Raw genomic sequence first — 230,686 nt, 5'->3', positions numbered from 1 at the left:
AGTGACCTCCTTCAAGCTGTCATTTCTCCTAAGCCTTTTCTGCCCCCTTGTAAAATATAAGGTTAATTACTTAGTAAAACAAAGAGGAAATAGGACACATTCACACGAAATACAACACCTTGAAACAAATTCAACACGTCTCTCAATAAATTAATGTTGCACTGCGATAAGATCAAAAGCGGTCTTATTGACACAGGCCAATATTCAAACTGACATAAGCCTCCATTGTTTGCCCATTGCCCTAATCACCATGAGGAAACAGATATGTTAATTGCCATTCCCGCCGAAGTGCTGCCCGGGGAATTCCGGGTTGCTGCAACGCCGGAGACAATAAAAAAACTGATTAAAGCCGGGCATACCGTCAGAGTTGAGAGCAAGGCAGGCCAGCACGCCGCCATTACCGATACCGCCTATACCGAGGCCGGTGCAGAAATTGCGCCACATCCAGCAGCGCTTTACCAAGGCGCTCAACTTATTCTTAAAGTTCGTGCCCCTCTGGCGCATGAACTTCCGCTCCTCCCTGAACGTGCTGCCCTTGTCGCCTTGTTTGATATTCATCGCTACGATCATTTAGACGCACTTAATGCCAAACAGATCAGCGCCTATGCCTTGGAGCTGATTCCCCGTATCACCCGAGCCCAATCCATGGATGTTTTATCTTCACAAGCCAATATTGCGGGATATCGGGCCGTCTTACTGGCCACACAATACTATCCGCGCTTTATGCCCATGCTGATGACTGCGGCTGGCACGGTTAAGCCCGCGCGCGTACTGATTCTTGGAGCGGGGGTGGCAGGACTGCAAGCCATTGCCACCGCAAAAAGGCTGGGTGCGATTGTTGAAGTCTTCGATGTGCGCCCCGCCACCCGCGAACAGGTGGAATCACTGGGAGGAAAATTCATTGAAGTGGCACTTAATGACGATGAAAAAGCCGCAGCAGAAACAGCGGGGGGCTATGCCCGTGAAATGTCAGAAGATTACAAGTTGCGCCAAGCGCTATTAATTGACCAGCAAGCCCGCCTTGCCGACATCATCATCAGCACCGCGCAAATCCCCGGTAAAGCAGCGCCGGTCCTGATCCCTGAAGAAACAGTCAGTGGAATGAAAACGGGCTCGGTGATTATCGATCTGGCCGTGGACAGCGGCGGCAACTGTCCGCTATCCAGAAGTGATGAAGTAGTCCGCAGCGAAAATGGCGTCATTATTGTGGGGCACAGCAATCTAGCCAGCTTGCTAGCGGCCGATGCTTCCGCACTCTATGCCCGCAATCTGCTGACCTTCTTAAGCCTGCTGCAAGATGCTGATGGCGCTTATGCTCCGCATAACGACGATGAAATCATCAAAGCCACGCTGCTCAGCCAGCATGGCGAGCAGTTATTTGGCCGTGCCCCTGCTCACACACAAGGCGCGAGTGCCCCACATACAAGCCAGCCCACTGCCAACGCATAAGGAGTAAGCCATGTCGATTGAATCTTTAGCCGCCTCTGCTGTTGCAGAGGCCAGCAGCCACGCGCTGGCTGCCGACCCATTTATTGGCAGCCTGACTATTTTTATTCTGGCGATTTTTGTGGGTTATCACGTGGTCTGGAATGTCACCCCTGCCCTACATACCCCCCTGATGGCCGTCACCAACGCGATCAGCGGCATTATTGTGGTGGGTGCCATGCTGCAAGTCGTGGATATCAATGCCCAGGAAATCAGCGTAACCAGTGTGCTGGGCGCTGTAGCCATTTTTCTGGCCAGCATTAATATATTTGGCGGCTTTTTAGTCACGCAACGCATGCTGGCGATGTTTAAAAGGAAGGGCAAATAATGCAAAACTTAACTGCCATTCTTTATTTGGTTTCGGCTGTGCTGTTTATTTTGTCGCTTAAAGGCCTGTCGTCACCTGTTTCGGCCCGGCGTGGCAATTTATTTGGCATGCTCGGTATGGCCATTGCCGTTGTTACCTCATTTTTTGTAGCGGATAAGCCCGTCGTCTGGCTGATTTTAGCCGCCATGTCGGCCGGTGCCGTAGTCGGTGCTTACAAAGCAAGGACCGTAGCCATGACCGCCATGCCTGAGCTGGTGGCGGCCATGCATTCGCTGGTTGGCCTTTCTGCCGTGCTCATTGCCATTGCTGCTATTTTTCATCTGGGCGTCAGCCACGGCAGCATGCAAAAAATTGAGCTTTTCATTGGTGCATTTATCGGTGCGATCACCTTTAGCGCATCAGTGATTGCCTATGGCAAGCTTTCAGGCAAATTTGGCGCAAGGGCGATTAACTTTAAGGGCCAGCACGGTTTAAATCTGGTACTTGCCCTTACCATGCTGGGTTTTGGCGCAATGTATGTGCTTGCAGACAGCCAGTCGTCTTTTCTGATGATGGTTGGCATTGCACTCGCTCTTGGTGTGCTGCTGATTATTCCCATTGGTGGTGCAGATATGCCGGTCGTGGTGTCGATGCTGAATTCTTATTCAGGCTGGGCAGCGGCAGGAATTGGTTTTACGCTGAATAATCCGGTGTTGATTATTGCCGGTGCCTGCGTTGGCGCATCCGGGGCGATTTTGTCCTACATCATGTGTAAAGCCATGAATCGCTCGATTATCTCGGTACTTTTAGGTGGCTTTGGTGCAGCGGTTGCAGCGGAAGGCCCAGCCGGATCGGCGCAGAAAAACTACCGCTCCGGCAGTGCAGACGATGCTGCATTTTTAATGGAAAACGCAGAAAAAGTCATCATAGTGCCCGGCTACGGTCTTGCCGTTTCCCGCGCCCAGCATGCCTTGCAAGAGCTGAGTGATTTACTGACTGCGCGCGGCGTGGACGTTCGCTACGCCATTCACCCTGTAGCGGGCCGTATGCCGGGGCATATGAATGTGCTGCTGGCCGAAGCCGAAGTGCCTTACGACAAAGTGGTGGAGATGGAGGAAATCAACAGCGAGTTTTCCACCGCCGATGTCGTGCTAATTATTGGCGCAAATGATGTGGTTAACCCTGCGGCCAAAAATGATCCAGCCAGCCCGATTTACGGCATGCCCATTTTAGAGGCATATAAAGCAAAAACCGTGATGGTTGTGAAACGCTCAATGAACGCAGGCTATGCCGGGCTGGATAACGATCTGTTCTATATGGACAGAACCATGATGGTCTTTGGCGACGCTAAAAAGGTGGTTGAACAGATGTTGCAAGCGGTGCATTAAGCTTTGCAGGGTGGGCACACTTTTACACTACAAACAAAAACGGCCCGGAAATCATCCGGGCCGTTTTTTTGTAACACTCAAGCCATCAAACCGTCGCAGGTTTATCCAAAACAGGAGCGGGCTGAGCAGCAACTTCTGGCTCTGCCTCTTCCGGCAGGACATCCTGCTCCGCGCCCAGCTCGTTTTCCCATTTGCAAACCACACCGGTGGCCACGGCATTGCCGAGTACATTGGTGGCAGAGCGGCCCATATCTAAGAAATGATCCACGCCCAAAATCAGCAAGAGGCCCGCTTCAGGGATATTAAACTGTGACAGGGTTGCGGCAATCACCACCAAAGAGGCACGCGGCACGCCAGCCATGCCTTTTGAGGTGAGCATCAGAATCAGCAGCATCATGATTTTTTGCATCAGCGTCAGCTCAATACCATAGGCCTGAGCAATAAACAGCGTGGCAAAAGTGCAATACATCATCGAGCCATCAAGGTTGAACGAGTAACCAATCGGCAATACAAAGCTGGAGATTTTCTTATTACAGCCAAATTTTTCCAGTTGCTCCAGCGTTTGCGGATAAGCCGCTTCACTGCTTGCGGTGGTAAAGGCCAGCAAGATAGCACCACGGATGCGGCGTAATAAGCCAAACACGCGTGTTTTAAGGAATAAGAAACCCAGCAACGTAATCACGCACCAGAGCACAAAAATGCTTGCGTAAAAACCGGCTACAAATTTGCCATACACCGCCAGCACTTCAATCCCTTCCTTGGCAATCACGGCAGCCATCGCGGCAAAGACGGCCACGGGTGCAAAATTCATGATGTAAGTGGTGATCTTCAGCATGACATGGGCAACCACATCGATCACATCAATCAATGGTGTGGCACGCTCACCCAAAGCCGCGCCCGCTACACCAAAGAATATAGAGAACACAACGATCTGCAGAATTTCATTCTTAGCCATTGCATCAAAGATGCTGGTTGGGAAGGCGTGGTGCAAAAAGTCTTTTAAATTCATTGCACCTTTCACGATGCCACTCTCTGTGCCTGCCGCTGGCAAGGCCAGATTCAGCCCCACTCCCGGCTCCAGCAACGTCACCATCACCAAACCCAACACCAATGACGTAAGCGACATAAACATAAACCAGCCCATGGTCTTTAAACCAATCCGGCCAATGGCACCGCTATCGCCCATTCTGGCAATACCGACCACCAGTGTTGAGAACACCAGCGGGGCAATAATCATTTTAATTAGGCGCAGAAAAATATCGCTGAGCAGCGATATATAAGAGGCAAAAGAGGCCAGTGATGCGGAATTATCCGCATATTGATTCACCGCATAGCCGCAAATAATCCCCAGCACCATGGCTAGGACGATAAACAAGGTTAAATTTTTAGACTGCATCAAAGCTCTCTGTATTCTTAGCAAGCAAATCAGGACAAAACGGCTGGCCACCCTGCTTATTCAGCGGGCGGCATGACGCGGTCTCTTTTTAAAAAGAGACCGCAGGGAGCGGATTCCATTCAGATCTGAAACTTACTTAGTTTTCTATTTTTAATTGGTGAAAAGTTCTCATTCTCACCATGCGCCTTAAATTTCACGCCATTACACCGCAAGTCTTACTAATTAGCATGTGCATTATTTACACAAAGAAAAGATAAGCGGCACTTTCAAGCGACTCAATTATGCTGAAACATGCCGCTAAAACACTTATGCAGACTGGGCTTTCAGCCAGTGACTCAGTATTTTACGGGAGGGAAAAAACTGTTTAAACAAGCCCAGAAGCGTTGCACTTCCGATCAGAGCCAGCACCAACCAAGGCAAACTCGGCATATTTAAGCTACGTGCATGATCCAGCAAAAAACCACCGCCGGTATAGCCAAACAGCCCGCCTACAGCCAAACCCATACGTCCCATGCCCATATAACTGGCACGCGCTTCTGATTGAGCAAAGCTTGCCAATAGCGCTTCCCTGGCGGGCTCGGTAATTAAAGTGCCCAGATAAAAAAACGTCAGCACCACAAACGCCCCCACAATGCCAGTGACCAAAGCCATTGCGGCCATACTGGCCGTCATCAGCGTAATGCCCGCCAATACGCGGACTTGCAAACTAAAGTAGCGCTCTCCTAAACGAGCCAAAGGATATAGTAAGCAAAGTGCAAGCACAGCATCAAGGCTATACATCCAGCCTACCGCCTGCGCTGTGCCAGCCAGCTGTTTGATCACAACCGGCAGCAGCAGCATAATTTGCACACAGAGCACGTAATAGCCGCTTAAGGTAAACACAAAAAAAAGAAAAGGTTTATCGGCCAAAACAACACGAATCGCCGTTATTGCTGCGGTTCTTTTGGCGGCCACCCTGTAAGCGGGCAAAAACATGGCATTCAACAGCGCCACCAGCACAAAGACGGCCGAACCGCCCATACCTACCCAGAAAAAATCAAACGCCAGCAGCCACGAGCCCAATAAAGCCCCAAGCATGGCACCTGCGCTTTCCTGCATCATCAGTAAGGAATAAAAGCGGTTGCGTTCATGCGGGCGGGTTAATTTGATAATCAGCGCGCTCCTTGGCGGATCAAATAAAGTGCCACCAAGGCCCGATAAGACACAGGAAAAAATCAGAATACTAGGGTGAGTCGCCATGGCCATGACCGCAAAACCCGCTGCACGCAGCAACATACCCGACACAATCAATGGCCTAGCCCCAAAGCGATCCGCTAAAGAGCCACCAAGCAGGCCCAAACCCTGCTGCGACAATTGCCTAATGCCTAAAGCCAGCCCCACTGCTGCAGCGGCCCAGCCAAGTTGATCAACAAAATGCAGACTAATCAGTGGGAAAACCAGAAAAAACCCACAAACACCCAGCATATTGTCCAGCATAATAAAACGTCGTCCCAGCCGCCTTGCCCGCTCTGCCCCAGCCATTTTGCATCTCCCTGATGATTAATGCATATTCTCAGACTAGGCCAGTTATTATAGAAGCCGTGAACTGCTAATATTTAATATGGATTTTACTTATGGCTCTGAATATTGATGACTTGCAATTGCTGATCGATATTGTGGCGTGTGGCAGCTTTAGTCAGGCAGCGGCAAGGCGTGGCTGGTCTCAGCCTCAGGTTAGCCAGCGAGTTGGCTTGCTGGAGGCGGATCTAGGCGCGCAATTATTTCAGCGCCACCGCCGAGGCGCGATTCCAACGGCGGCCTGCTTGTCTTTTTTGCCCGCCGTACAAGAAGCGCTCGCCACGCTAGAAGCGGGCAGAACCGCGATTCAAGGCGCACCCGCCCTGCCAAGAATGACGCTGGCCTGTATGCCCTCTTTAGCTTCCGTGGTGTTTGGCCCTATCTTGGTGGCCCTTGCCAAAGCGCCGATGGAAATCCGCTGCAGCACCGATCACTCGCAAACCATTATGGAAAACCTGCTCAGCAGCAAGGCACAGTTCGGCTTTATTCTTAAATGCCCCGCCGTAGCAGGTATTCAAATGGAACGCATTTGGCGATCGCCGATTATTGCCGTGGTGCATAAACGCCACCCGCTCGCTAAATCTGGCGCGCTGACACTGGCCGATATTGCCAACGAGCAGCTAGCACCGCAGTTTTGGGGAGACGGCTGTGATCAGCTGATCAATCAGCTGCGCAGCTTACGCAGTGCCAGCGGCCCGATTCATGCCATCCAGCCCTCCAGCGCTGCGCGAGAAATGGCGATGGAACACGGCTTTTTAACGTTTATGCCAGAAGTGGCCGTCAAACGGGATTTACGCGAAGGGCGGCTGATTAAGCTCGCCATCAGTGATTTACCGCTTTGGGAATGGGAGGTGATGATGGCTTGGCGCAGCGGCAAGCGTAGCGATGTAAGTAAGCAACAGGTGATTGATACGGTAAGAGCGATGGCGGCGGATTGGGCTTAGCCGTCAGCCCAACTACCGTTTTTTTCAAATTAGCGGTCCAACAGATCCATTTACTTCAGTTTATTTCTGAGGGCATCCAGCATTTTGGGAATACTGTCTTTGCTTAAGCTATCCACAATCCAGCCCAAGCCCATCGGCACCGGGCCCGGATCGGTGAATACAAAGTATTTAACCACCGTTTTGGCCGGATTAGCAGCAGACGGCGTAATAAGCCAATAGCCAGAAGTATCGGCAATGGTTTCATCCGTTTTTAAGCCATCCCACGGCAACATTTTCCATGAAAGCTGGCATTGTTGAGCGCCCTGCTTTGGTGTCATCTTTAAACGATATTTTTTAACCTTACCCAGTGGTAAATGTAAGGTCATATCCAGCACCGGGCTATCGTCCCCAGCTGTGGCCACCTTTACCTTAGCTACATTAGGCATAAAGCTTGGGTAATCGGCATAATTCTGAATGACCGCGCATACTTTTTGCACGGACGCATTCATTAGCGTAGCGGCCAGAAAGGTTTTACCGGCCTGATCCGCCTTGCTCTGATCAAGCATCCTCACTTGGTCAGTTAAAGCATTCATATCAATCCCCTGCGCCGCGCCTGCGGTAAGGGGCAGTGCTAATAACACACTCAGCAATAATTTATGACGCATAAATGACTCTTCTATTTTTCAACCGCAAGGCGTATTTTTTCGATATCGACAGTATTTAAATACTTTGGAATATTGGTCCACATTGAGTGATAGCCATAAGCACCATGCATTAATTCATCCAAAGCCTGCTCTTTGCTCCAGCCCTGATAAAGAATACGGTACATTGCCGAAATCAAACCCGTGCGGTCCGCGCCATGCAGGCAATGCAATAAAACCGGCCCTTCTGCATATTTAATGGCCCGCAATGCGGCAATGACTTCTTTATCATCAATATCCCAAGTATTCATCGGCACACGAATCGATTTCAGCCCTGTGCCTTTCAATATTTTCTGATCTGAATGAAAGGCACGCAAACTCACCACCGTCTTCACGCCTAAAGACTGAATCAGCGCCACATCTTTAGTATCCAGCTGCGCGCTACGATAAAACTGTGGGGTTACTCTGAATAAATTAGCCGATTGCTCAACAGGAACGGCCCATTCGGCCTTACGTGCTGGCTCTGCTGCACAAGCTGGCATGGCTAAACACATCAATACTAATAATTTTAATACCGCATTCAACATCATTCAGCCTCTTTTGAAAGAAAAATAAAACAGCAGCCCGGCGCCAAAGAGGAAAGTCCAGTAATCAACAGGTGCAAACCAGAACCAATTTTTATGCCAAGGAATATAAGCAGGGCTGAAATGATGAATCCCATAAGCCGGGTTTAATACAAACCAGAGATAATCTTCAACAATCCAAAAAAACATAATCGAGGCCAGCGCACGTAATTCCAGCCTGAGCGACCATTGCTGCATAAAGAAAAACGGGAAATGAAAAAACAAGGCCACAAAGGGGAAAACCCATGCGTGATATCCCGTCATCGGCCTGCCGCCCCAAAAGATATCCAGCAACCAGTGTTTTTCTATGCGCCATGTAGGCAACGCTGCAGCCCAGCCAGCCGCGCCTTCAATCTGAATTTCTACCTGAGCAAAAAAGAGCCCCAGCAGAGCAACCCAAAACACAGTCAGAGCATTGGCCAACCATTGCTTGTTTATGGGCATTTGGCCAGCACCGCTTCAAGGACCGTTTGACCAGCGGCTGGCCGCCCCAGAGCGCGAGCTTTTGTGCTCATATCGGCCAGCTTAACGGGATGGTCTAATAAATATCGAATCCGATATTCTAAAGTCACCGCATCAAACGCTTTCAGCGCCACGCCTTGTTCTAATAGAAAATCCGCATTACGCTCTTCCTGCCCCGGAATCGGTGCATTCACAATCATAGGCAGCCCCATCGCCAAGCATTCGGATGTAGTCAAGCCACCGGGTTTGGTCACTACCAAATCAGCGCATGCCATCAGCCGCTCTACTTGATTAGTAAAGCCCTGAGGCAATACCCGCCCAGGATAGCGCAGAGACAATGCCTGCAATGCCGCTAAAGCTGCCTCATTTTTACCCGCCATCACAATCAGCTGAAAATCGCCTTCCAGCGTCAGCAATCGCGCCGCAATGGTATCCAGACTCCCCAGCCCTGCCCCCCCGCCCATCAGTAAAATGGTCGTGCGCCTAGCATCAAGGCCAAGTTCCGCAGCGCACTCTTCACGGCTGGCTGCCGCTGCAAAGCCTGGCATAATCGGAATACCACTTACGCTGATTTTCTCAGCAGCAATCCCTTGCGCCTGCATGCGAAAAGCCACTTCCTCATTTGCAGCAAAATAACCTGCCATGCCTTCATGCACCCACATTCTGTGCAAATCAAAATCAGTCACCTGCACCCAAACGGGGCAATCCACAACGCCTTTACTCAGCAGCCTAGATAAGATTTCTGCAGGCAAAAAGTGTGTGCAAATAATGGCATCCGGATTAAATGCTGCAATTTCTTTTAATAATGCACGCGCATTCATTCGCTCCAATTTTTTACGCAGTTTTTCTATAGAGCTGTCTGCCTGAGCGTCATTAGTGAAATTATATAAATAACCCCATAATGCAGGCGCATTATTGACCAGTTTGATATAAAAATCGGTATATAACTTTCTGAACCCCGCCGTTACATATTGCATCACATCTAAATGAACCACTTCCAGCGGTGCATCACCCAGATGGGCATAAGCACGAATGGCTTCAGCCGCACGTACATGCCCGGCTCCTGCCGAAACGCTCAGTAATAATATTTTTTTCATAAGTTTTGAATACACTTATTCAAAAGAGGGAAAGAGAACATAGCACTGATATTACAGCACTGAAAATAACCATTACACACTATATAAATAATCCACCGCAATCAGCGAGCCATTTTCAAAATCATCTGCTCACCTTTTAATGTCATATCAAAGCGTTTAATCACATTCATCCCTAATAAAATTTCATCACCCAGCTGTGGCACAACCCCCACAGTCAGATGTTTAAATTCAAAAGGACCAAATGAAAGCTGATCAATCTTGGATAAATATCCCTTAACCTCGCCATTAGCTGTTTGCGAAATATAAGGCTGGCCAGGCTTTAATTTTAAGCGCTCAGCCAGAGCGGCACTCATTGTTAACGTTGTGGCTCCGGTATCAATCAGCAAAACTACAGGCTGACCATTTATATTGCCATTTAAGCGAAAATGTCCGTCTCTGGAGCGCTGCAAAGTTAATTCCTGTCCCTGCCCAGCTAAAAACGTACGCGTATTTGGATTATATTGATGCGCCAGAAAAACGTTAAATCCCCAGTAAATCCCCACCGCAACCATTAACCACACCACAACAATTGAAAACGTCGAACGCATACCCTTCCCTAAAATACAAAAACCACATATTACAAGCTATTGATGTAAATTTGATCCGGTAACATGACCGATATAACTCAGACGATGACGGCCAGCCGCTTTGGCCTGATAAAGCGCCACATCGGCTGAACCAATCAGCTCATCCATATCACGGCCATCATCAGGAAACCAGGCAAGGCCGATACTCATGCCTGTCTGAACCTGATGGTTTTCAATCAGCAAAGGCGCATCAAAACTGGATAAAAGCCGCTGGCAGATACTTATTGCATCATCCCTGCTAATCGGTGCAGTCAGAATCATGGCAAATTCATCGCCACCCAAGCGTGCCACTGTATCACTATGGCGTAATGCCGCATTTAAGCGCTGCGCCACAATTTGTAAAAGCTGATCACCCACACCATGGCCTAGGCTATCGTTGATCCGTTTGAAATGGTCTAAATCAATCAGTGCCAGCGCAAACGGGCTATCCTGGCGCTGTGCTCGGGTATAGGCCTGTAATAAGCGATCCTGAAACATCCGCCGGTTAGGCAGGCCGGTTAAAACATCGCTATAGGCCATTTCTTCTAATTTGCTCTGGCTTTCACGTAATTGCTCTAAAGTTTGCTGATGAAGCAGTATTTCAAGAGATAATTCTTTTGTTCTTTGTTTTACTTTTTCTTCTAAAGAAATCTGATACTGCGCAGCCTCTTTCAAGCGCGCTGTTTTCTCTGTAACGGCCATATTTAACGCAGCTGTTGCCGCTTTTTTAAGGCTGTTTACTTTTTCTGCCAAGGCTTGTGAAAACATAATGGCACTCCACGCACCCGCCACAAAGTAAAAAGTCGTATTAAACCGATCCGCTTCGATAACGCCCTGAGTTAATAAAACCAACAATGTACTGCCAACCAAGGTTGGCCCTTCCCCTATCAAATAACATCTTGCCCAGACCGATCCTAAATAACTAAGATAAGCAGACATCCCCAATACCAGCGGCAGCCATACACCTCCCGCCCATTGTGTGAGCAACTCCGCCCAGGAATACTGGCCTGCAAAAACCAAACCAATCGCGGATAAATAAATAGCAACCACACCGTATAAAGTGTAACTAAACCATTTTCTTCTTTTTAAATTACCCAGCAGGGAAATAGCAAAAAGCACTGAAAAAATACCTGTCGTTGCAGTAATGCAGGATGACAAGCCTTTAAACCTGTGAAATGAAGTTGACCACAATATATTTAAATCAAGCCCATTAATATTCACCGAATAAAACATATAACTGACAATGGCAAAAAAATACAGCAAGAACATGCTGTCTCTTATTCTTAGGTAAATAAATAAATTATATACAGAAAGCCCGAACATAATGCCAAGCAGTAATCCGTATAAAAGATATTCTGTTAAAGTTAAATCAATCCATTTTTCCTGCTGCCATATTCTGACAGGAAAAATAAATGCGCTGTGCGATACCGAGCGCCAGTAAATCACCATACTTTGCTGATCATTAAATGTGATCGGGTAAAAAAAAGGCCGGCCATAAGATGGGTGAGCAGAAAAAGGCTCATATTTTTTTGAAGCTTGCTTTATATATTGGCCATTTTGATCAGGAGAATAAAACTGCAATTCAACCGGGCTAAAAATCTGATAATCCAGCCACCAGCGGGCAGGCGCATCAGCGCCACGCTCCAGCTTTAAGCGGAACCAGATGGGGTGACGCACTCTTGCCAGCACGTTACGACCGCCTGCCGATACAAAATCAGCATGGCTGCGTGCCTCGTCAAACGTCATGGTTTCTGAAGTATCAACAAAATATTCAAGCTTTGAGTTGATATAAGTGCCGCTGCTGTCTGGCTGCACAAGAAACGCCGGGGAAGCATCATCCGCCCAGGCTTGGGAAAGAAAAAAAACAATACAAAAAACGAATACCCTGAACATTTTTATTGTCTGATTTTTATAAAAAACATGCCAGAACTCCATTCCTGCGACAGATTATATGAATATAATAGCAAAAAGCCATATATTTATCTGTCTTTGTTCTTACATACAAAAACACTGAAATGATATTAATCTAAAAATAAAACGGCTTATATTCAAACAAAAACTAACAACAATCTTTCAATAACTAGCACCTCCCCCCAAAGCCACTTAAATACCTGCAGCATGAAGTAATCTGATGTTTTACGAGCAGCCATGGCGCTGATTTATGACAGAAATTGCGACAAGGGCGTGCAGGAATTCCGGCGCGGTGAAAGCCAAAGCAAACCCGGAGACAACAATGGGAAATAGAAATACTTCACCGCCGGTAATCAAGCCACCAGCAGAAGTTATATACAAAGCCGCCAGAGGACTTTCTGGCGAATACTAGTGAAGCAGCAGGAGGCATTGCCCCCTGCTTTGTGTGCTGCAGGCTTTATTTGGCCCAGGCACCACGCCGGGCTTTGCCCACCTTAGCCGGTTTGCGGCTGGTGTTTTGCTTTTGCAAAAGCTTATCAATTTGCTCTGAGGTGGATTGCATTAAAGACTCAGCCATTTCGCCACTAGGGAAAGTATCCGGCATTCTGAAACCCAGCCAAGCATAGGCCGAATACAACTTGCATGTATCTTCCAGATATTGCAATTCATTACGGCCACCCATGCCATCCATACGTAAGAGTGGTGCAGCACGACGTTTGGCGCGTGCTTGTGTCCAGTCTTTAAATGCAGATTCCAGCATGGCAAACTTGGTGGAGATTGGGCAAAGGCTGAACACAAAACGGTCATTCAAAGATAAAACCAGCGTATCCAACCAGCGGGCTTTTTCGATTTGCTCGCTTAAATTGGCAGGTAAGAAGAATTCATCATGCACATTAATATGCTTGGCAAACAGCTCAAGCAGAGGTTGTAATTTGGTTTCACCCGTTGCGGCAGAAATCTGCTGCAGATAATCCAGATTGGGCGACACAAAGAAACCGGTACCGGGCAGTGGCTCGGGCGCTTCCTTCAGTAAAGCGGCAATCATCTGGTGTGTTTTCGCGTCCAGCCCAGCCACAAAGCCTGTTTCGTGCTCGCCAAAACGCCCGGCCCGCCCGGCTATCTGTTTAGCCAACGAGGCGGCAATTGTGCCATCACTGTAGCCATCCCATTTATTGGCGGTGGTAAAAATGATCCGTCTGGCAGGGGTATTCAGCCCCATTCCAATGGCATCTGTACCCACGACGATTTTAGTCTCGCCATCGATAAATCGCTCGGCCTGCGCCTGACGCACTTCAGGGGATAAATTGCCGTAAATTGCCGACACCTTAAAGCCCTGCTCAATCGCCTGATCGCGCCAGTTCAGGACTTCACGGCGGGAGAACGCAATCAGCACATCACCTGCCTGCAGATTAGATAAAGAGCCGAGCGGTTTTTTCTCCATTTCCAGCGGCGACATACGCTGTAATTTGCGTACTTCTAAGGTGCCGCCCACCCGCTTAACCAGGGATTCAATCGCAGGCTGCGCTTCCAGCGCACCGAGCAAATACACGGTACTGGCTGGCACGCCACAGACCGCGGCCGTCCAGGCGGCACCACGGTCCTGATCTTCTAAAAGTTGAATTTCATCGATCACCGCCACTTCAACCACCCGATTGGGGTTGAGCATTTCTACCGTGCTGGCCACATGAGTGGCTTCGGGGTGCAGCTTTCTTTGCTCGCCGGTAATCAGGCTGACCGCTACACCAGCATCTGTTAAACGGCGGTAATTTTCTAAAGCCAGCAAACGCAGCGGCGCCAAATACACGCCGGATTTGGCTTTCATCAGATGCTGCATGGCCGCGTGTGTTTTGCCCGAATTGGTCGGCCCAAGAATGGCAATAAAGTGCCGTGGCATGGCTTGCGCCACGGTAAACGATTCTGGATAAAGCGATAAATTAACCGCGTTATGGGTTTTATCTGCCTGACGCGTGGCCGCCTTGCCGCCTTTAAGCGCGTCGATCCGATCCAGAGCCAGCTGGCAGCGAAACCTTGCCAGCTCATATTTCGCCTGAAACGCCGCCAGCGTAGCCGTGGGGTCGAGATCAAAATCCTTGGCAATCACCAGTACTTGCTCAGCACAAAGCCTAAGCTGCGCTTCTAATTTGGCGCGGGCCTCATCATTCCAGCGGGCTTTAAGCATGGCAAAACGCGCAGCGCTGTCGAGCTTGCGCCATTTACTGCTTTTTCCAAGGAAGCCTTCGTCCGGTACCAAGTGATAGGGAATATGCAGACCATTAACGATGATTTCGCCCTGCACAGAAACCGCATAGCAACCATCGGTGGTCACCAGAGTGGCGTGATACGTGTGCAGGTAATCATGAATTAAGGAAGTTTCTGGAGCATCACTGAGAGAGTCGGTCATAAGGTCTACTGTATTCGAGGTCAAAAATGGCTGAACGCCTTAGTCAGAAGTATACAGTAGCCCCTTCAATGCCGATGAAGACAGATTAAGGATGCGGATTGGGCAAAGCATTTTCCTCATCCAGCCACTCCCGCCACACCGCCAGTGCAACCGCCAGAATCACAGGGCCTAAAAACAAACCAACCAGACCAAAAGCAGCCAAGCCGCCCAATACACCAAACAGCGCCAGAATAAACGGGATATTCACAACTTCAGACAAAACCAAAGGCCGGACAATATTATCCACCCAAGAAACAACCAGGACACCCCAAAGCAGCAGCCCTATTCCCGCGGCAGTTTGCCCGGAAAAGAGCAACCACAAGCCTGCAGCCCCCCACACCAGCGGCGTGCCAAAAGGCACCATGGCCAATAATACAGTCACGGCCGCTAGGGTAACCGGGGCAGACAAGCCCGCCGCCCAATAGCCTAAACCTGCCACAGCCCCCTGAATCAGCGCCGTCAGCACAATGCCGTACACCACCGCACGTGTGGTTAAGGCAACTGTTTTTAAATAACCGCCAGCCCGCTCGCCCAATAAAGAAATACAGATCGTACGAATTTGCCGCGCCACACTATCGCCATGTAAATACACAAAAAACAGTGTAAATAAGGCAAAAACCATTTTGATAATGTTTTTTCCGATGCCGCCCAATAGGGCAAACGCATAGGCATCCAGCTGACGTAAATGATTTTTGAGTTCAAAACTGATTTGTGCCGGCTCTGCCAATAAAGCGCCGAGCGACGCACTCAGCTCAGCCCCAAAAATGGGCAACTTGCTTATAAATGCAGGCGGCCTGATCCGCCCCGATCCAAGCTCTGCGGTAAGTAAATCAAGCAAGGGGCTACTTTCTGCCCTGAGTAAAAACAACAGCCAGAGCACAGGAAACACCACTAGGGCGGACATCAGCAACGTCAGCAGCAAAGCGGATGCTGTCGGCCTTTTTCCAGTTTTCATTAACAGCCAAAGATACAAAGGCCATGTGGAAAAGCCTAAAATACCCGCCCACAACATGGGGATAATAAAAGGCGTTAATACAACAGACACCGCCAGCCCCAGTACCCCGAGGAACATCACAAGCAGCACACGCTTTGCCAAGGGGTTAGTGGTGAGCTCCTGCATCATTCAAATTTATCCGATCGTAAAACTTCAACATCCTGCAAAAAGGCCACCATGGCGTAATTAGCAAAGTAGTGCGTTTGCAGGTGCAATAATGTGGATTCTGCAATGGCCCGTGGTGAAATCATTTCAATACGGATATTGGCAGATTTTGTCCATGCCCCTTCCCTGACGCCATGACTACCCCGGCCACGCGCATCAGAAATCGTGTAACCATGCACGCCTAGCCGGTCTAAATCACGCACCAGCACCTGCTCTATCGCTGCCTCTGTAATCACCGTTAACAGCGTGCGTGTCTGTGTATGCAAACTCATGCTGTAGCTCCCATCAGATAAAGCGCAAGCTGATGATAAAGAGGAATCCCAATCACAATATTGAAAGGAAAAGTGACGCCCAGTACAGCGGCCAAAGAAACAACCGGGCTGGCCTCAGGAATAGCAAGGCGCATCGTAGCGGGCACGGCAATATACGAAGCACTTGCAGCCAAGGTGGCCAGTAAGGTGACGCCACCTGCAGATAAGCCCAGCAAAATACCGGCACCTGCCCCCAGTACGGCCCCAATAAGCGGCATCAGTATTGCAAATACTAGGATGAACAGGCCCCGCTTTTTAAGCTCATCCACCTGATGACTCACAATCAGCCCCATTTCCAACAAGAACAGCGCCAGCACACCCTTAAACAAATCAAAAAACAATGGCTTAACCGGCGCAAGGCCTTCTGGGCCTGCAGCCCAGCCAATCAGCATCCCGCCCAGTAATAAAGTCACGCCTTTACCCAGCAATGCTTCATGCGCCAGCTCGCCCCAGCGTGTTTGCCTGCCTATACCACGTGCCAGCACGATGCCCACTAAAATGGCAGGAATTTCCATGACCGCCAAAAAAATAGTCATCTGTGATTCATACGGAATATCCCGCGTCATCAGCCAGTTCACACCCACGGCAAACGTCGCAACGCTGACCGAACCATAGTGTGCAGCCATTGAAGACGCATCGGCACGTGAAAAACGACCAATAAACTTCAGGATAAAAAAAGCAATAAAGGTGAGCAAAACCCCCAGCACCACCACAGCCAAAAGCTGTGGCAGTAAAGGTGCAAGGGGTTGAGAAGCAAGACCTTGCCCACCTTTCAAACCGATGGCCACAAGAAGAAAAACAGAAAGGGACTCATACAGGGCGACGGGCAGCTTCAATTCCGAACGCAGCAAGCCCGCCGCCAAGCCAAACAAAAAGAATAAAACAACCACATCCATCATCGATACAACTCAATCAGGCTTACGCGATACATAAAGACTGGCGACCACACTACCCGCTATCAGTACCGTCACTACGGTTAAAGAGATAGCGATCGGCATATGAAACCAAGGCATGATCAGCATCTTGGTACCAATAAAGGTCAGCACCAGCGCCAGGCCGTATTGCAATAAGTGAAAGCGATCTGCCATATCCGCCAACAGGAAATACAAAGCACGCAGACCAAGGATGGCAAAAATATTTGAGGTAAAGACAATAAATGGATCGGTTGTGATCGCAAAAATAGCGGGGATGGAATCAACAGCAAAAACCACGTCTGAGATTTCAACCAAAACCAGCACTAAGAACAAGGGCGTGAAATAACGGATGCCGTTTTTCTGAACGACAAATTTCTCACCATGATGCTCATCCGTCACACGCAAGTATTTTCGTGCAATTCTAAGTACAGGGTTTTGAGTCATGTCCGGCTCTTCTTCTGCCACAAACAGCATTCGACCCCCCGTAACAACTAAAAATGCGCCAAACAAATACAGTACCCAGCTAAACTCCTGAACGACCCATGCGCCAGCCAGAATCATCACCGCACGCATCACCAGCGCGCCTAATACGCCATAGACCAGCACGCGGCGTTGATATTCAGCCGGAACATTAAACGCCGTAAAGATCAACAAAAAGACAAAAACATTATCAACAGAAAGCGATTTCTCGATCAAATAGCCGGTAAAGAATTCCAGAGCCTTACGATCAGCAATTTCTGCGCCTACCGTGCCCGTTAAGTACCACCACAAACCGGCATTAAACAGCAGCGCTAAGCTAATCCACACCAAAGACCAGCTTGCAGCCTCCTTAACGCTGACCTTGTGGACCTTGCTGCCACCAAACACAAATAAGTCGAGGGCCAGCATCGCCAGTACAAAGGCAATAAACACCCCCCACATCCACGGCTCGCCAATTGAAACTGCTGCATTCACGCTAAGACTCCCATTGATAAAAAAACAGAAAAAGGCCCACAAATCCTTACATCAAATCCAAAACTTAAACGTGGCGCCTTAGTAAGCTAATTCGTTCATCCAAACTGGGGTGCGACATAAATATTCGCTTCACCCCACTGGCAAGGCTGCCTTTAATTCCAAAAACAGCCATTTTTTCCGGCAAAGGCGCATAGCGCTCGCCACTTAAACGCTCTAATGCGGCGATCATTGCCCGCCTTTGCGATAAGCCAGCCCCGCCTTCATCCGCACAAAATTCAAGCTGACGTGAAAACCGCATCAGTAATGCCGCCGTTAAAACACTAAACAGTAAAACCGCAAACAGCATGGCCATCAGCCCTAGTATTTCACCCGACGAAATCAGAAACAGAGCAAAAACAACATCGCTGCTGAGTACAGATAAATAAAAAACCCCCACGTTCAGCACGCCTTGATAAGCAATCAGCTTTGGCATATCCATGTTAGCCAGGTGGCATATTTCATGCCCCAGCACGGCCTCCGCCTCTGCCCTTGGCATAAAAAACAAGAGGCCTTTCGACACTGAAATCATGCTGTGGCTGACACCTGATGCATATGCATTCATATCTGCAGAATCATAAATCCCCACTTGCGGGCGAGGAATTCCTGCCTGCCTTGCTTGTTTTGCAACCGTAGCCAGCAACCAGCCTTCTACATCATTTCGTGGTGTATTCAGCATTTTGCTTTCCAAAGATTGCTTCGCTTTATATCTAGAAAACAAAAAAGCAAAATATGCGCTGAACAGTGAAATAAATAACACTGCAACTAAAACTTCAAAAAACCCCAAAGCAGATTGATGGATATCTGCTCCGATAAAGTGATAAGCAACTACAAGCAACAGTATCAGTGCCAGATTACTTAAGAAAAACCACCGCATCCTTTTCATTTTTTTTGTCCTGCAAACAAGCCGCGGCACCTTTTTCTGATGCAACACAACGCGACTTTCAACCACTGACCGATACCCGACCCTACGAAACAAGTCTTCCCCTCAAACCATTGCGCAGACAGGCATTCTGTAAAAAATGATCGCTGCACAGGTTTAGTTGTAAGCTTACCGCGTTTAACTCCTGCACTTTAAGAAGCCCTGAGTTCCGATCTGCGAACGGTCATTTTTAGCAGGCTCATCCCTTACTTATGCTTAAGCGCTCTGGGTTTAAGGTTGTTTACACGTCATTGAAAACGAAATCGGCTGGCCAATAAATCTGCATAGACAATTTGTTTGTTTATTCTAGCCTTGCTTTTACACAAATAAAAACAGATTATTCTTGATGAATAGATCGTTAAAACTTGATGGAAAACCCGGCATGCTCAATTACAAACAGCTTTATTACTTTTGGAACGTCGCCAAAGCGGGCAGCATTACCCGGGCAGCAGAACAACTGCACCTTACCCCGCAAACCATCAGTGGCCAGCTGGCGGAGTTAGAACGCTCCTTAGGTGCAGATTTATTTCGCCGCACCGGCCGGCGCTTAGAACTGACCCCTGCCGGAGAGATGGCAAATGAGCATGCGCGGGAAATTTTTCAGATTGGTAATGAGCTGGAGCAAACACTAAAAAGAGGCAGTACGGAGCAATCGTTCCGGGTAGGCGTAGCAGATGCTGTACCCAAATCCATCGCCTATCAGCTGCTAGCTCCTGCCATAGCTCTAGCGGACCCAGTGCGGCTGATTTGTTATGAAGACAAACTGGAGCGCTTATTTGCTGAGCTTGCCATTCATAAATTAGATTTAGTCATCGCCGACCAGCCTCTACCTTCGGAGCTTGGCGTTAAAGCGTTTAACCACTCACTGGGATACTGCGATATCGCTCTTTATGCCGTGCCTGAGCTGGCTGCACGCTACCGCAAGGGTTTTCCACAATCGCTGAACGATGCCCCTTTCTTGCTACTGGGCGATAAAGTCGCCATGCAGGCTGGATTGCAGCGCTGGTTTCAGGAACAGGATATCCGGCCACGGATTGTTGGCCAGTTTGATGATAGTGCACTGATGAAAGCATTTGGCAGAGCAGGTGCAGGCGTCTTTCCTGCACCCGCTATCATGGAAGAAGAAATTCAAAAACAACAGGGTGCCGAACTTATTGGCCATATTAAATCTGTAGTCGTGAACTACTACGCGATTTCAGTAGAAAGGCGGCTCAGCCATCCTGCCGTGTTAGCGGTGAGTGCGGCAGCAAGGGAATCCGTATTTGCTAAAAGAGTACTTTGAAATAAAGATACCCTCCTTTGAAAAAATGCGGAGCCAGGGAAGTTGCTTCCTTTCTTAAAACGCAAGCAACACGATGAAACAGCGATCATTTTCAGCGTTAACTGACTCAACACGAGCAGATCAGCTTTGCGAGAAGATAAATGCCTAGTCTATAAAGGGCTTATCACATCAGCTAATGCCTGTCTGATTGCACATTAAGCGGCATCCTGGAAGCAGAAATGATCCATCCTATTCTCAAAGCACTGCTCTTATTAAGCATAATAGGATTAAGTAAGCAGGCGAATGCCTCTGAATTCAAAGTAGATTTAATTCAAGAAGCGCCTTGGGCCTTTCAAAACCCAGATCTGTCAGGCGCTCCTTATGCTGGCATTCTTGTTGATTTACTTACAGAATTCACCAAAAGAAGTGGTCACACCACACAAATAACGCTCACGCCTTCAATAAGAGTGATTCAGCATTTAAAAAAGGGGAGCACCGACTTTTCAATCATGATTTGGAACAAAAACAATGAGGAGTATGCAAATAAAGGTACTTTTTTATTTCCTGAGCATATCGGTGTGCGTGCAAAAAAAGGCGTAGCCGTCATTCGCTACGAGGATTTGAAAAAAATAACCACGAGTGTCCCCAGAGGGATGGATATTGAGCCAGAATTTGATGCAGACCCCCTTCTTAAAAAAGACCTTGTGCAAAATTATATGATGGGGGTAAAAAAAACAGTCGCAAATCGCGATTCTCAAGCCATCGCAGGCTCTTTATCAACAATTAATTACACAATCAAAAAATTAGGGCTTACTCAGCAATTTGGCGATACATTTTTACTGGGCACAGCACAAATCACAATTCATTTTTCTAAAAAATCCCAAAAAAACAAAGATGAAGCCAAGGTTAATGCTATTTTCAAAGAAATGGTAGATGATGGAACCGTGCGTGATATTCATAGCAAATGGATGGATTAAACCGCCCTGCAAAATGCACAGCAATAAAAAATGGCCACATCGTGGCCATTTTTTATTGCATCAAAACGAAGTTTACTTTTCTACAAACGCACGCTCAATCACATAATCGCCAGGCTGGCCGATGCGTTTGGATACTTGAAAGCCACGCGCATCCAGCAAAGCGCAGGTATCTTTCAGCATGGCCGGACTGCCGCAAAGCATGGCGCGGTCTGTTTCTGGATTAAGCGGCGGCAGGCCAATATCGCGCTCCAGCTTACCTGATTCAAACAGGTCGGTTAAACGCCCCTGATTACGGAAAGGTTCACGCGTTACTGTCGGGTAGTAAATCAGCTTCTTTTGTACTTCTTCACCAAAGAACTCATTATGTGGCAGCTCTTTCTGGATGAAGTCAGCGTACGCCAGCTCGCTCACGGTACGCACACCATGAACCAGAATAATTTTTTCGTATTGCTCGTAAGCTTCAGGATCCTGGATCAAGCTCATAAATGGCGCAAGACCCGTGCCTGTTGAAAGGTAATAAAGGTTTTTGGCAGGCTTTAAATCGCTCAACACCAAAGTACCTGTCGGCTTACGGCTAACCAAGAGCGGATCGCCTTCTTTCAAGTGCTGCAGACGGGACGTCAACGGGCCGTCTTGCACTTTAATACTGAAAAACTCCAGCGTTTCGGAGTAGTTTGGGCTGGCAATCGAATAAGCGCGCATCAGCGGCTTGCCGTTTACTTCTAAGCCAATCATCACAAACTGGCCGTTTTCAAAACGCAGCGAATCATCGCGGGTAGTCGTAAAGCTGAACAGCGTATCGTTCCAGTGACGAACCGATAACACGTGCTCGGTAGCAAAAGCGCTCATGTTTTTCTCTTTTCAATAACGTAGGGCGGGTTTGAACCCGCCGTTTTAAATAAGTAATACGCTGGCGGCATGCTCCCGCCCTACACGTTTAAGCCAGTGCAGCAGTCAGCGCAGGCACGGCCTCAAACAGGTCGGCCACTAAACCAAAATCTGCCACCTGGAAAATCGCTGCATCTGGGTCTAGGTTAATCGCCACAATCACTTTACTGTCTTTCATACCAGCTAAATGCTGGGCTGCACCCGATACACCTGCGGCAATATAGAGCTCAGGCGCGACAACAGTACCCGTCTGACCAACCTGAATATCATTGGGTGCGTAGCCTGCATCCACAGCGGCACGCGTTGCACCAATGGCTGCGCCCAGTTTTACCGCCAGCGGATTTAAAATTGCATCAAAACGGGTTTCCAGCGGGCGTCCACCAGTCACCACAACGGCAGCAGAAGCCAGCTCAGGACGATCACTCACCGTGTGCGTGGCAGACACAAAACGCGCTTGTGTCTGAGCAGCAGGTGCAGCGTAATCCACAATATTTGCCGCCGGGCCATTGCCTGCAGCAGCAAAGCTGCTTGCCCGCACGGTTAATACTTGCACCGTATCACGGCTTTCAACCGTTGCAAGCACACTACCGGCGTAAGTTGGGCGGATATAGGTTGCGGGTGCACTGATGCTAATCACATCAGAAATCATGGCTACATCAAGCAGCGCAGCCACGCGGGGCAGGGCATTTTTTGCCGCGGCGGTGTGCGGGGCTAAAATCACTGGGTACTTTGGTGCAAGATCAAGCAGCAGCGTAGCCACATCTTCGGCTAGCGCGTGTGCCAGCGCAGGCGCATCCACACGAATCACTTCGCTGACGCCTGCAATGGCTGCGGCTTCGGCCGTTACCGCATCAATATGATGTCCCAGCACCACCAGATGTACGGGCGCATTCCATGCCGCAGCAGCAGTTACCGCTTGGCGGGTGGCTTTTTTAATTTGCTTGCCGTCGTGTTCGGCCAGAATCAATACAGTCATTATCCAATCACCCCTGCTTCACGCAACTTGCTGACTAATTCAGCCACATTTGCAACTTTAATACCGGCTTTACGCTCGGCAGGCTCAGCGGCTTTAAGCAGCTTTAAGCGCGGCGCGGCGTCCACACCGAGATCGGCAGCAAAGATAGTTTCAATCGACTTTTTCTTCGCCATCATTAAATTCGGCAGCTTCACAAAGCGCGGCTCATTCAGGCGTAAATCTGCAGTAATCACCGCGGGCAATTGAAGCGCCACGGTTTCTGTACCGCCATCTACTTCACGCACCACAACCGCTTCGCCATCTGCTACGGTAATGCTGGAAGCAAACGCGCCCTGGCCTGCATTCATCAATGCCGATAGCATCTGGCCGGTCTGGCCTGCATCATCGTCAATCGCCTGCTTGCCTAAAATCACGAGGCCTGGCTGCTCTTTATCTACCACGGCTTTTAATAATTTGGCCACGCCCAGCGGCTGCAGCTCAAGATCGCTCTCAAGCAAGATCACCCGATCTGCGCCCATTGCTAAGGCATGGCGTAAAACGTCCTGACATGCGGCAGTGCCAATGGTCACGGCCACAATTTCTGTGACTACACCGCGCTCTTTCAGGCGCAATGCTTCTTCTACGGCAATTTCGTCGAAGGGATTGATGCTCATCTTAACGCCAGCAATATCCACATCCGAGCCATCAGCCTTAATCCGTGGCCTGATGTTGTAATCCACTACACGCTTAACCGCGACGAGAACCTTCATAAACCCCTCCTATTTGCCGCACATTGTAGGGCAAGGTAGAATATCTGGTAAATACCAATCTTTGATAAAGATATTCCATTTTCCAGATATGCATGCTTTAAAGGCATGTATTATAGACAAAGCAAAAATCTTAGGACACAGAGAGCACTGAGAAAAAAGCCGTGAAAAAAGCTTCTCTGGCCGCAAAATGAGTGGCATTAAGCTTTTAAGCCCGTCATTTTCCTGCGTTCAATGTGTCTGCAGATCTTTTAAGATTTTAACGCCGTACATCCAGATACCCCATGAACTACACCCTCAGACAGCTCGAAGTATTTACCGCCGTGGCCCGTGCAGAGAATGTGTCTCGTGCGGCGGAGCATTTAGGGATGAGCCAATCGGCCACCAGCACCTCGCTCACCGAATTTGAGCGGCAGTTTCAAATCAAACTGTTTGACCGGATAGGTAAAAAATTACAACTAAACGAGTTGGGCCACAAAATTTTACCTCGTGCCATTGAGCTACTCGATCGCGCCCATGAAATGGAAGCTTTGTTTGAGGGCAAAGAAGGCCTGGGGCCAATGCGTATCGGGGCAACACTCACCATCGGCAATTACCTCGCCACACTGCTGATCGGCGAATTTATGCAAAACCACCCCGGCTGCCGCATTGATTTGGACGTGCACAACACCGCCAATATTGTTAAAAAAGTCGCAGAATTCGAATTGGATTTTGGGCTAATTGAAGGCGATTGCTCGCACCCTGATTTAGCGGCGCAATCTTGGGTGGCGGACGAGCTGGTGATTTTTGCCGCACCCGATCACCCCCTCAGCCACAAGGCAGTCGTCACGCTGGATGATCTGGTTGCCACGCCGTGGATAGCCCGCGAAACCGGCTCGGGTACGCGGCAAACCTTTGAGCATGGCATGCGCCATGTTTTATCTCAGCTCAATATCCGCCTAGCGCTGGAGCATACCGAGGCGATTAAACGCGCGGTGGAATCCGGCATGGGCATTGCCTGTATTTCACGTCTGGCTTTAAAAGAAGCGTTCCGGCGCGGCAGTCTGGTTGAAATCCCCGTGGCCGGGCTGGATTTTAAGAGGCAATTTCATTTTATCTGGCACAAGCAAAAATACATCACGCCAGGCATGGCCCTGTTTATTGAGCGCTGCAAAGAAGTCGCGATTGGGGTAACGAGCAGTGATCAGATTGTGCTGCGCCAGCCCATCGTCTGAGCACGCCACCATCAAGGCCGCTCAAGTAATAAAACATTAAGCGCAGCTTCAATTTTTTGTGCTTGAGCATCACCAAGGTGCGTCTCCCCCACAAAGCGCTGACGAATCACACCGCGCTTATCAACCAGATAAAAGCTTGGCCAATATTGGTTATTCAGGGCTTTCCAGTAAGCAAAATCATTATCGATCATAACTGGATGCTTAAAGCCAAACTCTGCAGCCTTAGCCGCCACAGCAGCAGGCGCCCTCTCCCGATCAAATTCAGGGGAATGAATGCCCACTACTTTCAGCCCCTTGCCTGCAAAACGCGCAGATAAATCATTGAGCCATGGAAATGAGCGATAGCAATTCCAGCATTCAAACGTCCAGATATCGAGCAGCAGCACCGAGCCTTTAAAATCAGCGACTTTGAGTGGCGGGCTGTTAATCCATGCAGCAGGGCTGTGCTGTGTAAACTCCGGCAGGGCCGGCTCTGCAGCGCAGTACGAACAAAACAGTAAAACCCATAAATAGCGCATGACCCAGCTTCTAAAAAGATTCAGAAGCACTTTAGTCGCGCACTATTTATCTATCTGACACGACTTATGAAATTTCATCAGGGCTAAAGCCTGCCCACTTTTAAAACACAGAATAAAAAACTACTTTCTTTGCTGTGCATCGATATCAGCCAAAGACTCTGCGCCCTTAGCCGTAATCTCATAACCCACTGCGCCTTCGATCGAGCTGATATGGGATTTCTTCAGCAGAAACTCTTTAACATTCGCATCCAGCAGCGCGATAGGATTTACTGCAATTTTGCGCAAGCCGTCGATGCAATGCTTCATAAACAGCGTTTGCGTGCCTCTTTCGGTGATTTTCATAATGCCATTGCGGCCATAATCTACATATTTCAGGCCCGAAAGAAGCTTGGCATGTTTCAGTACCAGCGGGCTTAGCCTTTTGCTTTTTAAGCCTCGGCTTACTTCTTTAAGCGCTTCAAATTCGTCGTCTGTTAATCCAGCATTCATATTGTGATCCTGCTTGTAAGGCTTAAGGGCGGCCATGGTACGCGCCCTTGCTCGGTTACGTAAACGATTACCTGATGTTACGCAGCAATCACCTAAATCCAGATTACTGGGCATTGAGAGTGGATTTTGGCTGCACAACATCAGTCATTACACTAACTTTAGCTGCATCATCGCTGCATGGCCCAATTTAGGGTCTAACTCAAAATTTACAAAGCCATAGGCTTTATAGAGTGAATAAGCAGGCGTATTCCCTTCCAATACTTCTAAAGTAATTTTGCAACAGCCTAAGCCACGCGCCATCTCTTCTACCTTAGCCATCATGCGCTTAGAAAGCCCCTGCCCGCGAAAATCAGGGTGTACTGCAAAATCATGGATATTCAGTAATGGCTGACAAGCAAAGGTCGAAAAACCTTCGATGCAAATCGCCAAAGCGGCTGGCGCACCATCGCTAAACGCCAGCACGATATGCACCGTGCTGCGCTTTTTTAATTCAGTAATTAAATTGGCCTGAGCAAAGGGAGATAAAGCTTCATGCCCGCCCATAGGATCAAGCGCATATTGGTTTAATAAGTACACCACCGCCTCGGCATGCTGTGGATGGGATAAATCAGCCTGAATGATTTCCAGCATACAATCTCCTTTATGGACGAGAGTCAGTTTGCCACTTAGTTTGATACTAAGCAAAGCGCCGCCGCTCAACAAGACTACGCCTTGTGCGATAATGCGCCCCCTGTTGCAGGGAAAACGCCCTGCCATATATAAATACAATGCAACAAGGAACACCCATGCAAGCAATCACCCGCGATGTGATGGAATACGATGTTTTGATTGTGGGCGCTGGCCCGGCTGGCTTATCGGCGGCGATTCGCATTAAGCAACTGGCGGCCATCGCAAACCAGGAAATCAGCGTCTGTATTCTGGAGAAAGGCGCAGAAGTAGGCGCGCATATTCTAAGCGGCGCGGTGATTGATCCGATTGCACTGGATGAGCTGATCCCGGATTGGAAAGCGCTGGGCGCACCACTAAAAACACCGGTCACAGACGATCGCTTTATGTTGCTGGATGAAGATCAGGCTTTCCGCATCCCCAACCCGCTACTGCCGCCGCTGATGAATAACCACGGTGCGTATATCGTTAGCCTTGGCAATATTTGCCGCTGGCTGGCGGAACACGCTGAAGGTCTGGGTGTAGAAATCTACCCCGGCTTTACTGCCGCCGATGTGCTTTATCACGAAAACGGCGCAGTCAAAGGCGTGGTCACAGGCGATATGGGCTTAGATAAAACCGGCAAGCAAAAAGCCGATTTCGCGCCCGGCATGGAGCTACACGCTAAATACACACTGATTGGCGAAGGTGTACGTGGCTCGCTGACTAAGCTGCTGGAAGCGCAATTTAATTTGCGTGATCACGCCGACACACAAAAATACGGCATTGGTTTTAAAGAGCTATGGCAAGTCACGCCCGGCCAGCACAAGCCTGGCCTTGTCAGCCATACACAAGGCTGGCCGCTGGATAACAGTACCGGTGGCGGCTCTTATATTTATCACTTAGAAGACAACCTAGTGGCCGTTGGTTTTGTGGTGCATCTGAACTACAGCAACCCACATCTCAGCCCCTTTGATGAGTTCCAACGCTTTAAAACGCACCCAAGCATTCGCGGGCTATTTGAAGGCGGCAAGCGTTTAAGCTACGGCGCAAGGGCTATCTCTGAAGGCGGCTTGCAATCCATCCCTGAGCTGACTTTCCCCGGCGGCGCGCTCATTGGCTGTGCGGCTGGCTTTTTAAATGTGCCACGCATCAAGGGCACGCACAATGCCATGAAGAGCGGCATGCTGGCGGCAGACGCCGTGGTCGATGCACTCAAAGCAAGCCGCAGCAGCGATGAGCTAGTTGCTTATCCGGCAGCCATTAAAGCCTCCTGGGTTTGGCAGGATTTAGACAAGGTCAGAAATATCAAACCGGCGCTGTCAAAATTTGGCAATATTTTTGGTTCAATGTACGGTGGTTTCGAGATGTGGCTGGCCAGCTTTGGTGTGCGCCTGCCTTGGACTTTCAGCCATAAAAAACCAGATCATGCTTGCCTGAAGCCTGCAAATGAATGCACACCGATTAACTATCCTAAGCCGGATGGCAAGATCAGCTTTGATAAGCTTTCATCGCTCTATATTTCAAACGTCAACCACGAAGAAAATCAGCCCTGCCATTTGCGCTTGGCCGATGCAAGCCTTGCAATCAGCGTTAACTTAAAAGAATACAATTCTCCCGAAAGCCGCTACTGCCCAGCGGGAGTGTATGAAATCATCAAAAGTGACAGCGGCCCGCGCCTGCAAATTAACGCGCAAAACTGTATTCACTGCAAAACTTGCGATATTAAAGACCCCATGCAAAACATCACATGGGTCACACCAGAAGGCGGCGGCGGCCCAAATTATCCGAATATGTAATTGCATTTAAATTACTAATTCCTGAACCACAGAAAACACAGAGGACACAAAGCTTCACAGAGAAAACCAACACCTAATCGTTTGTCTCTGTAAGCTCTGTGTCCTCGTTTTACTTTGTGGTTTAAGGTTTAGCGCTCCATCCTTTCAGTTGCAGCTTTTTTCTTAAGAGCCATTTTCCCATCTATGGGATTAAGAAGCTCCCCAGTTCAAGATTTAACGCTCAGGAAAAACCATGATCATTCAAAAACACATTGTCGATCTGCCCACACCAACCGGCATCATGCGTAGCTATGTGCATCGTCCTGAAGGCGATAAAGCCTATCCGACGATTTTGCTTTATTCAGAGATTTTTCAGCAGACCGGCCCGATTGAGCGCTCAGCACGGCTGATGGCAGGGCATGGCTATGCAGTTGTCGTGCCGGAGATTTTCCATGAGCTGAACCCTATCGGCACGGTGCTGGCTTACGATCAGGCAGGCAGCGATAAGGGCAATAGTGATAAAGCCAATAAATCCGCAGAAGGCTATGACAGCGATAACGAAGCCGTGATCGCATGGCTGGCCAATCAGCCATGGTGCAACGGGCAAATTGGCGCGATGGGCTTTTGCATCGGCGGCCATCTGGCGTTTCGTGCCGCCTTGCAGCCCCAGGTTAAAGCCACAGCCTGCTTTTACGCAACGGATCTGCATACTAACGTGATTCCAAACCTGCCCGGCCAGCACAGCATGGATAGGTTGGCGGATATTTCTGGCGAGCTGATGATGTTCTGGGGCAAACAAGACCCACATATCCCCGCAGCGGGGCGCGCCTTGGTTTATCAAAAGATGAGCGAGGCCGAGCTTAATTTCAGCTGGCACGAAGTCAACGGACAGCATGCTTTTATGCGCGATGAAGGCTTACGCTATGATGCGCAATTAGCCATGCGGGGCTATCAGCTGGCTCTGGATTTATTTGGACGCTGTATGTAAGCGCTTTCGCAGAAACTCAATCCAATACGCACACAATAAAAAAGGCAGGTAACAACCTGCCTTTTTTATTGTGCTCAATTTAATCAATCGTCTCAGGAATTATTTTTTTAAGCTTAGCATCTGCAATCGATTGATTAAACAATTGTAAATACTTAAGCATATTCATATTCTTTGCAAAACCAAGATATAAAGTATCTTTTACTAGGGGATGTTTTAAAATCACAAATTGCGATTTATTGGCTTTTAACTCAGGATCTGCATCCACAATACTATCAAGACCAAGCTGGCCGCTCCCAACTAATGCACAATCAATACGGCCATGAAGTAATTTTTTTAATCTTACAGCGGGCACGGCGCTTGCGTCGGCACTCAGCATCTTATTTGCCACGGCCTGGTCAAAAAACTCTCCATAGCTTGCACCTAAATGAACACCGACCAATTTACCCTTTAAATCTTCAACTTTACTAAAAGGAAATTCACGGCCTTTTTTTACTACAATATTGATATTGTCATCAAATATTGGATCAGAATAATCAAACAAACTCAATCGGGCCGAGGTTTTAGATAAACCAATCACACCACCCCGCCCCTGAGTGGCAAATTCATAAGCCCTTCGCCACGAAGTATGCTCAATTTCTAATTTAGTGCCCGTTATTTTTGCATGATGCAGCAAGAGCTGAGACAAAATCCCGGCTGATTGCCCCTCTTTATCTTTATAAATCACAGGGAAATAACTATCATCCGCATAAATCAGCGGCTCGCCTGCCAATACGTAAAAAGGCAACAACAGCATCAGTAGCAGTAATTTCACAATAGCCTCACACTCAACATATCACTTAATTAAATATAGCCATTTCCTGCATCGCGTCCGGGCGATGAGAATATCAGCATAGTGTTTAGCCCTGATTTTTATACCCCTATCTTGCCCAGTTTCTTTTTTAAATGGTAAGCCCCTGAAACAAACAGCAGCAAAGCGCTGAACAACCCCACCGCCAGCTGGGCCATTCGCCCCTGCACAGCCCACGCAAAAACGGCCAGTGCGCATAATAAAAGCGCGAGCACTGCCCATTTCAGAACATCCCTCAGCAGGGCCTGATCGATATTTCGGCACAGCATCCAGCCTGTACTCAATACTCCGCCCATCACCGCACCGGCAATCCCCCATACACCCAAAAACCAAGGTAAACCAAGCAGAAACACAGCCTGCACAGCGCTTCCGCTCAGCTCGCAAATTAAAGGAGTACGAGTATCTGCTGCTGCGTAGTAATAACGAGCAAGCAAAGCATTCCATGCACCAAAAACAATAGATACCGCAAATATAGCCAATAAGGCAGGCAGTGGTCCCTGCGCTAAACCGTGAGGCAGAAGTAAATCGACTAATGCAGGTGCAGCTGCAATTAAGCACACTGCGGCAGGCAGGGTTAATAAGGTGCAGAGCAACAAACCTGCATCGAGCATTTTTCGCCTGACTATCTGCCCTTCGCCACTCATTTTTCCCAGCAAAATCTGGTTTAAGCTCATCAGGGCAATCAGGGGGATATTAACCAGCTTGCGCGCTAAATTAAGCAGGGTGATAGAGCCCTCGCCCAAAAAAGACGCCACCAGCCGCTCGAGCAAGGTCAGCCCCTGGCTGGCGGCACTGCTACTTAAAAGCGGCCAGAGCTGCCGCCACACTGCGATAATTTGACCTCGAGGCGCAGCATACCAGGGCCGCCAGCCCATGCGCCAGACCGGAGGCAAGAGCGGCAGCAACATCAGGATGCTGCCCAGAATAAAACACTGGGCCAGTGTCATTGGATCCGCCGCTTTTTTTGCTAAGCCCAGATAAATAACAACCGGTAAATTAAACAAGAAGGAGCCCAGCCCCGGCAGCACAAAGCGGCTGTTTGCCTGCATGGGAATCGTGAAGATCGCCTGCAGTAATAAGCCCGGAATCACCCATGCCAGACAGCGCAAAGACTGAGCCGCCTGCCAAGCATCTGTGTCAGATAAGCCCAGCCCGATTATTTTCACCAGATACGGCGCGCCCAGCATGATCCCTAGGGCCAGAGCCAGCCCCAGCCATAAAAAATGCCTGAGCAGCCCTGCCAGCCAGTAAGGCTGAGCAGAAGCGGGCTGAGCCTGCCAGAGCGGCAAAGCAGCGGCAGACAATAAGCCACCAGCCAGCATAGTACGCAGAGCCTCGGGCAAGAATAGCGCAACCAGATAAGCATCTGTCCGCGCCCCTGCGCCCCAATCTGCCACCAGCAACCATTCACGTCCAAAGCCGAGAACAAGGCCCGCCAGCGTGGCTAAGGTCAGAAAAACCGTATTATTGAGCATAACAACGCATCTAGTAGAACAGCGTAAACAGGCCTTTGCCGCCCACTTTATAAGTTAAATCATGCGGACGCTCACCCATCACCTTGGCCCCAGAACCACCCACAATTTTATACGGGGCAATTTCTTTGCTGACTAAGGTATTGGCCGTTACCACAGCACCACGGCCAATGCGTGCGCCATGGCCAATCAACGCCCCCGTGGCAATCCATGCGTAATCTTCGATATAAATAGGGGCAGATATCGACCAAAACTCGGGCGCAGTTAAATCGTGGCTGCCCGCAATAATTTTGGCATGCGAGGCCACTGCCACATGATCTCCGATAATCAGCCCGGCCCGCGCATCAATCTGGCAGTGCCATGCGATGCAGCTATCGTCACCAATCACTAGGTTTTCTACGCCTAAGATCTCGGTAGTGCGCCATACCGCCGAGCCTTTACCGATTTTAGCGCCACCCAAACGCAGCCATGCCAGACGCAAATGATGGCTGGGGATTTTATTAATCAGAATGTTGTAGCACTGCTCCCATGCCCGCAGCCAGCGATCTTTAAATGTGGGCCAGTTAATGCCGTAGCAGGGAACCAGCGTGGTAGGAATTTCATCCCTGAGCAGGGCATAAAAACGCCGCGCCAATGGGTGAGTAATCCGCGATTCAATATTCACCGAGCAAATCGATACACGCGGATGAGCCTCGTCACCCTCTTCAAAAACAACATCATTAGCCAGCATCCAGTGATAGCTGTCTGCCAGCTCACTCTGCACAACACCCAGCTTGTGCGCGTAATCTTCAAGGCGTGTCCGCAGTGCGGTGGAATGATAAATCCGATGTTTCATACTTCTGTTTTCCTATAAGGCTCATCACAGAGCAATGGATCATGCCCCTGGCGCAAGCTGCGTGCAGATTGAAGATTGATCGCCATTACTAACCAAAAAAGCGCAATCAGAACCATGGTAAAACTGTAGTAATGATCAAATAAACCCGTTAGCAAGGCCGCCAGCAGCCCTGCCCCCGAACCAATCCAGATACCCCGCTCCGGGCTCATCTCACGCAAAGAAGTACGTGGCCTGCATTCGCGCCACCATGCCGTGGTGACGGCAATAAACAGCAGCATGCCGGGGATGCCCAGCTTGTAAATAAAGTTGAGCCACAGATTAGAAATGCCGAGCAGATTAGTCTTGGGCGGCGGGGGATCAACCTTAAACCCAATCCCAAGCGGAAAACGCGCCATGGCCTCCGGGAAACGCCGGTATTCGTCCATACGAATTTCTGTACTGGCATTGCTGCTGGAAAAAGTCGTTGCCAGCCGCTCTTGCAATGGCGGATAAAACAATACCAGAGCCACAGCAAGGGCCAGCGCCACCCCTATGACGCGCCCTGCATAGGGAACACGGTAAGAAGCCAGCCACAGCAGCACCAAAGTAAGGCTGACAATGGCCCCGCGGGAGCTGCTGAATAACAGCCCCGCAGCCCCCAGTAGCACCACACTCAAGCCCAGCAATCTGCGCCAGCCCTGCTGCATCAGAGCATAAAAAAAGGCCAGAGGCAGAAACAACACCAGCACGCCCCCCGTTAAATTTGGGTGCACCCACGGTGATGCCATACGTGAGAAATTGGCCGAAAAAATATCTTTCACGGCTTCCGGGTGGGCATATTTCAGCTTTTCTAAAATCACAATAAACGTATTGGCATCGTGATCTTTTAAAAACATTCCCACTGATAACAAAAGCATCACTAAAGTGCCCAGCAGCAGGGAAACAATCAGCTGATCACGACGTAAACCGTTATCCACCAAAACAGGAAAAAGCAGTAAGGGCGATAAATTTAATAACCAGCGCGCCCAATTCACAGGGCCATTGCCTTCTGCGCCGCTCATCATGAACTGGCCGACTAAAAATGGCAGCGCACTGTAAAACATAAGATAGCGTAAGCGCTGCTCTGTTTTGCCAAACTGCCAAGCCAGCCGCCCCTGCATCATTTGCCAGAAAACGCCCAGCCACACCATGCCTAATATCGCCTCTGAGATCGTGACGCGAATGCCGACATTCACCGTGGTATAGGGAATAAATGTTGCCACAAAACCAAAAAAAATCAGCCCCATAAAGGGAAATCTGAGCACATTCAGCACTAGGACCAGTGCCGCAATGGCTGCAAACATCACGGTAGCCGAAGAGAAAGCCAGAACCACCGAAAAAAAAACAGCACAGAGCAAAGCAAGTAACACCCTCGCCATTACAGACCCACCCGCAAAGCCGCCAGCAACACCCCTAAGCGCTCACAATACGAAGGCATGGCAAAGCGCGCAGCCCATTCCTGCCCTGATGGATCTTTTGCCTGCGGGCAGAGCGCTAGGCTCAGCATCAGCTCTTGTAATGCATCACCATCATAAGGAGAAAAACGCGGCGAGCTGGGCGGCGCGATTTCATCTAATGCCGAGCCTTCCGCCACAGCCACCGGCGCGCCCTGAGCGAGCGCCTCAATCACCGGCAGGCCAAAACCTTCGGCAAGTGATGGCTGCCACAGACAAGCCGTATGGGCGTAGAGCGCCAATAATTGAGCGTCGCTCACCCCTGATACGCAGATCAGTCCATCCAAGCCGCGCAGGGCCAAAGGTAAATCGGCCTGGCTGCCGACTAAAACAAGCGCTGGCACCTTGCTGTGCTGCTGACGGGCCGCCAGCCATGCAGCCACAAACCAAGGGATATTTTTGCGTGGCTCACGCGTGCCCACCACCAGCCAGTATTGCGCCGGAATTCCCTCAGGTAAGCATGATGTCGCGGCAGGCTGCACCGCAGGCACCGCATTGGGCAGCACCGCAATTTTTGCCGCCGCCTGCGGAAACAATCTGGCCACTTCTGATGCAGTAAAACCCGAGGGCGTCCAGATTGCATCGGCCAAGGCTACTGAGCGGCTCATTCCAAAGCGATCAATCTGCCGGTACGCCATCGCTTTTAAACGACTGCCATGATGATTATCCATCGTCAGCTGAAACACATCGTGCAGCAGCAAAACATAGCGGGTATCTGGCGGGGTTTGCCAAAAAGGCAGGCCGGTATTTGCCGTTGCGATATACACATCCGGCATAGTGTTTTTAATCGCCTGCGGCAAAAAGCCAAGCTCAAACTTCACGCGCTCACGCGGGCGGTGCAGGCCATTAACGGGGCTTGCCGATGCAGGACAATACGCAATCTGGCGATGAGGGTGGCCTAGGGGCGCAGCAGTAAAGCGATACACTTCGCCAAAAGTTTGCAATGCCTGCTCCAGCGCCAGCACCTGCCGGGCAATTCCCGAATAAGGCGCGGCCGTTACCGGGCGATAATCAATTCCGATCCGCATGTTTTACTTTTTGGTAGAGGGTTTCAAGTTGGCTGGCGCTGATTTGCCAATCATTATTCTGACAAGCATAAAGACGGCCTGCCTCGGCCATTTCACGGGCGTCCTCACCCTGATTTAAGAGCCGGATCACAGCCAAAGCCAACTCAGCCGCCGTCTGCCCTACGCGGTAATGTTGCCCTGCCTGCAGCGCCAGCCCAGAAACCCCCTGCGGCGTACTCACCAGAGGCAAACCGGCAGCCAGTGCTTCCAGCACCTTCAGCTTTGATCCGCCCCCTTCACGCAGTGGTGCTAAAAAAAGCGCTGATTTTTGCTGCTCCAGTGTTAAATCAGGCACAAAACCACACCATTCGATTCTTGAATCGGGCCAGCGTGTGCGCCAGGCATCCGGCATGGCATAGCCACAAATGACAAAGCGTGCATCAGGTTGTGCCGCCCATACTTCGGGCATAATTTCATCTAAGCTCCAGACCACAGCATCCCGGTTGGGGGGGTATTCAAAGTTGCCAATAAATAATATTCGCTGGCTGTTTAAATTGGGCCATACATGGGCAAATGCAGCGGTATCCACGCCATTGATCACCACATCTACCGCCCGCTGGCCGATTTTTGCAAGCCGTTCTGCATCTTCTGCCGTTACCGCGGCAACACAGCAAGCTGCGCTCAGCACCCGTTTTTCCCAAAGCCGGTAACGCCATTGATCAAAGCGGATAAAGGGCCGCATCCAGGCGGGCATTTGCTGATAAGTCGCCGCCCCAAGCGACGATTCCACATTGTGCTCAGTCAGCAAAAACGGCTGTTTTCTGACTTGCAGCTGACGTAAAAACGGCTGCAGACCATAGCTGTGCTCAATCTGAATCACATCCCAACTGCCCTCTAGCAGCGCAGCAAACACGCGCTCCAGCCTAGAAGCAAAGCCATTCACACTGGCAAGTAATGGATAAGGGGCAAATGCTGCCGCAGCCAAAGTAAGCGGATGCCTTAAAGGCCTGCGGGGCAGAACAATTAAGCGGTCAACAATGCGCTCAATCTGAGCCTTCACCTCTGGCGTAAGCCGCTCTTTACTTTGCACCAGCAGGGTAATTCGGTGCCCACGATGAGCCAGCGCACGCAATAAATGATACTGACGCAACTTACCACCGCTGGTGGTGGGCCACGGCAAATAAGGCAGCGTCCAGAGAATATTTAATGAGCGATGCGGTGAAGCCAGCAAAGCGGCAGCCTGCCTGTCGGATGAAGAGGCCATCAGCGCCATTCCAAAATTTGCAGTTGACGCGTCACCGCAAGGGTTGAAGACTTCAGAGAGGTTTTAAGCCCGCTTAAAGGCTGATGCAGCGTGATATCACCTGATAAAGCCAGCTCCAGCTGGCCGGGCTGATTCGCCCAGAACATCCAGAGATGTGTGCCATCGGGCTTTTTCCAGCCCACGCTATAAAGACCATCCAGCGTCCCTTTATAATCAGGGGCATCGCCCGGCAAAAGTCTGGGACCGGTGATCTTTAAAAAACGCGCCAGTGCCGTATATGCAGGCTTGGGTTTGCCTTGCAGATTTAACAGCCCGTAGCTTCGGTCCCGAACGCCCGCCCGGCTATCCAGATCAGACAAAGCAAATAAAAAAATGCGATCAAAATCAGCCACACTCATCAGCACCAGGCGGCGCAAGAGATAATCGGCCTGCCCCGCCTCACCAATAATTTTTTGCTCTTCCTCAGGACCGGCGTAGCTGGACCAGCCCCATTCCGTCGCCCAGATCCCCGGTACTTTCATGGCGCGCAAACGCTGGTTTATTTCTTTTGAGCGCAGAATAAAATCCCGCGCTTTAACTTCATCACCTTCCGGCTCCTGGCTATAGGGGTGATAAGCGACAACGGCCCCTAAGCCTAAAGCGCCCATTTTGCCCAGCTCTTCCAGCATCAGCCCTTTTCTAACCGGCATCTGGCTGTAATACGCCATCCCTGCCATCACCACAGGCTTGCTGGGTGCCACCTGCTTTAATACCCGCACAGAAGACTGCAACAGCCTGCCGTAATCGGCCGCATTTTCTACTGGCTGCCAAAAACTGGGCAAATTAGGCTCGTTCCAGACCTGCCATGCATCTACCGATGGATAGCGGTGCGCCAGCATCCCCAAGCGTTTTGCAAAAACTTCATTGTCTTTTGGCGGGTACTGATCTTTATTACTGGCCGAAGCAGGCGCACTGCTGGCAAAGGGCGCTGAGCCCACTAAGTAAAAAACAGATTTAAGCTGCTTTTCTTTTAAAGCATCCACCACATGATCGATGGGCTTAAATAAGTATTCATTTTCTTTGGCCTCATGCCTGTCCCAGTGCAAATCAACACGGGTCCACTCCAGCCCTAAATCACGTAAGCGATCCATTTGCTGCGCCGCCTGCTGCGGGCTGAACCATAAAAAGTGCGCATTCACCCCTAAAAAGTCACGCCAGACCAGCGGTTTTGAGGCCACCAGCTTTGTCTCTGCTCCCAAAGCAGTGCCAGCAAGTAAGGCCGTAAACAAGCAGCAATTAATGAAGCGCATTGGGTTTACCCTGAATCAGGCTTGCAAATAGTTTTCTGAATTGCTTTGCGATATTGGGCCAGCGGCGCGCCATGCCCAGCGCCTCTGCGCCCTTGCTTCTTTCCTGCAACAGAGCAGGCTGATCCAATAGTTGCAGCAGCTGTGCCGCCAAAGCAGCCTGATTACCCTGAGGATAAACAGCCCCATTACCAAAAGAGACTTCTTCAGCAAAAGCACGCGCATCAGAGCTGATCACACTGCGCCCGCAAGCAGCAGCCCAAGACAACACACCGCTTGTACCACGCATCTGCCCGAGAAAAGCCAGCTTTTTTGACTCCTGATACGGCAAAATCAAAACATGATGCGATTGAATCAAAGGCACTATTTCTGCCGTTGGCACATCAAGCTGCCAGCGCACCATATGCGCCGGTAATCCGGCCGCTTTTAAGAGCGTTTTTAATTCATCCAGATAAGAAGCCCCATTAGCAAAGGTCATTTCAGGCGCTGTGCCCCCAGCAAGGGTCAGCTCCAGCATGGCCTCAGGGCGTTTTGCAATAAGTATGGCCAGCGCGGCGATTAAATCTTCAATCCCTTTCCCCCGATAAATAAACCCAAAATACAGCAGTTTTAAAGCGCCTTTCGCAGGCAAAGGCGGCAAGGGCCAGGCAGGCACAATCTGATTACCATGCGCAATTTGCAGCACCTTACCTTCAGGCAAGCGCATCCTTTGCGCTAAACAACGCGCGCCCAAATCAGTGAGTGTAATTAAGGATGTTAACTTTGCAGCTAAGCGGCGCTCGCGCGCCAGCGTCCACGGATCACACAAAAGAACCAGCACCTGATAAGCGCGACGCGGCAGATGCTTACTCAGAGCATTGGGCCAGCCAGGCGGCCGCCAGATTAAGCGCTCTGGATCATGCACTGTTGCACTTAAAGGTAATAGCGGGTGATGCCGGGCCAGCCATTCTAGGGCTAAAAACTCACCATTTCGTCCGCCACCCAGCTCGGCGTGGACTAAATCCACATCCCGCCAGTTTATTTTTTTCATTTGCAAATCAACTTGCTGTGCGGTATGGCCAAGGCGTTTATTTTTAAATGGCAAACTCATCTCTAAGCCTTCTTGGCTTAAAGCGTTTTGAAATGCATCGGCATAATCTGCAATCCCACTTTGCTCTGGCGGCAAGGGGGCAATCAGAGCAATTCGCATAAAGCCCTCTTAACGAGAAATACGGCTGAGTAATCCGGAAGAAATCTCAAACTGCCGGCGATTAATAATAATGCCGTCTACTTTTTTAAATGCCGTATTCAAAATAGATAGGGTGTTTTCAACTACAGGCACGGTAGATTGCCTTGCCTCAACCACCAGTAAAATTAAATCCGCCTGTTTAAGCCGCACAAAAGCCGCCTGATTACTTAATAATGCCGATGCATCAATCAAAACAATCTCACCGGGGCGGGCACATTCATCATCAGCAAGGCGATTTGGAATACCGCGCTCGCTCAGAATGCGCTGAAACTGGCCGATCAGGTAACCTACCCCTTCCCCGTGCCGGGAAGACGTGATGCCAATATTCAGCCCTTTTTCTTTCAGTACAGTTAATGGCAACTGGCTGTACAGCCGGTAAATACTTGCTTCAAAAGAGGCAGATACAGCCGCGGAAGCGCCCGTTTTCTGCTCCATCACCGTAGTCCATAATGGCACGCCAAAATGATGTTTTACCCTGCCGCCATCATGAATACGCTGATCAGATAAATAACAGATATAAATAACAAATATACCTACCGCACAACCCGCTGGCAAAGCCATTAAAAGCATCATTAAGCTTTTAGGAAAAACCCGAGCAGGTGAAAAAGTAGCCTGCTCAATTACGGCAATATTACTAATCCGACTATTATCTAATGCTCTGTCAATACGCGCTTTTTCAAGGCTATCTATATAAAGCCGGTAATTTTTCTCTGCCACAGATAAATCACGCTCTAAATCTGATAAGGCCGGGTCTATCGCTAAAATCCGCTGTCTTTCATTTTTAAGCTTAGCCAACTCGCCGTCATAAGCAATCATTTGCGCTTTTAATTCGCTCACCCGAGTATCCCGCTCCAATGCAGAGCGCTTAAGCATGGTGACTAATTCATTAGGAACCCGATTTTCGGAGCGCTGAATCGTTTCTTTTTCTTCGGTAATACGCTCTTTAAGCGCACTGATACTGCGATTGAGCTCCAGAATTGGAGGAGCCTGATCCTGATAATTCTTTAATTTATCTAAGCGCTCAATGATCAGGCCGCTTAATTTAAGTTTTAAATCCTGCTGAGTGGGGTTTAAACTTAATTCACGCTCTTTACTCACCTCCTGAGGTAAATCGCCCGCATTGCGGCCCGCGCTCAGAATACCGCTTGCCAGCCCCTGCTGCAGGGCATAGGCCTCCGCCCGCTGCGCAGCGACCTTATTAATGCGATCACTCAGGCTTTCCAGCTTTTCCTTGCTGCTCATGCCATCAATATCTTTTAATTTTTCTGCAATTTTCGCTTTATCAGCCGCAATTTGTCCGGCAATACGCTGGCTTTCCCGCTCATAAAAACCATAGAGGCTATCATTAGCCAGTTTTTTTCCACGCTCTGTCTGATAAACCTCTATCCATTTATTAACGACAAGCTGTGCAATCAGCGGATCATCCCATGTAAAGCTGATTTCCATAACCGATGAGCCCGCTTCATGCGTAACCACAAATTGTTTTTCTAATTTACTGGCCAAACGATCCAAAGGCGTTTGCGCTTCTGAAAGCCCGATAAAAACTAAAACAGAGCGCACACCGTCAAGAATATCGGACACGCCTTTTTTTATATAAAACTTAATCAGTTTCCAGCCATTCTTTTCAGAATGATCACTGACTTCATTTAAGTAATACTCAGCCACCTGCCGAATAACCGGCCTGCCAGTGAGCATTTTTTCTTCATCAAGAATTGGATCACGCTGCGTACTTGGGGCAAGCAGCGTTTGCCTGTCACTGTACTCAATAGGTACCGTGCTCATTGCCCTGCCTGGCTTTACAAGTAAACGGGATTCTGAAACATAGCGAGAAGGCAAAAGAAAAGCCCCCAGCACAATTAAAATAACCGTTGCAATCAGCGCCCAGCGAAACTCTCTTTTAAAAATAAAAAAAAGTCGGATAATATCCCGAAATGTACGAATTTCTATCATGGCAACGTCACTGTGGTAGATGAGCCCGTGGTTTTATTCAAATCGTAGCTAAACCCAATCCCAATTCCCTTAGAAAAAGGAATTAACTGATTGAAATATAAATCCACGCCCTCAATCGCATTGCCCAGTGCAGATTTAGGCACAAAAACGATATCTCCTCTTTGTAGTATCACGCCACGGCGCTGAGGCTTTGCCTGTAAAAACTGGCTGAAATCAGTGAAATAAACCTGGTAAAGACCCGCAGCATCCATCCTGAGTAAAGCAATATGCTCGCTGTCTGCGGAGGGCAAAACACCGCCTGCACCAATAATGGCCTGCTCAATACTCGCGGCAGCAGTTAATTCAAAAGCAGAAGGATTGCGCACCGCTCCGCCAACAAACACGCGATTTCCCGGAGCAATCGCGATATTTACGGTGACTTTCGGATAGCGATAAATTGCAGCCAGTTTTTCGCTGATCTCTGCAGCTACATCCTCAGGGCTGCGTTGTGCGGCTTGAATTAAGCCCACAAAAGGATAAGAAAATGAGCCATCTGGCCGGATAAAAAATAAAACCATTTCATCTTTTTCAGCAGGCGTTTGCGCATCCCTCACAATTCTGAGGGTATCCCCATTCATAATTCGGGTCATTGGCGCAGGTAATTGGCTGATGTCATGTAACTCAATCCGGCGCTCATCCAGCACGCTTTGCTCAGGCAACAGCAGGCTGCTAGGCGTGGAACAAGCGCTCAGGCAAGATATCAGCAGGCAAAGTACAGCGCTATTTTTCATCGGTCGTTATTTCCAGTAAGCCGCAAACATGCCAATGTGGCGTTTTACAAAACGGGGCAGATATTTTTCCAGATGCCCTAAGCGATACCCCGCCAGCTTGCACGCCACACGGAGCATCACTTCAGGATGACGCCAGCGTTGCCCGGCACGGGATAAAGCCTGCAGCTCTGAAGCAAGAAAACGCCGCCCTTCACTGCCCGCTTTGCCAAACAGATCGCCTATCCATGATTCGCGGCCATAAAAAACGCCAATATCAAAATAGCGCCGAAATTCCTGCATTAAGGTGTAGTGGTGGGAATGGAAGACCTCGGCAGAGGCCTCATAACGAATACACCAGTTCTGTAATAGCATTTTTCCCGCCACATAAGCGTCTTCAGTGCCAATAATGTCTGCAGGAAAGCCACCAACGGCATCCAGCGCCGTATTGCGATATGCAGCAAAGGAATCTGAACTAAAACACGTTTTAATCCCTAATTCAGGCGCATCACTTAAGTGCTTGGTCCGGCTTTGCTCCGGATAATTAAAGCTACGGGAATGCCCCTCCAAAACACCTGCGCCTGAGCGGGGCAATTGGCGACCATATGCTGCAGCAATGGCGTCATTGGCCAGAATAGCATCCCGCAAATTTTGCAATGCCTGCGGATTAGCCGGAATAGCATCCTGGGTCATGTAAATCACAATATCGGCTTTAATTTGCTGACGCGCCCATTCACGTGTACCGCCGTGATTAAAATTTTTTGCATCAATTATTTTCACCACAGCTCCCGCAGCAGCAAACCGGGCGGCCGAACCATCAGAAGATTCACTATCAACAACAAGCCACTCATCCACTTTTAGTGATTGCGCAGCCAATGCAGGTAATAACTGATCTAAATAAGGCCCGGCATTACGAACAGGCAAAATAAGCGCGGTACGAACCATGACATTTATTCCAGCATATTAGATATATAAATTCTTGACGTCATCCCTTACTCCGCATCAATTCATTTAAATAAAATAAAATCAATCCAAAGCAAACAATTACTGAGCATGTAAACTACAGTCAACGCTATTAAAAACATGGCGGCCAATATAGCAAAAGGCCAACAAACTAAAAAATTAATAATTACCCTATACACACTACAAAAAAACAAAAACAAAGACCTTGCCTTGCTTAAAAACTAAAAAACAATTAATCAACAATACCAGTAAAAATTATAAATAATCATTTACTAATATTCAAAAACAAGCTAAATAATAGAAAAACCAAAATAAAAAATGGATTATCTTTAAATACGCATAAAATCAATGTGATATTAATCACACAAAATAATCAGTAAAACTCAATAAAAATTCATACGTCATTGGAGTAAATAAAATCAAATATAATTGATAAGTACCAATTTAAATTTATCATCACAAAAGCAACACACAAAAAAATAGCGATACAGCCTAAGCTATATCGCTAAATAATCTATAAACCCTCAAGAAAATCCCCCTTATTGGCCACCTGCCCATAAAAAAATCTTAATCACCCTGCCCATAAGATACAAAAGACACACATTGAGTGCTTAAAAAATATTTTTTTACAGCAAATGCAGCACCGGGGCGCTAGGCAAAGCGAGCAAGGTATGAGTAACCAGCACCTATTCACCCTGCTACGATCATGAAAACGAATACTCTGCCCGTAAAAGCACACATGAGGCTGCTGACGTTTGATTCAGAAAACGCTATGCCGGACTATGGACATCAACAGAGCCTTGCACCCTGAAATTTTTGCGTTAATAAACCGAGCAAAATAAACCCTAGGCCCAGTAAAGTGGAAGTTTGAATAGTTTCGCCGATAAACAGCCAAATAAAAAATAAAGAAATAATAGGAGATAAAAAGATAAGATTTGCAATCTTGGCTGTACTTTGGCTCAGCTTCATAGCAAATAACCACAATACAAAAGTAAATCCCATCTCAAAAGCGCCCACATAAATGGCTCCGGCAATACCCTGCCAGCTAACACTGACCAGCTCTCCATGAAAAAGACACCATAAAAGAGAAAGCGGCAAAGAAACAGCAAAATTAAGGGTTAACCCCAGCACTGGCTCTCTTTGATCTTTCGTATTTAATATCCAATACGCAGCCCATAGCAGAGTAGAAATTAATGCCAGACCCAAACCATTTAAATTAGAAAAATTCAAATGAAACAAATCTCCCCTGGTTGCGATAAGTAATACACCAAAGTAGCAAAGCAAGGCGGCTAGGAGATCATTTCGTTTTAATGGCTGTTTTAAAAGAGGCACCGCCAGCAAAGTCATCGTTAATGCCCATGTATAATTAATGGCCTGAGCTTCTTGCGCTGGCAATAAATCATAGGCTTTAAATAAAATAAGATAATATGCAAAAGGATTAATTGCGCCAAATAATAATGAAACGCGCCAGTTTTTACGAAAAGCAGGCCACACTTCATGTAAGCGCCCCTGGTAAATTAAAATAGACAATAAAGCCAGCAATGATGCTGCACTGGCATACAGGAGTAATTGCGCCGGGCTTAAATGAGCGAGGCTCAATTTAAATGCAGTGGCCACAGTAGACCACGCCAATACGGCAGATAAACCATAGGCATAAGCACGTTGCTGTTGCGTCAAAACAAATCCTCCTTATCAATAGCACCAAGACTAACAACGATTGATCACTGCTGGCTATTGCGAATTACACGGTCATACCCTTTAGCAAAACAGACCTCATTTACATCATGCCAAATTCATACGTATTATTAACGGAATCCGATAAGATCTGTGCTCTGAACCTACTTAAGAGATGATCATGACTCAGGAATATAAAGGTGCATGTTTATGCGGTGCAGTGCAATTGAGTGCAAAGGCAAGAAGCCATAAAATTGGGGCTTGTCATTGCAATATGTGCAGAAAATGGACCGGAGGCCCGTTTCTGGCCACAGACTGCGGCACAGATGTCACGTTTTCAGCAGAGGATATGATCAGCCGCTATGACTCTTCTGAGTGGGCTGAGCGTGGCTTTTGCAAACAATGCGGCAGCCATTTATTTTATTTCTTAAAAGAAGCGCAACAATATATTGTTTCTGCTGGCTTATTTGAGCAACAGGACGACTTTATTTTTGATCACCAGATTTTTATTGATAAAAAACCTGCTTTTTACGATTTTTCTAATGCAACCCACAATATGACAGAAGCCGAAGTCTTTGCTCAGCACGTACCGGGCGAAGAATAAACGTGCTCGGGGCTGAATACACTTTTAAAACAACGGCCTAATTTTTAGTCTTAGGCAAGATACCCGTGTATTTAGCCTCTTTAATTGTTTTATTAAACGTATTGATAAAAGATTTCATATTCATAGACTTATGAAAACCAAGGTAAACGGGATCATAAATCAAGGGGTGCTCTAATATAACAAACTGATCCTGATTAGCCAGCAGCTCAGGGTCTGAACTCAGCGCTTGCTGCAGCCCCTGCTGTCCGCCCCCAAACACCACACAATCTACACGGTCATGGAGTAATTTTTTAAACCTGGCCGCTGACAGGTAATTAAAATCAGCAGTAAAAAGGTGCGCCTCTAGGGCTGCGTTAAACTCTGCACCATAACTGGCCCCATTGGTCATCCCGACCAGCTTGCCTTTTAAATCATGAACGGATCGAAAAGGGAATTCTTTTCCTTTTTTAACGACCACAGTCACAATCACATCATAAACAGGCTCTGAATAATCAAACAGAGATAAACGCTCTTTGGTTTTTGACAGCCCGATAATCCCCCCCTGCCCCTTTAATGCCAGCTCATAAGCACGCCGCCATGAGCTCATTTCAAGTTTAATTTTGTCACCCGTACGCAATTCATGCCGTTTAATAACTTCAGATGCCACACCAGAAGCCATGCCATGCTGATCTTTGTAGCTAACCGGCCGGTATTCCTCATTGGCAAAAATAGTAAGCTCCACTGCTGCACATACGGATGCAATCAGAGCCATGCACAAAATTGGAATTGAATATTTCATGCCCATACCTCATGCAAAGACCATTGCAATCCGGGATACTGTTTCAAATTGATAGCAAGCCAGTGATTAAGGAATCATTCCTTTTTGCTTTGCATCCTTAATTGCACGATTAAACTCAGTTAAAAATGCCTGCATCTTCATTGATTTATGAAAGGCCAAATGAATAGGATCACGTACCAGCGGCTTACTCAGATAGACAAACTGATCGCGCTTAGCCAGTAATTCAGGATCTTTTTTTAGCATAGAATCCAAGCTATTTTCTGCGTTATTTACTACAGCACAATCCACCCGGTCATAAAGCAGTTTTTTTAAGCGCACGTCGGATGTGTAATTCACATCGACCTGAAACAGTTTTGTTGCAAGCGCATGATCAAATTCTTCGCCGTAACTAGCCGTATTGGTTACGCTGATTATTTTTCCTTTCAAATCGGCCACCGAGTTAAAAGGAAACTCTTTCCCCTTTTTTACCACCAGCCCCACAATAGATTCATAAAAGGGCTCGGAATAATCAAAAATCTCCAGCCTTGCTTTGGTTTTAGACAGGCCAATAATGCCTCCCTTACCTTTTTCTGCCAGCAGATAGGACCGTTTCCAGGAGGCCATATCTAAGATGACTTTATTACCACTTAATTGTTCGTAATGCTTAATCACGGTATAGCCAATTCCATCTTCCTGTCCCTGATCATTGCGAAAAGTGACAGGCCGGTAATCATCGCTGGCAAAAATAGTCACTTCTTCCGCCCAAAGCGCAGAGCAGCAAAAAAACCATACGCATAAACAAACCCCAAGCCTGAATCGCATGCTCTGTGCTCCTAAGCAAACCCGAACTAATACCAGACTAGATCATTAAAAACCGGCTCGCCGTGTCTTACGCCCAATAAAAAAACCCCGGAATTTCTTCCGGGGTTTTTTAGGTGTTTAATTCAAAAAGAGAATTAAATCATACCTTTAGATTTCAGCAGTTCAAGCATTGTCGAGCCCAATTCTGCCGGGCTGCGTGTGTAGGCAATGCCTGCACGCTCAAACGCTGCGAATTTTTCTTCTGCAGTGCCTTTACCGCCAGAGATAATCGCACCCGCGTGGCCCATGCGTTTGCCCTTAGGCGCGGTTACACCCGCGATATAGCCAACCACTGGCTTCGTCACGTAGGACTGAGCAAATTCTGCCGCTTCTTCTTCAGCCGAGCCACCGATTTCACCGATCATGATGATGGCGTCGGTATCCGGATCATCTTGGAATAAGCGCAGTGCATCGATATGGGAGAGACCCGGGATTGGATCGCCACCGATACCGATACATGTCGATTGGCCCAGACCCAAAGCTGTAGTTTGCGCAACAGCTTCGTAAGTCAACGTACCAGAGCGGCTTACAATACCGATGCGGCCTGGCTGATGGATGTGCCAAGGCATAATGCCGATCTTGCATTCGCCCGGAGTGATAATACCTGGGCAGTTAGGGCCGATCAGGCGGATGCCGGCTTCATCAACCGCTTTTTTCACATACAGCATATCCAGTGTTGGCACGCCTTCGGTGATACATACAATCAGCTGTACGCCTGAATCAATCGCTTCCAGAATCGAATCTTTAGCAAATGGTGCCGGCACGTAGATCACCGATGCATCTGCTTGCGTTTCGCGCATTGCATCTTTCATGGTGTTGAACACAGGCAGATCAAGGTGACGTGAGCCGCCTTTACCTGGTGTTACACCGCCAACCACCTTAGTACCGCACTTCAGTGCTTGTTCTGCGTGGAATGTACCGTTCTTACCGGTGAAACCTTGCACCAATACTTTGGTGTCTTTATTTACTAAAACGCTCATTATTTTTTCCTTTCAGCGGATGTCGGATTAAAGCGCAGCAACAGCAGCGACAATTTTCTCGGCTGCGTCATTCAGGCCTTGAGCCGAAGTCAGCTTCAGACCGGATTCGTTCAGAAGCTTAGCGCCCAATTCGGCGTTATTGCCTTCTAAACGCACCACAACCGGCACAGTTACATTCACTTCTTTCACCGCAGCAATAATCGCTTCAGCAATCATGTCGCAACGTACGATACCGCCGAAGATATTGATCAGCACGCCCTTCACCGAATCATCAGCCAAGATCAACTTGAAGGCTTCGATCACGCGATCTTTGGTTGCACCACCGCCTACATCCAGGAAGTTAGCCGGCTGGCCGCCTTTCAGTTTGATGATGTCCATTGTGGCCATTGCAAGGCCAGCGCCGTTCACCATACAACCGATATTGCCTTCCAGTGCTACGTAGTTCAGTTCGAACTCGGAAGCTTTTACTTCGCGCTCGTTTTCTTGCGATTTATCGCGCTGAGCTAACAGCTCTGGCAGGCGATACAGCGCATTTGAATCCAGACCAATCTTGGCATCCACACAGCACAGCTCGCCGTTTTCACGCAGAGCCAGCGGGTTGATTTCAAACAGTGCAAAGTCGTTAGCAATGAACGCTTCGGCCGCGCCCAGCATCATTTTGGTGAAGTGCGTAACTTGCTTGCCTTCCAGACCCAGAGCAAACGCGCAATCACGCGCTTGGAATGGCTGCATGCCAACCAATGGATCAACGGTTACTTTGATGATTTTTTCTGGTGTTTCTTCAGCGACTTTCTCGATCTCAACACCGCCTTCGGTGGAAACCATAAATACCACGCGCTGGCTGGAGCGATCGACCACCGCGCCAAGGTATAGCTCGCGCTGAACCGGATACATATCTTCACAAACCAATACGGAATGCACAGGCTGGCCCGCTGCATCGGTCTGGTAGGTTACTAAGTTTGTGCCAATCAGGCCTTTAGCAATTTCTGCGGCTTCTTCACGGGATTTAACCACTTTAACGCCACCCGCTTTACCACGGCCACCGGCGTGAACTTGGGCTTTAACCACCGCAAATTTGCCACCTAAAGTGTCATATGCCGCAGCAGCTTCTTCAGGCGTATGCGCCAGAATACCGCGTTGTACTGGAAGACCGTATTTAGCCAATAATGCCTTGGCTTGATATTCATGAAGATTCATCTGAGACCCTTTTAAGGAAAGAGGATATGCAAATCGGCCGCATACCGTGAAACATATTGAGTGATGAAAATAATCTAAAACTTCTTAAACTTCTTAAGCATTCTGTAGTTGTAGAGTGGGTTAGGCGGTTTTATGCCGTCACCCACCGTGGTGCCATGGCGGGTGACGCCCAAAAAACCGTGGCTAAGCCACCCTACATGCTTACAAATTAAGAGTGCAAACCACGCTTATCGCATGCTAAAGCCGCTTCGTGCAAGGCTTCAGACAGGGACGGATGAGCATGAACAATACGGGCAATATCTTCTGAAGAAGCATTGAATTCCATTGCAACAACCGCTTCAGCAATTAGCTCTGAAGCAAATGGACCCACGATATGCACACCTAAAATGCGATCGGTAGTCTTATCCGCCAGCATCTTAACAAAACCCTTACCCTCGCCCAGCGCTAAAGCACGGCCATTAGCGGAGAACAAAAATTGACCTTTTTTGTATTCAACGCCAGCGGCTTTAAGCTGCTCTTCGGTTTTACCCACCCACGCAATTTCCGGGCTGGTGTAAATCACCCAAGGGATATTGTTAAAATCGATATGCGGATGCTGGCCAGCAATACGCTCAGCCACGGCCACACCTTCGTCCGATGCTTTGTGCGCCAGCATCGGGCCGCGAACCACATCACCAATCGCCCAAACATTAGGCAGATTGCTTTGACAATCGTCGTTTACATCAATCTGGCCACGCTCGGTCAGCTTAAGACCAACAGCATCTGCGTTTAGGCCAGATGTGTTTGGCACACGGCCAATAGCAACGACCAGTTTATCAAATACGCTAACTTGCTCTGTACCCGCTACATCGGTCCAGTGCACGGTCACGTCTTTTTTACCGGTTTTGATTTCGCCGATTTTAACGCCGGTATTGATCACGAGACCGGTTTCTTTAGTCAGGAATTTCTTGGCTTCGCGTGCGACTTGCTCGTCCGCTGCGCCTAGGAATGTCGGCATGGCTTCTAATACGGTCACTTCACTACCCAGACGCTTCCAAACCGAGCCCATTTCTAAGCCGATCACGCCAGCGCCAATCACGCCCAAGCGTTTTGGCACGGCAGGAATCGCCAGTGCGCCTTCGTTATCCAACACCAGGTGATTATCAATGGTCACGCCCGGCAATTGGCGAACGCTGGAGCCCGTCGCAATAATGACGTGCTTCGCGGTGATTTCTTCAACTGAGCCGTCAGCCAGCTTGGCTTCCAACACATAAGCATCGCCTGCTTTCGCTTTAAACGCGCCTACGCCGTGGAAAGACGTCACTTTGTTCTTTTTGAAGAGGTAAGCAATGCCGCCGGTGTTTTTTGTAATGATTTCCTGCTTGCGTGCCAGCATTTTGGCCACGTCCATTTTCAGCGTACCGGTAGAGATACCGTGATCGCCAAAATGATGCGCCGCATTAAAGTAGTTTTCTGACGATTGCAGCAGTGCTTTAGAAGGGATACATCCCACATTCAAACACGTACCACCTAGGCTCGCTTTGCCATCTTTGTCTGAAGTTGCATCGATACATGCAGTATTAAAGCCCAGTTGCGAGGCGCGAATCGCAGCCACATAGCCACCAGGGCCGCCACCGATTACAACAACGTCAAATTCTTTGCTCATGGTTTGGAAACCTTTGAGAAAGAGCAAGGGCGTGATCAACGCCCCGACTCTGTGATTCAATATTTTGCGATATGCCATGGCGGGTTACGCGATAAAGCCGCTAACCCGCCCTAAACAATTCACTTTAATTAGATATCAAGCAGCAAACGCGCTGGGTCTTCGATCACTTCTTTGATGGCTACCAGCGACAATACCGCTTCGCGGCCATCGATGATGCGGTGATCGTAAGACTGAGCCAGATACATCATCGGGCGAATCACCATTTCACCATTCTCAACGACAACGCGCTCTTTAGTGGCGTGCATGCCCAGAATCGCAGATTGTGGCGGGTTGATAATCGGGGTGGACATCATGGAGCCAAATGTACCGCCGTTAGAGATGGTGTAAGTACCACCAGTCAGCTCTTCGATCCCCAGTTTGCCGGCTTGCGCGCGCTTACCAAAATCGGCAATGGTTTTTTCGATTTCAGCCAAGCTCAGCTGATCCGCATTACGGATCACCGGCACCACGAGGCCACGCGGGCTACCTACCGCCACACCGATATCAAAGTAGCCGTGGTAAACGATATCGTTACCATCAACGGATGCATTCAGGATCGGGTATTTTTTCAGTGCGTGAACCGCAGCTTTAACAAAGAAGCCCATAAAGCCCAGCTTCACGCCGTGGTCTTTTTCAAATTTATCTTTGTATTTATTACGCAGATCCATTACCGGCTTCATATTAATTTCATTGAAGGTCGTGAGGATGGCATTGGTTTGTTGCGATTCAAGCAGGCGCTCTGCCACACGGGCACGCAAACGGCTCATTGGTACACGTTGCTCAGCACGGTCGCCTTGCGGTACAGGCGCAGATGCCGGTGCTGCAGCAGGTTTTGCTAGGTGATTCTGTACATCTTCTTTCAGCACACGGCCACCACGGCCAGTGCCGCCTACATCTGCGGTATTGATGCCCGCATCTGCAGCCAGTTTTTTAGCAGCTGGCATCACTGCGGTGCCAAAACCGATTGCGCCCGCTGAAACACCGGCTTCTTTAGCCGCATCAGCTACGCGAACATCTTGCTCGGTCTTTACAGTTTCAGGCACAACATTGGCCGGTGCAGCAACGGTGGCTTCGGTATCAATGGTTGCGATCAGCTGCAGGCTGCCAACAGTAGCGCCTTCCTGCTGAACAATAGAAGCCAAAACACCGGCTTGCGGAGCCGTGATTTCTAATACAACTTTATCGGTTTCGATATCAATCAGCTGCTCATCACGGGCAACGGCTTCGCCTACTTTTTTCTTCCACTGTAAAAGCGAAGCTTCAGAAACGGATTCAGGCAATTGTGGTACTAAAATTTCGATAATCATTTTTCACTCCAAGCGAATCTGGCGAGTCAAAGCGGCGCACCGGGCGCCGCCTCTGGTTTACAGTGTCATTGCTTCTTCAACGAAGGATTTAAGCTGTGCAGTGTGCTTGCTCATATAACCCACAGCTGGCGACGCCGACGAGGTACGGCCTGCATACAGCAGGGTTTGCTTAGGATGCATGCACGCTTCCAGTCTATGGCGGATCTGATGCCATGCGCCCTGATTACGTGGTTCTTCCTGTACCCACATCACTTCACGCGCATTCGGGTATTTTTCGATCTCAGCTTTTAACTCTTCCGTCGGGAATGGATAAAGCTGCTCAATGCGCACAATTGCGATGTCTTTGATATCGCGCTCTGAGCGGCCTGCCAGCAGGTCGTAATACACCTGACCGGCACACATCACAACGCGCTTCACTTTCTTCGCGTCCAGACTGCCCTGATCACCAATCACCGGGCGGAACTCACCCTTGGTGAAGTCTTCAATCGGGCTGGATGCCATTTTCGCTTTCAGGAGCTTTTTGCTCATGATGATAATCAGCGGTTTACGGCTTGGGCGCAGCATCTGACGGCGTAGCGCATGGAACATTTGCGCAGCCTCAGACATCATCAGCACCTGCACATTGTGCTCTGCACAGAGTTGCAAGTAGCGCTCAACGCGGGCAGATGAATGCTCTGGACCTTGGCCATCGTAGCCGTGCGGCAACATCATGGTCAGGCCACACAGACGGCCCCATTTTGTTTCGCCTGAAGTAATAAACTGATCGATCACCACTTGCGCGCCGTTGGCAAAGTCACCGAACTGCGCTTCCCAGATAGTCAACTCATCCGGTGCAGAGCAGGCATAGCCATATTCAAAAGCCAGCACCGCTTCTTCATTCAGGATCGAATCAATGACGGTAAAGTTGGCTTGTTTCTCAGCCAAATGCTGCAATGGAATATGAACGCCCTGATCCCATTTTTCGCGGTTTTGATCGTGCAATACCGCATGGCGGTGATTAAACGTACCGCGACCGCAATCTTCACCCGAGATACGCACCGCGTAGCCTTCGGTTAAGAGTGTGGCGTAGGCCAGATGCTCAGCCATACCAAAGTCAACCGGCTGCTCGCCGTTGACCATGGCGATGCGTTCCTTAATGATTTTGTCTACGTTCGAGCGCAGCTTGAAATCATCAGGCACTTTGGTGAATTTTTCAGTCAGGCGGACTAAATCAGCCTGCGGCACGGCTGTTGCCACCGGATGACGCCAGTGCACGCCCATATAACGTGAGAAATCAATCGCATGCGAGCGTTTGTAATCGGTCAGCGTGGTTTGCTCTACGTGCTCACCGCGATCCAGCGCTGCACGATATTCCTGGATCAGGCTATCCGCTTCATCGCTGGTCACTACACCTTCGGCAATCAGGCGATCGGCGTATTTCTTACGCGCGCCTGGGTGCTGGCCGATTTTTTTGTACATCATAGGCTGAGTCACAAACGGATCATCCGCTTCATTGTGACCAAACTTACGGAAGCACACCAAATCCACCACCACATCGCGGTGGAATTTCATGCGAAATTCAAGTGCAGCCTGCATCACCAGAATCACGCTTTCCGGATCATCGCCATTGACGTGGAAAATCGGCGCTTCAACCATCTTGGCGATATCAGTACAGTAAATCGTCGAGCGGGTATCACGGGTGTCCGATGTAGTGAAACCCACCTGGTTATTCACCACCAGATGCACCGTACCACCGGTACCGTAGCCACGGGTATTGGCTAAGTTAAACGTACCTTGGTTAGTACCCAGACCAATAAAGGCTGAGTCACCGTGGATCAGCACCGGCAAGACTTGCTCACCCAGCTTATCGCCACGACGCTGCTGACGCGCACGCACCGAGCCTTCAACCACAGGGTTGACGATTTCAAGGTGGGATGGGTTAAACGCAAGGCTTAAGTGAATAGGGCCGCCCGGTGTCGGGATATCGGCCGAGAAACCCATATGGTACTTCACGTCACCAGATGACAAGTCGCTGACTGAGCGGCCTTCAAATTCGCTGAATAAATCACGCGGCTGCTTACCCAGCGTGTTAACCAGCACATTCAGACGGCCACGGTGCGCCATACCAATAATCAATTCCTGCACACCCACTGCACCTGCGCCTTGCACTAAATAATCCAGTGCCGGGATCATGGAGTCGCCACCTTCCAGCGAGAAGCGCTTTTGGCCGACGTATTTTTTATGCAGGTATTGTTCGAGTGTTTCTGCGGCTGTTACTTTTTGCAGTGTGCGTTTTTTTTGCTCGATGCCATAGGATGGCGTTGAGCGGCGGGATTCAAACCATTGCTGCACCCACTTGCGTTGTTCTGCATTGGTGATGTGCATATATTCCAGACCAATATTGCCGCTGTAAGTTTGCTTTAAAAACGCAATCACTTCAGCAAGGGTGGCTCGCTCCATCCCCGCAATATTAGTACCAAAGGTGGTTGCCATATCGGCATCGGTAAAACCATGGTGCTTTGCATCAAGCTCTGGCAAACGCGCCTGATCCATACGCTGCAAAGGATCGAGACTTGCCTGACGCGAACCCATAATGCGGTAAGCAGAGATTAAACGAAGCAGATTAACCTGCTTACGCGTAGCCTCTTCGTCAACTGCGCCACCTTGCTGTACATAGCGGGGTTTGCGAGTCAGCTGGCGGAAGGATTCTTCAATCGGCGCTCGTGGAATATCACGATCAACCACACCCGGGCTTTGCTGCATCTTATCGAAGTAGGAGCGCCATTCCTGATCAACCAGTTGCGGGTCACTCAGGTACTGCTCGTAAAGCTCCTCAACGAAAGGAGCATTCCCGCCAAAAAGGTGGGAATTAGACCTCAACTCTCTCATCATCGCCGTCATTAAATCCAGTAATTTAGCAGGCTTAACACCATGCAAGACCGCCGCCCCTTAGCGAAGCGGCTCAAAACCAATCAATTACAATGCAGGGCAGGTTCTACCTGTGGGCTTCATCCGCCCTGCAATTTACAAACAAGCCACAAACACAGATTAACCGCGCTGATCTGCAGGTACATAATCACGCTTAGTCGCGCCAGTGTATTGCTGACGCGGACGGCCAATCTTCATACCCGGATCCGCAATCATTTCATTCCAGTGGCTGATCCAGCCCACTGTACGTGCCAAGGCAAAAATCACGGTAAACATTGGCACAGGAATACCTAATGCAGACTGAACAATACCTGAGTAAAAATCGACGTTTGGATACAGCTTGCGTTCAATAAAGTAGCTGTCTTCCAGCGCAATTTTTTCCAGCTCCATGGCCAGTTTGAATTTAGGATCATCCTGCAGACCCATTTCATTCAGTACTTCGTGGCAAATACGGCGCATGACGCTGGCACGCGGGTCCATATTTTTATATACACGGTGACCAAAGCCCATCAGCTTATGCGTCTTGGCTTTCACGCCTTCCATAAAGGCCGGCACTTTATCGACCGAGCCAATTTCATCCAGCATCAGCAATACGGCTTCGTTAGCGCCGCCATGCGACGGGCCCCACAGGCAGGCAATACCCGCTGCAATACATGCAAACGGATTAGCGCCAGACGAGCCAGCCAGACGAACTGTTGATGTTGAAGCATTTTGTTCGTGATCAGCATGCAGGGTAAAGATCACATCCAGCGCACGCACCAATACCGGGTTTGGCACATATTCTTCGCAAGGCGTAGAGAACATCATGTGCATAAAGTTGGCGGTATAGCTCAAATCATTGCGTGGGTAAACGAATGGCAAACCTTGGTTGTAGCGGTAGCACATTGCGGCAATGGTCGGGATCTTAGAGATCAGACGGAACATCGCCACTTTGCGGTGCTCTTCATTATTGATATCTAGGCTGTCCTGATAGAACGCGGATAATGCACCCACTACACCCACCATCATTGCCATCGGATGCGCATCGCGGCGGAAGCCGTTAAAGAAACGGGTCAGTTGCTCATGCACCATGGTGTGGCTCATGACCGTTTTATTAAATGCAGCGCTTTGTTCCGGTGTTGGCAACTCGCCGTTAATCAGCAGGTAACACACTTCCAGATAATCGCTTTGCTCAGCAAGCTGCTCAATCGGGTATCCACGGTAGTAAAGCTGGCCCAGATCACCATCGATATAGGTGATCTTGGATTCACAGCTGGATGTCGCCAAAAAGCCAGGATCGAAAGTAAACATACCGGTCTTGGAGAATGAGCGGATATCCACCACATCCGGCCCAAGCGTGCTCGGTAAAACTGGCAACTCAAGCGAATCTTTGCCATCGTTGTAAGTCAGTGTGACTTTCTTTTCCATATTAAATAGCTCCTGGGGTTTCGGTTTGTACCGCTTGTCGTTGTGCGCTTCGTACTTGTTCCAGCATCGGTCTGAGCCGCTCGTCCGGACATTCTGCTTTGCAATTGAGGTAATCAAGCAGATCGTTATCAGAGAGTAAAAGAAGATCCTGAAAAAGAATCAAATCCGTTCCGGATAAAGTAGGGAGCACCTCTTTTACAAAACACTCCAGTTGAAGATCTACTTCTAAAAGCCCACGGCGTGAGCGCCAGATGATCCGTTTTAATTCAATTGCATCCATCAAGCTCTTCCTTACTTCTGACACTTCAAAAGGGGCAAAGCTGCCCCTCTGTTGATTAGCTCATGCGCTTAATCATTAAATCTTTAATCTTGCCAATGGCTTTCGTTGGGTTGAGTTCCTTAGGGCAAACATCAACGCAATTCATAATGCTGTGGCAACGGAACAAACGATATGGATCTTCAAGATTATCCAGACGTTCGTTGGTTTTTTCATCGCGGGTATCCGCAATAAAACGGTAAGCTGCCAGCAAACCAGCCGGGCCTACAAATTTATCAGGATTCCACCAAAATGACGGGCAGGATGTTGAGCAGCAAGCACATAAAATGCACTCGTACAAACCATCCAGCTCTTTACGGTCTTCCGGCGATTGCAGGCGTTCGCGATCAGGCGGCGGATTATCGTTTTGCACATAGGGCTTGATCGAGTGATATTGCTTAAAGAACTGCGTCATATCAACGATTAAGTCACGAATCACCGGCAAACCTGGCAGTGGGCGAATCTCAACTGGCTGCTTCAGGCTGGCAATATCTGTAATACAGGCCAGACCATTCTTACCATTGATATTCATCGCATCTGAACCGCAAATTCCTTCGCGGCAAGAACGGCGAAAGCTCAGGCTGTCGTCTTGTGCCTTCAGGCGAACCAGACCATCTAATAATTTCTTATCGGATGGTTCCAGTTCAACATGGTAATCCTGCATGTACGGCTTAGCGTCCACATCAGGGTTGTAGCGATAGAGCTTGAAATGCATCTTCATCGGTTTTCTCCTGATGCTTTTAGTAAACGCGTTTTTGCGGTTCGATATAATCGACCGTCAGCGGTTTGGTGTGAACAGGCTTGTAAGATAATTGACGGGTTTTGCCATCAAACATCGTGTGCTTCATCCACTCATCATGGCGATCAGGGAAATCGTCGTGCGCATGTGCACCACGGCTTTCCTTACGCGCTTCGGCACAAATCAGCGTAGCAACCGCCACTTCGATCAGGTTATCCAGCTCCAGCGCTTCAACCCTTGCGGTATTAAATACTTTGGATTTGTCTGCAATCTGAGTGCGCTTCACACGCTCTGCCACGGCCTTGATTTCTTCAACGCCTTTGGCCAAGTTCTCTGAGTTGCGGAATACACCGGCACGCAGTTGCACCACTTTTTGCATGGCATTACGCACGTCAGCAACTTCTTCGCCACCCGTTTGGTTTTCCAAACGCGCCAGACGGGCTAAGGAGAACTCAGCCGCATTCGCTGGCAATGGGCGCAACTCCGGACGCTCGTTCTTGATGAAATCAATAATCGAATTGCCCGCAGCCTTACCAAACACCACCAGATCCAGTAGTGAGTTAGTACCCAAGCGATTTGCACCGTGCACCGAAGCGCATGCACATTCACCCGCCGCGTAAAAGCCTTTGATGCGCACTTCCGGATCATCACCCACGGGGGCAACAACTTCGCCTTTATAGTTGGTCGGAATACCGCCCATCTGGTAGTGGCAGGTTGGCACGACTGGAATTGGATCCTGAATCGGATCAACACCGGCAAACTTAATGGCAATTTCACGAATGCCTGGCAGGCGTTGTTTGATGATGTCCGGACCTAAATGATCCAGCTTCAGCAATACATGGTCTTTTTCTTTACCACAGCCGCGGCCTTCCAGAATTTCCAGCGCCATGGCACGGGAAACCACATCACGCGAAGCCAGATCTTTGGCGTTCGGCGCGTAGCGCTCCATAAAACGCTCGCCCTCTGAGTTGAGCAAGATACCGCCCTCACCGCGCACGCCTTCAGTAATCAACACGCCCGCACCGGCTACGCCAGTGGGGTGGAATTGCCAGAATTCCATATCTTCAAGCGGAATACCTGCGCGCACGGTCATACCAAGGCCATCGCCGGTATTAATAAACGCATTGGTCGAAGCAGAGAAAATACGGCCAGCACCACCGGTAGCAAACAACACAGCCTTGGCATGGATAATCGACACTTCGCCGGTTTCCATTTCTAGCGCAGTCACACCAACCACTTCGCCTGCTTCATCACGAATCAGATCCAGCGCCATCCATTCCACAAAGAACTGGGTATTGGCGCGCACATTACGCTGATACAGCGTGTGCAACATGGCGTGGCCAGTACGGTCGGCCGCAGCACAGGCGCGTTGCACCGGTGTTTTGCCGAAGTCAGCCATATGGCCGCCAAATGGACGCTGATAAATCTTGCCGTTTTCTAAGCGGTCAAACGGCATACCAAAGTGCTCAAGCTCCACTACTACTTCAGGTGCTTGACGGCACATAAATTCAATGGCGTCTTGATCGCCCAGCCAGTCCGACCCTTTAACGGTGTCGTACATATGCCATTCCCACTTGTCTTCTTGGACATTACCAAGAGAGGCGGAAATACCACCTTGCGCGGCAACGGTGTGCGAGCGCGTCGGAAATACTTTGGATAAAACAGCGGTTTTCAGACCGGCTTCAGACAGCTGCAAAGCTGCGCGAAGGCCTGCGCCACCCGCGCCAACGATGACAGCATCAAATTTACGAATAGGAACGGTCATCGCTTATGCACCCCACACAACTTTAATCATATAAACCAAGCTACCTGCCAGCCATAACAGCGTCAGCACGTGCATCGTTAAACGCAGGCCCACGTGCTGGAGGTAATCCATCCAGATATCACGCACACCCACCCAAGCATGCCACAGCAGAGCAAACAGGCTAATGGTGGTCAGCACTTTGACCCAGGTACAGGCAAATAATTGTTGCCATGCTTCAAAAGAAGTGCCACCGGCCAGCAATAAAAAAGCAACCAGTGCAACGGTGTAAACCAGCATAATTACGGCAGTCACACGTTGAACCAGCCAGTCTTTCAGGCCGTAATGGGCCCCAACTACTTGACGATTTACCATACCAGGCCCCCAATCACGACCGTCAGAACCAAGCTCACCACCAGCACGATTTTGGCTGTAAGGCGTGCCGTTTTCAGCTCCAGGCCCTTATGAATATCTAAAAACAAGAAACGAACGCCAGCGCAGACGTGATGCAAGAAAGCCCACAAAACACCCAACAGCGCAATTTTTACAAGGGGGTTTGAAATACAGGATCTGAATGCATCAAAACGCTCACTCGAGGCTAAAGAACCTTCCAGGGCGTAGAGCATAAAGGGAATCGCCAGAAACATCAGCGCGCCACTTACGCGATGAAGAATGGAGATAATCCCTGGCAAAGGAAGACGAATCTTCGCGATCTCCAGGTGCTTGGGGCGTGTTTTTTGCATGCGCACTTCCTCTTTAAGTTTTACTTCTGTCAGCGTGCACGATCTGTTTCTTAAACCGTCCGACATCACCGACCTGCCTTTTTACTACTTACTCAACTACAAATTCTTGAAGATCCATTCTGTTTGCAAATTAAGCCTGCTCAGGCGGAGCCTGAAATGCCAATTGCTCTGATCTGAACCAAGCCACACTCCAAACCTGCGGCTTTCCATCAAAATCTCTAGCAAGACGCACAAGCTGAAGTAAAGGCTCATGTACTTCAACTTGCAATAATCGGGCTTCAGCACTGGCTGCGGGCACTGCTCGATAGCGAACTTCGCCATCTTTTAAACGCATCCCAAAATCACGCCAGCATAGTTCACGTAAATTACCGCGTAACTCCCGAATCCTGCGCATTTCCAGATTTGGGAAATTAGCCTCGGGTAAAAACATTTCTTCCAGACCAATCACGGTACCGGCAACCCGCAATAAGCGCCTGACTTGCCACAAGGCTGCACCACGCCTTAAACCCAATATTTCTGCCAGCTGCTCGCCTGCATGAATCCGTACGCAGCCCAGCATTTCAATTTTTGGCTTTTCACCGCCATAGCCAGATAAAGGGACAAACATCGCCTGCGCTAAAAAATCACTGGCATCCGACACAAAAGTGCCCACACCCTGGCGGCGATACAGAACGCCCTCTAATACCAACACATCCAGTGCTTTTCTCACCGTGCCTTGGCTGACGCCAAAACGGTGGGCTAAATCATTTTCGCTCGGCAAACTTTCATCTGCATTCCACTCGCCAGCATCCACTGCCGTAGTAACTTCACGAATAACCTGACGATATAAAGGGATGGCTGCAAGTTTACTCATTGAGGATAGGTTGCTTTTTATCATGTTGTAGCATCATAGTCTACTACAGTCTTATATAAGACAAAAGATACACAACAATATATTTGCTCTGACTGCAAAACGTGCGCAAAGCACGGATACGCGTGATAAACTTTCTCTGCTAGGCTTACAGAGTAGCTAAAACATACTTTAAACCGTGTAAAAATAAGCATGCGGGGTGTACTGCAGCTGCAGTTCATAACAAAGCAGGATACTCACATTTGCTCTACAAATAAGCAGATATGTGCATCAGATCAGCTGGTCTAATTTCTGATTATTTGCAAACAAAAGTGTTATCTGTGCGGTTGAAGTGCAAGCGCTAAAACCCCAGCATCGTTCACACACCAATATCGGAGTGATCCTCATGAAGACCCCTATTCGCGTTGCCGTTACCGGCGCTGCCGGCCAGATTGGTTATAGCCTTTTATTCCGTATTGCATCAGGCGCGATGCTTGGCGCAGATCAGCCTGTGATCCTGCAATTACTGGATATCACCCCTTCGCTGCCAGCGCTTAACGGCGTGGTCATGGAGCTGGATGACTGCGCGTTCCCACTCTTGCACGGCATTGTGCAAAGTGATGATCCAAAAGTTGCATTCAAAGATGCAGACATCGCCCTCTTGGTTGGCGCACGTCCACGTGGCCCAGGCATGGAGCGTAAAGACTTGCTGGAAGCTAACGGCGCAATCTTTACCGCGCAAGGTAAAGCACTGAATGAAGTGGCATCACGCGATGTAAAAGTACTGGTAGTGGGTAATCCAGCCAATACCAATGCTTACATTGCCATGAAAAATGCGCCAGATTTAAATCCGGCCAACTTCACCGCCATGATGCGCCTGGATCACAACCGTGCCCTGACTCAAATCGCACAGAAGACCTCTTCAGCGGTAACCGATGTTAACAAGATGATCATCTGGGGCAATCACTCCGCCACCCAATACCCAGATCTGTTCCATGCAACAGTGAAAGGCCAAAGCGCTTCTGCCCTGATCAATGATCAAAAATGGCTGGAAACAGACTTTATCCCGACTGTTCAGCAACGTGGTGCAGCCATTATTAAAGCGCGTGGCTTGTCCTCTGCTGCTTCTGCAGCCAATGCCGCAATTGACCACATCCGTAACTGGGTACTGGGCACTGCAGATGGTGACTGGGTCACGATGGGCGTTCCGGCCAATGGCGAGTATGGCTACAGCGATTTGATTTTTGGCTACCCGGTTACTTGTAAAGATGGCAAATACTCCATCGTTGAAGGGCTGGAAATCAGCGACTTCAGCCGTGCCCGCATGGATGCCAGCGCGAAAGAATTATCTGAAGAGCGTGATGCAGTGAAGCACTTACTTGGTTAATTATTTTTAACTAAATCATTTACGTGAGTGTTGTATAAAACACACAACGTAAAAAAGGCGAACCCGAAGGTTCGCCTTTTTTATTCCCGCTAAAGCAGACTTATTTCGCTTTAATGGTATAGAGCGCTGTCTTACCTGCTTCTACATGGCCAGTTGCAAACTGTGCCACGCTGTCAAACTGATCAACATTGCTCAGCACAATCGGGCTGATGATTGAAACTGCATGTTGTGACAGGTATTCCAGATCCAGCTCAAGCACCGCATCACCCGCTTTAACGCGTGAACCTTGCTCAAGTAAGCGTGTGAAACCCTTACCACCCAGCTTCACAGTATCCAGACCAATGTGCACAATCAGCTCAGCACCATTGTCTGCAATCAGTGCAAATGCATGGTTAGTGTTAAAGATTTTAGCAATCACACCATCCACAGGGGCCAGCACCAGATTGCTGCTTGGACGAATCGCCAGACCTTCACCCACTGCCTTGCTGGAGAACGCCGCATCAGGCACATCCAGCAGCGCCACAACTTCACCACTCAAAGGAGCAAGCAAGACTAAATCGCCTGTTACTTTTTGAGCCGGAGCCGCAACAGCCGCCTTAGCAACAGGAGCCGCTGGTGCTGCAGCAGGGATTGCTGCGCTAATACCTTTACCTGCCAGCAACTGAGTCATGCGTGTTGCAATCAACTCGGCCTTGGGTCCAACGATAATTTGTACATTTTGCTTATTAAGCTTGATCACACCCGAAGCGCCAAGACGCTTAGCAGCAGCTTCATCCACAACAGCGGTATCGTTCAGTGCTAAGCGCAGGCGGGTAATGCAAGCATCAATCGCCACAACATTTGCGCCACCGCCAATCAAACCGATATAAGCATGAGCCAGTGAATCTGTATCACCACTTACTGGTGCAGCATCACCTTCTGCCGCGCCTTCTTCTTCATCTTCCTGACCCGGCGTTTTCAAGTTAAATGCCTTGATCGCAAAACGGAAGCTGAAGTAGTAGATCGCAAAGAATGCAAAGCCTTGCGCGATCAGCATCAGAATATCTTTAGCCAGCGGATTCTTAGTTGACAGCACCAAGTCAACCAGACCGGCACTAAAACCAAAACCAGCAATCCATTGCATACTTGCAGCAATATAAACTGACAAACCAGTCAGCACAGCATGCAGCAGGTAAAGCAGCGGAGCCACAAACATGAATGAGAATTCAAGCGGCTCAGTCACCCCAGTGAAGAATGCAGCAAATGCAGCAGCAATCATCAAAGACGCAACGCGTGTTTTGTTTTGTGGCTTAGCTGCGTGATAAATAGCTAAAGCAGCACCAGGCAAACCGAACATCATGATCGGGAAGAAACCAGCTTGATACATACCGGTCACACCCAACACAGCCTTACCTTCAGCAAGGGACTTAGCGCCGCCAAGGAAGTTAGGAATGTCGTTAATACCCGCAACGTCAAACCAGAACACGCTATTGAGTGCGTGATGCAAGCCAACCGGAATCAAGAGGCGGTTAAAGAAGGCATAGATACCGGCACCCAGCGGGCCCATACCCATAATGCTTTCACCAAAATGGACCAAGCCATTAAATACAAGCGGCCAGATATACATCAGTGGGAAAGCAACAACCAACATGACAACCGAAGTCACGATTGGCACTAAGCGGCGGCCACTAAAGAAAGCCAGCGCTTTATGCAGCTCAACACCACTAAAGCGGTTATAAAGCTCTGCAGAAATCACACCCACCAAAATACCCACAAACTGGTTATTGATTTTGGCAAAGGCCTTAGGCACCTGATCCAAAGGAATACCTTGGATCTGTGAAACTGCACCTGGTGAAAGTAATGTGGTCAGTACGTAGTAACCAACCAGACCCGATAAAGCCGCAGCGCCGTCTTTATCTTTAGACATACCATAAGCAATACCTACGGCAAATAAAATCGACATATTGTCGATAATTGCAGCACCCGATTTAATCAGGAAGGCTGCTAATGCACTATTGCTCCCCCAGCCGTTTGGATCGATCCAATATCCGATACCCATCAAAATGGCCGCAGCTGGCAATGTAGCCACCGGCACCATCAGCGCACGGCCGATTTTCTGTAAATAGCCCAGAATATTCATAACATCCCCTTTTTATCTTGCTCAAGCAACGAGTGTAAGCGCAGCTTTAATCGTTGAATAACCGTTTTGAAGTGCGAGGTGGCAAAGTTGTCATACCCCTTGCAAGTAACCGTAGTCGATACACCTTACATCACCAAACAAGCTGGATTATTCACTGCGCGGTAGTAATTGGCAATCAAAAGATAAACAAGCCCTTGTATAAAAATGACTTGCGCTAGCAAATAGCAAGAACATGAAAAAAATAATGTCCTAAATTAAAACAATCTGACAATTTTATTAACATAAAACAAATGCTTAACAAATAAATAATCAATAAACCGCATGATTAATGACTTATTTTTACGCATTTAAATCTACAGAATTCACCTTACACAGGTATTGAGAAAACTCAAATGCCGGGATCATTCCGGCTGCAACTTACCTTTTGTTACCTTTCACCCTACCTTGACAATCCAAAATCAGCCTCTTGCAACAAAAAATTACAAAGCAACAAATATACGCAAATTAAAAGCAGCCCACGGATGGGCTGCTTATTTATCTCTCTGCAACATTTATTTGACATAAAACAAAGAAAACAACAATCGCCTATTTCTTGCCGTACTTTTCGAAGCGCTCCTGTGCCTCTGTTTCTTTTTCGCCCCCAAATGCATGCGTACTCTCAAACCACATCACATTGATCAGACCAAAAGCCAAGGCCAGACCTACACCTAAAATCCAGGAAAAATACCACATTTGCACACCCCCTTCTCGCCGATTTCTTTAGCCACAAAGAAGCTCCGATAAATGCAAGCCCGCCATCGGGCCCGTCTTTATGGCACTGAAATAAATTAATAACTGTGAGTATCTTCCTGCAACCGCTGAACAGACACCGGCCCGCGCATCACCCGATAAACCCATGCGGTATACAGCATAATAATGGGCACAAAGATCACTACCACAGCCAACATCACGCCTAGGGTTTTCTGGCTAGATACCGCATCCCAAACAGTCAGGCTGGATGCGGCATCTAATGTAGAAGGCAGAATAAACGGGAATAAAGCAATTGCTGTGGTGCACAGCACCGCCACACTGGCCGTGCCACTTAAAATAAACGCAATCAGCGGTGAATGCCGCCAGCTGGCCACTGCCGCCAACAAAGCAGCAGCCACACCTGCAGCCGGGACCAGCCAGGCCGATGGATAAAGGTTGAAGTTGCTTAACCACGCCCCTTTTACAATGGCCACTGTTTTATTCAGTGGATTAAGTACATCGCCTGCAGCCCCCATCCTCACAATCTGCCATGCATCCAGCTCTTTAAGCCATACACCACCCAAAGCAAACAGGACAGCCAAAACGCAACCGGCAATGATGGTTGCCTTTCTCGATCTTTCCTGCACTTGATCCCGGGTTTTCACCGTTAAGAAACTGGCACCGTGCAAGATCAGCATGGCAATGGCAGCCAAACCACAATAGAGCGAGAATGGATTTAATAAATCATAAAAATGCCCTGAATAACTCACCCGCAAACTATCGTCAAACTGAAATGGCAAGCCAATAAATAAATTGCCTATCGCCACACCAAACACCAGCGTGGGCACCACACTCCCCACAAACAGCGCCCAATCCCAGCCACTACGCCAGCGCGGGTTTTCCAGCTTGCTGCGATAATCAAAACCAACCGGGCGTAAAAACAGGGCAAACAGCACAAACATCAGCGCAACATACATGACAGAAAACGCAGCGGCATAGAGCAATGGCCATGCCGCAAATAAAGCAGCCCCCACCGTAACCAGCCAAACCTGATTCCCCTCCCAAGTTGGCCCGACCGAGTTAATAACCAGACGGCGCTCATCATCTGTTTTACCGACAAAAGGCAATAAAATAGCCACACCCAGATCAAAACCACCGGTCAGGGTAAAGCCAATGAGCAGAAAAACCATCAGCCCCCACCAAATCAACTTCAAGACTTCATAATCGAGCATGATTTTTCCTTAAGCGTGCGAAGTTTTTTCACCAAAATAGCGGCCTGTATGCAGGCTGGCCGGCCCAAGACGGATATATTTCAGCATCAGATACATTTCAATCGCAAACAGGCTGGTATACATCAGCGTTAAGCCAATCATGCTGAAATGTAATTGCCCGCTGCTCAGCGCAGAAGCCGACATAAAGGTGGGCAGAATGCCCGATATGGTCCACGGCTGACGGCCATACTCTGCCACCAGCCAGCCCGCTTCAATCGCCACCCATGGCAGTGGAATCGACCATACAGCTAGGTGTAATAGCCAGCGTTGCGGAGCAAGATTTCTTTTAGCCAGGAAATAAAATGACATACTAAAAATAAATAAGAACAGCATTCCTAGCCCGACCATAATGCGGAAAGACCAGAAAATAGGCGCAACATTGGGAATCGTATCTGCAGCTGCTGCTTTAATTTGCGCAGGTGTTGCATCCACCACATTGCTGGTATATTTTTTCAGCAATAAGCCATAGCCCAAATCCGCCTTATGTGCCTCAAATGCATCATGAGCCGTTTTGTCCCCCGCCTTTAGCCTTGTTAATGCTGCATAGGCCAACATCCCATTTCTGACTCTTTGCTCATATTCAACTTTTAAATCTTTAATCCCGGTTACTTTTTCCGTAGTTGAGCGAGTGGCAATTAAGCCCAGTGCATAGGGAATGCTCACCTCAAAATCAACACGCTCTTCTTTCTGATTAGGAATACCAAATAAAGTTAATGATGCAGGCGCAGGCTGCGTATCCCACTGCCCTTCCATTGCTGCCAACTTAACTTTCTGCACTTCGCCTGTGGTGTAACCGGATTCATCACCCAGAACAATCACAGATAAAATTGAAGCGAGGCCAAATGCTGAAGCAATAGCAAAAGAGCGCAGTGCAAAACCTGTATCCCTTGCTTTGAGCAGATACCAGCTTGATACGCCCAGCACAAACATGGAAGCCGCTACATAACCCGCCGCTACGGTATGCACAAACTTAACCTGCGCTACGGGGTTAAAAAACACCTCAGCAAGGCTGGTTAATTCCATTCGCATGGTAATGTAATTAAATTCGGCTCCAACCGGATTTTGCATCCAGCCATTGGCAATCAAAATCCATAATGCCGAAATATTTGACCCCAGCGCCACTAAAAAAGTGACGCCCAGATGTTGTACTTTTGAAAGCCTATCCCAGCCAAAAAAGAATAAACCCACAAAGGTGGATTCCAAAAAGAAGGCCATCATGCCTTCAATCGCTAAGGGCACGCCAAATATATCGCCCACATAATGCGAGTAATAGGCCCAATTTGTTCCAAATTGAAATTCAAGGGTTAAGCCTGTTGTTACCCCCATTGCAAAATTAATACCAAATAACTTTCCCCAGAACCGGGTCATGTCTTTATATATTTCTTTGCCAGTCATGACATAAGCGGCTTCACAGATCACCAATATCCATGACAAGCCCATTGTTAATGGCACAAATAAAAAATGGAACATCGCGGTTAATCCAAATTGCATGCGCGACAATTCCACCACTTCAGCAGCGGGAATCATAAAAGTGTCCTGTGTAATGATTAACTTGGTTCTGGAAAACAGGCCCCGCCCGGGCGAAGCCATGAAATTGTCACCCTGTCACCCGATGCAAACCTCCTTCAGGCAATACCGAAAATCCGTGCAGCTAACGCTGAGCCGGAGCAGAGGCCGCGCTCGTAAACCGCTCTGTCATCATGGATTGCGGCACCAGCATATGACGGGCAACAGGCTGAGAAAAAAAGCACTTCCAAATCACAAATAACAAGGCCATTTTAATCAGCAATACAATGGTGATTTCTTGCCACAAAGGCAGACGCTTGCTTATTCGCATGGTTAATCCCTGTTTCCTGGCCGTAACGCTCCGGCAAAGCTCAATACTTTTTGCACCTTAGAACCTAGGCGCATCAAGTTTTCTAAGGTTTCCGGTGAAAGATGCTGCACCTCATCAAACCAGCCTGTCGCCAGCTCAATCAGCTCATGCATTTCGCGCATACGTTGCTGGGCATGGCGGTCTTCATCGCTCATGGCCTCGTCCATTAGGGCATCGCGCAGCAAAGTCAGCGTGGGCTCGATTTCGCGCTTGCGCTTTTCCTCGACTAAAGAACGGAATATTTCCCAAACATCTTTGGGCGTTTCAAAATAATCACGCCTGTCGCCTGGCTTGTGCACTAATTTGCATAGCTTCCAAGACAATAACTCTTTCATTCCCATGCTGACATTGGAGCGGGAAAAACCAAGTTGCTCGGCAATTTCATCGGAATTCAAGGGCTTAGGCGAAAGAAACAGCAGCGCATACATTTGCCCCACTGTCCGATTCACTCCCCAGCGGCTGCCCATTTCACCAAAATGCAAAACAAATCGCTCATTAATCGGCGAGAGGTTCATGATCGTTCCAATTTTCAGTAATTACTGAAATTATAGTAATTTCTTTGATTATAAGCAATACCAAACTTACCCACTTAGAGCAGGCAAGCTGATGGCATAATCTCTGGGCGTCCGTCATACCGGCCCACAGCGTACAAGCGGCCTGCGCGATGGCTTACTGAAAACCATTGTTTAAATCTTGATTTGCTTGCGAAGAGACGCCATGATTACAGCCTCATTTTGGAGGCAGTAAATGCAAAACCGTGTTGAAGATATTTTAGAAAGGATTATTTTTCAGAGCCGATGGCTGCTAGCGCCCTTTTATTTGGCGCTTATTCTGGGCCTGCTTGCCCTGTTTGCCAAAATGATCAAAGAACTATTTGGTATGTTTAATGCGCTGATTTATGGAGATGGCAATTTAATTATTGCTATCTTAGGCATGGTAGACGTCACCCTTGTGGCCAACCTTTTATTAATTGTGATTTTCAGCGGGTATGAGAATTTCATATCGAAGCTTGATATTGCCCACAGCTCAGTCGATAAGCCATCGTGGATGGGAAAAGTGAGTTATGCAGATTTAAAACTGAAATTAATAGGCTCAATTGTGGCCATTTCAGCGATTGATTTGCTTAAAGCATTTATGAATATTAAATCAACCGATCACACAGAGCTGGCATGGTTAATCGGTATTCATCTGACCTTTGTGATCTCAGGGGTATTATTCGCCGTGATGGACAGAATTGCGGCAGGCAGCCCCAAACACTGACAACCCGGCAAAGTAAGAATTATTAAACCGATTCTATTCACCACTTCAGGCTATGCATTTTTATCCTGAGGCTGGTGAATTGAATCTTTAACATAAATTTTCAATATGTCAGTGTGGGACCTAGCAATCAATACATGCCAGCAGCAAGGCCAATATGCCATACGCAAGAAAACCAGTCGTTTATCCTGATATGCATTTGAGATCATTATAAATTGATTAAAAATAAGGCAACTGTTTTTTTACCCTATAAAACAGCACACTAAGACAGTTATCCACATCTTATCCTTACTCAGATAAGATTTATCCGTGGATAAAGCAGAAGATATCAACACAGAAAAATCAGCGGGGGCGCTGCCGTGTATTAAATTCATCATTAATACGCTGCTCATTACGCAATTCTTTTTGCATTTCAGCTGATAAATGCCGCTGTTTTAAAGCCTCAAAAGCCTTTACTTTTTTTTCACATTCCAGCCACGCATCACGACGCGCCTCGTATACGCTGGCTAAGCGTTCAATTTCCAGCTGCTGCGACAATGCAACATCATCAAGTTTAGCCAGAAACAGCTGAAAATCTCGCCACTGAATAATACTCATACCGCCCTGACCGCTGCCCAGCAAACGGGCACGATACTCCACTCGGTACTGATCGACCTGCTCCAGCTTACCCTGAGCACTCAGCCAATTGGCCTGAGATGCCTGCATAAGCCTTGCAGCGTCTTCTCTTGCATCGATGGCAAGCTCAAGTAAAAAGGCAAAACGAAACTTGGCCACTGCACTCATTCCCTGCTGATTACATCAAGAGCTGATAAAGCTTCATTCTAGCCCCATCATAGCGTTCGCACTCGCCAATACCCTGCTGTAAAAAGGCTTCAAAGCCGGGATTACGCCGGATGGCTTCATCCAAAACAGGATCAGAGCCCGGCACATAAGCACCCACACTGATCAAATCCCGGCTGCGCTGATAGCGGGAATAAAGATATTTAAAGCGGCGAACCACGGTGAATTCTTCGGGCGAAATAATATCGTTCATCACACGGCTAATCGAAGCTTCAATATCAATCGCCGGATAATGCCCCGCCTCGGCCAGCTGGCGGCTCAGCACAAAGTGGCCATCCAGAATCGCACGGGCATTATCAGCAATCGGGTCTTGCTGATCGTCGCCTTCAGATAAAACGGTATAAAACGCAGTAATTGAGCCGCCGCCCTCTTCAGCATTACCCGCACGCTCTACCAATTGGGGCAAGCGGGCAAAGACCGAAGCCGGATAGCCTTTCGTAGCAGGCGGCTCGCCCACGGCTAGGGCAATTTCACGCTGAGCCATGGCATAGCGGGTCAGGGAATCCATAATCAGCAGCACATGCTTGCCCTGATTCCTAAAATATTCGGCAATTGAAGTAGCATAGGCTGCGCCATACAAACGCAGCAAGGGCGGCGTATCTGCAGGCGCGGCCACCACAACCGAGCGCTGCAAGCCTTCGTCACCCAGGATATTTTCAATAAAATCTTTCACTTCTCGCCCACGCTCGCCAATCAGGCCCACCACCACTACATCGGCCGTGGTATAGCGCGCCATCATGCCCAGCAGCACCGATTTACCCACACCTGAGCCCGCAAATAAGCCCAGACGCTGGCCTCGCCCTACCGTCAGCATGGCATTAATCGCACGCACACCCACATCCATCACATGCCGGACTGGCTCACGTGTCATCGGGTTGTAAGGGCGGGCAAACAGCGGCATATAGTCGTCATGCTCGACCCGCCCCTTGCCATCAAGCGGCCTACCTAAGCCATCTAAAACCCGGCCAAGTAAGCCCCAACCTACAGGCATCTGGCGGCCATGATCTTCTAAACGGCGTTGTGGCGGACGCGGATGACCATAATCGGGCACCCACGCTTCTACATCCTCATGCGGCACAACCTGCGCGCCAGGCTCTACGCCATAAATTTCAGCAATCGGCATCAAAAACAAGCGGTCTTCATTAAAGCCGACCACCACAGCCTCAACCGAAGCGCCGCTGGGCGTCATCACATCACAAGACGAGCCAATAGCCAGCCGCAAGCCCACAGCCTCAAGCACCAAACCCGACACTCTGACCAAGCGCCCGCGTGGCAGCCACGGGCGCATCCAGCGCACCGCGTCTTTGCAATCGGCCAGATACTGGCTGCACCCCTGCAAGGCTTCAGTCATGTTGTTCGGATTCACTGGCGGGCTCTTCCTCTGCCGGATCAGAATCCTCTGCTAAAAGTCCCTCTGAAGAAGCATCAGATTCTTCATCAGGAACGATAGCGGGCTGATTATCCAATTGCGAAGGAGCGGTAGTCTCTGGTGCAGCTTCGGAAACAGGCAATCCTATGGGCTGATCTTTTTCAACGGCAAGCGCAGGCTCAGCAGGCTGCTCGGCCCAGCCAAGATCGGCTCTGTCACCACGCCCTAAGACTCGCAGAATATTTTGCCAGCGGACAGGCAGGGATAAATCAACCGCAGAATCAGGGGTTTCTATCCGGCAGCCCCCCGTTTCCAGCTGCTTATCAGGCAATAAACGCCAAGTGTCGCTAGGCAAATCGCCTCCCAGCATACCCTCAACCGCAATAAGATCATCTGGATTCAGAAACACACGCGATGGAGAACGCGCAGCCGGCAAGCTAGCTAATGCTTCGCGCAAAATAGGCAACAAACGCTCTGGCGAATGATTCAGCTCGTCCCTCACCATTTGCCGGGCAATGACCACGGCCAGATCAAGCACTTCATTTGACAGTGCCGCTTCTGCCTTTTGCAAAGTGCTTTCAACACTTGCCAAAACCGAGCGCAAACGATTTGCTTCGTCTTCCGCCACTAAACGCCCGGCCTCAAGACCCGCCTCAAAGCCTTCACTTTGGGCGCGCTGAGCAATCGCTTCTATCTCTTCTGCGGTAGGAAAAGAAACATCGGCATCAGGCACATCAACCGGCTCAGTGGGAAGCGGCTCTAAATCTTGCTCCTCTTCGGAAAACACCTCTTCTTCGGGTACCTCCACTTCTTCTGGCACAGGCTCAGCCACCTCTTCCTCTAAAGCAGCGGCTTCTGCCTCAGCCTCATTCAGAGAAGCGAGCTCCCATTTTTCCCATGCGCTTAATTGCTCGCGTGGAATCACGCGCGGATTACTCATCTAGACGCCCCGAAACAGCGCAATACCCTGGCAAGACAAGGCAAGCTTTTAAAAAATCGACGCGGCAAAAATTCAACAGGTAAGCAGATATTCTGAGTATGCAGCACCGCACTGACAGAGCAATGCGGCTTTTTGATAAGACCATTATTCAACTAACCCTTCATCACCCTTACCGCCCAGCACAATCTGGCCCTCATCTGCCAAGCGGCGAACGATTTTAAGGATTTCTTTTTGCTCTGCTTCAACTTCTGACAACTTAACCGGCCCGCGCGCTTCCAGATCATCGCGCAACATTTCCGCAGCCCGTGAAGACATATTTTTGAAAATCTTTTCCTTGAGCGCCTGGCTGGTGCCCTTGAGCGAAATAACCAAGGAATCAGATTGAATTTCACGCATTAATAGCTGAATACCACGATCGTCAATATCCAAAATATTGTCAAAGGTAAACATTTTGTCCTGAATTTTTTGCGCCAGCTCCGGGTCGTAATCACGAACACTCGCAATGGCTGAGGCTTCAACCACACCGCCCATAAAGTTGAGAATATCAGCCGCCATTTGCACGCCACCCATAGCGCTCTTTTTCAGCTTATCGGAGCCAGACATCAATTGGGTCAGCACATCATTCAACTCTTTAAGTGCAACAGGCTGCACGCCTTCCAGCGTGGCAATCCGCAGCAATACATCATTTCTTTGCCGCTCTACAAAATAACTCAAAATTTCAGACGACTGATCGGATTCCAAATGCACCAAGATTGTGGCGATAATTTGTGGATGCTCGTTTTTAATCAGCTCCGCAACGGCAGAGGAATCCATCCATTTAAGGGATTCAATACCATTATTATCATTACCCTGCAAAATACGATCGAGCAAATTTGCAGCTTTATCTGTACCCAGCGCCTTGGTTAATACAGAGCGAATATACTCATCAGCAGCGCCTAAATTGGCGCGGTTTTGCGTGGATGCAATAAAATCACCCAGCACCACGTCAATTTCTTCACGCTTCACTGCATCCATTCCTGCCACTGCAAAGCCCAGTTTTTGCACTTCCTTAGGACCTAAAAATTTAAAGACTTCAACGGCAACATCTTCGCCTAATGTCATCAGGAGCAGTGCGCTTTTACGCACGCCTTCATCACTTAAATCGGCAGCCATGGTTTGCTCCTCAAGGCGCTTTTAATATCAATATACGGCTGCTTTACTGCAGTTTATGCTCTACGCCTTTTTATTCGGATCGCCGCTCTTATCATCGGCATTCAGCATCCACTCGCGCAAGATAGTCGCCACCATACGTGGATCATCTTTTGCCAGCTCTTTAGCCTGTTGCAACAGCTCGGCAAAGGCGGCCATGCGATTTTGATTTTCGTCTTCTTCGGGCGTCTGCTCGTCGGCCTTCAGCTTCTCACCATCAGGCCCAAGTGTTTCGCCAAAATCCAGCTCCTGAATTCGTGCTTCTTCGCGCGTTTTGGCCATATCTTTCATCAATGGCCGCAGCACAAAGAACAATAAATAAAGAACAACAATGGCAATCAGCGCCAATTTACCCACATCTGTGGCATTGGTCTGAATATACGCCAGCGCTTTATCCTGTATTTTCTTTTCTTCCAAAGGCAAGGAATCTGCAAATGCGGCATTCACCACATTCACCGAATCACCACGCTCCTTGTTGTACCCTATCGCTTCGCGCACCAGATTATTTATCTGAGTCATTTCTTGCGGGCTGAACGGCAGATAAGTCATCTTTCCGGATTTATCCTTACCCGGTTTATAATTAAGCACTACCGCAGCAGACAGCCGTTTTACCCCACCTACCTGCTGCTTTACATGCTGAATGGTTTTATCAACTTCATAATTAATGGTCGCTTCTTTGCGGCTATTGGCCGAGCCCGTAACGCCCGCTTCAGAAGCTCCCGAAGCTGTCGGTGCTGTAATAGGGGCCGCAGCTGCGCCCGGGGGCTGGTTTGATAATGCCCCTGGTACCCCCCCCGCCGATTCATTACTGGATTTACCTTGTAAATCGAGCGTTTGCTGGCTGCGCATCGCCGAGCTGTTCGGGGGTGAATTAGGCTTAAAGGATTCTGATGTTTGCTCTACCTCAGCAAAATCAATTTGTGCAGTTACTTCGGCTTTAACGTTTTCCTTGCCCACCAGCGGAGCAAGAATGGTTTCAACACGCTCAACAAAGCCTTTTTCCACATGCTGCACATAAAGCAATTGCCGTGGGTCTAAGTTGTTTTGGCTCATTTCAGGCAATTTAGATAATAAATTACCATCCTGATCCACAATCGTAACGTTTTTAATCGGCAGCTCAGGCACGCTGGACGATACTAAATGAATAATCCCTGCCACCTGCCCGCCATCTAAAATGCGGCCCGGGTGAAGCGTAAGCATTACGGATGCCGTTGGCTTTTGCTGATCCCGTAAAAACACAGTTTGTTTGGGCATCGCCAAATGCACGCGCGCTTTACTAACGGATGCAACCGTTTCAATTGAGCGGGCTAATTCACCTTCAATAGCACGCTGATAATTCACCTGCTCGGCAAATTGTGAAACACCAAATTTTTGATTATCGAGTAATTCAAAGCCTGCATTACCCGATTTAGGCAATCCCTGAGCTGCAAGCTTTAATCTAACGTCATATATCTTATCGGCTGCCACAGAAATAGTGCCACCCGGATCAAGCTTATAGGGCACATTCATTTGCTGCAGAGATTGAACGATGGCACCGCCATCTTTATCTGGAATATTGGTAAACAAAATGCGATAGGCAGGCTCTTTTGACCACAGCATATTGCCCACAATTAATGCAATTACAGCCGCCACAGCAACCATCAGGCCGATCTTTCGCCCAGAAGACAACGCAGCGAAGCGCTCACGCGCTACACCGAAGCCTCTTGCTGTAATCAGATTATTATCTGCCGCTGCACTTACCTCTGCCATACGTCGAAATCCCATGCAGGCTTTGATGAGCCTGTCTAAATTCTAGTCTAAATATTTCAGCAATGCTTTCACGAAATACTCAGGCTAGCTGGGGCTCCGGACAGAGCCGGGGCATCAGACCTGCATACTCATGACTTCCTGATAAGCACTGACCAGCTTATTGCGTACCTGCACCATCGTTTGGAAAGAAAGGCTGGCTTTTTGCAAGGATACCATTACATCTTGCAGATTGGCTTCTGGCGCACCGGACTGAAACGCAAGCTGTTGCGCCTGAGCGTCTTGCTGTACCTGGTTTACCTGATCCAAAGAAGACTTAAGCATTGACGCAAAGTCAGGCGCGCCCGCAACAGGCTGCGTCTGGTTTGCGGCCTGCCCTCCCGCGAGTGCAGACATTGCTTTTAATTCGCCAAGAACCTGATCGATTCCTTGCACGCTCATGACTTATATCCCCTTTTAAGCAGTTAATCAATTGATCCGGCCATTAGCATTAATAAAGCCAAAATGGCAGCGGCAACAACGGACTAATGCCCTGTTTTGAAATTGTAGGTGCTCTGACTAAGCTACTGCAAGCAATTCCTGAGCCACCTGCAACTCAAATGGATAAATCCGGGTTTTGTTCACGATACTGCTGTAATTTATAACGTAGTGTTCTTTCACTCATACCCAGCTTTTCTGCGGTTGATTTACGCGCACCACCAAGCGACTTGAGTGTTTCCAATATATGTCTTTTCTCCAGCTCTTTGATATCACTTACGACAGCCGGTGCATCGGCCTGCGGCAAAACATCGGGCAAACCCGGTTGAGCGGCAATATTTGCCGCCTTAACAATGGCGGTTTGCGGCAAATAAAGATGTTCAGCAGCAATTTCATCACCAGGAGCCAGAATAAGCGCCCGCTGCATCACATTATCTAATTCACGGATATTGCCTTCCCAGCCATTAGCAAGCAATGCGGCCTCTGCCGCGCACGACAACACCGGCACACGCCGTTTTTGCCTTGCCGCATGCCTTGCAAGCATCGCTTTAGCCAGCGGCAAAATATCATCGCTGCGCTCACGAAGACTGGGCAGCTGCAAAGGAAAAACATTCAGACGATAAAACAAATCTTCACGAAAACGCCCAGCAGCAACTTCCAGCTTCATATCCCGATTCGACGTAGCCAGCACGCGAATATCAATTTGCACCGGCTTATTGCCGCCTACCCTTTCAACTTCCCGCTCTTGCAGCACACGCAGTAATTTGGCCTGCAAAGCCAGAGGCATTTCTGAAATCTCATCAAGCAATAATGTGCCACCATTGGCCTGCTCAAATTTCCCCAGATGCTGATTTGCAGCGCCAGTAAACGAGCCTTTTTCATGGCCAAACAACGTTGATTCTAAGAGTTGTTCAGGAATGGCCGCACAATTAATGGCCACAAATGGACGGGCCGCCCTGCCACTATTGCGATGTAAAAATTGCGCCAGCACTTCCTTCCCTGTGCCCGATTCACCCGTAATCATGACCGAGGCATCAGAAAGCGCAACACGCCTTGCCATATCTAAAAGACTGAGCATGGCCGGATCTTCCGCAATCACCTCTTCATCATCGCTGTCCGGCAGCATGTATTTTGCTACTTCCTGCAATAAGCGATCGGGCTCAAACGGCTTGGGGAGATAATGACATGCACCGGAATGTAATGCGGCAACCGCTTTTTCGATCACCCCATAGGCCGTCATTAATATGACAGGCAAATAAGGGTAAAGCAGCTTAATTTCCTGCAACAACCTTTCGCCATCCATCGGCTGCATTTGCACATCAGAGAGCACAAGCCCCACACGATGGTTTGCCAGAACCTGCAGCGCATCCCCGCCATCTTCAGCCACAAGCACCGAGTAGCCGCCCAATTCCAGCGTGTCCGCCAGCGCTTCTCTTAAACTATCATCATCTTCAACAATTAATATTGCTAAATTCATCTGGCATATCACTTTCAAATTCGTACATTACGCCCGCCGTGCAGGGTTAGAAAAGCCAGCACCCGGCCAGAGATTTCTTTCAGTGGCAGCACTTCATGCACACCACCCAGCGCAATTGCTTCTTTGGGCATACCAAACACCACACAGGAAGCTTCATCCTGAGCATAGTTATAGGCCCCTGCCTGCTTCATCTCCAGCATCCCTGCCGCGCCATCTTTTCCCATACCCGTCAGAATCACGCCTATCGCGTTTTTCCCCGCCAGATTAGCAACAGATCTGAACAGCACATCAACAGAAGGGCGATGGCGGTTTACGGTTTCTCCTTGCGACAGGTGGCAAACATAATTCGCGCCAGATACACCCAATAAAAGATGGGAATGTCCCGGCGCAATATAGGCATGCCCTGGCAATACCCGCTCACCATGCTCGGCTTCTTTAACCGTAATACTGCACAGGGTATTAAGCCTGTTAGCAAAAGACTTGGTAAACATCTCTGGCATATGCTGGGCAATCAGAATGGCCGGTGCATCCGGCGGCATCGGCACTAAGAACTCTTTAAGCGCCTCAGTGCCCCCCGTTGACGCACCAACGATAATCAGTTTTTCAGTTTTTAAAATCGGCCTGGACACTTTTGGAAGAACCACATCCGCCGAATTATTTGGCATGACATTGCTGCTGAACATTGGCTTCACTTTTGCCCCCGCTGCGCAACGTATTTTTTCCCGAATATCATCGGCATATCCTTGAATCCCACGCACAATATCCAATTTTGGCTTAGCAATAATATCAACCGCCCCCAATTCTAAGGCGCGGAGAGCCGCTTCTGAACCCTGTTCAGTTAAAGAGGATATCATAATCACCGGCGTGGGTTTAAGCCGCATCAGCCTTTCAAGAAATTCCAGCCCATCCATTTTAGGCATTTCGATATCAAGCGTAATGACATCGGGATTAAGCTCGCGAATTTTTTCTCTTGCAATAATCGGATCAGGTGCTGTGGCCACACACTCCAAATCAGGTGTTTCATTAATAATTTCTGTAAGCAGATTCCTCATTAAAGCGGAATCATCAATGACAATCACCCGGACCTTTTTTTTCATGATTTATTTTCCGCAATTAAAACAAATCAACATCTCCACCCTGCTTGGCATATTGCAATCTTGAGCTGTAATCTTTTTCCCGTTCAACAATTGTATTGTTATGTACGGCTTTTAATTTTTTAACCAATACCCGTCCTGTTTGTGGAAAAAAATAAACTTTACGCGGAAATATATCCAACAAATCTTCTGATACAACGGGTATTCTTTCCAAATCCAGAAATGAGCGGACAAAATCAACATTTTTCTGTCCAATATTTGATACAGTAAAACCCCTCAATACATTGCCGCCGCCAAATACCTTTGCTTCTAATGAGCTTTTAGATCCACCCATTTTCATAATTTGGTTAATCAGCATTTCCATAGCATAAGTGCCATAGCGTGTTGCCAAACCCGCCATCGCCGTTGCCTCGTCGGCAGCCTCTGGTAGCATAAAGTGATTCATGCCGCCCACGCCTGTTTTTCTGTCCCGAATGCACGCGGCCACACATGAACCCAGCACGGTTACCAGAAGCATATTCCGCCCGGTTACATAATATTCACCCGGCAAAAGCTTTGCAGCATCAATATCAAAACTTTTATCAAAGTAAAGAGTGGGTGCCAATACCTCCTCATAGCCCTTACTCATTTTGACAACCCCCACTCATGAATGGCTTTATCGGTAAGCCGATAAACCGTTTTACCGCAGGAGTGAAACCACTCGGACATATGATGCAGGTTTTCTGAATGGCCCACATACAATAAGCCATTCGGTTTTAATAGCCTGCCCATTTTTTCAAGCATGACCCGCTGGGTTGCCTGATCAAAATAAATCATGACATTTCTGCAAAAAATTGCATCAAAATAAGGTGTTAAAGGCCATGAATGCGCCAATAAATTAATTTGTTTAAATTCAATCATTTCTCTTAATTCTTTTCTGACCCTTGCCTGCCCGATGTTTTCACCCTTGCCTTTCAGAAAGAAAGTTTTGCATCTTTCAGGGGAAACTTTATCTAATTTATCCATTGAATATATGCCATTTTTTGCTTTAGACAATACATGGGTATCTAAATCAGATGCAATAATCTCTACCTCAGGCCTGAGCCTGCCATAAGCCTCTACTGCGGTCATTGCCAAAGAATACGGCTCTTCGCCGGTGCTCGATGCAGAGCACCAGATGCGCACCGGGCCATGTAATTTATGCAACTGATCAGAAAGCATTTCAAAATGATGCTTTTCTCTGAAAAAAAAAGTTAAATTAGTTGTCAAAGCATTGGTAAATTGTTGCCATTCTTCATGCTTTGGTTCTGCCTCTAGAAAATTCAAGTAATCACTAAATTTTTCTAAATTAAGCGCTCTTAAACGCCGTGCTAAACGGCTGTATACCATGGATTGCTTACTTTCATTTAAGCGTATTCCCGCCCGGGCATAAATGATATTCACAACCCGGCGAAAATCAGCATCGGTAAATATAAAATCTTGCTCTCGCTCATTGCTCATATTGGCAAACTCATTTTATCGCGACAGGATTTACAGCCGGCCATTTGTACTTTCTTGTATCAGGGCACGATACTAGGGCCTGAATGGCTGAATTAAAAAAGGCAGATCTGCATAATCTGCCCTCCGAAAGACTTCCGGGCTTAATGCCGCTTAAGGCCCCGCCGGATAAAGCCAGATTTCACACATTTTCGCAGCGAACGATTCGCCTTAAAAAACCCGTGAAACCTGCCTCAAACCGTGCCCCTCGCAGGCTTTATTCAAGCCCTGAAGCCTCCAAGTTAAGTCAGATTAAAACTCTTCCCAATCACCATCATCCGCAGTAGGCCCTGGCAATTTCTTACCGGTACTGCCTGACTTTTGCGGTGCTGATGTGCGGCTGATCTGAGGAGTGCGCGCCACTGGTGCACTACTACGCGGCGCAGCCAGCTGTTTCGTGGCGACTCCTGCATGCTGATAAGCCGCCCCCACTTTAAACACCGCGATGGCGTCAGCTAGGCTGCCCGCCTGCTCTTCAAGGCTCTCTGCAGCAGCAGCGGCCTCTTCAACCAGCGCAGCATTTTGCTGAGTGTTTTCGTCCATCTGCACCACAGCCTGATTAACCTGCTCAATACCCGAGCTTTGCTCTGCACTGGCTGCGGAAATTTCACTCATGATATCGGTTACGCGGCGAACAGCCGTCACCACCTCTTGCATGGTGCGCCCCGCTTCATCCACCAAACGTGAACCCGATTCCACCTTCACAACCGAATCGCCAATCAGCGATTTAATTTCCTTGGCTGCTGCGGCAGAACGTTGCGCCAGATTACGTACCTCGCTGGCCACAACAGCAAAGCCCCTGCCCTGCTCGCCCGCCCTTGCCGCTTCAACCGCAGCGTTCAGGGCCAGAATATTGGTCTGGAAGGCAATGCCATCAATCACAGAAATAATATCGACAATCTTTTTGGCGCTGTTATTAATCTCAGACATCGTAGAAACGACTTGCTCAACAACCCCTCCACCTTTAACCGCGATATCTGATGCGCCAATAGCCAGCTGATTAGCTTGTCTGGCGTTTTCAGCATTTTGTTTCACCGTGCCCGTCAGCTCTTCCATGCTGGAGGCGGTTTCTTCAAGGCTGGCGGCCTGTTGCTCTGTACGGCTGGACAGATTGTTATTACCTGCGGCAATTTCCTTCGATGCCGTATTAATCAGGCCAACTGAATCTTTAATTTGCATGACAATTTCAGATAAACGCTCACCGGTTAAATTGCAATCATCCTTTAATTGCCCCAAGGTGCCTTTGTAATCATCATTAATCGTTTCAGACAGATCGCCGCGGGCCAGTGCTCCCAATACCCGCACCACATCCGCAAGCCCCTTTTCATTAGACGACATCAGCTGATTCATGCCCTCGCACAGCTTGAGGGTAAAGCCTTCCTTACCTTCCATTGAGGCCCGTTTAGAGAAATCACCATGTACAGCAGCAGCCTCTACAATGCCCGCAATTTCTGACTCAACGGCAACTTCCGCAGTCCGATCCAGCCACTCCACAACCGTTCCTTGGCGAACACCATGCTCATCATGAACCGGATTAGCGACTAATTTAAAGGTATGTCCACCCACCACTATTTCAGTGGTATAGGTAGAGCGTAAATTAGCAAGCATATCGCGCTGATGTGCCGGATTTTTATGGAATACATCCACATTCTGGCCAATCAATTTACTGACATCAAACTGGGGCAATACTTTTCGCAATTCATTTTGTGCTGCGCTCAGCATAGAGCTGACCGACTTATTCATATAAATAATTTCACGCTCATTATTAGCGATCATGACATTGGTGGTACATCCATCCAGTGCCGCTTTAATCCGGCTATTATCTGCACCAATTCTGCGCTCAATTTCCTGACGTTTATCTTCTGCGGCTTGGGCCTGCAATTCAGCAGACAGATCCTGCCATTCCACTACCGTGCCCAAACGGATATTTTCTTCATCAAGTACCGGAGAGGCAATTAAGCCAAATGTGCGTCCGCCAACAACAATCCGTGTTTTATATACACCACGTAAATTAGCCAGCATATCTTTTTGATGCGCCGGATTTTTATGGAATATATCAACATTTACCCCGCCAGCCTGCACCTGTCTTGCGCTAAATTGTGGCAGCTCTTTGCGAATATCCGCCTCTGCCGCAGAAAGCATATCCACCACAGCATTATTTGTATAAATAATATTTCTATCGTTATCTGCAATCATCACATTAGAAGTCACGCTATCCAAAGCAGACTTAATCCGTGAATTGCTGGCCGCAAGCAGGCTGGCCTTATTCGCCATAGCCAGCGATTCTGTTCTATCCTGCCATTCTACAACGGTCCCTATTCTTGCCCTGCTTGCAGAAAAAACAGGCGTAACTAAAAGTCTGAACGTTCTGCCCCCTAATTCCAATTGTGTTTCATGTACGGCGCTTAAGCCGGCCAGCATATTACGCTGAAATGCCGGGCTTTTATGAAACACATCAATATTGCTACCCAATACTTTAGTGGCAGAAAAAGCAGGTAAATCTTTGCGAATATCACTCTCAGCTTTACTGAGCATGGTCTCCATAGAGCCATTGGTATAAATAATATTATAATTCTCATCTGCCATCATGACATTGGTTGATGCAACATCTAAGGCAGATTTTAAATTTGCACTTTCAACGGCTTGCGTCATATCAGTAGCAAATTTAATAACTTTGTATGGTTTTCCATTTGCATCAAATACAGGATTATAGCTGGCCTGAATCCATACTGTTTTCCCACTTTTGCTGATTCGCTTATAAACACCCGAATCAAAATCACCCCGCCGCAACTTATCCCAAAAAGAAATATATTCTGAAGACTGTCTCTGAACAGGATCAACAAACATACTATGGTGCTGATCTTTTATTTCACTTAGCCGATAGCCCATACAATTTAAAAAATTATCATTGGCCGTTAAAACTTTTCCATTTAAATCAAATTCAATCACCGCCTGTGATTTTTCAATTGCATTCGTTTTAGCTTTAAATTCCTGCAATTCCTCCTGCAGGCTTAAAACTTGTTTTTTAGACGCTTCTTCTTTGAGAGGGTCAAATGCCAGCTCAGCCTTCATGGCTCTAGCTCTTAATTCTTGCACTTCATCCTGCAAACTGAGAATCTGCTTTCTGCTTGCTTCTTCTTTAGCCGGATCTGAAAAGAGATTAAACATAGTACGCTCCTTAAATCATCAATTAAGCGGTTACGGCAACATGATCAACCAATGACATATCACTACTGGTCATGAGCTTCTCAATATCAACGAGGATAATCATGCGCTCCTCTAAAGTGCCTAATCCCTGTATATAGGCAGTATCGAGAACCGCACCAAATTCCGGAGCCGGTTTAACGTGATTAGCCGCCAAAGTTAAAACATCAGAAACACCATCGACTACAATACCTACCGTCCGATTAGCCACATTCAGGATAATGACTACGGTAAAATGGTCATACATAATATTGCCTAGACCAAATTTAATTCTCAAATCAACAATCGGAACAATATTACCGCGCAAATTTATTACGCCTTTAATAAAGGCAGGCACATTAGCAATACTCGTTACCGCATCGTAGCCACGAATTTCCTGCACCTTTAAAATATCAATGCCGTACTCTTCGCTGCCTAATGCAAAAACCAGAATCTCACGAGCGGCATCCGGGTGATCCAAACCATTATCCATCTTCAGTCCTCTATTAAATGAATGCGATCAGAAACACTTAAGCAACAGCCCGCGAGAGCCCCTGGCTAATATGCACCAGCTGGGCTACATCCAGAATAAATGCAACGTGGCCATCGCCCATAATGGTGGCACCCGCTACCCCGGGAACTTTTCTATAATTTGTTTCCAGGTTTTTAACCACCACCTGATGCTGGCCTAATAAATCATCAACAAACATGGCGACTTTCTCACCTTCTGCTTCTAATATAATGACCAAGCCTTCATGAAACTGAGTCACTTTAGGCGGCACATTAAATATTTCATGCAATGCGATTAAAGGCAGATATTCGCCACGTACATTAATCACTCTACCTTTGCCTGCCATCGTTTTTACTTCATCAGGCCGAGGCTGCAAGGATTCAATAATAAAAGCCAATGGGATTAAATAAATCTCTTCACCTACAGAAATTGACATTCCATCTAAAATAGCCAAAGTCAGCGGCAATCGAATACTCATGGTTGAGCCAATTCCGTACATCGAGCTAATTTCAATCCGCCCGCCCATAGATTGAATATTCCGCCGCACCACATCCATTCCGACGCCACGGCCGGATACATCCGTCACCTGTGCCGCAGTAGAAAAGCCCGCCTCAAAGATCAGCAGCCATACTTCACTATCTGTCATAGCATCGCTAACTGGAATATCGCGCTCACGCGCTTTGGCTAAAATACGCTCGCGATTTAATCCTGCGCCATCATCGGCAACCTCAATCACAATATTCCCCCCCTGATGAAACGCTCTTAATGTCAGCGTACCCGTTGGGGATTTACCTTTAGCGATACGATCCTCTGGTAATTCAATTCCATGATCTAAGCTATTTCTCACTAGGTGAGTTAAAGGATCTGATAGTTTTTCAATAAACCCTTTATCTAATTCTGTGCTTTCGCCAATGAGTTTTAATTCAATTTTTTTATTTAATTTTCCTGCTAAATCTCTGACGAGGCGAGGGAAGCGGCTGAATACAAAGGAAATAGGCATCATACGAATCGACATCACCGATTCCTGCAGCTCACGGGTATTGCGCTCTAACTGCCCGACACCTGACAGCATATTTTCATGTAGTACCGGATCCAAATTCAGCGCAGTTTGTACCAACATTGATTGGGTAATGACTAACTCACCCACTAAATTAAGCAATTGATCTACTTTTTCTACGCTGACACGAATCGAAGTATCTGCAGCAGCAGCGGGTTTGGCCGCAGCACCAGAAGAAGCTTTAGACTTAGCCGCCTGAGGCTCTGCCTCTTCTGTTTTTACCACTGCAACTTTAGCCACTTCCACTGCTGCACCTGCAGGGGCCAGCACCTTTGGGCGGGGCTCAAAAAAGCCATAACCCGCACCATCCGTCACCGTTTCAGCAGCGGCTGGCGGAGGCGCAATATCCGTAAAAAAGCCGTAGCCCTCTCCATCTTGGCTGCCAGCCGCGACAGGTTTTTCATCACTAAAAAAGCCATAACCATCACCGTCTTCTAATCCGGCTGACTTAGCCGGCTCATCATCGGTGAAAAAACCATAGCCATCACCATCGCTAAGCTTAGCCGAGGATGCCGAAATCTCTGGCTGAGTAATGTGAATACGTGAGTGCTCTACTGCAAAAGCCAGAGTACCGACAATTTCTTGTTGCGAAGCCTGAGTCGCAATTTGATAAACCCAATCGCTTTCAGCCCCGCCTTCAATACAGGAGCGTAATTCCCCATAGCCCTGCAAAGCATGCATAACAGACGAATGATCAAACCGCTCGCCAGCAGAAATAATAATTTGCAAACCATTGTGACTATCTGGTACGACATTAACTGGATGCGCCTCTTCCCCCCCTGATTCATTTGCAAACTTTTCAAGCAAGCTGGTAATTTCTTTTGCCGCATCTAAATCGGCAATGCCCCCATCACGGTGCGCGGACAGAATATTTTGTAATACATCACCACTACGCAAAAATACATCGATCATATCCGGCCGAAGATCGAGCTCATTCTTACGAATTCTATCCAGCAGGTTTTCAAGAATATGGGTGACGCCCGCTAAATCGGTAAAACCAAAGGTAGCCGCTCCGCCTTTAATCGAATGAGCCGCACGAAAAATGGCATTTAAATCTTCACTATCCGGCTCATCCAGGCTGAGCTTAAGCAAAATGGATTCCATTGTTGCAAGATGCTCTGCAGCTTCATCAAAGAAAACTGCAATAAACTGGCTCATATCGATCGCCATACCCCCTCCTTTCTGTGGCAAGCTGGGCTTTACAACTAACCAATCACTTTGCGTACCACTTCGAGTAATTTCTGAGGGTCAAATGGTTTTACCAGCCAACCTGTTGCACCTGCCGTTTTGCCCTGCATTTTCATGGCATCGCTCGATTCGGTCGTGAGCATCAGCATGGGAATCGTTTTATATTGTGGTGTAGCACGCAGCGTTTTTATCAGGGTCAGGCCATCCATGCCAGGCATATTCTGATCGGTCAAAATTAAATCAACCTGTGTTTTCTTTGCCTGCTGAACGCCTAAATTTCCATCACTGGCCTCAACCACATCGTAACCTGCACTTTTCAGGGTAAACACTACCATTTGCCGAATCGATGCAGAATCATCAACGGTCAGAATCTTTTTAGCCATATTCCCTCCAACTATGTATTAATCGCTATACACGCGTTTAAAAAATCAAGCATTCAACCTTTACATTTCTATTAAAGGAATCTATGCAAAAAAGACCTCAGCAGGGTATTACAATGAAATCATCAAAATAAATCGATATCGCCACTACTCATACTTTCTTGGGCAACTGGATTCTTATGCAATGCATCAGCCAGTAATATGGATCGCTCGCCAAGTGCTTGTAATTCTGCTATTTTTTCTTTCCATGCCTTAACCGGGTTTTTCTGATTTGCAATATAGCCATAAATTAATGCCAGTGCTTCCTGTATTTCAGACTGAGCAGCAATACGGCCTTTAGCATGCAATAAAAGCTGATTGACCAAATCCTGAAACTGTAAGCCCCGGACCGCATTAGAAACTCCATGCTCTACCTGATTCGCAATTTTGGCTAATTCATTCACAACCGTCTCAACGTTTTTATTCATATCCCCAATGCCTGCCATTGTTTTTTCTACTTGCACTTTTGACTGCATTGATTTGCTCATATCCTGAGAGGCTAATTTCATAATTGCCTCCTCTGCTATAGCTACTGATTCATGAATTTGCCGGACATTACCGCGAATCTGCCGACTAAAGTGATTGGTGCGCATTGAAAGTGCCCTCACTTCATCAGCGACCACTGCAAAGCCCCTGCCTGCCTCGCCAGCTCTGGCTGCCTCAATCGCTGCATTTAAAGCTAATAAATTAGTTTGTTTAGCAATTGATTCAATTTCATTTAAAACCCCCAGCACCTCCTCTACCACTTTTCCTACCTTCTCCATTTGATCCACCAGCCCCATTGCGGTGTAAGAATTGGAAATAATACTTTCTACAAAAACAGTCAAAATTTCAGATGTTTCTGTTACAAAAGCTTCAAAACTACCACTTCCCTCACCTGCGGTATGTTTAAAAAGCGACTCTGCCATTTCTTTTTGTAAGCGTGATTGATCAGCAATTTCAACAAAACCATTTAGTAATGCAGGAATAGCATCGGCAAAAATCTCTACTGCCCGTTTCATCTCATCATCTGCCAGCTGCAATTGTGATGCTGAAAAAAGACACATATCAGATTGTTTTTGTAAGGAGCCCCCCATATGCTGAAGGTCTTGAAACTGTGCCGCTTCTTTCTCTATTGCAGGAGTATGTTCTGTAAATTTCAGAATAAGTAACGGCCCCCAAGCTGCAATTAAACCGAAGGCGATAAATAACCATGGAGATGTGTTACTCCATACAATCATGATCACCACTACGCTTACAAAAACGGCGAAGAAAATCAATAGATGAAGGGACTTTTTAGGCATAAAAAACCTCAGATTTAATACAGGCGATCAATAACAAAATGCCTCCTTCTGCATTTAATAAAGATAGCTTATCCTGCAGGAATTGAAACCAAAACCATACAAGACTGATTAATGAAGCAGGTATAGATGGGATATAAGCGGAGGGGACAGACAGGAGATCAAATCAATAAAACAAAAAACCACATTAATTGTGGCCGAAAGATGACTTCAATTTGTAAACGATTAAATAAAGGGAGCTAAAAAAAGAGAGATGGCAATTTATACGGTTTCAGTACGAGGGATATAGTAAGCAACAACTTCATTGCCCGTGCCATGATATTGGGCGGAAGCACAGAGCGAGCGCACTAATGCAATTCCACGGCCAAAAGCCAAGTGGTGGCTTAATTCTACATTACCTGAACAAAGCTGCGACCAGTCAAAACCTGGGCCACTGTCTTTAACCCGGATTCTTAAAACATCTTTGCCATCATAATGTAATCCGGTTAAATCAATTTCTATCCGGCCCTCAGTCAGCATTTCTAAACGACTGGCTCGTTCACATAAATACTGCTCCATCCCGTCTGCACCACGTTTCATTGCCGAATTAAGGCCCAGTACACCATGGTCAAGTGCGTTGACAAACAGCTCGGTCAAAATCAGAAAAACATCAGACTGGCTGTGCGCTAATGATCTGACGCCGCCAATAAAATTCATCATAAAAGGCACGGTATTGATATGCCGGATTTCATCCACCCCCAGTGCAACACTGTATCTCCATGCACTTTCACCTAATGCAGCCAGCGTTGAAATATTAACTTCTTCCACCACGGCAGGAATGCGTTCTTTAGACCTTGCAATTGGCCTGTCGCCAAAATAAGCCAGCACAAGCGAAATATCGTCGTGATGCGCCTCACCCTCTAAAAAGAGGGCTAAATCATTTTTTGCATGCTGTAAGCGCTGATCAGCGGGCGCATCGGCCAAGACCTGCAGCAGCCGGTCTAAACCATAATCACCTTTACTGGAGTGTCTTGCCTCTATCAGGCCGTCTGAATATGCGGCAAGACATGCCGGCTCGTTAAAATAATAACGATCCGTCATCACATCCATTGAGTTTGTTGGCACGATGCCCAAGGGTAAATGCGATGACTTCCAAGTATGTTTTACTTCGCCCTTAGGGGATATCACGTGAACCGAGGGCATCCCTCCGTTCCACACCTCAATACAACCTGCTGATTCGTCAATTGAAATGAGGACCAGTGCAACAAATCGCCCTATGGGCAGGACTTGTCTCACTTTATTATTCATTTCAATTAAAATATCGGAGATGGTGTAGCCTTTTTCGGTCATCGTATAAAAAGGCTGGGTGAGGGGCAATACATTCAGTGCGGCGGTCAGCCCGTGGCCAATACCATCTGCCAGCATCAGATATAAAGCCTGACCAGGCGTCCTAGCCGCAGCGATTAAATCACCTGACAGACTCTCAGCAGGGGACAGATAGTATTCAAATTGGGGATCATAAAGCAATTCGGCATTGACCATTTGCTCCATTAAATGGCTGACTACGCGTTTTTCTTCTTCTGCACGATCGTAGTAATCTGCCAATTTAAGAGATTGCTCTCTTACTTTTCGATTTAATTCTAAGGTACGGCTAAATGCTTTTAACTTGGCTTCGAGCACACGAAAATTAACAGGTTTATTGATGTAATCATCAGCCCCCTGCTCAATCGCCTCAGCAAGCTTGTTTTCTTCCCCGACTCCTGTGACAAAAACAATCGGCACCCACGTCTCATGTGCCTCATGCTTTATCGCTACAGCCGCCTCCAAACCCGACATGACAGGCATCATCATGTCCATCAGCACCAGATCAGGCCTTTCCCGCCGCCAGGTTTCCAGAGCCTCCAGCCCGTTGCGAGCCTGAATAGCCTTGTGCCCTAACGCCTCTACAAAACGAGAGATGAGTAAGAGTACGGATTCAGTATCGTCAACGACCAGAATTTTCATTGCCAGCTTCTAACGTATGATAAAAATTTTACCAAAGCAGGCAATATCCAACACCTGTTTGACCGAATCCCTACAGTTCACTAGGGCTAAACTCTTACTGGCAGCACCAATTTTTTCTTTGAGTAAAAGCAACATACCAAGCGCAGAGCTGTCCAGATAATTTACGTTTTGAAAGTCAACGAGGACTTCTTTGATGCTTGGGTTACTAATCAGCGTTTCACATACTTGGCGAAACTCGCGGTGGGCGCTGAAATCGAACTGTCCGGAGAGGACTACACGGCCCACATCCCCTTCAATCTGCACAGTTGGCGTCATACAAACCTCAACTCCATGAAAGTTACATGTTTAAAATCACAACAAAAAAACAAGATATGAGAAAGTTAAATTAGTGATCTTGCTTTCATACCTTAGTCGGGCAATACAAAACTGGCAACCGTATCGTAAACGAACTACCGGTTCCAAGGTTGGAATTTACGCCAATCTCTCCGCCTAAGCGAGCCAGCAAATTGCTGACAATCGCCAGCCCCAGCCCTGTGCCTTCTTTTCTGGTGGTAAAAAAGGGCTCAAATAAACGCTCCTGCACCTCTGAAGACATCCCACAGCCATGATCTTCTACCCTCAGCTCTGCCATATTTTCACGTGCAGACAAAAAAAGTTCGATCACGTCTCCGGGCTTTGAGGCAAGCCTTGCATTATCAATCAGATTGGTCACACAGCCCAAAAGCTCTTTATGATTTGCATTAACAACTAAATGTTCGTACTCCAAAGGTAAATCTAAAACACAGTTCATGTCCTGAGCCTGCAGCTGCGGCAGCATTAATTGCTGCGCTTCCCTCAATAAACCCGAGAGGATAACAGGCTCCGCAGGTACCTCATGCCCGCGCACAAAGCTCAACATATTTTGAATCAGCACTTCCAGATGTCTTAAGCGGGCTAAATTTTTTTGCCCGAATTTATGCCGATCCGTGTCACTTAATGCAGGTTTGGCCAGGTGTGTTGAATACAAGAGGGCAGTCGCCAAAGGGGTACGTAATTGATGCGCCAGTCCAGCAGCCATTTCACCCATCGCAGCCAAACGTTTGTGTTGCGTTAAAGCCCGCTGTAATTCCCAAGTATCACTAATATCATGTACCAGCATGATTTTTCCAAACTCACCTGGCATATTATTCACAACAATACTGAGTCTTCGCTCCCCTTTTGAGGATTGAGACAACCACATGTCAGGTACATTTGTTGGCTGTAAAAACCCGCCAATGTATTCCTGCCACACGCAGCCAAGTGACAGATTCTGCATCATAGAACGTGCTGCCGGATTCAATTCAACCACAACACCCCGCTCATTTAATTCAACCACGCCTCCTGGCAATCGCTCCAGTAATACAGATAAACGCCTTGATAATGCCGCCTTCTCATCCAGCTCCCTTCGTAAATTGCCATTGGCAATTTCCAATTGACCGGTAAGAGAAACAACTTGCTGCTGCAAATCTGCGTACGCGAGACTAAGCTGATTTGATGCTTCGGTAAAAAGTGAAAAAGCACTTTCTAACTCACGGGGATCAATAGCCATTTTAGGATTCGGCATATAACACCTTTCTTGTTGCTTTTTTGTTTTTACATTATAAAGTGACTAGACAGTTGAGCAAAATAATGATCTACCCACAAATTCGTAAACTCAGTCATAATATTAGTGAAAGTTTATTTAGTTCCTGTCTTACGGCTATAATCGCTTCTTTATTGTGTTTGTACAGCTGCTCTCTAAATGTTCCACCTCTACACACAGTCGGTTAAGAATACTTAAACGCAGCTTGGAGCCACTCCGTGTCTGACTTATTAAAAAATATTGATGCTCGTACAAAGCTTGCTGGTACCAACAAGCTGGAAATTCTCTTATTTACTCTCGGACAGGATGAGCGAACCGGCCGGAGGGAGAATTTCGCCATTAATGTCTTCAAAGTTCGGGAAGTAATGCGAACGCCTGAAATCACGAAGGCTCCTGATATGCCGCCTTCCATTGAAGGCATGGTCAGCTTACGGGGCACCTTAGTTCCCGTTATTGATCTTGCACGATATGCGGGTATATCTACCTCAACGCGGCCTGAAATTATGATCGTTTCAGAATACAACGGTCATACACAAGGCTTTCTGGTTGAGGCAGTAGATACCATTTTGCGTCTTGACTGGTCTCAGATGCGTGTACCGCCTGATATGCTGATGTCGCAAATGGGAGGCTTAGTTGTCGCGGTAACCGAGCTTGAAAACAACAAGCTTGTGATGATGATGGATGTTGAAAAGGTACTTGCTGAATCGATCCCTGGATCAGACAGAATTGACCCGGACACGATTATCCAAGATAAAAGTTTAACTACAAAAACAGTTTTCCTTGCCGATGATTCCGTTGTTGCACGACGGCAGATTGAAATGACGCTTGATGCAATGAAAATCAAGCACATATCAACCATCAATGGAAAACGTGCATGGGATGAATTGCAGCGCATTGCGCAATCTGCTGATCTGCAAGGGAAAGTTGTAAAAGATATGGTGCAGTTGGTTCTTACCGATGTGGAAATGCCAGAAATGGATGGCTATATGCTCACAAAACTAATTAAGAGCGATCCACGATTTGCCGGTATTCCTGTACTGATGCACTCTTCATTATCCGGAGCTTCAAACCAAAAGCTGGGGCAATCCGTGGGCGTAGATGGCTATGTAGCAAAATTTGAGCCTCATCGGTTATCTGAAGCCATCGCCAACTTCCTTCTCAGTGAATGAGCAGATTAAAACGCAATATAAGGGAGGCCCTTCATGTCCAGTAATCAAACAAACTTGCTTGAAAGCATCGATGCCAGAACGAAACTGGCGGGCTCCAATAAAATGGAAATCCTGCTGTTTACTTTAGGCACGCGCGAAATATTTGGCATTAATGTATTTAAAGTACGCGAAGTATCGCAAACGCCAAAAATTACCAAAACGCCCAATATGCCTTTAGGCGTTGAAGGGGTGCTTTCTTTGCGTGGTAATATTATCCCGGTCATTGCACTGGCAAAATTTGTAGCCACTCAAGAAACGCCTGCGGCTGATGCCACAAGCACAATGATTGTGACCGAGTTTTCCAAACACACTCAAGCTTTTCTGGTTCACGAAGTGGATAGAATTATCCGTGTGGACTGGGATAAAGTGCGGGCACCGGAAACTATGTTGGCCGGCAATCAACAGCTGATTACCGCTTTAACTGAATTACCCGATGGCAAACTTGTTTCAATCTTAGATGTAGAGCAAATATTAGCCAGTGTCATTGGCGAGCCAATTATCCCTGATCTGCAGCGTGCATCCATTAATCCTGAAACATTTATGTTTTTTGTGGATGATTCTATGGTGGCCCGCAAGGAAATCATCAGCGTACTTGATAAAATTGGCGTGAAATATCATCAGGCTAATAATGGTCGGGAAGCTTGGGATAAATTACAAAATTTGGCAAATCGCGCCACACATGACGGCGAGCGTCTTCGTGAAAAATTAAAAATGATTTTAGTCGATGCCGAAATGCCTGAAATGGACGGATATGTTCTGACCAAGCACATTAAATCCGATAACCGATTCCAGGGTATTCCCATTGTTATGCATTCGTCGTTATCTTCAAATGCAAACAGAGCAATGGGTAGCAGTGTTGGTGTAGATGCATATGTGGCAAAATTCGACCCGGTCATTCTAGCCGACACCATCACCCCCTTATTGGTTGGTTAGTTTCAGATTAATAAAAACAAGCCGTTTACACACCTTATGTAAACGACATGGAGTAACACATGGCAGATAGTAACCTGCGTATTTTAGTGGTGGATGATTTCTCCACAATGCGCCGTATTGTACGTAACCTTTTGAAAGAGCTGGGCTTTTCAAATGTAGACGAAGCCGAAGACGGCCAAGTTGCTTTGCATAAGCTCAAGAACGGTTCTTTTGAATTTGTGGTTACAGACTGGAATATGCCGAATATGACAGGCATTGAGCTTTTGCGCGCTATTCGTGCAGACGCACAGCTCAAACACTTGCCTGTGATGATGGTGACCGCAGAAGCGAAAAAAGAAAACATCATTGAAGCGGCTACGGCAGGCGCCAACGGATACATCGTAAAACCATTCACAGCGGCTACATTGGATGAAAAACTGAAGAAAGTTTTCGCCAATATGAGCAAGTAGAACAAGAACCTGACAGACGCACCGGAGGCGACTGTGAACGATCATGCACTAAATAGCGGAGATTCCGCTGACCTAGAAGCACTTTTCGATAGTATCGTTCATTCCAATCAGGATAGTGAACCCACAGAGCCTGCGCCGGTTGCTGTTACCGCCCCTGTCGCTGCAAGTACTGTGCCAACGCTTACTGCCGAAGAACTCAATGATCCTGCCCGTGCCATGTTTTCACACATCGGGCATTTAACTCGAAAATTGCACGATACGCTCAAAGAATTGGGTTTGGATAAATCACTGGAAAAAGCGGCGAATGATATTCCCGACGCCCGTGATCGGCTTTCCTATATCGCCACCTTAACCGAGCAAGCGGCTGATCGCACACTCAATGCACTGGATGCTGCAAAGCCCATTCAGGACAAAATCAGTGACGACGCCAAAGCATTAAGCGGCCAGTGGGACAAGCTTTTAGCAAACCAGCTTTCTGTTGATGAGTTTAAAGCGCTGGTTGAAAAAACCCGCACACACTTAAGCGAAACGGTTACAGGGTCTGATCAGGTCAGCAGCAAGATGCTGGAAATCATGATGGCTCAGGACTTCCAAGACCTGACCGGGCAAGTGATTAAAAAAGTACTGGATATGTCCAAGCAAATGGAAGCACATCTGATGGACTTCCTGCTGATGTTCTCTCCACAAGGCGGCGCAAAGGTCGAAGGGCTCAGACCGGACGAAGAAGCATCGCTCCTGAATGGACCAGTAATTAATCCTGAAGGCCGCACAGATATTGTGACCAATCAGGGCCAAGTTGATGACTTATTAGAAAGTCTGGGTTTCTAAGCACCTTTAAAATGAATGTACGCAACCTTTGGGGGAGCGAAGATGAGCACTGACTTTGGCGGCATGGAAGATCTGCTGCAAGATTTTTTAACAGAAGCGTCTGAGCTCCTGTCTGAAGTCGACAACAAGCTTGTAGAGCTTGAAAAACGACCTAATGATAAAAACCTGCTGAATGATATTTTCAGAGGGTTCCACACCATTAAAGGCGGAGCAGGTTTTTTAAATGTCGATGCAATGGTCAGGCTTTGTCATCGTACTGAAAACCTGTTTGATAAGCTTCGTACCCTAGAGCTTGTACTCACCCCGGAAATCATGGACACCATCATGGCCGCTACCGGCGTGGTGCGTGATATGTTTGGTGCCCTTGCCAAAGGTGCACTGCCCAATAATGCCCCCGAAGAGCTCATTGCCGCACTAGATGCCGTACTTGAAGGACGGCCGCTCGAAACAGTGGCTGTTGCTGCCCCGGCTCCTGCTGCACCGTCAGTTCATCTAGCAAGTGAGGGGCCGGATTGGGATGCACTTTATAATGCCTTACTTGGCAAAAACGAAGCCCCTGGTGCAGTCATTGCTGCGCCTGTTAATGTCATACAGCATGAGCCTGCAGCCATGGAACAAGTTGTTTCTGATCCAATGAATAGCTTAAAACCCGCCCCTGTTACCAAAACAGCTGTGGCGCCTCCTCCCCAACAACAGCAACAGCAGCAACAACAACAAACTGCGGCGGCACCGCAAGAAGCCACCATCCGTATTGATACGGTGCGTCTGGATCAGGTGCTTAATTTGTCAGGCGAAATTGGTCTTACCAAAAACCGCCTCACCACATTACGCACCGATATTATGGCTGGCAAGATGGACAGCAATACCCTCAAAGCAATGGATGAGGCCATCAGCCAGCTGGATCTGCTTGTGGGCGATCTGCAAAATGCGGTGATGAAAACCCGCATGCAGCCGATCGGACGTCTTTTCCAGAAATACCCGCGTTTGGCTCGTGACCTTGCTCGTCAGCTTGGCAAAGATGTTGAACTGGTTATTTCTGGTGAAGAAACTGAGCTGGATAAAACCATGCTGGAGGATCTAAATGATCCTCTGGTCCACTTGGTTCGTAACGCAGTCGATCATGGCATTGAAACCATGGAAGATCGCAAAACCAGCGGCAAACCGGCAAAGGCCATTGTTGAATTATCCGCCACTCAGGTGGGTGACCATATTCTGATCTCAATCACCGATGATGGGCGTGGAATGCGCCCTGATGTGATTCGCAAGAAAGCCGTTGAAAAAGGTTTGATTGATGTCGAAACAGCCAACAGCCTTGACGACAAACAAAGCCTGCAACTGATCTTTATGCCCGGCTTTTCAACCAAAGACCAGGTTTCAAGTGTCTCTGGCCGTGGCGTAGGGATGGATGTTGTTAAAACCAATATCCAGCGTTTAAATGGCCGTATCGACATCCAGTCTATTGTTGGCGAAGGCTCGCGCTTCACGATTTCCTTACCGCTTACGCTGGCTATTTTGCCTGTACTCGTGGTTCGTGTATGTGGCCAGCCATTTGCAGTGCCGCTGGCCATGGTGCGGGAAATCATTCCTATCCGCCACGAGCAAATACAGGAAGTATCCGGCCGGGCCACGATTGTTGTACGCGACGAAATCCTCTCCGTTCGCTCTTTAGCCAGCCTACTCGGCTGGGAAGAAGTGCAGCTTCCTCAATTTGGGGTACTGATGCAATCAGCAGAACACTCGTTTATTCTGGCTGTAGACAGCTTTATCGGCCGGGATGATGTGGTGATCAAACCACTACAAAACATCCGCCCTAAAGGCGTTGCAGGGGCAACACTGTCTGGCGATGGCTCGGTTGTACTGGTTCTTGATATGGAGGACTTATTAGGTGCTGCAGATGCTGATAATTCAGCAATCCGTACTTCACGTTTCCTTGAAAAAACGCTTTAATCTTTAAGTAAATACCCGGGGTATGCTCATATCTCGGGTGCAAACTGATATTATTTTCCGATGCGAATGCCAGCCCGGCATCGCGCACAGGGTGTTTCAAAAATATGACGCAAGACCACGCATTTATCGGCAGGCAACCCATCCTCAACCGCCAGCAAGAAATTATTGGCTATGAGCTGCTGTTTCGGCTTAATCAAGAAGCGGTTACCGCTAACTTCTCCAGCGATATGCAGGCTGGCACCAATGTTCTGGTCAACACACTCAGTAATATGGGTACGGATTGGCTGGTTGGTAATAAGCTTGCTTTTATTAACGTTGCTGAATCAATGCTTGAAAGTAATTTCCTTGAATTACTTCATCCTGAACGCGTGATTTTAGAAGTTGTTGAAACAACCGAAGCCACTCCGCAATTGCTCGCCCGTTTACAAAACCTTAAAGAGCTGGGTTTTTCAATTGCGCTGGATGATTTTGTACTTACCCCGCAAACTGCACCGTTTTTAGAATTTGCCGATTACATCAAACTGGATATTCAGCTTTTAGGCATGTCGCAAGTGCCAGCGCTGTCTAAAGAATTGCGCTGCTCAAAAGCACTGCAAGTTGCTGAAAAAGTAGAAACAAAAGAAGAATTCAAGCAATGCATGGAATTAGGCTTTGAATGCTTCCAAGGTTATTACTTTGCTCACCCTGAAACACTTGCTGCCAAAGTCATTAACCCAAGTTATGCCAATATCCTTAATTTATTAAATATGCTGCGCAATAATGCAGAATTAAAAGACATTGAAAACGCGCTTAAACGCGATGTGGCTTTGTCGTTTAAATTGCTGCGCTATATTAATTCAGTCGGATTTGGCCTGTCGTGTGAGATTCAGTCTTTCCGCCATGCAGTGACTATTTTGGGCTATCAAAAGCTGTATCGCTGGCTGACCCTGCTGTTAGTTACAGCAGGTGCAGATAATGGCTCGCCCCCTGCACTGCTTAAAACCGCAATTACACGTGGCCGCTTAGTTGAATTGCTTGGTGCTCATTTACTTGACGGGCAGGACCGAGATAATTTATTTATTGTTGGTGTATTCTCTCTGCTCGATGTACTGCTTGATATGCCGATGGAAAGAATCCTTGAAACATTGATTCTGCCGGAAAATGTCACCGATGCGCTCATGACCAGAACAGGGATTTACGGGCCATTTCTGGCACTTGCCGAGGCCTGTGAAGACCCGAACATGACAGAAGTTCCTTTCTTGTGCGAGCAACTCCAGCTCACGCCAGACATGCTAAACCGCTCGCATGTGCAAGCACTGAAATGGGTTGAAGATTTAGGCGTGTAATTTTTCCAGACGTAAAAAAAGCCGCGAATTTTTTCGCGGCTTTTTTTTGCCCGCCTTAAAGCATAAGGCGGCAGGCTTATACTGAATCAGCCACCCAGCGCAGCAAAAAGCTGGTCGCGAATAGCTTCAACTTGGCCCACACCATTTACTTTTACATATTTAGGCGCAGTTGCATCACCACTGGCAGCCATTTCACCGTAGTAACCCACTAACACTTCAGTTTGTTCATGGTAAACCGACAAGCGCTTTTTAACGGTTTCTTCTTCATCATCAGCGCGCTGAATCAAAGCCTCGCCCGTTACATCATCCACACCTTCAACCTTAGGCGGGTTAAATTTCACATGGTAAGTACGCCCGGATGCCACGTGCACACGGCGGCCAGCCATACGATCAACAATCGCTTCATCTGGCACATCAATTTCTACCACGTAATCAATGATCACACCGGCTTCCTTCATTGCGTCAGCTTGCGGTACTGTGCGCGGAAAACCATCAAACAAAAAGCCATTGGCACAATCTGCATCTGTAATGCGCTCTTTCACTAGGCCAATAATGATGTCATCACGTACCAAACCACCCGCATCCATAATGGATTTCGCTTCCAAACCCAGTGGCGTGCCAGCTTTTACAGCTGCGCGCAGCATATCACCGGTCGAGATTTGCGGAATATTGTATTTTTCTTTGATGTAAGTTGCTTGCGTACCCTTACCGGCGCCTGGTGCACCCAGAAGAATTAATCTCATTATTTTTCCCTAGTGGTTAATGTTTTTTAGATTTTAGATAAACGGGCAAAAGCATCACGTACACGCGCCAGATCTTCGGGAGTATCGACACCCGCAAGCGGGGCATCAGCCGAAATGTGCACACCAATGCTATAACCATGCCACAGCACACGCAGTTGTTCCAGCGCTTCGATAGATTCGATGCAAGATGGCGACAGTTTTTGGTAAGTACGTAGAAACTCTGCCCGATAGCCATAAATACCGATATGGCGTAATGGTGTAAGTTCAGCGGGCAAAACAGCCTGATCATGCATAAATGCATCACGCGGCCAAGGGATGGCGGCACGGCTGAAATACATCGCACGCTGTTTTGCATCTAATACAACTTTCACAACATTTGAATTTAAAAAATCGGCTCTGTCGCTTATTGCATGGCAGGCCGTAGACATCGCAAGGCTGCGATCTGCAATTAATTTAGCGGCAACCGCATCGATCAGTAATGGATCGATCAGTGGTTCATCGCCCTGCACATTCACAACGACCGCATCATCGGCCAAGCCCAAATGCTCAATCGCTTCAGCGAGGCGATCCGTCCCGCTGGGGTGATCGCTGCGCGTTAAAATAGCGGTATAACCAGCGGCTTCAACAGCGGCCTTGATCTGCTCATCATCAGTAGCCACACACACCAGCCGTGCAGAGGATTTAAGCGCCTGCTCAATCACCCGCACAATCATGGGTTTACCACCAATATCAGCCAGAGGCTTATCAGGCAAGCGGGTGGATTTAAGCCGCGCAGGAATAAGGGCTACAAAACTCACCGAACTTCTTCCGTGGCTTCCAACTCACGCGCTTCTGCCTGCAACATCACAGGAATGCCATCTTTAATGGCAAAAGCGAGGCGATCGGCTTTACAGATCAGCTCCTGAGCGCTTTTCTCATAAGCCAGCGGGCCTTTGCAAACCGGGCAAACAAGAATTTCCAGTAACTTTGCGTCCATTATTTTCTCACTCATTAATATTCATCATCGATGCTTAAGCCGCGCTATTTCAGCACCGAGCCAGCACGCTAAATCTGGCGTCAGCTCCGCAATCACGGGCAAGACCCATATTCTAACATCCGCAAGCACAGCCAGCTTTACCGCATCTTTTTCAGTCACCAGAATAATGTCCGCATCCGGCAAGTCTGCTGCAACAAACGCATGGTGATCGGCAAAAGCATGCTCGCTAAAAACCAAGCCTAAGGTCCTCAACGTATTAAAAAACCGCAAGGGGTTACCAATACCACAGACAGCGGCCACCCGCAAACCTTGCCATGCATGCCGCGGCGCATTCACAGGTGAATAAAACTCGCCAGGCTGCAAAGACATTTGAAACAAACAAGGATGACTGATCGAATCATGCTGACCATTTACAATCACTGCATCAAGCTTTTTCAGCCTAGAAGCAGGCTCGCGTAAAGGTCCTGCTGGGATTAAAGCGCCATTACCAAAGCCACGCTCACCATCAACCACGCAGAGCTCAATATCGCGCTGCAAGCGATAATGCTGCAAGCCATCATCACACAGTAAAACATCCACATCAGGACAGGCCGACAGCAAAGCCTGACCTGCTGCTGCGCGATCACTAAACACAAACACAGGCACACCTGACCTGGCCAGCAGAACAGGCTCGTCACCGCAAATAAGCGGATCACTGTCACCCGATACACAAAGCGGCTGCTGCGCTTTGCCACCATAACCGCGCGACACGATACCAGGGCGATAGCCTAGTAATTGCAATTGCTTGGCCAAGTAAAGCGTAAGCGGTGTTTTACCTGTGCCGCCAGCCGTAATGTTGCCAACGACAATCACGGGTACAGGCAAGCGGATACTCTGCTTAAATCCCACACGAAACAAAGCACGCCTAAGCGTGCCCAAGCCCGCAAAAATCCAGGCCAATGGTCGGAGCAAATAAGACAAGGGGTGCCGGGATGTATACCAAATCCGGTCAATTAACATAAGCACCCCAGCTTAAAAACGCGATCCTTATTTAGCATTCGTCTGAGTAGCAAACGTCAGCTTGCCATAGCCCGCCAATCGCGCAGCTTCCATGACATTCACCACACTCTGATGCGCACTTTGCGCATCTGCATTAATGATAATCATGGGATCCTGCGTTTCTCCAGCGGCACGGCGCAAGAGCATAGCAAAATCATCGGCCGTGCTAAATGTTGCCGCATTGCCATTCACGCTGTACTGGCCATTTGCTGAAATCGCCACATTGATCGTTTTAGGCTGATTCTCTGCCGTTTTTTCAGCATCTGCGGTGGGTAAAGTGATTTTCAGCTCGGCGAACTTGGAATACGTTGTGGTGGCCATCAAAAAAATCAGGATAACCAGCAACACATCAATCAACGGTACAAAGTTAATTTCTGGTTCTTCGCGATTGCGGCCTTTACGAAAATTCATGGCATGCCCTTAGTTTCGATCGCCGTGCACAATTTCAACCAGCTTCACAGCCTGCTGTTCCATTTCAACCAAGTAACTGTCAACCTTAGTGCGGAAGAAGCGGTAGAAAATCAATGCAGGTACAGCCACCATAATCCCGAAAGCGGTATTGTAAAGCGCAACGGAAATACCATGCGCCAGAGCAGCAGGATTAGCAGCTCCTGTAGGCGCTTGCGAGCCAAAGATTTCGATCATGCCGATCACCGTACCGAAGAGTCCCAGCAAGGGCGTTACAGCAGCCAAAGTCCCCAGCATAGGCAAATAACGCTCCAGTTCGTGTGAAACCGAGCTACCCACTTCTTCAATGGACTCTTTCATAATTTCACGCGAGCTGCGCACATTTTTAAGACCGGCAGACAACACCCGTCCTAACGGGCTGGAGCTTGAGAGCTTGGCCAGCATTTCTGCACTCACACCGCGGCTGCGATACTCTTGTACAACACTCGCCAACAAGCCTTTTGGTAAAATCTGACTTTGGCGCAGTGTTAACATGCGCTCAATGATGATGGTGACGGTAGCAATAGAAGCGGCAATAATCAGCCAGATCGGCCAGCCGGCCGCTTCAATAATAGCAAGCATAATAGTTTAATCCTGAGAAGCGATTAGAAGCGCGTCACTTTAACGGTAATCACGGGCCGGGGGAAGCGCCGCACTCAAGTGCAAACATTTTCCTCAGCCGGTATCAAAATGAGCAACCTCGGTTGGCAAATAAAAAAAGGCCCAAATCTACTAAATAGACCTTATATAAGCTTACAAAACGATCATTAAAGCCTAGCGGCCAAAACAATAAGCGCTGCATTTTAACAGCAGACTGCAAACATACAAAAACATAAGCTAAGCCCGTGATCTGAAATGGTTTTTTATTTGTCAATACACTGTGGATAACTTTGTGCACAAAACACCAAAATAAGCGTAATCACCGCCAATAACAGCAATGAACTCGACTAAACCAGCTGTACAATGATTCATTAATACACCATAAAATCAACAAGTTAAGATAAACACCTCTACTACAACTCTCACTATCTGACGCAGATCGTTAGTTTGAGCCATTTTGTGGATTAAACAGAGCCAAATCGAGATTGTCATGAATTTGTCAAGTACAAATAACGTCATTTTAACCGTCGCAGAACTCAACCGCCGCGCCAAAACGCTGCTGGAAAATGGTTTTCCTTTGTTGTGGGTAGCGGGAGAAATTTCAAATTTTAAGCGATATGACTCCGGCCATTGCTACTTCAGTCTAAAAGATGCAAATGCTCAAGTAAGGTGCGTGATGTTTAGAAACCGGGCCGCCTTAATTGATTTTCAGCCTCGTGAAGGCATGCAGGTCGAAGCCCGTGCGCTGGTTTCTTTATACGAAGCCCGGGGTGATTTTCAGCTCACCATCGAAGCCCTCCGGCCAGCAGGCCTTGGCGCACTTTTTGCGGCCTACGAAAAACTCAAGCAAAAGCTCGAAAGTGAAGGCTTATTTGCAAGTTCACGCAAAAAAGCACTGCCTGTATTTCCCCGTGGCATTGGTATTGTCACATCACCTGCAGCGGCAGCACTTTCAGACGTCATCGCAGCACTTAAACGCCGCATGCCCAGCCTGCCGATTATCCTTTACCCAAGCCCCGTGCAGGGGCTGGATGCTGCGTCGCAAATAGCCAGCGCCATTCACAAAGCAAACGAGCGAAAAGAAGTGGATGTGCTGATTGTGTGCCGTGGTGGTGGCAGCTTGGAAGACTTATGGTCATTTAATGAAGAAATCGTTGCCCGTGCCATTGCGGCCTGCGATATTCCTGTTGTCAGTGGTGTAGGGCATGAAACAGACTTCAGTATCGCCGATTTTGTTGCAGACGTACGCGCCGCAACCCCCACGGCTGCCGCCGAATTAGTCAGCCCCAACCGCAGTGAATGGCTGGCAAGGCTCGCCCGCCAGCAAGGCCTGCTGCACAGATCAATGGAGCGGCTGCTGCATAGTAAAATGCAGCATACAGATGCCCTGTCTCGTCGTTTACAGCACCCGGGTGAACGTTTGCGCCAGCAAAAAAGCCACTTGCAAGCGCTCAGCCAGCGCTTACATTTACTACCGGTGCGTACACTGGAAAAAAACAATTACCGCCTGAAACAACTCTCTCTGAATCTAAATCATCTCAAGCCCCAAACTGAGCACCAGCAAGCGCAGCTGCAACGTTTGTCCCGCCAGCTTTTACAAGCCATGCCGAGGTTTATTGAGCAGCGCAGGCAAAAACTGGCCATGCTGACCGCCCGGCTTGAGCCATGGAATCCCCAATCGGTACTGGCAAGGGGTTATGCGCTGGTCAGCCGCCCGGATGGCCAAATTGTGCGCCATGGTGCACCGCTCAGCCACGGCGAAGCACTATCGCTGCAATTTGCAGACAGCGCCGTTAATGTCAGGGTGATTAAAGATTCAGGAATCCAGGGAACGCTGGAAATATAAGCACCATCATTTCGGGGTGGCAAAAAGTCACCCCGAAATGATACTTTACTCAGCCTTGCCTTCTTCCTCTTCCGGCTCTGCCTCGGCAACTAGGCTTAAATGCCCCAGCTCATCGTGAGAGACATCTTTGCTGTCTTTACTCTTTAATTTAACCCGCAAACGCAATTCATTAATTGAGTCTGCATTTTTAAGCGCTTCTTCAAGGCTGATCCGGCCATCCTCATATAAATGAAACAACGCCGAATCAAAAGTTTGCATGCCTAATTCTTCGGATTTAAGCATTGCTGTTTTTACCCCACCCACGTCGCCTTTAAAAATCATATCGGCTACCAAAGGTGAATTAAGCAAAACTTCAATTGCAGCCACCCGCCCTTTGCCATCCGGAGTAGGTATTAAGCGCTGGGAAATCATGCCCCGCATATTTAAAGATAAATCCATATATATTTGCGGATGACGCTCTTCTGGGAAGAAATTTACAATGCGCTCTAATGCCTGATTTGCACTATTGGCATGTAAAGTACCCATACATAAATGCCCAGTTTCAGCAAAAGACAGCGCGTACTCCATGGTATCCCGGTCGCGAATTTCGCCAATCAAAATCACATCCGGCGCTTGTCTTAAGGTGTTTTTCAGTGCAGCAAACCAATGTTTGGTATCCCGCCCTACTTCCCGGTGTGTGACTAAGCAGTTTTTACTTTTATGCACATATTCAATCGGATCTTCAATCGTAATGATATGGCCATGAGTGTTTTGATTTCTGTAATCAATCATGGCCGCCATCGTGGTCGATTTACCTGATCCCGTCCCGCCCACCAGCAGCACCAGCCCACGCTTAGCCAGCACCACGTCTTTCAAAATTGGCGGCAATTTTAATTCATCAAAATCAGGAATTTTGCTGGTAATTACCCGTAATACCATGCCAACTTTTTCTTGCTGCATAAATACATTGACCCGAAAGCGGCCTATGCCTTCAGGGTTGATTGCAAAATTGCACTCATAATCGCGCTCAAATTCCTCCACCTGATCGGGGCGCATAATTGAGTAGGCTAATGCTTTGGAAATCACACCATTTAACTTTTGGTTTCCAACAGGCGTTAACCTGCCATTGATTTTCATCGCAGGCGGAAAATCATCGGCAATAAAAAGATCTGATGCTTTATGCTGCAACATCATGCGAAGCAGATCATTAATCGTTTTACTGGCTTGTTCAGGGGCCATTTTTAAAACCTTTACACAAAGAGGCTGCTGATAGCGTAGTTGCTTCCACGCCCTGTATCTTATTGACTTTGCAATTCATCAGACAAAGCGACGACATAATACAGGCATTTTTCTTACAGCCAATCCCATGAATTACTGACAAACAGGACCTACCCTTTAGCAACACCTCCTTTTCTGGCAGATCCTCCGTAGTATTTACGCCAAAGCAGGAAACCATGGAGTCTTGCTGTAAAATGCGCCGGTCCAAGCTCCCCGTAAAAAATTTATGCGCAAAATTACTCATGTAGCAGCTGGCATTTTATTGCGTGCCGATGGCTCGTTTCTGCTCGGCAGCCGCCCGGCTGGCAAACCCTACGCGGGTTACTGGGAATTTCCCGGGGGCAAGCTTGAAAACGGCGAGAGCGAGCTGGATGCTCTGAAACGCGAATTAGTCGAGGAAATGGGGATTTCGGTTACGGCGGCAACACCGTGGATAGTCCAAACCTTTGACTATCCACACGCCAGCGTACGGCTGTCTTTTTTTCGCATCAGCGGCTGGGAAGGCAAGATCACTGCACATGAAGGCCAGGAATTTGCATGGCAGGTACCGGGGCAACTGAATGTTTCACCCATTTTGCCTGCCAACGGCCCCATTTTAAGGGGACTGGCCCTACCTGATGAAATGGCTATTTCTAATATGGCCGAGCTAGGCGAAACCGCTTTTTTAGCCGCGCTGGAAAAAAACAAACCGCGCTGGCTTATTTTGCGCGAACCCCAACTCAATGCGGATCAATACCGCCAGCTTGCTGAAAAAGTACTGGCCATTTGCAAAGGCCAGCAAACCCGCTTAATGCTGCATGATGCCAGCGAGCTGGCCATTGCCATTGGGGCAGATGGCGTACATTTACCCGCGCGCAGTCTGCTGAAACTTGAAAAACGCCCTGCACTCGACTGGGTAGGCGCATCTACCCACAATGCGGCCGAATTAAGTGCCGCCAGCGCACTCTCACTGGATTACGCCTTACTCGGCCATATCAGCCCTACGCCCTCACACCCGGATACGGCACCACTTGGCTGGGAAGGCTTTGACGCCCTTATTCAGCAGGGCTGGCCACTTCCTGTCTATGCCCTAGGTGGCATGAAACCCCAGGACTTAGCCCTTGCCCAACAACATGGCGCACACGGCGTGGCCTTAATGCGTGCCGCCTGGATTTAAACAATGAAAGCAATCAAATTAATCGGGACGGTGCTCATTGTATTGGGGCTGGCACTGGCCATCATGGGCAATAAATTTGCCTGGTTTACGCCCAATAATGAGCCCGAAGCACGCCTAAATTGCCCTGTTTTTAACGAAGGCTGCGTTTTTCATTTTGAAGAACAAGCGTATCGGATTAAAAGCCAGGCACCGCTGAATGCTAATAAACCCGTGCAATTACAACTGACAGGCAAAGCTAGTGTTGTTCACGCCAGCTGGCAAATGCAAGGCATGGAGATGGGGCCAAATAACTATCGCTTAATTAGTAACGATCAGCTGCACTGGTCGGCACAAACCGCGCTTCCTATATGCACAAACAAGCGCCAAGACTGGCTTTTAAAACTCAATATTGATGGCCGCAGCATTCATATTGCAACGGTCAGTCATTAGGCTAGCCATGAATCAGCTTAAATATTTAGCCGCATACCCTGCTGCAATTCAATCGCAAGTGCAGCAATTGCTTGATAACAATCAGCTTGCCAGCGTTATTTTAAAAAAATACCCGGCGGCTCATGCTATTAAAACGGATAAAGCCTTATACGATTATGTGCTCGATATTAAAAATGATTATCTGCGCAAAACAGAACCGCTGAGCAAAATCACTTTCGACAGCAAAATACATGTAATTAATCATGCACTTGGCCTGCATACGACCATATCACGCATTCAGGGCAGCAAACTCAAATCCAAACACGAAATCCGTATTGCTTCGATGTTTAAAGAAGTACCCATTGAATTTTTAAAAATGATTGTGGTGCACGAGCTGGCGCATTTAAAAGAAAAAGAGCACGACAAGGCTTTTTATAAATTATGCGAATATATGGAGCCGCAATACCACCAGCTGGAATTCGATTTGCGCCTGTACCTCACCCAGATTGACCGGTATGGGAAATTGTTTTAATACTTTGTTTAAATATGCGCTAAATCCTGCCGTCCGGCTCATCACTCTAAGCCGGACGCTCCGATCTACGCCCAGCGTGTTCAGCGGCTAATCAGCCAACCACTTCAGCTTATCGTGCAAGCTCACTACTTCACCAATAATAATTAGTGCAGGTGGCTTAATGCCCTGATCAAGCACCTTTTGCGCCAGATTGCTTAAAGTGCCCACCACGACCCGCTGTTTTGAAAGCGTGGCTTTTTCGACCATGGCTGCAGGGGTGTCCGGATTTCTGCCATGCTTTATTAGCTGGGCACAAATTTTCTCTACCTGTGCCACCCCCATATACACCACCACCGTTTCTGTCGGACTGACTAAGCGCGGCCAATCCAGCTCTACTTCACCATCACGGCGATGCCCCGTAACAAAAGTCACCGATTGTGCATAATCCCGGTGAGTCAGCGGAATACCCGCATAGCAAGAAGCACCTGCCGCCGAAGTAATACCTGGCACCACTTCAAAGGCGACCCCAGCCCCAGCCAGTTCTTCAATTTCTTCGCCGCCACGGCCAAAAATAAAAGGATCCCCTCCTTTTAGCCGCAATACTTTCTTGCCCTGCAGGGCATAGCGCACCAACAGCTGATTAATTTCTTCCTGCCGCACAGCATGGTTATTGGATTTTTTCCCCACGTATACCCGCTCTGCATCGCGGCGAACCATCTCTAAAATAGGGGCAGACACCAGATTATCGTAGAGCACCACATCAGCCTGCTGCATGAGCCTCAGAGCACGAAAAGTGAGCAAATCAGGGTTTCCAGGCCCACAGCCCACCAAATACACAGCACCTTGCACAGGTGCATCGGCATCGGCCTTAATGGCGGCGCTGAATGCCTGCCTTGCCGCAGCATGCTGACCCGCAAACACCATATCGGGAATCGGCCCTGCCAGTGTTTTTTCCCAAAATTGCTTACGGGCGTCCACACTCGTCAGTGTTTGTTTTACTTCCTCACGAAAGTCGCTGGCCATTTGTGCCAAATCACCGTAGCCATGTGGAATCAAAGCTTCTAACTGGCTACGCAGTTGCCGCGCTAAAACAGGCACGCCACCTGATGTGGAAATTGCAATCATCAAAGGCGAGCGATCCACGATAGCTGGCGTTATAAACCGGCAGCTGCCAGGATCATCCACTGCATTCACCAAGATACCGCGCGCTTCACAGGCCTCAAAAACATGGCGGTTAACTTCTTCGCTATTAGTTGCTGCAATCACGAGGCGTGTATTTTGTAATTGCGACTCATTAAAACTGGCCGCTAAATAAACCAGCTTGTTATCAAGCACGGCCTGCACCAGCTCTTCACAAAGCTGCGGAGCAACAACCGTAATTTTTCCGCCCGCTGCAGCAAGTAAACGAATCTTGCGCGCGGCAACATCCCCTCCTCCCACAACAAGGCAATGCTGATCATGTAAATTTAAAAAAAGCGGGAAGTAATTCATTAAGCAATAGCCTTAAAATCAATTGCCATCTAGTTTGAAGCAGTCTTTCTATGAATGCAAAATCACTCCCTGCTATACATATGATCTAAATCAAATATAGCAAAGCATCGCTTATGCTTAACTAGCGGGGAAAGCATGCTACCTGCATTTTTCTTCACTTTAAGTAACGAAGGACTCGGAAATGAAAAAAGCCCTGTTATTACTCTGTCTGCTCAGCGCGAGCAGTGTTTACGCCATTGCTCCGGCCGATTTAGCGAAAACTAAAAACTGCTTTGCCTGCCATACCCTAGATAAAAAACTCATTGGCCCTGCTTATAAAGATGTTGCAGCAAAATACAAAGGGGATGCCAGTGCCGCAGGCAAATTAGCAGATAAAATTAAAAAAGGTGGTAGCGGCGTATGGGGAACAATGCCAATGCCTCCTAATGCCGTGAGTGATGCTGAAGCAAAAGATTTAGCAAAATGGGTGTTAAGCAGTAAGTAATTTACCTGATCCATTTATTCACAACAAATATTCACGCATAAAAAGAGCCTTTAAAACGCGCTGAATGGGTAATTTGCCTGCTACTGCAACGCTGTGGATAACGCTAAAATCCGGCTTTATTCCTGCTGAATATTTAAACCCCTGCTTCGGTTTATCCAGGCGGGGGTTGCTTGTTTTGGCCCAGATGCTAAACAGAAGCATGATTTTTTACTTTAAGAGATTTTTTATGCGTGCCCTTTTTTTATTGCCCCTACTTATTCTTCCCCTTTTTGCTGAAGCAACCGTGCTTTCACCTGCTGCCGCAATCAACACCATTGGTGGGCAGCGCATGCTGACTCAGCGCATTGTTAAAGCCTATTGCCAGCAAGGCCGTGGGGTTAATCCGGATGTAGCCAAGCAACAAATCAGCAGTTCAATTAATCAATTTTCTACTCAGCTTGCTAATTTACTGGAAAGTGCAACCGTGCCGGAAAGCATTGCCGCAGTCAAAAAACAAGAAACGCAGTGGCAAACATTCCGCACTCTGGCCCAAACCCCGCCTAAAGCAGATACAGCCAAGCAACTCGATGATATTGCCGAAGGAATGCAATACGATGCGGGTGAATTGGCTAAGCGCCTAGAAACCTCTCTGGGTAAACCACAAGGCAAATTGATTCGCATCGCCGGGCGACAACGCATGCTCAGCCAGCGCTTGGCAAAAACAGCCTGCATGCAAAGCTGGCATGCCAGCCCTGCGCTCAAGCTGCAACAGTCTCAGGCCCAGAAAGAATTTGCAGCAGGCTTAATCACTTTACGTGCTTCATCACAAAACACACCCGCCACCATCAAGCAGCTTGATTTAGCACAGATGCAATGGGTCTTTTTAGAAAACGCACTCAGCGGGCTCGATACTGAGGCCGATAATAATATCGCTACAACCAGCGAGCGTTTGCTTGAAGTCATGGATAAATTAAGCAATCAGTACGAAAGACTGGGCAACTAGGCTTCTGCAGCAGCCAGATTATGCTGAGGTTGCCAAAGCGCTTTTTGGATATTCATTCTGCCCGTAATGAGCCGCCAGTTTTTGCTCTGTCGGGCTGCGCTTTGCAATTTCTGCCTGCGCGTTTTGGGCCATTGCAGCGGCTGCTGCAGCAATAGCGCGATCTGCCCCGCTGGGATCGGCCGGGGCTAATGCAGCCGCCTGAATAATTCTGGCTTTACTCAGTGTTTCTTCGGGGGTATTGCCCGGGCCTACATCAATTTTTACCTCTCCGCCCATAGCATATTGCTTACCATCTGGCCCCGTTTCCATCGAATACGATGCACCACTGGTAGCCAGGCCTCCTGATACCGCCAAATGAGCCTGCTCGTGCTGGCGCACTTCACGGTCACGCTTAGCCATACTTTCTACAGTGGCCAGCTCTGATTCGCTGAGTGTATTGCCACTGCTGGCAGTTTGAGCAGATTTGGATTTTGTATTTGAATCAGACGAATTTAAATCAGACGTTTTAGCCTCGGCAGCACTTATCCCGCGTAGCAAATTCAGTGCGTTACTGGAAGCTGAGGAAACTACGCCGATGCCGCTCATGATGAAAAAGACCCGCATTTATGCGATATAAATAAATTATACCCCCGTAAAAATACAAAGCCCCCGACCATTAATCAGCCAGCTCTTGCAATGCTCTATAAAGTTTGATTGAGCTCAAATGATTAAAACACCCTGGTATCAAACCTTTAGCAGCAATTCCCTACCCGGAAGCCAGCGATCCAAATGCAGCAACGCTGTTGGCATATGATGCGCCAGCAGGTCTTCTGCCACCGCCCGTGCTTCTTCGAGCAAATCCGCGTCTTTTTCCAGATCAGCAAAACGCAACATCGGCACACCCGATTGCCGCACACCCGCCAGCTCACCGGGGCCGCGGATTTCCATATCCTGACGGGCAATTTCAAAACCGTCGGTATTTTCATAAATTACCCGCAGGCGGGACTTGGCCAGCTCGCCAAGCGGTGTGGTGTAAAGCAATACGCACAATGAAGCATGCGCACCGCGCCCTACCCGGCCGCGCAGCTGATGCAGCTGCGATAAACCCATACGTTCTGCATGCTCGATCACCATCAGGCTGGCATTAGGCACATCCACGCCGACTTCGATCACCGTAGTGGCGACCAGCACCTGTACTTCATTTCTTAAAAAAGCCGCCATCACTTCGGCTTTTTCTGCGGTTTTCATCCGCCCGTGCACGAGCCCCACCACCATGCCTTCCAGCTCTTCGGATAACTGCTGATGGGTATCGACCGCCGTTTGCAATTGCAAAGCTTCGGACTCTTCAATCAAAGGGCAAACCCAATACACCTGCCGGCCTTCTTCCACCTTGGCGGCAATGCGCTGGATGATTTCATCACGGCGCGCATCGCTGACCAGCTTGGTGACAATCGGGGTGCGGCCAGGGGGCAGCTCATCGATCACACTGACATCCAGATCGGCGTAGTAGCTCATCGCCAGCGTGCGCGGGATTGGGGTCGCACTCATCATCAACTGATGCGGGCTGCCGCCTTTTTCACGCAAAGCCAATCTTTGTGCCACACCAAAGCGATGCTGTTCATCAACAATCGCCAGACCTAATTTTGCAAAAGTCACACTCGCCTGAAAAATAGCGTGCGTACCCACCACCAAAGGCGCAGTACCCAAGGCGGCATCTTCAATAGCGTTACGCTTGGCTTTTGCTCCTAAGGAGCCCGCCAGCCAAGCTACCTTGATGCCTAGCGGCGCAAACCATGCGGACAATTTATTAAAATGTTGCTCAGCCAGAATCTCGGTCGGTGCCATTAAAGCCACCTGATACCCTGCTTCGATGGCCTGACAAGCCGCCAGCGCCGCCACAATGGTCTTTCCCGATCCTACGTCGCCCTGCAACAAGCGCTGCATAGGGTGAGGCTGGTTTAAATCCTGAGTAATTTCTTGCAAAACTTTTTGCTGCGCGCCGGTTAAGGCAAACGGCAGGCTGGCCAGCAAGCCCGCCGCCAGCTTACCTTCAGGCGCAATCACTGGAGCGGTGCGCTCGCGCCTTGCAGCATGAGCGGTGCGCAGGCTGAGTTGCTGGGCTAAAAGCTCATCAAACTTTAAGCGCTGCCAAGCGGGATGCGTGCGCTCAGTCAACAAGATATTCGGGATATCTGGGGTTGGAGAGTGAAGTAGCTGCACGCTGGAGGCAAAATCCGGCAAGTTCAGCGGATCCGTTACCCTTGCGGGCAAAGTGTCGCGTAAATCGCAATGCTTGAGCGCGAGGCGAATCAGCTTGCCAAGCTGCAATTGATTCAATCCCGCCGTGGTCGGGTAAATCGGCGTTAACGCTTCATTCAGGCTCTGCTCATTGGCTGCGCGTATTTTGGGGTGAACCATCTCGTCCCCCAAAAAGCCCCGCCGAATCTCGCCATAAAGGCGCACCGTTTTACCCACCGCCAGCTGTTTGGCAACGCTAGGATAAAAATTGAGTAAGCGCACATTCAGCGATCCACCCCTATCGCTTACCCGTGCCACCAGCTGCTTACGCGGCTTATATTGCACCTCGCACGATTCCACCGTGCCCTCCACCAACACAGATTGCCCCATCGGCGCATCCACCATGGGGTAAAGATGCGTTTCGTCTTCATAACGCAGCGGTAAGTGCAGCACCAGATCAAAGGGGCGCATCAGCCCTAATTTAGTAAGGCGACTTTTAAGTGCTTCGGGTAAGGCAGCTAGATCCATGACTTTTGAACGATCGTTCGATTGAACGCTACTTTAGGGCATAAGCAGCGCAAGGGAAAGGGAATAGATGACTTTGCCGTATAAATAGCGATGAATTTCTTCACTACGCCACACTAAAAACCGCCGCCTGAAGTATGAATTCATGCCGTTCCGGCCCTGCCTTACAAACACTCAGCCAACAGATAAGGGCAAAATCATTTCAAATCTTGCGCCCTCACCCAAAGGGCTTCTTACGCCGATACTGCCTTTCAAAACAGAATATACAATATTGTAGCTAATATGCAGACCCAAGCCACTGCCCCCCTGGCCGAAACGCGTAGTAAAAAACGGCTCAAAAACCCGCTCCAGATGTTCGGCAGAGATGCCTTTACCATTATCCTGAACAATAAGCACAATATGCGTATCGCCCTGCAGTCTTCCTTCAATCAAGATCAAGCCCTGCTCTTTTCCATCCAGACCATGAACGATGGCGTTGATGATCAGATTACTCAGCACCTGACCAAAAGCACCTGGATAACTATCCATCAGCAGCCCTTCAGGCACATCCAGCCTGAGCTGATGCCCTGCTCCTCTCAGACGGCTGTTCAGCATCAACACCACATCTTCGCACTCGGTGCGTAAATCAAACGAGCGGCGTAAATCTGAGGTCTGATCAACCGCCAGCTGCTTAAAACGAGCAATCAAATCTGCCGCTTTAATCAGACAGCGCATCAATAAATCCGACGATTCCTCCGCACTTTTGCAATAACGCTCTAAATCTGAACGCTTCACAGCGCCCAGCTGAACCTGCTGAAAAAACAGTCGGCTTTCATCTTTTAATGTACTGGCCACCAACAGACTATTGCCAATCGGCGTATTAAGTTCATGAGCAACGCCTGCAACTAATGAGCCCAAAGAGGCCAGTTTTTCCCGCTGGATTAATTCCCCCTGTGTTTGCCTCAGCTCACTCAAAGCCTGATCTGCCCTGTTCTGTGACGCTTCGGCTGCGGCATAGGCGGAGGCATTATCAAGCGCAATTGCACCATACGCGCAGAGGGCTAAAAAAATAGACAGCTCACGCTCACCATAGGCATTGGCTTGCGAAGTCTGAATGGACATCACCCCCAGCAAACGCTCGCACACAATTAAAGGCGCATAAAGCAGGCTTTGTGTATCCACCGCGCCCGGAATCAGCGTTGTATCCTGATTATCTGCCGCAAGGTGGATCAAAACCGCCTGCCGCTCCCGGGCGCAGCGGGCAATATTTGATGTTGGATGATCCTTTGGAATCACAATCGCGGGTAAAGGCTCGCCCAACTCCAATCCAAAAGCCATGGTTAAAGCGGCAGCCTGATCGTCTATTAAGTAAACCACAAAGCTACTGGCTTCCAGCAGCAGGTGCACATGACGGTGCAGGGCTGAAAATACCTCACGTATATTGAGGCTGGCCGTTATTTCACGGCCAACCATGCCCAGCGTTTCTAGGGTGGCACTGGTTTCTTTGAATGCTTTGGCAACTTGGCGGTGGTGTTCGGTTTCTGCGTGTGCCCGTTCGACCTCATGGTTGATTTGCATCGCTAGTGCACGCTTGGCTGCCACCTCTGAATACGATTTTGTCCGCGCATCGGCAGCTGCTAGGCTGTATTGATATGCGGCAGGAAAATCACTGCAGGCCGCATAAGCTGAAGCAATTTGTGTAAACAAATCTGAGGGAATCGTATAGCCACCAATTGTAGAGGCTACTCTTAAGGCTTCATGCAAATAATGCAAACAGGCCGCGGAGGCAGCCAGGCCCTCTGGAGCAGGCAAATCATAGCCCGCATAAATTTGCGCCAAAATGCGTAAGCTCTGAATTTGCATATCGGTATTATCGTGGGCTTGGGCCAGCGCCAGCGCTTCAAGCGCCTTTTCTCTGGCTTTTTCTGCCTCACCAAGATGAAGCAAGGCATCAGCCTGCCCCCGCCATGCAATAACAAGCAAATCCGGCACCGCATTTGCGAGGCTTTCCAGCTGAGTAAAGGCAGAAAGTCCCGCCTCATTGTTTCCCACATCTAGTTCTAAAAGGCCAATCGCCGAAAGAAGCAAAAGATAATTACGTGAGCCCGCCATTTCTGCCATCAGCAGCAGCGCTTCCTGCAAGCAGGCTCTTGCCTCGTCATAGCGCCCCAGCTTTCGCATAATGCCTGCAACCACAAGCAAACACGTGCCAATACTTGCAGGCCAAGCGGTTTTTCGCGCGAGGGAAAGCCCACGCTCTGTCCACTCCAGCGCGGTTTCCTGATCACCCAGCTGATCAAATGAATCCGCTATATTATTTGCTGACAATAAGGCGCTTCTCACCTGGCCACTTTCCAGCGCAGCATAATATGCATCTAAAAAACACTTGATCGCTAAGCTGGGCGCATTCGTTAAAATGGCAGCCAGTGCCTGTGCCGGAGCGACCATCGCCACCAATGGCGCAGAATATTTTTCATTCGCAGGAAAAGTACGCTGCAAGGCCTGACCTGCAGCAACTGGATCACGAAAAACAGAAAACAATAGCTGGCGAGCCTGCACAATTTGCACACGCAAAGCATCGCCAGCCAAGCGGTACTCAAGCAGTGCCATATCCAGATAAGCGATGGCCTGGCTGACCTGCCCACGATCATTTGAAACTGAAGCAATCAGCCAGAGCGCATCACCTGAGCCCTCATGATCACCCAGTTCATTGAATATTCCGGCCGCCTCATGCACCCATTGTTCCGCCAATACAAAATCAGCAAACAACAGACGAATTTCTGCCCTCACTAATAATAAACGGGCACGCAGATCAATTCGGCCAGCCTTTTCGCAATAAAGATCTGCCTCATTCGCCAGCAAAAGGGCCTGCTGGCAATCACGCTGACGCAAATGCCATGCCAGATGAACCAGCGCTTCCAGTCTGTCGGCATTATTTAATAAGACCAGCTGGTTTTCTAAAGCGTTGACATCCTTATTCAGGATAAATAAATCCATTTCAGCGACCCGATCAGCAGCAAGGCATATGCAATGCCCTACAAGAGTACTTAGCATTGCAGTTGAAAGAAAGGAATTCAAGCCCGTAAAAATACGGTATTTTTTGAATGGCTTGATCAGCTAAGACACATGATCAGGCTACTTGCTGACAAACCTTAAAATCCAGGATGCTTGATCTGCACTCACACCGACACACATCCCCCCTCATGCCTTCGCACAACAAGTCATAGATCTATTCTTAAATAAGTACACGGAAAACATAAAACAGCCATTTAAATTTCTAAATTCTCAACGGCACAATATGCTGGCATTCCAGCGGTAATCTGCAGATATATTTCTGGAATATTTAAGATCCAGCAACTTAGTGTTTTTACGTTGTAATAGAGCAACAAAAAACAGCCTACAAAGCGCCATGCAAAAAAATAAAATACAAATATTAAAAATTAGTCAATAGCAAAAAATAACAACCCATAGCCATAAATTGGCACAAACACATCATGATGACAGATTAAATTAGCATAAAAAATAATTACAAAATAAGAAAGAAATAGCCACGGCAATACAAAAATTGTTTCAAATTTTCATAAAACTTACTTTAAACAAAATAAAAACAAAAGATATCCAAGCATAAAACAAAACACAACAATATGATTTTAAACAATTATTTTCAAACTAGACTCTAAAACAGAATTGCCTTTGAAAGCCATCTTTGTGTTTCTGATCACAATCCACCCCCTTCCGGCAGCAAAGCCACCGCTCTTTTCAGTGCTGTGATGGTGGTTTTTATTCTCATTTTCAATCGTTCAAAATGGTTACATTTGGTTACATGGTAAAAAGTCACAACTGCTAATTTTCCCTTAGTTCCAGCATGAGCAAGAAACCAGCCAGCCACTGTTTCAAACAGGGCGCTACAAAACATAGCTAAACAGCGGGGGATTACGTATGCAGATGAAAAAAATGACCATTGCCATCGCAATGATTGGTGCAGGCGCAATCATCAGTGCGAATGCAGCAGAAACCGTCAACAAAGTAGAAAGAGTTGAAGTTACCGGCTCCAATATCAAACGCACCGCAAAAACGGGCGCAACGCCCGTTCAGGTGCTGGGTAAGCAGGAAATCGCGAAAACCGGCGCCACTACCGTAGCCGAATTAGTGGATAACCTCGCCGCCAGCAGCAATGGCTATGCTCAAGCACAAGCAGTGGGCGACTCAGGTAAACCGGGCTTCTCTGGCGCAAATTTGCGTGGTCTAGGAACATCTAAAACCCTGATTCTGGTAAATGGCCGCCGCATGGCCAACTACGCATTTGATAGTGCGGGGGTTGATTTGAACTCCATCCCGCTGGGCGCAGTGGACCGGGTTGAAATTGTAAAAGATGGCGCGTCTGCGGTTTACGGCACCGATGCAATCGGCGGCGTAATGAACTTTATTCTCAAGAAAAATTTTGTTGGCGCAGAAATTGGCGGCGGCGTTGAGCAAACCTTTGATGGTGGCGGCGAAGTTAAAAAAGCCAACTTTAGTTTTGGTTTCGGTAACCTTGAAGAAGACAATTACAACGTCTTTATGGCTTTAGATGTATCCAAACAGGAAGCACTGGCCGCTAAAGACCGTAGTTATTCCAAAACATCTTATATTCCAGATAAAGAAATTGATAAAACATCGGCCAATACATTTCCTGCCACCATTATTAATGGTCCTGGTGGCAAACCCGTTAACGTTGGCTATTTAACCGGCTGCGATCAGCCCCGATCAATTCCTGTTGCTAATCCAAATTTTGCTACGGGGGGTAATTGCCGTTTTGATTACGCCAGTATTATTGATATTGTTTCCCCGCAAGAGCGCCTTTCTTTCTACAGCAAGGGCACTTTAAAAGTAAATGACAATACCCAAGTCTTTGCCGATTATTTATTTACCCGCAATGTAGGGACTTATTCCTCATCCCCTGTACCCGTTTCCAGCGCCACCACCTTTAATGGCGACAACTTACTTTACCCTGCCAACGGCAAATACGACCCATATAAAGGCACGCTTGGCGATTTAAAGCTGCAATGGCGCGGCATTGATGCTGGCCCCCGTGAAAACGAAGCCACATCCGATCAGCATCGCTTTATTGTGGGTGCCGAAGGTGAAGTAGCAGGCTGGGATTACCGTGCAGCCCTAGTTTATGCACTGAATAAAACCGAAGATAAGTACACCAATGGCTGGCTGTATGAAAGCAAATTACTGCCAGCCATGCTCAGCGGCGTAATCAACCCCTTTGGCCCGCAGGATGCCGCAGGTAAAGCCGCATTAGATGCCACAAAAATCACCGGCAAAGTACAGAGTGGTGAAACCAGTAATAAATCTGCCGACGTTCAGTTTTCTAAAGAAATTTATGAGCTGGACGCCGGTAAAGTTGGCTTTGCCTTTGGTGGCGACGTACGTAAAGAAACCTACACTTATACCCCTGAAGCCATTTTATCCAGCGGCGATATCTTAGGCGGTGGCGGTAATCGTCAGTCCACCAACGGTGAGCGCCTAGTCTATGCCGGCTTTGCCGAAGTAGTCGTCCCGGTACTGAAAAATCTGGAACTGCAAGCTGCGCTACGTTACGACCATTACGACGATATGGGCAGCACCACCAATCCTAAGGTGAGCTTCCGTTATCAGCCCATCGATGAAGTGGTGTTACGTGGCTCGATCAGCACCGGTTATCACGCCCCTACCCTGGACGATTTAAACCGCCCAAGCAGCAAAACCAATACCGGGCCGAATTACAACGATCCTGAACGCTGCGCAGCAACCAAGAGCCCGCTCGATTGCAATTTGCAATTAAACCTGGTGCAAGGCGGCAGCAAATCGCTCACACCTGAGTTATCCACTAACTACACCTTTGGTTTCCTGATAGAGCCAGTAAAAAACTTCTCACTGGGCGTTGATTACTGGAATATCAATATCAAAGACCGGATCGACACCATTTCCGACTCCACCATCATGGGGGATTATGCCAAGTACAAAGATAAAGTGATTCGTAAAGCACGTACTGCTGCGGATATTGCCGCAGGTTTGCCAGGACAAATTGACTATATCGATTCCAAATCACTGAATCTGGGCGAACTACGCACCGATGGCCTAGATGTTTCTATCTTAGCCGCGCTGCCAAAAACAGAGTACGGCACTTTCCGCATCGGCTTAGAAGGCACTTACACCATCACCAACGAGTATCAGCGTGAAAAAGATGGCGCTTTCTTTGACAGCGTTGGCCAGTATATTGACCTTGGCATGAACCCACGCTGGAGACACAATCTGACGCTGTCCTGGAATATGGCTGAATGGGGTGCTTCGCTCACCAACAATCTAACATCCAGCTATATCGACCAAAACCAAGTGACTTACGTCGACCCTAAAACCGGTGCGGAATCACAAGTCAATCGTACCGTTGAGGCTTACAGCACTTGGGGCCTACAAGGCACATACCGTACCAAGAGCATTGAGCTGACTTTAGGTGTGAAAAACCTGTTTGATACCGATCCACCTTTCACCAATCAGGCCGATCACTTCCAAGTGGGTTTCGATCCTAAGTACACATCCCCAAGTGGCCGTAGCTGGTATGCCAAGGCGAATTACAAGTTTTAATCACGCATTAAATTAAACAGCTCTATTAATAAAAAGAGGCAGCCTTTCAAAGCTGCCTCTTTTTATTCTTCAGTTAATTATTTCAGTGCTGTCGTTTTAAAATATTCAAATTTACCATTTTTTACCACGACCTTAGCAAGATGCTTTCCTACCAAATCACCCTTGCTGCTATATGTATCTACGCCCGTTACACCCTGCCAATTTTTAGTGGCTCTTAATGCCGTAGCCACTTTGGCTGGCACAGCACTATTGGCCGTTTTCATCGCCTGCACCAGTAATTTAACGGTGTCATAGCCTTGAGCCGCCGTGCTGTCTGGTAATACCCCAAATTTTTTCTTAAAGTGTTCACCAAAAATCTGCACTTCTGGGCGGGGGTCTCCCATATTAAATAAGGAAAACACCACCGTACCCTCAGTGTTTTTTCCTCCCAATTTAATCAATTCAGGTGAATCCAGCCCAGCACCACCAAACACTGGCACTTTTAAACCAGCTACTCGCATCTCCTGCAAAATTTTTGCACTTTCTGGCAAAGAGCCGATCAGAAAAATAGCATCGGTAGCCAGAAATGCCCCCCAATCTGCCAGAATAGCCGCATGATTATCTCCTCCCATATTATAAGAGCGACGGTCTGCCACCGTGATACCCAACTCATGCGCCCGCTGCTCAAAGTAATTTGCTAAATCAATACCATAATCATTTTTTATATAGTAAATCGCAATATTTTTATAGCCTTGCGATACCGCGTAATCGGCGATTTGCCGCCCTTGATCTCTATTGCCTGGCAAGCTGCGAAAGGTATATTTACCCCCTTGCTCGGTGATTTTTTGCACACTGGCGCCAGGAGTAATCATTAACAAACCTGCTCGCTCATAAATTTGCGCAGCTGGAGCGGCAATATACGAATTTAAATGCCCAATCACCGCCGCCACCGCAATATCGTCGGCAATTTCTTGAGCAACTAGCCGCCCTTTACTGAGCGAGGCGGTATCATCCTTGAGTTGAATTTTTATTTTTCTACCCAATACCCCGCCGCTTTGATTCACTTCATCAACGGCTAAATTAATCCCGTCGATTAAAGTGGCCTTGCTTGATTGCAATGGCCAAGCAACAGCAATTAATAACTCTTGGCTGGCTTGCGCCAATTTTTCAGCCCTTTGCTGAGCCAGCGATTTATTATCGCAGCCAGCTACCGTGCTCATCGTTAAAGCAATTACTATCAGTTTTTTAATCATTGCAGCCTCTAGGGTGATGCAGATTTAAGCCATTTGCCGCTTTGCCAGCTCAGCGAATAATCCTTCCTCGCCGATTAATTGTTGATATGTGCCGCTCTGCACGATTTTTCCCTTATCCATCACATAAATGCGATCGGCATTAATAATGGTGCTGAGCCGGTGGGCAATCACCACACGGGTGGCTTGCAACCGATCCATGCTGGCACTGACCAGTGCTTGGCTCTGATTATCCAGCGCGCTGGTAGCCTCATCAAAAAACACAATCCGCGGTTTATTTACGATGGCCCTAGCAATGAGTAAGCGCTGCCGCTGCCCGCCAGATAAGGTGCCCCCGCCATCGCTGACGATGGTATGCATGCCCATCGGCATGGCATTGATATCCTGATCCAGCCCGCAAGCCCTTGCCGCGTCCCAAGCATCGGCCAGCTTTAAAGGGCTTGAACCAATGATATTGCTAAAAATATCACCACTCATTAAACGGCCACTTTGCAGCACTACGCCCAGCTGACGCCTCACGGCACCGATATCCACATCGGCCAAATGATGCTGATCGTAATACACACCGCCATGGGTTGGGGTTTCAAAACCCAGCATCAGCCGCAGCAGCGTTGACTTGCCTGATCCTGATGCACCAACCAAGGCAATAAACTCGCCTGGCTGAATCGTCATAGAGACATCATCCAGCACCAGCGGGGCATCGGCTGCGTATGCAAACCGTAGATGGCTCAGCTCAATAGCGCCTTGCAAAAGGCCTGGGCTGGCTTTGCTTTCATCAACTTCGGGGCAGGCCTCAAGAATGGGCCGGGTGCGATCGTATGTCGCCGTAATGGCCAATAGATCAAGCCCCGTTTTAACTAATGAAAGTGCCGCCCCCAAAAAAACAGCCCATGTTGCGCCAAAAGCAATAAAATCCCCGCTAGAGAATTTAACCCCTGCTGGCTCAGCAAGCGCCATAGCAAGACAAGCAAAAATCAGCGCATTTGCCGCCACAGGAAACGCCGCACTAAAGACGCTATTTAGATTACTAAGCCTACCCGCACGTAGTGCCAGTTGCTTTTGAGCCGCAAAATCCGCCGCCCAATTGGCAAAGGCCCGTGATTCAGCGCCAGTGATTCTTAGCTTACTAATGCCGCTTAAATACTCCAGCACCATGCCAGACAACTTACCGCTGACTGCAGCGGTTTGCCGAGTAATCCGTACACCGAAATATCCCACCGCTAAGTTAAAGCCAATCGCCAAAGTAACTAATAAAATGGCCAGCATGGCTAATTTGGCGCTGTAATAAAATAATAAAAACACATTTAAAATAGCAAATAAGCTACTAATCAACGATGCAATCACCGTGCCCGATAAGGCTTGACGAATTTCATTAATGCCATTGATTCGCATCGCTAAATCGCCAGCACTATAATCCCGAAAAAAAGGCACAGGCAGGGCCAGTACCCTATCCCATACGGCGGCTTGTAAATCGCTGCTTGCCCGCCCTTCAATTCTCAGCATTGCCAACGAGCGGGTGGCTTCAAATAAGAGGGTGACGATGCTGGCAATAAACAAGATAACAACCAACTGAACCATTTGCCCGTAATCAGCGGCAGGAAAAACACTGTCAAATAAATGACCGCTAGCCAAAGGGATGGCCATCCCCAGCAAGGCGCTAGCGCAGGCAATCGCAGCCACAACAGCAAGGTCTTGCCGTATCGCAAAAAAAACAAATTGCAAAATATCACTGAGGGCAAGTTTTTTGCTGGGCAGGGCTGCATAAAATGTATAGGCAAATGGCGCAAGCTGAGCGGCAAACTCCGCATTAAGCTGTGTCACTTCGCCTGATTGCGGCTCATGTATCTGATAGCCACCACCGCGCAAGGGCAAAAGTGCAAAAGCCTGTTTACTTTGCTCAACAAACACCAGCAAGGGGCCATTATCATGGCGCCACCAGTCACCCTTTAAAGCAACAATACGAGTGCGCACGCCCGATGCCTGAGCAATTTCCCTAACGGCATCTTTGCCCCTGACTCCCTCAGCAGGGGCGGCCTTAAACGTCACCCCCAGCCTGCGACCAATTACTTTGCATGCAGCTAGCAGGCGATCACTGCCTCTGTGATCACTCGCTGATTGCAAACTAAACAAGGTCACAAAACCCGCCAGTGCATTAGCCATCACCTGACTGCCCTGCGCGCTTTTCATTTGTAAGCGCTGTAACTCTTGCTCTGCAGCGTGATTTTTTTGCACCGTCACCCATTGCAGTAGCAGGCTAAACAACTCCGCTACGCCTTCAAACTGCACTTCAGGCGGCATAGACGCGTCTGGCTCAAAACAACTCAGCTCACTGCTTGGGGCCAAACTGACCCAAGTGTTTAAGGGCAGCGGCATCAAAGCACCCGCTTCGCAGGGTAGTTGGCCAAAATAGCGCGTCTGCCCAGAGCTCGTAAACCAAAGCCCTGCCCTTTCTGCGCCCAGCGTAAGCGCTTGCTCTTGGCTACAAGCTTGCTCTGAACCAAGCATCAGGCAATCGCTAGCGGCTTTTTCGGCAAAGGCAGCAGCAATATGCTCAATCAAGGGTGCAAGCAAACTGGCTAGCATAGCCTTGGTCTGTACTACATGATCTAATAATGCAGCTTTGGCAATTATTCTATATTCAGCATCGGGGCTGGGCTGGGCGAGCACCGCTTTTGCTCTATCCTTTGTAGGGAAAATCAAAAGCTCGCCCGCCACCACGGTGAATAAAAAACTGCGCGCTCCCGTGCCATCTTGCTTAACCATAAACACATCAACGCTGCCTTTTTCTAGCAGGCAGACGCTTTCGGCAGCGCCCCGTATTAAGCTAGCCTGGCTAAGCTCACCAAGCTGTATTAATGGCTGCGCTAATCTCTCTAAGGGCTTATTCATTGGCAATCAGCCTTGCGTAATGACCATCTAATTGCATTAATTGTGGATGCGAGCCGCGCTCGAGCACCTTGCCCTTATCGAGGAGGATGATTTCATCGCAATCTCGGATTGAGCTCAATCGGTGCGCCACAATCAGGCAGCTGCAGCCACGGCGGCGTAAATGGCCATCAATGTGTTTTTCGGTGAGCGGATCAAGCGCGCTGGTGGCTTCGTCCAGCACTAATAGGCGCGGATTTGATGTCAGCGCTCTAGCGATTTCCAGCCGCTGGCGCTGGCCTCCGCTAAAATTTCCTCCCCCTTCAGCAACGACGCTGTCGTAAGCGTCTGGCCGCAGCGCAATCACATCGTGCACACAAGCATCTTTGGCCGCCCCAACCATATCCGCCAAAGGCGTGGTGCTATCCCACATGCTTAAATTGTCACGAATACTGCCAGAAAAAAGCGCAATATCCTGATCAACCGAAGCCACTGAGTTTAATAATTGCTGCCGTGGCCAAGCACTGCGTGGCTTGCCATCAAAGAGGATCTGCCCATCCCATACCTCGTACAAACCCACCACCAATTTAGAGATGGTCGATTTACCACAACCAGATGCCCCTACCAAGGCCACCCGCTGCCCTGGTTCTAAAATCAGGTTAAAGTTCTCCAGCAGCGGAGGCTCCAGACGGCTATAGCCAAAGGTGACATTACGTAATTCAAGGTGCCCTTCTAACTTGGCCGAAACCAGAAGCTCATCTTTTTTTTCTAAAGCGACGATATCTTCACAAGGGTAGCGCATCACATCATCCAGCCTGTCCATATCCCCTTGAAAGCCCTGTATCTTGCCCCCTAGCGCCACCAGTGCATTGCTCGGGTTAATAAAACTAGCTACCAGCGCCTGAAAAGCCACCAACATGCCGATCGTCATATCGCCTTGCATCACCCTTGCACCGCCAATACCCAAAACCAACGCCGCATTAGCTGCCGTTAAGAACTTCGGCAATAAATCCAAGGAAATAGAAGTACGGCTCATGGCTTGAGTAGAATTCATCAACCTTGCCTGATAGCCCGCCCAGCGGCTAAAAAAATCAGACTCCGCACCGGAGGCCTTTAAGGTTTCAATCAGCATTAATCCATTCATAGACGTGCCCATCACCTTGCCACGATCAATGGATAGCTTTTGATTCAGCTCCTTACGGCGCTGTGATACATAGCGCAATACCAGCACATTGACCACCACGATCCCTATCGTAATCAGGCTCATAGTCAGATCATAAAACAGCATAATCACGGCAAAAAATAGTGCGGTAATCACGCTCAGTAGCGCAGAGACGAGGTCTTCCGACAAAATATTGGCAACTCGGTCGCTAATGCCAACCCGTGCACCTATATCACCGGCAGATCGCTGCTGATAAAAACCCACGGGCAAGCGTAATACATGCCAAAAAAAACGGGCCGAGGTGCTCAAGGCAATACGGGTTTCTAGCTTGAGTAAATAATGTTTTTGCATCCAAGTTAACACCGCCACCAGTAAGGAAGTCGCCAACATGCCGCCAATTAAAGGGCCCATCCAGCTTGTCAGCCCCCCCACTAAAACCTGATCGATAAACACCGAGGTAAACACCGGAATAAGTAAGCCTGGGATCACTAAGGCCAGCCCCAGCAGTACCAAATAGACAAGCGCCTCACACGTCCCCGTCAGGCGGCTTTGTAAACCATCAATTAAACTACGCGGGCTGCCTGCGGGTTGAAAATCTGGCCCCGGCTCAAAGGTAAGCACCACTCCCGTAAAGGACTGATCAAACTCTGCCTCGCTGACGGAGCAACGCCCCTTTGCCGGATCGTTTAACCACACCTTATCTTTGGCAAAACCATCCAAGACTAAAAAATGATTGAAGTTCCAAAATAAAATCATCGGCAGCTGCATGCTGCGTAAATCTGCAGGCTCCTTACGGTAGCCCTTAGCCAGCAAACCATGTTTTTCTGCCGCCTTCACCACATTCAACGCCTTGCTGCCATCTCTGGATACGCCGCAATCCACTCGCAATTGCTCCAGTGGAATATATTTTTTGTAGTAGGCCAGAATCATTGCCAGCGACGCCGCCCCACACTCCACGGCCTCCATTTGCAATACAGAGGGTGTTTTCACTTGATGTATTTTTAGCACCCACTCAGGCTTATAACGCAGCACACGCTGCCACAGCATATCCATCGCTTTTAGCATGGCTTAATCCAAACCTAAGGCTTTTTTAAGAATCGGCAACACCAGCGTAATCGGCCTTTGCTCAGAAAGCGTAATCGCCGCCGAACACGCTGTGCCACTCTGAATAGAAAAAGGCGGGCCGCTGCGGGTAGACCATTCGTAATGACTGGGATTAACCGAAGAAGGCTTGAGCGAAGCCAGAATTTGAATCGGTGCCAGCGTGCCGGTCAGTTGCTGAACTAATTTTTCATTAGCAAACACCCGCATCAGGCCCTGATCGGTAGAAGGGTAATCGGCAACACTGCTAATAAATGCAGGCAAAAACCAAACTCTTCACGTTTAGCCGTACTTGGGCTGATCTCCACCTTCATCCCGGCACTGACTTTCTTGCCCTCAGCTGCGGGTAAATAGATATAAGCTTCGATTTCATTCATATCAACTCCGCCCTGCTCCACGCTGATCAGCTGCGTACCCCGCTCAACCAACTGCCCCTCCGCCGCCTTGACTTCCAGCACCCGACCTGAATAAGGGCTGATAATAGAAGTAAAATTCTTGGCATCCCGTCGCATCAAAGCCAGCGTGCGCTTTACGTCATCTAGCTGGTTCTGGGTTTGTACCACTTCATTATCACTCTGCTTTTTGCCCTCTAGCCTCGCCACATCCTGCTGCTTAAACTGGCCCTTAATGGTTTCAGCTTCTAAACGAACCGCTTCCAGCTCCAGCTGCGATGTAATTAAGGTTTGCTTGGTAATCAAACCCTGCTCAAACAACGAGGCTTGACTGTTTATACGCTCTTGCAGCAATTGCCCGCGTTGATTAGCCGATGCCAACTGGCGCTGCAAATTTTGTGTTTGCTGCCCCATAGTCGCATCCCGCAGCGACAAACCTTGCGCCGCCATTGCCACCGCTTGGGCATGCTGAGCCTCTACCTCTTTTAAACGCGCCTCGCTTGATTTGATTTTTTGTAGCAAGTCATACTGCTCCAACCGACCAATGATTTGTCCACGCGTCACCATATCGCCAGGCTCGACAGCCAGATCAGATAAGCGCCCACTGGCCGAAGTCGTCAGTACAATCACCCCACCATTTTTGACCAAGATGCATTGCTGGCCCATAAGCTTAGTTGGCAGCTTACCAAGCACAGACCACGCAATCAGTGTGAGCAACAAGAGGGCAATTCCCGCCAAGGCAATCCAGCCCTTGCTAGAAGTGACTTGCAGCAAGCTATCTAGCTCTTCGGGCGAGGATAGGCGGTTAAGTGCAACTTGCCTGAAAAGACCTTTTTTTTGCATGGCTTATGCTTAGCTCAAATTAATGGAAAGAAGTAAGTGGCCCTAAACCAGCCATATCGCTGACATCTAGTGAAACCACCTCGTCATCATGCATGCTGGCTACGGGCAGTAGCGTGCCAGTTTCAAAGCGCAATTTAGCCAGCGCACTGGCGTAGGCCAGCTGTAGTTGCAAGTAATTCACCCTGGCACTGACAAAGCGCGTTTCGACATTGATCACATCAATTAGGGTGGAAATCCCATTTTTTTGTTTGACTACTTCTTGGCTCACCGCCAGCTCGTACAAGGACAAAGCTTGCTTTGCCACTTTGAGTTGCTCGCTGCTATTAGATAAAGCCTGCCAAGCGCTTTCTATTCCAGAAGCTACCCCTATATTTAAATCTTTTTGCCGAATTAAGAGCTGAGACAGCAGTGCAGAGCGCTCTTGCATGGCCCCACTGGCACTATTGTTTTGCAAAGGAAATTGATAATTTAGCCGAGCAAACACCGAGGGCGAGGCTTGAATTTGCCCAGCTTCTGCGGCAAAGCCATAGCGGCTACCGCCCTCCGATGCCTTGGCATAGCCCAGCCCCAGCTGTAAATCCAGCTGAGGTTTAAGCCGCTCCTGCACTGCCTGCATCTGCCGCCGCGCCGCATCCAGCTGCACTGCCAGCGCTCTTACGTCTGGGCGTTGCTGCAAGGCCGCAATACTGATTGCTTCGGTAGAAAAAAACGGCAGCGTTGTTAGCTGGGCAGGCAAGGCATCAGAGGGCTCAGGCAGCTGCTTGATCGCCAGCTCATCTAGGCCCAATAAGCGACCCAGCACCGTTCTGGCCTCGATACGCGCCAGCGCCGCTGCTTGCCGCCGGCTGATTTTGTCGCTGTGATCTGCTTGTAGCAAAACCAAATCGGCTCGCGGCTTTTCACCCGCATCCACCAGCTTTTGAATAGAGCGCAGCAGGCTCTGGCTACGCTCCTCACTACTCTGCGCTACTTTTTCTAAATCCACCCGGCTGCGGTAATTCCAGTACGCCAGCAGCGTGTTATAAAGCGTCTGCGCAATACGGTCCCGCAGTTGATAACGGCTCAGCTCAATATTCAGCTTAGCCACATCTTCTGAAGAGGCAGTGGCATCACGGCCATGCAGCAATGGCACAATCAGAGACACATCAAATTTAAGCCGATTTTGCTGCAACAGCTGCCCATCACTAGCGAGGGCATCTAAGCTGCCATTCAAACTCATGCCATTATGCAGTTGCTTACTCATCCCCAATTGATAGCCGCTATTTATCAACAGCCCATCTGCGCTATTGATTTGCGGTGTGACTTTTTTATCGTATAAAAGGCCAGAAGACAAAACCCAATCAAATTGCCCGGCCGCCTGCAAATACTGCCCCTGAGCAACAGCAATCTGAGTGCTTTGAATTTGTATGTCTGGGTTTTGCTTTAGAGATTGCTCAATGGCGGTGGATAGCCAAAATTCAGAAGCTCTTGTATCAAGATAAAATAACGAAAAAAACATATATATAATAAATATATGGAAATATTTTCTGTTAATTAAAATCAAGAAATAATACAAAAATAACCTCTGATCTTTTAAATATTTATAAAAAACAAGACCTCAGATCAGACTGCACAATATGCATAATCTGAACAGATAGCAGCGGCTAAAACATAAAATCATGGCATAGTGAGCAATAAATCACTATCTTCTGAATGAAAACACTTAATCAGCTCATCAGTCATAAAATTAAAATTTCCACTATGATTAATTAAACGATTCATAAAGAGGGCCACTCCGGCAGAGCCGGATGAATAATCAGTACAAATTTTATTAGGAGTCAGAAGCGGATAAGAAAAACCTTCTTTTCTTTTAATGGTAAATAATTTCAACCCTTCCGCAGCCCGATAAGCTAGGTCAAGATATGACTCATCGCCCAAAAATTCATAAACATCCAGCATATAATTCGCCAAGCCTGACAGCCCGGAAAACAAATCTGGAGAAATAGTATATTTCTGTGCAATGGCTGGTTTTACTTTTTCAATAAAGTGAAGATATTCTACATTCTTTGTTATGACGTAATAACGCAATGCAACACTGGCCACACCTGCACTACCATGCGCTAGGTAAGGATAGAGTATATTGTTCCCATTAACAGTATGCTTTGGAAAACCAAATGTCCCTTCGATTTCTCTTCCGCAAGAAATATCAAATTTAATCCCGTTTTCACCAACCAATAAATAACGGGCATTTTTTGTAGCGCAATATATATTCAGTAAGAAAAGAGCAATGCCGCTGGCACCCTCCATAAGCCCCACGCCAGTCCCTTTACCTTCAACATTATCCCATGAGCAACCATCGCCCTCTGCCATTGCAGTCTCACAAATAATATCGGCTATTTTCACTGCCTCAGACAGATAGTGCTCTTTATTTGTTTTTTGCCATAAATTAAGGCAGGCTAAGCCATAGCCTGCTGCACCATAAGCAAGAGACATTTTTTGGAATAATAAACGATGCCCTGCCGCCATTTTTAATGCTTGTCCTGCCAGCTTCTGATGGCCTGTTTCAAATAATGCCCAAGCCATTCCGCTCAGGCCGTTCATCAAACCCGGCAAATGCGCCTCTAATTTAAACTGACGCAATATCCAATCATTCAATGTATCGGGAACAGAATCAGAAGCTTTATGCCATGCATATGCCACCCCAAGCACGCCATGATCTACAGCCATGCAATCATCGAATTTGGGGCCAAAGGGCAAAATTCGACCTGATAAGGACACATCCATCATATTGGCATTATATTCAAAAACTTTACTAACTACATTTTCGCAAAATGCATGAATGCTTTTTTTGTTGTCAACTTTAAATTTATACCCACTTATTTCATTTACGCTGCACATCTTTAATTTTTCAACGCAAACACCAAGATCAATGACTTCATCTGAATAAAGATAATTCACACATTCGATATACCCATAAGGCAGCCCAATATCTTTTCTTAATTCACCCAGCGCTATCGTTACAAAATCCTCATTAATTTCACTCAAGGTAGGGTTTGGCAAAATCATTGCCATCAAAAAACTACCTAATGCATAATAATCATCATAAAAATCAACTGTCTTTTTAACTTTTCTGGAATGCTTACCAAAGCCAGGCGAAAACATATTCGTATTTCTATCTACCCCTAGCTCAAAAGCCCCTTCAAAATCAATCAGCTTTATATTCAAATTACCCGGGTTGACAATAATATTGTTCAGAGACAAATCGCCAAATACAATACCATACTCATGCAGTAGTATAATTTTTTCGAAAAGCTGCACTGATATATTTAATACATCTTCAAACCACTGCTTCATCACTCTGTCGGAAGAAGTTGCATGAATCAGCTTATTGGATCTGGCAATATATTGACGCAAATTTTGCCCCTCAATCAACTCCTGGGCCATAAACGAATGATTCCACTCCTCAAAAAAATCCAAAGCTTCAGCACTGATCTCTGTTTTTGATATTTTTGATAAAATCCTAAACTCTTTTTTTAGACGTTCTATCGAATCAACACCTTCATCATTAATTTCAACATAAGGCCTGCACTCTTTGATAATTGCCTCTTGCTGTGTAACCACGTTTTTAGCCTTATAAACGCCGCCAGCATTTGAATGTTTAATAACGGAAATAATTTCATATTTTCCGCCAAACAGTTGTACATTTATTTTTTCAACAGTTTTATTTGCATTCGTCAAAGGAGAAATTTTCAGGCAAAGTTCATCTGTAACAAAATCAGGAAGAATAAAATACGGGGATCGGATATCTTCAATAAATTCGTATTTGTCATTTAAGATACACAGCGTTCTTTCGCCATTTACGTTAATCTCCGGGAATGACTGAATACCTCCGTAGCGGTAAAAAAGTACCGATGCATCTTTATACTGCCGGTCGGACAATATATACGGCCCCTTTTCATCTTTTAACTCTGCATAAAGTGACTCAATCAGTCTTTTAAATATCTCATCACTCCCCGGGTAAATAGTTATAAATTTTCCGGCAGACTGACGCGAGCAGCTCTTACGCAGCTGCGAAATTAAGATATGCGGATCACTGGCGAACTTAAATTCAACACCATAGCTAAAGCAAACCGATGCGACTTTATTTAAAATTCGCAATGCAGATTCAGGCAAGGCTGAAACATGAATTTTCCAGCCCTGAGCAGGATGCTTTGCCTTTGGAGACAAAGTCTGAGTCCAAAAATGGCCTTGATTTAAACGCCACATATTCGGAAGCTGTTTAGAGACATGTTCATAATAAAACATAGATGGTTTGTATGCAGATTGCGGGATAAAATAATCATTACTATTGCTATTCAACAACTCTCGCAAAGAATTTTCCACATTTAAACCTACAAAAGTAATAATCAGAAATAGTAGCGGAAAAAATCCGCTACTATATAAACTAAAAAACAAATAACAATAATGCTATTTGTTTAATTTAATAGCTATTTATTCAACGTTACTTTCTTCAGCTTTACCACAATGATTGCTGACAGTGCTCCAATCAGCAGGAGTTTCACCTGTAACCCCTCCACTAATTTCAGCCAGAGTCTGTAAATCTAAAACTTTAGATTTGTCATCACTAACTACACTGTCATTTTCTACAGCAATATTCTCTGATTTCTTAGTCATGATTATTCCTTTAAAATTCAATAAAAATTTTTATTCCGCATATTAATTATGCAGCACCGTTTTGTTCCGCTTCGCTTGCACAATAATTGCTCACAGTACTCCATTCAGATGGAGTTTCACCCGTAACGCCACCACTGACTTCCGCAAGTTCCTGAAGATCCAATACCTTGGACTTTTCTTCATTTGATTGAACATCACTTTCTAAACTAGCGTTTTTAATATTTTCAGATTTTTCTGTCATAGCTTAACTCCCTTCAGGTTATATAAAACCAGCCATAACCTTTGTCATTTTCAGACAAATAGTTTAGCGGGTCCATTGTGCAGCTGACTGGCGCTGCCCCATTGCTTACTACAAAAAATATTTAAACCAAAAATTATAAACATAAAAAAACTTATCATTCACTTGCATCAACCCCATCCAGCGGAGAGATTAATTCTGCAAACTTAACCACAGCCAAAGGAGGATAGATCCCTAATTTTTTTGCCGCCCCCATATTTACCAAATAGGTAAACCGGTTTAATAACTCAACAGGTATTTTTGAGACGTGCTCTTTCTTTAAAAGTATCTGTTCTGCCTTATGTGCGGCTAATTCCCCCACATTGAAATAGGTACTCACCAGCCCCAATAATGCGCCATCATTCCGAACAGGCGCTTCGGTGGCAGAAAAGACGGGGATTTTTGCTGCCTGTGCTGCCTGCACCACTGTCTGCGCATTTTTAATCATAAATGAATCTGATGGGATATATATAAACTGGGGTTTTCTTGCTAATAATTCTTGTGTAGCCTTTTTTATCCCATCAAGTCCCGGTTTATTATTCTCATCAAGCGCAACAGGAGATAAATCTAAAGAAAATTTATTTTTAGCTGCAATTTTTTCCAGCCCTTGCACTGCAAGTACTGCATTTTTTTCCTGTGAGTTATAAATCACACCCAGTGTTTGCGTACTGCGCATTTTCTGTAGTGCATTCATTTGTGCACTCAGTGGCACTAAATGTGATGCACCTGTTAAATTTCGCCCGGAAGCCTGCATGTTTTTAACAAGCCTTGCCCCAATTGGGTCAGCAACAATATTAAATACAACCGGAATATCCGTAATATGCTTTTCAGGATTAACCTGCCCGACTAAACCAACCACTTCTGCGGTTACCGTTGTGCCAAAGGTGTAGATCAAATCCGGCTTTAATTCACGTGCTTCACTCACAAATTCGGCAATTTTTGTATTATCAGCTTGCGCATCACGAATAATAAATTCAGCTGCAATGTGGTGTTGCTTAAAATATGAAACAAACCCTTTTTCTGCGTCGGTAAATCCACGATAAAGAATCATCATTATTTTATACGGTGGTTTTTCATTTATTTCAGCTGCTTTTAACTCCAAAGGAAAAAGTAACAAATATGTAAATATAATTATGAAACGAAAATACATTTGCTATTTCCTTTATTCCATCAGCCAGCAAATGCGGCACGGGTTTGATTTCTTTCAAACAAAAAAAACATAACAGTAAAGCAAGTGGCACAAATTAAAGATACCAAACCAATTCCAAAAAAAGCACCATTAAAACCAAACTGGGAAATAAGCACGCCCGCAATAATCGGGCCTAAAACATTACCTAGGCGTTCAATTAACCGGAAAATACCTGTTGTAGTTCCTCCCCCTACTTCCTCAACCACCTCTTTGCAAAAATCATTAATTAAAGCCAGCTGCGGTGATACCCCAATAGCGTGGGCAATACCTAATAAAGTAATACTTGCCAGTAAACCTGCCGTACTATCAAAAAAATAAATAATAAACATGGCGGCAGCGGCGGCATACCCCCCAATACTCACAAACCACCGCAGATGGCCAATTTTGTCTGCCATTTTTGCCACATATGGCGATAAAACAATAATTGCCAGGCCATATGCCATCATGACCCTGCCTGTAGTCGATTGATTATTTCCCAATAACTTTAAATACAGCGGAACCGAGTAATACAAGAAACCCGTTAGTGCAATTTTTGCAGGCACCGCGGCCAGAAAAGTAATAACAACAAATTTTTTATTCTTTAACAGACTCTTGAAATCATTAATACTTAATTTCTTCTTTGCCACAACACTGGCATCAGGATTGCTGTGCAGAAAACGCAATACAAAAAGGGCCGAAGCTGCACTGAGTAATCCAGACAATAAAATAGTAGAGCTATTACCAAGCCGGTCGGCCAGAATCCCTCCAATTGCCGACCCCGATAAAGAGCCCGCAAAAAAACAGGATAAAAAAACAGCCATCCCCCGGGTTCTTTGGGCAATCGGTGTATGACTTGCCACATAGCTTTGAGTAGTAATAAAGACCAGCCCATAACCCAATGCTGTAAACGAGCGCCATAACAACAGGTCATATAACGATTGTGCGCAGGCCGTAAGAATAAGGCCAATTGTAGTAAGTACTGCGCCGGTAATAAACGCTGTCCTGTGGCCTACCCGATCACTCCACATTCCCGCCCATGGCATTGATAAGGCCCAAGTAAACATAAATATCGATATGGGTAATCCAATCACAATATTTTTAGAAATCCCCATTGCAGGCGAATAAAACTGCCCGACATAAACAGGGAAAAACGATAGTGATAATGAATCTGCAAAAATTAATAAGAAAAATGGCCATCGAATATGATCAACAGCAGTGGCATAGAGCGTCCGACGCTCGCCGGGGACATGAAACTGATAAGCTGCTAACCGCTGTTGAAGTAAATCAGCCAACCCCGCTTGACCAGCCCGCTGCTGCAGCGTCTGATAGCGCAGATTTAATTTGGCAACAATCTGATTAAACTGCGCGCTCAATTGCCCAACCCCTCCCAGATGATCAAAAGGGAGGTAATAACTGAAATCTCCTTGCCGAATCCGAGTTAAGAAGTGATGTGTTACGTCAATTGGGCTGGCAATCACAAACGTAAGTACAAAACGCATCAACTCAAGCGCAATCAGGCTGGCCACCAGTAATACCGTCATCACGTCATAAGCAATTTCTTGCACCTGCTGCTCAACCAGCTCAGATCGCTGCCCCAGATGTAATGTGCCAACATGGTGGTGCTTAAAAATGAGCGGCACGCTTGTATTAAAATACGCGCCCACTTTTTGGCTCACAGGCTCTGTAACATTGCGTAGGTCCGGCTTTTGCTCTAGAGCATCATAGGCATTCTGATAAATAATTTTGCCCTGTGCATCGCTCAAAACCATATAAGCGATATCGGGATTGTCTTTACGTACAGCTGCAAAAAATGCTTCTACCCCAACCATTTCAGCCAGCGGCACACCATAGTGATCGGCTTTTTCTATCACCCCGGTAACCGAATAGCTTACTGCTGCGACAGTTCTTGCCATTTCAGGCGGCAAATCTTCATCAAAATGCTGCAACGCCAGCCATGATAAAAAGAGGGCAGAGATCAGCAGCATTCCCCCTGCTAATAAAACCAGACGCATTTGCAGCTGCTTCACTTCCCGCCTCCTGATTGTGGCAATTGAACAGGAGAAACAGGGGAGATTTCCCGCTCTAACTCAGTCATTTTCTGAGCCAGCTGATGGCCAAGTGCGGTAAAGTCGTTAATGTCCTGAGCGACATTCCCACTCAAAACGTGCCCCTCAACTTTTAGCGGTGTTGCTGCTCCAATCGCGCTGTCTATCACTCCACTCACTTGGGCCAACTCATTCGCAAACTTTCTGGTCAGTGCAAATACGCCACCAAAAATCAGCACAGCAAGCAGAACGAATGTAAGCAACATATCGAGCACTAATTTATTACGCATCTGATGCGTAGCGTTTTCAATGGCTAATCTGTCATAGCCAATTATCACAGCGCCTGTCTTAATATTAAAATTATTAAGAAACACAATCCCAATTTGAATAGTGTCTGAAGTCATTTCTTGCCAGTATTTTCTTTCCTGTGTTTCTTTAATTTTATTCTTATAAAATATAATATTTACAGCAGGATCTCCCCCCTCACCAGTCACATTACCATTCTCATCTATTATAAATATATAGTGAATACCTGCATGGCTTCGCATTAGCTCATTAATGGTTGGCAATAAATTTAAATTTTCTGATGGTTTAATCCCAATATTTAATCCAGCCTCAATGATCTGGCGCAACTCTTTGGCCAGAACAAGATGTCTTGATAAACTTAAATCCAAATAAGTTTTACGGTAATTAGAATAATTAAGAAACGAAATAATCGCCAAAACAAAAGCAATGACCAGTACAAGTAACAGGCTGACTCTCCACCATATGTAGTGCCGGTTTTTGTAAATTTCTTTTTCCTGCCTGGCTAATGAGACCATATCGTTTCCAAAGTAAGACTCATTGTGAGATCTGTTCACGCCATATACTTCAGAAGCTTTACATGCTTATTTCTCTGTTACTCACTACCGCAACCACTGCCTTCAAACCAACAAAAGCTGACTAAAAACTGAATGATTCAATACTAATGCCATGACAAAAAACCTGTCAATTTTTACCATTAACGTCAAAAATTTTAAACAAAACCGTCAAAAAAACGCTATCCACCTGATTTTAAATCGTTTTTATGCAAATAGCATGCGCCGTAGCGCACGGAAAAAGCTTACTCCAAAAGCAAGCACACTTTAGTCCATCATTCAATTGCTATCATCCTTGTAAGAATCAACAGCAATCCATTCCAGCTTTGCTTCTCTAAAAATATTCCGACAAATATATTTTTTTCATCAAAAAAAACTAATCAAGCAGTGAATTAAATAAAAAAATATCAAAAAAAAATTGTACATACAAAAAAAACAAAACAAGCATTTTTCCAGCCGCGGTTAACTGTGTTGTTTTTTATATAAATACATAGAAAATCATTCGCCAAATACATTTTCAATTAAATCTATATTTGTAGTAAATAAACGACAAGACATCATCGGTTGATTTTAAATACGCCAAGAAGGAAAGCCAGCACTCCATCCGAAGTATTAAATCTCTTATCAGGAAGAATAAATAATCAACTCGCACAAAAAAACAATGTCAATACATTATTCATACATCACAATGCAGAAATCATTTACCCTGAATAAATTTTTACAAACAAAACAACAGATTAAGAAAACTAAATATTTATTAATTGCACCGCTGAATGTTGTAAATCTTCAAATGATTGCCCTGTGTCAGCCATAATGCATCCGCAATACAGAGCGAGTTTGTTGTACGGCCCCCCTTAAAGTGCTCTGCCATGACGTGTGAGTTACGCGGATAAACAGACTGATGCTCAATACTTATTACATATTCATCATCACAACTAGGCTGACTACTCAGTGCTTATTGCTGGCTTGTCAGTTCAAACCATGCCCAGCATGATCTTGAAGCGGGATATATGCGTTGATTTGCAGGGTTTGAGCTTCAGTCTCATCATCCGGAATGAACATCTTGTGGTGATGGATCTCATAGCATAAAGAAGCAGCAATATGAACCAGGGCGCGAAGCTACAGAATTGAGGGATGCCTGAATAGCATGGGTATAGCCATCCAAAAACAAAAAAGGGCAAAGTCTGCATGACTTTGCCCTTTTTACGTTTACTCAATATTAAATCAGCTTGCCCAAGTCTTTTTCTACCATCTTCATTAATAAAGGCTGTGCTTCTGCCTTAGGATGCAGCTGATCTGTCTGAAAGAGTTCTATATTTTTATAGACAGGAGCAAGTAAAAATGGCGTTAAGCTGATACTGTGTTGCTTAGCCAGCCGGGGATAAATGGCGGCAAAACTCTCAGTATAATTTGCACCATAATTAGGTGGCATCTGCATGCCGATCAGATGCACTTTAGCGCCGCTGGCTTTAGCCATTTTAATCATGCTGGCTAGGTTTTTTTCCATCTCTGCAAGAGGCAGGCCGCGTAAGCCATCGTTGGCACCCAGCTGCAGCAATACTATTTTAGGCTGATGGGTTTTTAGTGCTTGCGGGAACCTTGTCAGCCCTCCGGCAGTCGTTTCTCCAGATACACTGGCATTCACTACGCGCCATGATTTGCCTTGTTTAGCCAGATCCTGATCTAACAGCGCAGGCCAGGCAGCATTAGCGGCGAGGCCAAAACCGGCAGATAAGCTATCACCAAATACTAAGATCAATGGCGCTGCAGCCTGAGCCGACGCCATCGACACACTAAAACCCAATACGGATACAAAACGCCACATGAATCACTCCTCAGAAATAATGCTGGCCGTGCGCGGCCTGGGTAAAACGGTCAGTACCGCAGTTGAAAAGCTTGATCTCTTACATGATATTGAATTTTCCCTGCCAGCGGGAGCTAGTCTTGCTATTGTTGGCAGCTCTGGTTCAGGAAAATCCACACTATTGGCCCTGCTTGCAGGATTAGATCAAGCCTCACGCGGGCAAATTACGCTGGCGGGTAAAGAATTAGGCAGCTTAAACGAAGACCAGCGGGCCGAACTGCGGGGGCAGGTGTCAGGTTTTGTATTTCAATCGTTTCAGCTTTTGCCCGAGCTGTCTGCTTTAGAAAACACCATGCTGCCACTGGAATTAGCAGGCAAAAAAGAGGCCGCTGCCCGTGCCACAGAATGGCTGGAGCGGGTGGGTTTAAGCCATAGGCTGGAACATACGCCCAGACAATTATCCGGCGGCGAGCAGCAGCGCGTGGCCTTAGCCCGTGCTTTTGCATCAGATCCAAAAATCCTCTTTGCCGATGAGCCCACCGGCAGCCTGGATGCGGCCACAGGAACTGCAATTGCCGATTTGCTATTTGAGCTGAACCGGGAAACCGCAACCACGCTGGTACTTGTTACCCACGATGAAAAACTCGCAGCACGCTGTGGCTGGCAATTAAGGCTTTCAGCTGGCACACAGATCGAGTTTTCAAGATCGCCGCAAGCAAGCCCCATCACCCACCACGAACAAAGTGTCTGAATAAAGCAGGCAGCAGTTTGCCTTGATAGGGATTGGTGGGGATTGATGAGGAGCTAAGCCTTGAAGCACAGAAGATATAGAGAGCACAGAGTTCCACAGATGAAAAAATGATGGGCTTTATATGGTTTGATGATTCTCTCAGTGAAACGCAGTGACCTCGTTTTACTCCGTAGTTCAAGGTTTCAGACCCTCAGCTTCAAGCTGAAGTAGCTTGATACAAAAGATGTACCGTCCCATATCAACACCGACGATTTGCATTAATGGAAACCCCATGCACAAACTCAACTGGCGTTTGTTTTACCGCAGCTTTCAAGCCGGGGAATATCGCACCCTTTTAGCTGCGCTGATCATTGCCATTGCCGCCCTCACCGCTGTAGGGCTGCTGTCAGGCAGGATGGAAAAGCTGCTGGCGCTGGAAGCGAATGATCTGCTGGCCGCCGATGCCGTCATCAGCTCAGACCACGCCCTCAGCGTCAGCTACCGGCAGCAAGCAGAACGCCTTGGTTTAAATACTGCAGAAACCGCTGTTTTCCCCAGCATGGCAGGGTTTAACGGCCAGGTGATGCTGTCTTCCGTTAAAGCAGTCAGCCATGCTTACCCGCTGCGGGGCCAGTTAAAGCTCGCGCCGGACGGCCATGTCAGCACCGCGCCTGAGGCAGGCAGCGCCTATGCCGATGCAAGGCTGGCGGCCACTTTAAAGCTTAAATTGGGCGACACACTGGAAGTGGGACAGCTCAGGCTGAAACTCGCCGCACTGATTGAGCGCGAGCCCGATGCCGCGATGGATTTCTCTGGTCTGCAGCCCCGCTTAATGATTAATCAACAAGATTTAGCCGCCAGTGGCCTAATCGGCTTTGGCAGCCGCGTGAAATACCGGCTGCTCGTTGCTGGCCCGCCCGCTACCATTGCCACATGGCATCAGGCCGTGCAGCCCAAACTCATCCGGGGTGAAAAGCTGGAAGACGTACGGGATGCGCGCCCCGAAGTAAAAACCGCTTTAGAGCGAGCCGAGCGCTTTTTACGCCTGACTTCCTTACTTGCAGGCTGCTTGGCCGCCATGGCCATTTTGTTGGCCGCGCGCCGTTTTGCTACCCGGCATTTTGATACCGTTGCTCTGCTGCGTACCTTAGGTGCCAGCCGCGGCACAGTGCGTACCCTGCTACTGTCGCAACTGGCCCTACTCACGCTGGCAGCCAGCGTGGTTGGCGGCTTGCTGGGCTGGGGCGCGCAAAGCTTACTGGTATTCAGCATTCAGGATCGCCTGCCTGCGGCCCTGCCCGATGGTACTTTGCTGCCCTGGCTGGTCGCGTCTTTACTGGGATTTGTGCTGCTGATGGGCAGCGCGGGGCCTATGCTGCTGGCACTGGCAAACACCCCGCCACTACGCGTGCTGCGCCATGAGTTAGAGCCCAAAGCCAGCCTGATTTTGCAATGGACACTCACCCTTGTCGCCCTGCTACTGCTGCTGTGGTGGATTGCCGCAGAAGCCAAACTGGCCCTGATGGTAGGTGCTGGGATTGTAGCCACGCTGTTACTTGCTGGCGGCAGCGGTCTTGGCCTGCTCTGGCTTTTGCCCCGCATCTTGCCAGAGCACCCGATTAAGCTGGCATTACGCCAGTTGCTGCGCCGCCCAGGTCTCGCCTTTGCCCAGCTGGGCGCTTTGGCAATTGGCCTGTTGGGCATCTGGCTGCTCACCGTAGTGGAAGGCGATTTACTTAAAACCTGGGAAGGCCGTGTCGCTGCTGATGCGCCCAATCACTTTGCAGTGAATATTCAGCCCGAGCAAGCCGCGCAATTTGAGCAGCGCTTTATTAATCGCCACATGCCCGCACCCGCGCTGCAAAGCATGATACGTGGCCGCTGGATCATGCAAAATAAACAGCCCATCAAGCCGGAAAACTTCCAGGAAGACCGCGCCAAACATCTGGCCGAGCGCGAATTCAATCTTTCATGGGGCGATATTCTGAGCAACGATAACCGCATCGTTGCGGGTACGCCGCTTAATGACAGTCAGCCTGGTTTCTCGGTAGAAGCCAAACTAGCCACCACTTTAAATATCAAGCTAGGCGATGTGCTGAGCTTTGATATTGCCGGCAGCACCGTCACCGCACCGGTGGTGAATCTGCGCGAAGTCAACTGGGATTCCTTCCGCGTTAACTTTTTTGTAGTCGCCAGCAAAGCGCTTGTTGCTGATTTGCCCACCAGTATGATCACCAGCTTTCATCTCAGCGAAGCGCAAAAAACCATTGTGCCTGAGCTGGTGCAAGCCCTGCCCAACGTCACCATTATCGACGTGGGCCAGGTGCTGGCCGAGGTACGGCGGATTCTGGATTTATCTGCTGCAGCGCTGCGTTTGGTGTTTTTATTCTGCATTGCAGCCGGGGTCACCGTGCTGTTTGCCGCGCTGGACACCACCGAATCGGAACGCGCCAGAGAAGCAGCGATCTTGCGTGCACTGGGCGCCACCTCAAAGAAGCTGCGCAGCGTGTGGCTGTTTGAAAGCCTGCTGCTTGGCGGTATTGCTGGCCTCGTGGCCGGGCTAATGGCCAGCATTGGCGGCATGGTGATCGGCCAGGAGTTACTCGAGCTGCCAGTGGCATTTAATTACTGGCTGCCTTTGGCCAGCCTGCTGGCCGGAGCGGCGATTACCGCACTGGCGGTGCTCAGACGCCTGCATAAACTCAGCAAAACATCACCGCTGGTTTTATTAAGAGATGCAGGTTAATGATGTAAACAGAGGCAAAGTGGCGAGCTCTTAAAAACATTGGGCATCCCGCATAGCGGGTGCCCATTTACACTTGCAGCGCTTTCAGCCATCGAATTCTGTCTTTTAAACGGACTCGCCATTCTTCTGCCAGCCCTGCTGTATTTGCCAGCGCACTCAGTGTGGCCAGATCAGGCCTGCGGCAAAGGACCTGCTCCCAAAAAGCCGCAATACTGCAGGAATGCTCCTGGCGCGATTGCAGCGTAATGGCCTGGCCTGCACTCATAAAGCCTGCCGTCAGCACCCGGGCATAGCACCCTGCCCGGTGCTGCTCCTGGAGTATTTTTGACAAATGTGGAAGACCAAAACGCGCGTTGAGCTTCCAGCAGGGGCTTCGTGGCTGGCTGATCTGAAATACCACATCGCCAGCACGATAAATATCGCCGATAAAAAAATCCTGATCCGTGCCACCCTGGCAGGCAATATTCTCGCCCATACTGCCCGCAATCAATGGCTCTGCCGTATCAGAAAACATCTTTTGCAAAACAGCATAGTGCTCAAAAGCAAATAAACTCAGTGCACGGTCTGGCCCGCCATGGCTACGAAGATCCACAATCTCATCATCCGCCATCCCCTGCCCGTCTACCCATACAGCCCCTTCCCTGCGCTGTTTTCGCAAACCGCTGCGGTGGCCTCCATCGCCAATCACACTGATTCCACCCGCAAAAAGAGCATGCACCAGCAGGCTTGGCATCTGATTTTTACAAATGATGCAAAGAAGCGGGCTGTGCTTTAAGCCGCTGCGGTGTTGTCGCCACAAAGGACGGCCTGTTTTGATAGGGAGTCAGCCAGGCAAGCGTCTGCGGCCCTGCATGGGCCGCAAACACATCGGGCAGCCTGAACTGGATATATTCCAGCGCAACAGCAAGGCACAGATCCGGCAATGACAAAGGAGCGGCTTGATGAGCCAGCAATATTTCAAGCTGTGCCAATGCCCTTTGCAAAGCGGCAATGCCCCGATCTGAAAGGGCGTGATCCGGGCCAGAAAACCGGTCATTAACCACTTTCTTAAACGCTGTTTCCATCAGCAGCTTGCCCAGTGCATAGCGCTGCAAACGCTCCACATCATGAGAAGAATGGCTCAGCCCGCCCTTGCCCTGGGCCAGCAGATAATCGCAAATAAACAGGCTTTCGTATAAAGCCTCCTCTTCTTTAATTTCAAGCGTAGGCACCAGCGAAAATGGGTTGAGTTGTAATAATGATTCAGGCGATGCCCATGGATCAACCCACACAAAATCAAGTTGGCTCACGCCTGCTTCTAAGGCAGTAATCAGCACTAATCGTGAAAAAGGCGAGGTGTCATTTAAATAAAGACGCATTAATGGCTTCCTTTCAGGCTCAGCTCAAGTGAAGGTTCAGGCTTGGGGTTCACCAGAAAAATACACAGTGCGGAGAAAACCAATGCAATCGCACTGATCAAGAATAAAGGGCGATAAGACGCGGCATTCACAGAAGCGGCCGCCATAAAATAGCCCGCAAGTAATTGTGAAGCGGCAAAGCTAAATGTCATGGCACTCCACGCTTTGCGATGCCTAGCGGCCCCCACACACTCAAGCATATAGGTCGAAATAATGGCCACAATGCCAGGGGTAAATGCTCCCACCAAAAAGGACGATAAAAATAATGCAGCCGGGCTGCTGCTGAATAATGGCAAAGCCACACCCATGGCCTTTAGCAAAAAGCACGCCATCAGGCAGCGCTTAAAGCCAAAATAGTCACCCAAAGTGCCGGTGATCAAGGGGCCAACGGCTGCTCCCAAGCCAAATACAGCCCAGAAAAATCCCCCTGCAGCCAGTGGCATTTTCAGCTCGCGAACAATGTAATCAATCCAGAACAGGGTATGGGGCAAATACCCCACCGCATTCAATACATAGGCCAGCAAGACCAAAAAAGCAGCCACCTTGGCTTTCTTTGACATCGGCTCAAGCGATGCCGCCGCAGCTTTAGCCGTGGCGGGTGCTTCCTGCCCCCACGCCCCCCATGTCAGGATGGTTAATAACAAACAAATCGTGCCCATACCCAGCCAGGCCGCCGCCACGCTCTGAGAAATCAGCAGAGGAATCAGTGTTCCCGATGCCATCGCCCCGAGGCCGATGCCCGAAAAAATAATGCCGCTGACCTTGCCCCGTATTGCCTCTCTGTGCTGAATCACGATGGCAGGCGCCGCCAGCACCATCAGCATTGCGCCCCCCACTCCCGCCATGGTCCGCCAGAAGTAAAACCATGGCAGTCCCTTATTTTGCAGCGCACAGGCCAGATAGCTCATCGAGCAAAGCAGCATCGCTACTCGTAATAAAAACCTCAGCGAATACATTTTTGTTAAGTAATGAGCAAGCGGCGCGCCCAGCAAATAACCAGCCAGCGTGGCCACCCCCAAGTAGGATGCATCACTTTTTGAAAACCACCCGGCCTGGATCAGGGCGGGCATCAAAGCCACATAGGCAAAACGGCCAATCCCATTACCCACAAATGTGGCAGACAGCCCCGCTAAGCTCAGCCCATTAAAGGCCTTATTCCGCATAAACAACCTCTTTGCTGCGCGCATGGTTTTTTTCAACCATGGACAACATCTGGGCCACGGCACGCCCCGCATCCACCACAGCCGTAGAATTGACGCCCGGCCTTGGCACCACAAAGGTATAAAATTTGGCCCCTTCCGTGGGAATCCCCAAGGCCCATGCATTGGTGACGGGCGATCCATCTGCGGCGATCAGATTAAAATTGCGGTCCACATCCATTCCGCCAGGATGAAAAGACCCGTTGTAAAACAAACGTGCCTGACCACTCTTCAATAACTGTTGCAACAGGCTGGATTCATCATCCTTAGGGCTGTGCATTGAGACTCTGGCCTTAATCAGTACATCCACCTTACATTGCTGCGGCCAGCGTTTAGCGCTCAGAATCAAGCTATCGCCCTCTTTTTTGCACTCCGCCCCCGGCCCGAAATCGGCGGTAAGCACACCCGCCTGCATCAGAGCGAGCATCTCTTCAATTCTTTCTTTTGGCGGGCCAACGGCAACCCGGTTCATCACCGGCAAAAAGCTGGAATACAGCCAGCGGTGCGATGCTTCTGTTAAACCTGCAAAATCAATTGCGGCCCGCAAATGATCGCGTAAATCCCGCAGCACATCGCTTGCAGCCTTAATAGGACTATTGATATTGCCTTGCTGCGCCTCAAAAATATCCTGCCCCAGATACATCATCAGCCATGTTTTAAAGTTTTCATGACTTTGCAAAGCCTCTGCAGCAACAGGGCTGACTAACTGCTCCCATGAGAATTGCTCATGCACAGGCACCTGCTCTGCAATCAGTTTTTGCCTCTCCTCAGCACAGGTGGCAAAAACAAAGCGATTACAAAACAGCATGGCTGCAATATGACCTTTTTTTTGTTTGAAATAAGCCTCGTAATAGGCGTATTTCATATCATTAAGCAGCAGGGGCAAGATGGATTTAACAAAATCCAGCGGGCCCGTTTTTCGCAGCTCCAGCACTTTATCCATGGTCAGGAAACGTGGCCGGTATTGCCCAGAAACGCCTTTCTGATTAATCGCCCGGGCTGAAAGCGGCAGACCGGAGCGTGAAAAAGCGCAAATTTTTGGCTCCTGCCCCGATGGAATATATTGCAGCGCTCCCGTGACAGCCGCGCGCACAAACCGCCCCCCTCTGCCCACGGTTAAATATGAAAAAATATCAAATGTAGACAGGCCCAGTCCTTCAATAGCAACGGTGCAATCCGCAGGGATAAAAGCCAGCTTTTCTGCAATCGGATAGGGATCTGTCACAATGGCCGGCCCTGCCTGATGCACATGCGGCGGCTTAGGCTTGGTGTGCCCGGTGGTTAAAAAGAAATAATCCGCCTGAAAGGATTCGCTCGTTTCTGTCAGTAAAGTCCATGCACCATCTGCCTGGCGCTGCACGCTTTTAATGGGCTCTTTACAGAACACAACTTTTAAATTTGCAGGCGCAAGATGCAAAAGATAGTGATAAACCCATTGCAAATACTCGCCAAACATACTTCTTGAGTAATAAGCATCCGGGCATATTGCGGCTGCGCCTTCTGCACCCTGGCTATCTGTCAGCCACTGATAAAACGAAGGCCCGCCAAGAATCGGGCCTGCATCTTTTACTGTTTCATCCGCAAACTGGGTGATTTGTCCTGCAACCGAGTTAACCAATAAATGATCGGGCTGGCTTGGCCAATGACAGCCAGAGCCGGGGTCTCTTGGATCAAAAAGATAAATCAGCAAATCTTGCGTTGTTTTAGCTAGCGCATGGGCAATGATTCTTTCCAGCACAGTGAGTCCGCGCGGCCCCATGCCAATAATTGCAATCTGAACTGCCTGCTTCGTTTTCACTTTTTGCTCCTGCATTTTTAGAATTTTTAAAACAGAAATAAACACTGAAATAACAAGCACAATCAACAGCACCACGCAGCAAAACCCACCTATAACTTGCTGTAAAACACTAAAAAACTTACTTATTTAGTAAATTAATTTTATGACAAATAGAAGACAATGAAAACAAAGTGAAAGTGTAAATAATGCCAAGAAATGAAAATGTAAGATATAAGACAGCAAATAGACTCATGTTTCAGACGAAAAAAAGCCGGCAATTTATGCCGGCTTTTACACCTAAAAAATATAGAGCGCTGTAACTGGCACCCCGCAAAAGCTGATTGTTTAAGCTTCATTACAAGGCGACCCAGCCCGTTTCAGCCCAAATACCAGTATTCCGGGGCAGCCATTTAATCAGCGTGCCCGAAGCAGAAACCGCCTATTTCTTATCAAAATCCCCCGCATAAACCACTGACAGCCGGGCCGGATCGATATATTTCACCACCACCGCTTTAATTTGCTCCGGGCTGAGCGCTTTTAGCCTTGCTTCAAAATCAGCGCTAAATTGCATGGTTCTGCCCAAATATAAATTATTGGCCAAAGCGCCCGCTAAACTGCCGTCCTGCGTGCGAGACAATTGCATTTGCTGCACAAAGCTTTCTTTACCCAATTTAATTTCTGTATCGCTAAAGCCCTCTTTGCGTACCCGTTCTATTTCTTCACGAATCCCCGCTTCCAGTTTGGCGCGGTTTTCTGGCGCATAAATGGCATAAGTTAAGAAACTACCCGATTCATCTTGGCTGGATACCTGCACATTTGAGCCACCACCATAGCTGATCCCGTCTTTCTGGCGAATGCGCTCCATAATTCTGGAATTCATACTGCCGCCTAAAAGATAATTAGCAAAGGCCAGCGCGGGGTAATCGGCATGCTGATCGCCCACAGGCAAGGCAATACGGCCAATAAAAAAGGCATTGGCTTTATCTGGTGTTTGTTGCTTGATATCCAGCGCTTTATTGGCTTGGAATGGGCGTGCTAAGCGGGCGTAATTCTGTTTGACATTCCAGCTGCCATATTGCTTGGCCAGCTGGGATTGAATGGCAGCCTCGTCAAAATCGCCGACGATGGCAACTTCGGCGTGATTTGCCCCATAGAAGGTATCCCAGAAAGATTTAAGGTCACTCAACTTAACTGCATTTGTCTGCTCAATTCTTTGCTCAATCGGGATATAAGCGCGCGGATCACCTGCTGGCCATGTATTGAGTTTGCTTTTAAGTATATCCCCCGCAATCGCTTGCGGCTCTTTACGTGATGCTTCTAGTTGAGCTAATTCCTGATTAATGAGCAAAGAGAACTCTGCTTCATCAAATGCGGGCTCACGTAAAGCATCGTTTACTAAATCCAATACTTTTGGCAAATTGCCCTTTATGGTTTCTAGGTAAACCGACACACGATTCACATCTCCGCCAATTTGCAATTTGGCTTGCAGATTATTTAATTGCTCAGAAAACTGCTTGCTCGTCAGTTTTTTAGTACCACGATCAAGCATATCCGCAGTTAAGCTGGCAATAATCGCTTTACCCTGCAGGTTTTTTTCATTACCCATATTAAATGACAAACTGGCCGAAACCGTATTGCCACGGGTAGATTTAGGCAGGAATGCGTATTTCATGCCATTGGCAAACTGGCCGCTGTGTGTGCGCTGATCAATATTTTTAGGTGAGGCATCAAAGCTTTCGCCTGCGGCCACGGCCACACCAGGTTTAAATTGCTTCAGTTGTTCGGCAATATCAACCTTGGCAGGCTTAGGTGCGCGCTTTGGATCCGCTTCGGGAATAAATTCACCAGTCGTGCGATTGCTGGCTTTTAGCCAAGTTTGCGCCACGCGCTGTACATCGGCTTTGCTGAGTGCTTTAACCCTGTCTCTTAATAAAAATAATAAGCGCCAGTCGCCATTACCAATATGATCGGACAAAGCCACGCCCAATTGCTCTGGGCTGTTAAATACTTTGTTCATATCACTGTCTATTTTGGCTTTGGCCCTTGCCAGCTCTTCATCACTGATTGGGTTAGCTGCTAAATCCTCAATTGTATTAATCAATACTTTTTTAGCAACAACAATGCTTTGGTCGTTTTTTTCAACCGACACAATTGAATTTTGCTCACTGCGTAATTCAACCGCAAATAAAATAAAGCCAGGCTCTTCTAAATTAGCCGACCATGCAAACACACCCGTGCCTAATTTACTTTCTACCAATGATTTATAAAGGCGGCCATTGGGCGTATCGCCCAAAATAATTGAAAGCGCTTCAAAAGCAGCATAATCAGGATGTGCGGCAGGTACGGTATGGTAGGCCGCCCCCACAAACTGGCTCTCACCCACCCGGCGTACCACCACACTGCGCTCACCATCCTGCACAGGGTCTAAGGTATAAGTGCTTTCAAGAATGCGCTTTGGCCGGGGAATCACGCCGAATTTCTTTTCAATGAGTTTCAGCGTTTGTGCGGTATCAAACGAGCCCGCCACCACCAGTACCGCATTATCCGGCTGATAGTATTTGCGCCAGAAATCCTGCAGGCGCGGAATACTGACGTTTTCTACGTCGGTACGCGCCCCAATCGTGTCTTTGCCATAGTTATGCCATTGATAGGCTGCAGATAAAATTCGCTGAATTAAAATCCGCGAGGCCGAGTTTTCGTTTTTTTCCATTTCATTACGGACAACAGAAAACTCCGTTTTTAAATCGTCACCCGAGATACGCGAATTCACCATGCGATCGGCTTCCATGGATAGAGCCCATTCCAGCGTTTCTGGCTTAGCCGCAAAAGTCTCGTAATAATTGGTGCGATCCAGCCATGTGGTGCCGTTAAATTGCACGCCGCGCTGGCTCATTTCTTCCCACAGCCTTGGATGTGCCTTACTGCCTTTAAACATCAAATGCTCTAAAAGGTGGGCCATCCCTGTTTCGCCGTAATTTTCATGCTTAGAGCCCACACGGTAAGTGATATTGACCGTGGTAATGGGTTTGCTGGCATCCGGCACCAACAAGACTTTTAAACCATTACTCAATTCATATTCATTCATCCCCTCAACGGTACGGATGAGTTTGATTCCTGAAGTGGCACTGCTGCTCATTGGCGGTTTTGTAGCCGCAGTGCTGATGGCGGGCAGAAATGCAAGGGCAAGCGCTAAGCTTAAAAATGTCAGGCGGGAAGGCTTCATAGTTTCCATCTGGTTAAAAAAACAAGTGGCACATAATGACAAGGCAATAAACTTACTGGATTATGTTCATACTTCAGCACAAATTGAAAGTATTTAGCGGCTTAAACAGTAAATTCCTATCACGGTGAAGTAATACTTCATTTTTAAGTATATTTAAAACGAGCAACTGAGCGGATGGCAATAGTGGGAAAGCCAAACGCCATAGAATTAGCTACCATGCTAACTATTAGCTAAAGAGATAAATTCATGGGCCCAATCAAAGAGCAACTAAGCATCTCGCTCCCCCACGAGATTACCCTGCTGTCGCGCCTGTACCGCAGCGCTGTGGATCAGTGTGCTCATCGCTGCGATTTGAGTGTAGCGAGCACCTTGCCTTTGCTGCTGATCGGCCGCAACCCTGGCATCCGCCACGGTGTATTAGCCGAAATGGTCGGCATCGAAGCCGCTTCTTTAATCAGGGTGATTGATCGCTTGGCCGGTGACGAGCTGGTGGTGCGCACAGAAGACCAGCAAGACCGCCGCGCTAAAATCCTTTGTCTGACAGAAGCAGGCAAAGTTCAGGCAGGCAAAATTGAATTCTTGCTGGCAGGCTTAAGAGAGCGCGTGTTTGGCGGGCTAACGGTGGAAGATCTTGAAGCCTGCAACCGGGTTTTCAGCCATATCCGCCTGACTCTGGAACAATATATAAGCGAGCAGCCGTGAAGCTCCCTTCTTTTGTTGAAATATCCTTCTCGCTCAAAAGCTTTGCTGCCGCCATGCTGGCGCTGTATATCGCCTTCAGCATGGATTTACCCCGGCCATTCTGGGCCATGCTCACGGCTTATATTGTGGCCCACCCTTTCTCAGGGGCGGTGCGCTCCAAAGCAATTTATCGGGTGATTGGCACCGTGCTGGGATCGGTCGTGACCCTGCTGCTGGTACCCAATTTAGTGAATGCGCCCGAATTACTGCTGCTGGCTTTGGCGCTATGGATCAGCCTTTGCATCTATTTATCTTTGCTGGACCGTACCCCCCGCAGCTATATTTTTTTGCTGGCGGGCTATACCTGCGCCCTGATTGGGTTTCCCAGCGTCAGCATGCCGGGCGCTATTTTTGATGTGGCGCTCGCCCGCGTTGAAGAAATCACCTTGGGTATTGTTTGCGCCACGCTGATTCACAGCCTGATATTACCGGTGCCTGTCGGCCCTAATCTGCTAGCGCGGATTGATGAAGCACGGGACAAAGCCAGAATATGGATACTGGATGTTTTAAAAAGCGCAAAAGACAGCGATGCAGACCGGCGTAAAATGGCCGGTACCATTTCTGAGCTGCGTCTTTTAGCCACCCATCTGCCCTTTGATACCTCACGCCTACGCTGGGCAGCCGGGCTAGTAAATGGATTATGCGATCAGCTTGCCCTTGCACTGCCGCTGCTCTACGCCATTGAAGACCGCAAGCTGGCCCTGGGCGAGTTGCCGCCAGAATGGCAGGCAATGCTTAATCGCATCGCTGCCTGGCTTGAAGCGGGCACGGATGCCGCGCAGGCCGGTGTGCTCTGTGCAGAAATATCCGCGATCACCCCCAAGGCTAACGAACAAAGCACTTGGCAGGATGTGCTGCTGATCAATCTGGCCACCCGGCTGACGGCACTGATTCAGTGCTGCACCCATGCCGCTGAGATTCGCCGAGCCATGAATCAGTCGTCTTCGGTGATCAGCCCTGATATCGAAAAAATCCTGATCAAAACCAGTATGGATAAACTGCACCAGGACCGGGCCGTGGCATTTAGATCGGCTCTGACGGCGTTTTTGGCCATTACCCTGAGCGGCGCTTTCTGGATTGCATCGGCCTGGCCATCGGGCATGATGGCGCCGGTGATGGCGGCGGTAGCCTGCTCGCTTTTTGCCGCGCTGGATAACCCCGCCCCAGCGATTAAAGTCACCTTTATTTTGTCGGTAGTGACCATTCCGCTTTCGGCTTTTTATCTGCTGGTGGTTTTACCCGCCACCCATAGCTTCGGCATGCTGGCGATGCTGATGTTTCCTATGTTTTTTATTTTAGGCATTTTTATGATGCGGCCAGCCAGCGCTTTTCCTGCGCTGATGACCACGCTGGTGCTGGCCAGCACACTGGCTTTGCAAGATACCGCCATGGCCGATCTGAATACATTTTTAAACAATAAATTTGGCGAATTAGCCGGTGTCGCGAGCGCACTGGTGGCAACCGGGCTGATTCGGTCTTTATCCGGAGAATGGATCATCGACCGGCTGCTGCGTGCCGGCTGGCAGGATTTAGCCAAGTTAGGCAAAGCAGCCGAGCCGGATAAAGCCTTTGCCGCCCGGATGATAGACAGGCTGGGCCTGCTTGCACCGCGCTTAGCCACCTTAGCCGACCCTAGCCCTGCTGCCAGCGTACTCAATGATTTACGCATCGGGCATGAAATGACCATTCTGATTCAGCACCAGGAGCAGCTACCCCTCTATATTCAGCCCCTCCTTGCCCAGCTGTCCGCCTACTTTGCGCAGCGCGCCCGGCAAGCCATCCCACCTGCCAGCCTGCTCAGCCAGCTGGACAACACTTTACGCGGTGCCATTCAGGAAAGCGGCTCGTCGGCGCAGCTTGCCCTGATTGCTGCATTAACAGGCATTCGCCGCGACTTATTCCCTGATACCGCCGCTGATTTATCTCATCAACCCATCGCAGACTTATCGCAACAAGCCATAGCCCTGCCCAATCATCAGGACGAAAAACCATGACCAACAGGCACACAGAGGCACTACTGCCATGATGGAAATCGAACTCTTTGGCCTGTTTATGCCGCAGCTTTTAGTGCTCTGTATTCTGACTTTTCTGCCTTATTGGCTGAGCCGCCAGATTTTACAACGCATCGGATTTTACCAATGGGTCTGGCACCCGGCGCTCTTTGATACTGCGCTCTTTGTAGTCCTTTTAGGCTTTCTCAGCACGCTTCTATCGAGTTAAAAAATGAAAAAAACAATTCAAATTCTGATTACCTTGGCCATCGTAGCCGCTGCTATTTTTACTGGCATGCGCCTCTGGAATCACTATGAAGTTGAGCCATGGACACGCGATGGCCGGGTGCGCGCACAAGTCATTCAGGTAGCGCCAGATGTAAGCGGCCAGGTCACTGCGGTAGCAGTACGGGATAATCAGGAAGTTAAAGCAGGCCAGCTTTTATTTGAAATTGACAGAGAACGCTTTGCTCTGTCTTTACGCCAGGCAGAAGCGGCCGTACAGGCGCAGCGCAGCGCTTTAAAACAAGCTGAGCGTGAAGCCAGCCGTAATAAATCACTAAGCGGCGTGATTTCACAAGAAAGCATTGAACAGACACTGGCCAGAGTTGAATCGCTGCAAGCGGCGCTGGCTCAGGCCGTGGCAAATCATGATGTGGCCAAGCTGAATCTAGCCCGCTCGCGGGTCTATGCCTCGGTGAACGGCGTGATCACCAATCTGGATTTACAAAAAGGCGGCTTTGCTACTGCAGGCAAACCCACACTGGCGCTGGTGGATCGGGATTCATTCTATGCAGAGGGTTATTTTGAAGAAACCAAGCTGGCGCAAATCAAATTAAATGCCCCCGTTACCCTGAATATCATGGGGCAAAAAACCGAAATTAAAGGCCATGTAGAAAGCATCGCAGCAGGGATTGCCGATCGCGACCGCGCGCCCAGCAGCAATCTTTTACCCAATATCAACCCTACTTTTAACTGGGTACGTTTAGCCCAGCGCATTCCGGTGCGCGTGGCCATCGATAAAGTCCCTGAAGAAGTGCGGCTGGTTGCAGGGCAAACGGTGACGGTTAAAGTCCAGCCTGCAGACAAGCAGCATCAGGATGCAGGGCCAGCGACCACAGACAGCGCCCAGCCTGCAGCAAAGAAATAAGAGATGATGATGCTCAAAAAAATACCTTTATTTGCCATATTAGCCTTAGCAGGCTGCGCTGCCGTTGGCCCTGATTACCAAGGCCCGGCAGATAGCAAAGTGAACAGTAGCGCCGCACAAGGCGGTTTTTTAGAAGCTAAAAGCGAGCAAGCCCTACCTAAAAACTGGTGGCAGCTTTACCACGAGCCTGCTCTCAACCAGCTCGTTGAGCAGGCCTTTACGGCCAACACCGATTTACGCCAGGCCGCTGCCAACCTTGCCCGCACCCGCGCCCTGCTGGGTGAAGCACAAAGCCTGCAATCCCCCAATATCAGCATGAACCTTGCCCCGGGCTATGGCCGCCCTTCCGCTGCAGCCAAAGGTTTGCCCAAAGCTCTGGACGACGATTTTAGCTATGACACCGGCGTGAGTGTGGCTTACCAATTTGACCTAGTTGGAAAAATCAGCCGGGGCATTGAAGCTTCGCAAGCCGATAGCGAAGCCGCCAAAGCAGCCTATGATCTAGTCCGCGTGTCTGTCGCAGGGGAAACCACCCGCGCCTTTGCCGATATCTGCTCATCCGGCAGGCAGCTACAGGTAGCTGAGCAATCGGTCAGCCTGCAAAAGCAAAGCCTGAGTCTGGATGAAAAACTCTTTAAAGCAGGCCGTGGCACATCACTTGACGTAGTGCGCTCGCGCGGGCTGCTGGCCCAGTTGCAAGCCGCACTGCCCCCTTTGCAGGCGCAGCGCCGCATCGCGATGTACCGCCTTGCCGTACTCACCGGCCATGTGCCTGAAGCCATCGAATCGGCCTTGCCTGCCGCTGTTTTACAGTGCAGCACCACACCACAGCTCAGCAGCACAATACCTAGCGGCAAAGGCAGTGATTTACTGCGCCGCCGCCCCGATATCCGCCAAGCCGAGCGCAGCTTAGCCGCAGCCACGGCCCGTATTGGCGTTGTGACCGCCGATCTTTACCCCAGTATCAGCCTGGGCTTAAGCGCCGGATCCACCGGCCCCCTAGATCAGTTTGGCGACAGCAATACCATGCGCTGGGGCATCGGCCCGCTGATTTCCTGGACCATTCCCAACACCGGAGCAACTCGGGCCAGAATTGCAGCGGCCACAGCAGGCGCAGATGGCGCCTTGGCTAAGTTCGACGCCACCGTGCTGACCGCCCTCAGAGAAGTCGAAAGCGCCCTCACCGTTTACGCGCGCGAACTGGACCGCAATGCGGCACTAATCAGTGCCCACAACGCCAGCTCCGAAGCCGCAAGACAGGCACAACAGTTATATAAAACAGGAAAAACAAGCTACCTGACCGTGCTGGATGCCAACCGCAGCCTAGCCAGCGCAAGCAGCGCCCTCGCCAGCTCGAATGCAGCACTTACCAGTAATCAGATTGCGGTGTTTATGGCTTTAGGCGGGGGATGGGAAGAGTAAGTTCAGGAAGGGCGGGGTAAACCGCCTGGCCCTCCCTGCGGTACTTTTACAAACTTTAAAACCTTAAGCGCGCAGTGCAATCACTTCGATTTCAACCATCGCGTCTTTTGGCAGACGTGCTACTTCTACGCAACTGCGAGCCGGATAGCTGCCTGTGCCTTCAAAGAAACGGCTATACGCTTCGTTCACTTCAGAAAAATGGTTTAAGTCTTTTACATACACCGTGGTCTTGATGATGTTTGATGCGTTCAGACCTGCTTCCAGCAAGATGGCCGCCACATTGGCCAGGCACTGTGTAGTCTGTGCACCTGCCGCCGCTGGCATTTCGCCCGTAGCCGGATCAATGGGCAATTGGCCGGAAGTAAAAACCAGCTGACCAATATCTTTAGCTTGTACATAAGGGCCGATCGCTGCAGGGGCATTGCTGGTATTCAGGTCTTTCATTTGGATTCCTTAAGGATAAGTAAACACTGTATAGGCAATGATAACACCCCATGCGCCGCGGTTTAAGTGAAGGTTACCCCCGTAAATGGCCTCTGTTGATTACTTCAGCCCTTTCAGAGCCATCAGATGCTTTCGCAGGCACAGCTCAAAAGCCATCTACACATAACTTTACACAAGCAACACATACGCTTTACCCCGGGCGGCTATTCTGCAGTTGTTGCAAGTCTTCTTGCAAAACCAAACAACATCTGAGGAAATCACCATGTTCAGCGCACTTAAAGCCAAATTTCAACATCGCCATATGAAACGCCGTGCAGCTATTATTGCTGTAATGGGGCTTTCTTTAGGTGGCTTAGCTTATGCCGCCGCACCTGAGCACTGCGGTGGCGGGCCGGGCATGCGCCACGGCAATCCTGAGCAAATGCATAAAATGATGCAGAGCCGCTTAGATAAAGCGCTGCAGGAAGTTGGCGCAAGCGATGCACAAAAAGCCCAGCTCAAACCGCTGGCAGAGCAAGCGTTTAAAGAAATGAAAACACAGCGTGAGGCCATGCATGAAGATCGGGATGAGCTGCGCAAAGCGCTAAGCCAAACGACAGTAGATGCCGCACAGCTGGAAACCCTGCGCGCTGCCAAGATCAAGGCAATGGATGAATCATCCCGTAAACTGACCGCTATTCTTGCCGAAGCCAGTAAAATTCTGACACCAGAACAAAGACTTAAACTGGTCGAAAAAATGGACAGAAGAGGCCGCAAGCACGGTTAATCAGGCATTTTAAAATAATGATCACTTCAGCCACGAATCATCGTGGCTGAAACGCCTCCTCAATAAGCCACACAGGAATCGCATGTCTAGGCAGCTCTTACTGATCGACGACGATGAACGCCTTACAGCGATGCTGGCTGAGTATTTGCGGCAGCAAGGCTTTGCGGTGGAAGTAGCACACGATGGTCAACGCGGCTTAGCGGCCCTTGCCAGCCGCAGCTTTGATGCGCTGATTTTAGATTTAATGCTGCCCGATGCGGATGGTCTGGATTTATGCAGGCAAATCAGACAAACCCACCCGCTGCCGATTCTGATGCTCACCGCCAGAGGCGATGTGACCGACCGGATTGTGGGGCTGGAATTAGGCGCCGATGATTATCTGGCCAAGCCCTTTGATGCCAGAGAGCTGCTCGCGCGATTGCGCGCCATCTTGCGCCGCCAGCACAGCACAGACAACAGCAGCCAGCTTATTTTTGGCAAAATAGAAATCGATACCGATGCCCGCAGCGTCATCGTTGCGGGGCAATCATGCAGCATCACCAGCTACCAGTTTGATTTATTACTTTGCCTCGCCCGCCACGCCGGAAAAGTGCTGAGCCGTGAGCAAATTTTAGATCAGGTACGCGGTGAAACACTGGAAGCCTTTGACCGCAGCATCGACGTACACATCTCCAAACTCCGCGCAGCGCTGGGCGACGATTCCAAAGCCCCCAAACGTATCATCACCGTGCGCGGTGTGGGCTATGTGTTTGCTAAAACGGAGGATTAATGGCTGTGCCGCTCTGTGGATACACCCAAACCTGTCAATCTTAACCAGATGCTGCCGCACAAGGATTGAATCATCGCAGGGCGGGTGAAACCGACTTTTTTCAGCATCGCTCGCGGGTTGCACCCCATAGGCGCTAAGCAAAATCAAAAAGATCTTTTTAGTGCCTGCGCCACGTAGATTTTGGAGCGGTAGCCACCGCAGGGCCTTCCTTTCTTGCTTCGCCAAGAAACGAAGCCAAAGAAGGCGACCCCACGAAACACGAAGGCCCCTTCGCTGTGGACAATCGGGTCGGCGGCGGGCGGGATTGGCTCGTTCCTCGCTCCCTTGCCGAAACCCCGCCCCGCTTGTTCCTCGCTTCGGCGTGTTTCAAGGGGACTTTGAAGCCCTGTGCAAAGAACGTAGCTATTATGCTTTTTCGCTGTTTGCTAAAAAAACAATTTGGTTAGCACGTATGGGGTTTCTCCCGCCCTACATCAAATATCACCCTGCTAAAAGGACTCCTCGTGCGGCATAAGCTTTACTGGCAGATTTACTTTACCGTTGTTGGCAGCCTAGTGTTATTTGCACTTCTGGCGGGGCTACTTTATCAATGGCATGACGATCAACCGCCTAGGCGATTAATCCACGGCACGGCTAATTTGCTGGCTGCGGCGCTTCCGCATGCTGATCGCCCTGTTAGCGAGCAAGCAGCCGCTTTTACCCTGCTGACTCAGGAATTCGATATCCCCATCAGCCTCTATGCAGCCGGCGGGCAAATCATTGCCAGCGTGGGCGAGCCTTTGGAACCCATGCAGGATAAGCCGCGTATTTTTCAATTACGCCTGCCTGATCAGCGCCTGATTCTGGTTGGCCGCCCACCGCATCGGGAAAAAAGCCCCGGCCTATTAGCAGGCTTTGCCATGCTGGCACTGGCCATTGCCATTGCGGCCATCCCCTTAACACGCAAGCTGACCCGCCGCCTAGAAGCGCTCGCCAATCAACTGGATGCCTTAGGGGAAGGGGATTTTTCTGTGCGCTTACCGGTACATGGCAAGGACGAGGTATCCCGGCTGTCGATGCGCTTTAACCGCGCCGCCGGGCAAATTGCCGAGCTGCTGAATGCACATAAAAACCTGCTTGCCCATGCCTCGCACGAATTGCGCTCGCCACTGGCCCGCCTGCAAATGGCCGCCACCCTGCTGGGCGATCATGCCCCTGCTCATTTACAAAAAGAGCTAAGCCAGAATATCAGCGAGCTCAATGAGCTGGTCGAAGAAATCCTGCTGATGAGCCGCCTTGATGCACGGCCAGAAAGCCTGCAAACCCAGCGCATTGATTTACTTGAGCTGTGCCAGATTGAAGCCGTACCTTACCATGCCAGCGTAAAGGGGCCTGATACTGATACCGAAATTGAAGCAGACCCGCGCCTCTTAAAACGCCTAATCCGCAATCTCTTAGAAAACGCCAGACGCTATGGCGCAGCGCCATTCAGCATCCGCATTGATTCCGGCGCGGATGGCGTACTGCTTTATATTTGTGATCAGGGCCCAGGCATTGCAGCGGCCGCGCAGCCCCATATCTTCGAGCCCTTTTACCGCCCGCCAGGCACGCCCGAAGGCAAAGGTGGCCACGGACTGGGGCTGGCGCTGGTGAAACGCATCGCCGAACATCATGGCGGGGACGTTGAATATCAAACGCCAGCTGAAGGAGGGAGTTGTTTTAAGGTGAGTTTGAAAAGAACAATTTAAAGCCCAAAGTACCCGCAGATTTACAAGTACATTAAACTTATCCGGACTAGGCAGCCGACCTTAAACCACCGCGCTTCATAGATCAGGTCACACTTTCATCTTCCGCCAGCCACTGATACATCACCAACGTATCTACAAAACCCAGCTGCTTATGCCGGTAAGCTTTAGGTACCCTGCCAATCACTTCAAAACCCAGCTTTTGCCACAGCGCCACGGCCACGGTATTGCTTGAAACCACCGCATTAAATTGCATGGCTTTAAAACCCAGCGCTAAGGCCCGCTGTTTAGAATGCTGGCACAGTGCTTTGGCCACGCCTTTGCCTCTGGCTGCGTCTGCCACCATATAGCCGCAATTGCTTACATGCGCCCCCGGGCCGCTGGCATTAGCTTTAATAAAATAGCTGCCCAACACCCTATCGTTTTCTACAGCAGCAAAGGTTTCGACGGGCAAAGTGCACCACAGATCAAAGGCCTGCTGCTCAGTTAAACGCGGATCAAATGCATAGGTTTCTTCTGCCTGAATAATTGCAAAAAACACTGGCCAGAAGCGGGTGAATAATTCGGGGGTCATTGCAACAATATTCATTCATTATTTCTCGCGTAAATAAACAGGAATGCGTTTTTTTAAAAACTTATCACGCTCATCGCCAATTTTTTTCCAGATACACGCAGCCAGATTAGGGTGCTCTGCATAAAAAGATTGACTGAAAATTAAAAAATAATCTTTTGTACTGATATCCGGCTCTAAACGCCGTATTTTAAATTTTTTATGCTGCTCTAAAAAAGCATCACCCACATTTTGCTGGGTTGCATAGGCATCAATACGACCTGCGTTTAATTTGGCGAAGTTATTTTCAACACTGAGCGCCGCTTCATAGGGAATATTAAGCCGCTCCAGATCTTTAACAACCGACCATCCCATATTAGCCCCCACTTTGCCCCTTAAACCCGTCAGGCTCTTCCCATCCCAAACCAGCTTTGATGTCTGATTGACAAAAAAAGCGTAACTCAGCGTTGTTAAACGCTGGCTGTGATCGGGCAATTCATCGCGCATTGGGTAAACAGCAAAAGCGGCACGCTCCCCGGTATAAGAGAGCATGAGCACGCCTTGAATCAAATTACTTTTTAAACTGTTTAATAATCGCAAAGGCGGATAGCGTTCAAATTCCGGCACAATACCGCAGTACGTTGCTGCAACACGTACCTGTTCAATAGCAATTCCTGGTAAAGCCTGTAATTGCAGGCTGTCGCCCATGATATAAGGAGGCGATGACTGCTGATTCACCCCGATACGCAGGGTAATCTCCTGCGCAGCGGCCACTGGCAGCCCCGCCAGAAAACTGATCCCCAAAAGCTTCACTTTATTCATTTTTCCAGCTTAGCAGTAAAGCGCTAAGACTCCCGTTGCTCATCACATCAAACTGATAATATGCCTGCCTGCACACAAGCAAGCTGACACTGCTTATAATCTAGCCTCTGTTCACCCTGGCGCATTTTTATGTCTTTGCCGCATTACTGGCGCACTCCCCTTTGTCTTGCCCCCCGCCTTCTTCACCCTTGGCTTACCGAACGCGGCTCTCTGACCGCCATGCTGATGGCGCATTTTCCTGACATTACTGTGCGGGTGCTGTTTCAGGGCTGGCAAAAAGCCCATCCGGACGAAGCAGATAAGCTAAGCCAGCAGGGACATATCGCCTGCCGCGAAGTGCTGTTGCAAAGCGGGCAAACGCCACTGGTTTACGCCCACAGCATCACCAGCGCATCCGCTTTGCGCAAGGGTTTTCATTTGTTTGGCCGCACCGGCAGCCGCCCCTTAGGCGCTTTACTCTTTGCTGATCCCACCATCCGCCGCTCCGGGCTGAGCTGGTGCTGCATAGATCAGCGCCATCCGCTCTGGCAAAAAGCACAGGCCGCGGTGGGCTCTTTGCCACAAAGGCTATGGGCGAGACGTTCGGTATTTTATGCAGGGCACGACCAGCTATTGGTCACCGAAGTATTTTTGCCTGCGCTGTTAAAATCCCAATGCTTTGTAATGGGCAAATAAAACCACATTCCCCCAAAAATGTAAGCAATCACTTTCTCCATGCTAACTGGATCACAGGCCTTGACGCCAGCGCCTTCGCCCAGCAAAGTAAGCGCACATTTTACTGACAGCCCAACCACTATGCGATCTCGCCTTCCCGCCTTTGCTCGTCTGATGCGTCTCGACAAACCCATTGGCACTTTATTATTACTTTGGCCTACCTTGTGGGGATTGTGGTTTGCCAGCAATGGCCATCCAGACCCAATGCTGCTACTGATTTTTTGCCTAGGCACCTTCCTAATGCGTGCCGCAGGCTGCTTGATCAACGACTATTGCGATCGTGATTTTGATGGCCATGTTGAGCGCACTAATAAAAGACCTTTAGTGTCTGGCGAAGTAAAGCCTAAAGAAGCGCTTTTACTCGCAGCCGTACTCTTATTAGCGGCCCTTGTTTTGGTGCTACCTTTAAACCGGCTCACACTCTTACTCACTATTCCTGCCGCTTTTCTTGCCGCCACTTATCCGCTCACTAAGCGCTTTTTACCCTTGCCACAGGCCTATTTGGGAATCGCTTACAGCTTTGGGATTCCCATGGCCTTTGCCGCCCAAACCGGCAGTGTGCCTGCCTTTGCATGGATTTTACTGCTGGCAAATTTACTCTGGACAGTGGCTTATGATACCGAATACGCCATGGTTGACCGGCCTGACGATTTAAAAATCGGCATTAAAACCTCGGCCATCACCTTTGGCCGCTTCGATGTGACCGCGGTGATGCTCTGCTTTACAGGCTTTATCGCCCTGATGGCGTGGCTAGGATTAGAGAGCCAGCGCGGCATGGTTTACTTTATTTCGCTGCTGATTGCCAGCGGCCTGATCGCCCAGCAATACAGCCAGATCATGGCCCGCGAGCCCGCCGCTTGCTTTAAAGCCTTTCTAAGTAATAATCGAGTGGGCGCGGTGATTTTTATGGGCTTGGTTTTAGATTATGGGCTTAGCCACTGATTTCATGGAAAGTAGCGGTCTGCTCTTCACCCGATGAGCCCCTCTGCCGACGGAGACCCCCCGAATGAAAAAGATCATCACCGCCCTGCTGCTCACCTGCCTGAGTACGGCTGCTTTTGCAGAAGTGAAAAATACAAAAAACCTGCCCGGCCATTATTATCTGCAAGGCATACGAGAAGTGGGCTCTGAATTATTACTCAGTAAAGATGGTCAATTTCAGTGGATGACAAGCTATGGCGGCTTCGATCAATTTGCCCAGGGCTCATGGCATCTGGAAAAAGACAAAGTGATACTGGTCTCCAGCCCGCAAGCTGAAAACCCGGCATTTCGCCTATTCAGTGATGAAGAAATGCGGATTAATAAGCCAGCAGAAGCAGGAACATGGGTAGCCATCACGGGCGTGCCCGGGCTGGGGCCCATTCCTGGGATTGAAGTCAGATTTGAAAGTAAATCAGGCAAAATATCTGACGCCATCACGGATAAAAATGGTGATGCCATTATTGAGATGCCCGAAAGTGAAGAGTGGGCCAGAGCAGCACTTCGCAAAGGTAAAAGCGCATGGCAATGGTTTGACATTCCTGCAGAGCGCCGTCAGGAAAGGCTGGCCGCTTTTGCCTGCCTAGACAGAAACCAGGCAAGGCCGGTGCCATTTGAAAAGCTACCACTGCAAATAGAAGAAGACGGTTTACGTATTGTTGATGACAGCGTTCCGGCGCGGCTTATTTACGTCAAACAATAAGGCGCTAATGCACAGAGCCCAGCAGGCTCTGTGCATTAGCCACGCAACATCTTCTCTGCCCAGAAAATCCCGGCAACCGTTTTGCCATCGGTAATCGATCCATCCAGCACGCCAGCAATCAGATCATCAAGGCTTACGGCAACGCATTCTACAAACTCACCTTCATCCAGCTGAGGCTTGCCCGCGGTTAAGTTTTGCGCCAGGTAAAAATGAATTTCTTCGTTGGTGTAGCTGATAATCGGATGGTGAACGCCCAGCTTTTGCCATTCTTGCGCGGTGTAGCCGGTTTCTTCTAATAGCTCACGCTGGCCGCAAGCCAGCGCATCCTCACCGGCATCTAGCTTGCCCGCAGGAAACTCCAAATACACGCGGTGCATAGGGTAGCGATATTGCCGCTCCATCAAGAGCTTGCCGTCCGGCAATACCGGGATAATCATCACCGCACCGGGGTGAATCACATATTCACGCGTGGCTTGGCTGCCATCAGGCAGGCGTACGGTATCGCGGTTGATATGCAAAAGCGCGCCATCAAAAACCCGCTCGCTGCTGATTTTTTCTTCAATTAAATGTTGATCTTTTTGCATGGATTCCGGCATTTAAGTCATTAAAAAGTTTTACAGACACAGCGCGGAACAAACCGCCGCTGTTTTTTATCTCTTGCCTGCCATGGTTTCATCATCACGCTTATTGCAGCGGGTGCAGGATCAGCCTTTCAGGGCATGTGTTGCACGACCTGATCGCACGCATATTTTTACAGCGGATGGCTAGGCTGTGTACATCGCTCATCGATATCCAGCCGAAGTTGTTCATATCTGGCGGCAATTGCGGCAGTAATACGGGGCTGCATCAGCCGGGCAATTGCTGAAAAAACCGGCACAACAACAGAGTTTCCAAACTGCTTATAGGCCTGCGTATCTGAAACGGGGATCCTAAATTCGCTGCTTCCTGCGCTGTCATACCCCATCAGCCTAGCGCATTCACGCGGGGTAAGGCGGCGGGGCCGGTTTTTAATATTTTGCGAATCATAAAAATCTTTACTCTGATCAAAGCCGCGGTCAAGCAGAATTTCAGAGCCATCTTTGTAATAACGTGCGGACAACGTGCGAGTAATATCGTTTTCTTTGACAAGGCCATAACCAAAACCATTGCCTTTGGCCTTATGCTTGATCGAATAATTAAAAAGATATTCCCACAGTTTTTCAGTCAAGATGTACTTGCTATCCACCTGCGGCTCCAGAATATCCCCCAGAACAGGCTTCACTTTTGGAAAGAAGCGGCTGATATCCCTCAGGGTAAAGCCTTCATGAATACCTAGGTCTTTGCGAAAGCCCACCAGCGCAATCCGCTCCCGGTGCTGGGGAACAAAATGCTGGCCGTCCACAATTTTAGGATCGGCAGCGCCATCGTCATGGGCATCTGCCACCCAATAACCCAGCTCATCCAGCGCTTCCATAATCACTTTAAACGTCTTGCCCTTATCATGACTTTTCAGGTTTTTAACGTTTTCCAGCAAAAAAGCAACCGGGCGCTTTACTTCCAGTATTTTGGCCACATCAAAAAACAGCGTTCCCTGGGTTTTACATTCAAATCCATGCACACGGCCCATAGAGTTTTTCTTAGAAACCCCGGCAATAGAAAAAGGCTGGCAGGGAAAGCCAGCCAGCAGAACATCATGATCCGGAATCATCCGGTTAATATTCTGAAAAACCTCTTCAGCCGTTACATTTTCCCGCTCACTCAGGGTGACTTTACGAATATCGTCGTTAAAGCGGTGCAGCGGGTCTGCATAGTGATTGGCTTTGTAGGTTCTGACCGAGTAAGCATTCCATTCGCTGGTAAATACGCAGCGCCCGCCTGCGGCCTCAAAGCCTTTGCGGATGCCGCCAATCCCGGCAAACAAATCAATAAAATCAAAACCAGGCCGCCGGTAATGTGCGGGTCGCGCGGGCAACAGGCTTTGCAGTGCTTCAAATTCATGCTGGCTCAGGCGCGGCTGAGCTTTGCCATTGATCCAGCGGCTAAGGGTATCCCGGCTCCAGTGCCCTGGTGTGATATCGTCCAAAAACCCTGCAATAAACTTTTCGTCATATATTTCTAAAACAGACTGGAGCAGTCTTAATTCTTCATTGTGTTCGGACATGCCGGTAAACCTTCGCGCTGGATTAAATCTATGGCGTATTTTCACACAATTAACCCGGCGACTCCAGAACGAGCGTTCTATTTTACCTGCATGTTTTTACCCTATTGGGTATAAAACTAAAAACAAGAGCTTAGCGCAAAACATATTTTTTGCCCGCTGATAAAATAACACTGCAAATACGGCCATCGATAATCATAAAAAGATGTAATCCCTTTATTGAACACCACTCACTGCGGCAGCCATTACAATTTAACACTGCTGCTATTCCATATTTTACGGGCGTATTCGCTGATACTGCGATCTGATGAAAAACGTCCCATTCCGGCCACATTCAGCAGGGCTTTTCTATGCCATTCAAATGGCTTTAAATACAGCGCATCAACTTTTCCCTGCACTTTTACATAATCTGCAAAATCTGCCAATAATTGATAATGATCTCCCCAATTAACCAGTAAATCAAAAATAACCCGATAGCGCTCTGGCTCTTCTGGGCTAAAAAAACCAGATGCAATTTGATTTAAAACCTCATGCAAAACCGGATCGGCCTCATAAACAGCACGCGGATTATAAGATTCCTGCCGCAGGCGCTGCACATCATCGCTATTATTGCCAAATATAAAAATATTATCTGCACCTACCGCTTGGCCAATTTCAATATTTGCGCCATCCAGTGTGCCAATTGTTAAGGCACCATTTAATGCAAATTTCATATTGCCTGTGCCCGATGCCTCCGTGCCTGCAGTAGAGATTTGCTCGGATAAATCGGCAGCCGGAATAATGATTTCAGCGAGGCTTACGCTGTAATTGGGAATAAACACCACTTTCAGCTTATCGCCCACCCGGCTGTCATGGTTTATTTTTGCACCAATATCATTCATCAGATGAATCAATAATTTAGCCAGCTTATAAGCCGATGCGGCTTTACCGGCAAAAACCACCACCCTTGGCACGGTAGCTGCATCTGGATTTTTTAAAATAAAATTATAGCGGGCAACCACATGCAACAAATTAAGTAATTGCCGTTTATATTCATGAATGCGTTTTACCTGCACATCAAATAAAGCATCCGGCGAAACCACACCGCCTAAATGCGTGGCGATATAGCGTACTAAGCGCTCTTTATTGGCTCGCTTCGCCTGCATAAAATCAGTAATAAACGCTTCATCCTCAGCCAGAGGCTTTAACTCGGCTAATTCATCTAAATTAACCCGCCATGTTCTGCCTATTTGATGATCAATTAATGCAGCCAAAGGCCGGTTGGCCTGAGCCAGCCAGCGTCTTGGCGTAATACCATTGGTGACATTAGTAAAACGCTCTGGAAAAATTCGCGCAAAATCGGCAAAGATAGTTGATTTCATCAACTGCGAATGCAGCGCCGAAACGCCATTCACTTTATGGCTGGCCACTACGGCAATATAAGCCATACGTATTTTTCGCTCGCCCGATTCATCCACCAAAGAAACGCGGCGAATTAAATCGGCATCATCCGGAAAGCGCTGTTTTACCCCGGAAAGAAATTTCGCATTAATATCAAAGATAATTTTTAAATGCCGGGGCAGCCAGTGTGCAAACATCTCTACCGGCCAGGTTTCGAGTGCTTCACTCATTAAAGTATGATTAGTGTATGAAAAAATCTTTTGCGTATATCCCCAAGCGGCATCCCAATCAAGATGATATTCATCCATTAAAATTCGCATTAATTCTGGCACCGCCAGCACAGGATGTGTATCGTTTAAATGAATAGCAGCTTTATCGCTCAGCTGATTAAAATCTTCATGGGTTAATAAATAACGGTGCACAATATCCTGTAAAGACGCTGAAACAAAGAAATATTCTTGCCGCAGTCTTAATTCTTTACCATGCTGAGTAGAATCATCAGGGTATAAAACTCTAGAAACATTTTCACTATGGTTTTTTTCCTCTACCGCAGCAATATAATCCCCCTGATTGAACATATGTAAATTAATGCTGCGCGAAGCCCTGGCCGACCAAAGCCTGAGTGTATTGGTTGCGGTGGTCTGATAGCCAGGAATTATATAATCATAAGCCATCGCCAATACATCTTGCGTATCCAGCCAACGCACCGTATTGCCTGCTGTTTCTATACGGCCGCCAAATTGCACCACATATTGAACTTCATCTCTGGGAAATTCCCACACATTTAAAGCAGACAACCAAGTGTCGGGCGCTTCGACTTGCTGGCCATCAATAATGCGCTGCTTAAACATGCCAAAATCATAACGAATACCATAAGCAAAACCCGGCACGCCCATAGTGGCCATTGAATCTAAAAAACACGCAGCCAGCCTGCCCAGCCCGCCATTACCCAAAGCCGCATCCGGCTCGTAATCCAGAATCTCATTTAAATCCACGCCCATTTCATCGAGAGCCTCTTTGACCGGCTCAAATAATTCCAACGCTAGGAGCGCATTGGATAAAGCGCGGCCAATTAGAAACTCCATCGATAAATAATAAACCCGCTTTAAATCCTGAGAATACTGCGCCCGTGTGGTGCGCATCCAGCGCTCCACCAGCCTATCACGCACCGCCAAAAAAGTGGCATTCAACCAATCTTTAGGTTGAGCCACAATCGGATCTTTACCAATAAAAAACACCAGCTTATTGGCAATGGCATGTTTTAAAGCATCGCTGTCATTACCGGGCGAATCGTATTCAAAAGATACCGTCATGGGGTGCTCCTTTATAAGAAACATCAACTGCTTGTTACATGCCTTATTAACTGATGTTACGCAGTGATCATCTTTTTAGTGCCTTCGGCACGTTAATTTTGGCGCGGTATCCCCGCGGGGGACTCCCTTTCTTGAACGACCAAGAAAGGAAGCAAAGAAGGCCGCCCCACGAAACACGAAAGCCCCTGCGCTGCGGACAATCGAGTCGGCGGCAGGCGGGATTGGCTCGTTCCTCGCTCCCTGGCCGAAACCCCGCCCCGCTTGTTCCTCGCTCCGGCGTGTTTCAAGGGGAGATTTAAGCCCCGTGCTACTCGCTGCGATACGAATTCTAATCGCTGGGTATTAAACACTAAAAACCTATGAAACAACTTAATTCAAGCCTTGTTTTTCTTCGTGTTTCAAGATTTGGGTTTGGCTGCGTAACATCAGTTATTAACGAGCTTAACAATCATTTTTTATTGAAAAAACTCAAAACCCTCGCCAGCGGCCTAATCCAGAAATTGCTTTTCTCAGTGCGCTCTGTGTCCTCAGCATTCTCTGTGTCTACAGACTTTTTTACCCTCATTCACCAATCAACCTTTCATACAAAGCCATATACTGCGCTGCCGCGGCGCTCCAGCCAAAATCGACTTGCATGGCGCTGCGGCGGGTGGTTTTCCAGTCTTTAGGCCGATGCCATAGGATAAAGGCGCGACGCAGCGCTTTTGTCAGGGCGGTGGTATTAAAATCATCGAAGACAAAGCCGGTAGCGCTGGCGTCTTCTAGGTTTTCTAGGCTGCAATCAATCACTGTATCGGCCAGCCCACCCACCCGCCGCACCAGCGGCAAAGCGCCGTATTTCAGGGCATAGAGCTGAGTAAGGCCGCAGGGTTCAAAGCGGCTGGGCACAAGCAGCACATCGGCGGCCGCCATAATGCGGTGCGAGCAGGCTTCGTCGTAGCCAATTTGCACAGCTATTTGCGTGGGATTGGCTGCTGCAGCGGCTTTAAATGCGCCTTCCAAGGCCGTATCTCCCCCACCCAGCAGCACAAACTGCCCGCCACGACGGGTGATTTCATCCAGCGCGGCCAGCACCAGATGCAAGCCTTTTTGCTCAGTGAGGCGGCTGACTACAGCAAACAGCGGCTGATCGCTGCATTGATCCAAACCCATGCGTATTTGCATATCCAGCTTGCATTTAGCCTTGCCCTGCATTTTTTCTAAGCTGTAATTAGCGGCGATCAGCGGGTCAAGATTCGGGCTCCATACCTGATCATCTACGCCATTTAAGATGCCGCTTAGATCGGCTTTGCGGGTTCTGAGCAGGCCATCTAAGCCGCAACCCTGCTCGTCATGGGTGATTTCACAGGCATAACGCGGGGAAACAGTCGTGATATGGTCACAAAAATACAGCCCTGCTTTCATAAAAGAAATCTTGCCGTGAAACTCCAGCCCTTCCAGCGAAAAAAACTCAGGCGGTAGTTCTAAGCTGGCAAAAGCGGCGGCCGGAAACACGCCCTGATACGCTAGGTTGTGCACGGTAAACACGCTTTTTGCAGGCCGCCCCGCAGCCACTAAGTAAGCGGGTACAAGGCCCGCATGCCAATCATGAGCATGCACCAGCTCTGCCCGCCAGTATGAATCCAGACCGCTGGCCAGCCTTGCGGCCACCCAGCCCAAAAGAGCAAAACGCAGATGATTATCACTATAAGGCTGCTGCCCCACATCAAGATATGGGCTGCCAGGGCGATCAAAGCAATGCGGCGCATCAATCACATACACGGCAATGCCGCTGTCCGTATGGCCAAATAAAATCCTCACCGGCCCTGCCATGCTGTTAACGGCAGCCACTTCGCCATCCATATTCAGCCCCGCCAAAATCGCCGGAAAGCCCGGCAAGAGCACGCGCACATCGCAAGCCAAAGCCCCCAGCGCCAGCGGCAAAGCCCCCGCCACATCAGCCAGCCCGCCGGTTTTTAACAGCGGAAACAGCTCGGCACAAACATGTAACACGCGCATAAATGGCTACCCTTGAATTGGTTTTTACAAAAATGATGCGGACACTAAGAACACCGGGAAAACCTAAGATGATTACCGGTTTTTTAATACGATTTATTTACTGTGTCGTGGTTTTATGTCGTGAGTGCAACTTCCTAGTTTCTACATGGGATTTTTTCACCTGTGCATATTGGGTTACGCCGATTTATCCGCCAAAAGCTGCGAATAAACCAGCCAACCCAACCTAAGCCTCACTCCTGATCTCTGATCACAGCTTCGCCAGCATTTCCCTTGTGACCAGCACCACGCCGCCTTCAGAGCAATAAAAACGTTGCTCGTCTTTGCTGCGGTCCTCGCCAATCACCGTGCCTTCAGGAATTTGGCAACCTCGGTCGATTACACAGCGGCGCAGTCGGCTGGAGCGGCCTACGGTGACCGATGGCAAAATGACTGCCGAATCAATGGCACAAAAAGAATGCAAACGCACTTTAGAAAACAGCACCGAGTTATTAACCAAAGAGCCAGAAACAATGCAGCCGCCAGAGACCAGCGAATTTAAAGTCATGCCGTGGCTGCCGTTGATATCCTGCACAAATTTGGCGGGTGACAATTGCTCTTGGTGGGTCCAGATGGGCCAGTTTTTATCGTAAATATCCAGCTCTGGCAGCACCGACGCGAGGTCTAAATTGGCTTCCCAATAAGCATCTACCGTACCCACATCCCGCCAGTAGGGCGCGGCACTGGCATCGCTCGATACGCAGGAGGCGCTGAACGGATGGGCCAGCGCACGGCCTTCGGCCACAATGCGCGGAATAATATCTTTACCAAAATCGTGGGAGGATTCTTCATCGGCCAGATCTTCGGCCAGCATGCGATTAATATAATCCGCATTAAAAACATACACGCCCATCGATGCCAAAGCTTTATCGCTTTTATTAGGCATAGCGGGCGGATCGGTCGGTTTTTCAATAAAGGCGGTGATTTTTCGCTCTTCATCCACCGCCATTACGCCAAAAGCAGAGGCGTCAACCCGATCCACTTCGATACAGGCAATGGTGCAGGCCGCGTTGTTTTCAACATGATCGAGCAGCATGCGGGAGTAATCCATTTTATAAATATGGTCCCCCGCCAGAATCACCACATATTGCGCTCTGTAGCTGCGGATAATATCCAGATTCTGAAATACTGCATCGGCGGTGCCGCGATACCAGTGTTCTTCATCCACCCTTTGCTGCGCAGGCAAAAGATCAATAAATTCATTCATTTCATTACGCAAAAAAGACCAGCCGCGCTGTAAATGCCGGAGCAGGCTATGCGATTTATATTGGGTAATTACGCCAATGCGGCGAATGCCGGAATTCAGGCAATTAGACAGGGCAAAATCAATAATCCGGTACTTGCCACCAAAATGCACCGCAGGCTTGGCGCGATGATTGGTTAAATCTTTTAAACGAGAGCCCCGGCCACCGGCCAGCACCAGCGCCACTGCCTGATTGGGGAGCTGGCGGGCTAAAACCAGCTTATCTATTGCTTCCATCTCACCACTCCCGTCTGCCTGCTTGTATGAATATTAAGCAAGCTTGGAAGTAATTTCTTAGAAAGATTTTTAATCCAGATCAATCAATACGCCCGTGGGCACAAAAGTGCCCACGGTTTGATGCAAAAACAAAGTATTTATCTGCAGATTTTAAGACTGCTTATTCAATATGCTTAAAGCCACCGCCTCGGCAATTTTAATGCCATCCACCCCGGCCGATAAAATGCCGCCTGCGTAACCCGCGCCTTCACCTGCAGGGAACAGACCCTTGGTATTGATGCTTTGCAGCGTGTCGTTATCACGCTTGATCCGTACCGGTGAAGAAGTACGCGTTTCCACGCCGGTAAACAGCGCGTCACTCATGCCAAAGCCTTTAATTTGCTTATCAAAGGCAGGCATTGCTTCGCGAATAGCAGTAATGGCGTATTCAGGTAAGCAATCGGCCAAGTCAGTTAAATGCACACCAGGTGTATACGAAGGCACCACCACACCAAATTCGCTTGAAGGCTTGCCCGCAAGGAAATCACCCAGTTTTTGAGCTGGGGCCTGATAAGTACTGCCGCCCACTTCAAAAGCCTTACTTTCCCACTTACGCTGCAGCTCAATCCCTGCCAACGGATGGCCAGGGAAATCTTCTTCCGGCGTAATTCCCACCACAATTGCGGCATTGGCATTGCGCTCATTACGCGAATACTGGCTCATACCGTTGGTGACTACCCGGCCAGGCTCGGATGCAGCGGCCACCACCGTACCACCGGGGCACATACAGAAGCTGTACACCGAACGGCCATTGCTGGCGTGGTGCACCAGTTTGTAATCTGCCGCGCCCAAAATCGGATGGCCTGCGCTTGGGCCAAAACGGGCAGTATCAATCACGGTTTGCGGATGCTCTACACGGAAACCCAGAGAAAACGGCTTGGCCTCCATATACACGCCCTGCTCGAATAATTTGTAAAAGGTATCGCGTGCGCTATGGCCAATTGCCAGCACCACATGCTTAGAATGGATTTTTTCGCCACCGGCCAGCTCAACGCCTTCCACCTGGCCATCCTGCAAAATCAGCTGCTCTACCTTGCTGGAAAAGCGCACTTCGCCGCCAAGCTCAATAATATTGGCACGCATGCTTTCAACCATGCTGACTAAGCGGAACGTACCAATATGGGGTTTGCTGACGTACATAATCTCGTCCGGCGCGCCCGCTTTTACAAACTCTTGTAATACTTTATGTCCAAGATGCTTAGGGTCTTTAATCTGGCTATAAAGCTTGCCGTCAGAAAACGTACCCGCGCCGCCTTCTCCGTATTGCACATTTGATTCAGGATTTAGCACGCCCTTGCGCCACAAGCCCCAAGTGTCTTTGGTGCGCTCACGCACGGCCTTACCACGCTCTAAAATAATTGGCTTGAAGCCCATTTGCGCCAGTAACAGGCCAGCAAACAAGCCACAGGGGCCGGTACCAATCACAACGGGGCGATCAGTCAATCCTTCCGGCGCGTGGCCTACATATTGGTATTCAATATCAGGCGATACCATGATGTGGCGATCGGCTTTCAAACGCTTCAGCACCGCCGCTTCATTTTTGACTTCTGCATCAAGAGAGTAAATCAGCAGGATGGCAGCACGTTTACGTGCATCGTAGCTACGTTTAAAGATACTAAAGCTGATCAGATCAGACTCTGACACCGCAAGACGCTTAAGCAGTGCCTGTTTCAGCTCGTCTTCCGAATGATCGAGCGGCAGTTTTACTTCATTTATTCTTAACATTCTGTCTTTCCGAAATTCAAGGTGCGCGCAATGCGCTTGATTTGATTATTTTAGACCGTGCCTGAAATAATCAAACAAAACCACGCCACGCGGATTCAACCCGCTATTTTGCCGGTTTTCTGCGCATCGTGCAGAACTATGGCGATGCAAATAAACCCGCCCACCGCCAATCCGTGCATCTGCAGCTGATAAAACGCAAAAATGTCTTAAATGGCTAACCACAGACGGCACTGCATTTCCAGTGTTCTGCCCGGATAGCGGCCTGATGCGCTTTAAGGGGTAATCAGAGCGAAATACGATAGATTTACAGCTGAAGGATGGCCTCTGGCCTTACATGGATTACATCAGGCAGCAAAGCACTCAAAAATAGCCTGGAAAAACAGCAAGCCCGATTTGGCCTGCCCAAGCTATTTTCTTCAATCTGTCATGTGAATACTGAGCAGGCTATTGCCTTTTTTGATAATTCAAGAGCACAAGAAACCCAGCGTCATAAAAAATTAACCATTTTGCAACACAAATATAGTCTTACTGCAAAGTTCAAACCTTACTCTCGCGCCTTCACATAAAAGCCCAAGGGCATAAGAGAGAGCAATGCGCATCACATTACTAGCCAGCTTAATTTGCAGCTCGCTGCTTTTAGCAGCATGCAATGACAGCGATACAGACACGCCCGCCGCTGCACCGGTCACCCCGCCCCCAGCCGCAGGCACCAAGCTTGATTTAGCCGTACTGCAAACCACCGATTTGCACGCCAATGTGCTGAGCTACGATTACTACAAAACCACCGAAGACAATACCCTTGGTTTTGAACGCACCGCCACGCTGATCGATGCTGCGCGTAAAGAAAACCCGAACAATCTGCTGGTTGATGATGGCGACACCATTCAGGGCACATCGCTTTCCGACTTCCAGTCGCAAGTTGAGCCGGTCAAATGCGATACGCCGCTGGCAATCCATAAAGCCATGAATTTAATGAAATATGATGCCGGTAATATCGGTAATCACGAGTTTAACTACGGTCTGAAATACCTTGGCCAAGTAACGGGCACTTCCATGAAGGCTGGCCCGGAAGCAGGTCAAAAATGTACAGGCCCGGCTTTCCCGCTGATCACATCGAATGTGAATAACGCCAGCGATGGCAAGCCGCTGTTTGATCCTTATGTCATTCTGGATCGCACCTTTAAAAGCGCAGATGGTAAAGATATCAAGCTGAAAGTCGGTGTGATCGGCTTTACTCCTCCTGGCATTATGGATTGGGACAAACGTAATCTGGATGGCAAAGTCAGCGTATTAGGCATTGTGGACGCGGCAAAAAAATACGTTCCGGAAATGAAAGCCAAGGGTGCGGATATCGTGGTTGCGCTGGCGCACAGCGGCATTTCTGCGGCTGAATACAGCCCAAGCATGGAAAACGCCGTTTACTACCTAGCTAAAGACGTACCAGGCATTACCGCGATTGTTTCCGGCCACTCGCACAGCTTCTTCCCGGATAAAAAGAACTACGCCGGTATCAAAAATGTTGATAACGAAAAAGGCCTGGTCAACGGCGTTCCAACCGTGATGTCCGGCTTCTGGGGCAACACACTGGGCGTGCTGAAGTTGAATCTGGAATTCGATGGCAAAGCATGGAAAACCAATAATTCGCAAGGTGAGCTCAAATCAGTCAGCAGTAAAGATGCCGCAGGCGTAGTGACTGCCGTACCGGTTAAAGCAGAAATCGCCAAGCTGATCGAAAAAGAGCATCTGGGCACCATTAAATATGTCACCGGCGCAGTTGGCAAAACGGACTACCGCATCAGCTCCTTCTTCTCGCAAGTGGGTGCAACTTCATCGATGCAACTGATTAATTTGGCACAAACCGATTATGTAGCCAGCTATATCAAGGCCAATGCACCGCAATACGCCAAGCTGCCTATCCTCTCGTCAGCTGCTCCCTTTAAAGTGAACTTCCGTGGCACGGGCTTTACCGACATTGCGGCAGGCGATGTAGCGATCAAAAACATTGCCGACCTGTATCTCTATCCAAATACCTTACAAGCCGTGAAGATTGATGGCGCGGCGGTCAAACTTTGGTTAGAAAAAGCGGCCGAGCAATTTAATAAAATTGATCCAAGCAAAACAGCGGATCAGGACTTAATCAACGGCAGCTTCCCTTCGTATAACTTTGACCAGATCAGCGGCATTTCTTACGAAATTGACGTCACCAAAGATAAAGGCAGCCGTATCGTCAATATCACCTTTGATGGCAAACCGCTGGATCTGAAAGCTGAATTCATCGTTGTGACCAATAACTACCGTGCCAGCGGTGGTGGCGGCTTTGCTGGCCTTGATGGCAGCAAAACAATTATCGACAGCGGCGAAGGCAACCGTGAAATCATTATTAACTACGTGAAAGCGCAAAAAACACTGACGCTGGCAAAACAAGGCGCAGTAGCCAACTGGCGTTTTGCCAAGGTTAAAACAGCGGGCAAGGTGCTGTTTGAATCTTCAGCAGATGCGGCAGCTGAAAGCGTGGCGCGTCAGGACAAAATCGACAATGTGTTTCTTGATTCCACCAAAGCGGACAAGAGCGCATCGGTATTCCGTATTGACCTGAGCAAATAAGATTTAAGTAAGCAAACTTGTCACTGCAATAAAATCTGCCTGCCTTGGCTGCCTGCCTGGGCAGGCAGATTTGGAGTTTTTATGAAAGCTTTTTCCAAATCCACACAATGGATACTCGCCCTTGCCGTACTTATTGCGATGGCAACCGGCATCAAACAATATCAACAGCACAAACAAAACCAAGCATTGGCCATGCCCGATGCCGCCGTGCAACAGCTTAAATTAAATGCAGCTCAGTCACAGCTGAAAGAAATCGCAAATGCAGGCCACCCGCTTGCAGCAAGGCTGATTGCCGAGCAAACAGAAGACAAACAAGAAGCCGCAAAATGGTATGAAAAATCAGCCGAAGCAGGCGATCAAAAATCCCGCTACCAGCTGGGTCTTGCCTATTTAAAAGGCACAGGCGTGACGCAAAATGCCCAAAAAGCACGGCTCTGGTTTAGTACTGCCGGTAAACAGGGGCTTTATCAGCTGGGCATGATGACGCTTAAAGGCGAAGGCGGCGCTAAGGACCAGGCTAAAGGCATCGCCATGGTAGAAACCGCGGCCCAAAACCACGACCCGGCCGCGATCTACACCCTAGGCAACTGGTATCGCTATGGCGACTATGTAAATCAAGATCTTCAGCTGGCCGTTAAACACTACAAACAAGCCGCTAATCTGCAATATGTACCCGCACTGCAAGAGCTGGCACTCGCACTTGAAATGGGCGAAATGGGCCTAGATATCAACCCCGCCCAAGCCCACAGCCTCAGCGAAATGGCCGGCCATATCAGCCATTGCAAGCAAGATCATACGAATGAAGTGAAGGTGTTTGATTAAAGGGCTTGCTCATCCAATCGCTATGCAATGCTCAGACTATGATTTGCCCAATAAAAAGCCCACGTTCACCGTGGGCTTTTCTCTATATAGGCCATTTATTGCGGATAGGCTGGGGTTGATGCAGATAGATCCAGCCATTTGCCACTGGAAACCTGGTTGAATTTCTTTTGAGTAAGCGCATAAAACTGCTCTGTGGCAAGCGGCAGCTTTAGATCGGCCACCGAATCCAGCGCGCTCTGGCTAAGTGGCAGGCCATACATCACAAATATTTTACGCACATCCTGCCCGATGATTTTGGAGCTTAAGACATAGAGCAGCTCATGATTGCTGATGGTGTTATTGGCGTAACGGCTCATGCCATATTTATTGCCGGCTTCCCATTCCTTGCTCACCAAGCGATCGGCTTTTGTCAGCAGGGTAAAGTAATCCATGCTGGCCTGCATACCCGGCACAGCTTCTTTGGCTCGGTATTTACTGAACAGAAAAGCCAGCTGAAAATGCACCGCCCGCATCGGGTCCTGAGTATCACCACCCCAGAGGCGATTTTCCATATCGGCACGTTGTGCTTCACCACTCTTGCCACTTTGGCGGTTTTGCACAATGTACTGATAAAGAGCGGGGTGATCAGTGATATGACCGTTATCTATTCCGGTGAGTGCGTACTGGCGCATCATATGGGCGCTGGCTAGGATATTGTTATCACACTCAACGAGGCAGCCTTTGCCATTGAGCTCGATATGCATCACACGCTGCACGGTGTTGTGGCCCAGCTCATGGGCGTGCCCCCAGCCTGTGCCGCTGATCCCGGCAAAGCCATCCGAAGGATTACCTGAACACAGATAGCCGCAAGCCGCTATCCAGCCTACAAAATGCTGCACACCCGGTGCGCTGTGGATTGGCCCGTCGCACGTCCAGCCCAGTTGCGTACACAACGTGGCCACATTAGCCGACATCGGCATATTGCTGTAGCCATTGGCAATATGGTTTGAATCGAACAACATGCCTTTGATTTGATCGACGATATAGACTTTAGGCTCCAGATTGCCCATCGCCTCGTTGGCGTAATGAATGGTCTGCTGGATTTCGCCCCCCACAAACTTGGCGGTTTGCCAGCCAAAATCTTTACGCTTTAAAGCGGCAATGGCCTCGTTGATCTCTGCATCACTTTGCTCCTTAGTGAAATCAAAGTGAGCATATTTGGCTGCACCACGAATTTTCAACGTCACACTTTGGCCTGCAGTAGCACCCACATAATTTAAATACAGCGGGCCGCCAAAAGGTGTTACCAATACCGTTTCACCGCTTGATTTAAGCGGAATCGTAAACGAGTGCGGACGGCGTGGGCGCTTATAGCCCTCGCTCACATCATCGGTTAGCGGGTTGCCCCAGGTGCGCAGATAATTACTTTGCACGCCCAGCTTGCCATTACTTGCCAGCACTTCGATATAAACCGGCTTACCTGGTACTGCAGCCCTGCCAATCGCCGTTACGCCATCAGCCTGAGCTATCGTCACTTCAATCGTTTCGGCACTGCCGCTTACTGGTAATTGCTGCGCAGCCTGCGGCATAAAATCGCCCTGCCCCGCGCGAGCCACCGTGGTATTCGCACGGTTAAATGCCAGCCATGAATCAGAAGCATAGGTGCGCAAAAATTCGGCAGGCTGAGTGCTGCGATTAATTTTGCCGTATTCAATATCTGGGCGGTACAGATCCGCCCACAAAACCAGCAGCTGATGAAGATCTGCAGTAGGCTCTGCAAACACATCTCCCCCCGTACTCTGCAAGCTATCCAGCTCTTTATGTATTGCCGTAATCGCATCGGCAGACGAGGTGTCTTTACTTAAATCTAGGCTTACGCTGCTACTGCTCATCTGTTGAATGGCTTGTATCAACAGCGCCAGCTTGTCCCCCTGCTTAAGGGCATCACTCACCGTACGCTGGCTGCCTGCCGACATTCCCGCCGTGCTTGCAAAATAGTTACCGCCATAGCCACCCAAATCCATGCCTAGGGCTTGCAATACTTTGCGCCCGCCTGTCGAATCTCCCCAGTTGGGGTGCATATAGATCACAGCTTTGCCGCTTTCTAAATATTTACGGACCTGGCGGCTTAGCTCCGCATCGTCTCGTACCCCCGCGCCAAAGAACAACACGTCGGCATCCTGCCAGCAGCTATTGGTGCTGGCGGCCAGATCGCAGGCCTGGGCTTGCGGCGTTTTGCCCATGCGGGTCAGCAGTTTAGTCACACTCCTAGCATCGTAGCCCGCCGTGGCAAATTTAACGGTGGCGGGTAATGGCCCAGCCGCCTTGCCTGTTACCACCCAATTAAAGGCACGGCTGAACAAAGCAAAGTGCTGATTCTCTTTTGATTGATCGGCCATCCAAGCCAGCACATCCGCGCCATAAGCCAGACCGCGCCCCTTGCCATATTGGCTGATTGCCGCCATGCCTCGGCCTTCATCCGACACCATTAATGGCGTGGCCATGGTAGACAGGCTTGGCGTAATTAAATTGCTGTTTTTGCTTAAATTAAGCGTCAGATCAAGGCTGGCACCGCCATAGATATCGCTTAGCGCGGTATTGTTCTGCTGCTGATAGCGCTGAGCCAGCAGCAAAGCCTGCTGCAATAACAGTGTGCGATGTGAAGCGTTTAGCCCTGCCGTACTGCCATTTTTAACCGCCGTCGCAATTAAACTTGCATCACTGCTGCTGATGGGCACATTTACCGGGGGTGAAACGGATGGTGAATCAGAGCTGCCACTGCCACCACAAGCTGTAAGCACGCCCAGCATCAGCATGCTCAGAAGAGATTTATATTTCATCAGGGGAAATGCCTCGTTGAAACCGCGCGATTTGCTCTGTTTAAAGAGCATTAGATTTTCATGATATTACCAAGCGCCCCAAAAACATGACATTGGTGTTTCTAATCAGAAGAGTAAGTCATCCACTTACGCTGCTCCGCTGTTGCCGCCTGTCAGCAAATCCCTCATTACAGCGATTACTGAACAACAGTGATAAAGATCCTGCACTTGCAACGATAAAAACTATCAATCACATTTAAACAATCAATTTGTTTTGGCTATCACAAAATTGCATAATCGTTTTCAACAAAAGCGAGGCCACCATGAAGCAAGAAATGTCTTTGGGGGAACTCTTTTGCGAGCTGCTTGCCAGTCTTGTCTGGATGCAGTAATCCCAAACCAAGCGCTGAGCAGGTTGTCCACTGCCCTACCCATGCCTGCAGCGTTAAGCAAAGGAAGCAAATCATGTCATCTAAAAAACTCACCACAGCAGCAGGCGCACCCGTCAGCGATAACCAGCACGCCATGACAGCAGGCCCGCGCGGCCCGATGCTGATGCAAGATGTTTGGTATATGGAAAAGATGGCGCACTTTAATCGTGAAGTGATTCCAGAGCGCAGAATGCACGCCAAAGGCTCGGGCGCTTACGGTAAATTCACCGTGACCCACGACATCAGCCCCTACAGCAAGGCCAAGATTTTTGCTGAAATCGGCAAGGAAACGCCGCTGTTTATGCGCTTTTCTACCGTAGCCGGTGAGCGCGGTGCGGCGGATGCCGAGCGCGATATCCGCGGTTTCTCGATTAAGTTTTATACCGAGGAAGGCAACTGGGATTTAGTTGGCAATAACACACCCGTGTTCTTCTTACGCGACCCGCTGAAATTCCCAGATCTAAACCATGTGGTGAAACGCGACCCGCGCACCAATATGTTTAATGCCAATTCGCAGTGGGACTTTTGGTCCAGCCTGCCCGAAGCCCTGCACCAAATCACCATTGTGATGAGCGATCGCGGCCTGCCTAAAAACTATCGCCAGATGCACGGCTTTGGCAGCCACACCTTTAGCCTGATTAATGCAGACAATAAGCGCACTTGGGTGAAATTCCACTTTAAAAGCATGCAAGGCATTGAAAACTACAGCAATGCTGAAGCCGCAGCCGTGGTGGCAAACGATAGAGAAAGCTCTCAGCGCGATTTATACAACAGCATCGAAAACGGTGATTTCCCGCGCTGGAAAATGTGTGTGCAGCTGATGACAGAAGCCGAAGCAGATAACTACGCCATCAACCCCTTCGATCTGACCAAAGTATGGCCACACGGTGATTTCCCACTGCATGAAGTAGGTATTCTGGAGCTGAACCGCAACGCAGAAAACTACCATGCCGAAGTCGAGCAATCGGCGCATAACCCAGCCAATGTGGTGCCTGGCATCAGCTTTTCGCCAGATAAAATGCTGCAAGGCCGTTTATTTGCTTACGGTGATGCCCAGCGCTATCGCCTTGGTGTGAACCACGGCCAGCTGCCGGTGAACGCGCCTAAATGCCCGTTCCACAACTACCACCGTGACGGGCAAATGCAGACCGGCAACTACAACGGCAGCGCCTACCCAAGCTACGAGCCAAACAGCTTTGGCGGCCCAGTTGAAGACCCAAGCGCAGCTGAACCGCCTTTGGCCATTCACGGCGGCGCAGATCGCTACAACCCGCTGCAAGATCAGCCTGATGATTACATCCAGGCCGGTGATTTATTCCGCCTAATCGGCAAAGAGGCACAGGAGCGCCTGCTGGACAATATGGCCGGTGCACTCAGCCAGGTCACCGTCAGAGAAATCCAAGTGCGCCAGCTGCGCCATTGTTATAAAGCCGATCCGGCTTATGGCTTGGGCTTAGCGAGCCGCTTGGGGATTGATGGGGCTGAGATTAAATAAACCAACTTAATAAGCTGCAAATCAACAAAAGGCCAACCCTATGGGATGGCCTTTTTTTATACTGATCTGGCAGTAGCTAAATCAATGCGTACAGAGCTCATAAAGTTTTAACCCCGGCTATCCATACTTAATTTAAAATTGCCCAAAGCAATAAATCAAAGCAATCTGTCTTTCAAATTATTTTTCACAACAAGGCCACGATGAAAACCGCAATGCTGATTATTGATGTGCAAGAAGCACTCTGCAGCGGCGAATATGCCGCCTTTGAAGCCGCGCAAGTGATTAGCCGGATTAATACTGTGGCCCAATTAGCACGCCAAAATAGCGTGCCAGTGATCTATATCCAGCATGAAGCCAATGATGGCCTGCTTGAATACGGCACAGATGGCTGGCAGCTGGCTGCGGGTTTGCAAGCCCAGCCGGATGATTTATTGATCAGAAAAACGGCATCGGATTCCTTCCACAATACCCAGCTCGATAGCCTGCTTAAAAACTTAGGCACAGCGCACTTAATCATCTGTGGCTTACAAAGTGATTTTTGCGTAGACACCACCACCCGCCGCGCCCTTGCCCTAGGCTACCCTGTTACGCTAATTGCTGACGGCCATTCCACAATGGACAATGGTGTTTTGACTGCCGCACAAATAACTGCACATCATAATGCCACGCTTTCAAACCTGACCAGCTTCGGGCCACGGGCTAAAGCGATTTTGGCGGAGCAGATTAAGTTTAATTCAATGCCATGAAATAAATACTGTAGAGAGTACAAAAAAAAATCGCCCCACGGCGCACTACGCTTCGTAGTGCGCCCTACTTGCTAAAGCCCTGCACTTGATTTTTTAATGGCATACAAATGGCAAAGCACCATAACCACGCTCTTTGCATGGGGCTTTAAAGTCCCCTTGAAGCACGCCGAAGCGAGGAATAAGCGACTCGGGGTTTCGGAAAAGGGGTAGCGAGGCAGCGAGCGAGCAGCCTTTTTCGCCGAGCCGATTATCCGCAGTGAGGGGCCTTCGTGCTGGTCGGGGTCGCCTTCTTTGCTTACTTTCTTGGCGAAGCAAGAAAGTGAGTCCCAGCGGGGATGCCGCACCAAAAATAATGTGCCGAAGGCACTAAAAAAACATTGCTTTTGAGCTTGATTACAAACAACAGGTAAAACGCCATTTTTACTTCATGCCAAAATCTGGCAGGTCAGTACCTCGCTATATTACATACCAACCCCATGTAAATCTTCCCCCCAAACCACGCCAAGTTTTAGCTTCGCCCCCCACACGGGTACAATCCCACCTTTGCTGCATATATAGATTCGCCATGTCCCCCCATTCAGTCCTCGAACACGTCTTTGGTTACCGTAGTTTTCGCGGTGAGCAGGAAACCATTGTCAGCCATGTGGCAGGGGGTGGGGATGCGCTGGTTTTAATGCCGACTGGCGGGGGGAAATCGCTTTGTTATCAGATCCCCGCCCTGCTGCGGGATGGCTGCGGCGTAGTGGTTTCGCCATTGATTGCGCTAATGCAAGATCAGGTAGATGCCTTAAAAGAGCTGGGGGTTGCCGCGGCTTATTTGAATTCAAGCTTAAATCAGGATGAGGCACGCGATGTAGAAAATGCGTTTATCAATGGTCAGCTCAAGATGCTGTATGTGGCACCAGAGCGGCTGGTGACGCCGCGCTTTATGGCGCTGCTCAAACGCGCACATATTGGCCTGTTTGCGATCGATGAGGCGCATTGCGTCTCGCAATGGGGTCATGATTTTAGGCCGGAATATCTGGCGCTGTCTCTCCTTGCTGATGAATTCCCAGGTATTCCGCGTATTGCCCTTACCGCCACGGCGGATCATGCCACGCGCAACGAAATGATAGAGCGGCTGCGGCTTGAGGACGCACAAAAATTTGTCTCCAGCTTTGATCGGCCCAATTTGCGCTATGCCATGGTCGAGAAAAAAAACGCCCGCGATCAGCTGCTCACCTTTATCCGCCGCGAACACGAAGGCGATTCGGGCATTGTGTATTGCCTCAGCCGCAAAAAAGTAGAAGACACAGCAGCTTGGCTACGCAGCAAAGAAATCAACGCCCTGCCCTATCACGCCGGGCTAGATGTCAGTGTGCGCACTAAGAATCAGCAGCAATTTATTCGCCAGGAAGGCGTGGTGATGGTGGCGACGATTGCCTTTGGCATGGGCATCGACAAACCCGATGTGCGCTTTGTGGCCCACCTCGATTTACCCAAAAGCATAGAAAATTATTATCAGGAAACCGGCCGTGCGGGCCGCGATGGCTTGCCTGCAAACACTTGGCTGGCTTACGGCCTGCAAGATTTAATTTTGCTCAATAGCATGATTGATAACTCCGGCTCACCCGATATGCAAAAGCTGGTGGAGCGGCGCAAGCTCGACGCCATGCTGGGTTTAGTCGAAGCCACCGCCTGCCGCCGCCAGACGCTGCTGGGCTATTTTGGCGAAGAAAGCCAGCCCTGCGGCAATTGCGATAATTGCCTCAACCCACCCAAATTGGTGGAAATGACGGAAGCCGCCAGAAAAGCGCTATCGTGTATCTTTAGAACCGGCAATCGCTTTGGTGTAGGCCATCTGGTGGATATTTTACAGGGCAAGGCCACCCCCAAGGTCAAAGAGCATTTTCATGATCGCATCACCACCTTTGGCATCGGCAAAGAGGTGGACGAATCCGGCTGGCGTGCGGTATTCCGGCAGCTTCTGGCCCGTGGTGCAGTCCGCCTGAATGAATCCGGCCATGGCGGGCTGGAGCTGACCGATGCGGCAAGGCCGCTACTCAAGGGTGAAACATCGCTATTTTTACGCGAGCGCACCGAGAAGTTTAATTACAAGGGTGAAAAAGACAGCGACTTTGTCACCAGCTCCGATCAGGCCCTCTGGCAAGCGCTGCGCCGCCGCCGCAAAGAATTGGCAGACGAGCAAAACGTACCGGCCTATATTATTTTTGGTGACGCCACGCTCAAAGAAATGGTGAGGTTGCGCCCGGGGGATCATTACGAAATGTCCCGCGTTTCGGGCATTGGCGATAGAAAGCTAGAAAAATATGGCGATGATTTTTTAAAAGTGATTGCAGAAAACATGTAAACAACTGTTATTAAATATAAATATTGCCATTGTGTAGAGACCTAGCCAAAGGCATGATCTGCCTGCTTTTACTTCATGCTTATCACTTAAACGCCCCCACTCTCAAGGCATCACCATGAAAACATTCTGCTTTATTGCCTTTTTTTGCTCCAGCATCATGGCCTATGCAGATTCGATGCGTTGTGAGCAAAGCCTTGTCAGCACCGGCGATCCATTATTTATGGCTGAAGAAAAATGCGGGCCACCCAGCGACAAAAGAGAATACAGCGTGCCTGCCACCTATACCAACCGGCATGGCAAAACCATGGTTGATCCAGACAGGAGGGCTGCCGAGCATCAGATCTGGACTTACAACTTTGGCCCCAACCGCCTGATGGTCAGAATCAATGCCATCAATAATAAAATTGTGCAAATAGAAACCTTGGGTTATGGCAAATAAAAGCCGCTTTACAGGGCTTGGCCAATATCGGCCAAGCCTTACAGGCAATCAGACTTAACTAATTACGACCTGCCATCACCCCACCATCCACATCCCAAACCGCCCCCGTTACCCAGCCAGCCTGATCACTCAGTAAAAACGCAATCACCTTTGCCACATCATCTGGCTCTGCAATCCTGCCTATTGGATGGAAAGCATTAAATGAAGCCATTACGGCATCGATTTGCTCCGCCTCGATAAACGACTGATAAATTGGTGTTTTAACTACAGCAGGCGAAACCGCATTCACGCGGATATGGTGCGCTGCTAATTCCATGGCCAAATGCTGGGTGAATGAATGCAAACCCGCTTTAGCCATTGAATAAGCCGATGAAGGCGTGGCTTTAATCGCCTGCTTAGCCCACATTGAGCCAATATTGACAATTGATCCGCCCCCGTTCGCCACCATATTTTTAGCCACGGCCTGGGTAATAAAAAAAGTAGCACGATTTAAATTTAAATACTGATCGTAATCCTGCGCGCCATGCTCCAGAAATGATTTAGGGTTAAATGAGCCTGCTGCATTCACCAAATATTTAATATGCTGCTCATGATTTTTGGCAAAGTGAATTAAGCGCTCAATATCCCCTGCATTGGATAAATCAGCCTGCAGGGTTTCAATTTCACCAAAGCCAGCTAATTGCTGTTGAGCTTGCGCTAATTTGGCGGCGGAGCGGCCCACAATCACAGTTTTAATACCTTGCTCTGATAAGCGCTTTGCCGTGCTCAGCCCCATACCGCTTGAGCCGCCCACAATAAGGGCAATGGTTTGATTTAAGTTTTTCATTGCTGTGTCTCCGTTAAACAGTAAGATGTGAAACAGAGTTTATTTCCCCCCTAACCCCAAGAAAACCAGGTACAAAATGGTGGGGCAGGCACAAATTGGTACATCTTGATGATCGAACAAAGCAAAAAATTTTCTAAAAAAGCAGCACCAGAGCGCAGTGCACGCATGGTGGAAACCATCTGCGGCTGCAAATGGTCGCTGACTGTATTCAGCCTTCTGGCGAACGGCATCAAGCGCCCTGGCGAGATGGTGCGCTGCGTAGAAGGGCTGAGCACTAAAGTGCTGAACGAGTGCTTACGCAAAAATATGGAATTTGGCATTTTAGAAAAAACCATCTACCCAGAGCTGCCGCCGCGCGTTGAATATGCCCTTACCCCTCTGGGTGAAAAATTCCTTCATATCCTAGATTCGCTGGAAAAACTGCAGCAAGAAATGGATAGCAAGCCAGCCCAACCGTAAATTCTTTCTAAAAAAATAATTTGTAAGAAAGAAAAAAATAAGAAACTAAATAGAAAATCCATAGACCATCATCTATCTTATTGAAAGCACTTCGCCAAATTTTTCATGCATTTTGTAAGTACCCAGCGAAGATGCATTCCTCCTTAAAAAATTTTAAGGAGCCATTCGTAACATGGTATGGAGTGACTGAGATGGCTGCGGCAAGCAAAAAATCGACAAAATCCCCAAAAGTGGTTCTGGTACTGCAAGGTGGAGGTGCCTTAGGCGCTTATCACATTGGTGCTTATGCTGCGATGCAAGAAGCGGGCTTTGAGCCTGATTGGGTAACAGGTATTTCTATCGGCGCAATTAATGCGGCTGTTATTGCCAGCAACCCGCCGGATCTGCGTCTTGAAAAACTGGAAACACTATGGGAATCGATTTCCCGCCCGGATGGCTGGGGCAGCTTTTTATCAGGCAAAAGCCTGTGGGCATTTAATCAATTCAACGTTGCTGAAGCCATGTTACTAGGCCAGCCCAATTTCTGGCTGCCACGTATGCCCAGCCCGCTCTTATTGCCATCACTGCCCACCGATCAGGCCAGCTTTTGCGACACTACCCCAATGCTCAGCACGCTGCGTGATTTAGCGTCATTTGAAAATTTAAATGCAGGCAAAACAGCCAGACTGACACTGGGAGCCACCAAAGTGGATACAGGTGAGCTGGTATTTTTTGATTCTGCCACACAAAAAATTGAAGCCGAGCATGTGCTTGCCAGCGGCTCGCTACCCCCTGGCTTTGCAGCCACAAAAATTGGTGATGAGTATTATTGGGATGGGGGCTGCGTCAGCAACACACCTTTAAATGCCATTCTGGATGACAAAGGCGAAGATGATTTGCTGGTGTTTATGGTGGATTTATGGAGCGCCGAAGGCCCGCTTCCTACCAGCATGGATGCCGTGGCATGGCGGCAAAAAGAAATCCAGTATGCCAGCCGTAATACTCAGGTAGAAGCCGCCTGCACCACGCATAATCTGCGCCGCGCACTGGCCCAAGCCTCGCCAGACACTAAAGCCGTAGGCAAGGAAAGCGCAATGGATGTGCCACAACGCCATATTGATATTGTGCACATTACTTACACCCCCAGCGCAGAAGAAGGCTCTTGCAGCGATGCTGAATTCTCCCGCCCATCCATAGCCCGGCGCCGTGCGGCAGGCTATGCCGATATGCAGGAAGCACTGGCCCAATCGCCGTGGAAAAACCAAGAAAGAGCCGCCCATATCGCCACCACCCTGCACCGCTTGCAAGCGGGCAAACTGGATACACAAGTGTGTTTATAGGGAGATGTCAGTAAGCTTGCTGCATCAACACCGTCAAAATCGTCGCCCCCGAGTTGTTTTATCGGGGGTCCAGCAAAGCCTCTGGATTCCCGATAAAACCACTCGGGAATGACGATCCTTTAAATGCGATTAGAACTAAAGATTCACCCGCTCAATCTTATTCAGGCTGCGCCCCAGAAAGCGCTCGCCGATACTCTGGAATTTCACCGGCACATCGGTCACGTAAAAGCGATAATCCGGGGCCTGATGAGATGGATTAGCCATGCCGGAAGATTGCAGCAAATCGGCAGCCTGATCGGCAATGGATAAAGCTGAATCCACCAGCTTCATCCGCCCGCCCACTACATCTAAAAGCAGCGGTTTAATCAGCGGGTAGTGGGTACAGCCCAGAACCAGCGTGTCGATTTTTTCCACGAAAACGGGCTTTAAATATTCCTGCGCCGTGAGTTTGGTTACCGGATGATCCAGCCACCCCTCTTCTACCAGCGGCACAAACAACGGGCAAGCTTGTGAATACACGCGGTAGCCAGGGTTGAGCTGATGAATCGCTCGGGCATAGGCGTTGGAGTTAATGGTGGCTGGCGTACCGATCACACCAATGCCGCCAGTCCAGCTCACATCCACCGCATTTTTGGCACCCGCTTCAATCACGTCTAGCACTGGCACATTGGCGCTGGCCCGCACCAGATCAGCCGCCACTGCCGCCATGGTATTACAGGCAATAATCAGCATTTTTACCTGCTGGTTTTGCAGAAACTGTGCGATTTCCTGCGTGAAATGAGCGATGGTATCCACCGATTTCACCCCGTAAGGCACACGGGCGGTATCGCCAAAATAAATGATATTTTCAAACGGCAGTCTGTCCATCAAAGCACGCACTACGGTTAAACCGCCTACGCCAGAATCGAACACACCAATTGGATGAGAAGGAAGAGATGGATTTTGCATGGGATGGCATTTTACGCCGGAGTACCGATCTGAGCGAGCCGGAAGTTTGCTAATACTGGCTTCTATCGCATATTTTTTGCTAATAAACAGGAAAACGCACTCTGAAACCACTTCAGCAGCCGCGCTTAGGGCGCTTCGCGGAATAAATAAAAATGGCCCGTTTCATTGAAACGGGCCATCACTCAGGTATCAATGACAGACGATACTTAAGCCACTTCCGGGTGCATCATTTTTTGCAGTTTCTTGGTCGATAAGAGCAAGAGTGCAGCAGCGGCCATCGCCATCCCTACAAACAACATAAAGAATTCATAGATGCCATTGATTTGGTAGCCCATAAAACTTGGCACAGCTTGACCTGCTTCTGGATAAAAACCCGCCAAAATACCGGCAAACCAGTTTGCAGCCGCACTGGCTGTAAACCAAACAGCCATCAAGAGCGATGCAAAGCGTGCAGGCGCTAACTTATTCACCAAAGACAAGCCAATCGGGGAAAGGCATAACTCGCCCATGGTGTGCAACCAGTACATGGTGACCAACCACATGATCGATACTTTTACGCCCGGCTCGATATGCTTTACCGCCATCGCAATCACGATATAACCAAAGCCAAGGAATAACAGACCCCAAGCCATTTTGGTCGGCGAGCTAGGCTCTGCGCCTCTTTTCGACAAGAATGTCCAAAGTGAAGCCAACACTGGCGCAAAAATCAGCACAAACACTGGGTTTAAAGATTGGAACCATGATGTGGGAACGACGAAACCCAATACTTCACGATCCAGCGATTCGGCAGCAAAGAATGTCAGCGAAACACCTGCTTGCTCAAATGCAGACCAGAAGAAAATCACGAAGAATGACAATACGCCAATCACGATAATGCGCTCGATATCCACCTGCGTGAGTGGGGTATCGCGTTTCGCACGCTCTTCTGCACTGATTTTACCAGGTGCCTGACCAATTAATTTACCTGCCGGATCAACCAGATATTTATCACGGAAAGTGATAAAGATAGCCAGAGAAATCAGCATACCTAAGCCGGCCGTTAAGAAGCCCCAACGGAAATCAGCCGGATTACCTGTGTCACCCAAAGCGCCGCAAATCAGCGGAGCCATAAACGAGCCTAAGTTAATCCCCATATAAAAAATGGTGTAGGCGGTGTCTTTGCGACTGTCGTTGGGCTCATACAGCTGGCCAACCATGGTCGAGATATTGGGTTTAAAAAAGCCATTTCCCGCAATAATAAAGCCTAAGCCACTGTAAAACAGCGGGATTGCAATTTTAGCTTCTTGAAACCAAGTACCCGCAAAGAACAAGAGAAACTGCCCCAGCGCCATCAGCAAACCGCCCACCACAATAGAGCGGCGATTACCCCAGAACCGATCAGCTACATAGCCACCCACCAAGGGTGCCAAATAAACCAGGCCCGTATATTGGCCATACAGCGCCGAGGTAAAGTGCTTATCAAACGACAAGGCTGAAATCATAAACAGTGCGAGTAAGGCACGGTTACCATAGTAAGAAAAGCGCTCCCACATTTCAGTGGCGAATAAAAGGTAGAGGCCTTTAGGGTGGCTAGACTGATTTGCCATCTGGGCATCCTTAATGAGTGTGAGTGTTATGTTGCTACTATTAATACCTTACAAACAGTCGAATGCGTTACTAAAAATAACCACTTTTTAGCCGGTAATTTTCACACCGAAGGAACTTCATTCTTAAAAACAACACTAAGGCGACGTAAATTTTATAGATTCGCAATGTGCAAAATCCCCGCAATGCCGCGTAAATACTCACTTTTAGCGCTGCTATTTTTAATGTAAGGGAATACGCCCAGGGGAATATACCAGGAGCCAGGCAAGAGCTTGGCTTTTAATGACAGAAGATTGCTTGATCTAGCGCAGATATTGGCTTTTTATGCTTATGATAAAGACATAAACATAAAAATATTTGATAAATAAAATGATGAACGGCAAATAGTTGCTAAGCCCATAAGAAAAAATTAAGTAAATACACATACAATATTCTTGCTTAATAAGAAATATTTAAGCAGAAAGAAAGCATGTTTACAGAGCAATCCTATCCAACTTAAAACGCACAGCACTTCACAGAGATCACCACAGTCTGATGGTCCCCTCTGTGAGGCACTGTGCGCCTGTATAAGTCAGCGACTTTAAAAGCACACTACTCAATGACCTCCACCGAACCCTGCTGTTCAGAATTAATGGAAGTGCCCTTCTGCGGCCTTAACGCCCGCATCACGCTCCTGCACCATCACCGAAACCTCTACCGATCCTGATTTTTTGAACTGCAATTTAAGCGGAAATTTATCCCCTGCTTTTAGCGGCTGTTTCACGCCAAAAATCATCAGGTGATAGCCCATGCCCGGCTTCATCTTGATCGTTTCACCGCCTTTCACTTCTAGCTCCGGCACCTGGCGCATTTTCATTACATCACCCTCCATCGTCATGGTGTGAATCTCTACCCGATCAGCCCGATCGCTGCTTGCCGCAATCAGCTGATCATCTGCAGAACCTTTGTTTTCCAGCCCGATATACACCGAGCCAATGTCTTTACCCGGCAAGGTAGGCACAGAATACGGATGCACCACCCGAATCTCACCTGCCTTGTATTCATGAGCAAAAGCAGTAGCAGAAACGCAGACAGCGGCCAGTAGTAAAGCGATTTTTTTCATTTTTATTTCCCTTAAAAGAGGCAGAACATGAATCTGCCGGAGTAATAAACAAGCGTTACATCATGCTTAGGGCGGGTGAAACCCGCGTATGCACTAAGCAAAGTCAAAAAGACCTTTTTAGTGCCTTCGGCACGTTTATTTAGGTGCGGGATCCCCGCCGGGACTCACTTTCTTGCTTCGCCAAGAAAGTAAGCAAAGAAGGCGACCCCACGAAACACGAAGGCCCCTTCGCTGTGGACAATCGAGTCGGCGGCGGGCGGGATTGGCTCGTGCCTCGCTCCCTGGCCGAAACCCCGCCCCGCTTGTTCCTCGCTCCGGCGTGTTTCAAGGGGAGATTTAAGCCCCGTGCCGAGAGCATAATCGTCAACTTTTTTTCTTTGTTTATTACGAAGAACCCATTAGTTAGCACACACAGGCCCCACCCGCCCTACAAGAATATCTATCAACCATCAATACACCCGCAGATTCATCTGCCATTGCAACATCGCCAGATGATTCGACTCACCACTGCGCCGGGTTTGGTGCAGCTCCAGCGCCAGCAAATGCGCGGGGTGCGCTTGCCATGCTAGGCGCAGCCCGGTCTGGTATGGCTGCTCATCGCTATTGGCAATGCCGTTTTTGCTGGCAATTTGCGCAGCATTCACGCCAGCTAATTCATGGGCAATGCCCATCCATTCATGACGCAGCGCCAGTTTAATGCTGTCGGTAAGCTTAACCCCGCCCTCCAGTGCTAGGCTGTTCAGCTCTCCCTGGTAGCTAATGCGGCCCAGCGTGCTATCCAGCTGGCCATCCTGCTGCTGCCAGCTCCATGCCGATTGCAGCCAGTATTGCTCGCCCTGCCAGCCCGCTTTTGCTCGGAGCAGGGTGGATTTTCCCGCCAGACAATCTGTTAACTTACCGCAGCCCACAGCCTGCCCAGCGTGACTATGCCCACTATGCGCATCTGTGGCAAAGGAGCGATTTACATCAGATAAATACGCGGCATGGCCGGCCACAGACCACGGGCCATCCTGCCAGGCAAGACCCGCCGTCCACATTGCACTTTCTGCCCCCGGATAGCCGTGACCATTGAACACGCCCGCATGCGCCATCAGCTTGCCGGTGGTATAACGCAGGGCTAAACCATCTTCGTGCCAGTGATCATCGCCCAATACCGTATACAGCCATAAATCAGGCAGCGCCCAGGCGCTTAATCCGGCTTCGGCCAACACGGGTGACTGCCGGCCCAAGGCCAGCTGCACCGCATCAGTCTGGTAACGAATCACCGCATGATCTAGCACCACGCCCTGTTCGTGTTCGTCGTATGCGGCCATCAGCTGCGTGTCAATCTCTGCTGTCCAGCGCTGACGCCATTCAATGCCAGAGCCGCCATACCACGCACCACGCCTATCCTCACTACTTGCGCCCAATACCGGCAAGGGAGCGGGCCATGCCGAACCCGCACTCAGGTAGCGAATATGAGTGAGCAGATTAATATGCGTATAGTCTGCGGCCTCATCATCATGCGGCCCATCATGGGCCAGCGCGCTATTTGCTGCGGCGAGGATCAGCGAAGCGCTGATCATTAATAAATTTTTCATCGGTGAGTGTCTTTAAAAAGGCGACGATATTGGCTTTGTCTTGCTCGTTAAGCTGAATACGAACAATCAAATCGCTTTTAAATGGGTTAAGGCGGCCATCGCCAGCATTCGGGCCAGTTTTGATTTCACGCCCGCCTGCGGCATAGAAATCCAGCACTTCTTCCAGCGTGCCGATGCTGCCATCATGCATATAGGGGCCGGTAAGCTGCACATTGCGTAAGCTGGGCGCACGAAACATGCCCATATCTGCAGGCACACCACTCAGCTCGAATAAACCGCGGTTAGGCTCGGGAAAGCCACCTTTGCCATCGATGTTATAAAGCCCAGTGTTATGAAACAGCGTTTCAGCCGTATTGGAGCCCGCATGCCTCACCTGATCATTAAAATTAAAGCTGCCGTGGCAATGAAAGCACTCGGCCTGCTCGCCAAAAAATAAATCTTTACCGCGCAGCTCGGCCGATGTAAGCGTGGCCTTGCCTTGCAAATACTGATCATATTTAGACGAAGCAGAAATCAAGCCGCGCTGAAAAGTGGCAATCGCTTTAATAATCTGGGGAAAGCCAATCGGCTCGCCAGGGAAGACTTCGGCAAAGCGCTGCACCAGGGCCGTGTCGCTCTGAAAGCGCGCCAGAATGGTGGCCTTGTTTTGATCAGTGATGCCCATTTCTACCGGATGCTCGGCAAACAGCGGCACTTCCATTTGCCGCTCCAGCGTCGCCAGTGCAGGGTTGGCCCAAGTGTAAGTGCTATGCCAGGCTACATTAGCCAAACCTTGCGCGTTTCTGGGCGTGCTCTCACCGGTGGAACCTAGTGAAACAGCCCTACCATCCGTAAACGCCTTACTCTGATCATGGCAGGACGAGCAGCTTTGCTGGCCATTACCTGAAAGCCGCGCGTCATAGAATAAGCTGCGGCCCAGCTGAAACTTGGCCTCACTCATGGGATTGTCGGCAGGTACTTTGGGGGCAGGAAAATAAAACGGCAGCTCCCAGCTCCAGCTTGCACTTGTGCGCACCGGATCTGAGGTAGAAGTGCCCGACTGCACGCAGCCGCCGAGCACTAATGCTGCCAAAAGGCAGCGTTTAATCATTTCAAAGCGGCCTTAAAGACTTTAGAAAAACTGCCATCGCCCTTAGGCAGGCCCGCGTCTTTTTTACCTGCCGCAGATTCATTCAGGTTTAAATCCAGATTAGCGAAGATTTGCCCGCATTCAGGATCAGTCGGCCCGCTCATGCAACCATTAGAGCCGCCCGCATCCTTGCTGATATCCACGCCTTGCAAGAGCGCCGCAAGATCCAGCACCACCTGCTGCTTAGCCACATCAAAGCTGCTTAAGCGCACCGGCACAAGATTTGGATTGCTGCAGCTAAAGCTATTGGCATTCACCGCATCGGCCTTGCAGCCGGTGGCGCCTAAATGGAAATACCAGTTCACTGCCTTGCCGCCCACCGCGGGCACATCAGGATTTAACTCCAGCTGTACAAAGCGGCGGCCCGCCTGCCAGCTCCAGCCCAGTGCCATATTATCCAACGGCGCAGGCACGGCCATGGTGTCAGAGTGATTCAGCACCACGTCTTTACCCGCTGCATCTTTAGCCGTATCGGGCACGCCCACTTTAAAGCTCAGACCAATATACTGGCCACCGGGCGCGATGCCGCTGACCTGGCGATTTAACTCTGCAGAGCCACCCGCACACTGACCGGTTTTATTTTCAAAATCCAGCAAGGCCACATTCAAATATTGATTATTATTTTGCGTCAGCGCCAAAGGCACTTCCTTGCCCAGCGCATTAATCAGCTTGATATCGTGCACATACAACCGCGCATCGCGCAATTTAGCGGGTGTTGCCGCCAAACCTAAACCTGGCAGTGTGGTATTACACTCCACCGCCTGCGCGCCTGCTTTCAGCGCAAATTGCACCGAAACGGCCTGATCAGGCAAAGGCGCAACGGGAACGGGAGTGGTTTCAGTATCACTACTGGAATTGCAGGCAGACAAAATAAGTGCAGCAAGAATTGCATATAAACGCATGGTTTTCTCCAAACAGCATAAAGGAGCACACCGGCTATACCGGGTGCTGACAAAGGCTGAACAGATCCATGAAAACGCGTGAGTGTTTAGGCAACTGATTTCTGTAAACACAGCAAGCTGCAAGCTCGCAAAGCACACATGCTTTATTCCTGATAAATAAGATGCTTCAATTTGCCTTGAGAGCGCGCAACACCTTGAACTACAGAAAACACAAAGAGCACAGAGTTACACAAAGATAGATTAAGTGGTTTTCTCTGTGTGCTCTGTGTCCTCGTTTAACTCCGTGGCCCAAGGTTTAGCGCTCTCAGCACTTAGCTGAAGCCTTGCAGGGCATTGTGTTTAGCTCTGAGTCTACAAACCTACGCATTCAAGGATCTGTTAAGAGAAAACAGGCGGGGCGTGACTGGGGGGAGGCGATGAGAAATTACGGTGCAAACGCAGCACAGGCGGCGCGGGCATGCCAAAAGTATGCGGCAACATCGCCACCGCCAGCATGGGTGCAAACACATCAACAGCAGGTGCTTGGCTTTGATCCGCATGGGCGCAGAGCACACAAGCAGGTGCGGCTTTCGCTAAAACAGATTCGGATTTACTACCAGGCAGCTGGCTGAGCTGATATTCCACAATCGGTGTAAGCGTGCCGCAAAATACACTACTGCGCAGGGCAGACTGCGGCATCGTTGCATGCAGCAAGGGCATCAGGACGTGCAGCATGATCGCCAGAAAGGCAAAATAGATGCTGAGCTGATAACGTCGTGCTGTCATGAACCGATAAGTAAGCTGAAAGATGCGATTATATTGGCATAGGCGTATGTCATCCAATATAAATTTTCTAGGTGTTCACTTTTAAGCCTCTGCCATGACTTAAAACAAACTTCATCCATTAAAATGACAGCTCAAGCCCAGCCAAAACAAAGCATCGCGCAAATTCCATGCAAGGCACCCATACATGGTTTTGGAATTACTTTTTGCCTTTGCTCAGCATGGCAGGTCTTTCGCTTCTGCCACGCTAAACTTTAAAATGGCTCACGCCCTGATTTAGCTGATTGGCAATCTGCTCAACTTGCGATGCATTCTCTGCAGCATGCTGAATAGAGGTACTGGTTTCCTCCACCATTTGCGATATATCTTCCACCCTTGAAGCAATACTATTGCTGGCTTGGCCTTGCTCGCGAATCGCCGTAGCCATATCTTGCAGGCTGTGAAGGCTGGATTCCGCACCTGAATGAATACTGTTTAAAGACTCGGCCACATGCCGAGACAATTGCACGCCCCGCTCAACCTGAGGAATAGCGGCGCTCATGGCATTTACCACGCTAACGGTCTCGCCCTGAATCGCGGTTAGCATCGAAGCAATATTAACGGTAGCCAGCGAGGTTCTCTCTGCCAGTTTTCTGACTTCATCGGCGACCACCGCAAAACCACGGCCCTGTTCACCCGCTCTGGCCGCTTCAATGGCAGCATTAAGCGCAAGTAAATTGGTTTGATCTGCAATATCTTTGATTTCAGAAGCCACGCCAGAAATCTCACGTGCTTTCGCATCTAGCTGGCGGATCTGTGTGGTAGCTTCACTGACATTACCCGCGATCAGCTCCATGGTGGTGGTTACTTCCGCCACTTGAGTGACACCATTTTTAGCCAGCTCAGTGGCTTGCCGCGATGCCTGCTCGGCCACGCCCGACCCCTCAGAAATATGATTAATACTCACGGTAAGCTCTTCCATTGCCGCTGCCATATTGGTTGTGGCATCAGACTGGCGGGTAGCGGCAATCGAAATCTCTCTGCTGGAGCCCGCAATCTGCGCGGCCCTCTCATTCAGCAAATCAGCATCTGTGCGCACATTGCGCATCACCCTATTTAAGCCAATGACCATTTCCCCAAGAGAAGCCAGCATGCTGCCCTCCTGAGCTGACGCTACATTAATTTGTAAATCGCCATCGGCCACCCGTCTCATCACGGCAATCCCTTCCTGCGGCTCGCCACCCAGCTGGTGCAATATACTTTGCGCAATCATCCAAGCCACCACCGCTACCAGCACCGCCAGCAGCAATAGTTTTGCTAAGCCATACAGCAAGTTCTTTTTAAACTCAGCATCCACATCATCAACATAAATCCCCGTGCCCACCACCCAGTTCCAATCGGGAATCAGAACCGCATAAGAAATCTTTGGCTCAGCCTTATCCGAGCCTTTCTTTGGAAAGAAATAATCAACAAAGCCCCCACCCTGCTGCGCCGCCTTAGCCAGCTCTACATAAATAAGCTTGCCATTGGCATCTTTTAAATCGCCCTTTTGCTGCCCCTCAAACTCGATCTTGGTTGGTAGCAGGCGAACAATGTAATTTGTATCAAAGATAAAGAAATATTCAGTTTTGGAATAGCGCACATCCCGTAAAGTGCTAATCGCCGCCTGCTGAGCATCGGCACTGCTCATCTGACCTTTCTGGCTTAAAGCATGAAAGCGCTCAATCACCCCGGCAGCCGTTTCGGTCTGGCCTTTCACTTTATCCATCCGGTCTTGCAACATGGTGTCCCGCAGCGCCTTCATATTGGCGAGACTTAAAAACACCATGCCGCATAAGGCAAAAACACAGAGCAGCAACAAACGGGTTCTCACCCGGTAATTCATCAGCAAACCCATTTCGCTCTCTCTTTTTGAAGGGCCGGATCAATCGCTTTATCTGTTTGTAAAAAGAAAACCAGCCCACAGATAATCAACAACCTGATCAATTCTGATCAGCAATTAAATCACTTTAGTACATCTCAAATGGTATGCATGCCAATAGAAAAGTGTACTGACTCAATATTCCGCCCAAAGAAATATGTGAATGAACAATCCTGAAAAGTCATGACGTATAAAAATGCAATTGAAGAAGATGGCAATCCACAGACAGCCACTTCCCAAGCAGCCCCAAGTCCCTTGTACCGCAGCCAAGCGTAAAGTGAAATTATTAAACGCAGGGAAAATCCAAGGGGATAACACGGAATAAGCACCCGTATTTCAGCAGGCACGAGACATTTTGTATTGGGTAGCTGCCGGGGCTACTGGGGACTATCGGCTTCCACCAGCCTTGCCAGCTGAGCGAGCGACTCTTGCCAGCCGAGGTAGCACATTTCTAAGGGGATCACATCCGGAATGCCTTCCTGTACAACGCTTAAATCAGTGCCACAGGAAACGGATTTAAGTGCAACAGTAACCTGCATCACGCCAGGTAAATTTGGATCATCAAACTGATCGGTGTATCGCAGCCGCTCGTTGGTGACCAATTCCAAGTATTCGCCGCCAAAAGCCATGCTATGTTGCGTTGCAAAGTTAGTAAACGACATTTTAAATGTCCCGCCCACCCTCGGCTCCATATGGTGAACCGTGCAGGTAAAACCATAAGGAGGAATCCATTTGGCCATGGCTGCTGGCGTAATAAATGCCCGGTAAATGCGCTCTGCCGGTGCTTTCAGCACCTGGTGGAGATGAACAGTGCCTGTCATGGTATTGCTCTCCTTTGCCTTTGATGAATAATCAATTATTGCTTTCTGCTGACCTGTTCCCAGAAGTCTCTTAGAAACAATCCCGGGCTTAAGCCCCACAGATTGTGCGCTTCCAAAGATCGGGCCGGGCATGCAATATCATAGGGCCAGCCGCGTAAACCTGCCGAGCTGGGTGCAATACAGAGAGCGACCAAAATCATTTTGCTTGCGAAGCGTTTTTCTTTTCTTGCGCAGGATAGCCCGCCTTATTAAGCGTTGCGCTCCAGATCAGCTTATCCCATGGGCTCAGCACTTTTTTGCCCATCACCAGTACCGGGGTTCGCACCGAAAGGCTGCCCACCAAATTAATAAACTCGATCATTTGTGGCTCTGAACGGCTGGGGTTTTTTAACTCGTAATTAATTTTGCGGCTGTCGAGCATCTCTACCGCATCGCTGCAGGGCTGGCCGCATTCGGGCGAAACATACAGCACCATCACGGGCTGATCTTGTGACGGGCTTGCCGTATTACTTGGTACACGGATATTTCTTTCCCTAGCGTTCTGGCCGGGCGCAGGCTGATCCGAATAAAACACCCTGCCATCCGCATCGCGCCACTGATAAACCTTGGCGGCAAAAGCGGGCATAGCGAGTAAGGAAGCCAATAATAAAATTTTCATACCTAAACCTTAAACCATCTGATCTGCTTATCTATAAGCAATACATTATAGCCGCCAGCCTGTTTGCTTTTCGATCGAATCAATCAGCAAATGATGATTTATCTTTTGCCCCGATTAACAACCAATGCCGCTTATCTCTGCCTTTGGCCTTCAAACACGGATACCACACGTTTTATCAACTGGATGATCAGATATACCGTCTGTCGGCCGGGCATATAAAAAACAAGCCCGATGCCCGCTCATTTTTGCCCCCCCTTCCTGTTGACCTGCTTAGGTTACAAGCCTTTCACTGCGCCTTACCCGCAAATAAAAAGACATTAAACAACTGTTTAATAAGGGATTTCCTATAAGTAAACCCTATTGATTTATTAAAAAAGCAAGTCTAGTATCGATTAAATCAAGCTGAGTGATTTATTAAGAATCTCCCCTTGAAAGTTGTAAGCCATCAGGCCAGATTGCCTGTTCTTTGGAGAAGAGAAATGCTGCAAACCCGTATCTGTATCGCCCTTGCCTTTATCGCTGCCCCCGTTTTTGCCAGCGAGCCCGTCATTGGCCTGATTACCAAAACGGAGACCAACCCCTTCTTTGTCAAAATGAAAGAAGGCGCTGCCGCCGAGGCCAAAGCCAAAGGCGCCAAGCTATTGTCTGCTGCGGGCAAGGCCGATGGCGATAACGCAGGCCAGGTGACTGCGATTGAAAACATGATTGCGGCTGGGGCCAAAACCATTCTGATCACCCCGAGCGATTCCAAAGCGATTGTGCCCACGATTAAAAAAGCCCGAGAAAAAGGTGTGCTGATCATTGCGCTGGATAGCCCGACCGATCCGGCAGATGCCACCGATGCGCTGTTTGCCACCGATAACTTTAAAGCGGGCGTGCTGATCGGCGAATATGCAAAGGCCACCTTTGCAGGCAAGCCGGCCAAAATTGCCACGCTGGATTTATTCCCCGGCCACCCTGTTGGCGCGCAACGCCACAATGGATTTTTACAAGGCTTTGGCCTGCAATCCTTTGACGCAAAAAATAATGAATTAGCCAAACCCGCCAATGTAGTGTGTATGGCCGACAGCTTTGGCGATCAGGCCAAGGGCCAGACCGCCATGGAAAACTGCCTGCAAAAAAATCCGGACATCAATCTGGTCTACACCATTAACGAGCCCGCAGCGGCAGGTGCATTTAATGCACTTAAAAAAGCCGGTAAAGAAAAAAATGTGCTGATTGTTTCCGTGGATGGCGGATGTCAGGGGATTAAAGACCTTAAAAGCGGCAAGTTTGCCGCCACCTCGCAGCAATACCCGCTAAAAATGGCCGCAATGGGCGTAGCCGCTGGCGTTGAATATGCCAAAACAGGCAAAAAACCATCGGGCTACACCGACACCGGTGTCACCCTGATCGCCAATAAAGCGGTTGCAGGCGTGGACAGTAAAGACAGTAAAGCGGGTATGGATATGTGCTGGGGCAATAAGTAAATAGCCATCTGCAGGCGTGCCGATCCACAACCATCGGCATACCTGCAACATCTTCAAACACACAGAGGTTATCTATGCAGAGCTGGAAAGATCACATCCCGTCTATCGGTACTTTGGGGCCATTTCTGGCCCTGCTGCTGGCCTGCGGTTTTTTTTCATTTCAAAGCGAGCAATTTTTAACTGGCGCGAATTTCTCGCTGATTTTGCAGCAGATTATGGTGGTGGGGCTGATTGCAATTGGCCAGACACTGATTATTTTAACAGCCGGTATTGATCTGTCCTGCGGCATGGTAATGGCACTCGGCGGCGTGGTGATGACCAAAGTAGCCAATGATTATGGCTTGCATCCCATCGTTGCCATTTCTGCTGGCCTTGCCGTAACTGCAGGCTTTGGCCTGCTCAACGGCCTACTGGTCACGCGGATTAAATTGCCCCCTTTTATTGTGACCCTAGGCACGATGAATATTGCGTTTGCCATTACCCAGCTCTATTCAGGCTCGCAAACCATTACCGATTTGCCCGCCGCAATGACCTTTTTTGGCAACACCTTTGGCATAGGTCAAACCCAGGTCGCCTATGGCACCGTGCTGATGCTGGCCTGCTATGCGCTGAGCTGGATCTGGCTAAGGGAAACCGCGCAGGGCCGCCATATTTATGCCGTGGGCAATAATCCGGAAGCCACCCGCCTTACCGGCATCGCCACCCACCGCGTTATCCTGATGGTGTATGTGCTGGCCGGGCTGTGCTACGGCGTGGCATCGCTCTTATCAGTGGCACGCACCGGAGTGGGCGACCCGAATGCAGGGCAAACAGAAAACCTAGATGCAATTACTGCTGTTGTACTGGGTGGCACCAGCTTATTTGGTGGGCGCGGCGTGATTATTGGCTCCTTAGTTGGTGCAATGATCGTCGGCGTGTTCCGTAATGGCCTCACGCTGATGGGCGTATCGTCGGTTTACCAAATTTTAATCACAGGCATTTTGGTTATTTTGGCTGTGGCCACCGATCAACTGTCCCGCAAAGGAGGCCGCTAATGAGCCAGCCCTCAGTACACCGTCTCGTCATCGAAGCCAAAGGCTTAGTCAAACACTATGGACAAGTCGTCGCCTTGGATGGTGCTGATTTTGAGCTGCGTGCCGGGGAAATTCTGGCCGTGATTGGCGACAATGGCGCGGGTAAATCTTCCTTAATCAAAGCTTTATCCGGAGCAAGCACACCAGATAGCGGCGAAATTTTGCTCGATGGCCAAAGCGTATACTTTAAAAGCCCGATCGAAGCGCGCCGTGCTGGCATCGAAACCGTTTACCAAGATTTAGCGGTAGCCCCCGCCATGACCATTGCCGAAAACTTATTTATGGGCCGGGAAATCCGTCGGTCCGGCATTCTGGGCCGTCTTGGTTTTCTGGATAAAAAACGCATGCTGAACGACAGCATTGCCTATATGCAGGCGCTAAAAATCGGCATCCGCTCAATGACGCAAGCAGTAGAAACACTATCTGGCGGCCAGCGCCAAGGCGTTGCCGTCGCCCGCGCCGCCGCCTTTGCCCGCCATGTAGTGATCATGGACGAGCCCACCGCAGCACTGGGTGTAAAAGAAGGCAATATGGTGCTGGAGCTGATCCGCAATGTGCGCGACCGTGGCCTGCCGGTGGTGCTAATCAGCCACAATATGCCCCATGTTTTTGAAATAGCCGACCGCATCCACGTCGCCCGTTTAGGCCGCCGCGCCGCCATCCTCAACCCCAAAGCCATCACCATGAGCGACGCCGTAGCGGTCATGACGGGGGCCATGAAGCCCGAAGATATACCGGCGGAGTGGCTGGCGAATTAGGTCAGTGTGGAGATGAAAAACGAGAGAAAAGACCGGTTGCAGCTCATGTGCCCTAAACAAAGTCAAAAAGACCTTTTTAGTGCCTTCGGCACCTTAATTTTGGTGCGGTTAGCCACCGCGGGGCCTTCCTTTCTTGCTTCGCCAAGAAACGAAGCCAAAGAAGGCGACCCCACGAAACACGAAAGCCCCTGCGCTGCGGTCCAATCGAGTCGGCGGCAGGCGGGATTGGCTCGTTCCTCGCTCCCTAGCCGAAACCCCGCCCCGCTTGTTCCTCGCTCCAGCGTGTTTCAAGGGGACTTTAAAAAGCCCTATGCAAAGAGCGTGGCTATTATGCTTTTTCGCTGTTTGCTAATAAAAAAACAATTTGGTTAGCGCGTATGGAGTTCCACCCGCCCTATGTAGCCCAGCCCCAGCCAGAAAAACCCATGGAGAACACGATGCTTAAAGGAATAGACCCCCTCCTCACGCCGGAATTACTCAAGGTGCTGGCTGAAATGGGCCACGGCAATGAAATTGTGATTGCCGATGCCAACTTTACGGCCGCCTCATTGGCTGCAGGCAAGCCTTTAATCTATCTCTCTGGCGTTGGCATTGCCCGCACGGTTAAAGCGGTAATGAGTTTGCTGCCTTTAGACCAAGATGTCAGCCAGCCCATTGCCTATATGCACGTCAGCCATCAACCGGCTGGATGGTGCAGCGCACTGCAAAAACATATTATTGATGAGCTGCAAGCAGACGGCCATGCAGATGAAAGCCAATGCGAGGCCATTGAGCGATTTGCATTCTATGACCGCGTAAAGCAAGCTTACGCGATTGTGCTAACGGGCGAATTGCAGCCTTACGGCAACTTCATACTCAAAAAAGGAGTGATTTGTGAGCCCCTCGCCGGATAAAGCATCCGCAGCCAGTAGCCTAAAACCCAGAGGCTCGTCTCAAGGCGGTATGCGCCAGTACAACGAACGGGTTGTGCTGCAAGCCATCCGCCTTAATGGCCGTCTGCCAGGGGCGGAAATTGCCCGGCTTACCCGCTTAACGGCGCAATCGATCTCGCTGATCACCAAGCGGCTACTCGAAGACGAGCTGCTAATCAAAGAAACACCGCAGCGGGGCAAAGTAGGCCAGCCATCAGTACCGCTGGCTTTGAATCCTGATGGTGCCTTTGCCATCGGCATAAAAGTAGGCCGCCGCAGCTTAGATATCTTACTGGTCGATTTCACGGGTGCAGTCAGAGAGCGCTGGAATCTAAGCTATAACTTTGCCGATCCTGAGCAAATACTGACGCATCTTGCCGATTGCCTAGGCAAAATCAAAACCAGACTTAGCCCCCAATTTTGGGATCGTATTCAGGGCATAGGCATTGCAGCGCCGCTGCATATCGGCGGCTGGCAGCAATTGCTGGGGCTGGATGCTAACGTCGTTGCCCGCTGGGAGCGTTTTCAGCTCAATGAAGAAATCGCCGCCCTCACCGGCCTGCCGGTGCAATCGATCAAGGACACCACCGCCGCCTGTGTGGCCGAGCTAGTCGCCGGACGTGGGCGCGATGTGCGTAATTTTATCTATGTATTTGTCGATACTTTTATTGGCGGCGGCTTGGTGCTCGACAGTCATTTGCATATTGGCAAACACGGCAATGCCGGTGCCATAGGATCATTAGCGCTGGGAATAACAGGCAACGCAAACAGCCCGCAGCTGCTCAATGTGGCCTCGCTTTATAAACTGGAAAGCCGCTTTATTGCTGCAGGGCTGGATGGCAGGGCCACCAGCGACGAGCGCGCCGCCAGCACCACCTATTGGCCTCATACCCAGGCATGGATTGCCGAAACCGCCCCGCCCATAGCTTTTGCCATGCTAAATAGCAGCTGTTTACTGGATCTAGAAGGCGTGATTTTAGACGGCTGCTTTTGCAGCGCAGTTAAAGAAGCGCTAATTCAAGCCGTAATCACGTCCATGCAAGATTTTAATTGGGAAGGCATCGTGCCGCCGCAGGTCTTAGCGGGGACCATAGGATCAGACGCTCGCGCCTTAGGCGGCGCACTGCTGCCGCTCTACGCCAACTTCGCTCCTGATCGCGATTTATTTTTGAAACTAGATGGCTGACTCAGGATTACAGAACAAAACCCAAATTTTGAACCATGGCGAACGCAGAGGACACCGAGTTTCAAGGATAAAAACAAGGCTTCATGTCATGAAAAATGGTGGTTTTATAGGGTGGGCAAGCGCATTTATTGCGCACCGCCCTTGATGGCTTAAGAAAACCAAAATCATGCACCACAGAGAAAAACTAGATCTAAATTAAGCGATTTACTTCAGATATTAAATATGATCCAACCTAGGGTCTGTTGACGTTTCATTCACGGCTGCGTAAATGAAACGTCAACACACCCTAGCCATTGCCCCACTTAAACACTTCAAATGATTAAAAGGCCTGCACATGCCCTCCAGCTCAAATAATTTCCCAGTTTTTATAGCCGCCGGTGAAGCGCTCACCGATATGATCCGCACTGATGGCGAAAACTGGGTCAGTAAAGTGGGCGGCTCGACTTGGAATGTGGCCAGGGTATTGGCCAGCTTTGGACTGCACAGCGCATTTGCAGGGGCAATTAGCCAGGATTGCTTTGGCAATGATTTGTATCAGGCATCGCACACTGCGGGGCTGGATTTACGTTTTTTACAGCAGCTGGATAAATCCCCCCTGCTGGCCATGGTGCCATCCGCCCATCCGCCGCAATACTTTTTTGTAGGTGATGATTCCGCCGACTTATATTTTGACCCGCAAGCCCTACCCTCTGGCTGGCAAGGTGCTGCGCATTGGGTGCATTTTGGCGGGATCAGTCTGGCCCGCCCATCACTGGCAGATAAATTAGTGGCGCTGGCAAGAAGCCTGAAAGCGCAGGGAGTAAAGATCAGCTACGACCCCAATTTCAGAAATATCATGAACGAGCACTACGACGATACTTTCAAAACCATGAGCAAGCTGGCGGATGTTATTAAGGTATCTGATGAAGATCTGGCAGGCTTATTTCGCACCAGAGATATCGGGCTGGCATTTAAAACGCTGCACGGCTGGAATCCTGAAGCTTGTTTTTTGTATACCCGTGGCGCAGAAGGCGCATCGCTGCACACACCTCACGGCAGTGCCATCGCACCTGCCATACAAATCAGCGTGGCAGACAGCGTGGGGGCAGGAGATGCATCGATAGGCGGCCTGATTTACAGCATGATCACCTGGCCCCGGCACGGCACGCATGAACATCTGCGCTTTGCCATTGCAAGTGGCGCTGCTGCATGCATGCAGCATGGCGCAACGCCTCCCGGCTTAGAAACAGTGCTTACACTCTACGCTCAGGCTTAATGCCCGGCTGGCTCTTTGGCAGGAGCAGCCTCTGCCTTAGGGCCTTCAGGCTTGGCATTACTGTTTTGCTTGATACATTCTTTCCATGCCGCATTGCCTTTCCCGCCGCCAGCAGGCAAGACGCAATCACCGCCGCCAAATTTTACATAGCCTCCACCAGCGGGCTTAATATCCGCGCCTTCCTTAGGAGCTTCGCCATGGGCGGCTGGCGCTGCATGCTCGCTGCCGCCTGCTTTTGCCCCGCTACGCCGCTCTAAATCTTCAACCTTCACTTCAAGCTCTTCTACTTCAATTTTTTTCTCTTTTACTTCTTTTTTCAGCTCGGATATTTTTTCTTCAAGCTCTTTGCGCGTCTCGATGGTTTCTTCAAAAGACACTTTTAAGCGTGCAATTTGCTCAATATATTGGGTTTTTTCAAAATTACGTTTAGTCATCCCAATCGCAATACCCACAATCAGCACAAACAGAAAACCAAAAAAACCACCCGCAATAATCAGCTTCAAGCGGTTTTTTTGCATAAACGAAGGGCTGGGTGAGCCGTGAATATCATCCCCACTATGGGAGCCGGCAGATGCTGCAGCGTGATCACTCATCGTATATTTCCAGATTAAGGTAAGTTTACTTCTCCCTGACGTTCAAAGCTTACACCATCGGGGCGTAATGGCAGAAACAGTTTACCCTTAATACGATAGGCGATTGGCTTGCCACTTGCTTGCAAGCCATTAAATTGCTGAATAAATGTGCTCAAAGAAGTAGTGACATTGAGCTTAAGCAAAACTGATCCCAGCTTAGGCAAAGTCACCGCCTCACTGGAAACACCTTCGGCAAAGTGCTGGCCGTTTACATCTAGGCTAAGCTGCACCCCTTTAATGTCCAGCGATACATCATTAGGATTAGTAAGACGCAAACTCAGCACAAAACGCTGCTCCAGCAAGCCCACTTCCGCCACGCTCAAGCCGGCAAGACTGACACTGGGTTTTTCAAAATTGCCATACAGGCCAGCGCAACCAGCGAGCAAAAAAACCAGTAGCAATAAATATCTTTTCAGGCTTTTATACATTCATCATCTCTTGCAAACGGCGGCCTAATTCGCCATCTAATGGCATAGCTCCCGGAGTATTGGCATGAATAACGGCAATAGTCACATCGGCTTCGGCGACTAATTTTTCATTATCTGCCCGCACAATCCGCTGATGAATAATTCCTTCTTTATCGCTTAAATGCACCATCCGGGTTTCAATTCTGAGCACATCGCCCATAGTGGCTGGGCGCTTATAGCGAATATCAATTCTGCTAATCACTAAAGCCAGCTTTTCCTGAGTAAACCACTCCAGACCGCCACTTTCATCCACTAAAGCCCAGCGTGCTTCTTCTAAAAACTCTAAATATCGCGCGTTATTCACATGACCGTATAAATCTAAATGATAGCCGCGAACCTTGATTTCAGTGGCTTGAGCCATGTTTTTTTCCCCTGTGTGAAAATTTTTAGCAATCTTAACTTTGAAATTAATCCATGTCTTCGGGATAATCCCCGCATGCATCGTCCTACTATAGATTGGCGACATTCTCGCCCCTTCCGAATTTGCCTGCTTTTGCTCGTCATGCTTGTGGCGCTGCTTGGCACGTTGCCCTATTTTATTTCTTTTGATCTGATCAAAAGCGAGCTTTCCAGCATGCTGGAAAAAGACACCAAACGGCAACTCACCATACGTGGGGATGCTCGTTTTGTCTTGCTCCCGCAACCCGCATTGCTTTTAGATAATGTCACGCTGACCGAGCCTGGTGAAACAACTATTTTTTCTCATGCCGATCGGGTGCGGGTCGAGCTCAGCCTTTGGCCCTTACTGATTGGGAAAGGAAAAATCAAAGCGCTTGATTTTGAAAAGCCTGCGCTCAATGTGATCCGCCGCGAAGATGGCACTTATAACTTTGAAGATTTACTGACGCCTAAATCCCAGACTAAAGAGCTGAGCTTTTCGCTTGATACGGTTCATTTTACCGAGGCTTCATTCAAACTTTCTGACGAGTTTTTAGGCGAGAGCCTGCGCCTGTCGCGGCTAAATCTCACCATGAAAAACTTATCCGATTCTAAAGCCGGGCATCTGGATCTGGATGGCATGCTGCTGATTGGAGATGGCGATAGGCCGGTGCAATGGCAGGGTGCACTCAGTGCAAGCGCTGCCATGCGCTATCACGAGGCCGACAACCGCTTACTTGTTGCTGATTTATTGCTGGAGCTGGAGCAAAAAGGCGGCAGCTCGCCCGAGTTGCGCTTACAAGATGTAAAAGTAAGCACCGTAGGTAATCTGGTCTATGGCTGGCAACCGCTGCGCTTTAAAGGCGGTGAGCTAAAGCTAAATATATCCGGCCAGCGCGCCGGGCAGCACTGGAAAGGCGAGCTAGATGTGCCAGAGATTCTGCTCTCCAAAGAAGCCGTAAACCTGAACCGCTTAAAATTAAATGTAGATATGCAAAGCCCCAGCGGCCAGCTAAGTGCTAAAGCAACCATTCCCACGCTTGCAGGGATGAAACAAGGCTTGCTGCGTACCGAAACCGCCAGTTTTGAAGTAAAACTGCACAGCCCAGAGCAAAACTTAGCACTTTCATTTGCCAGCCCGCTGGAATTACTCAATGGCAGTATCGCAAGGCTGCCTGCCTATCGTCTGAGTGGCAGCTATACCAACCGCAATTTACCGCGCGGTGCGATTGGGTTGGATTTAACCGGGGCAGGCACGCTTAATTTACAAGCTGAATCACTCAGCCTGAACAGCCAGGGCCAGCTGGATAAATCACCCGTAAAAGCGCAGATCGAAGTAACAGATTTTGTACGCCCCCATTACGCGGTGGATCTTGATCTAAATAAGCTCGATTTATCGCCTTATTTGCCCGTTGTTGCGGCGGGCGCAAAAACAGTAAATCCGGATAAGCCTTTTGATTTTTGGTGGCTCAATAATCTGGATGCCAGCGGCAAGCTTAAAATTGGCGAGCTGGCGATGCAAAAACTGCATATCAACGATATATCGCTGGAATTTGCCGCAAAAAACCGCAAGCTCAATTTAGATCCTTTAGCTGCAACGCTCTACGAAGGCCAGCTGACTGGCAGCTTGGAAGTGGATGCCAGCAGAAAGAACGCCTCTTTCCGAGTGCAGCAAAAACTTGCGAATATGAATATCAACACGCTGCTTGCCGATGTTATTGACACCAGCCGCTTTGAAGGCCGTGGCCATATGGATTTAGACGTGGCAGCCGTGGGTAATCAGCTCAGCGATTTACGCCGGACTGCAGGCGGAAATGTGCGGCTGTTACTTAATCAGGGCACGTTACGTGGGATTAACCTAGAAGCACTGCTGCGTACAGCCAGCCACCAGATCAGTTTAATGAACGGCGAAGCCAGCCCCTCTCTGAATCTGGATGCTAAAACATCCTTCAGCGAATTGCGCTCTACATTAACGCTTAAGCATGGCATAGCCAGCAATAACGATCTGGCCGTTACAGCGGGCATTCTCAAACTTACTGGTGGTGGCACGCTGGATTTAAACAACAATGCCATTAACTACAATATGAATGCCAGCGCCAATCCCAAAGTCCCCGAACTGAAAGGATTGTCTGGCCTGAGCCTACCCATTACGGTGTCTGGTGCCTTAAATGCGCCTGAATATCATATTGATTACGCCAGCCTGAAAGAACAAATTCTGCTCAAGCAAAAAGCTGAATCTGAAGCCCAGGCAGCAGAGGCCGCGGCCAAACGCAAAGCGCTGACACAAAAAGCGGCAGCGGCAAAAAAAGCCGCCGAACAAAAAGCGGCTGCTGATAAAAAAGCCGCTGCTAAAAAATCACCCACTAAAAAAGCAGAAAAACCCCATAAATGAGCGATTTTTCCCAGCGTTTAATCGCCTGGCAGGCCGTGCACGGCCGCCACAACCTGCCTTGGCAGGTGTCTGATCCTTACCGCGTATGGCTGAGCGAAATTATGCTACAGCAAACGCAGGTTGCCACCGTCATCCCCTATTACCAGCAGTTTTTAGAACGCTTCCCCGATGTTGCCAGCCTGGCAGCAGCCAGCTCAGACGATGTGCTGGCGCGGTGGAGCGGCCTTGGCTACTACAGCCGTGCACGCAATCTGCATAAAGCCGCGCAAATGGTCATGGAGCGCTTTGAAGGCCAGTTTCCACGTACTCCCGCCCTACTGGCCGAGCTACCTGGTGTGGGGCCATCCACGGCAGCAGCGATTGCCGCATTCAGCTTTGGCGCGCAAGCCGCCATTTTGGATGGCAATGTAAAACGCGTACTGGCCCGCTGGGCAGGCATCAGCGGCTATCCGGGCACCAAGGTGGTTGAAAGAGAGCTGTGGCAGCTGGCGACAAATCTGCTGCCCAATACCGGTATCGAGCGCTACACCCAAAGCCTGATGGATTTGGGTGCCACTATTTGCACGCCCAAAAAACCAGCCTGTATGGCTTGCCCGGTGCAGGCCGATTGCATTGCCCGCCAGCAGGGCCGCCAGGCCGAGCTGCCCACGCCCAAGCCAAAAAAAGTCAGCCCAGAGCGGCAAACTGTGCTGATGATGGTAGAGCGCGGCGGCAAGATCCTGCTAGAGCGCCGCCCGCCTAGCGGCATTTGGGGCGGGCTGTGGAGCCTGCCGGAAGCAAGCTCCACGCTGGACGCCAGCAATGCCTGCCAGCAACGCTTTGGCTTAAATGTAGAGTTTGATAGTGCAGGAGAGGATTTCGTCCACGTTTTCACCCATTTCCGCCTCACCATTACCCCTCTCCCTGGCAGTGTGATCAACCAAACCGCCCTCACCCACGAAGACCATCTAGGCTGGTTTAGCAAGGCGGAAGCACTGGAATTGGGACTACCAACACCGGTAAGGAAACTGTTGATGAAGTAGGGCCGCTAGAGTGGGCACAAAAACATGCCAACGCTAAGCATCATATCTACATACGTTTGATGTACTTCACCCCTTTAAAAAGGGGAGTTAGGGGCAAATGCCGTTCACTTAAGCGATTTTGCTTAATTCCCCCCCTTTGAAAAAGGGGGGCCAGGGGGGATTTGCAGTTGACGATGAGCTTAAATAAGCAAAAAACCAAAGGCAAATCCCCCTTTTACAAAGGGGGAAGCAAAATCCCCTTTAACAAAGAGAGAAGCAGCAGCTAAAACACGGCCTAAAGTTGTGTAGATACTGATGTACGCTAAGTCCATGCTAGGGCAGGTGCAAGCCGTGTGTTTTTCAACATGGCTCGCAGCTTACCGCCCTAACAATAACGCCATATCACACCGCTTCATCCGCCAAGCGGCTGGCCTTCCAGTAGCTCATCAAACCTGCTGCAGAATAAATAAACAGCGCGGTCCAGATCAAAGAAAAACCAATCATCCGATCCGTACCAAACGGCTCTTGATACAGCCACACCCCTAGCAATAATTGCAGACTTGGGCCGATATACTGGATAACACCCACGGTAGCCAGCTTTAGCGTTCTGGCCCCCGAAGCAAACATCAACAGCGGTAAGGCCGTCACCACGCCTGCCCCCATCAGTAAAGCATCGATACTCCAGCTGATATTACCCAAAGCGCCCTGCCCTTGAAACTGAAACCAAAGCAAAGCCGCAATCGCCAGTGGGGCCATCAAAAACGTCTCTAAGGCTAAGCCCTCTAAAGACGGCAAGCTGGCTCTTTTACGCAACAAGCCATACACCCCAAAACTCAGCCCAAGGCACAGTGCAATCCACGGCAATGTGCCTGCCGCAATGGTAATCCACAGCACGCCCAAGGCCGCCAGCCCAACGGCAAAGCTTTGCGAGCGGCTCAGCTGCTCGCCCAAAAACAAACGCCCCAGCAACACATTAATCAGCGGATTAATAAAATATCCCAAGCTGGCATCCACCACGCGATTTTCATTCACCGCCCAGATATAGAGCAGCCAATTGAGCGATAGCAACAAGGAAGACAGCGCAAATACGCCCAGCACCCGTGGGTTTTTCACGGCCGGAATCAGCCAAGCCCAGTTTTTTTGCAACAATAAAATCACCGCCACAAACACCGCCGACCAAACAATCCGGTGCGAAATAATCTGCAGCGCATCAATCCCGTGCAAAGACTTCCAGTAAAGCGGAAACAGGCCCCAAATCACAAAGGCCAGCACAGTAAACAAAACCCCGCGCGAAGTATTCGGTGTAGACATAGAAAAAACCAAAGAAAGTAGCCAGAAAAGCAGCAAAGGACCACTTTAAAGGATACGGCACAGCAGCTTCAAGCAATATCTCGCTACAAACTGTAGGGGGTCTTAGAAGACTCCCGCGTCTCCATTATCGAAAGCCTGTCGCCAGATTTTATAACCGGTCAATTCTTCCGCAGTCACGGGAGCGTATCCAACCCATGTTTGCCCAGTAGCCGCACCGGGAGCACGATTGGGTGTATGTGCCACTTTGACAGTCCACTTTCCCGTTTTCGCCGCCGCACTTGCTTCTTCGAAGGTCTTGAATTCGTTGTCGCCGTATGAGGCACTAACGACCAATAAGTAATCATCTTCGCTTGCCACGAACGGGCGACCTTGAATATTGATGAACGCTCCCCTATTGAGGGAGATGCGATCAATCTTGAGAATTTTGTTGACGGCAAATTTGCCATCACCTCTCCGACTTACAAGGAGATCACCCTCTTTGAATGGAAATACTTTGTAGTCAGGTGGGAAAAAATTCCCAGCTTGAGTCGTCATAGAGATCAGCACCAACAGAAGAGTAAATAGTTTGGGCAGCATGGAGAGAGATTCTGATGCTTAAAGTGGGAATTCAGCGGACGGCGCAGGTGGTTCGCCAGAATAGCGGGGTAGATTTCACTCTTTCTGGCCCGTCTCGTCGTTCCCCAGATCCCCAAACGTAATTGCCACTTTCTGGCCTAATGCTCCAGGGACTTTCCTGAGTTCATCTGAAAGAACATGCAGCTTCTCCTGAAGCTGACCAAGTATGGTTGATATATGCGAATTGAGTCGAGTCGCAGACACTTCTTTCGCCAACTCAAATGGAAGTTCTGCGACAAGCAGCCATCCGATTTTGTCGTGGTCCAAGAGTTGAACGGGAACAATGTCGGCATCCGAGTGAGCAATAGCCTTGTTTCTTAAGCTCATCAGCTTTGTGTGCAATGTTTTGTCAACGCTAGGGAATAAGTCAATACTTATCTGATTTGTTGCGATGCCGGCGCCATTGTTGGCGCCGAATGGCCTGCAATACGAGACAACAGCAGAAGAAAGCAGGGATTGCCGTAAAGCTGCATCAGCTGCTTTATCTCCAAGACTGACTGGCAATTTTTCAAGTGCGTCCAGAAAACCAGCGGCTTCTAGCAAGTCTCGATTCGCCATGGCAAGACGGGTCGCAATCTTGACTTTCGGTAATGCCGTGTTTTGCGCAATGTGGGGCATAAGTAATCCTAGACTTGTAAAATCTTACGTTCAACGCAAGGGGCGGCCGCAGGTGGATGTCCCCTTGACGAAGAGCAATGGGATCAGGTCTTACATTTAGCATGAAATAAAATTTACCATAGTTTGCAAGACTGGCTCAATATAATTGCTTTATGTCAAATGTAAGACCTGACCCTATGGTTTCAGCAATCATTGCCGCAATCAATAGAGAGTGGATCATTATTGGCATTTAATTTACGGCCACAAATTTTACAGATTATGAAAAGCCTAACGCTTAGATAAGCTGTAATTTCGACACGAAATAATCAGCTTGATTTATATGTCAGCTTAAATTTATTACTCCCTCCTTATATATCACGGCATTTCCTGCAATAACCACATGATCCGCTTCTTTCTTGCATATCAATTTTCCACCACGCTCTGATAGCTGCATCGCAATTAATTCATTCTTACCCATTTTATTGCTCCAAAGCGGAATTAATGAACAGTGCGAGGATCCAGTCACTGGGTCTTCAAGAATTGTTGATTGTGGCGTAAAGTATCTTGATACAAAGTCTGAGTTATCACCCTTTGCTGTCACACATAAACCACCTGGATCAAGATTAATTTGATTGAATACGTCTAAATCAACCTTTATATCCCTTATTTGTTTTTCACTATCATAAATAAAGATATAATCACGTGATTTGTATATCTCTGCTGGTTTTATATTAACGGACTTTAGCAAGATGTCTGGTGCTGATGCAGCGATTGGGGTTCTTTTCGGGAAAGACAATGAAATCAAGTCATTATCGATGACTGCTTTCAATTCACCACTGATTGATTGAAAAATAATGGTATTGATAGAATCAATAAATTTGTTTACAACAAATGCTGCCGCAAGTGTTGCGTGACCGCAGAGATCCATTTCTATATCTGGCGTAAACCATTTAATATGATAGGTTTCATTCTCTTTTACGACAAATGCAGTTTCTGGCAGCGCATTTTCCCTAGCAATTTGGCACATGATCTTATCTGGCAGCCATTTTGGCAAAATACAAACGCCCGCTGGATTACCGTGAAATATCTCATTAGTAAAAGAATCAACATGAAAATACCTTATTTGCATTTCTTCTCCTGCACGATGAATTAAGCCAACGTTAAACACAGCAGCGGGCCTACGCTGCAATTAGATATAGAAAAACCACACGCTCCGGCCAGTCTGCTTGAATGCTATGTTAGGCGTATTGCTGCTGTAAAAAGATAAAACCCCCTTTTTTGAAATAAACCACAAAACTAAATAAAGGGGCCACGAAAACAGGACTAAGAAATTAAAAGCGTATTAATAAACGGCGTAAACAAAAAGCTGAAAAACAGGATAAAAATATCAACACAAACTGCCACTACAACGCGCCAGCTAACAAACAAGATTGGCCAAGGGAGCCTAACGTCCAAGTCCAGCCGCTGCCGAGGAGCGGAGCGACGAGGGAACCCCAAAGCTGCGCTTAAGGGTAGACAGCTACAACGCCGTGTTAGACCAGATCTGCTAGCCAGCGAAACGGCGCTTGGTCACGATATCCAGCCTTTTCTTTATCTGAGAACTTAGCCCACATGACTTTGAAGGTGAAGCCGCCAACACCAACGCCATTTACAACATAAAGCCAGTCAGAAATTCGCGGCCGTTCAATTTCTATGCGGTCGCCCTCTCGCACGACATTGGTGTAAATCGGTTCACCGTTCACTATGCCAAATACCGAGTCGCCACGTTTCTCGATATCTGAGAGAAATATGTGTTCGACTTTAACGTTCCGCTTCGATGCTGGGAATGAGTACTTGACCAACGCTTGCTCAAAGGCGGGAACTACGCGCCGACTTTCCTCTTCGAGAGCCGCGATGAACTCGGGGTAACTTTCTTGAGCACGGCTAATTGCACTGAGCATTTCCGTGTCCTCCCCTTCAAACCAAGATATCGGTTCAGCTGGTAGATTCTTTCGGCGAAACATTCCAAACATGTTGGCTCCTATGAGAAAGGTATGGTCTAACGTAGAGCGAACCGGCGCTGCGCGGCTTTATCGCTCAACGACCCGCAACTGAAAGGGGCAAGTTGAGCGCAGTGCTATGCATTTTCTTCCACAAGCATGACGCTAAAGTCCGTTATTTCTTTCAAGTTGGGAAATTCTTCACTGCGCTGACCCCACCAATAAATGGACTCTCGGTATAGCAAATATAGAAACTTGTGATACTTCTGGTAGAACTCACTAAGGCTGAGAGTTGATGCCCGCTCATAGGCGACATGACCTATCGCCTTATTTCTGAACTCTCTGAAATCTTTCGCGAAATCAGCAGGAACGGTAATGTCGTAGCAGCTAATGTGATTTACCCAAGATGGAGCCGTTCCATTTATTATGGCATCTCGGTACTTATCCATAATTCGCTGAGCATGATGCATTACATAGCCTTCAATTATCCTTATTCGTTGATCGCCCTTTTTGTTTGTAATGTCTGTATTCTTGGCATCGCGAGCATGGCACCCCATGAGAAACTCGTACAAATGATGTATGAAGCTTGCATAGGCATTGTAGGTTTTGTAGGAAAGCTCTCGTGTTTGCCCATGCATTATCATCTGTTCGGCATGCTTACAAAACTCTTTGAAAGCATCATCGCACCTCATGAACTCATGAGTTAACACAGTACAGTGATCGTTATCTACGTCATCGCCAGCTTCAAATTTCACCGCCGCCTCCAAATGCCTAACAATATGTAGATCCCCTAAAATGACAGAAAAACCGCCATCCGAGGTGCACAAAAAACCCCGCCCCTAAGGAATACCTTGCTAGGCGCAGCCTGAGGTATTTTATGCCGTCATACTACACCCGATAAGCGGCGCTTCCTACTCCATCCTTATCAATTTGGTCAGGTTCGCGAATAAAAGCGCTTCCGCCATACAAGTTTAATTCTTAGCTAAAATCCGCTGATTTATCCCTAGCAAGAGTAAGCAGACCTAAGCGCAATTGCTAGTCTCCATCGCGATAAACCTTGAGCTTCGCCCCCACAAGCCAACACAGCAGCTCTGAGTTACAATGCGCGTTTAGTGGCAGGCTCTGCCCTGCTGCGTATTTTCTTGGATTTTGCTATGTCTACGCCCCGCGTGCTGTCTGTTATCCCTCCGATGACGCAGCTCAACACCCCCTACCCTTCTACCGCCTATATCACGGGTTTTTTGCGCTCACGTGATGTGGATGCCGTGCAGGAGGATTTGGCGCTGGCGCTGGTGCTTAGATTGTTTTCTAAAGCGGGGCTGCTAGAAGTCAAAGCCTGTATCGATGCCTTGCCAGCTCGCCAGCGCAGTTTTCAGGTGCAGGCCTTTGTTGATCAGTTTGATCTTTACCTTGCTACCATCGGCCCGGCCATTGCCTTTTTGCAAGGCAGGGATTCCACCGTGGGCCACCGGATTTGCTCGCGCCAGTTTTTGCCGGAAGGCTCGCGCTTTGAATCCTTGGATGTGTATGTGGACGATGAAGGTGGCGATCCGCTGGCTTGGGCTTTTGGTGCGCTGGGTATGCAAGACCGGGCGCGGCATTTGGCTACGCTGTATCTGAACGATATTTCAGATGTACTCCGGGATGCGGTCGACCCGCGTTTTGAATTTGTGCGCTACGCCGAGTCCCTAGCCTCCAGCCAGCCTAGCTTTGATCCGCTGGCGAAAGCCTTGGGCGAGCCACTCAATCTGGTGGATAGCACGCTGCTGGAGCTGACGCTGGCATCGGTTAAAAAGCACGCCCCCACCATCGTCTTAGTGTCTGTGCCCTTTCCCGGCGCAGTGTACGCAGCCTTTAGGATTGCTCAGGCGATTAAGCAGCATCACCCTGAAATCGTGCTGGCGCTGGGCGGCGGCTTTGTAAATACCGAGCTACGCGAGATGTCGGACCCGCGTGTATTTGATTATTTTGACTTTGTAACGCTGGACGACGGCGAGCGCCCGCTGCTGGCCCTGCTCGATCATCTTTATGGCAAGCGCAGCCAACAACGCTTAGTGCGCACCTTTGTCAGGAATGATGGAGAGGTCAAATATATTAACTTTGTAGAGCCAGATATCGCCTTTGCCGAAGTTGGCACCCCAACTTGGGATGGCTTGCCGATTGATCGCTACCTATCGCTCTTAGATATGCTCAACCCCATGCACCGGCTGTGGTCAGATGGGCGCTGGAATAAGCTAACCGTGGCGCACGGTTGCTACTGGAAAAAATGCAGCTTTTGCGACGTGAGCCTCGATTATATCTCGCGCTATGATGGCGCATCGGCCGCCACTCTCGTTGATCGCATCGAAGAAATTATTGCCGAAACAGGCCAAACCGGCTTTCACTTTGTTGACGAAGCCGCCCCGCCCAAAGCACTAAAAACACTGGCGGCAGAATTACAAAAGCGCAATCTGGCGATTTCTTGGTGGGGCAATATCCGCTTTGAAAAATCTTTCAGCCCCGAGCTGTGCCAATCGCTGGCCGATAGTGGCTGTATTGCCATCTCTGGCGGGCTGGAAGTGGCCTCTGATCGCCTACTCACCTTGATGAAAAAAGGCGTATCCATCGATCAAGTTGCCCGAGTGACGCGAGCCTTTACCGACGCAGGTATTCTGGTCCACGCTTACTTGATGTATGGCTTTCCCACCCAAACCGTGCAAGATACGGTGGATGCGCTGGAATACGTACGCCAGCTCTTTGCCGAAGGCTGTATTCAATCGGGCTTTTTCCACCGCTTTGCCTGCACCGTGCATTCGCCAGTAGGCCAGCATCCAGAAGAATACGGCATCGAGCTGCTGCCGCTACCCGAAGTCACCTTCGCCAAAAATGATGTGGGATTTATCGACCCCACCGGCGTAGACCACGACACCCTTGGCGTGGCCCTGAATAAAGCGCTGTACAACTATATGCACGGCATTGGTCTGGATGATGATGTGCGGGTATGGTTCAGCGGAAAAGTGCCACGTACCACGGTACCAAGAAATAAGATTGCTAGAGCGCTGGCGGGGAAAGGCTAGGCATCATTCACGTACAGGCGTCGATCATAGCGATGTAAGGCGGGTTAGCCAAAGGCGCAACCCCTCTCTGACTTTGATATCACAGCGGGCAATCAGCGTGGGTTGATAAAACCAACCCACGCTTTATGGCTATCAAAGGAAATAGTGAGGCATTTAGCGGATAAGACTTTAACCCTAGTTACCTAGCAACCCAATTCCCTGCAACAAAAAAACTCATTCAGGCAATGTATCTTTGCACCATCCATCAAAGAAAGGTTGCCTCCATTGCCGATCAATGTATTTTTCATTATCAATAACGCCTTTTGCGTCTTGCTTGCTGATCGTCAAATTGCAATTCCCCGTTAAAGGCTGAATAACTAATCGAATTTTGTATTCTGATTCATCCGGAAAAAAAGTTGCAGCTTTATAGCAATAATTAACCTTTCCTCCACCGTCGAAAGAATAACCAACAAATAAAGCAAGCGGCTTAGCTATTGGAACGCTAACAGTCCTCGATATTTTTGTATTGACAAAATGCACCTTGCTGCAATCTTTAGCATTCTCGTAAATACCGAACATATAGTGTACTTTTTCTCGCCCAGCATCCAAGAAGGTTAGCTTAGCGACTGGCTCACCCGGCTTAGTAAACTCATGAGGAGGAATTAATGGTGAATCCTGGTGTGGCACTGCGCAAGCAGACAGCAATATGGATGTTATTAGTATTGCACGCATTGTTCTCTCAATAATTAAACCATTCGAGTCTTACTTTATTTTTATATTTTCTTTTATGAATCATTGAATATCATTTATTTTATAAAAAAATTATAAAAACATAAAAAAAATCTATTTGATTACATCGATTCAAAACTAGATCTTTTCCTCAACCTCAACACATACCCACAATACCCCAAATCCAATAAAGTCGAGGCTACAGCTAGGGTTAAGATAAAGTAATCGTGGGGATAGTGCAGATACATAAATATTGAAACTAAGCCCGTGCCCAAAGTACGCGTCCAAGCTATCGCCCATGCATAGCCAATGGTGGAGGGTTGTTGTACTAATAAAATAAAGCAGAGCAGGCTGATAATAAACTGGCAGATATAGGCAGAGCGTGCGCCGATTGGGGTTTCAATACCAGATAGCGCCATAGTCCAATACAATAAAACAAAGAAAACCACGCCAGCCCACACAATAGGCTGGTAATAGCGTTTAAATAACGGAGTGGTAAATTGGCCTGTGCCTAGTTTTAATACTTGCCAAAAAATAAACAGGTCAAAAAACAGCCAAGCCCGGTAAGTCCAGACTAAAAATACGCCCATATCGGTGCGCAGCAATACGCCCCATACAAATTCCCATGCCAGATTACTTGCTGCGGCAATCACGGCCATTTCAACGCATTGATGGCGTTTGGCTTGCAATAAAATCAGCACATAAGCCACCACCCAAAGCAGGCAGCCTATGGCAAAAAAGGCCAGTTGCAGCGGCGTATACACACTGCCATCAATACTGATTGTATTAAACCATGCTTCAGGATTATTGCTGCCTGTACTCAGCAAGATCATGCCTCGCTCCTCTGCAGCATGGGGCACTGTGCTGCGGATGGGCGCATTTGTTCGGGGATTTGAAAGGCTTGGCCACAATAGGGGCTGGCCCAGTGCTTTTGTAAGACTTCCATAAAGTGCTCGCCATATTCTTGCATAAAGCTTTCTACGGTATGCGAGCTATTAGCTAGGCGGCTTTTCCAGCGGAAAACCCAGCGCAGCACATCCATCATCCAGCTCCAGCTATTGTGCTTTTTAAGCCCCAGATAGCTGGCATTGCGGCTACCTAACAGCTTGACCATTAATTCAGGCACAAGGTCTGCAGCCAGATCTGGCAAATTGGCTTGCAAGAAGGCCACATGGGCTTTGGTCAGCATTTTACCGGCATCAGAGGGGCCAAAATTACGGCGTTGCAATGCCCGCCATACTTCGCGCGCTTCATTAATGTTCACCGGCATGGCTTCAGGGTGAATGCCGAGTGCGGCACCAATTACCCGCCATAAATACAGCTGGTCTTCTTCCTGCTCTTTACTGACCTTAACCCCCAGCTGACGCAAGCCTTCGATTGCCTGTTGAGAGAAAGCCAGCATGGTGCCGATCAGCTCTTCCTGATTAATCGGTACGCCCCAGTCTGCATGCCAGTTTTCTGCAGCACCACGCTGTTTGGAGCGGGCAAAATGGCGTACAGCGGCATGGATCAGGCGAATTTTGCGAATCGTCAGCAAGCCCTTGCCATCGGGATCAAGGCCGCCAGGCTCGGCTACATTCAGAATAAAGCGCAGCGTTTCAGAAGCACGGCGTTCAAAATGCCCGGTAAGCTGGCCGGTAGCCGCCAGAACCTGTGCCCCGCCCACCCGGCCCGCATAAAGCACAGGCAAAGAACGGCACATCAGGCTGATACCAAAGGGAATGCCATAGGTCGTAAAAAACTGTTGTGCGCGCTCTAAGCGGGCAGCATCCACATCATCGGGCAGTTTGGCCGTGGCTTCTAAATAAGCCAGTAATTTGGGTGGGGTATCATTAGGCCATGCTATATATGTATCCAGCTGAGCCAAAATCTGATTAGCCTTGTTGATATTGCCGTTCAGAATCAAATCGCGCATACAAAGATCTGCGAGAGGATCTGCACTTATTTTGAGTTGGTCGAGCGTGGCATCAGACCAGATAGGAGCATTGATTCGTAGCATCACAATTTTACGCGCGTTCCTGCAGAGATCATGGTGAAAAACGATGATTTGTTTACCAAAAAAGCAAACAAACAGTCAGTGGCCGACAACAGTACGTCAGGTTTAGAGGCGATTTCAATAAATAATATCCATATCAATAGAAAGCGCTATAGCCTTTTTTCACCTAAAGCACGTATTATGCCGCTCTCATTATTCGCGACTTTAACCATTTTAACGCAAGTATTACTTGCATTGTTATTTTTTATTGTTTTTGAAGAAAGCTTTACTCAGGGCAAAGAAAATATATCGCATGCTTTTACTAAGAAATAGACCTTGTATATCCTGACACTCCATTCTCTTCTCAGGACTATCTCCCGATACTGGCTTGGGCCATGTCTGGCTATGTTTCTATTTGGCCAGGCTCAGGCATTCACGGTAAACGAGGGCATGGCGGGTGTTCAGATCGAGCATGAGCTGAAAGTGTGGCAAGACCCAAGCCGCCGCCTTGATGTGCACGGAGCAGAAAAACAGCGCGATACCGGCCAGTTTCACACTCCCAAAGGCCTGCTGCATGTGCTGGGCTACTCCCGTAATGCAGTCTGGTTTTCGTTTCGCCTGGATAATCCCAGCCCCAGCCCCATTAGCCATTATCTTGAATATACCGAGGCGCAAATCGGCGGGGTCACCCTTTACACGCGTCAAAAGGGTGAGCCATGGAAAAGCCAGCACTTTAATGCCGCTCAAAGCGAGTACAGCCGCCCCTTAGCCACAGTGCGCCCTATTTTCTTGCAAAAAATTCAGGCCAATACTCAGCTGGAAGTGCTGATGCGGGTGGTTTACAGCGAAGAAGAAGATATGGCGGGGCCCATTGTTTCTGATGTCCGGATATGGGGAGAAAAAGAATTTCTGCGTGCCAATAATCGGGAAATGCTGCTTTGGGGTGCCATGCTCGGCATCATGCTTTTAGTTTCTTTTGCTGCCTTAGCTGTTTTTTCTGCCGCCAGAGATCAGACCTTTTTATTTTACGGCCTTAATTTAATTACCCTGACCCTTGCCCATTTAAGTGCTACAGGTTTAATGCCCTTATATTTATGGCAGGGGCAATACAGCCTTACTCTTTTATATATATTAAGTGGCTTTTATTATATTTGTGCCGCCCAATTTGTACGGCTCTATTTAAAAACTTCACAAATCACACCAAGGCTTGATATTGGGTTAAAAGCCATTATTGCCTGCGGCGCTATCAGCAGCGCAGCAGCGCTATTTGGTTTTACCCAGTTTACCTTGCTGGCTTTAGAAATGGGCGGCGCAGGATTTTTACTCCATATTGCGGCCAGTTTATATGCGGTGCGTTACAGGGTTTCCGGGGCCAGATTATTTGCACTGGCATGGACTATTTATACAGTTTCGATCACGGTAACCTGGGGCTTACGTGGCTTTGGCCTGATAGACCATACGCCATTAAGCTATCGCTACAATTCTGTTGGCATTGTCATTGAAATTTTATTATTCAGCGCCGCAATGGCGCTACGCGTGGCAGAAATAAATCGGCAGAAAGAACGCCTTGAACACGCCTATCGCCTGCAATTAGAAAGAGAAGCCTCAGAGCTGGAAGCACTGGTGATGCAGCGAACGCACGAGCTGGATTTGGCCCGACGCGATGCAGAAGCGGGCAATCTTGCCAAGGGCAATTTCCTTGCCCATGTTAGCCACGAGATCCGCACGCCGCTGACTTCTATTCTGGGCTATGTAGACAGGCTGAAACACGACAACACGCTCAATACAGCCCAGCAGCAAAGCTTGTCGCATATTGCAGACAGCGGCGATTACTTATTAAGCTTGATTGGAAATGTGCTTAATGTCAGCAAATTAGAAGTGGGCCTTGCCCAGCTGGATGAAAGCACAATTTCAATTGAGGTTTTAGTCCGGCAATTAAAATCGCTTTTTGAAGAGCAGGCTAAATCAAAAAATATCAGCTTTACTATTCATTCTGAATTACAGGGTGATTTTGTATTAGACACGGGTAAATTACGCCAGATATTGGTTAATTTAGTTGGCAATGCCATTAAGTTTACAGAGCAAGGCAGTGTGCGCTTGTCTCTCAGCCTTGAGCAAATAAACGGTCAATCCTGCTTAATGGCCGAAGTCATTGATACCGGCCCGGGTATTGCCGAAGCAGATTGCCAGAAAGTATTTGCACCTTTCGAGCAAACCTGGCTGGGAAAACGCGCTGGGGGCGCGGGCTTAGGCTTATCAATTTGCAAAGACTTTGCACAATTGATGGGTGGCAGCATTTCCCTAAAAAGCGAACTAGGAAAAGGCGCTGATTTCACCGTTTGCGTGCCTGTACAAAGCAAGGCCACAGGCTCCCTGACGCCGCTGTACAGTGCTGAAACCATCAGGCTGGACGGGCAAACTATTTTAATTGCTGAAGACCAAGAAATTAACCGCGAATTACTGAATGAACTACTCCATACCGCAGGCGCTGAGGTTATCGCCTGTGAAGACGGCCTTTCCGCCCTGAGCGCCTGGCGTACAGCGGGCCCGATTGATACCGTACTGCTGGATTACCATATGCCGCTTATGAACGGCATGCAGGTTTCCAAAAGCTTACGAGCCCTACATTTCAAAGGCCGGATCTTACTGGTCAGCGCAGGGCATTCACCCAATCAAGCAGACCTCGCTGCAGCGGGTATCGACCAGTGGATAGAAAAACCTTTCCACCGCACCACCCTCTTTGCCGCCTTAGCCCAAACGGTAGCCACGGCAAACCAGGCGCCGGAACTGGCCATCCTAGATTTGGAACAGGTCGCACAGGCTTTGGCTTATCCCCCCGAAAAATGTATCAAAGTTGCACAAAGAGGCCTAGACAGAATTACGCTGCTCTTTACCCAGCTAACAGAAGAGTCGATCTTTGAAAACCGCCAGCGGCATGCCCACAGTGCCAAAGGTATTGCAGGGCAAATTGGAGCAAATCGCTTAAGCCATTGCCTTGGGCAATTAGAAAATAAGCCCGATGATCCCGCCATCCGCTTGCAGGCACAGGCAGAGATAAAAGCGGCCTTAAGCCAGCTACAGAAAAATCAGTCATCCTGATCAGGCGGACTTAAAAAGATCACCCTACCTTGCATGGCTGAATTCTATGGCGGCAAGGGGCGGGGAAACAGGTATAATCCTTACGCCTGAGCACCGGCATTCTTCGTGGTATTTATTACTAAATCCCCCAGAAAGACGTAAAGGACTCAATTAAACGGCTCGACAGCGCCCTGTCTGGCCGTTTTATGCTTTATTAGACTTAACTTAGCTGATTAAGGGTTTTGGGATTATTTGTTTGGGCTTTAGAATCCCCTGCTATTTTTTAAATCTGGCAGCCTTGCCTCCCTTAAGCGATCGCAGCGGAAAAAACCGGTTTTAGACAAACTTCATTCATTTTTTGCAAAGCGTTTGTGGTGATGACTCCCCACTTTGCCTGCAAAAATGAGCGATAAACAAAGCCGCTTTTTCCACAGCAGATCAGCCTTAAGCATGGCTTGCTGCTGGCCCATAAGGTTTGCACTACAGTGATTAAACTTGAAAACGTCAGCAAGGCTTATCGGGTCGATGGCCACGATATCCCGGCACTTGCTGGTGTGTCTTTATCGATTACCGCAGGTTCTGTATTTGGCATTATCGGCCACTCCGGCGCGGGTAAATCCACGCTGATCCGCCTGATCAATTTATTAGAGCGCCCTACTGGCGGGCGCATTTTGCTCGATGGCGATGATGTAACTGAGCTGAACGCTTCGGCCCTGCGTGGCCTGCGCCAGCAGGTTGGCATGATTTTCCAGCACTTTAATTTGCTGGGCTCCAAAACCATAGGCGAAAACGTTGCCTTTCCACTAAAAATTGCCGGCACGCTCAACAAGGCCCAAATCGCGCAGCGTGTTGATGAATTACTGGCCCTCGTAGGCCTTACCGATCATCGCGATAAATACCCGGCACAACTATCCGGCGGGCAAAAGCAGCGCGTCGGTATTGCCCGCGCCCTAGCTAACCGCCCCAAAGTGCTGCTTTGCGACGAAGCCACCAGCGCGCTTGATCCGCAAACCACGCAATCTGTTTTGCAATTACTGCTGGATATTAATAAGCAGCTGGGCCTGACCATTGTTTTGATCACGCATGAAATGGATGTGATCCGCACGATTTGCGATCGCGTGGCCGTGATTGATGGTGGCCTGATTGTGGAAGAAGGGCCGGTTACGCAGGTGTTTTTACACCCCAAGCACCCCACTACCCGCCGCTTTGTTTTCGAATCCGAGCATATCGATGAAAACAAACAGTACGATGATTACAAGCACGTTGAAGGCAAAATCGTACGCCTGACCTTTATTGGCAATTCAACATACCAGCCGATTCTGGGCTCAGTAGCCAGAGATTGCGCGGTAGATTTTAGTATTTTAGCCGGCCGTATCGAGCGCATTAAAGATACGCCTTGCGGCCAGCTTACCCTTGCCCTGAGCGGCCGTGATGTAGACGCTGCCCTCGCCCGCTTTAGCGCGGAAGGCATCGATGTAGAGGTATTACGCTAATGGAACTCTTTAATCAACTGACCGCCAATATTGATTGGGCAGAAATCTGGCTGGCAGGGCAAGACACGCTGCTGATGCTGGCTGGCTCCTTAGTGTTTACGCTGGTGCTTGGCCTGCCACTGGGTGTTCTGCTGTTTTTAACAGGCAAGCGCCAGCTGCTTGATCAGCCTGCGGTTTACGGGGTTTTATCTTTTCTTGTAAATGTACTGCGCTCTGTGCCGTTTGTGATCTTACTGATTATCATGATTCCGTTTACAGTATTGATTGCAGGCACTTCACTGGGCGTAGCAGGCGCAATCCCGCCGCTGGTGGTTGGCGCAACGCCCTTCTTTGCCCGCTTAGTTGAAACCGCCTTACGTGAAGTAGACCGGGGCATTATTGAAGCTACTCAGTCTATGGGCGCAAGCACAAGGCAAATTGTATTTGGCGCCCTGCTGCCCGAAGCCCTGCCGGGTATTTGGGCGGCCATTACTGTCACCGCCATTACCCTTGTTTCCTATGCCGCGATGTCTGGTGTGATCGGTGGTGGCGGCTTGGGTGATCTGGCGATTCGATTTGGCTACCAGCGCTTTCAGACCGACGTGATGGTGGTCACGGTGATCCTGCTGCTAATTCTGGTACAGATTTTACAAATGATCGGCGATCGTTTGGTTAGCCATTTCAGCCGCAAATAAACCAGAACTTTTACGCCAGACGATGTCTTAAGCCTTAAAATACAAACTGCTTTTTTGATGTTTACCTTACAAGGGAATAAACTTTTATGAAAAAGATCATTGCGCTACTTACAGCGGCCTTAGCTTTTAATGCACAAGCCGCAGATACACTGACTATTGGCGCAACGGCAGTTCCTCATGCCGAGCTGCTGGAATTTGTAAAACCACAGCTGGCTAAAGAAGGCGTAGATCTGAAAATCAAAGTATTTACTGATTATGTTCAGCCTAATGTGCAATTAGCAGAAAAACGCTTGGACGCAAATTTCTTCCAACACAAGCCATATCTGGATGAATTCAATAAAGGTAAAGGTACCCGCCTGCAAAGCGTGGCACTGGTGCATGTTGAGCCATTTGGTGCTTATTCCAGCAAAGTAAAATCGCTGAAAGACCTGAGCGAAGGCGCAACCGTAGCGATTCCTAACGATGCCACTAACGGCGGCCGAGCACTCTTGCTGCTGGAAAAAGCAGGCATCATTAAGCTAAAAGACAGCAAAAACATCCTGTCTACCAGCCGCGATATCGTAGAAAACAGCAAAAAGCTGAAATTCCGCGAGCTGGAAGCCGCCACGCTGCCACGCGTACTGACCCAAGTTGATTTAGCCCTCATCAACACCAACTACGCCCTTGCCGCCAATCTCAATCCAAGCAAAGATGCGCTGGCCATTGAAGGTGCACAATCACCTTACGCCAACATCCTTGTGGCCCGCCCTGATAACGCAGCCAGCCCAGCCATGAAAAAACTGATTGCTGCTTTAAACAGCCCGGCTGTTAAAACATTCATTACTGAAAAATACAAAGGCGCGATTGTTCCAGCGTTTTAATGCCTGAATAACCCGCCCTTAAAAAAACCTAGGCTGCAAGGCCTAGGTTTTTTTATACCCGCTGCCCGCCTGCGAAACAACCCTTCCCCCTTACAGATCATATTTTGCTGCACGCAAATAAGCGGCTTGCTACGCCCAGACTCTGTTGCCTCATCTTTTTTTAGCAAAGCAAAAATTAAGAACTATCATCATTTCTAAGATTTAAATAAAGTAAGAATATTGTAAACAAAAATAAAATATTCTTACAAAATATAGATCCGACTCTTTCAACAGGATGGATTACAGACTTAATACGTCCATTTAGCAGCGATTTAAATCGCCCTAGGCCTGCTGTGGGCACGTGCCCCCCGATCTGGCTCAATGAAAACCACTTTTAAGAGGTCAAAATGAAGCTCGCTACCACGCCACACCAGCAAGTGCAGCAACTGATCCATAGCTCGTTTGAGGGCAGCAACACGGCCAAGTTTCCGGTCAAAGGACAAGGAACAGTTTCGGTTCAACCCGCCTCATTCAATGCCTTTGCTATCGAACTGAAAAGCGACAATAGCAACACTGTCCGCCTAGAGATTGAAACCAGTGGCGTTCGCCTTCTCTATAACGGCGTTGAAATTTCCAAAAAATCCGGGGTTGGGCTCAACCCAAGCGGCGAGCTGCAACCCTATTGGCTTAGCCTCGACAGCAATAACAAACGGATACGCTACGGTAAGGGCGAAATGCTGCGCACGCTGATGCTTTTTGAATACAGCTGGGCACAGGCATCAGATAAGCAACTGAGTACAGCAGAAATCAATACGATTAATATTCAAAACACGGAAGTCAGCAAGCTGCAGCTACTGGCCATCCCTGTAAACCTTGATCCTTCGCCGCATATTGTTTCTATGGACGATGTAACGCTGGAGCTGCTGGCCGACAACAAAATCAGTGTGATTGCGGATCTGCCAGAAGCTTGCCAACGGCTCTATGCCAATGTTGCCGGTAAAAGCATGAGCCTGCGCCCGGCTGATTTTCCTGATTTCCCCGAAGCGATTCAGCACTCCATCCTGACGCCAGATTGTATTTGCTACAAAAAATTAGCAGAAAAACCAGCCGAATTTGGCTATCTGCGCGTCACCATTGATACCAATCTGGGCGATTCACCCGGCCAGCCCTATGTGTTAGAAATATGGCCTGCAGGCAATGGCTCGCCCATTCACGACCATGGCGATGCCTGTGCCGTGATCAAAGTGCTGTACGGGCAAATTCAGGTTTCCTTGTTTGCAGCGCTCAGCCCCCAGCTTTTAACACCATGGGGAAAAGTGATTATCCAGACCGATGAAGTTACCTTTCTGACCCCGGATTATTATCAGATTCACCAATTATTTAACCCCAAGCCCAAGGGTGATCAATTCTGCGCAACGATTCAATCTTATCGCTACGAAGCAGATGATACCCAACACTATGAATACTTTGATTACATTGAAAATGGGCAGATTAAGCAATTTGATCCGGATTCGGATTGGGCCTATTCAGACTTTAAAGCACAAATTCGTGAAGAATGGCTGGCGCGCTGGCAGGAAGGCCCGGCAGGTGAACAAAGCAGAAATTTTGACGATCATCCGGCGGCCAATGCCAGACTCTCACAGCTTTATATTCGCTCTGACTGGGTGATTGATGCCATACAAGCGGTATACGACACGCAAACCATGCCACAGCATGGTGGCAATGGCGGGCAGCTAACCACCATTTCCTTTGCCAGCGATGAATATATTACGGAGGTATCGGGGCAATTCGGGCAATATAAATTTGGCAATGTTACTTGCATTGCGCAGCTTAAAATTCGCACCAATAAACGTTTATTGCCCGCTATTGGTAAAGCAGAATCGATGAGTAATTTAAAAACATTCAGTTTTACAGCACCACCACAAAATGAAATCATCAGCTTTTTTGGCCATAGCAGCGAATATATCAATGGCCTTGGAATTCGTTTTCGCCCACGTTAACTGACTATGTAAAGGGGGCTATAAACCCCCTTTATGCCTGAATGAACAAGCCCCCTCCATTGAGCAGCCGCAATAAAGTGCAAAGTACACGTACAGACCTGCTGCCCCATTCAGGGCATTCAGCGATGGCAGCTGTTATAATCCGGCGAATCTGAATCAACTTCGTAGAAAAAACATCATGGCGAATATCCCTGCTTGCCCACAATGCACATTAGAAAACACCTATCCGGATGCAGAAAACTACATCTGTGCAGACTGTGGTTTTGAATGGCCAATGCAAGAAGCTGCCAGTGATGACAGTGACGACACCATTGTTAAAGACGCTAACGGCACCGTGCTGGTGGATGGCGATGCTGTGGTTTTAATCAAAGATTTAAAAGTAAAAGGCACATCCACCGTGCTGAAACAAGGCTCTAAAGTGAAGAGCATTCGCTTGGTATCCGGCGGAGATCATGAAGTAGATTGCCGCATGGATGCAGGCAACTTCATGCTGAAGGCTTGTTTTCTGAAGAAAGCTTAATATCTGAAAAACAGGGGTGGGGAGCTGAAAGTAATAAAACCTGCTCCCCTCCCCCCTGCATTTTAGCTGCGATAATCCGCATTAATTTTGACGTAATCGTAAGAAAAATCGCAAGTCCAGATGGTTGCAGATTCAGCGCCACGGTTTAGTTTTACGGTGATGCTGATTTCAGATTGCTTCAGCACGCGCTGGCCGTCTTCTTCCTTGTATCCAGCATAACGGCCACCGTCTTTGGCCACCAGCACGTCATCCAGCCACACTTCCAGCTTATCCACATCCAGATTTTCAACCTGCGAGTAACCAATCGCGCAGAGGATACGGCCCAGATTAGGGTCAGAGGCAAAGAACGCGGTTTTCACCAAGGGGGACCTGCCAATCGCATAGCCAACGGCTTTACATTCGGCGCGATCAATACCGCCTTCCACATTAATGGTGATGAATTTAGTTGCGCCTTCTCCATCGCGAATAATCGCTTTAGCCAGCGTCTGGCTGATTTCCAATACCGCATCGCGCAGGGTAATAAAATCTGCGCTATGCGTGTCAGCCACTTCTGTATTCCCCGCTTGGCCAGTCGCCATTAGGATAAAGCTGTCGTTGGTGCTGGTGTCACCATCCACCGTAATCGAGTTAAACGAGCGATCTGCCGACCAGCTGACTAATTCTTGCAGTACAGCTTGCGATACCGCTGCGTCAGTTGCCAGATAGCCCAGCATGGTCGCCATATTCGGGTGAATCATGCCCGCGCCCTTGCTGATGCCGGTAAGGGTCACGGTTTTGCCATCCAGCACAATTTTCTTGCTGGCGGCTTTAGGCGCCACATCGGTGGTCATGATGGCATGAGCGGCCTCAAACCAATTAGCGGGTTTTAGATCGCCAATGGCCGCATCCAGCGCATCAATAATTTTGGCAGCAGGCAGCGGCTCTAAAATCACGCCAGTAGAAAACGGCAGCACTTGCGCAGGGCTGATGTCTAAGCGCTCAGCCAGAGCAAAACAAATTTCTTTAGCGCGCTCATAGCCATCTAGGCCTGTGCCTGCATTGGCATTGCCAGTATTCACCACCAAGGCACGAATCTCGCCCGTGTCGGCAAGATGGCTGCGGCAAATACGCACAGGTGCAGCGCAAAATTTATTCAGTGTAAATACCCCGGCTGCACGGCTGCCCTTAGCTAATCGCATCACCAGCACATCTTTACGGCCTGCGGTTTTAACACCTGCTGAGGCAATACCAAGCTCTAATCCGGCAACAGGAAAAAGCTGGCTGGGATCAAGTGTAGGCAGATTAACGGGCATGACTAAAATCTCCGTAAGGGGCAAAAATAAATATTGTAAAGCACCTCTGTACTGTTGCTGGGAAAAACATAGTGCATTTATTCCACAGCGACCATTCCACGCTGTTTTAAAAGAAAAATTTAAAACAAATAAAACAGCATTAAGTATTCGGACTGCCATTTTTATACGGGTTTATCCCTGTAATAGAATTGAGATGTTAGTGATAAATTGCATTGCGCATTATTGTAAATCATGCGTTTAAAACAAAGCCGCATCAGACGGCCTTTCTTAAATAATGCCCAGAGGAGATAACAATGCGTATTGGCTTGGTCACGGATTCATGCTGCGATTTACCCCGGGATTTTCTGGATAAACATCAAATCGTCATTTTGCCCATTACCATTCATGGCAGTGATGGCACTTTTATTGATAATCGGGATCCTGCTGCTACGCGTGATTTTTATCGCCGCCAGGCTGCGGCAGGTGTGGCTGATTTTGAGTCAGAGCCTTTTTCAGCAGAGCAAATCCGTGAATTATTTTTATCCCGTCTTGTATTAGATTTTGATGCCGTTTTTTGCCTTACGGTAATGCAATCCCGCAGCCAGATTTTTAATCACTGCAGCCAAGCGGCCAGGGCTATTCTCACTGAATACCGCCCTATTCGCGAACAAGCCAGCCTGAATAAGCCCTTCACATTGCGCGTATTTGATAGCGCCAATATTTTTGCCGGCCAGGGATTAGTTGTCGCTGAAGTGGCCAGGTTAATCAGCCTGCAGGCTTCTAATTCTGAAATCACAAAACATATCGAGCGATTAACTCAAACCACGCAGGGCTTTTTAATGCCTGCCGATTTAGGCCAATTACGCCACCAAGCACGGCGCAAAGGCGATAAGAGTGTGGGCTTTTTATCCTATGCACTGGGCAGCGCACTCGATATTAAGCCGGTGGTACGCGCCTATCGTGGCATAACCGCGCCTGTTGCCCGTATTCACGGCTTTAATACAGGTGTTGAAAAACTATTTTCACTCGCCCGGGCCCATCTGGAGCGCGGCCTCTTTGCCCCCACCATTTGCGTCAGCTACGGCGGCGATCCGGCTGTTGTCACCGATATGCCTGCCTATCAAAAATTAAAACAGGCCTGTAAAAGCCATGGCGTGCAATTATTGCTTTGCGAAATGAGCACCACCGCAGGCGTAAATATCGGCTCAGGCGGCGTAGCCATTGCCTTTGCATCTGAAATTGAGGCGGAGCTGGATTAGGTGGTGCAAAGGAGAGGCCGGGTACCCTACATAGCTAGCTGTCATTACTCTGCTGCACATTGCAAATATTGAATCATCGCTGGGAGCTTGAAACCCTTGAATTTCGCGGGCTTCACCCTATGTGCACGAAGCAAAGTCACAAAGACCTTTTTAGTGCCTTCGGCACGTTATTTTAGGTGCGGGCGTCCCGCGGGACCTTCCTTTCTTGTGTGGCCAAGAAAGGAAGCGAAAGAAGGCCACCCCACGAAACACGAAGTCCCCTGCGCTGCGGACAATCGAGGCGGCGGCGGGCGGGATTGGCTCGTTCCTCGCTCCCAAGCGATCCCCCGCCCCGCTTGTTCCTCACTCCGGCGTGTTTCAAGGGGAGATTTAAGCCCCGTGCCAAGAGCTTAGTCGTGATCTTTTTTCTTTGTTTGCTACTAAAGACCAAATCAGGTGCACACACGGGGGCAGCTTGTACCCTGTCCTAAGAAAAACATGCCCTCATGCTGACAGGATTTGAAGCCAGGGCAAACAAAAACCCTGCTCGCCCTCCTATTTACTTCCGCTCAAAATAAAGTTTCATCACCAATACCGCACCAGCCAGTGCCAGCGTAATGGCATTGGCAATAATCAGCGGCAGCTCTTTAGTAAATACGCCATACACCAGCCATAGCAGCACCCCCGTTACAAACACCAGATACATGCCCAGCGAGATATCTTTTGCTGAGCGCGTTGTCCACACCTGCCACACCTGAGGAATAAATGCCGCCGTGGTACAAGCCCCGGCAGCAAAGCCCAGTAAATTTAGTGTATTCATTTTGGAAGGCTCAAAAATAAATAGCCATTATCCGCCGCAACGGTCACACCCCGCCAATCGGGCAACACAG

General features: G+C 48.7%; 197 protein-coding genes and 1 pseudogene (1 of these 198 running past the window's edge). 63 read left to right on the top strand and 135 right to left on the bottom strand.

The genetic code is table 11. The features are described from left to right. Positions 1-264 precede the first annotated feature (264 nt). The 3 genes from DYD62_RS07605 to DYD62_RS07595 are packed head-to-tail and all read left to right on the top strand — an operon-like array spanning position 265 to position 3,180. Positions 265-1,449 carry a Re/Si-specific NAD(P)(+) transhydrogenase subunit alpha gene (locus tag DYD62_RS07605; RefSeq protein WP_115226776.1) on the top strand — a complete coding sequence of 395 codons (1,185 nt, stop codon included), beginning with the start codon at positions 265-267 and terminating at the stop codon, positions 1,447-1,449. A gap of 10 nt (positions 1,450-1,459) precedes the next feature. Then, a complete protein-coding gene (locus DYD62_RS07600) occupies positions 1,460-1,813 on the top strand; it encodes a proton-translocating transhydrogenase family protein (RefSeq protein WP_099399193.1) in 354 nt (117 codons plus the stop codon). Next, positions 1,813-3,180 carry an NAD(P)(+) transhydrogenase (Re/Si-specific) subunit beta gene (locus DYD62_RS07595; protein ID WP_115226775.1) on the top strand — a complete coding sequence of 456 codons (1,368 nt, stop codon included), beginning with the start codon at positions 1,813-1,815 and terminating at the stop codon, positions 3,178-3,180. The genes DYD62_RS07600 and DYD62_RS07595 overlap by 1 nt, the downstream gene beginning before the upstream one ends. A gap of 85 nt (positions 3,181-3,265) precedes the next feature. On the opposite strand, the gene DYD62_RS07590 is transcribed toward DYD62_RS07595, so the two are convergent. Further along, the gene (locus DYD62_RS07590; protein WP_115226774.1) at positions 3,266-4,576 is read right to left on the bottom strand and encodes a dicarboxylate/amino acid:cation symporter; all 1,311 of its coding nucleotides are present in this window, start codon (positions 4,574-4,576) and stop codon (positions 3,266-3,268) included. Between the two features lie 306 nt (positions 4,577-4,882). Further along, positions 4,883-6,097, bottom strand: coding sequence for a multidrug efflux MFS transporter MdtH (mdtH, locus tag DYD62_RS07585; RefSeq protein WP_115226773.1), 1,215 nt, complete (start codon positions 6,095-6,097; stop codon positions 4,883-4,885). 92 nt (positions 6,098-6,189) lie between these two features. On the opposite strand from mdtH, the gene DYD62_RS07580 reads away from it, so the two are divergent. Beyond that, positions 6,190-7,077 carry a LysR family transcriptional regulator gene (locus DYD62_RS07580; RefSeq protein ID WP_115226772.1) on the top strand — a complete coding sequence of 296 codons (888 nt, stop codon included), beginning with the start codon at positions 6,190-6,192 and terminating at the stop codon, positions 7,075-7,077. 50 nt (positions 7,078-7,127) lie between these two features. Here the strand turns inward: DYD62_RS07580 and DYD62_RS07575 are convergent, their stop codons facing one another. The 12 genes from DYD62_RS07575 to DYD62_RS07520 all read right to left on the bottom strand — a co-directional run bounded on the left by DYD62_RS07575 (position 7,128) and on the right by DYD62_RS07520 (position 19,095). Beyond that, positions 7,128-7,721, bottom strand: coding sequence for an SRPBCC family protein (locus DYD62_RS07575; RefSeq protein WP_115226771.1), 594 nt, complete (start codon positions 7,719-7,721; stop codon positions 7,128-7,130). An 11-nt stretch (positions 7,722-7,732) separates the two neighbouring features. Next, positions 7,733-8,287: a dual specificity protein phosphatase family protein gene (locus DYD62_RS07570; protein WP_115226770.1), complete on the bottom strand. Its 555-nt coding sequence runs from the start codon at positions 8,285-8,287 to the stop codon at positions 7,733-7,735. After that, positions 8,288-8,764: a hypothetical protein gene (locus DYD62_RS07565; RefSeq protein ID WP_115226769.1), complete on the bottom strand. Its 477-nt coding sequence runs from the start codon at positions 8,762-8,764 to the stop codon at positions 8,288-8,290. Further along, a complete protein-coding gene (locus DYD62_RS07560; protein WP_115226768.1) occupies positions 8,755-9,879 on the bottom strand; it encodes an MGDG synthase family glycosyltransferase in 1,125 nt (374 codons plus the stop codon). Before DYD62_RS07560 ends, DYD62_RS07565 begins: the two co-directional genes overlap by 10 nt. Positions 9,880-9,980: 101 nt before the next feature. Beyond that, entirely contained in the window at positions 9,981-10,466 is a 486-nt protein-coding gene (locus DYD62_RS07555; RefSeq protein WP_115226767.1) for a retropepsin-like aspartic protease family protein, read from the bottom strand. A 36-nt stretch (positions 10,467-10,502) separates the two neighbouring features. Next, entirely contained in the window at positions 10,503-12,299 is a 1,797-nt protein-coding gene (locus DYD62_RS07550) for a diguanylate cyclase (RefSeq protein ID WP_165928690.1), read from the bottom strand. 553 nt (positions 12,300-12,852) lie between these two features. Beyond that, positions 12,853-14,796, bottom strand: a complete 1,944-nt coding sequence (locus DYD62_RS07545) for a helicase-related protein (protein ID WP_115226765.1) — start codon at positions 14,794-14,796, stop codon at positions 12,853-12,855. An 85-nt stretch (positions 14,797-14,881) separates the two neighbouring features. Beyond that, the gene (locus DYD62_RS07540) at positions 14,882-15,958 is read right to left on the bottom strand and encodes an AI-2E family transporter (RefSeq protein WP_207916583.1); all 1,077 of its coding nucleotides are present in this window, start codon (positions 15,956-15,958) and stop codon (positions 14,882-14,884) included. After that, a complete protein-coding gene (locus DYD62_RS07535; RefSeq protein ID WP_115226764.1) occupies positions 15,955-16,266 on the bottom strand; it encodes a P-II family nitrogen regulator in 312 nt (103 codons plus the stop codon). The genes DYD62_RS07540 and DYD62_RS07535 overlap by 4 nt, the downstream gene beginning before the upstream one ends. Beyond that, the gene (locus DYD62_RS07530; protein WP_115226763.1) at positions 16,263-17,204 is read right to left on the bottom strand and encodes a sodium-dependent bicarbonate transport family permease; all 942 of its coding nucleotides are present in this window, start codon (positions 17,202-17,204) and stop codon (positions 16,263-16,265) included. The genes DYD62_RS07535 and DYD62_RS07530 overlap by 4 nt, the downstream gene beginning before the upstream one ends. 9 nt (positions 17,205-17,213) lie before the next feature. Continuing rightward, complete coding sequence (locus DYD62_RS07525; protein WP_115226762.1) at positions 17,214-18,140, bottom strand: TerC family protein; 927 nt, start codon at positions 18,138-18,140, stop codon at positions 17,214-17,216. Positions 18,141-18,237: 97 nt separating this feature from the next. After that, the gene (locus DYD62_RS07520; RefSeq protein WP_115226761.1) at positions 18,238-19,095 is read right to left on the bottom strand and encodes a zinc metalloprotease HtpX; all 858 of its coding nucleotides are present in this window, start codon (positions 19,093-19,095) and stop codon (positions 18,238-18,240) included. Between the two features lie 382 nt (positions 19,096-19,477). On the opposite strand from DYD62_RS07520, the gene nhaR reads away from it, so the two are divergent. Then, entirely contained in the window at positions 19,478-20,413 is a 936-nt protein-coding gene (nhaR, locus tag DYD62_RS07515) for a transcriptional activator NhaR (protein WP_218586914.1), read from the top strand. 218 nt (positions 20,414-20,631) lie between these two features. Further along, entirely contained in the window at positions 20,632-21,369 is a 738-nt protein-coding gene (locus DYD62_RS07510; RefSeq protein WP_115226759.1) for a substrate-binding periplasmic protein, read from the top strand. A 72-nt stretch (positions 21,370-21,441) separates the two neighbouring features. Here the strand turns inward: DYD62_RS07510 and DYD62_RS07505 are convergent, their stop codons facing one another. The 3 genes from DYD62_RS07505 to DYD62_RS07495 form a co-directional block, all read right to left on the bottom strand. Then, positions 21,442-22,218: a ferredoxin--NADP reductase gene (locus DYD62_RS07505; protein ID WP_099399176.1), complete on the bottom strand. Its 777-nt coding sequence runs from the start codon at positions 22,216-22,218 to the stop codon at positions 21,442-21,444. Between the two features lie 88 nt (positions 22,219-22,306). Beyond that, positions 22,307-23,233 (bottom strand): electron transfer flavoprotein subunit alpha/FixB family protein, encoded by a 927-nt coding sequence (locus DYD62_RS07500; protein WP_115226758.1) that lies wholly within the window; start codon positions 23,231-23,233, stop codon positions 22,307-22,309. Then, positions 23,233-23,982, bottom strand: coding sequence for an electron transfer flavoprotein subunit beta/FixA family protein (locus DYD62_RS07495; RefSeq protein WP_115226757.1), 750 nt, complete (start codon positions 23,980-23,982; stop codon positions 23,233-23,235). The genes DYD62_RS07500 and DYD62_RS07495 overlap by 1 nt, the downstream gene beginning before the upstream one ends. A 281-nt stretch (positions 23,983-24,263) precedes the next feature. Between DYD62_RS07495 and DYD62_RS07490 the strand changes: the two genes are divergently transcribed. Further along, positions 24,264-25,193, top strand: a complete 930-nt coding sequence (locus DYD62_RS07490) for a LysR family transcriptional regulator (protein ID WP_115226756.1) — start codon at positions 24,264-24,266, stop codon at positions 25,191-25,193. Positions 25,194-25,204: 11 nt separating this feature from the next. Here DYD62_RS07490 and DYD62_RS07485 read toward each other — a convergent pair whose 3' ends face one another. The 3 genes from DYD62_RS07485 to DYD62_RS07475 all read right to left on the bottom strand — a co-directional run bounded on the left by DYD62_RS07485 (position 25,205) and on the right by DYD62_RS07475 (position 26,830). Continuing rightward, on the bottom strand, positions 25,205-25,711 hold the full coding sequence (locus tag DYD62_RS07485; RefSeq protein ID WP_115226755.1) for a redoxin family protein: 507 nt from the start codon (positions 25,709-25,711) through the stop codon (positions 25,205-25,207). Positions 25,712-25,831: 120 nt separating this feature from the next. Next, the gene (locus DYD62_RS07480; protein ID WP_115228239.1) at positions 25,832-26,200 is read right to left on the bottom strand and encodes a hypothetical protein; all 369 of its coding nucleotides are present in this window, start codon (positions 26,198-26,200) and stop codon (positions 25,832-25,834) included. Positions 26,201-26,347: 147 nt separating this feature from the next. Next, positions 26,348-26,830 carry a GNAT family N-acetyltransferase gene (locus DYD62_RS07475; RefSeq protein ID WP_115226754.1) on the bottom strand — a complete coding sequence of 161 codons (483 nt, stop codon included), beginning with the start codon at positions 26,828-26,830 and terminating at the stop codon, positions 26,348-26,350. 155 nt (positions 26,831-26,985) lie between these two features. Between DYD62_RS07475 and DYD62_RS07470 the strand changes: the two genes are divergently transcribed. Both DYD62_RS07470 and DYD62_RS07465 read left to right on the top strand, forming a co-directional pair. Then, positions 26,986-28,644, top strand: coding sequence for an electron transfer flavoprotein-ubiquinone oxidoreductase (locus tag DYD62_RS07470; protein ID WP_233702883.1), 1,659 nt, complete (start codon positions 26,986-26,988; stop codon positions 28,642-28,644). Positions 28,645-28,876: 232 nt separating this feature from the next. Then, positions 28,877-29,611, top strand: coding sequence for a dienelactone hydrolase family protein (locus tag DYD62_RS07465; protein ID WP_115226753.1), 735 nt, complete (start codon positions 28,877-28,879; stop codon positions 29,609-29,611). A 79-nt stretch (positions 29,612-29,690) separates the two neighbouring features. Here the strand turns inward: DYD62_RS07465 and DYD62_RS07460 are convergent, their stop codons facing one another. The 12 genes from DYD62_RS07460 to DYD62_RS07405 form a co-directional block, all read right to left on the bottom strand. After that, positions 29,691-30,404 (bottom strand): substrate-binding periplasmic protein, encoded by a 714-nt coding sequence (locus DYD62_RS07460; protein WP_267896125.1) that lies wholly within the window; start codon positions 30,402-30,404, stop codon positions 29,691-29,693. 116 nt (positions 30,405-30,520) lie between these two features. After that, positions 30,521-31,933 carry a lipid II flippase MurJ gene (locus DYD62_RS07455; RefSeq protein WP_115226751.1) on the bottom strand — a complete coding sequence of 471 codons (1,413 nt, stop codon included), beginning with the start codon at positions 31,931-31,933 and terminating at the stop codon, positions 30,521-30,523. Positions 31,934-31,943: 10 nt separating this feature from the next. Then, on the bottom strand, positions 31,944-32,765 hold the full coding sequence (locus DYD62_RS07450) for an acyltransferase (protein WP_115226750.1): 822 nt from the start codon (positions 32,763-32,765) through the stop codon (positions 31,944-31,946). After that, the gene (locus tag DYD62_RS07445) at positions 32,762-34,162 is read right to left on the bottom strand and encodes an O-antigen ligase family protein (protein WP_115226749.1); all 1,401 of its coding nucleotides are present in this window, start codon (positions 34,160-34,162) and stop codon (positions 32,762-32,764) included. Before DYD62_RS07445 ends, DYD62_RS07450 begins: the two co-directional genes overlap by 4 nt. Next, positions 34,162-35,265, bottom strand: coding sequence for a glycosyltransferase family 4 protein (locus tag DYD62_RS07440; protein ID WP_115226748.1), 1,104 nt, complete (start codon positions 35,263-35,265; stop codon positions 34,162-34,164). The genes DYD62_RS07445 and DYD62_RS07440 overlap by 1 nt, the downstream gene beginning before the upstream one ends. Further along, the gene (locus tag DYD62_RS07435; protein ID WP_115228237.1) at positions 35,249-36,508 is read right to left on the bottom strand and encodes a glycosyltransferase family 4 protein; all 1,260 of its coding nucleotides are present in this window, start codon (positions 36,506-36,508) and stop codon (positions 35,249-35,251) included. The genes DYD62_RS07440 and DYD62_RS07435 overlap by 17 nt, the downstream gene beginning before the upstream one ends. Then, entirely contained in the window at positions 36,508-37,797 is a 1,290-nt protein-coding gene (locus DYD62_RS07430) for a GH39 family glycosyl hydrolase (RefSeq protein ID WP_115226747.1), read from the bottom strand. The genes DYD62_RS07435 and DYD62_RS07430 overlap by 1 nt, the downstream gene beginning before the upstream one ends. Beyond that, on the bottom strand, positions 37,784-38,983 hold the full coding sequence (locus tag DYD62_RS07425) for a glycosyltransferase (RefSeq protein WP_115226746.1): 1,200 nt from the start codon (positions 38,981-38,983) through the stop codon (positions 37,784-37,786). The genes DYD62_RS07430 and DYD62_RS07425 overlap by 14 nt, the downstream gene beginning before the upstream one ends. A gap of 9 nt (positions 38,984-38,992) precedes the next feature. Next, positions 38,993-40,972 carry an exopolysaccharide transport family protein gene (locus tag DYD62_RS07420; protein WP_115226745.1) on the bottom strand — a complete coding sequence of 660 codons (1,980 nt, stop codon included), beginning with the start codon at positions 40,970-40,972 and terminating at the stop codon, positions 38,993-38,995. Continuing rightward, complete coding sequence (locus tag DYD62_RS07415; RefSeq protein WP_115226744.1) at positions 40,969-41,742, bottom strand: polysaccharide biosynthesis/export family protein; 774 nt, start codon at positions 41,740-41,742, stop codon at positions 40,969-40,971. The genes DYD62_RS07420 and DYD62_RS07415 overlap by 4 nt, the downstream gene beginning before the upstream one ends. A 6-nt stretch (positions 41,743-41,748) precedes the next feature. Continuing rightward, complete coding sequence (locus DYD62_RS07410) at positions 41,749-42,663, bottom strand: glycosyltransferase family 2 protein (RefSeq protein ID WP_115226743.1); 915 nt, start codon at positions 42,661-42,663, stop codon at positions 41,749-41,751. 807 nt (positions 42,664-43,470) lie between these two features. Beyond that, positions 43,471-44,358, bottom strand: a complete 888-nt coding sequence (locus DYD62_RS07405; RefSeq protein WP_115226742.1) for a DMT family transporter — start codon at positions 44,356-44,358, stop codon at positions 43,471-43,473. 178 nt (positions 44,359-44,536) lie between these two features. On the opposite strand from DYD62_RS07405, the gene DYD62_RS07400 reads away from it, so the two are divergent. Further along, a complete protein-coding gene (locus DYD62_RS07400) occupies positions 44,537-44,959 on the top strand; it encodes a GFA family protein (protein WP_115226741.1) in 423 nt (140 codons plus the stop codon). A 37-nt stretch (positions 44,960-44,996) separates the two neighbouring features. Here the strand turns inward: DYD62_RS07400 and DYD62_RS07395 are convergent, their stop codons facing one another. The 14 genes from DYD62_RS07395 to DYD62_RS07330 form a co-directional block, all read right to left on the bottom strand. Next, on the bottom strand, positions 44,997-45,737 hold the full coding sequence (locus DYD62_RS07395) for a substrate-binding periplasmic protein (RefSeq protein ID WP_165928689.1): 741 nt from the start codon (positions 45,735-45,737) through the stop codon (positions 44,997-44,999). A 66-nt stretch (positions 45,738-45,803) separates the two neighbouring features. After that, positions 45,804-46,538: a substrate-binding periplasmic protein gene (locus tag DYD62_RS07390; RefSeq protein ID WP_115226739.1), complete on the bottom strand. Its 735-nt coding sequence runs from the start codon at positions 46,536-46,538 to the stop codon at positions 45,804-45,806. A 134-nt stretch (positions 46,539-46,672) separates the two neighbouring features. Further along, positions 46,673-47,557: a succinate--CoA ligase subunit alpha gene (gene sucD / locus DYD62_RS07385; RefSeq protein WP_115226738.1), complete on the bottom strand. Its 885-nt coding sequence runs from the start codon at positions 47,555-47,557 to the stop codon at positions 46,673-46,675. A gap of 27 nt (positions 47,558-47,584) precedes the next feature. Continuing rightward, positions 47,585-48,754: an ADP-forming succinate--CoA ligase subunit beta gene (gene sucC / locus DYD62_RS07380; protein ID WP_115226737.1), complete on the bottom strand. Its 1,170-nt coding sequence runs from the start codon at positions 48,752-48,754 to the stop codon at positions 47,585-47,587. 208 nt (positions 48,755-48,962) lie between these two features. Continuing rightward, positions 48,963-50,399 carry a dihydrolipoyl dehydrogenase gene (gene lpdA / locus DYD62_RS07375; RefSeq protein WP_115226736.1) on the bottom strand — a complete coding sequence of 479 codons (1,437 nt, stop codon included), beginning with the start codon at positions 50,397-50,399 and terminating at the stop codon, positions 48,963-48,965. Positions 50,400-50,527: 128 nt separating this feature from the next. Further along, entirely contained in the window at positions 50,528-51,745 is a 1,218-nt protein-coding gene (gene odhB / locus DYD62_RS07370; RefSeq protein WP_115226735.1) for a 2-oxoglutarate dehydrogenase complex dihydrolipoyllysine-residue succinyltransferase, read from the bottom strand. 57 nt (positions 51,746-51,802) lie between these two features. Then, on the bottom strand, positions 51,803-54,616 hold the full coding sequence (locus DYD62_RS07365) for a 2-oxoglutarate dehydrogenase E1 component (RefSeq protein WP_115228236.1): 2,814 nt from the start codon (positions 54,614-54,616) through the stop codon (positions 51,803-51,805). Between the two features lie 156 nt (positions 54,617-54,772). Beyond that, on the bottom strand, positions 54,773-56,059 hold the full coding sequence (gltA, locus tag DYD62_RS07360; protein ID WP_115226734.1) for a citrate synthase: 1,287 nt from the start codon (positions 56,057-56,059) through the stop codon (positions 54,773-54,775). A 1-nt stretch (position 56,060) separates the two neighbouring features. After that, on the bottom strand, positions 56,061-56,339 hold the full coding sequence (locus DYD62_RS07355) for an FAD assembly factor SdhE (RefSeq protein WP_115226733.1): 279 nt from the start codon (positions 56,337-56,339) through the stop codon (positions 56,061-56,063). Positions 56,340-56,394: 55 nt separating this feature from the next. Beyond that, complete coding sequence (locus DYD62_RS07350) at positions 56,395-57,090, bottom strand: succinate dehydrogenase iron-sulfur subunit (protein ID WP_276527792.1); 696 nt, start codon at positions 57,088-57,090, stop codon at positions 56,395-56,397. A gap of 25 nt (positions 57,091-57,115) precedes the next feature. Continuing rightward, complete coding sequence (gene sdhA, locus DYD62_RS07345) at positions 57,116-58,879, bottom strand: succinate dehydrogenase flavoprotein subunit (RefSeq protein ID WP_115226731.1); 1,764 nt, start codon at positions 58,877-58,879, stop codon at positions 57,116-57,118. A gap of 3 nt (positions 58,880-58,882) precedes the next feature. Beyond that, complete coding sequence (sdhD, locus tag DYD62_RS07340; protein WP_099398223.1) at positions 58,883-59,230, bottom strand: succinate dehydrogenase, hydrophobic membrane anchor protein; 348 nt, start codon at positions 59,228-59,230, stop codon at positions 58,883-58,885. Further along, positions 59,224-59,598: a succinate dehydrogenase, cytochrome b556 subunit gene (gene sdhC / locus DYD62_RS07335; protein WP_099398257.1), complete on the bottom strand. Its 375-nt coding sequence runs from the start codon at positions 59,596-59,598 to the stop codon at positions 59,224-59,226. Before sdhC ends, sdhD begins: the two co-directional genes overlap by 7 nt. A 130-nt stretch (positions 59,599-59,728) precedes the next feature. Further along, positions 59,729-60,451, bottom strand: coding sequence for a GntR family transcriptional regulator (locus DYD62_RS07330; RefSeq protein WP_165928687.1), 723 nt, complete (start codon positions 60,449-60,451; stop codon positions 59,729-59,731). A 382-nt stretch (positions 60,452-60,833) separates the two neighbouring features. On the opposite strand from DYD62_RS07330, the gene DYD62_RS07325 reads away from it, so the two are divergent. After that, the gene (locus DYD62_RS07325) at positions 60,834-61,814 is read left to right on the top strand and encodes a malate dehydrogenase (protein WP_115226729.1); all 981 of its coding nucleotides are present in this window, start codon (positions 60,834-60,836) and stop codon (positions 61,812-61,814) included. 100 nt (positions 61,815-61,914) lie between these two features. Here the strand turns inward: DYD62_RS07325 and nagE are convergent, their stop codons facing one another. From nagE to DYD62_RS07295, 6 genes are all read right to left on the bottom strand, one after another. Further along, entirely contained in the window at positions 61,915-63,933 is a 2,019-nt protein-coding gene (nagE, locus tag DYD62_RS07320) for an N-acetylglucosamine-specific PTS transporter subunit IIBC (protein WP_115226728.1), read from the bottom strand. Between the two features lie 585 nt (positions 63,934-64,518). Further along, a complete protein-coding gene (cydX, locus tag DYD62_RS07315; RefSeq protein WP_099398228.1) occupies positions 64,519-64,665 on the bottom strand; it encodes a cytochrome bd-I oxidase subunit CydX in 147 nt (48 codons plus the stop codon). Between the two features lie 95 nt (positions 64,666-64,760). Then, positions 64,761-65,894: a cytochrome d ubiquinol oxidase subunit II gene (cydB, locus tag DYD62_RS07310; protein WP_115226727.1), complete on the bottom strand. Its 1,134-nt coding sequence runs from the start codon at positions 65,892-65,894 to the stop codon at positions 64,761-64,763. Between the two features lie 9 nt (positions 65,895-65,903). Beyond that, entirely contained in the window at positions 65,904-67,460 is a 1,557-nt protein-coding gene (locus DYD62_RS07305; RefSeq protein WP_115228235.1) for a cytochrome ubiquinol oxidase subunit I, read from the bottom strand. Between the two features lie 124 nt (positions 67,461-67,584). Then, positions 67,585-67,770: a cytochrome oxidase putative small subunit CydP gene (gene cydP, locus DYD62_RS07300; protein WP_099398231.1), complete on the bottom strand. Its 186-nt coding sequence runs from the start codon at positions 67,768-67,770 to the stop codon at positions 67,585-67,587. Between the two features lie 2 nt (positions 67,771-67,772). Further along, entirely contained in the window at positions 67,773-68,324 is a 552-nt protein-coding gene (locus DYD62_RS07295; protein ID WP_099398232.1) for a GbsR/MarR family transcriptional regulator, read from the bottom strand. 232 nt (positions 68,325-68,556) lie between these two features. On the opposite strand from DYD62_RS07295, the gene DYD62_RS07290 reads away from it, so the two are divergent. Continuing rightward, positions 68,557-69,069 carry a TIGR00645 family protein gene (locus DYD62_RS07290; RefSeq protein ID WP_099398233.1) on the top strand — a complete coding sequence of 171 codons (513 nt, stop codon included), beginning with the start codon at positions 68,557-68,559 and terminating at the stop codon, positions 69,067-69,069. A gap of 339 nt (positions 69,070-69,408) precedes the next feature. Here DYD62_RS07290 and fliJ read toward each other — a convergent pair whose 3' ends face one another. The 18 genes from fliJ to DYD62_RS07200 all read right to left on the bottom strand — a co-directional run bounded on the left by fliJ (position 69,409) and on the right by DYD62_RS07200 (position 90,915). After that, positions 69,409-69,840, bottom strand: coding sequence for a flagellar export protein FliJ (fliJ, locus tag DYD62_RS07285; RefSeq protein ID WP_165928686.1), 432 nt, complete (start codon positions 69,838-69,840; stop codon positions 69,409-69,411). 19 nt (positions 69,841-69,859) lie between these two features. Continuing rightward, positions 69,860-71,194, bottom strand: a complete 1,335-nt coding sequence (gene fliI, locus DYD62_RS07280) for a flagellar protein export ATPase FliI (protein WP_233702934.1) — start codon at positions 71,192-71,194, stop codon at positions 69,860-69,862. Positions 71,195-71,249: 55 nt separating this feature from the next. Next, a complete protein-coding gene (locus tag DYD62_RS07275) occupies positions 71,250-72,215 on the bottom strand; it encodes a flagellar assembly protein FliH (RefSeq protein ID WP_115226724.1) in 966 nt (321 codons plus the stop codon). A 144-nt stretch (positions 72,216-72,359) separates the two neighbouring features. Continuing rightward, positions 72,360-73,367: a flagellar motor switch protein FliG gene (gene fliG / locus DYD62_RS07270; RefSeq protein ID WP_099398237.1), complete on the bottom strand. Its 1,008-nt coding sequence runs from the start codon at positions 73,365-73,367 to the stop codon at positions 72,360-72,362. A 60-nt stretch (positions 73,368-73,427) separates the two neighbouring features. Continuing rightward, positions 73,428-75,152 (bottom strand): flagellar basal-body MS-ring/collar protein FliF, encoded by a 1,725-nt coding sequence (fliF, locus tag DYD62_RS07265; protein ID WP_115226723.1) that lies wholly within the window; start codon positions 75,150-75,152, stop codon positions 73,428-73,430. 114 nt (positions 75,153-75,266) lie between these two features. Next, a complete protein-coding gene (fliE, locus tag DYD62_RS07260; protein WP_115226722.1) occupies positions 75,267-75,590 on the bottom strand; it encodes a flagellar hook-basal body complex protein FliE in 324 nt (107 codons plus the stop codon). Positions 75,591-75,744: 154 nt separating this feature from the next. Continuing rightward, complete coding sequence (locus DYD62_RS07255) at positions 75,745-77,103, bottom strand: sigma-54-dependent transcriptional regulator (protein WP_172476484.1); 1,359 nt, start codon at positions 77,101-77,103, stop codon at positions 75,745-75,747. Between the two features lie 14 nt (positions 77,104-77,117). Beyond that, positions 77,118-78,200 (bottom strand): protein-glutamate methylesterase/protein-glutamine glutaminase, encoded by a 1,083-nt coding sequence (locus DYD62_RS07250; protein WP_115226721.1) that lies wholly within the window; start codon positions 78,198-78,200, stop codon positions 77,118-77,120. A 16-nt stretch (positions 78,201-78,216) separates the two neighbouring features. Then, complete coding sequence (gene cheD, locus DYD62_RS07245) at positions 78,217-78,825, bottom strand: chemoreceptor glutamine deamidase CheD (RefSeq protein ID WP_115226720.1); 609 nt, start codon at positions 78,823-78,825, stop codon at positions 78,217-78,219. Further along, the gene (locus DYD62_RS07240) at positions 78,822-79,676 is read right to left on the bottom strand and encodes a CheR family methyltransferase (RefSeq protein WP_115226719.1); all 855 of its coding nucleotides are present in this window, start codon (positions 79,674-79,676) and stop codon (positions 78,822-78,824) included. The genes cheD and DYD62_RS07240 overlap by 4 nt, the downstream gene beginning before the upstream one ends. A 288-nt stretch (positions 79,677-79,964) precedes the next feature. Continuing rightward, a complete protein-coding gene (locus DYD62_RS24410) occupies positions 79,965-82,880 on the bottom strand; it encodes a methyl-accepting chemotaxis protein (RefSeq protein WP_174900833.1) in 2,916 nt (971 codons plus the stop codon). A 22-nt stretch (positions 82,881-82,902) separates the two neighbouring features. After that, entirely contained in the window at positions 82,903-83,388 is a 486-nt protein-coding gene (locus tag DYD62_RS07230; RefSeq protein ID WP_115226718.1) for a chemotaxis protein CheW, read from the bottom strand. 37 nt (positions 83,389-83,425) lie between these two features. Beyond that, on the bottom strand, positions 83,426-85,633 hold the full coding sequence (locus tag DYD62_RS07225) for a chemotaxis protein CheW (protein WP_115226717.1): 2,208 nt from the start codon (positions 85,631-85,633) through the stop codon (positions 83,426-83,428). A gap of 35 nt (positions 85,634-85,668) precedes the next feature. Next, a complete protein-coding gene (locus DYD62_RS07220) occupies positions 85,669-86,034 on the bottom strand; it encodes a response regulator (protein ID WP_115226716.1) in 366 nt (121 codons plus the stop codon). Positions 86,035-86,156: 122 nt separating this feature from the next. Next, positions 86,157-87,353, bottom strand: coding sequence for a methyl-accepting chemotaxis protein (locus DYD62_RS24300; RefSeq protein WP_207916577.1), 1,197 nt, complete (start codon positions 87,351-87,353; stop codon positions 86,157-86,159). 258 nt (positions 87,354-87,611) lie between these two features. Beyond that, positions 87,612-89,333, bottom strand: a complete 1,722-nt coding sequence (locus DYD62_RS07210; protein WP_115226715.1) for a fused response regulator/phosphatase — start codon at positions 89,331-89,333, stop codon at positions 87,612-87,614. Positions 89,334-89,342: 9 nt separating this feature from the next. Then, positions 89,343-89,648, bottom strand: coding sequence for an STAS domain-containing protein (locus DYD62_RS07205; RefSeq protein WP_046351204.1), 306 nt, complete (start codon positions 89,646-89,648; stop codon positions 89,343-89,345). A gap of 85 nt (positions 89,649-89,733) precedes the next feature. Further along, positions 89,734-90,915, bottom strand: a complete 1,182-nt coding sequence (locus DYD62_RS07200; RefSeq protein WP_115226714.1) for a sensor histidine kinase — start codon at positions 90,913-90,915, stop codon at positions 89,734-89,736. Between the two features lie 236 nt (positions 90,916-91,151). Between DYD62_RS07200 and DYD62_RS07195 the strand changes: the two genes are divergently transcribed. The 6 genes from DYD62_RS07195 (at position 91,152) to DYD62_RS07170 (ending at position 97,623) form a co-directional block, all read left to right on the top strand. Then, positions 91,152-92,102 carry a chemotaxis protein gene (locus DYD62_RS07195; protein ID WP_115226713.1) on the top strand — a complete coding sequence of 317 codons (951 nt, stop codon included), beginning with the start codon at positions 91,152-91,154 and terminating at the stop codon, positions 92,100-92,102. A gap of 33 nt (positions 92,103-92,135) precedes the next feature. Further along, positions 92,136-93,074 carry a chemotaxis protein gene (locus DYD62_RS07190; RefSeq protein WP_099398252.1) on the top strand — a complete coding sequence of 313 codons (939 nt, stop codon included), beginning with the start codon at positions 92,136-92,138 and terminating at the stop codon, positions 93,072-93,074. Between the two features lie 59 nt (positions 93,075-93,133). Next, the gene (cheY, locus tag DYD62_RS07185; RefSeq protein ID WP_046351200.1) at positions 93,134-93,523 is read left to right on the top strand and encodes a chemotaxis response regulator CheY; all 390 of its coding nucleotides are present in this window, start codon (positions 93,134-93,136) and stop codon (positions 93,521-93,523) included. Between the two features lie 33 nt (positions 93,524-93,556). Next, positions 93,557-94,351, top strand: coding sequence for a protein phosphatase CheZ (gene cheZ / locus DYD62_RS07180; RefSeq protein WP_115226712.1), 795 nt, complete (start codon positions 93,557-93,559; stop codon positions 94,349-94,351). Positions 94,352-94,393: 42 nt separating this feature from the next. Further along, on the top strand, positions 94,394-96,298 hold the full coding sequence (locus DYD62_RS07175) for a chemotaxis protein CheA (RefSeq protein ID WP_115226711.1): 1,905 nt from the start codon (positions 94,394-94,396) through the stop codon (positions 96,296-96,298). A 104-nt stretch (positions 96,299-96,402) separates the two neighbouring features. Then, entirely contained in the window at positions 96,403-97,623 is a 1,221-nt protein-coding gene (locus tag DYD62_RS07170; RefSeq protein WP_115226710.1) for an EAL and HDOD domain-containing protein, read from the top strand. An 86-nt stretch (positions 97,624-97,709) separates the two neighbouring features. On the opposite strand, the gene adk is transcribed toward DYD62_RS07170, so the two are convergent. The 6 genes from adk to DYD62_RS07140 are packed head-to-tail and all read right to left on the bottom strand — an operon-like array spanning position 97,710 to position 101,409. Next, a complete protein-coding gene (gene adk / locus DYD62_RS07165) occupies positions 97,710-98,366 on the bottom strand; it encodes an adenylate kinase (RefSeq protein WP_115226709.1) in 657 nt (218 codons plus the stop codon). Between the two features lie 26 nt (positions 98,367-98,392). Beyond that, positions 98,393-99,163, bottom strand: a complete 771-nt coding sequence (gene kdsB / locus DYD62_RS07160) for a 3-deoxy-manno-octulosonate cytidylyltransferase (RefSeq protein ID WP_115226708.1) — start codon at positions 99,161-99,163, stop codon at positions 98,393-98,395. Further along, positions 99,160-99,342 carry a Trm112 family protein gene (locus DYD62_RS07155; protein WP_115226707.1) on the bottom strand — a complete coding sequence of 61 codons (183 nt, stop codon included), beginning with the start codon at positions 99,340-99,342 and terminating at the stop codon, positions 99,160-99,162. Before DYD62_RS07155 ends, kdsB begins: the two co-directional genes overlap by 4 nt. Positions 99,343-99,366: 24 nt before the next feature. After that, positions 99,367-100,341: a tetraacyldisaccharide 4'-kinase gene (gene lpxK, locus DYD62_RS07150; RefSeq protein ID WP_115226706.1), complete on the bottom strand. Its 975-nt coding sequence runs from the start codon at positions 100,339-100,341 to the stop codon at positions 99,367-99,369. 27 nt (positions 100,342-100,368) lie between these two features. Then, positions 100,369-100,791 carry an ExbD/TolR family protein gene (locus tag DYD62_RS07145; RefSeq protein ID WP_099399441.1) on the bottom strand — a complete coding sequence of 141 codons (423 nt, stop codon included), beginning with the start codon at positions 100,789-100,791 and terminating at the stop codon, positions 100,369-100,371. 9 nt (positions 100,792-100,800) lie between these two features. Then, positions 100,801-101,409 (bottom strand): MotA/TolQ/ExbB proton channel family protein, encoded by a 609-nt coding sequence (locus tag DYD62_RS07140; protein ID WP_115226705.1) that lies wholly within the window; start codon positions 101,407-101,409, stop codon positions 100,801-100,803. Between the two features lie 508 nt (positions 101,410-101,917). Here DYD62_RS07140 and xseA point away from each other — a divergent pair. Then, positions 101,918-103,273 (top strand): exodeoxyribonuclease VII large subunit, encoded by a 1,356-nt coding sequence (gene xseA, locus DYD62_RS07130; protein WP_115226703.1) that lies wholly within the window; start codon positions 101,918-101,920, stop codon positions 103,271-103,273. 45 nt (positions 103,274-103,318) lie between these two features. Here xseA and DYD62_RS07125 read toward each other — a convergent pair whose 3' ends face one another. Then, the gene (locus tag DYD62_RS07125) at positions 103,319-104,491 is read right to left on the bottom strand and encodes a PilT/PilU family type 4a pilus ATPase (RefSeq protein ID WP_115226702.1); all 1,173 of its coding nucleotides are present in this window, start codon (positions 104,489-104,491) and stop codon (positions 103,319-103,321) included. A gap of 265 nt (positions 104,492-104,756) precedes the next feature. Here DYD62_RS07125 and DYD62_RS07115 point away from each other — a divergent pair, with 265 nt between their 5' ends. From DYD62_RS07115 to DYD62_RS07105, 3 genes are read left to right on the top strand one after another with little or no spacing between them, the layout of a single operon-like run. Further along, entirely contained in the window at positions 104,757-105,686 is a 930-nt protein-coding gene (locus DYD62_RS07115) for a Nudix family hydrolase (RefSeq protein ID WP_115226700.1), read from the top strand. A gap of 3 nt (positions 105,687-105,689) precedes the next feature. Continuing rightward, complete coding sequence (locus tag DYD62_RS07110; protein ID WP_115226699.1) at positions 105,690-106,115, top strand: hypothetical protein; 426 nt, start codon at positions 105,690-105,692, stop codon at positions 106,113-106,115. A 7-nt stretch (positions 106,116-106,122) separates the two neighbouring features. Further along, complete coding sequence (locus tag DYD62_RS07105; RefSeq protein WP_115226698.1) at positions 106,123-106,626, top strand: YgjP-like metallopeptidase domain-containing protein; 504 nt, start codon at positions 106,123-106,125, stop codon at positions 106,624-106,626. Positions 106,627-106,713: 87 nt separating this feature from the next. Here DYD62_RS07105 and cysG read toward each other — a convergent pair whose 3' ends face one another. Continuing rightward, a complete protein-coding gene (gene cysG, locus DYD62_RS07100; RefSeq protein WP_115226697.1) occupies positions 106,714-108,096 on the bottom strand; it encodes a siroheme synthase CysG in 1,383 nt (460 codons plus the stop codon). A gap of 181 nt (positions 108,097-108,277) precedes the next feature. Between cysG and DYD62_RS07095 the strand changes: the two genes are divergently transcribed. Both DYD62_RS07095 and DYD62_RS07090 read left to right on the top strand, forming a co-directional pair. After that, entirely contained in the window at positions 108,278-108,580 is a 303-nt protein-coding gene (locus DYD62_RS07095; protein ID WP_115226696.1) for a c-type cytochrome, read from the top strand. A gap of 226 nt (positions 108,581-108,806) precedes the next feature. Next, positions 108,807-109,562: a type IV pili methyl-accepting chemotaxis transducer N-terminal domain-containing protein gene (locus tag DYD62_RS07090; protein WP_165928685.1), complete on the top strand. Its 756-nt coding sequence runs from the start codon at positions 108,807-108,809 to the stop codon at positions 109,560-109,562. Positions 109,563-109,580: 18 nt separating this feature from the next. Here the strand turns inward: DYD62_RS07090 and DYD62_RS07085 are convergent, their stop codons facing one another. From DYD62_RS07085 to DYD62_RS07075, 3 genes and pseudogenes are all read right to left on the bottom strand, one after another. Continuing rightward, positions 109,581-110,147, bottom strand: coding sequence for a putative metalloprotease CJM1_0395 family protein (locus DYD62_RS07085; RefSeq protein WP_115226694.1), 567 nt, complete (start codon positions 110,145-110,147; stop codon positions 109,581-109,583). A gap of 138 nt (positions 110,148-110,285) precedes the next feature. Further along, a pseudogene (gene recG, locus DYD62_RS07080) lies at positions 110,286-112,337 on the bottom strand (ATP-dependent DNA helicase RecG); the annotation flags it as partial. Positions 112,338-112,478: 141 nt separating this feature from the next. Further along, positions 112,479-115,280: a sensor histidine kinase gene (locus DYD62_RS07075; RefSeq protein WP_165928684.1), complete on the bottom strand. Its 2,802-nt coding sequence runs from the start codon at positions 115,278-115,280 to the stop codon at positions 112,479-112,481. A gap of 942 nt (positions 115,281-116,222) precedes the next feature. Here DYD62_RS07075 and DYD62_RS07065 point away from each other — a divergent pair. Continuing rightward, on the top strand, positions 116,223-118,895 hold the full coding sequence (locus tag DYD62_RS07065) for a TonB-dependent receptor plug domain-containing protein (RefSeq protein WP_115226690.1): 2,673 nt from the start codon (positions 116,223-116,225) through the stop codon (positions 118,893-118,895). 77 nt (positions 118,896-118,972) lie between these two features. Here the strand turns inward: DYD62_RS07065 and DYD62_RS07060 are convergent, their stop codons facing one another. The 13 genes from DYD62_RS07060 to DYD62_RS07000 all read right to left on the bottom strand — a co-directional run bounded on the left by DYD62_RS07060 (position 118,973) and on the right by DYD62_RS07000 (position 137,312). Beyond that, a complete protein-coding gene (locus tag DYD62_RS07060) occupies positions 118,973-120,127 on the bottom strand; it encodes an ABC transporter substrate-binding protein (RefSeq protein ID WP_115226689.1) in 1,155 nt (384 codons plus the stop codon). A gap of 24 nt (positions 120,128-120,151) precedes the next feature. Further along, complete coding sequence (locus tag DYD62_RS07055) at positions 120,152-123,013, bottom strand: NHLP bacteriocin export ABC transporter permease/ATPase subunit (RefSeq protein ID WP_115226688.1); 2,862 nt, start codon at positions 123,011-123,013, stop codon at positions 120,152-120,154. Further along, positions 123,006-125,216 (bottom strand): NHLP family bacteriocin export ABC transporter peptidase/permease/ATPase subunit, encoded by a 2,211-nt coding sequence (locus DYD62_RS07050; protein WP_172476483.1) that lies wholly within the window; start codon positions 125,214-125,216, stop codon positions 123,006-123,008. The genes DYD62_RS07055 and DYD62_RS07050 overlap by 8 nt, the downstream gene beginning before the upstream one ends. A 3-nt stretch (positions 125,217-125,219) precedes the next feature. After that, the gene (locus DYD62_RS07045; RefSeq protein WP_147288267.1) at positions 125,220-125,516 is read right to left on the bottom strand and encodes a hypothetical protein; all 297 of its coding nucleotides are present in this window, start codon (positions 125,514-125,516) and stop codon (positions 125,220-125,222) included. Beyond that, positions 125,462-126,487 carry an NHLP bacteriocin system secretion protein gene (locus DYD62_RS07040; RefSeq protein WP_115226686.1) on the bottom strand — a complete coding sequence of 342 codons (1,026 nt, stop codon included), beginning with the start codon at positions 126,485-126,487 and terminating at the stop codon, positions 125,462-125,464. Before DYD62_RS07040 ends, DYD62_RS07045 begins: the two co-directional genes overlap by 55 nt. 19 nt (positions 126,488-126,506) lie before the next feature. After that, complete coding sequence (locus tag DYD62_RS07035) at positions 126,507-127,985, bottom strand: TolC family protein (protein WP_115226685.1); 1,479 nt, start codon at positions 127,983-127,985, stop codon at positions 126,507-126,509. A gap of 158 nt (positions 127,986-128,143) precedes the next feature. Then, complete coding sequence (gene lanKC / locus DYD62_RS07030; RefSeq protein ID WP_132038673.1) at positions 128,144-130,849, bottom strand: class III lanthionine synthetase LanKC; 2,706 nt, start codon at positions 130,847-130,849, stop codon at positions 128,144-128,146. A gap of 108 nt (positions 130,850-130,957) precedes the next feature. Continuing rightward, on the bottom strand, positions 130,958-131,140 hold the full coding sequence (locus tag DYD62_RS07025; protein WP_115226683.1) for a class III lanthipeptide: 183 nt from the start codon (positions 131,138-131,140) through the stop codon (positions 130,958-130,960). A 46-nt stretch (positions 131,141-131,186) separates the two neighbouring features. After that, the gene (locus tag DYD62_RS07020) at positions 131,187-131,381 is read right to left on the bottom strand and encodes a class III lanthipeptide (protein ID WP_115226682.1); all 195 of its coding nucleotides are present in this window, start codon (positions 131,379-131,381) and stop codon (positions 131,187-131,189) included. Positions 131,382-131,535: 154 nt separating this feature from the next. Beyond that, the gene (locus tag DYD62_RS07015; protein WP_115226681.1) at positions 131,536-132,567 is read right to left on the bottom strand and encodes an ABC transporter substrate-binding protein; all 1,032 of its coding nucleotides are present in this window, start codon (positions 132,565-132,567) and stop codon (positions 131,536-131,538) included. 20 nt (positions 132,568-132,587) lie between these two features. After that, positions 132,588-134,612 (bottom strand): MFS transporter, encoded by a 2,025-nt coding sequence (locus DYD62_RS07010; protein ID WP_115226680.1) that lies wholly within the window; start codon positions 134,610-134,612, stop codon positions 132,588-132,590. Continuing rightward, entirely contained in the window at positions 134,609-135,451 is an 843-nt protein-coding gene (locus DYD62_RS07005) for a hypothetical protein (protein ID WP_115226679.1), read from the bottom strand. Before DYD62_RS07005 ends, DYD62_RS07010 begins: the two co-directional genes overlap by 4 nt. A 1,255-nt stretch (positions 135,452-136,706) precedes the next feature. Beyond that, positions 136,707-137,312 (bottom strand): arylesterase, encoded by a 606-nt coding sequence (locus tag DYD62_RS07000; RefSeq protein ID WP_115226678.1) that lies wholly within the window; start codon positions 137,310-137,312, stop codon positions 136,707-136,709. Between DYD62_RS07000 and DYD62_RS06995 the strand changes: the two genes are divergently transcribed. Both DYD62_RS06995 and DYD62_RS06990 read left to right on the top strand, forming a co-directional pair. Then, positions 137,311-138,042: an ABC transporter ATP-binding protein gene (locus DYD62_RS06995; RefSeq protein WP_233702882.1), complete on the top strand. Its 732-nt coding sequence runs from the start codon at positions 137,311-137,313 to the stop codon at positions 138,040-138,042. The two genes, DYD62_RS07000 and DYD62_RS06995, sit on opposite strands and share 2 nt — an antisense overlap. A gap of 271 nt (positions 138,043-138,313) precedes the next feature. After that, the gene (locus DYD62_RS06990; protein WP_165928683.1) at positions 138,314-140,767 is read left to right on the top strand and encodes an ABC transporter permease; all 2,454 of its coding nucleotides are present in this window, start codon (positions 138,314-138,316) and stop codon (positions 140,765-140,767) included. Between the two features lie 67 nt (positions 140,768-140,834). Here the strand turns inward: DYD62_RS06990 and DYD62_RS06985 are convergent, their stop codons facing one another. The 5 genes from DYD62_RS06985 to DYD62_RS06965 form a co-directional block, all read right to left on the bottom strand. Further along, positions 140,835-141,500, bottom strand: coding sequence for an MOSC domain-containing protein (locus DYD62_RS06985; RefSeq protein WP_115226675.1), 666 nt, complete (start codon positions 141,498-141,500; stop codon positions 140,835-140,837). A gap of 7 nt (positions 141,501-141,507) precedes the next feature. After that, positions 141,508-142,125 (bottom strand): glutathione S-transferase family protein, encoded by a 618-nt coding sequence (locus tag DYD62_RS06980; RefSeq protein ID WP_115226674.1) that lies wholly within the window; start codon positions 142,123-142,125, stop codon positions 141,508-141,510. Further along, positions 142,125-143,327 carry a YbfB/YjiJ family MFS transporter gene (locus DYD62_RS06975; RefSeq protein WP_115226673.1) on the bottom strand — a complete coding sequence of 401 codons (1,203 nt, stop codon included), beginning with the start codon at positions 143,325-143,327 and terminating at the stop codon, positions 142,125-142,127. Before DYD62_RS06975 ends, DYD62_RS06980 begins: the two co-directional genes overlap by 1 nt. Continuing rightward, the gene (locus DYD62_RS06970; protein WP_165928682.1) at positions 143,317-145,161 is read right to left on the bottom strand and encodes an FAD/NAD(P)-binding protein; all 1,845 of its coding nucleotides are present in this window, start codon (positions 145,159-145,161) and stop codon (positions 143,317-143,319) included. Before DYD62_RS06970 ends, DYD62_RS06975 begins: the two co-directional genes overlap by 11 nt. Before the next feature lie 418 nt (positions 145,162-145,579). Next, entirely contained in the window at positions 145,580-148,363 is a 2,784-nt protein-coding gene (locus DYD62_RS06965) for a M16 family metallopeptidase (protein ID WP_165928681.1), read from the bottom strand. A gap of 246 nt (positions 148,364-148,609) precedes the next feature. Here DYD62_RS06965 and DYD62_RS06960 point away from each other — a divergent pair, with 246 nt between their 5' ends. The 5 genes from DYD62_RS06960 to DYD62_RS06940 are packed head-to-tail and all read left to right on the top strand — an operon-like array spanning position 148,610 to position 153,667. Beyond that, on the top strand, positions 148,610-149,065 hold the full coding sequence (locus tag DYD62_RS06960) for a MarR family winged helix-turn-helix transcriptional regulator (protein WP_115226670.1): 456 nt from the start codon (positions 148,610-148,612) through the stop codon (positions 149,063-149,065). Beyond that, positions 149,062-151,098 carry an FUSC family protein gene (locus DYD62_RS06955; RefSeq protein WP_115226669.1) on the top strand — a complete coding sequence of 679 codons (2,037 nt, stop codon included), beginning with the start codon at positions 149,062-149,064 and terminating at the stop codon, positions 151,096-151,098. The genes DYD62_RS06960 and DYD62_RS06955 overlap by 4 nt, the downstream gene beginning before the upstream one ends. Before the next feature lie 28 nt (positions 151,099-151,126). Continuing rightward, on the top strand, positions 151,127-151,324 hold the full coding sequence (locus DYD62_RS06950) for a DUF1656 domain-containing protein (protein ID WP_099399593.1): 198 nt from the start codon (positions 151,127-151,129) through the stop codon (positions 151,322-151,324). A 3-nt stretch (positions 151,325-151,327) separates the two neighbouring features. After that, complete coding sequence (locus DYD62_RS06945; protein ID WP_115226668.1) at positions 151,328-152,245, top strand: efflux RND transporter periplasmic adaptor subunit; 918 nt, start codon at positions 151,328-151,330, stop codon at positions 152,243-152,245. Positions 152,246-152,248: 3 nt separating this feature from the next. Then, complete coding sequence (locus DYD62_RS06940) at positions 152,249-153,667, top strand: efflux transporter outer membrane subunit (protein WP_115226667.1); 1,419 nt, start codon at positions 152,249-152,251, stop codon at positions 153,665-153,667. Between the two features lie 63 nt (positions 153,668-153,730). On the opposite strand, the gene DYD62_RS06935 is transcribed toward DYD62_RS06940, so the two are convergent. Then, positions 153,731-154,111 (bottom strand): Rid family detoxifying hydrolase, encoded by a 381-nt coding sequence (locus DYD62_RS06935; protein WP_099399596.1) that lies wholly within the window; start codon positions 154,109-154,111, stop codon positions 153,731-153,733. A 262-nt stretch (positions 154,112-154,373) separates the two neighbouring features. On the opposite strand from DYD62_RS06935, the gene DYD62_RS06930 reads away from it, so the two are divergent. From DYD62_RS06930 to DYD62_RS06920, 3 genes are all read left to right on the top strand, one after another. After that, complete coding sequence (locus DYD62_RS06930; protein ID WP_115226666.1) at positions 154,374-154,877, top strand: Spy/CpxP family protein refolding chaperone; 504 nt, start codon at positions 154,374-154,376, stop codon at positions 154,875-154,877. Positions 154,878-154,959: 82 nt separating this feature from the next. Further along, a complete protein-coding gene (locus tag DYD62_RS06925; RefSeq protein WP_115226665.1) occupies positions 154,960-155,646 on the top strand; it encodes a response regulator in 687 nt (228 codons plus the stop codon). Positions 155,647-156,149: 503 nt separating this feature from the next. Then, positions 156,150-157,373, top strand: a complete 1,224-nt coding sequence (locus tag DYD62_RS06920) for a HAMP domain-containing sensor histidine kinase (protein ID WP_115226664.1) — start codon at positions 156,150-156,152, stop codon at positions 157,371-157,373. An 82-nt stretch (positions 157,374-157,455) separates the two neighbouring features. Here DYD62_RS06920 and DYD62_RS06915 read toward each other — a convergent pair whose 3' ends face one another. Both DYD62_RS06915 and DYD62_RS06910 read right to left on the bottom strand, forming a co-directional pair. Beyond that, positions 157,456-157,959, bottom strand: coding sequence for a GNAT family N-acetyltransferase (locus DYD62_RS06915; RefSeq protein ID WP_233702881.1), 504 nt, complete (start codon positions 157,957-157,959; stop codon positions 157,456-157,458). Positions 157,960-157,962: 3 nt separating this feature from the next. Continuing rightward, positions 157,963-158,742 carry a substrate-binding periplasmic protein gene (locus DYD62_RS06910; RefSeq protein WP_115226663.1) on the bottom strand — a complete coding sequence of 260 codons (780 nt, stop codon included), beginning with the start codon at positions 158,740-158,742 and terminating at the stop codon, positions 157,963-157,965. Positions 158,743-158,871: 129 nt separating this feature from the next. Here DYD62_RS06910 and DYD62_RS06905 point away from each other — a divergent pair, with 129 nt between their 5' ends. From DYD62_RS06905 to DYD62_RS06895, 3 genes are all read left to right on the top strand, one after another. Beyond that, entirely contained in the window at positions 158,872-159,417 is a 546-nt protein-coding gene (locus DYD62_RS06905) for a chorismate--pyruvate lyase family protein (RefSeq protein WP_115226662.1), read from the top strand. A 120-nt stretch (positions 159,418-159,537) separates the two neighbouring features. Next, on the top strand, positions 159,538-160,398 hold the full coding sequence (ubiA, locus tag DYD62_RS06900) for a 4-hydroxybenzoate octaprenyltransferase (RefSeq protein ID WP_115228230.1): 861 nt from the start codon (positions 159,538-159,540) through the stop codon (positions 160,396-160,398). Positions 160,399-160,462: 64 nt separating this feature from the next. Further along, positions 160,463-161,137 carry a hypothetical protein gene (locus DYD62_RS06895; RefSeq protein WP_115226661.1) on the top strand — a complete coding sequence of 225 codons (675 nt, stop codon included), beginning with the start codon at positions 160,463-160,465 and terminating at the stop codon, positions 161,135-161,137. Positions 161,138-161,172: 35 nt separating this feature from the next. On the opposite strand, the gene DYD62_RS06890 is transcribed toward DYD62_RS06895, so the two are convergent. The 6 genes from DYD62_RS06890 to DYD62_RS06865 all read right to left on the bottom strand — a co-directional run bounded on the left by DYD62_RS06890 (position 161,173) and on the right by DYD62_RS06865 (position 171,245). Beyond that, positions 161,173-161,721: an NUDIX domain-containing protein gene (locus tag DYD62_RS06890; RefSeq protein ID WP_099397068.1), complete on the bottom strand. Its 549-nt coding sequence runs from the start codon at positions 161,719-161,721 to the stop codon at positions 161,173-161,175. Positions 161,722-161,888: 167 nt separating this feature from the next. Beyond that, positions 161,889-163,277 carry a DNA (cytosine-5-)-methyltransferase gene (gene dcm / locus DYD62_RS06885; RefSeq protein ID WP_115226660.1) on the bottom strand — a complete coding sequence of 463 codons (1,389 nt, stop codon included), beginning with the start codon at positions 163,275-163,277 and terminating at the stop codon, positions 161,889-161,891. Between the two features lie 242 nt (positions 163,278-163,519). After that, positions 163,520-165,967, bottom strand: coding sequence for a glycogen/starch/alpha-glucan phosphorylase (locus tag DYD62_RS06880; RefSeq protein ID WP_115226659.1), 2,448 nt, complete (start codon positions 165,965-165,967; stop codon positions 163,520-163,522). Positions 165,968-166,528: 561 nt separating this feature from the next. Beyond that, on the bottom strand, positions 166,529-167,965 hold the full coding sequence (gene glgA, locus DYD62_RS06875) for a glycogen synthase GlgA (protein WP_115226658.1): 1,437 nt from the start codon (positions 167,963-167,965) through the stop codon (positions 166,529-166,531). 247 nt (positions 167,966-168,212) lie between these two features. Next, on the bottom strand, positions 168,213-169,481 hold the full coding sequence (glgC, locus tag DYD62_RS06870) for a glucose-1-phosphate adenylyltransferase (RefSeq protein WP_115226657.1): 1,269 nt from the start codon (positions 169,479-169,481) through the stop codon (positions 168,213-168,215). A 150-nt stretch (positions 169,482-169,631) separates the two neighbouring features. Then, positions 169,632-171,245, bottom strand: a complete 1,614-nt coding sequence (locus DYD62_RS06865) for an NAD(P)/FAD-dependent oxidoreductase (RefSeq protein ID WP_115226656.1) — start codon at positions 171,243-171,245, stop codon at positions 169,632-169,634. A 591-nt stretch (positions 171,246-171,836) separates the two neighbouring features. Between DYD62_RS06865 and DYD62_RS06855 the strand changes: the two genes are divergently transcribed. Continuing rightward, positions 171,837-173,849, top strand: a complete 2,013-nt coding sequence (locus DYD62_RS06855) for a bifunctional 2',3'-cyclic-nucleotide 2'-phosphodiesterase/3'-nucleotidase (protein WP_115226654.1) — start codon at positions 171,837-171,839, stop codon at positions 173,847-173,849. An 81-nt stretch (positions 173,850-173,930) separates the two neighbouring features. Further along, entirely contained in the window at positions 173,931-174,671 is a 741-nt protein-coding gene (locus DYD62_RS06850) for a tetratricopeptide repeat protein (RefSeq protein ID WP_115226653.1), read from the top strand. A gap of 95 nt (positions 174,672-174,766) precedes the next feature. On the opposite strand, the gene DYD62_RS06845 is transcribed toward DYD62_RS06850, so the two are convergent. After that, positions 174,767-177,490 carry an ImpA family metalloprotease gene (locus DYD62_RS06845; protein WP_165928680.1) on the bottom strand — a complete coding sequence of 908 codons (2,724 nt, stop codon included), beginning with the start codon at positions 177,488-177,490 and terminating at the stop codon, positions 174,767-174,769. Positions 177,491-177,934: 444 nt separating this feature from the next. On the opposite strand from DYD62_RS06845, the gene DYD62_RS06840 reads away from it, so the two are divergent. From DYD62_RS06840 to DYD62_RS06825, 4 genes are all read left to right on the top strand, one after another. Then, positions 177,935-179,395 carry a catalase gene (locus DYD62_RS06840; RefSeq protein WP_115226651.1) on the top strand — a complete coding sequence of 487 codons (1,461 nt, stop codon included), beginning with the start codon at positions 177,935-177,937 and terminating at the stop codon, positions 179,393-179,395. A 200-nt stretch (positions 179,396-179,595) separates the two neighbouring features. Beyond that, positions 179,596-180,141: a cysteine hydrolase family protein gene (locus tag DYD62_RS06835; protein WP_115226650.1), complete on the top strand. Its 546-nt coding sequence runs from the start codon at positions 179,596-179,598 to the stop codon at positions 180,139-180,141. A 565-nt stretch (positions 180,142-180,706) separates the two neighbouring features. Next, positions 180,707-182,491 carry a DNA helicase RecQ gene (recQ, locus tag DYD62_RS06830; protein ID WP_115226649.1) on the top strand — a complete coding sequence of 595 codons (1,785 nt, stop codon included), beginning with the start codon at positions 180,707-180,709 and terminating at the stop codon, positions 182,489-182,491. A 115-nt stretch (positions 182,492-182,606) separates the two neighbouring features. After that, positions 182,607-182,930 carry a DUF2845 domain-containing protein gene (locus tag DYD62_RS06825; RefSeq protein ID WP_115226648.1) on the top strand — a complete coding sequence of 108 codons (324 nt, stop codon included), beginning with the start codon at positions 182,607-182,609 and terminating at the stop codon, positions 182,928-182,930. A gap of 58 nt (positions 182,931-182,988) precedes the next feature. Here the strand turns inward: DYD62_RS06825 and DYD62_RS06820 are convergent, their stop codons facing one another. Then, entirely contained in the window at positions 182,989-183,756 is a 768-nt protein-coding gene (locus DYD62_RS06820; protein WP_115226647.1) for an SDR family NAD(P)-dependent oxidoreductase, read from the bottom strand. A gap of 108 nt (positions 183,757-183,864) precedes the next feature. Between DYD62_RS06820 and DYD62_RS06815 the strand changes: the two genes are divergently transcribed. Both DYD62_RS06815 and DYD62_RS06810 read left to right on the top strand, forming a co-directional pair. Further along, the gene (locus DYD62_RS06815) at positions 183,865-184,215 is read left to right on the top strand and encodes a winged helix-turn-helix transcriptional regulator (protein WP_115226646.1); all 351 of its coding nucleotides are present in this window, start codon (positions 183,865-183,867) and stop codon (positions 184,213-184,215) included. Between the two features lie 191 nt (positions 184,216-184,406). Next, entirely contained in the window at positions 184,407-185,534 is a 1,128-nt protein-coding gene (locus tag DYD62_RS06810) for a patatin-like phospholipase family protein (protein ID WP_115226645.1), read from the top strand. A gap of 135 nt (positions 185,535-185,669) precedes the next feature. Here DYD62_RS06810 and murI read toward each other — a convergent pair whose 3' ends face one another. From murI to DYD62_RS06760, 10 genes are all read right to left on the bottom strand, one after another. Then, positions 185,670-186,482, bottom strand: coding sequence for a glutamate racemase (murI, locus tag DYD62_RS06805; RefSeq protein ID WP_046353366.1), 813 nt, complete (start codon positions 186,480-186,482; stop codon positions 185,670-185,672). Between the two features lie 206 nt (positions 186,483-186,688). Continuing rightward, on the bottom strand, positions 186,689-188,068 hold the full coding sequence (locus DYD62_RS06800; RefSeq protein ID WP_115226644.1) for a peptide MFS transporter: 1,380 nt from the start codon (positions 188,066-188,068) through the stop codon (positions 186,689-186,691). Between the two features lie 626 nt (positions 188,069-188,694). Next, positions 188,695-189,168 (bottom strand): copper chaperone PCu(A)C, encoded by a 474-nt coding sequence (locus DYD62_RS06795; protein ID WP_115226643.1) that lies wholly within the window; start codon positions 189,166-189,168, stop codon positions 188,695-188,697. A 449-nt stretch (positions 189,169-189,617) separates the two neighbouring features. After that, a complete protein-coding gene (locus DYD62_RS06790) occupies positions 189,618-190,748 on the bottom strand; it encodes a hypothetical protein (protein ID WP_115226642.1) in 1,131 nt (376 codons plus the stop codon). Continuing rightward, positions 190,696-191,838 carry a methanobactin export MATE transporter MbnM gene (locus DYD62_RS06785; protein WP_115226641.1) on the bottom strand — a complete coding sequence of 381 codons (1,143 nt, stop codon included), beginning with the start codon at positions 191,836-191,838 and terminating at the stop codon, positions 190,696-190,698. Before DYD62_RS06785 ends, DYD62_RS06790 begins: the two co-directional genes overlap by 53 nt. Then, positions 191,835-192,779, bottom strand: coding sequence for an MbnP family copper-binding protein (locus DYD62_RS06780; protein WP_115226640.1), 945 nt, complete (start codon positions 192,777-192,779; stop codon positions 191,835-191,837). The genes DYD62_RS06785 and DYD62_RS06780 overlap by 4 nt, the downstream gene beginning before the upstream one ends. Positions 192,780-193,157: 378 nt before the next feature. Further along, positions 193,158-193,544 carry a hypothetical protein gene (locus DYD62_RS06775; RefSeq protein WP_115226639.1) on the bottom strand — a complete coding sequence of 129 codons (387 nt, stop codon included), beginning with the start codon at positions 193,542-193,544 and terminating at the stop codon, positions 193,158-193,160. A 244-nt stretch (positions 193,545-193,788) separates the two neighbouring features. Further along, positions 193,789-195,405 carry a methyl-accepting chemotaxis protein gene (locus DYD62_RS06770; RefSeq protein WP_207916574.1) on the bottom strand — a complete coding sequence of 539 codons (1,617 nt, stop codon included), beginning with the start codon at positions 195,403-195,405 and terminating at the stop codon, positions 193,789-193,791. Positions 195,406-195,818: 413 nt separating this feature from the next. After that, on the bottom strand, positions 195,819-196,262 hold the full coding sequence (locus tag DYD62_RS06765; protein ID WP_115226637.1) for an SRPBCC family protein: 444 nt from the start codon (positions 196,260-196,262) through the stop codon (positions 195,819-195,821). A 196-nt stretch (positions 196,263-196,458) separates the two neighbouring features. Continuing rightward, entirely contained in the window at positions 196,459-196,920 is a 462-nt protein-coding gene (locus DYD62_RS06760; protein ID WP_115226636.1) for a DUF4124 domain-containing protein, read from the bottom strand. Between the two features lie 479 nt (positions 196,921-197,399). Between DYD62_RS06760 and DYD62_RS06755 the strand changes: the two genes are divergently transcribed. From DYD62_RS06755 to DYD62_RS06725, 6 genes are all read left to right on the top strand, one after another. Continuing rightward, on the top strand, positions 197,400-198,389 hold the full coding sequence (locus tag DYD62_RS06755) for a sugar ABC transporter substrate-binding protein (protein ID WP_115226635.1): 990 nt from the start codon (positions 197,400-197,402) through the stop codon (positions 198,387-198,389). Positions 198,390-198,463: 74 nt separating this feature from the next. Then, entirely contained in the window at positions 198,464-199,423 is a 960-nt protein-coding gene (locus DYD62_RS06750) for an ABC transporter permease (RefSeq protein ID WP_115226634.1), read from the top strand. Beyond that, the gene (locus tag DYD62_RS06745; RefSeq protein WP_115226633.1) at positions 199,423-200,220 is read left to right on the top strand and encodes an ATP-binding cassette domain-containing protein; all 798 of its coding nucleotides are present in this window, start codon (positions 199,423-199,425) and stop codon (positions 200,218-200,220) included. The genes DYD62_RS06750 and DYD62_RS06745 overlap by 1 nt, the downstream gene beginning before the upstream one ends. 437 nt (positions 200,221-200,657) lie before the next feature. Further along, complete coding sequence (locus DYD62_RS06735; RefSeq protein WP_115226631.1) at positions 200,658-201,113, top strand: RbsD/FucU family protein; 456 nt, start codon at positions 200,658-200,660, stop codon at positions 201,111-201,113. Next, positions 201,094-202,317, top strand: coding sequence for an ROK family transcriptional regulator (locus tag DYD62_RS06730; RefSeq protein WP_207916571.1), 1,224 nt, complete (start codon positions 201,094-201,096; stop codon positions 202,315-202,317). The genes DYD62_RS06735 and DYD62_RS06730 overlap by 20 nt, the downstream gene beginning before the upstream one ends. 334 nt (positions 202,318-202,651) lie before the next feature. Continuing rightward, a complete protein-coding gene (locus DYD62_RS06725) occupies positions 202,652-203,572 on the top strand; it encodes a carbohydrate kinase family protein (protein WP_115226630.1) in 921 nt (306 codons plus the stop codon). Here DYD62_RS06725 and DYD62_RS06720 read toward each other — a convergent pair. Genes DYD62_RS06720 through DYD62_RS06710 form a run of 3 tightly spaced genes read right to left on the bottom strand, consistent with a single transcriptional unit; the run spans position 203,569 to position 205,032 of the window. Further along, positions 203,569-204,165 carry a hypothetical protein gene (locus DYD62_RS06720; protein ID WP_115226629.1) on the bottom strand — a complete coding sequence of 199 codons (597 nt, stop codon included), beginning with the start codon at positions 204,163-204,165 and terminating at the stop codon, positions 203,569-203,571. The two genes, DYD62_RS06725 and DYD62_RS06720, sit on opposite strands and share 4 nt — an antisense overlap. A 14-nt stretch (positions 204,166-204,179) precedes the next feature. Beyond that, on the bottom strand, positions 204,180-204,632 hold the full coding sequence (locus DYD62_RS06715; protein ID WP_115226628.1) for an LEA/WHy family protein: 453 nt from the start codon (positions 204,630-204,632) through the stop codon (positions 204,180-204,182). Beyond that, positions 204,625-205,032, bottom strand: a complete 408-nt coding sequence (locus DYD62_RS06710) for an acyl-CoA thioesterase (protein ID WP_115228228.1) — start codon at positions 205,030-205,032, stop codon at positions 204,625-204,627. The genes DYD62_RS06715 and DYD62_RS06710 overlap by 8 nt, the downstream gene beginning before the upstream one ends. Before the next feature lie 75 nt (positions 205,033-205,107). Here DYD62_RS06710 and DYD62_RS06705 point away from each other — a divergent pair, with 75 nt between their 5' ends. Both DYD62_RS06705 and mutY read left to right on the top strand, forming a co-directional pair. Further along, entirely contained in the window at positions 205,108-207,441 is a 2,334-nt protein-coding gene (locus tag DYD62_RS06705) for an AsmA family protein (protein WP_165928679.1), read from the top strand. After that, on the top strand, positions 207,438-208,463 hold the full coding sequence (gene mutY / locus DYD62_RS06700; protein ID WP_115226626.1) for an A/G-specific adenine glycosylase: 1,026 nt from the start codon (positions 207,438-207,440) through the stop codon (positions 208,461-208,463). Before DYD62_RS06705 ends, mutY begins: the two co-directional genes overlap by 4 nt. A 381-nt stretch (positions 208,464-208,844) precedes the next feature. Here the strand turns inward: mutY and rarD are convergent, their stop codons facing one another. From rarD to DYD62_RS06670, 6 genes are all read right to left on the bottom strand, one after another. Further along, positions 208,845-209,753 (bottom strand): EamA family transporter RarD, encoded by a 909-nt coding sequence (gene rarD, locus DYD62_RS06695; protein WP_115226625.1) that lies wholly within the window; start codon positions 209,751-209,753, stop codon positions 208,845-208,847. Positions 209,754-209,855: 102 nt separating this feature from the next. Further along, complete coding sequence (locus DYD62_RS06690) at positions 209,856-210,329, bottom strand: hypothetical protein (RefSeq protein WP_207916569.1); 474 nt, start codon at positions 210,327-210,329, stop codon at positions 209,856-209,858. 75 nt (positions 210,330-210,404) lie between these two features. After that, positions 210,405-210,986, bottom strand: coding sequence for a hypothetical protein (locus DYD62_RS06685; RefSeq protein ID WP_115226624.1), 582 nt, complete (start codon positions 210,984-210,986; stop codon positions 210,405-210,407). A gap of 322 nt (positions 210,987-211,308) precedes the next feature. Next, the gene (locus tag DYD62_RS06680) at positions 211,309-212,133 is read right to left on the bottom strand and encodes a PhzF family phenazine biosynthesis protein (protein WP_207916566.1); all 825 of its coding nucleotides are present in this window, start codon (positions 212,131-212,133) and stop codon (positions 211,309-211,311) included. A 364-nt stretch (positions 212,134-212,497) separates the two neighbouring features. Continuing rightward, complete coding sequence (locus DYD62_RS06675; RefSeq protein WP_115226622.1) at positions 212,498-212,977, bottom strand: DUF2314 domain-containing protein; 480 nt, start codon at positions 212,975-212,977, stop codon at positions 212,498-212,500. Positions 212,978-213,081: 104 nt separating this feature from the next. Further along, positions 213,082-213,699, bottom strand: a complete 618-nt coding sequence (locus DYD62_RS06670; RefSeq protein WP_115226621.1) for a hypothetical protein — start codon at positions 213,697-213,699, stop codon at positions 213,082-213,084. A gap of 399 nt (positions 213,700-214,098) precedes the next feature. On the opposite strand from DYD62_RS06670, the gene DYD62_RS06665 reads away from it, so the two are divergent. Beyond that, positions 214,099-216,000, top strand: coding sequence for a B12-binding domain-containing radical SAM protein (locus DYD62_RS06665; protein ID WP_115228226.1), 1,902 nt, complete (start codon positions 214,099-214,101; stop codon positions 215,998-216,000). Between the two features lie 213 nt (positions 216,001-216,213). On the opposite strand, the gene DYD62_RS06660 is transcribed toward DYD62_RS06665, so the two are convergent. The 3 genes from DYD62_RS06660 to DYD62_RS06650 form a co-directional block, all read right to left on the bottom strand. After that, the gene (locus tag DYD62_RS06660) at positions 216,214-216,711 is read right to left on the bottom strand and encodes a hypothetical protein (protein ID WP_115226620.1); all 498 of its coding nucleotides are present in this window, start codon (positions 216,709-216,711) and stop codon (positions 216,214-216,216) included. A gap of 119 nt (positions 216,712-216,830) precedes the next feature. Further along, a complete protein-coding gene (locus DYD62_RS06655; protein ID WP_115226619.1) occupies positions 216,831-217,541 on the bottom strand; it encodes a transmembrane-type terpene cyclase in 711 nt (236 codons plus the stop codon). Continuing rightward, the gene (locus tag DYD62_RS06650; RefSeq protein ID WP_165928678.1) at positions 217,538-218,623 is read right to left on the bottom strand and encodes an oxygenase MpaB family protein; all 1,086 of its coding nucleotides are present in this window, start codon (positions 218,621-218,623) and stop codon (positions 217,538-217,540) included. The genes DYD62_RS06655 and DYD62_RS06650 overlap by 4 nt, the downstream gene beginning before the upstream one ends. A gap of 114 nt (positions 218,624-218,737) precedes the next feature. Between DYD62_RS06650 and DYD62_RS06645 the strand changes: the two genes are divergently transcribed. From DYD62_RS06645 to DYD62_RS06615, 7 genes are all read left to right on the top strand, one after another. Continuing rightward, complete coding sequence (locus DYD62_RS06645) at positions 218,738-219,016, top strand: hypothetical protein (RefSeq protein ID WP_115226617.1); 279 nt, start codon at positions 218,738-218,740, stop codon at positions 219,014-219,016. Positions 219,017-219,088: 72 nt separating this feature from the next. Next, a complete protein-coding gene (locus DYD62_RS06640) occupies positions 219,089-221,782 on the top strand; it encodes a hybrid sensor histidine kinase/response regulator (protein ID WP_115226616.1) in 2,694 nt (897 codons plus the stop codon). 464 nt (positions 221,783-222,246) lie between these two features. Beyond that, a complete protein-coding gene (locus tag DYD62_RS06635; protein WP_115228225.1) occupies positions 222,247-223,254 on the top strand; it encodes a methionine ABC transporter ATP-binding protein in 1,008 nt (335 codons plus the stop codon). Next, entirely contained in the window at positions 223,254-223,928 is a 675-nt protein-coding gene (locus tag DYD62_RS06630) for a methionine ABC transporter permease (RefSeq protein WP_115226615.1), read from the top strand. Before DYD62_RS06635 ends, DYD62_RS06630 begins: the two co-directional genes overlap by 1 nt. An 86-nt stretch (positions 223,929-224,014) precedes the next feature. Next, entirely contained in the window at positions 224,015-224,788 is a 774-nt protein-coding gene (locus tag DYD62_RS06625) for a MetQ/NlpA family ABC transporter substrate-binding protein (RefSeq protein WP_099396980.1), read from the top strand. A 386-nt stretch (positions 224,789-225,174) separates the two neighbouring features. Next, positions 225,175-226,767 (top strand): jacalin-like lectin, encoded by a 1,593-nt coding sequence (locus DYD62_RS06620; RefSeq protein WP_115226614.1) that lies wholly within the window; start codon positions 225,175-225,177, stop codon positions 226,765-226,767. A 178-nt stretch (positions 226,768-226,945) separates the two neighbouring features. Then, the gene (locus tag DYD62_RS06615; RefSeq protein ID WP_115226613.1) at positions 226,946-227,287 is read left to right on the top strand and encodes a zinc ribbon domain-containing protein YjdM; all 342 of its coding nucleotides are present in this window, start codon (positions 226,946-226,948) and stop codon (positions 227,285-227,287) included. A 62-nt stretch (positions 227,288-227,349) separates the two neighbouring features. Here the strand turns inward: DYD62_RS06615 and argJ are convergent, their stop codons facing one another. Further along, complete coding sequence (gene argJ / locus DYD62_RS06610) at positions 227,350-228,579, bottom strand: bifunctional glutamate N-acetyltransferase/amino-acid acetyltransferase ArgJ (protein ID WP_115226612.1); 1,230 nt, start codon at positions 228,577-228,579, stop codon at positions 227,350-227,352. Between the two features lie 293 nt (positions 228,580-228,872). Between argJ and DYD62_RS06605 the strand changes: the two genes are divergently transcribed. Continuing rightward, positions 228,873-229,817 (top strand): DegV family protein, encoded by a 945-nt coding sequence (locus DYD62_RS06605; protein WP_115226611.1) that lies wholly within the window; start codon positions 228,873-228,875, stop codon positions 229,815-229,817. Positions 229,818-230,355: 538 nt separating this feature from the next. Here DYD62_RS06605 and DYD62_RS06600 read toward each other — a convergent pair. Further along, entirely contained in the window at positions 230,356-230,616 is a 261-nt protein-coding gene (locus tag DYD62_RS06600; protein WP_115226610.1) for a SemiSWEET transporter, read from the bottom strand. Then, positions 230,613-230,686 carry the 3' end of an HAD-IA family hydrolase gene (locus tag DYD62_RS06595; protein WP_115228224.1) on the bottom strand. 580 nt of this gene lie beyond the right edge of the window, so only the last 74 of its 654 coding nucleotides appear in the window; its start codon lies beyond the right edge, outside the window — the gene reads right to left on this strand; the stop codon is at positions 230,613-230,615. Before DYD62_RS06595 ends, DYD62_RS06600 begins: the two co-directional genes overlap by 4 nt.

The organism is Iodobacter fluviatilis (assembly GCF_900451195.1).
In the GTDB taxonomy this organism is placed as follows: domain Bacteria; phylum Pseudomonadota; class Gammaproteobacteria; order Burkholderiales; family Chitinibacteraceae; genus Iodobacter; species Iodobacter fluviatilis.
The sequence above is the reverse complement of the archived record's forward strand: the minus strand, read 5'-3'. Positions and strand labels throughout refer to the sequence as shown.

Excerpts from the sequence above, each read along its gene's own strand:
- DYD62_RS07605 (WP_115226776.1), top strand. The coding sequence starts at position 265 with ATGTTAATTGCCATTCCCGCCGAAGTGCTGCCCGGGGAATTCCGGGTT.
- DYD62_RS07600 (WP_099399193.1), top strand. The coding sequence starts at position 1,460 with ATGTCGATTGAATCTTTAGCCGCCTCTGCTGTTGCAGAGGCCAGCAGC.
- DYD62_RS07595 (WP_115226775.1), top strand. The coding sequence starts at position 1,813 with ATGCAAAACTTAACTGCCATTCTTTATTTGGTTTCGGCTGTGCTGTTT.
- DYD62_RS07590 (WP_115226774.1), bottom strand. The coding sequence starts at position 4,576 with ATGCAGTCTAAAAATTTAACCTTGTTTATCGTCCTAGCCATGGTGCTG.
- mdtH (WP_115226773.1), bottom strand. The coding sequence starts at position 6,097 with ATGGCTGGGGCAGAGCGGGCAAGGCGGCTGGGACGACGTTTTATTATG.
- DYD62_RS07580 (WP_115226772.1), top strand. The coding sequence starts at position 6,190 with ATGGCTCTGAATATTGATGACTTGCAATTGCTGATCGATATTGTGGCG.
- DYD62_RS07575 (WP_115226771.1), bottom strand. The coding sequence starts at position 7,721 with ATGCGTCATAAATTATTGCTGAGTGTGTTATTAGCACTGCCCCTTACC.
- DYD62_RS07570 (WP_115226770.1), bottom strand. The coding sequence starts at position 8,287 with ATGATGTTGAATGCGGTATTAAAATTATTAGTATTGATGTGTTTAGCC.
- DYD62_RS07565 (WP_115226769.1), bottom strand. The coding sequence starts at position 8,764 with ATGCCCATAAACAAGCAATGGTTGGCCAATGCTCTGACTGTGTTTTGG.
- DYD62_RS07560 (WP_115226768.1), bottom strand. The coding sequence starts at position 9,879 with ATGAAAAAAATATTATTACTGAGCGTTTCGGCAGGAGCCGGGCATGTA.
- DYD62_RS07555 (WP_115226767.1), bottom strand. The coding sequence starts at position 10,466 with ATGCGTTCGACGTTTTCAATTGTTGTGGTGTGGTTAATGGTTGCGGTG.
- DYD62_RS07545 (WP_115226765.1), bottom strand. The coding sequence starts at position 14,796 with ATGACCGACTCTCTCAGTGATGCTCCAGAAACTTCCTTAATTCATGAT.
- DYD62_RS07540 (WP_207916583.1), bottom strand. The coding sequence starts at position 15,958 with ATGATGCAGGAGCTCACCACTAACCCCTTGGCAAAGCGTGTGCTGCTT.
- DYD62_RS07535 (WP_115226764.1), bottom strand. The coding sequence starts at position 16,266 with ATGAGTTTGCATACACAGACACGCACGCTGTTAACGGTGATTACAGAG.
- DYD62_RS07530 (WP_115226763.1), bottom strand. The coding sequence starts at position 17,204 with ATGATGGATGTGGTTGTTTTATTCTTTTTGTTTGGCTTGGCGGCGGGC.
- DYD62_RS07525 (WP_115226762.1), bottom strand. The coding sequence starts at position 18,140 with ATGTGGGGGGTGTTTATTGCCTTTGTACTGGCGATGCTGGCCCTCGAC.
- DYD62_RS07520 (WP_115226761.1), bottom strand. The coding sequence starts at position 19,095 with ATGAAAAGGATGCGGTGGTTTTTCTTAAGTAATCTGGCACTGATACTG.
- nhaR (WP_218586914.1), top strand. The coding sequence starts at position 19,478 with ATGAATAGATCGTTAAAACTTGATGGAAAACCCGGCATGCTCAATTAC.
- DYD62_RS07510 (WP_115226759.1), top strand. The coding sequence starts at position 20,632 with ATGATCCATCCTATTCTCAAAGCACTGCTCTTATTAAGCATAATAGGA.
- DYD62_RS07505 (WP_099399176.1), bottom strand. The coding sequence starts at position 22,218 with ATGAGCGCTTTTGCTACCGAGCACGTGTTATCGGTTCGTCACTGGAAC.
- DYD62_RS07500 (WP_115226758.1), bottom strand. The coding sequence starts at position 23,233 with ATGACTGTATTGATTCTGGCCGAACACGACGGCAAGCAAATTAAAAAA.
- DYD62_RS07495 (WP_115226757.1), bottom strand. The coding sequence starts at position 23,982 with ATGAAGGTTCTCGTCGCGGTTAAGCGTGTAGTGGATTACAACATCAGG.
- DYD62_RS07490 (WP_115226756.1), top strand. The coding sequence starts at position 24,264 with ATGAACTACACCCTCAGACAGCTCGAAGTATTTACCGCCGTGGCCCGT.
- DYD62_RS07485 (WP_115226755.1), bottom strand. The coding sequence starts at position 25,711 with ATGCGCTATTTATGGGTTTTACTGTTTTGTTCGTACTGCGCTGCAGAG.
- DYD62_RS07480 (WP_115228239.1), bottom strand. The coding sequence starts at position 26,200 with ATGAATGCTGGATTAACAGACGACGAATTTGAAGCGCTTAAAGAAGTA.
- DYD62_RS07475 (WP_115226754.1), bottom strand. The coding sequence starts at position 26,830 with ATGCTGGAAATCATTCAGGCTGATTTATCCCATCCACAGCATGCCGAG.
- DYD62_RS07470 (WP_233702883.1), top strand. The coding sequence starts at position 26,986 with ATGCAAGCAATCACCCGCGATGTGATGGAATACGATGTTTTGATTGTG.
- DYD62_RS07465 (WP_115226753.1), top strand. The coding sequence starts at position 28,877 with ATGATCATTCAAAAACACATTGTCGATCTGCCCACACCAACCGGCATC.
- DYD62_RS07460 (WP_267896125.1), bottom strand. The coding sequence starts at position 30,404 with ATGCTGTTGTTGCCTTTTTACGTATTGGCAGGCGAGCCGCTGATTTAT.
- DYD62_RS07455 (WP_115226751.1), bottom strand. The coding sequence starts at position 31,933 with ATGCTCAATAATACGGTTTTTCTGACCTTAGCCACGCTGGCGGGCCTT.
- DYD62_RS07450 (WP_115226750.1), bottom strand. The coding sequence starts at position 32,765 with ATGAAACATCGGATTTATCATTCCACCGCACTGCGGACACGCCTTGAA.
- DYD62_RS07445 (WP_115226749.1), bottom strand. The coding sequence starts at position 34,162 with ATGGCGAGGGTGTTACTTGCTTTGCTCTGTGCTGTTTTTTTTTCGGTG.
- DYD62_RS07440 (WP_115226748.1), bottom strand. The coding sequence starts at position 35,265 with ATGCGGATCGGAATTGATTATCGCCCGGTAACGGCCGCGCCTTATTCG.
- DYD62_RS07435 (WP_115228237.1), bottom strand. The coding sequence starts at position 36,508 with ATGGCCTCTTCATCCGACAGGCAGGCTGCCGCTTTGCTGGCTTCACCG.
- DYD62_RS07430 (WP_115226747.1), bottom strand. The coding sequence starts at position 37,797 with ATGCGCTTCATTAATTGCTGCTTGTTTACGGCCTTACTTGCTGGCACT.
- DYD62_RS07425 (WP_115226746.1), bottom strand. The coding sequence starts at position 38,983 with ATGCGAATTGCTCTGATTGCCCCCTTGCCGCCAGAGCAAAGTGGGATT.
- DYD62_RS07420 (WP_115226745.1), bottom strand. The coding sequence starts at position 40,972 with ATGATAGAAATTCGTACATTTCGGGATATTATCCGACTTTTTTTTATT.
- DYD62_RS07415 (WP_115226744.1), bottom strand. The coding sequence starts at position 41,742 with ATGAAAAATAGCGCTGTACTTTGCCTGCTGATATCTTGCCTGAGCGCT.
- DYD62_RS07410 (WP_115226743.1), bottom strand. The coding sequence starts at position 42,663 with ATGGTTCGTACCGCGCTTATTTTGCCTGTTCGTAATGCCGGGCCTTAT.
- DYD62_RS07400 (WP_115226741.1), top strand. The coding sequence starts at position 44,537 with ATGACTCAGGAATATAAAGGTGCATGTTTATGCGGTGCAGTGCAATTG.
- DYD62_RS07395 (WP_165928689.1), bottom strand. The coding sequence starts at position 45,737 with ATGAAATATTCAATTCCAATTTTGTGCATGGCTCTGATTGCATCCGTA.
- DYD62_RS07390 (WP_115226739.1), bottom strand. The coding sequence starts at position 46,538 with ATGCGATTCAGGCTTGGGGTTTGTTTATGCGTATGGTTTTTTTGCTGC.
- sucD (WP_115226738.1), bottom strand. The coding sequence starts at position 47,557 with ATGAGCGTTTTAGTAAATAAAGACACCAAAGTATTGGTGCAAGGTTTC.
- sucC (WP_115226737.1), bottom strand. The coding sequence starts at position 48,754 with ATGAATCTTCATGAATATCAAGCCAAGGCATTATTGGCTAAATACGGT.
- lpdA (WP_115226736.1), bottom strand. The coding sequence starts at position 50,399 with ATGAGCAAAGAATTTGACGTTGTTGTAATCGGTGGCGGCCCTGGTGGC.
- odhB (WP_115226735.1), bottom strand. The coding sequence starts at position 51,745 with ATGATTATCGAAATTTTAGTACCACAATTGCCTGAATCCGTTTCTGAA.
- DYD62_RS07365 (WP_115228236.1), bottom strand. The coding sequence starts at position 54,616 with ATGATGAGAGAGTTGAGGTCTAATTCCCACCTTTTTGGCGGGAATGCT.
- gltA (WP_115226734.1), bottom strand. The coding sequence starts at position 56,059 with ATGGAAAAGAAAGTCACACTGACTTACAACGATGGCAAAGATTCGCTT.
- DYD62_RS07355 (WP_115226733.1), bottom strand. The coding sequence starts at position 56,339 with ATGGATGCAATTGAATTAAAACGGATCATCTGGCGCTCACGCCGTGGG.
- DYD62_RS07350 (WP_276527792.1), bottom strand. The coding sequence starts at position 57,090 with ATGCATTTCAAGCTCTATCGCTACAACCCTGATGTGGACGCTAAGCCG.
- sdhA (WP_115226731.1), bottom strand. The coding sequence starts at position 58,879 with ATGACCGTTCCTATTCGTAAATTTGATGCTGTCATCGTTGGCGCGGGT.
- sdhD (WP_099398223.1), bottom strand. The coding sequence starts at position 59,230 with ATGGTAAATCGTCAAGTAGTTGGGGCCCATTACGGCCTGAAAGACTGG.
- sdhC (WP_099398257.1), bottom strand. The coding sequence starts at position 59,598 with ATGCAAAAAACACGCCCCAAGCACCTGGAGATCGCGAAGATTCGTCTT.
- DYD62_RS07330 (WP_165928687.1), bottom strand. The coding sequence starts at position 60,451 with ATGAGTAAACTTGCAGCCATCCCTTTATATCGTCAGGTTATTCGTGAA.
- DYD62_RS07325 (WP_115226729.1), top strand. The coding sequence starts at position 60,834 with ATGAAGACCCCTATTCGCGTTGCCGTTACCGGCGCTGCCGGCCAGATT.
- nagE (WP_115226728.1), bottom strand. The coding sequence starts at position 63,933 with ATGAATATTCTGGGCTATTTACAGAAAATCGGCCGTGCGCTGATGGTG.
- cydX (WP_099398228.1), bottom strand. The coding sequence starts at position 64,665 with ATGTGGTATTTTTCCTGGATTTTAGGTGTAGGTCTGGCCTTGGCTTTT.
- cydB (WP_115226727.1), bottom strand. The coding sequence starts at position 65,894 with ATGCTCGATTATGAAGTCTTGAAGTTGATTTGGTGGGGGCTGATGGTT.
- DYD62_RS07305 (WP_115228235.1), bottom strand. The coding sequence starts at position 67,460 with ATGATTCCCGCTGCTGAAGTGGTGGAATTGTCGCGCATGCAATTTGGA.
- cydP (WP_099398231.1), bottom strand. The coding sequence starts at position 67,770 with ATGCGAATAAGCAAGCGTCTGCCTTTGTGGCAAGAAATCACCATTGTA.
- DYD62_RS07295 (WP_099398232.1), bottom strand. The coding sequence starts at position 68,324 with ATGAACCTCTCGCCGATTAATGAGCGATTTGTTTTGCATTTTGGTGAA.
- DYD62_RS07290 (WP_099398233.1), top strand. The coding sequence starts at position 68,557 with ATGCAAAACCGTGTTGAAGATATTTTAGAAAGGATTATTTTTCAGAGC.
- fliI (WP_233702934.1), bottom strand. The coding sequence starts at position 71,194 with ATGCGCCCGTGGCTGCCACGCGGGCGCTTGGTCAGAGTGTCGGGTTTG.
- DYD62_RS07275 (WP_115226724.1), bottom strand. The coding sequence starts at position 72,215 with ATGAGTAATCCGCGCGTGATTCCACGCGAGCAATTAAGCGCATGGGAA.
- fliG (WP_099398237.1), bottom strand. The coding sequence starts at position 73,367 with ATGGCTGCCGATTTAAGTGATGAAGGCGTGCGTAAAAGCGCACTGCTC.
- fliF (WP_115226723.1), bottom strand. The coding sequence starts at position 75,152 with ATGGCAGAGGTAAGTGCAGCGGCAGATAATAATCTGATTACAGCAAGA.
- fliE (WP_115226722.1), bottom strand. The coding sequence starts at position 75,590 with ATGAGCGTGCAAGGAATCGATCAGGTTCTTGGCGAATTAAAAGCAATG.
- DYD62_RS07255 (WP_172476484.1), bottom strand. The coding sequence starts at position 77,103 with ATGAATTTAGCAATATTAATTGTTGAAGATGATGATAGTTTAAGAGAA.
- DYD62_RS07250 (WP_115226721.1), bottom strand. The coding sequence starts at position 78,200 with ATGAAAAAAAAGGTCCGGGTGATTGTCATTGATGATTCCGCTTTAATG.
- cheD (WP_115226720.1), bottom strand. The coding sequence starts at position 78,825 with ATGAGTAAGGGCTATGAGGAGGTATTGGCACCCACTCTTTACTTTGAT.
- DYD62_RS07240 (WP_115226719.1), bottom strand. The coding sequence starts at position 79,676 with ATGAGCAATGAGCGAGAGCAAGATTTTATATTTACCGATGCTGATTTT.
- DYD62_RS24410 (WP_174900833.1), bottom strand. The coding sequence starts at position 82,880 with ATGTTTAATCTCTTTTCAGATCCGGCTAAAGAAGAAGCAAGCAGAAAG.
- DYD62_RS07230 (WP_115226718.1), bottom strand. The coding sequence starts at position 83,388 with ATGGATAATGGTTTGGATCACCCGGATGCCGCTCGTGAGATTCTGGTT.
- DYD62_RS07225 (WP_115226717.1), bottom strand. The coding sequence starts at position 85,633 with ATGGCGATCGATATGAGCCAGTTTATTGCAGTTTTCTTTGATGAAGCT.
- DYD62_RS07220 (WP_115226716.1), bottom strand. The coding sequence starts at position 86,034 with ATGGCTAAAAAGATTCTGACCGTTGATGATTCTGCATCGATTCGGCAA.
- DYD62_RS24300 (WP_207916577.1), bottom strand. The coding sequence starts at position 87,353 with ATGCCTAAAAAGTCCCTTCATCTATTGATTTTCTTCGCCGTTTTTGTA.
- DYD62_RS07210 (WP_115226715.1), bottom strand. The coding sequence starts at position 89,333 with ATGAAAATTCTGGTCGTTGACGATACTGAATCCGTACTCTTACTCATC.
- DYD62_RS07205 (WP_046351204.1), bottom strand. The coding sequence starts at position 89,648 with ATGACGCCAACTGTGCAGATTGAAGGGGATGTGGGCCGTGTAGTCCTC.
- DYD62_RS07200 (WP_115226714.1), bottom strand. The coding sequence starts at position 90,915 with ATGCCGAATCCTAAAATGGCTATTGATCCCCGTGAGTTAGAAAGTGCT.
- DYD62_RS07190 (WP_099398252.1), top strand. The coding sequence starts at position 92,136 with ATGTCCAGTAATCAAACAAACTTGCTTGAAAGCATCGATGCCAGAACG.
- cheY (WP_046351200.1), top strand. The coding sequence starts at position 93,134 with ATGGCAGATAGTAACCTGCGTATTTTAGTGGTGGATGATTTCTCCACA.
- DYD62_RS07175 (WP_115226711.1), top strand. The coding sequence starts at position 94,394 with ATGAGCACTGACTTTGGCGGCATGGAAGATCTGCTGCAAGATTTTTTA.
- DYD62_RS07170 (WP_115226710.1), top strand. The coding sequence starts at position 96,403 with ATGACGCAAGACCACGCATTTATCGGCAGGCAACCCATCCTCAACCGC.
- adk (WP_115226709.1), bottom strand. The coding sequence starts at position 98,366 with ATGAGATTAATTCTTCTGGGTGCACCAGGCGCCGGTAAGGGTACGCAA.
- DYD62_RS07155 (WP_115226707.1), bottom strand. The coding sequence starts at position 99,342 with ATGGACGCAAAGTTACTGGAAATTCTTGTTTGCCCGGTTTGCAAAGGC.
- lpxK (WP_115226706.1), bottom strand. The coding sequence starts at position 100,341 with ATGTTAATTGACCGGATTTGGTATACATCCCGGCACCCCTTGTCTTAT.
- DYD62_RS07145 (WP_099399441.1), bottom strand. The coding sequence starts at position 100,791 with ATGAATTTTCGTAAAGGCCGCAATCGCGAAGAACCAGAAATTAACTTT.
- DYD62_RS07140 (WP_115226705.1), bottom strand. The coding sequence starts at position 101,409 with ATGCTTGCTATTATTGAAGCGGCCGGCTGGCCGATCTGGCTGATTATT.
- xseA (WP_115226703.1), top strand. The coding sequence starts at position 101,918 with ATGAATTTGTCAAGTACAAATAACGTCATTTTAACCGTCGCAGAACTC.
- DYD62_RS07125 (WP_115226702.1), bottom strand. The coding sequence starts at position 104,491 with ATGGCCCCTGAACAAGCCAGTAAAACGATTAATGATCTGCTTCGCATG.
- DYD62_RS07115 (WP_115226700.1), top strand. The coding sequence starts at position 104,757 with ATGCGCAAAATTACTCATGTAGCAGCTGGCATTTTATTGCGTGCCGAT.
- DYD62_RS07110 (WP_115226699.1), top strand. The coding sequence starts at position 105,690 with ATGAAAGCAATCAAATTAATCGGGACGGTGCTCATTGTATTGGGGCTG.
- DYD62_RS07105 (WP_115226698.1), top strand. The coding sequence starts at position 106,123 with ATGAATCAGCTTAAATATTTAGCCGCATACCCTGCTGCAATTCAATCG.
- cysG (WP_115226697.1), bottom strand. The coding sequence starts at position 108,096 with ATGAATTACTTCCCGCTTTTTTTAAATTTACATGATCAGCATTGCCTT.
- DYD62_RS07095 (WP_115226696.1), top strand. The coding sequence starts at position 108,278 with ATGAAAAAAGCCCTGTTATTACTCTGTCTGCTCAGCGCGAGCAGTGTT.
- DYD62_RS07090 (WP_165928685.1), top strand. The coding sequence starts at position 108,807 with ATGCGTGCCCTTTTTTTATTGCCCCTACTTATTCTTCCCCTTTTTGCT.
- DYD62_RS07085 (WP_115226694.1), bottom strand. The coding sequence starts at position 110,147 with ATGAGCGGCATCGGCGTAGTTTCCTCAGCTTCCAGTAACGCACTGAAT.
- DYD62_RS07075 (WP_165928684.1), bottom strand. The coding sequence starts at position 115,280 with ATGGATTTATTTATCCTGAATAAGGATGTCAACGCTTTAGAAAACCAG.
- DYD62_RS07065 (WP_115226690.1), top strand. The coding sequence starts at position 116,223 with ATGCAGATGAAAAAAATGACCATTGCCATCGCAATGATTGGTGCAGGC.
- DYD62_RS07060 (WP_115226689.1), bottom strand. The coding sequence starts at position 120,127 with ATGATTAAAAAACTGATAGTAATTGCTTTAACGATGAGCACGGTAGCT.
- DYD62_RS07055 (WP_115226688.1), bottom strand. The coding sequence starts at position 123,013 with ATGAATAAGCCCTTAGAGAGATTAGCGCAGCCATTAATACAGCTTGGT.
- DYD62_RS07050 (WP_172476483.1), bottom strand. The coding sequence starts at position 125,216 with ATGCTAAAAGCGATGGATATGCTGTGGCAGCGTGTGCTGCGTTATAAG.
- DYD62_RS07040 (WP_115226686.1), bottom strand. The coding sequence starts at position 126,487 with ATGCAAAAAAAAGGTCTTTTCAGGCAAGTTGCACTTAACCGCCTATCC.
- DYD62_RS07035 (WP_115226685.1), bottom strand. The coding sequence starts at position 127,985 with ATGTTTTTTTCGTTATTTTATCTTGATACAAGAGCTTCTGAATTTTGG.
- DYD62_RS07025 (WP_115226683.1), bottom strand. The coding sequence starts at position 131,140 with ATGACTAAGAAATCAGAGAATATTGCTGTAGAAAATGACAGTGTAGTT.
- DYD62_RS07020 (WP_115226682.1), bottom strand. The coding sequence starts at position 131,381 with ATGACAGAAAAATCTGAAAATATTAAAAACGCTAGTTTAGAAAGTGAT.
- DYD62_RS07015 (WP_115226681.1), bottom strand. The coding sequence starts at position 132,567 with ATGTATTTTCGTTTCATAATTATATTTACATATTTGTTACTTTTTCCT.
- DYD62_RS07005 (WP_115226679.1), bottom strand. The coding sequence starts at position 135,451 with ATGGTCTCATTAGCCAGGCAGGAAAAAGAAATTTACAAAAACCGGCAC.
- DYD62_RS06995 (WP_233702882.1), top strand. The coding sequence starts at position 137,311 with ATGAATCACTCCTCAGAAATAATGCTGGCCGTGCGCGGCCTGGGTAAA.
- DYD62_RS07000 (WP_115226678.1), bottom strand. The coding sequence starts at position 137,312 with ATGTGGCGTTTTGTATCCGTATTGGGTTTTAGTGTGTCGATGGCGTCG.
- DYD62_RS06990 (WP_165928683.1), top strand. The coding sequence starts at position 138,314 with ATGCACAAACTCAACTGGCGTTTGTTTTACCGCAGCTTTCAAGCCGGG.
- DYD62_RS06985 (WP_115226675.1), bottom strand. The coding sequence starts at position 141,500 with ATGCCAAGCCTGCTGGTGCATGCTCTTTTTGCGGGTGGAATCAGTGTG.
- DYD62_RS06980 (WP_115226674.1), bottom strand. The coding sequence starts at position 142,125 with ATGCGTCTTTATTTAAATGACACCTCGCCTTTTTCACGATTAGTGCTG.
- DYD62_RS06975 (WP_115226673.1), bottom strand. The coding sequence starts at position 143,327 with ATGCGGAATAAGGCCTTTAATGGGCTGAGCTTAGCGGGGCTGTCTGCC.
- DYD62_RS06965 (WP_165928681.1), bottom strand. The coding sequence starts at position 148,363 with ATGAAGCCTTCCCGCCTGACATTTTTAAGCTTAGCGCTTGCCCTTGCA.
- DYD62_RS06960 (WP_115226670.1), top strand. The coding sequence starts at position 148,610 with ATGGGCCCAATCAAAGAGCAACTAAGCATCTCGCTCCCCCACGAGATT.
- DYD62_RS06950 (WP_099399593.1), top strand. The coding sequence starts at position 151,127 with ATGATGGAAATCGAACTCTTTGGCCTGTTTATGCCGCAGCTTTTAGTG.
- DYD62_RS06945 (WP_115226668.1), top strand. The coding sequence starts at position 151,328 with ATGAAAAAAACAATTCAAATTCTGATTACCTTGGCCATCGTAGCCGCT.
- DYD62_RS06940 (WP_115226667.1), top strand. The coding sequence starts at position 152,249 with ATGATGATGCTCAAAAAAATACCTTTATTTGCCATATTAGCCTTAGCA.
- DYD62_RS06935 (WP_099399596.1), bottom strand. The coding sequence starts at position 154,111 with ATGAAAGACCTGAATACCAGCAATGCCCCTGCAGCGATCGGCCCTTAT.
- DYD62_RS06930 (WP_115226666.1), top strand. The coding sequence starts at position 154,374 with ATGTTCAGCGCACTTAAAGCCAAATTTCAACATCGCCATATGAAACGC.
- DYD62_RS06925 (WP_115226665.1), top strand. The coding sequence starts at position 154,960 with ATGTCTAGGCAGCTCTTACTGATCGACGACGATGAACGCCTTACAGCG.
- DYD62_RS06915 (WP_233702881.1), bottom strand. The coding sequence starts at position 157,959 with ATGAATATTGTTGCAATGACCCCCGAATTATTCACCCGCTTCTGGCCA.
- DYD62_RS06910 (WP_115226663.1), bottom strand. The coding sequence starts at position 158,742 with ATGAATAAAGTGAAGCTTTTGGGGATCAGTTTTCTGGCGGGGCTGCCA.
- DYD62_RS06905 (WP_115226662.1), top strand. The coding sequence starts at position 158,872 with ATGTCTTTGCCGCATTACTGGCGCACTCCCCTTTGTCTTGCCCCCCGC.
- ubiA (WP_115228230.1), top strand. The coding sequence starts at position 159,538 with ATGCGATCTCGCCTTCCCGCCTTTGCTCGTCTGATGCGTCTCGACAAA.
- DYD62_RS06895 (WP_115226661.1), top strand. The coding sequence starts at position 160,463 with ATGAAAAAGATCATCACCGCCCTGCTGCTCACCTGCCTGAGTACGGCT.
- DYD62_RS06890 (WP_099397068.1), bottom strand. The coding sequence starts at position 161,721 with ATGCAAAAAGATCAACATTTAATTGAAGAAAAAATCAGCAGCGAGCGG.
- dcm (WP_115226660.1), bottom strand. The coding sequence starts at position 163,277 with ATGTCCGAACACAATGAAGAATTAAGACTGCTCCAGTCTGTTTTAGAA.
- DYD62_RS06880 (WP_115226659.1), bottom strand. The coding sequence starts at position 165,967 with ATGACGGTATCTTTTGAATACGATTCGCCCGGTAATGACAGCGATGCT.
- glgA (WP_115226658.1), bottom strand. The coding sequence starts at position 167,965 with ATGCGCGTGTTACATGTTTGTGCCGAGCTGTTTCCGCTGTTAAAAACC.
- glgC (WP_115226657.1), bottom strand. The coding sequence starts at position 169,481 with ATGGAAGCAATAGATAAGCTGGTTTTAGCCCGCCAGCTCCCCAATCAG.
- DYD62_RS06865 (WP_115226656.1), bottom strand. The coding sequence starts at position 171,245 with ATGTTAAGAATAAATGAAGTAAAACTGCCGCTCGATCATTCGGAAGAC.
- DYD62_RS06855 (WP_115226654.1), top strand. The coding sequence starts at position 171,837 with ATGCGCATCACATTACTAGCCAGCTTAATTTGCAGCTCGCTGCTTTTA.
- DYD62_RS06850 (WP_115226653.1), top strand. The coding sequence starts at position 173,931 with ATGAAAGCTTTTTCCAAATCCACACAATGGATACTCGCCCTTGCCGTA.
- DYD62_RS06845 (WP_165928680.1), bottom strand. The coding sequence starts at position 177,490 with ATGAAATATAAATCTCTTCTGAGCATGCTGATGCTGGGCGTGCTTACA.
- DYD62_RS06840 (WP_115226651.1), top strand. The coding sequence starts at position 177,935 with ATGTCATCTAAAAAACTCACCACAGCAGCAGGCGCACCCGTCAGCGAT.
- DYD62_RS06835 (WP_115226650.1), top strand. The coding sequence starts at position 179,596 with ATGAAAACCGCAATGCTGATTATTGATGTGCAAGAAGCACTCTGCAGC.
- recQ (WP_115226649.1), top strand. The coding sequence starts at position 180,707 with ATGTCCCCCCATTCAGTCCTCGAACACGTCTTTGGTTACCGTAGTTTT.
- DYD62_RS06825 (WP_115226648.1), top strand. The coding sequence starts at position 182,607 with ATGAAAACATTCTGCTTTATTGCCTTTTTTTGCTCCAGCATCATGGCC.
- DYD62_RS06820 (WP_115226647.1), bottom strand. The coding sequence starts at position 183,756 with ATGAAAAACTTAAATCAAACCATTGCCCTTATTGTGGGCGGCTCAAGC.
- DYD62_RS06815 (WP_115226646.1), top strand. The coding sequence starts at position 183,865 with ATGATCGAACAAAGCAAAAAATTTTCTAAAAAAGCAGCACCAGAGCGC.
- DYD62_RS06810 (WP_115226645.1), top strand. The coding sequence starts at position 184,407 with ATGGCTGCGGCAAGCAAAAAATCGACAAAATCCCCAAAAGTGGTTCTG.
- murI (WP_046353366.1), bottom strand. The coding sequence starts at position 186,482 with ATGCAAAATCCATCTCTTCCTTCTCATCCAATTGGTGTGTTCGATTCT.
- DYD62_RS06800 (WP_115226644.1), bottom strand. The coding sequence starts at position 188,068 with ATGGCAAATCAGTCTAGCCACCCTAAAGGCCTCTACCTTTTATTCGCC.
- DYD62_RS06795 (WP_115226643.1), bottom strand. The coding sequence starts at position 189,168 with ATGAAAAAAATCGCTTTACTACTGGCCGCTGTCTGCGTTTCTGCTACT.
- DYD62_RS06790 (WP_115226642.1), bottom strand. The coding sequence starts at position 190,748 with ATGAAAAATTTATTAATGATCAGCGCTTCGCTGATCCTCGCCGCAGCA.
- DYD62_RS06785 (WP_115226641.1), bottom strand. The coding sequence starts at position 191,838 with ATGATTAAACGCTGCCTTTTGGCAGCATTAGTGCTCGGCGGCTGCGTG.
- DYD62_RS06780 (WP_115226640.1), bottom strand. The coding sequence starts at position 192,779 with ATGCGTTTATATGCAATTCTTGCTGCACTTATTTTGTCTGCCTGCAAT.
- DYD62_RS06775 (WP_115226639.1), bottom strand. The coding sequence starts at position 193,544 with ATGACAGCACGACGTTATCAGCTCAGCATCTATTTTGCCTTTCTGGCG.
- DYD62_RS06770 (WP_207916574.1), bottom strand. The coding sequence starts at position 195,405 with ATGAATTACCGGGTGAGAACCCGTTTGTTGCTGCTCTGTGTTTTTGCC.
- DYD62_RS06765 (WP_115226637.1), bottom strand. The coding sequence starts at position 196,262 with ATGACAGGCACTGTTCATCTCCACCAGGTGCTGAAAGCACCGGCAGAG.
- DYD62_RS06760 (WP_115226636.1), bottom strand. The coding sequence starts at position 196,920 with ATGAAAATTTTATTATTGGCTTCCTTACTCGCTATGCCCGCTTTTGCC.
- DYD62_RS06755 (WP_115226635.1), top strand. The coding sequence starts at position 197,400 with ATGCTGCAAACCCGTATCTGTATCGCCCTTGCCTTTATCGCTGCCCCC.
- DYD62_RS06750 (WP_115226634.1), top strand. The coding sequence starts at position 198,464 with ATGCAGAGCTGGAAAGATCACATCCCGTCTATCGGTACTTTGGGGCCA.
- DYD62_RS06745 (WP_115226633.1), top strand. The coding sequence starts at position 199,423 with ATGAGCCAGCCCTCAGTACACCGTCTCGTCATCGAAGCCAAAGGCTTA.
- DYD62_RS06735 (WP_115226631.1), top strand. The coding sequence starts at position 200,658 with ATGCTTAAAGGAATAGACCCCCTCCTCACGCCGGAATTACTCAAGGTG.
- DYD62_RS06725 (WP_115226630.1), top strand. The coding sequence starts at position 202,652 with ATGCCCTCCAGCTCAAATAATTTCCCAGTTTTTATAGCCGCCGGTGAA.
- DYD62_RS06720 (WP_115226629.1), bottom strand. The coding sequence starts at position 204,165 with ATGAGTGATCACGCTGCAGCATCTGCCGGCTCCCATAGTGGGGATGAT.
- DYD62_RS06715 (WP_115226628.1), bottom strand. The coding sequence starts at position 204,632 with ATGTATAAAAGCCTGAAAAGATATTTATTGCTACTGGTTTTTTTGCTC.
- DYD62_RS06710 (WP_115228228.1), bottom strand. The coding sequence starts at position 205,032 with ATGGCTCAAGCCACTGAAATCAAGGTTCGCGGCTATCATTTAGATTTA.
- DYD62_RS06705 (WP_165928679.1), top strand. The coding sequence starts at position 205,108 with ATGCATCGTCCTACTATAGATTGGCGACATTCTCGCCCCTTCCGAATT.
- mutY (WP_115226626.1), top strand. The coding sequence starts at position 207,438 with ATGAGCGATTTTTCCCAGCGTTTAATCGCCTGGCAGGCCGTGCACGGC.
- rarD (WP_115226625.1), bottom strand. The coding sequence starts at position 209,753 with ATGTCTACACCGAATACTTCGCGCGGGGTTTTGTTTACTGTGCTGGCC.
- DYD62_RS06690 (WP_207916569.1), bottom strand. The coding sequence starts at position 210,329 with ATGCTGCCCAAACTATTTACTCTTCTGTTGGTGCTGATCTCTATGACG.
- DYD62_RS06685 (WP_115226624.1), bottom strand. The coding sequence starts at position 210,986 with ATGCCCCACATTGCGCAAAACACGGCATTACCGAAAGTCAAGATTGCG.
- DYD62_RS06675 (WP_115226622.1), bottom strand. The coding sequence starts at position 212,977 with ATGTTTGGAATGTTTCGCCGAAAGAATCTACCAGCTGAACCGATATCT.
- DYD62_RS06665 (WP_115228226.1), top strand. The coding sequence starts at position 214,099 with ATGTCTACGCCCCGCGTGCTGTCTGTTATCCCTCCGATGACGCAGCTC.
- DYD62_RS06660 (WP_115226620.1), bottom strand. The coding sequence starts at position 216,711 with ATGCGTGCAATACTAATAACATCCATATTGCTGTCTGCTTGCGCAGTG.
- DYD62_RS06655 (WP_115226619.1), bottom strand. The coding sequence starts at position 217,541 with ATGATCTTGCTGAGTACAGGCAGCAATAATCCTGAAGCATGGTTTAAT.
- DYD62_RS06650 (WP_165928678.1), bottom strand. The coding sequence starts at position 218,623 with ATGCGCGATTTGATTCTGAACGGCAATATCAACAAGGCTAATCAGATT.
- DYD62_RS06645 (WP_115226617.1), top strand. The coding sequence starts at position 218,738 with ATGGTGAAAAACGATGATTTGTTTACCAAAAAAGCAAACAAACAGTCA.
- DYD62_RS06640 (WP_115226616.1), top strand. The coding sequence starts at position 219,089 with ATGTTTCTATTTGGCCAGGCTCAGGCATTCACGGTAAACGAGGGCATG.
- DYD62_RS06630 (WP_115226615.1), top strand. The coding sequence starts at position 223,254 with ATGGAACTCTTTAATCAACTGACCGCCAATATTGATTGGGCAGAAATC.
- DYD62_RS06625 (WP_099396980.1), top strand. The coding sequence starts at position 224,015 with ATGAAAAAGATCATTGCGCTACTTACAGCGGCCTTAGCTTTTAATGCA.
- DYD62_RS06620 (WP_115226614.1), top strand. The coding sequence starts at position 225,175 with ATGAAGCTCGCTACCACGCCACACCAGCAAGTGCAGCAACTGATCCAT.
- DYD62_RS06615 (WP_115226613.1), top strand. The coding sequence starts at position 226,946 with ATGGCGAATATCCCTGCTTGCCCACAATGCACATTAGAAAACACCTAT.
- argJ (WP_115226612.1), bottom strand. The coding sequence starts at position 228,579 with ATGCCCGTTAATCTGCCTACACTTGATCCCAGCCAGCTTTTTCCTGTT.
- DYD62_RS06605 (WP_115226611.1), top strand. The coding sequence starts at position 228,873 with ATGCGTATTGGCTTGGTCACGGATTCATGCTGCGATTTACCCCGGGAT.
- DYD62_RS06600 (WP_115226610.1), bottom strand. The coding sequence starts at position 230,616 with ATGAATACACTAAATTTACTGGGCTTTGCTGCCGGGGCTTGTACCACG.